General features: G+C 62.9%; 210 protein-coding genes, 6 tRNA genes and 9 pseudogenes (2 of these 225 cut by a window edge). 109 read left to right on the forward strand and 116 right to left on the reverse strand.

Annotation, left to right across the window (positions count from 1 at the left end; translation table 11 throughout):
• Positions 1 to 448 carry the 5' portion of a DUF6776 family protein gene (locus C3F36_RS06235; RefSeq protein ID WP_043155743.1) on the reverse strand. It extends 245 nt beyond the left edge of the window, so 448 of the gene's 693 nt are visible here — the first part of the coding sequence; it begins with the start codon at positions 446 to 448; its stop codon lies off the left edge, out of view.
• 87 nt (positions 449 to 535) lie between these two features.
• Entirely contained in the window at positions 536 to 1,930 is a 1,395-nt protein-coding gene (clcA, locus tag C3F36_RS06240) for a H(+)/Cl(-) exchange transporter ClcA (RefSeq protein WP_104454713.1), read from the reverse strand.
• 209 nt (positions 1,931 to 2,139) lie between these two features.
• Between clcA and hemL the strand changes: the two genes are divergently transcribed.
• Together hemL and C3F36_RS06250 are read left to right on the forward strand one after the other, a co-directional pair.
• On the forward strand, positions 2,140 to 3,426 hold the full coding sequence (gene hemL / locus C3F36_RS06245) for a glutamate-1-semialdehyde 2,1-aminomutase (RefSeq protein ID WP_104454714.1): 1,287 nt from the start codon (positions 2,140 to 2,142) through the stop codon (positions 3,424 to 3,426).
• A gap of 199 nt (positions 3,427 to 3,625) precedes the next feature.
• Positions 3,626 to 4,438: a hypothetical protein gene (locus C3F36_RS06250; protein WP_039040860.1), complete on the forward strand. Its 813-nt coding sequence runs from the start codon at positions 3,626 to 3,628 to the stop codon at positions 4,436 to 4,438.
• Positions 4,439 to 4,484: 46 nt separating this feature from the next.
• On the opposite strand, the gene C3F36_RS06255 is transcribed toward C3F36_RS06250, so the two are convergent.
• Positions 4,485 to 5,387: a sulfite exporter TauE/SafE family protein gene (locus C3F36_RS06255; RefSeq protein WP_104454715.1), complete on the reverse strand. Its 903-nt coding sequence runs from the start codon at positions 5,385 to 5,387 to the stop codon at positions 4,485 to 4,487.
• 259 nt (positions 5,388 to 5,646) lie between these two features.
• The gene (locus C3F36_RS06260; RefSeq protein ID WP_010675560.1) at positions 5,647 to 6,330 is read right to left on the reverse strand and encodes a phosphatase PAP2 family protein; all 684 of its coding nucleotides are present in this window, start codon (positions 6,328 to 6,330) and stop codon (positions 5,647 to 5,649) included.
• Positions 6,331 to 6,532: 202 nt separating this feature from the next.
• On the opposite strand from C3F36_RS06260, the gene C3F36_RS06265 reads away from it, so the two are divergent.
• Positions 6,533 to 7,048 carry a DUF2937 family protein gene (locus C3F36_RS06265; protein WP_104454716.1) on the forward strand — a complete coding sequence of 172 codons (516 nt, stop codon included), beginning with the start codon at positions 6,533 to 6,535 and terminating at the stop codon, positions 7,046 to 7,048.
• A gap of 42 nt (positions 7,049 to 7,090) precedes the next feature.
• Here C3F36_RS06265 and C3F36_RS06270 read toward each other — a convergent pair whose 3' ends face one another.
• Entirely contained in the window at positions 7,091 to 7,972 is an 882-nt protein-coding gene (locus C3F36_RS06270; protein WP_104454717.1) for a LysR family transcriptional regulator, read from the reverse strand.
• A 157-nt stretch (positions 7,973 to 8,129) separates the two neighbouring features.
• Here C3F36_RS06270 and C3F36_RS06275 point away from each other — a divergent pair, with 157 nt between their 5' ends.
• Positions 8,130 to 8,522: a DMT family transporter gene (locus tag C3F36_RS06275; RefSeq protein ID WP_045521922.1), complete on the forward strand. Its 393-nt coding sequence runs from the start codon at positions 8,130 to 8,132 to the stop codon at positions 8,520 to 8,522.
• Positions 8,510 to 8,824: an SMR family transporter gene (locus C3F36_RS06280; protein WP_104454718.1), complete on the forward strand. Its 315-nt coding sequence runs from the start codon at positions 8,510 to 8,512 to the stop codon at positions 8,822 to 8,824. Before C3F36_RS06275 ends, C3F36_RS06280 begins: the two co-directional genes overlap by 13 nt.
• A gap of 89 nt (positions 8,825 to 8,913) precedes the next feature.
• Here the strand turns inward: C3F36_RS06280 and gloA2 are convergent, their stop codons facing one another.
• From gloA2 to hrpB, 3 genes are all read right to left on the reverse strand, one after another.
• On the reverse strand, positions 8,914 to 9,315 hold the full coding sequence (gene gloA2, locus C3F36_RS06285) for an SMU1112c/YaeR family gloxylase I-like metalloprotein (protein WP_104454719.1): 402 nt from the start codon (positions 9,313 to 9,315) through the stop codon (positions 8,914 to 8,916).
• A gap of 42 nt (positions 9,316 to 9,357) precedes the next feature.
• Positions 9,358 to 11,679, reverse strand: coding sequence for a penicillin-binding protein 1B (gene mrcB / locus C3F36_RS06290; protein ID WP_104454720.1), 2,322 nt, complete (start codon positions 11,677 to 11,679; stop codon positions 9,358 to 9,360).
• Between the two features lie 122 nt (positions 11,680 to 11,801).
• On the reverse strand, positions 11,802 to 14,255 hold the full coding sequence (hrpB, locus tag C3F36_RS06295) for an ATP-dependent helicase HrpB (protein WP_104454721.1): 2,454 nt from the start codon (positions 14,253 to 14,255) through the stop codon (positions 11,802 to 11,804).
• A gap of 184 nt (positions 14,256 to 14,439) precedes the next feature.
• Here hrpB and thpR point away from each other — a divergent pair, with 184 nt between their 5' ends.
• From thpR to C3F36_RS06340, 9 genes are all read left to right on the forward strand, one after another.
• Entirely contained in the window at positions 14,440 to 14,985 is a 546-nt protein-coding gene (gene thpR / locus C3F36_RS06300; protein ID WP_039040852.1) for an RNA 2',3'-cyclic phosphodiesterase, read from the forward strand.
• Entirely contained in the window at positions 14,982 to 15,725 is a 744-nt protein-coding gene (gene sfsA / locus C3F36_RS06305) for a DNA/RNA nuclease SfsA (RefSeq protein WP_010675569.1), read from the forward strand. The genes thpR and sfsA overlap by 4 nt, the downstream gene beginning before the upstream one ends.
• Positions 15,726 to 15,844: 119 nt before the next feature.
• Positions 15,845 to 16,294, forward strand: coding sequence for an RNA polymerase-binding protein DksA (gene dksA, locus C3F36_RS06310; protein ID WP_029314801.1), 450 nt, complete (start codon positions 15,845 to 15,847; stop codon positions 16,292 to 16,294).
• Between the two features lie 109 nt (positions 16,295 to 16,403).
• Positions 16,404 to 17,306 carry a tRNA glutamyl-Q(34) synthetase GluQRS gene (gluQRS, locus tag C3F36_RS06315; protein ID WP_104454722.1) on the forward strand — a complete coding sequence of 301 codons (903 nt, stop codon included), beginning with the start codon at positions 16,404 to 16,406 and terminating at the stop codon, positions 17,304 to 17,306.
• 415 nt (positions 17,307 to 17,721) lie between these two features.
• Positions 17,722 to 19,212, forward strand: a complete 1,491-nt coding sequence (pcnB, locus tag C3F36_RS06320) for a polynucleotide adenylyltransferase PcnB (RefSeq protein ID WP_104454723.1) — start codon at positions 17,722 to 17,724, stop codon at positions 19,210 to 19,212.
• A gap of 10 nt (positions 19,213 to 19,222) precedes the next feature.
• The gene (gene folK, locus C3F36_RS06325; RefSeq protein ID WP_104454724.1) at positions 19,223 to 19,720 is read left to right on the forward strand and encodes a 2-amino-4-hydroxy-6-hydroxymethyldihydropteridine diphosphokinase; all 498 of its coding nucleotides are present in this window, start codon (positions 19,223 to 19,225) and stop codon (positions 19,718 to 19,720) included.
• Positions 19,721 to 19,740: 20 nt separating this feature from the next.
• Positions 19,741 to 20,535: a 3-methyl-2-oxobutanoate hydroxymethyltransferase gene (panB, locus tag C3F36_RS06330; RefSeq protein WP_104454725.1), complete on the forward strand. Its 795-nt coding sequence runs from the start codon at positions 19,741 to 19,743 to the stop codon at positions 20,533 to 20,535.
• A 96-nt stretch (positions 20,536 to 20,631) separates the two neighbouring features.
• Positions 20,632 to 21,486: a pantoate--beta-alanine ligase gene (gene panC, locus C3F36_RS06335; RefSeq protein ID WP_010675575.1), complete on the forward strand. Its 855-nt coding sequence runs from the start codon at positions 20,632 to 20,634 to the stop codon at positions 21,484 to 21,486.
• A gap of 20 nt (positions 21,487 to 21,506) precedes the next feature.
• On the forward strand, positions 21,507 to 21,854 hold the full coding sequence (locus C3F36_RS06340; RefSeq protein ID WP_104454726.1) for a putative quinol monooxygenase: 348 nt from the start codon (positions 21,507 to 21,509) through the stop codon (positions 21,852 to 21,854).
• Positions 21,855 to 21,914: 60 nt separating this feature from the next.
• On the opposite strand, the gene C3F36_RS06345 is transcribed toward C3F36_RS06340, so the two are convergent.
• The 3 genes from C3F36_RS06345 to hpt all read right to left on the reverse strand — a co-directional run bounded on the left by C3F36_RS06345 (position 21,915) and on the right by hpt (position 24,245).
• Complete coding sequence (locus C3F36_RS06345; RefSeq protein ID WP_010675577.1) at positions 21,915 to 22,688, reverse strand: ABC transporter permease; 774 nt, start codon at positions 22,686 to 22,688, stop codon at positions 21,915 to 21,917.
• A complete protein-coding gene (locus C3F36_RS06350; RefSeq protein ID WP_045521939.1) occupies positions 22,685 to 23,602 on the reverse strand; it encodes an ABC transporter ATP-binding protein in 918 nt (305 codons plus the stop codon). The genes C3F36_RS06345 and C3F36_RS06350 overlap by 4 nt, the downstream gene beginning before the upstream one ends.
• A 112-nt stretch (positions 23,603 to 23,714) precedes the next feature.
• Positions 23,715 to 24,245 (reverse strand): hypoxanthine phosphoribosyltransferase, encoded by a 531-nt coding sequence (gene hpt, locus C3F36_RS06355; RefSeq protein WP_010675579.1) that lies wholly within the window; start codon positions 24,243 to 24,245, stop codon positions 23,715 to 23,717.
• 201 nt (positions 24,246 to 24,446) lie between these two features.
• On the opposite strand from hpt, the gene C3F36_RS06360 reads away from it, so the two are divergent.
• Positions 24,447 to 25,061: a TetR/AcrR family transcriptional regulator gene (locus C3F36_RS06360; protein WP_029314803.1), complete on the forward strand. Its 615-nt coding sequence runs from the start codon at positions 24,447 to 24,449 to the stop codon at positions 25,059 to 25,061.
• Positions 25,062 to 25,133: 72 nt separating this feature from the next.
• Here the strand turns inward: C3F36_RS06360 and C3F36_RS06365 are convergent, their stop codons facing one another.
• Both C3F36_RS06365 and mpl read right to left on the reverse strand, forming a co-directional pair.
• On the reverse strand, positions 25,134 to 25,745 hold the full coding sequence (locus C3F36_RS06365) for a flavin prenyltransferase UbiX (RefSeq protein WP_104454727.1): 612 nt from the start codon (positions 25,743 to 25,745) through the stop codon (positions 25,134 to 25,136).
• Complete coding sequence (gene mpl / locus C3F36_RS06370; RefSeq protein ID WP_104454728.1) at positions 25,742 to 27,112, reverse strand: UDP-N-acetylmuramate:L-alanyl-gamma-D-glutamyl-meso-diaminopimelate ligase; 1,371 nt, start codon at positions 27,110 to 27,112, stop codon at positions 25,742 to 25,744. The genes C3F36_RS06365 and mpl overlap by 4 nt, the downstream gene beginning before the upstream one ends.
• Before the next feature lie 233 nt (positions 27,113 to 27,345).
• On the opposite strand from mpl, the gene ppa reads away from it, so the two are divergent.
• Complete coding sequence (gene ppa / locus C3F36_RS06375) at positions 27,346 to 27,876, forward strand: inorganic diphosphatase (RefSeq protein WP_005335667.1); 531 nt, start codon at positions 27,346 to 27,348, stop codon at positions 27,874 to 27,876.
• Between the two features lie 24 nt (positions 27,877 to 27,900).
• On the opposite strand, the gene C3F36_RS06380 is transcribed toward ppa, so the two are convergent.
• Positions 27,901 to 28,251, reverse strand: coding sequence for a hypothetical protein (locus C3F36_RS06380; protein ID WP_010675583.1), 351 nt, complete (start codon positions 28,249 to 28,251; stop codon positions 27,901 to 27,903).
• A 123-nt stretch (positions 28,252 to 28,374) separates the two neighbouring features.
• On the opposite strand from C3F36_RS06380, the gene C3F36_RS06385 reads away from it, so the two are divergent.
• From C3F36_RS06385 to C3F36_RS06455, 14 genes and pseudogenes are all read left to right on the forward strand, one after another.
• Complete coding sequence (locus C3F36_RS06385; RefSeq protein ID WP_042880471.1) at positions 28,375 to 29,253, forward strand: hypothetical protein; 879 nt, start codon at positions 28,375 to 28,377, stop codon at positions 29,251 to 29,253.
• Positions 29,254 to 29,458: 205 nt separating this feature from the next.
• Positions 29,459 to 30,001, forward strand: coding sequence for a YtfJ family protein (locus C3F36_RS06390; protein WP_104454729.1), 543 nt, complete (start codon positions 29,459 to 29,461; stop codon positions 29,999 to 30,001).
• Between the two features lie 371 nt (positions 30,002 to 30,372).
• Positions 30,373 to 30,969, forward strand: a complete 597-nt coding sequence (locus C3F36_RS06400; protein ID WP_104454731.1) for a DUF2796 domain-containing protein — start codon at positions 30,373 to 30,375, stop codon at positions 30,967 to 30,969.
• Between the two features lie 4 nt (positions 30,970 to 30,973).
• Positions 30,974 to 31,660, forward strand: coding sequence for an ABC transporter ATP-binding protein (locus C3F36_RS06405; protein WP_039040841.1), 687 nt, complete (start codon positions 30,974 to 30,976; stop codon positions 31,658 to 31,660).
• Between the two features lie 58 nt (positions 31,661 to 31,718).
• Positions 31,719 to 32,966 carry an ABC transporter permease gene (locus tag C3F36_RS06410; RefSeq protein ID WP_052815241.1) on the forward strand — a complete coding sequence of 416 codons (1,248 nt, stop codon included), beginning with the start codon at positions 31,719 to 31,721 and terminating at the stop codon, positions 32,964 to 32,966.
• Positions 32,967 to 32,997: 31 nt separating this feature from the next.
• Positions 32,998 to 33,474, forward strand: a complete 477-nt coding sequence (locus C3F36_RS06415; RefSeq protein WP_104454732.1) for a DUF3299 domain-containing protein — start codon at positions 32,998 to 33,000, stop codon at positions 33,472 to 33,474.
• 121 nt (positions 33,475 to 33,595) lie between these two features.
• On the forward strand, positions 33,596 to 34,444 hold the full coding sequence (locus C3F36_RS06420; RefSeq protein WP_041213881.1) for a TIGR03899 family protein: 849 nt from the start codon (positions 33,596 to 33,598) through the stop codon (positions 34,442 to 34,444).
• 237 nt (positions 34,445 to 34,681) lie between these two features.
• Positions 34,682 to 35,796 (forward strand): annotated as a pseudogene (locus tag C3F36_RS24085) (methyl-accepting chemotaxis protein); the annotation flags it as partial.
• Between the two features lie 78 nt (positions 35,797 to 35,874).
• Complete coding sequence (locus C3F36_RS06430) at positions 35,875 to 36,792, forward strand: IS5 family transposase (protein WP_104454370.1); 918 nt, start codon at positions 35,875 to 35,877, stop codon at positions 36,790 to 36,792.
• Positions 36,793 to 36,850: 58 nt separating this feature from the next.
• A pseudogene (locus C3F36_RS06435) lies at positions 36,851 to 37,264 on the forward strand (methyl-accepting chemotaxis protein); the annotation flags it as partial.
• A gap of 125 nt (positions 37,265 to 37,389) precedes the next feature.
• The gene (gene istA, locus C3F36_RS06440) at positions 37,390 to 38,955 is read left to right on the forward strand and encodes an IS21-like element ISAs27 family transposase (RefSeq protein WP_043851823.1); all 1,566 of its coding nucleotides are present in this window, start codon (positions 37,390 to 37,392) and stop codon (positions 38,953 to 38,955) included.
• Positions 38,956 to 38,977: 22 nt separating this feature from the next.
• Positions 38,978 to 39,733: an IS21-like element ISAs27 family helper ATPase IstB gene (istB, locus tag C3F36_RS06445; protein WP_043851824.1), complete on the forward strand. Its 756-nt coding sequence runs from the start codon at positions 38,978 to 38,980 to the stop codon at positions 39,731 to 39,733.
• A 1,217-nt stretch (positions 39,734 to 40,950) separates the two neighbouring features.
• Entirely contained in the window at positions 40,951 to 41,898 is a 948-nt protein-coding gene (locus C3F36_RS06450) for an IS30-like element ISAs2 family transposase (protein ID WP_104454191.1), read from the forward strand.
• A gap of 72 nt (positions 41,899 to 41,970) precedes the next feature.
• Positions 41,971 to 42,318, forward strand: a complete 348-nt coding sequence (locus C3F36_RS06455) for a hypothetical protein (RefSeq protein ID WP_104454733.1) — start codon at positions 41,971 to 41,973, stop codon at positions 42,316 to 42,318.
• A gap of 241 nt (positions 42,319 to 42,559) precedes the next feature.
• Here the strand turns inward: C3F36_RS06455 and C3F36_RS06460 are convergent, their stop codons facing one another.
• The 6 genes from C3F36_RS06460 to cysG all read right to left on the reverse strand — a co-directional run bounded on the left by C3F36_RS06460 (position 42,560) and on the right by cysG (position 49,925).
• Complete coding sequence (locus C3F36_RS06460; protein ID WP_104454734.1) at positions 42,560 to 42,799, reverse strand: hypothetical protein; 240 nt, start codon at positions 42,797 to 42,799, stop codon at positions 42,560 to 42,562.
• Positions 42,800 to 43,307: 508 nt separating this feature from the next.
• Positions 43,308 to 43,901, reverse strand: a complete 594-nt coding sequence (gene cysC / locus C3F36_RS06465; RefSeq protein WP_104454735.1) for an adenylyl-sulfate kinase — start codon at positions 43,899 to 43,901, stop codon at positions 43,308 to 43,310.
• Positions 43,902 to 44,247: 346 nt separating this feature from the next.
• Positions 44,248 to 45,972: an SLC13 family permease gene (locus C3F36_RS06470; protein ID WP_104454736.1), complete on the reverse strand. Its 1,725-nt coding sequence runs from the start codon at positions 45,970 to 45,972 to the stop codon at positions 44,248 to 44,250.
• Positions 45,973 to 45,976: 4 nt separating this feature from the next.
• On the reverse strand, positions 45,977 to 47,404 hold the full coding sequence (gene cysN / locus C3F36_RS06475) for a sulfate adenylyltransferase subunit CysN (protein ID WP_104454737.1): 1,428 nt from the start codon (positions 47,402 to 47,404) through the stop codon (positions 45,977 to 45,979).
• Between the two features lie 23 nt (positions 47,405 to 47,427).
• Positions 47,428 to 48,396 carry a sulfate adenylyltransferase subunit CysD gene (gene cysD, locus C3F36_RS06480; protein ID WP_104454738.1) on the reverse strand — a complete coding sequence of 323 codons (969 nt, stop codon included), beginning with the start codon at positions 48,394 to 48,396 and terminating at the stop codon, positions 47,428 to 47,430.
• A gap of 104 nt (positions 48,397 to 48,500) precedes the next feature.
• Positions 48,501 to 49,925, reverse strand: coding sequence for a siroheme synthase CysG (cysG, locus tag C3F36_RS06485; protein ID WP_104454739.1), 1,425 nt, complete (start codon positions 49,923 to 49,925; stop codon positions 48,501 to 48,503).
• Between the two features lie 197 nt (positions 49,926 to 50,122).
• Between cysG and C3F36_RS06490 the strand changes: the two genes are divergently transcribed.
• Complete coding sequence (locus tag C3F36_RS06490; protein WP_029314806.1) at positions 50,123 to 51,046, forward strand: SPFH domain-containing protein; 924 nt, start codon at positions 50,123 to 50,125, stop codon at positions 51,044 to 51,046.
• Positions 51,043 to 51,498: an NfeD family protein gene (locus tag C3F36_RS06495; RefSeq protein WP_010675601.1), complete on the forward strand. Its 456-nt coding sequence runs from the start codon at positions 51,043 to 51,045 to the stop codon at positions 51,496 to 51,498. Before C3F36_RS06490 ends, C3F36_RS06495 begins: the two co-directional genes overlap by 4 nt.
• Before the next feature lie 80 nt (positions 51,499 to 51,578).
• Here the strand turns inward: C3F36_RS06495 and C3F36_RS06500 are convergent, their stop codons facing one another.
• The 3 genes from C3F36_RS06500 to C3F36_RS06510 form a co-directional block, all read right to left on the reverse strand.
• Positions 51,579 to 51,824, reverse strand: coding sequence for a hypothetical protein (locus tag C3F36_RS06500; protein ID WP_010675602.1), 246 nt, complete (start codon positions 51,822 to 51,824; stop codon positions 51,579 to 51,581).
• 306 nt (positions 51,825 to 52,130) lie between these two features.
• Positions 52,131 to 53,180: an oxidoreductase gene (locus C3F36_RS06505; RefSeq protein ID WP_104454740.1), complete on the reverse strand. Its 1,050-nt coding sequence runs from the start codon at positions 53,178 to 53,180 to the stop codon at positions 52,131 to 52,133.
• Positions 53,181 to 53,283: 103 nt separating this feature from the next.
• The gene (locus C3F36_RS06510) at positions 53,284 to 54,447 is read right to left on the reverse strand and encodes a multidrug effflux MFS transporter (RefSeq protein WP_199769675.1); all 1,164 of its coding nucleotides are present in this window, start codon (positions 54,445 to 54,447) and stop codon (positions 53,284 to 53,286) included.
• A gap of 234 nt (positions 54,448 to 54,681) precedes the next feature.
• Between C3F36_RS06510 and rdgB the strand changes: the two genes are divergently transcribed.
• Positions 54,682 to 55,278 (forward strand): RdgB/HAM1 family non-canonical purine NTP pyrophosphatase, encoded by a 597-nt coding sequence (rdgB, locus tag C3F36_RS06515; RefSeq protein WP_010675605.1) that lies wholly within the window; start codon positions 54,682 to 54,684, stop codon positions 55,276 to 55,278.
• A gap of 132 nt (positions 55,279 to 55,410) precedes the next feature.
• A complete protein-coding gene (gene hemW / locus C3F36_RS06520; RefSeq protein ID WP_104454741.1) occupies positions 55,411 to 56,556 on the forward strand; it encodes a radical SAM family heme chaperone HemW in 1,146 nt (381 codons plus the stop codon).
• Between the two features lie 225 nt (positions 56,557 to 56,781).
• Here the strand turns inward: hemW and C3F36_RS06525 are convergent, their stop codons facing one another.
• The 3 genes from C3F36_RS06525 to zntR form a co-directional block, all read right to left on the reverse strand.
• Positions 56,782 to 57,000, reverse strand: coding sequence for an alternative ribosome-rescue factor A (locus C3F36_RS06525; protein ID WP_104454742.1), 219 nt, complete (start codon positions 56,998 to 57,000; stop codon positions 56,782 to 56,784).
• Between the two features lie 107 nt (positions 57,001 to 57,107).
• Positions 57,108 to 57,644 (reverse strand): dihydrofolate reductase family protein, encoded by a 537-nt coding sequence (locus tag C3F36_RS06530; RefSeq protein ID WP_010675608.1) that lies wholly within the window; start codon positions 57,642 to 57,644, stop codon positions 57,108 to 57,110.
• Complete coding sequence (gene zntR, locus C3F36_RS06535; protein WP_041211075.1) at positions 57,634 to 58,071, reverse strand: Zn(2+)-responsive transcriptional regulator; 438 nt, start codon at positions 58,069 to 58,071, stop codon at positions 57,634 to 57,636. The genes C3F36_RS06530 and zntR overlap by 11 nt, the downstream gene beginning before the upstream one ends.
• 432 nt (positions 58,072 to 58,503) lie before the next feature.
• Between zntR and purH the strand changes: the two genes are divergently transcribed.
• The 6 genes from purH to C3F36_RS06565 all read left to right on the forward strand — a co-directional run bounded on the left by purH (position 58,504) and on the right by C3F36_RS06565 (position 66,270).
• Entirely contained in the window at positions 58,504 to 60,096 is a 1,593-nt protein-coding gene (purH, locus tag C3F36_RS06540) for a bifunctional phosphoribosylaminoimidazolecarboxamide formyltransferase/IMP cyclohydrolase (RefSeq protein ID WP_010675610.1), read from the forward strand.
• A 106-nt stretch (positions 60,097 to 60,202) separates the two neighbouring features.
• Entirely contained in the window at positions 60,203 to 61,492 is a 1,290-nt protein-coding gene (purD, locus tag C3F36_RS06545; protein WP_041211074.1) for a phosphoribosylamine--glycine ligase, read from the forward strand.
• Positions 61,493 to 61,899: 407 nt separating this feature from the next.
• The gene (locus C3F36_RS06550) at positions 61,900 to 62,274 is read left to right on the forward strand and encodes a cytochrome b562 (RefSeq protein ID WP_104454743.1); all 375 of its coding nucleotides are present in this window, start codon (positions 61,900 to 61,902) and stop codon (positions 62,272 to 62,274) included.
• Positions 62,255 to 62,809, forward strand: a complete 555-nt coding sequence (locus tag C3F36_RS06555) for a cytochrome b/b6 domain-containing protein (protein ID WP_103243703.1) — start codon at positions 62,255 to 62,257, stop codon at positions 62,807 to 62,809. The genes C3F36_RS06550 and C3F36_RS06555 overlap by 20 nt, the downstream gene beginning before the upstream one ends.
• 266 nt (positions 62,810 to 63,075) lie before the next feature.
• Positions 63,076 to 65,652 carry an alpha amylase C-terminal domain-containing protein gene (locus tag C3F36_RS06560; RefSeq protein ID WP_104454744.1) on the forward strand — a complete coding sequence of 859 codons (2,577 nt, stop codon included), beginning with the start codon at positions 63,076 to 63,078 and terminating at the stop codon, positions 65,650 to 65,652.
• Positions 65,653 to 65,799: 147 nt separating this feature from the next.
• Positions 65,800 to 66,270: a tetratricopeptide repeat protein gene (locus tag C3F36_RS06565; protein ID WP_104454745.1), complete on the forward strand. Its 471-nt coding sequence runs from the start codon at positions 65,800 to 65,802 to the stop codon at positions 66,268 to 66,270.
• A gap of 47 nt (positions 66,271 to 66,317) precedes the next feature.
• Here the strand turns inward: C3F36_RS06565 and C3F36_RS06570 are convergent.
• The 5 genes from C3F36_RS06570 to rpsU form a co-directional block, all read right to left on the reverse strand.
• Positions 66,318 to 66,394, reverse strand: a tRNA-Ile gene (locus tag C3F36_RS06570).
• Positions 66,395 to 66,588: 194 nt separating this feature from the next.
• The gene (rpoD, locus tag C3F36_RS06575; RefSeq protein ID WP_263639565.1) at positions 66,589 to 68,484 is read right to left on the reverse strand and encodes an RNA polymerase sigma factor RpoD; all 1,896 of its coding nucleotides are present in this window, start codon (positions 68,482 to 68,484) and stop codon (positions 66,589 to 66,591) included.
• Between the two features lie 183 nt (positions 68,485 to 68,667).
• Positions 68,668 to 70,455, reverse strand: a complete 1,788-nt coding sequence (gene dnaG / locus C3F36_RS06580) for a DNA primase (RefSeq protein ID WP_104454746.1) — start codon at positions 70,453 to 70,455, stop codon at positions 68,668 to 68,670.
• Positions 70,456 to 70,544: 89 nt separating this feature from the next.
• Positions 70,545 to 70,988 (reverse strand): GatB/YqeY domain-containing protein, encoded by a 444-nt coding sequence (locus tag C3F36_RS06585; RefSeq protein WP_010675618.1) that lies wholly within the window; start codon positions 70,986 to 70,988, stop codon positions 70,545 to 70,547.
• Positions 70,989 to 71,003: 15 nt separating this feature from the next.
• A complete protein-coding gene (gene rpsU / locus C3F36_RS06590) occupies positions 71,004 to 71,219 on the reverse strand; it encodes a 30S ribosomal protein S21 (protein ID WP_005309452.1) in 216 nt (71 codons plus the stop codon).
• A 179-nt stretch (positions 71,220 to 71,398) separates the two neighbouring features.
• On the opposite strand from rpsU, the gene tsaD reads away from it, so the two are divergent.
• Positions 71,399 to 72,412, forward strand: coding sequence for a tRNA (adenosine(37)-N6)-threonylcarbamoyltransferase complex transferase subunit TsaD (tsaD, locus tag C3F36_RS06595; RefSeq protein WP_041213897.1), 1,014 nt, complete (start codon positions 71,399 to 71,401; stop codon positions 72,410 to 72,412).
• Between the two features lie 73 nt (positions 72,413 to 72,485).
• Here tsaD and rpoS read toward each other — a convergent pair whose 3' ends face one another.
• The 14 genes from rpoS to rlmD all read right to left on the reverse strand — a co-directional run bounded on the left by rpoS (position 72,486) and on the right by rlmD (position 87,370).
• On the reverse strand, positions 72,486 to 73,469 hold the full coding sequence (rpoS, locus tag C3F36_RS06600) for an RNA polymerase sigma factor RpoS (RefSeq protein WP_010675620.1): 984 nt from the start codon (positions 73,467 to 73,469) through the stop codon (positions 72,486 to 72,488).
• A gap of 46 nt (positions 73,470 to 73,515) precedes the next feature.
• Positions 73,516 to 74,586, reverse strand: a complete 1,071-nt coding sequence (locus C3F36_RS06605; protein ID WP_010675621.1) for a LysM peptidoglycan-binding domain-containing protein — start codon at positions 74,584 to 74,586, stop codon at positions 73,516 to 73,518.
• 9 nt (positions 74,587 to 74,595) lie between these two features.
• Positions 74,596 to 75,177 carry a YqaA family protein gene (locus C3F36_RS06610; RefSeq protein WP_010675622.1) on the reverse strand — a complete coding sequence of 194 codons (582 nt, stop codon included), beginning with the start codon at positions 75,175 to 75,177 and terminating at the stop codon, positions 74,596 to 74,598.
• On the reverse strand, positions 75,174 to 75,791 hold the full coding sequence (locus C3F36_RS06615; RefSeq protein WP_010675623.1) for a protein-L-isoaspartate(D-aspartate) O-methyltransferase: 618 nt from the start codon (positions 75,789 to 75,791) through the stop codon (positions 75,174 to 75,176). The genes C3F36_RS06610 and C3F36_RS06615 overlap by 4 nt, the downstream gene beginning before the upstream one ends.
• A 4-nt stretch (positions 75,792 to 75,795) precedes the next feature.
• Complete coding sequence (surE, locus tag C3F36_RS06620; protein WP_104454747.1) at positions 75,796 to 76,557, reverse strand: 5'/3'-nucleotidase SurE; 762 nt, start codon at positions 76,555 to 76,557, stop codon at positions 75,796 to 75,798.
• Complete coding sequence (truD, locus tag C3F36_RS06625) at positions 76,538 to 77,596, reverse strand: tRNA pseudouridine(13) synthase TruD (protein WP_104456007.1); 1,059 nt, start codon at positions 77,594 to 77,596, stop codon at positions 76,538 to 76,540. The genes surE and truD overlap by 20 nt, the downstream gene beginning before the upstream one ends.
• Complete coding sequence (gene ispF / locus C3F36_RS06630) at positions 77,596 to 78,072, reverse strand: 2-C-methyl-D-erythritol 2,4-cyclodiphosphate synthase (RefSeq protein WP_010675626.1); 477 nt, start codon at positions 78,070 to 78,072, stop codon at positions 77,596 to 77,598. Before ispF ends, truD begins: the two co-directional genes overlap by 1 nt.
• A gap of 58 nt (positions 78,073 to 78,130) precedes the next feature.
• The gene (gene ispD, locus C3F36_RS06635) at positions 78,131 to 78,862 is read right to left on the reverse strand and encodes a 2-C-methyl-D-erythritol 4-phosphate cytidylyltransferase (protein ID WP_010675627.1); all 732 of its coding nucleotides are present in this window, start codon (positions 78,860 to 78,862) and stop codon (positions 78,131 to 78,133) included.
• Positions 78,855 to 79,172, reverse strand: a complete 318-nt coding sequence (ftsB, locus tag C3F36_RS06640) for a cell division protein FtsB (RefSeq protein WP_010675628.1) — start codon at positions 79,170 to 79,172, stop codon at positions 78,855 to 78,857. Before ftsB ends, ispD begins: the two co-directional genes overlap by 8 nt.
• Positions 79,173 to 79,349: 177 nt before the next feature.
• The gene (gene eno, locus C3F36_RS06645) at positions 79,350 to 80,651 is read right to left on the reverse strand and encodes a phosphopyruvate hydratase (protein WP_043154803.1); all 1,302 of its coding nucleotides are present in this window, start codon (positions 80,649 to 80,651) and stop codon (positions 79,350 to 79,352) included.
• Positions 80,652 to 80,740: 89 nt separating this feature from the next.
• A complete protein-coding gene (gene pyrG / locus C3F36_RS06650) occupies positions 80,741 to 82,378 on the reverse strand; it encodes a glutamine hydrolyzing CTP synthase (protein WP_039041042.1) in 1,638 nt (545 codons plus the stop codon).
• A 141-nt stretch (positions 82,379 to 82,519) separates the two neighbouring features.
• A complete protein-coding gene (gene mazG / locus C3F36_RS06655) occupies positions 82,520 to 83,317 on the reverse strand; it encodes a nucleoside triphosphate pyrophosphohydrolase (RefSeq protein ID WP_104454748.1) in 798 nt (265 codons plus the stop codon).
• A gap of 170 nt (positions 83,318 to 83,487) precedes the next feature.
• A complete protein-coding gene (gene relA, locus C3F36_RS06660; protein ID WP_010675631.1) occupies positions 83,488 to 85,698 on the reverse strand; it encodes a GTP diphosphokinase in 2,211 nt (736 codons plus the stop codon).
• 349 nt (positions 85,699 to 86,047) lie between these two features.
• The gene (gene rlmD / locus C3F36_RS06665; RefSeq protein WP_104454749.1) at positions 86,048 to 87,370 is read right to left on the reverse strand and encodes a 23S rRNA (uracil(1939)-C(5))-methyltransferase RlmD; all 1,323 of its coding nucleotides are present in this window, start codon (positions 87,368 to 87,370) and stop codon (positions 86,048 to 86,050) included.
• A gap of 269 nt (positions 87,371 to 87,639) precedes the next feature.
• Between rlmD and barA the strand changes: the two genes are divergently transcribed.
• From barA to C3F36_RS06680, 3 genes are all read left to right on the forward strand, one after another.
• The gene (gene barA, locus C3F36_RS06670) at positions 87,640 to 90,360 is read left to right on the forward strand and encodes a two-component sensor histidine kinase BarA (RefSeq protein WP_104454750.1); all 2,721 of its coding nucleotides are present in this window, start codon (positions 87,640 to 87,642) and stop codon (positions 90,358 to 90,360) included.
• Positions 90,361 to 90,424: 64 nt separating this feature from the next.
• Positions 90,425 to 90,910 carry a DUF1456 family protein gene (locus C3F36_RS06675; RefSeq protein WP_104454751.1) on the forward strand — a complete coding sequence of 162 codons (486 nt, stop codon included), beginning with the start codon at positions 90,425 to 90,427 and terminating at the stop codon, positions 90,908 to 90,910.
• A gap of 32 nt (positions 90,911 to 90,942) precedes the next feature.
• Positions 90,943 to 91,824, forward strand: coding sequence for an N-acetylmuramoyl-L-alanine amidase (locus C3F36_RS06680; RefSeq protein WP_104454752.1), 882 nt, complete (start codon positions 90,943 to 90,945; stop codon positions 91,822 to 91,824).
• Between the two features lie 150 nt (positions 91,825 to 91,974).
• On the opposite strand, the gene pdxJ is transcribed toward C3F36_RS06680, so the two are convergent.
• The 10 genes from pdxJ to rpoE all read right to left on the reverse strand — a co-directional run bounded on the left by pdxJ (position 91,975) and on the right by rpoE (position 100,839).
• Positions 91,975 to 92,712 (reverse strand): pyridoxine 5'-phosphate synthase, encoded by a 738-nt coding sequence (gene pdxJ, locus C3F36_RS06685; RefSeq protein ID WP_010675636.1) that lies wholly within the window; start codon positions 92,710 to 92,712, stop codon positions 91,975 to 91,977.
• A gap of 157 nt (positions 92,713 to 92,869) precedes the next feature.
• Positions 92,870 to 93,580, reverse strand: a complete 711-nt coding sequence (gene recO / locus C3F36_RS06690; protein WP_104454753.1) for a DNA repair protein RecO — start codon at positions 93,578 to 93,580, stop codon at positions 92,870 to 92,872.
• Positions 93,581 to 94,480 (reverse strand): GTPase Era, encoded by a 900-nt coding sequence (gene era / locus C3F36_RS06695; RefSeq protein ID WP_041211854.1) that lies wholly within the window; start codon positions 94,478 to 94,480, stop codon positions 93,581 to 93,583.
• Between the two features lie 61 nt (positions 94,481 to 94,541).
• A complete protein-coding gene (rnc, locus tag C3F36_RS06700; protein WP_010675639.1) occupies positions 94,542 to 95,213 on the reverse strand; it encodes a ribonuclease III in 672 nt (223 codons plus the stop codon).
• The gene (gene lepB, locus C3F36_RS06705; RefSeq protein ID WP_010675640.1) at positions 95,214 to 96,137 is read right to left on the reverse strand and encodes a signal peptidase I; all 924 of its coding nucleotides are present in this window, start codon (positions 96,135 to 96,137) and stop codon (positions 95,214 to 95,216) included.
• A gap of 3 nt (positions 96,138 to 96,140) precedes the next feature.
• Positions 96,141 to 97,934: a translation elongation factor 4 gene (gene lepA / locus C3F36_RS06710; protein ID WP_042016225.1), complete on the reverse strand. Its 1,794-nt coding sequence runs from the start codon at positions 97,932 to 97,934 to the stop codon at positions 96,141 to 96,143.
• Positions 97,935 to 98,093: 159 nt separating this feature from the next.
• On the reverse strand, positions 98,094 to 98,555 hold the full coding sequence (locus C3F36_RS06715; RefSeq protein WP_104454754.1) for a SoxR reducing system RseC family protein: 462 nt from the start codon (positions 98,553 to 98,555) through the stop codon (positions 98,094 to 98,096).
• Between the two features lie 90 nt (positions 98,556 to 98,645).
• Positions 98,646 to 99,626 carry a MucB/RseB C-terminal domain-containing protein gene (locus C3F36_RS06720; RefSeq protein ID WP_104454755.1) on the reverse strand — a complete coding sequence of 327 codons (981 nt, stop codon included), beginning with the start codon at positions 99,624 to 99,626 and terminating at the stop codon, positions 98,646 to 98,648.
• A gap of 21 nt (positions 99,627 to 99,647) precedes the next feature.
• Complete coding sequence (locus C3F36_RS06725; RefSeq protein WP_104454756.1) at positions 99,648 to 100,235, reverse strand: sigma-E factor negative regulatory protein; 588 nt, start codon at positions 100,233 to 100,235, stop codon at positions 99,648 to 99,650.
• Between the two features lie 22 nt (positions 100,236 to 100,257).
• Complete coding sequence (gene rpoE / locus C3F36_RS06730) at positions 100,258 to 100,839, reverse strand: RNA polymerase sigma factor RpoE (protein ID WP_010675645.1); 582 nt, start codon at positions 100,837 to 100,839, stop codon at positions 100,258 to 100,260.
• Positions 100,840 to 101,021: 182 nt separating this feature from the next.
• Here rpoE and nadB point away from each other — a divergent pair, with 182 nt between their 5' ends.
• Entirely contained in the window at positions 101,022 to 102,629 is a 1,608-nt protein-coding gene (gene nadB / locus C3F36_RS06735) for an L-aspartate oxidase (RefSeq protein WP_048208412.1), read from the forward strand.
• A gap of 103 nt (positions 102,630 to 102,732) precedes the next feature.
• Here the strand turns inward: nadB and C3F36_RS06740 are convergent, their stop codons facing one another.
• Both C3F36_RS06740 and C3F36_RS06745 read right to left on the reverse strand, forming a co-directional pair.
• Positions 102,733 to 103,104 (reverse strand): protein YgfX, encoded by a 372-nt coding sequence (locus C3F36_RS06740; RefSeq protein ID WP_104454757.1) that lies wholly within the window; start codon positions 103,102 to 103,104, stop codon positions 102,733 to 102,735.
• Between the two features lie 58 nt (positions 103,105 to 103,162).
• Complete coding sequence (locus C3F36_RS06745; protein ID WP_010675648.1) at positions 103,163 to 103,432, reverse strand: FAD assembly factor SdhE; 270 nt, start codon at positions 103,430 to 103,432, stop codon at positions 103,163 to 103,165.
• A 113-nt stretch (positions 103,433 to 103,545) separates the two neighbouring features.
• Between C3F36_RS06745 and ygfZ the strand changes: the two genes are divergently transcribed.
• The gene (gene ygfZ / locus C3F36_RS06750; protein ID WP_042881539.1) at positions 103,546 to 104,457 is read left to right on the forward strand and encodes a tRNA-modifying protein YgfZ; all 912 of its coding nucleotides are present in this window, start codon (positions 103,546 to 103,548) and stop codon (positions 104,455 to 104,457) included.
• Positions 104,458 to 104,464: 7 nt separating this feature from the next.
• On the opposite strand, the gene C3F36_RS06755 is transcribed toward ygfZ, so the two are convergent.
• Positions 104,465 to 105,346, reverse strand: a complete 882-nt coding sequence (locus C3F36_RS06755; RefSeq protein ID WP_104454758.1) for a LysR family transcriptional regulator — start codon at positions 105,344 to 105,346, stop codon at positions 104,465 to 104,467.
• A 124-nt stretch (positions 105,347 to 105,470) separates the two neighbouring features.
• On the opposite strand from C3F36_RS06755, the gene C3F36_RS06760 reads away from it, so the two are divergent.
• Positions 105,471 to 105,908 carry a PACE efflux transporter gene (locus C3F36_RS06760; protein ID WP_039040541.1) on the forward strand — a complete coding sequence of 146 codons (438 nt, stop codon included), beginning with the start codon at positions 105,471 to 105,473 and terminating at the stop codon, positions 105,906 to 105,908.
• Positions 105,909 to 105,978: 70 nt separating this feature from the next.
• Here the strand turns inward: C3F36_RS06760 and C3F36_RS06765 are convergent, their stop codons facing one another.
• The gene (locus C3F36_RS06765) at positions 105,979 to 106,320 is read right to left on the reverse strand and encodes a hypothetical protein (RefSeq protein WP_010675652.1); all 342 of its coding nucleotides are present in this window, start codon (positions 106,318 to 106,320) and stop codon (positions 105,979 to 105,981) included.
• A 183-nt stretch (positions 106,321 to 106,503) separates the two neighbouring features.
• Between C3F36_RS06765 and cutA the strand changes: the two genes are divergently transcribed.
• The 3 genes from cutA (at position 106,504) to C3F36_RS06780 (ending at position 109,146) form a co-directional block, all read left to right on the forward strand.
• On the forward strand, positions 106,504 to 106,821 hold the full coding sequence (cutA, locus tag C3F36_RS06770) for a divalent-cation tolerance protein CutA (RefSeq protein ID WP_010675653.1): 318 nt from the start codon (positions 106,504 to 106,506) through the stop codon (positions 106,819 to 106,821).
• Positions 106,818 to 108,596: a protein-disulfide reductase DsbD gene (locus C3F36_RS06775; protein WP_104454759.1), complete on the forward strand. Its 1,779-nt coding sequence runs from the start codon at positions 106,818 to 106,820 to the stop codon at positions 108,594 to 108,596. The genes cutA and C3F36_RS06775 overlap by 4 nt, the downstream gene beginning before the upstream one ends.
• Positions 108,597 to 108,720: 124 nt before the next feature.
• A complete protein-coding gene (locus C3F36_RS06780) occupies positions 108,721 to 109,146 on the forward strand; it encodes a hypothetical protein (protein WP_039040544.1) in 426 nt (141 codons plus the stop codon).
• An 18-nt stretch (positions 109,147 to 109,164) separates the two neighbouring features.
• Here the strand turns inward: C3F36_RS06780 and C3F36_RS06785 are convergent, their stop codons facing one another.
• The 9 genes from C3F36_RS06785 to C3F36_RS06825 form a co-directional block, all read right to left on the reverse strand.
• Positions 109,165 to 110,466 carry an NAD(P)/FAD-dependent oxidoreductase gene (locus tag C3F36_RS06785; protein WP_104454760.1) on the reverse strand — a complete coding sequence of 434 codons (1,302 nt, stop codon included), beginning with the start codon at positions 110,464 to 110,466 and terminating at the stop codon, positions 109,165 to 109,167.
• 153 nt (positions 110,467 to 110,619) lie between these two features.
• Positions 110,620 to 111,699 (reverse strand): class II fructose-bisphosphate aldolase, encoded by a 1,080-nt coding sequence (fbaA, locus tag C3F36_RS06790; protein WP_010675658.1) that lies wholly within the window; start codon positions 111,697 to 111,699, stop codon positions 110,620 to 110,622.
• Between the two features lie 115 nt (positions 111,700 to 111,814).
• On the reverse strand, positions 111,815 to 112,978 hold the full coding sequence (locus tag C3F36_RS06795; protein ID WP_104454761.1) for a phosphoglycerate kinase: 1,164 nt from the start codon (positions 112,976 to 112,978) through the stop codon (positions 111,815 to 111,817).
• A gap of 66 nt (positions 112,979 to 113,044) precedes the next feature.
• The gene (gene epd, locus C3F36_RS06800) at positions 113,045 to 114,055 is read right to left on the reverse strand and encodes an erythrose-4-phosphate dehydrogenase (RefSeq protein WP_104454762.1); all 1,011 of its coding nucleotides are present in this window, start codon (positions 114,053 to 114,055) and stop codon (positions 113,045 to 113,047) included.
• A 50-nt stretch (positions 114,056 to 114,105) separates the two neighbouring features.
• Positions 114,106 to 115,035 (reverse strand): ROK family protein, encoded by a 930-nt coding sequence (locus tag C3F36_RS06805; RefSeq protein ID WP_104454763.1) that lies wholly within the window; start codon positions 115,033 to 115,035, stop codon positions 114,106 to 114,108.
• Positions 115,036 to 115,186: 151 nt separating this feature from the next.
• On the reverse strand, positions 115,187 to 116,254 hold the full coding sequence (hemE, locus tag C3F36_RS06810; protein ID WP_041211678.1) for a uroporphyrinogen decarboxylase: 1,068 nt from the start codon (positions 116,252 to 116,254) through the stop codon (positions 115,187 to 115,189).
• A 139-nt stretch (positions 116,255 to 116,393) separates the two neighbouring features.
• Positions 116,394 to 117,173, reverse strand: a complete 780-nt coding sequence (nudC, locus tag C3F36_RS06815; protein WP_104454764.1) for an NAD(+) diphosphatase — start codon at positions 117,171 to 117,173, stop codon at positions 116,394 to 116,396.
• Between the two features lie 165 nt (positions 117,174 to 117,338).
• Positions 117,339 to 117,944 (reverse strand): TIGR04211 family SH3 domain-containing protein, encoded by a 606-nt coding sequence (locus C3F36_RS06820; RefSeq protein WP_104454765.1) that lies wholly within the window; start codon positions 117,942 to 117,944, stop codon positions 117,339 to 117,341.
• Between the two features lie 152 nt (positions 117,945 to 118,096).
• On the reverse strand, positions 118,097 to 118,849 hold the full coding sequence (locus C3F36_RS06825; RefSeq protein ID WP_029314808.1) for a potassium channel family protein: 753 nt from the start codon (positions 118,847 to 118,849) through the stop codon (positions 118,097 to 118,099).
• A 100-nt stretch (positions 118,850 to 118,949) separates the two neighbouring features.
• Between C3F36_RS06825 and C3F36_RS06830 the strand changes: the two genes are divergently transcribed.
• The 3 genes from C3F36_RS06830 to glnE all read left to right on the forward strand — a co-directional run bounded on the left by C3F36_RS06830 (position 118,950) and on the right by glnE (position 123,757).
• Entirely contained in the window at positions 118,950 to 120,200 is a 1,251-nt protein-coding gene (locus C3F36_RS06830) for a methyl-accepting chemotaxis protein (RefSeq protein ID WP_104454766.1), read from the forward strand.
• Between the two features lie 107 nt (positions 120,201 to 120,307).
• Positions 120,308 to 120,748 (forward strand): GNAT family N-acetyltransferase, encoded by a 441-nt coding sequence (locus tag C3F36_RS06835; protein WP_104454767.1) that lies wholly within the window; start codon positions 120,308 to 120,310, stop codon positions 120,746 to 120,748.
• 135 nt (positions 120,749 to 120,883) lie between these two features.
• On the forward strand, positions 120,884 to 123,757 hold the full coding sequence (gene glnE, locus C3F36_RS06840) for a bifunctional [glutamate--ammonia ligase]-adenylyl-L-tyrosine phosphorylase/[glutamate--ammonia-ligase] adenylyltransferase (protein ID WP_233759722.1): 2,874 nt from the start codon (positions 120,884 to 120,886) through the stop codon (positions 123,755 to 123,757).
• Positions 123,758 to 123,813: 56 nt separating this feature from the next.
• On the opposite strand, the gene C3F36_RS06845 is transcribed toward glnE, so the two are convergent.
• The 3 genes and pseudogenes from C3F36_RS06845 to C3F36_RS06855 all read right to left on the reverse strand — a co-directional run bounded on the left by C3F36_RS06845 (position 123,814) and on the right by C3F36_RS06855 (position 129,182).
• The gene (locus C3F36_RS06845) at positions 123,814 to 124,548 is read right to left on the reverse strand and encodes an SDR family oxidoreductase (RefSeq protein WP_104454769.1); all 735 of its coding nucleotides are present in this window, start codon (positions 124,546 to 124,548) and stop codon (positions 123,814 to 123,816) included.
• A 139-nt stretch (positions 124,549 to 124,687) separates the two neighbouring features.
• A complete protein-coding gene (locus C3F36_RS06850; RefSeq protein WP_104454770.1) occupies positions 124,688 to 126,847 on the reverse strand; it encodes an AsmA family protein in 2,160 nt (719 codons plus the stop codon).
• A 189-nt stretch (positions 126,848 to 127,036) separates the two neighbouring features.
• Positions 127,037 to 129,182 (reverse strand): annotated as a pseudogene (locus C3F36_RS06855) (prolyl oligopeptidase family serine peptidase).
• A gap of 215 nt (positions 129,183 to 129,397) precedes the next feature.
• Here C3F36_RS06855 and C3F36_RS06860 point away from each other — a divergent pair.
• The 10 genes from C3F36_RS06860 to C3F36_RS06905 all read left to right on the forward strand — a co-directional run bounded on the left by C3F36_RS06860 (position 129,398) and on the right by C3F36_RS06905 (position 137,023).
• Entirely contained in the window at positions 129,398 to 130,564 is a 1,167-nt protein-coding gene (locus tag C3F36_RS06860) for a threonine synthase (RefSeq protein ID WP_104454771.1), read from the forward strand.
• A complete protein-coding gene (locus C3F36_RS06865) occupies positions 130,561 to 131,226 on the forward strand; it encodes an amino acid ABC transporter permease (protein WP_104454772.1) in 666 nt (221 codons plus the stop codon). The genes C3F36_RS06860 and C3F36_RS06865 overlap by 4 nt, the downstream gene beginning before the upstream one ends.
• Positions 131,227 to 131,300: 74 nt before the next feature.
• The gene (locus C3F36_RS06870; RefSeq protein ID WP_104454773.1) at positions 131,301 to 131,963 is read left to right on the forward strand and encodes an amino acid ABC transporter permease; all 663 of its coding nucleotides are present in this window, start codon (positions 131,301 to 131,303) and stop codon (positions 131,961 to 131,963) included.
• Complete coding sequence (locus C3F36_RS06875; RefSeq protein ID WP_104454774.1) at positions 131,960 to 132,721, forward strand: amino acid ABC transporter ATP-binding protein; 762 nt, start codon at positions 131,960 to 131,962, stop codon at positions 132,719 to 132,721. The genes C3F36_RS06870 and C3F36_RS06875 overlap by 4 nt, the downstream gene beginning before the upstream one ends.
• Positions 132,718 to 133,554 carry a transporter substrate-binding domain-containing protein gene (locus C3F36_RS06880; protein WP_104454775.1) on the forward strand — a complete coding sequence of 279 codons (837 nt, stop codon included), beginning with the start codon at positions 132,718 to 132,720 and terminating at the stop codon, positions 133,552 to 133,554. Before C3F36_RS06875 ends, C3F36_RS06880 begins: the two co-directional genes overlap by 4 nt.
• 220 nt (positions 133,555 to 133,774) lie before the next feature.
• Complete coding sequence (locus C3F36_RS06885) at positions 133,775 to 135,028, forward strand: MgtC/SapB family protein (RefSeq protein WP_104454776.1); 1,254 nt, start codon at positions 133,775 to 133,777, stop codon at positions 135,026 to 135,028.
• Positions 135,029 to 135,138: 110 nt separating this feature from the next.
• Positions 135,139 to 135,729 (forward strand): sugar O-acetyltransferase, encoded by a 591-nt coding sequence (locus C3F36_RS06890; RefSeq protein WP_104456009.1) that lies wholly within the window; start codon positions 135,139 to 135,141, stop codon positions 135,727 to 135,729.
• Positions 135,726 to 136,064, forward strand: a complete 339-nt coding sequence (locus tag C3F36_RS06895) for a DUF1294 domain-containing protein (RefSeq protein WP_104454777.1) — start codon at positions 135,726 to 135,728, stop codon at positions 136,062 to 136,064. The genes C3F36_RS06890 and C3F36_RS06895 overlap by 4 nt, the downstream gene beginning before the upstream one ends.
• Positions 136,065 to 136,158: 94 nt before the next feature.
• Entirely contained in the window at positions 136,159 to 136,371 is a 213-nt protein-coding gene (locus C3F36_RS06900) for a hypothetical protein (protein WP_104452260.1), read from the forward strand.
• A 190-nt stretch (positions 136,372 to 136,561) separates the two neighbouring features.
• Complete coding sequence (locus tag C3F36_RS06905; protein WP_104456010.1) at positions 136,562 to 137,023, forward strand: hypothetical protein; 462 nt, start codon at positions 136,562 to 136,564, stop codon at positions 137,021 to 137,023.
• Positions 137,024 to 137,095: 72 nt separating this feature from the next.
• On the opposite strand, the pseudogene C3F36_RS06910 reads toward C3F36_RS06905, so the two are convergent.
• The 4 genes and pseudogenes from C3F36_RS06910 to C3F36_RS06925 all read right to left on the reverse strand — a co-directional run bounded on the left by C3F36_RS06910 (position 137,096) and on the right by C3F36_RS06925 (position 139,197).
• Positions 137,096 to 137,731 (reverse strand): annotated as a pseudogene (locus tag C3F36_RS06910) (FMN-binding negative transcriptional regulator).
• 235 nt (positions 137,732 to 137,966) lie between these two features.
• Positions 137,967 to 138,491 carry a DUF4865 family protein gene (locus C3F36_RS06915; protein WP_104454778.1) on the reverse strand — a complete coding sequence of 175 codons (525 nt, stop codon included), beginning with the start codon at positions 138,489 to 138,491 and terminating at the stop codon, positions 137,967 to 137,969.
• Positions 138,488 to 138,880, reverse strand: a complete 393-nt coding sequence (locus C3F36_RS06920) for a tautomerase family protein (protein WP_010675683.1) — start codon at positions 138,878 to 138,880, stop codon at positions 138,488 to 138,490. The genes C3F36_RS06915 and C3F36_RS06920 overlap by 4 nt, the downstream gene beginning before the upstream one ends.
• A complete protein-coding gene (locus C3F36_RS06925) occupies positions 138,871 to 139,197 on the reverse strand; it encodes a carboxymuconolactone decarboxylase family protein (protein WP_010675684.1) in 327 nt (108 codons plus the stop codon). Before C3F36_RS06925 ends, C3F36_RS06920 begins: the two co-directional genes overlap by 10 nt.
• Before the next feature lie 96 nt (positions 139,198 to 139,293).
• Here C3F36_RS06925 and C3F36_RS06930 point away from each other — a divergent pair, with 96 nt between their 5' ends.
• A complete protein-coding gene (locus C3F36_RS06930) occupies positions 139,294 to 140,187 on the forward strand; it encodes a LysR substrate-binding domain-containing protein (RefSeq protein WP_104454779.1) in 894 nt (297 codons plus the stop codon).
• A 105-nt stretch (positions 140,188 to 140,292) separates the two neighbouring features.
• On the opposite strand, the gene argH is transcribed toward C3F36_RS06930, so the two are convergent.
• The 5 genes from argH to argC all read right to left on the reverse strand — a co-directional run bounded on the left by argH (position 140,293) and on the right by argC (position 145,926).
• Positions 140,293 to 141,678, reverse strand: coding sequence for an argininosuccinate lyase (gene argH, locus C3F36_RS06935; protein WP_104454780.1), 1,386 nt, complete (start codon positions 141,676 to 141,678; stop codon positions 140,293 to 140,295).
• Positions 141,679 to 141,880: 202 nt separating this feature from the next.
• Positions 141,881 to 143,116 carry an argininosuccinate synthase gene (locus C3F36_RS06940; RefSeq protein ID WP_010675687.1) on the reverse strand — a complete coding sequence of 412 codons (1,236 nt, stop codon included), beginning with the start codon at positions 143,114 to 143,116 and terminating at the stop codon, positions 141,881 to 141,883.
• Positions 143,117 to 143,172: 56 nt separating this feature from the next.
• The gene (locus C3F36_RS06945) at positions 143,173 to 144,090 is read right to left on the reverse strand and encodes an ornithine carbamoyltransferase (protein WP_010675688.1); all 918 of its coding nucleotides are present in this window, start codon (positions 144,088 to 144,090) and stop codon (positions 143,173 to 143,175) included.
• Positions 144,091 to 144,115: 25 nt separating this feature from the next.
• Positions 144,116 to 144,895: an acetylglutamate kinase gene (gene argB / locus C3F36_RS06950; protein ID WP_010675689.1), complete on the reverse strand. Its 780-nt coding sequence runs from the start codon at positions 144,893 to 144,895 to the stop codon at positions 144,116 to 144,118.
• A 23-nt stretch (positions 144,896 to 144,918) separates the two neighbouring features.
• On the reverse strand, positions 144,919 to 145,926 hold the full coding sequence (gene argC, locus C3F36_RS06955; RefSeq protein WP_104454781.1) for an N-acetyl-gamma-glutamyl-phosphate reductase: 1,008 nt from the start codon (positions 145,924 to 145,926) through the stop codon (positions 144,919 to 144,921).
• A gap of 261 nt (positions 145,927 to 146,187) precedes the next feature.
• On the opposite strand from argC, the gene argE reads away from it, so the two are divergent.
• Both argE and ppc read left to right on the forward strand, forming a co-directional pair.
• Positions 146,188 to 147,333, forward strand: a complete 1,146-nt coding sequence (argE, locus tag C3F36_RS06960) for an acetylornithine deacetylase (RefSeq protein WP_052815516.1) — start codon at positions 146,188 to 146,190, stop codon at positions 147,331 to 147,333.
• Positions 147,334 to 147,546: 213 nt separating this feature from the next.
• On the forward strand, positions 147,547 to 150,180 hold the full coding sequence (gene ppc / locus C3F36_RS06965) for a phosphoenolpyruvate carboxylase (protein WP_010675692.1): 2,634 nt from the start codon (positions 147,547 to 147,549) through the stop codon (positions 150,178 to 150,180).
• 166 nt (positions 150,181 to 150,346) lie between these two features.
• Here ppc and C3F36_RS06970 read toward each other — a convergent pair whose 3' ends face one another.
• Positions 150,347 to 151,828 carry a GGDEF domain-containing protein gene (locus tag C3F36_RS06970; protein WP_104454782.1) on the reverse strand — a complete coding sequence of 494 codons (1,482 nt, stop codon included), beginning with the start codon at positions 151,826 to 151,828 and terminating at the stop codon, positions 150,347 to 150,349.
• Between the two features lie 181 nt (positions 151,829 to 152,009).
• Between C3F36_RS06970 and ybaK the strand changes: the two genes are divergently transcribed.
• Positions 152,010 to 152,480, forward strand: a complete 471-nt coding sequence (gene ybaK / locus C3F36_RS06975) for a Cys-tRNA(Pro) deacylase (RefSeq protein WP_104454783.1) — start codon at positions 152,010 to 152,012, stop codon at positions 152,478 to 152,480.
• A gap of 128 nt (positions 152,481 to 152,608) precedes the next feature.
• On the opposite strand, the gene C3F36_RS06980 is transcribed toward ybaK, so the two are convergent.
• Genes C3F36_RS06980 through C3F36_RS06990 form a run of 3 tightly spaced genes read right to left on the reverse strand, consistent with a single transcriptional unit; the run spans position 152,609 to position 154,289 of the window.
• Positions 152,609 to 153,376 carry a GNAT family N-acetyltransferase gene (locus C3F36_RS06980; protein ID WP_233759723.1) on the reverse strand — a complete coding sequence of 256 codons (768 nt, stop codon included), beginning with the start codon at positions 153,374 to 153,376 and terminating at the stop codon, positions 152,609 to 152,611.
• Positions 153,366 to 153,803 carry a rhodanese-like domain-containing protein gene (locus tag C3F36_RS06985; RefSeq protein ID WP_069651919.1) on the reverse strand — a complete coding sequence of 146 codons (438 nt, stop codon included), beginning with the start codon at positions 153,801 to 153,803 and terminating at the stop codon, positions 153,366 to 153,368. The genes C3F36_RS06980 and C3F36_RS06985 overlap by 11 nt, the downstream gene beginning before the upstream one ends.
• A gap of 18 nt (positions 153,804 to 153,821) precedes the next feature.
• Complete coding sequence (locus C3F36_RS06990; protein WP_042014799.1) at positions 153,822 to 154,289, reverse strand: OsmC family protein; 468 nt, start codon at positions 154,287 to 154,289, stop codon at positions 153,822 to 153,824.
• Positions 154,290 to 154,541: 252 nt separating this feature from the next.
• Between C3F36_RS06990 and pdxR the strand changes: the two genes are divergently transcribed.
• From pdxR to C3F36_RS07005, 3 genes are all read left to right on the forward strand, one after another.
• Positions 154,542 to 155,969, forward strand: a complete 1,428-nt coding sequence (gene pdxR / locus C3F36_RS06995; protein WP_104454784.1) for a MocR-like pyridoxine biosynthesis transcription factor PdxR — start codon at positions 154,542 to 154,544, stop codon at positions 155,967 to 155,969.
• Positions 155,970 to 156,071: 102 nt separating this feature from the next.
• Positions 156,072 to 156,956 carry a hypothetical protein gene (locus C3F36_RS07000; RefSeq protein WP_233759724.1) on the forward strand — a complete coding sequence of 295 codons (885 nt, stop codon included), beginning with the start codon at positions 156,072 to 156,074 and terminating at the stop codon, positions 156,954 to 156,956.
• Entirely contained in the window at positions 156,940 to 157,770 is an 831-nt protein-coding gene (locus C3F36_RS07005) for a substrate-binding periplasmic protein (RefSeq protein ID WP_223933103.1), read from the forward strand. Before C3F36_RS07000 ends, C3F36_RS07005 begins: the two co-directional genes overlap by 17 nt.
• Before the next feature lie 15 nt (positions 157,771 to 157,785).
• Here the strand turns inward: C3F36_RS07005 and C3F36_RS07010 are convergent, their stop codons facing one another.
• Positions 157,786 to 158,661, reverse strand: a complete 876-nt coding sequence (locus C3F36_RS07010) for a LysR family transcriptional regulator (protein WP_104452251.1) — start codon at positions 158,659 to 158,661, stop codon at positions 157,786 to 157,788.
• A gap of 128 nt (positions 158,662 to 158,789) precedes the next feature.
• On the opposite strand from C3F36_RS07010, the gene C3F36_RS07015 reads away from it, so the two are divergent.
• Together C3F36_RS07015 and C3F36_RS07020 are read left to right on the forward strand one after the other, a co-directional pair.
• Positions 158,790 to 159,191, forward strand: coding sequence for a CidA/LrgA family protein (locus C3F36_RS07015; RefSeq protein ID WP_039040574.1), 402 nt, complete (start codon positions 158,790 to 158,792; stop codon positions 159,189 to 159,191).
• Positions 159,184 to 159,873, forward strand: coding sequence for an LrgB family protein (locus tag C3F36_RS07020; protein ID WP_010675703.1), 690 nt, complete (start codon positions 159,184 to 159,186; stop codon positions 159,871 to 159,873). The genes C3F36_RS07015 and C3F36_RS07020 overlap by 8 nt, the downstream gene beginning before the upstream one ends.
• 67 nt (positions 159,874 to 159,940) lie before the next feature.
• Here C3F36_RS07020 and C3F36_RS07025 read toward each other — a convergent pair whose 3' ends face one another.
• Both C3F36_RS07025 and metB read right to left on the reverse strand, forming a co-directional pair.
• Positions 159,941 to 162,394 carry a bifunctional aspartate kinase/homoserine dehydrogenase II gene (locus tag C3F36_RS07025; RefSeq protein ID WP_103858796.1) on the reverse strand — a complete coding sequence of 818 codons (2,454 nt, stop codon included), beginning with the start codon at positions 162,392 to 162,394 and terminating at the stop codon, positions 159,941 to 159,943.
• Positions 162,394 to 163,572 (reverse strand): cystathionine gamma-synthase, encoded by a 1,179-nt coding sequence (gene metB, locus C3F36_RS07030; protein ID WP_052815522.1) that lies wholly within the window; start codon positions 163,570 to 163,572, stop codon positions 162,394 to 162,396. Before metB ends, C3F36_RS07025 begins: the two co-directional genes overlap by 1 nt.
• Before the next feature lie 223 nt (positions 163,573 to 163,795).
• Between metB and metJ the strand changes: the two genes are divergently transcribed.
• From metJ to C3F36_RS07045, 3 genes are all read left to right on the forward strand, one after another.
• Positions 163,796 to 164,119 carry a met regulon transcriptional regulator MetJ gene (metJ, locus tag C3F36_RS07035; protein ID WP_005327165.1) on the forward strand — a complete coding sequence of 108 codons (324 nt, stop codon included), beginning with the start codon at positions 163,796 to 163,798 and terminating at the stop codon, positions 164,117 to 164,119.
• A 35-nt stretch (positions 164,120 to 164,154) separates the two neighbouring features.
• Positions 164,155 to 164,913 carry an AraC family transcriptional regulator gene (locus C3F36_RS07040; protein ID WP_104456013.1) on the forward strand — a complete coding sequence of 253 codons (759 nt, stop codon included), beginning with the start codon at positions 164,155 to 164,157 and terminating at the stop codon, positions 164,911 to 164,913.
• An 84-nt stretch (positions 164,914 to 164,997) separates the two neighbouring features.
• Complete coding sequence (locus C3F36_RS07045; protein ID WP_052815523.1) at positions 164,998 to 165,336, forward strand: tRNA-binding protein; 339 nt, start codon at positions 164,998 to 165,000, stop codon at positions 165,334 to 165,336.
• Positions 165,337 to 165,419: 83 nt separating this feature from the next.
• On the opposite strand, the gene C3F36_RS07050 is transcribed toward C3F36_RS07045, so the two are convergent.
• From C3F36_RS07050 to nudE, 3 genes are all read right to left on the reverse strand, one after another.
• Complete coding sequence (locus C3F36_RS07050) at positions 165,420 to 166,688, reverse strand: aromatic amino acid transport family protein (protein ID WP_029314815.1); 1,269 nt, start codon at positions 166,686 to 166,688, stop codon at positions 165,420 to 165,422.
• A gap of 411 nt (positions 166,689 to 167,099) precedes the next feature.
• Positions 167,100 to 167,912, reverse strand: a complete 813-nt coding sequence (cysQ, locus tag C3F36_RS07055) for a 3'(2'),5'-bisphosphate nucleotidase CysQ (protein WP_010675709.1) — start codon at positions 167,910 to 167,912, stop codon at positions 167,100 to 167,102.
• Positions 167,913 to 167,956: 44 nt separating this feature from the next.
• A complete protein-coding gene (nudE, locus tag C3F36_RS07060) occupies positions 167,957 to 168,565 on the reverse strand; it encodes an ADP compounds hydrolase NudE (RefSeq protein ID WP_039040577.1) in 609 nt (202 codons plus the stop codon).
• 147 nt (positions 168,566 to 168,712) lie between these two features.
• Here nudE and yrfG point away from each other — a divergent pair, with 147 nt between their 5' ends.
• Positions 168,713 to 169,381 (forward strand): GMP/IMP nucleotidase, encoded by a 669-nt coding sequence (gene yrfG, locus C3F36_RS07065; RefSeq protein ID WP_104454785.1) that lies wholly within the window; start codon positions 168,713 to 168,715, stop codon positions 169,379 to 169,381.
• Between the two features lie 79 nt (positions 169,382 to 169,460).
• Here the strand turns inward: yrfG and C3F36_RS07070 are convergent, their stop codons facing one another.
• Entirely contained in the window at positions 169,461 to 170,567 is a 1,107-nt protein-coding gene (locus C3F36_RS07070) for an NADH:flavin oxidoreductase (protein ID WP_104454786.1), read from the reverse strand.
• Between the two features lie 116 nt (positions 170,568 to 170,683).
• Here C3F36_RS07070 and C3F36_RS07075 point away from each other — a divergent pair, with 116 nt between their 5' ends.
• Positions 170,684 to 171,589 (forward strand): LysR family transcriptional regulator, encoded by a 906-nt coding sequence (locus C3F36_RS07075; protein ID WP_104454787.1) that lies wholly within the window; start codon positions 170,684 to 170,686, stop codon positions 171,587 to 171,589.
• On the opposite strand, the gene tyrS is transcribed toward C3F36_RS07075, so the two are convergent.
• Positions 171,584 to 172,849 (reverse strand): tyrosine--tRNA ligase, encoded by a 1,266-nt coding sequence (gene tyrS, locus C3F36_RS07080; protein ID WP_042880159.1) that lies wholly within the window; start codon positions 172,847 to 172,849, stop codon positions 171,584 to 171,586. The genes C3F36_RS07075 and tyrS overlap by 6 nt on opposite strands.
• A 145-nt stretch (positions 172,850 to 172,994) precedes the next feature.
• Between tyrS and C3F36_RS07085 the strand changes: the two genes are divergently transcribed.
• On the forward strand, positions 172,995 to 173,804 hold the full coding sequence (locus tag C3F36_RS07085; protein ID WP_104454788.1) for a helix-turn-helix transcriptional regulator: 810 nt from the start codon (positions 172,995 to 172,997) through the stop codon (positions 173,802 to 173,804).
• A 48-nt stretch (positions 173,805 to 173,852) separates the two neighbouring features.
• Here the strand turns inward: C3F36_RS07085 and exeN are convergent, their stop codons facing one another.
• The 14 genes and pseudogenes from exeN to exeC all read right to left on the reverse strand — a co-directional run bounded on the left by exeN (position 173,853) and on the right by exeC (position 185,518).
• On the reverse strand, positions 173,853 to 174,611 hold the full coding sequence (gene exeN, locus C3F36_RS07090) for a GspN family type II secretion system protein ExeN (RefSeq protein ID WP_104454789.1): 759 nt from the start codon (positions 174,609 to 174,611) through the stop codon (positions 173,853 to 173,855).
• Positions 174,608 to 175,099: a GspM family type II secretion system protein ExeM gene (exeM, locus tag C3F36_RS07095; protein ID WP_010675717.1), complete on the reverse strand. Its 492-nt coding sequence runs from the start codon at positions 175,097 to 175,099 to the stop codon at positions 174,608 to 174,610. The genes exeN and exeM overlap by 4 nt, the downstream gene beginning before the upstream one ends.
• Positions 175,096 to 176,280, reverse strand: coding sequence for a GspL family type II secretion system protein ExeL (gene exeL, locus C3F36_RS07100; RefSeq protein ID WP_104454790.1), 1,185 nt, complete (start codon positions 176,278 to 176,280; stop codon positions 175,096 to 175,098). Before exeL ends, exeM begins: the two co-directional genes overlap by 4 nt.
• A 113-nt stretch (positions 176,281 to 176,393) precedes the next feature.
• Positions 176,394 to 177,413, reverse strand: a complete 1,020-nt coding sequence (exeK, locus tag C3F36_RS07105; protein ID WP_104454791.1) for a GspK family T2SS minor pseudopilin variant ExeK — start codon at positions 177,411 to 177,413, stop codon at positions 176,394 to 176,396.
• Positions 177,403 to 177,477 (reverse strand): annotated as a pseudogene (locus C3F36_RS07110) (type II secretion system protein GspJ); the annotation flags it as partial. The gene exeK and the pseudogene C3F36_RS07110, both read right to left, overlap by 11 nt.
• A 25-nt stretch (positions 177,478 to 177,502) precedes the next feature.
• Positions 177,503 to 177,577 (reverse strand): annotated as a pseudogene (locus C3F36_RS23780) (type II secretion system protein GspJ); the annotation flags it as partial.
• A gap of 25 nt (positions 177,578 to 177,602) precedes the next feature.
• The gene (gene exeJ / locus C3F36_RS07115) at positions 177,603 to 178,244 is read right to left on the reverse strand and encodes a GspJ family T2SS minor pseudopilin variant ExeJ (RefSeq protein ID WP_103858238.1); all 642 of its coding nucleotides are present in this window, start codon (positions 178,242 to 178,244) and stop codon (positions 177,603 to 177,605) included.
• Positions 178,245 to 178,288: 44 nt separating this feature from the next.
• Positions 178,289 to 178,633, reverse strand: coding sequence for a GspI family T2SS minor pseudopilin variant ExeI (gene exeI, locus C3F36_RS07120; RefSeq protein ID WP_010675721.1), 345 nt, complete (start codon positions 178,631 to 178,633; stop codon positions 178,289 to 178,291).
• A 74-nt stretch (positions 178,634 to 178,707) separates the two neighbouring features.
• On the reverse strand, positions 178,708 to 179,271 hold the full coding sequence (gene exeH, locus C3F36_RS07125; protein ID WP_104454792.1) for a GspH family T2SS minor pseudopilin variant ExeH: 564 nt from the start codon (positions 179,269 to 179,271) through the stop codon (positions 178,708 to 178,710).
• Positions 179,272 to 179,318: 47 nt separating this feature from the next.
• Positions 179,319 to 179,750, reverse strand: a complete 432-nt coding sequence (gene exeG / locus C3F36_RS07130) for a GspG family T2SS major pseudopilin variant ExeG (protein ID WP_010675723.1) — start codon at positions 179,748 to 179,750, stop codon at positions 179,319 to 179,321.
• Positions 179,751 to 179,866: 116 nt separating this feature from the next.
• Entirely contained in the window at positions 179,867 to 181,087 is a 1,221-nt protein-coding gene (exeF, locus tag C3F36_RS07135; protein ID WP_039040588.1) for a GspF family T2SS innner membrane protein variant ExeF, read from the reverse strand.
• Position 181,088: 1 nt separating this feature from the next.
• Positions 181,089 to 182,594 carry a GspE family T2SS ATPase variant ExeE gene (gene exeE, locus C3F36_RS07140; protein WP_041211720.1) on the reverse strand — a complete coding sequence of 502 codons (1,506 nt, stop codon included), beginning with the start codon at positions 182,592 to 182,594 and terminating at the stop codon, positions 181,089 to 181,091.
• Positions 182,594 to 184,648 carry a GspD family T2SS secretin variant ExeD gene (gene exeD, locus C3F36_RS07145; RefSeq protein WP_010675726.1) on the reverse strand — a complete coding sequence of 685 codons (2,055 nt, stop codon included), beginning with the start codon at positions 184,646 to 184,648 and terminating at the stop codon, positions 182,594 to 182,596. Before exeD ends, exeE begins: the two co-directional genes overlap by 1 nt.
• 21 nt (positions 184,649 to 184,669) lie before the next feature.
• On the reverse strand, positions 184,670 to 185,518 hold the full coding sequence (exeC, locus tag C3F36_RS07150; protein ID WP_270821372.1) for a GspC family type II secretion system variant ExeC: 849 nt from the start codon (positions 185,516 to 185,518) through the stop codon (positions 184,670 to 184,672).
• Between the two features lie 216 nt (positions 185,519 to 185,734).
• On the opposite strand from exeC, the gene hslR reads away from it, so the two are divergent.
• From hslR to C3F36_RS07185, 7 genes are all read left to right on the forward strand, one after another.
• Positions 185,735 to 186,133: a ribosome-associated heat shock protein Hsp15 gene (hslR, locus tag C3F36_RS07155; RefSeq protein ID WP_010675728.1), complete on the forward strand. Its 399-nt coding sequence runs from the start codon at positions 185,735 to 185,737 to the stop codon at positions 186,131 to 186,133.
• A gap of 104 nt (positions 186,134 to 186,237) precedes the next feature.
• Positions 186,238 to 187,122, forward strand: a complete 885-nt coding sequence (gene hslO / locus C3F36_RS07160; protein WP_010675729.1) for an Hsp33 family molecular chaperone HslO — start codon at positions 186,238 to 186,240, stop codon at positions 187,120 to 187,122.
• A gap of 149 nt (positions 187,123 to 187,271) precedes the next feature.
• Complete coding sequence (gene pckA / locus C3F36_RS07165; protein ID WP_069784268.1) at positions 187,272 to 188,897, forward strand: phosphoenolpyruvate carboxykinase (ATP); 1,626 nt, start codon at positions 187,272 to 187,274, stop codon at positions 188,895 to 188,897.
• Positions 188,898 to 189,070: 173 nt separating this feature from the next.
• Complete coding sequence (locus C3F36_RS07170) at positions 189,071 to 189,736, forward strand: GntR family transcriptional regulator (RefSeq protein ID WP_029314822.1); 666 nt, start codon at positions 189,071 to 189,073, stop codon at positions 189,734 to 189,736.
• Between the two features lie 33 nt (positions 189,737 to 189,769).
• Positions 189,770 to 191,572 (forward strand): aminopeptidase P family protein, encoded by a 1,803-nt coding sequence (locus tag C3F36_RS07175; protein ID WP_104454793.1) that lies wholly within the window; start codon positions 189,770 to 189,772, stop codon positions 191,570 to 191,572.
• Between the two features lie 140 nt (positions 191,573 to 191,712).
• A complete protein-coding gene (locus C3F36_RS07180; protein ID WP_010675733.1) occupies positions 191,713 to 192,165 on the forward strand; it encodes a GNAT family N-acetyltransferase in 453 nt (150 codons plus the stop codon).
• Between the two features lie 131 nt (positions 192,166 to 192,296).
• The gene (locus C3F36_RS07185; protein ID WP_010675734.1) at positions 192,297 to 192,767 is read left to right on the forward strand and encodes a glycine zipper 2TM domain-containing protein; all 471 of its coding nucleotides are present in this window, start codon (positions 192,297 to 192,299) and stop codon (positions 192,765 to 192,767) included.
• A 46-nt stretch (positions 192,768 to 192,813) separates the two neighbouring features.
• Here the strand turns inward: C3F36_RS07185 and C3F36_RS07190 are convergent, their stop codons facing one another.
• Positions 192,814 to 193,797 (reverse strand): CYTH domain-containing protein, encoded by a 984-nt coding sequence (locus C3F36_RS07190; RefSeq protein WP_104454794.1) that lies wholly within the window; start codon positions 193,795 to 193,797, stop codon positions 192,814 to 192,816.
• Positions 193,798 to 193,966: 169 nt separating this feature from the next.
• On the opposite strand from C3F36_RS07190, the gene C3F36_RS07195 reads away from it, so the two are divergent.
• Positions 193,967 to 194,647, forward strand: a complete 681-nt coding sequence (locus C3F36_RS07195; protein ID WP_010675736.1) for a TIGR00153 family protein — start codon at positions 193,967 to 193,969, stop codon at positions 194,645 to 194,647.
• Between the two features lie 25 nt (positions 194,648 to 194,672).
• Positions 194,673 to 195,938 carry an inorganic phosphate transporter gene (locus tag C3F36_RS07200; RefSeq protein WP_043152823.1) on the forward strand — a complete coding sequence of 422 codons (1,266 nt, stop codon included), beginning with the start codon at positions 194,673 to 194,675 and terminating at the stop codon, positions 195,936 to 195,938.
• A 101-nt stretch (positions 195,939 to 196,039) separates the two neighbouring features.
• Here the strand turns inward: C3F36_RS07200 and C3F36_RS07205 are convergent, their stop codons facing one another.
• Complete coding sequence (locus C3F36_RS07205; protein ID WP_010675738.1) at positions 196,040 to 197,278, reverse strand: multifunctional CCA addition/repair protein; 1,239 nt, start codon at positions 197,276 to 197,278, stop codon at positions 196,040 to 196,042.
• A gap of 229 nt (positions 197,279 to 197,507) precedes the next feature.
• Between C3F36_RS07205 and C3F36_RS07210 the strand changes: the two genes are divergently transcribed.
• From C3F36_RS07210 to mltC, 5 genes are all read left to right on the forward strand, one after another.
• Positions 197,508 to 199,151, forward strand: a complete 1,644-nt coding sequence (locus C3F36_RS07210; RefSeq protein WP_010675739.1) for an ExeA family protein — start codon at positions 197,508 to 197,510, stop codon at positions 199,149 to 199,151.
• Positions 199,151 to 199,834, forward strand: coding sequence for a GspB family T2SS assembly factor variant ExeB (gene exeB, locus C3F36_RS07215; RefSeq protein WP_043152832.1), 684 nt, complete (start codon positions 199,151 to 199,153; stop codon positions 199,832 to 199,834). Before C3F36_RS07210 ends, exeB begins: the two co-directional genes overlap by 1 nt.
• Positions 199,835 to 200,001: 167 nt before the next feature.
• Positions 200,002 to 201,087, forward strand: coding sequence for an A/G-specific adenine glycosylase (gene mutY, locus C3F36_RS07220; protein ID WP_104454795.1), 1,086 nt, complete (start codon positions 200,002 to 200,004; stop codon positions 201,085 to 201,087).
• Positions 201,084 to 201,356, forward strand: coding sequence for an oxidative damage protection protein (locus C3F36_RS07225; RefSeq protein ID WP_104454796.1), 273 nt, complete (start codon positions 201,084 to 201,086; stop codon positions 201,354 to 201,356). The genes mutY and C3F36_RS07225 overlap by 4 nt, the downstream gene beginning before the upstream one ends.
• Before the next feature lie 119 nt (positions 201,357 to 201,475).
• The gene (gene mltC / locus C3F36_RS07230; protein WP_010675743.1) at positions 201,476 to 202,579 is read left to right on the forward strand and encodes a membrane-bound lytic murein transglycosylase MltC; all 1,104 of its coding nucleotides are present in this window, start codon (positions 201,476 to 201,478) and stop codon (positions 202,577 to 202,579) included.
• A gap of 57 nt (positions 202,580 to 202,636) precedes the next feature.
• On the opposite strand, the gene C3F36_RS07235 is transcribed toward mltC, so the two are convergent.
• A complete protein-coding gene (locus C3F36_RS07235; RefSeq protein WP_104454797.1) occupies positions 202,637 to 203,017 on the reverse strand; it encodes a YgiW/YdeI family stress tolerance OB fold protein in 381 nt (126 codons plus the stop codon).
• 234 nt (positions 203,018 to 203,251) lie between these two features.
• On the opposite strand from C3F36_RS07235, the gene C3F36_RS07240 reads away from it, so the two are divergent.
• Together C3F36_RS07240 and ompA are read left to right on the forward strand one after the other, a co-directional pair.
• Positions 203,252 to 204,259: an SGNH/GDSL hydrolase family protein gene (locus tag C3F36_RS07240; protein ID WP_104456015.1), complete on the forward strand. Its 1,008-nt coding sequence runs from the start codon at positions 203,252 to 203,254 to the stop codon at positions 204,257 to 204,259.
• A 279-nt stretch (positions 204,260 to 204,538) separates the two neighbouring features.
• Entirely contained in the window at positions 204,539 to 205,570 is a 1,032-nt protein-coding gene (gene ompA, locus C3F36_RS07245) for a porin OmpA (protein WP_010675746.1), read from the forward strand.
• A gap of 55 nt (positions 205,571 to 205,625) precedes the next feature.
• Here ompA and C3F36_RS07250 read toward each other — a convergent pair whose 3' ends face one another.
• From C3F36_RS07250 to C3F36_RS07260, 3 genes are read right to left on the reverse strand one after another with little or no spacing between them, the layout of a single operon-like run.
• Positions 205,626 to 206,195 (reverse strand): PqiC family protein, encoded by a 570-nt coding sequence (locus tag C3F36_RS07250; protein ID WP_043152838.1) that lies wholly within the window; start codon positions 206,193 to 206,195, stop codon positions 205,626 to 205,628.
• Complete coding sequence (gene pqiB, locus C3F36_RS07255) at positions 206,195 to 207,841, reverse strand: intermembrane transport protein PqiB (RefSeq protein ID WP_039040601.1); 1,647 nt, start codon at positions 207,839 to 207,841, stop codon at positions 206,195 to 206,197. Before pqiB ends, C3F36_RS07250 begins: the two co-directional genes overlap by 1 nt.
• Positions 207,834 to 209,105: a paraquat-inducible protein A gene (locus C3F36_RS07260; RefSeq protein ID WP_043152840.1), complete on the reverse strand. Its 1,272-nt coding sequence runs from the start codon at positions 209,103 to 209,105 to the stop codon at positions 207,834 to 207,836. The genes pqiB and C3F36_RS07260 overlap by 8 nt, the downstream gene beginning before the upstream one ends.
• Positions 209,106 to 209,281: 176 nt before the next feature.
• Here C3F36_RS07260 and hfq point away from each other — a divergent pair, with 176 nt between their 5' ends.
• Entirely contained in the window at positions 209,282 to 209,641 is a 360-nt protein-coding gene (gene hfq, locus C3F36_RS07265; RefSeq protein ID WP_039040603.1) for an RNA chaperone Hfq, read from the forward strand.
• A 136-nt stretch (positions 209,642 to 209,777) separates the two neighbouring features.
• On the opposite strand, the gene C3F36_RS07270 is transcribed toward hfq, so the two are convergent.
• The 3 genes from C3F36_RS07270 to dapA form a co-directional block, all read right to left on the reverse strand.
• On the reverse strand, positions 209,778 to 210,368 hold the full coding sequence (locus tag C3F36_RS07270) for an HAD family hydrolase (RefSeq protein ID WP_104454798.1): 591 nt from the start codon (positions 210,366 to 210,368) through the stop codon (positions 209,778 to 209,780).
• A gap of 148 nt (positions 210,369 to 210,516) precedes the next feature.
• Positions 210,517 to 212,163, reverse strand: coding sequence for a sensor domain-containing diguanylate cyclase (locus C3F36_RS07275; RefSeq protein WP_104454799.1), 1,647 nt, complete (start codon positions 212,161 to 212,163; stop codon positions 210,517 to 210,519).
• A gap of 95 nt (positions 212,164 to 212,258) precedes the next feature.
• Positions 212,259 to 213,131 (reverse strand): 4-hydroxy-tetrahydrodipicolinate synthase, encoded by an 873-nt coding sequence (dapA, locus tag C3F36_RS07280; RefSeq protein WP_104454800.1) that lies wholly within the window; start codon positions 213,129 to 213,131, stop codon positions 212,259 to 212,261.
• 278 nt (positions 213,132 to 213,409) lie between these two features.
• Between dapA and rsmC the strand changes: the two genes are divergently transcribed.
• From rsmC to C3F36_RS07325, 9 genes and pseudogenes are all read left to right on the forward strand, one after another.
• Positions 213,410 to 214,438: a 16S rRNA (guanine(1207)-N(2))-methyltransferase RsmC gene (rsmC, locus tag C3F36_RS07285; protein ID WP_104454801.1), complete on the forward strand. Its 1,029-nt coding sequence runs from the start codon at positions 213,410 to 213,412 to the stop codon at positions 214,436 to 214,438.
• A gap of 147 nt (positions 214,439 to 214,585) precedes the next feature.
• Positions 214,586 to 215,806, forward strand: a pseudogene (gene glgC / locus C3F36_RS07290) (glucose-1-phosphate adenylyltransferase); the annotation flags it as partial.
• Positions 215,796 to 217,256, forward strand: coding sequence for a glycogen synthase GlgA (glgA, locus tag C3F36_RS07295; protein ID WP_039040607.1), 1,461 nt, complete (start codon positions 215,796 to 215,798; stop codon positions 217,254 to 217,256). The pseudogene glgC and the gene glgA, both read left to right, overlap by 11 nt.
• Positions 217,257 to 217,372: 116 nt before the next feature.
• Positions 217,373 to 217,458 (forward strand) — tRNA-Leu (locus C3F36_RS07300).
• Positions 217,459 to 217,513: 55 nt separating this feature from the next.
• Positions 217,514 to 217,599: transfer RNA gene (locus tag C3F36_RS07305), tRNA-Leu, on the forward strand.
• Positions 217,600 to 217,644: 45 nt separating this feature from the next.
• Positions 217,645 to 217,730 (forward strand) — tRNA-Leu (locus C3F36_RS07310).
• Positions 217,731 to 217,775: 45 nt separating this feature from the next.
• Positions 217,776 to 217,861 (forward strand) — tRNA-Leu (locus C3F36_RS07315).
• A 71-nt stretch (positions 217,862 to 217,932) separates the two neighbouring features.
• Positions 217,933 to 218,018 (forward strand) — tRNA-Leu (locus C3F36_RS07320).
• 101 nt (positions 218,019 to 218,119) lie between these two features.
• Positions 218,120 to 218,392, forward strand: a complete 273-nt coding sequence (locus C3F36_RS07325; RefSeq protein WP_104456016.1) for a late competence development ComFB family protein — start codon at positions 218,120 to 218,122, stop codon at positions 218,390 to 218,392.
• Here the strand turns inward: C3F36_RS07325 and C3F36_RS07330 are convergent.
• Positions 218,389 to 218,598 (reverse strand): hypothetical protein, encoded by a 210-nt coding sequence (locus C3F36_RS07330; protein ID WP_010675758.1) that lies wholly within the window; start codon positions 218,596 to 218,598, stop codon positions 218,389 to 218,391. The genes C3F36_RS07325 and C3F36_RS07330 overlap by 4 nt on opposite strands.
• A 299-nt stretch (positions 218,599 to 218,897) precedes the next feature.
• Here C3F36_RS07330 and nhaC point away from each other — a divergent pair, with 299 nt between their 5' ends.
• The 5 genes and pseudogenes from nhaC to C3F36_RS07355 all read left to right on the forward strand — a co-directional run.
• Positions 218,898 to 220,307, forward strand: a complete 1,410-nt coding sequence (gene nhaC / locus C3F36_RS07335) for a Na+/H+ antiporter NhaC (RefSeq protein ID WP_104454803.1) — start codon at positions 218,898 to 218,900, stop codon at positions 220,305 to 220,307.
• A gap of 105 nt (positions 220,308 to 220,412) precedes the next feature.
• A complete protein-coding gene (locus tag C3F36_RS07340) occupies positions 220,413 to 221,336 on the forward strand; it encodes a LysR family transcriptional regulator (protein WP_069651945.1) in 924 nt (307 codons plus the stop codon).
• A 196-nt stretch (positions 221,337 to 221,532) separates the two neighbouring features.
• A pseudogene (locus tag C3F36_RS07345) lies at positions 221,533 to 222,679 on the forward strand (ABC transporter substrate-binding protein).
• 65 nt (positions 222,680 to 222,744) lie between these two features.
• A pseudogene (locus C3F36_RS07350) lies at positions 222,745 to 223,759 on the forward strand (ABC transporter ATP-binding protein).
• Positions 223,756 to 224,650, forward strand: the 5' portion of a protein-coding gene (locus C3F36_RS07355) for an ABC transporter permease (RefSeq protein ID WP_103259501.1). Its footprint extends 74 nt past the window's final position; only the first 895 of its 969 coding nucleotides appear in the window; its start codon is at positions 223,756 to 223,758; its stop codon lies off the right edge, out of view. The pseudogene C3F36_RS07350 and the gene C3F36_RS07355 overlap by 4 nt, the downstream one beginning before the upstream one ends.

Below are 224,650 nucleotides of genomic sequence, written 5' to 3' on the forward strand. Positions count from 1 at the left end.
CCAGACTGCCTTCGAGCCGGATCTGCACCTGCCCCCGAAACAGCTCCCGCTTCTTGGCGGGTTGTGTGAGCGCCAGACGATAGTGGTAGCGACCCGGCACACTCGTCTCCTGCAATGTTAGATTGTCGATGGATACCCCCACCTGTTCGCCGGTGGGACGCATGATGCGTTCGAAGAAGGCGAGCTGACGCTTCTGCTCCTGTACCTGGGCTTCCTGATCCTTGAGCGTCTGCTGAAGTTGCTCGAAAGCGGCCTTCTGGGTCGCCAGCAGGGTCTCCCTGACGCCGAGATCCGTCTTCAGTTGTGCAATGGCCTTGCTCTGACGCTCCAACGTCTCTTGCTGCACCGTCATCAGGCTGCTCTGAGCCAGCTCCTGTCTGTTCCCGACGACATAACCGATACATGCCCCCACAGCCAGCACCACCAATAACTTCACGATTTGGGACATAAGGCCTCTTCTATATGCCGACATCAACACAGCCGGTTTCTTTTCACTATACGCGACCATGCCGGATTGATACGGATAAACAAAGAGTTAACCGGTCGCGATGCTGCTTTCACCCCGGTTTTGACGCGCAGCAAGCCGTAAAGTTCGCTCCAGGATCTGAGAATAGATGGGACGCCCCCCCAACCATTGCGCCACCAGGGTTGCCCCTATGGTGGTGATCATCATGGGCAGGATCAGCTGATAGTTGTCTGTCATCTCTGTCACCAGCACGATGCCGGTAATGGGGGCACGCACGGTGGCGGCGAAGAGCGCCCCCATGCCGGCGATGGCAAAGGCACCCGGTTCGATGCCGAGATCGGGAAATGCAGAGTGGAACAGGTGACCAAAGATCACCCCGAACAGGGTGCCCAGCGCCAGGGTCGGCGCAAAGACACCACCAGGGGCCCCCGAGCAAAAGCAGATGAGGGTACCCACCAGTCGCACCGAGAAGATGATGAAGAGGGTCGCCACCGCATAGTCTCCCCCCGTCAGATGCGAGATGAGCTCGATTCCCCCTCCAGTGACCGAAGGGGCGAACAGCGACAGCATGCCAAAGGTTCCAGCCACCCCCATGCCGATGATGACGAAGCGGTGGCGCTTGTTCTGATGCAATGCCAGGTAACCATCCTGACAGGCGAGCACCAGCTTGTTGAAGACGAACCCCAGCACACCAAAGCAGCCCCCCATGAAGAGAAACAGCCAGAGCGCCTTCAAGGCCGGAGCGTCGTAGTGGGGCAGCATGATGACGGGGGATTGCCCTTTCATGTTCTGCAGCATCAGGGTCGCCATGACGGCCGAAATCCCGACCGCCTTGATGGCGAGGAAGGAGTAGCGAAATTGCGGTCGCATCTCTTCCATGACAAACAGTATCCCTGCCAGCGGGGCATTGAAGGCCGCAGCGAGACCACCCGCCGCACCGGCAGCCAGCAGGGCATGGCCATGCTCCTTGGGCAACCGGAAGATATCCACCACCATCTTGCCGAGGTTGCCCCCTATCTGCACCGAGGGCCCCTCCCGCCCCAGCACCATGCCGGAACTCAGGGTACAGACCCCGCCAAAAAACTTCACCGGCAACACCCGCCACCAGCGTACCGGGCGCAGGTCGTCCATGGCCCCTTCAATTTCCGGGATACCGGATCCCCCTGCCTCTGGGGCAAAGGCATGAGTGAGGAAATAGCCGACCAACCCCAGCAGGGCGCTGAAACCAAAGCCGAGCAGGCCGAGCTGCCACCAGGGGCGATCGGCCAGCAAGTCGACACGCTGCTGGGCCAGCCAGTGAACGCAAGACTCGAACAGTCCGCACACCAAGCCTGCCAGCAGGCCGACCAGGGCCGCCAGCAGGAGCACCAGCAGCGGCATCTTGTCCCGCCGTATCAGACGCTGCAAGACTGGAGGACGACGCAGCGAGGCCGCGTCGGCGGAAGGAATGGCTTGTTGCTCCATGGATAATCACGCTCATCTAACGAGGACCAGACACACCTCGGCCTCGGCTGCCCAGCTCTGGGCCTTTCTGCTATAGTCGGCCCGTTTCATGTATCACGGGCGAGAGTCCGGGGCGAGAGCGCAAAGCATACTCCTCCCGCCATCCCCTGCCGAGCCGCAATCGGCAGCCTGCGCCCGGGTAACGACCAAAATCCCATTAAGGATGATCCATGTCAAAATCAGATCAGCTGTTTGAACAGGCCCGCCAGACCATTCCCGGTGGCGTCAACTCACCGGTCCGCGCCTTCAACGGGGTCGGCGGCACACCCCGCTTCATCGATCACGCCGATGGCGCCTACCTCTATGACGTGGACGGCCAGGCCTATGTGGATTACATCGGCTCCTGGGGCCCCATGCTGCTCGGTCACAACCACCCGGCCATCAAGGCCGCTGTCATCAAGGCGGTGGAAAAAGGGCTGAGCTACGGTGCCCCGACCGAGATCGAAGTGCTGATGGCCGAGAAGGTGCGCCAGATCGTCCCCTCCATGGAGCAGGTACGGATGGTCAACTCCGGCACCGAGGCGACCATGAGCGCCATCCGGCTGGCCCGCGGCTATACCGGCCGCGACAAGATAGTCAAATTCGAAGGCTGCTACCACGGCCACGCCGACTCCCTGCTGGTCAAGGCTGGCTCCGGTGCCCTCACCCTGGGTCAGCCCAACAGCCCGGGCGTACCGGCCGATTTCGCCAAACACACGCTCACCTGTGTCTTTAACGATCTGGACTCGGTGCGCGAAGCCTTCACCCAGTACGGCAGCGAGATCGCCTGTATCATCGTCGAGCCGGTCGCTGGCAACATGAACTGCATCCCGCCGGTGCCCGGCTTCCTGCAAGGGCTGCGCGCCATTTGTGACGAGTTCGGCGCCCTGCTGATCCTGGATGAGGTGATGACCGGCTTTCGCGTCTCCCTGCGCGGTGCCCAGGGTCACTACAACATCGATCCGGATCTCACCACCCTCGGCAAGATCATCGGTGCCGGCATGCCGGTAGGCGCCTTCGGCGGCAAGAAGAAGGTGATGCAGCACATCGCCCCGACCGGCCCCGTCTATCAGGCTGGTACCCTCTCCGGCAACCCGGTGGCCATGGCCGCCGGCCTCACCATGCTGGACCTGCTGCTGGAGCCGGGCCTCTATGAGCAGCTGAGCACCAAGACCGCCCGTGTCGCCGAGGGGCTGAAAGCCGCCGCCGCCAGGCACGGCATCCCGCTTGCCATCAACTACGTGGGCGGCATGTTCGGCTTCTTCTTCACCGACGAGCCCGAGATCACCCGCTACGAGCAGGTGACCCGCTGCGACATGGAACGCTTCAAGCGCTTCTACCATCTGATGCTGGAAGAGGGTGTCTATCTGGCTCCGAGCGCCTACGAGGCGGGCTTCCTGTCGCTTGCCCACGGCGACAAGGAGATTGAACACACTCTGGCGGCCGCCGAGCGCAGCTTCGCCAAGCTGGCTGGCTGACAAGCAGCAAGATGTGCAGAGGGCCCCGATGGGGCCCTTTTTTGTTTGCTCGTCCCGACAAGGCACCGTAGTGGTGCATCTTTAAGTCCCTCACCGGAACCTTGCCACCTGCTGGTGCGCCGCGCCGTACACGGGCTGTCATAAATCGGGCCCACAATTTGCAGGCCCCTGCTCAGGAGCCCATTGGACCGAGGTGTATATGGCAGAGATGAGCCCCATCGATGTGCTGCGGCGCTATCAGGAGTACGAAACCGAGCTGGCCCCCCTGCTGCTGGGGCTGCTCACCCTCCCCGAGGCGTCTCTCAAGACCTATGCCTTCGTCGAGGAGGTGAAGAGCCTGGCCCCCCAGATCAGGCCAGCCATACTGGCGCCCGTTCCGGCGGCCCAGGGGCAGCTGCGCCTGCTGGTGCAGGGCCATGGCCGGGAGCTGGAGATCAACCTGCACCAGCTGATCGCCTGGCTGATGGGGGACAGGGAGCGGCGGCGCGCCATTCCCTGGTTCAGGGCCGTCTACGTCGTCCTGAGTCTGGCCCTGTTTCTCATCGTCGGCACCCTCATCTGGCACGGGCTGGAACAGCTCTATCTGCTCCTGTGCGGCACCCAGCAGAACCGGCTGGGGGCCTTCAGCGCCATCATCTTCCTCACGCTCGCCCTGGCGGTGTTCGATCTCGGCAAGACCATCCTCGAAGAGGAGGTGCTGCTGCATAAGGACATCTTCCGCCACAGCGCCATCCGGCGCACCATTACCCGCTTTATCGCCGCCATCCTGATCGCGGTCTCCATCGAGGGGTTGCTGCTGCTGTTCAAGGGATCCCTCGGCCAGAGCGAACTGCTCTGGCCTGCGGTGGGGGTGATGGGGTGCGCCGTGGGGTTGCTGCTGGCGCTGGGGCTCTATGTGTTTCTCGGTGCCAGGGCGGAAGCCGCACTGGTCGCCTCCAGCCAGCAGACCGCCCACCCGGAGGGGGCTGCCAGAGGCATCAGAAGACGCGCCAGGACCGGGCGAGCGGGATGACATACCAACGCGGGGCGCCCGTGCAGGCGGGCCTCGCCGACGCCAGCTAGCTCGTCGCCTCTGCCAGCGCGGGCGCTGGCTGTCGCCGCGCCGCCCGCCAGGAGGCGTACATGGTCCAGGAGGTATAGATGACGATGAAGGCCACCAGCCATTTGAGCATCTGCATCTCCATGGATTTGACCAGCATGGCCGCCAGCACCACGCCGATGGGGCCGAAGATGGCCACCGCCAGCACGGCCCGCGCATCGAAAGCCCCCTTGCGGATGAAAGTCCCCGCCGAGAAGACGCTGAGCACGGCGGTGGATCCCATCATGATGGGGAAGGCCACCAGCGGGTTCATGCCGAGCAGATAGACCAGGGTCATGCAGGGGGCGAACAGGCCGATACCGACGTTCATCAGGGCTCCGAACAGGAAGTTGCCGGCAAGGGCGATCCCCAGCTTGTAACCGCTCAGCCCCATGGCCTCGCCACCGAGGGGGAAGAGCCCGAGCAGGCCGGCAAAGATGAGACCGGCGACCACCAGCAGGGAGACCGCCATCACCAGCCGGATGGTCTGGCGATCAAAGGAGGCCACGTAACGGGCGCCCCAGGCCGCACCGGCCGCCGCAGCCGCCATCATGCTGATGAGGGTGACGGGATCCACGTTGACCACGCCGATGAAGATGAGAGCCTGGGTCACGGTCGGCAGCACGCACTGGCCGTTGAGGGTACCGGGCAGCACCCGATCATCGATCAGCCCGAACTGCTTGTAGCAGGCGGTCTTCACCGCAAAGCTCCCCACCCCCAGGGTATCGAGAAAATTGGCCACAAAACCGATGGCCGCCACCGGCCAGAAAGGGGTGGCTTCGAGCTGGCCATGACGCCGTTTGTGCCACCAGGCACGGACCAGCATAACGAGAAAGACCAGGGCACAACCGATAAACAAGAGACGCAGAAAAGTGACAAGCATGGGGAGACCTCCAACAACGGGCGGCGATTCTAAGGCAGCGGAGGGAAAAAATCCTGGCCAGGATCATGAGACGACGGGAGCAAACGTTTGGCCGCGACTATTTTGGCTGGCAGAACCCGAATGGGGCTATCCATACTGATTGGGAGGGCGACAGCCCGGGCTCATCGGGCGTAGTCCTGGTCATTTCGCGACGACCACAGCACCGGTGAGGCGTAAACGAAAGAAGGCGGGGTGACCCGCCTTCTTTTTTCATTCTTCGTCAGGCAATCCAGCGTGGCAGCCGGGGAGCCAGGCGGTCGATCAGGCGATCCGACACGGGAGTGAGCAACAGCAGCGGCAGGCAGATCAGGGAGAGGCAAAGAGCGCCCACATAGACGTCCGTCATCCAGTGCGCACCAGCCAGGATGCGGGGAGCCGAAAACAGGGGCACCATCACCACCGCAACCACCCCGGCCCAGCGCGGCAGATAGCGCAGGGCAAAACCGGCGAAGATCATCAGGAAGAGGGCGTGATCACCGGGGAAGCTGTCACCGGCGGAGTCCTTGGTGGGAATCGCACTGATCTCGGTCAGGCGCAATGCTCCGTCCACCATCAAGGTGGGGCTGGGACGGCTGACCGGCAACAGATGCCCGAGCTGATTGATCACCAGGGCCCCCAGCAGCATCACGACCCCCATGGCCACCAGACGACGGCGCTCCTGCCCGTCGGCACGGAAGAAGCAACTGGCGAGGATCCCGCCCATGCAGGCCAGCGCGGCCAGATCGAACAGGCGGTTGTTGGTGATGGCCACCAGATCGGCCCAACGGGGGGAGTGGCCAATCCAGCCATTGACCAACTGGAAGAGGGCGAGATCCCACCCATCCCAAGGGCCGTGCTCAGGCAGGGCGCCCCAACTGAAGGCGATGAGGCCCCCGGCCAGATAGAAAGGAATGAACTTGCTCATGCCGACGTGTCCTTCGAAAAACGCTCATTCTAGGCCAGCCGCAAGATGACTTGCATCACAAAAGTGTAAGAATTCGTGTAACAAAGGTATTCCATCGGCTCTTCTTTTGGCGCCGCCGACCGGGTGGGCAAGCGCGTCCCCTCCTTGGCTCTCCCACCGGTTGCGGCTAGTATGGGCGCTCCCTTCGTTCAGGATGATGATGATGCGCAGCTACCTTCGCATGATGTTGTTTGCCCTCGGTTTGCTGGCAGGTGTACAGATCCCCGGGCTGGTCGATCTCTACTTCCAGCGGCTGGATGCCCGGCTGCAGCAGGCCGGTCTGGCGCTGGCCCCCTTCCAGCACACGGCGGACCAGCACTTCAATGGCGATCTGCAGGCGCTGGTCGCCCATTACGGTGCCAGCCAGGATCCCGTCTTCACCCAGGATGCCACCAGCCTCCAGCAACTGGTGAACCAGCAGCAGCACCTTCAGGGGGAGATCGCCGTGCGGGAGAGTCCCTGGTACCAGCAGCTCTCCCACCTGTTGCTGCGCGCCGATCCCGCCCTCTGGCAGGATACCCTGCACAACTACGGCTATGTGGTCCCCCTCAAACAGGCCGCCATTTTCTGCGGCGTGGCGGCGGGTCTGCTGGCCTCCCTGGCGGGGGATCTGCTGCTCGGCCTCCTGCTGCTGCCATTTCGCTCCCGCCAGCGCGTCCCCCGTCACGGCCTGCACTGATCCCCTCTCACTGCCAACCGGGGTGCCCGCCCCGGTTGGCGGCTACTCGAAGGGTTCGAGATAGGCTTCTATGGCCTTCTTCAGCCAGGCCAGCACCTTGCCGTGATGGGCGTTCTTCGACAGATAGACTCCGTAATCGCGCCACTGCAGGCTGAACTTGTGCTTCAGGGTCAGCAGCTCCCCCTGGCGCAGCTGGCTCTGGATAAGGGGTGAAGGCAGCACCGCCCAGCCCAGACCATCCAGCACCGCATCCCGCATCAGTTCGAAACTCGACAACCCGATATGCTGCCCTCCGATGGGCAGCAGGCTCTTGACCGAAAACGCGTCCACATAGGAGAGAGTGACCTGAGTGTGATCGGTCAGATCCTGCTGCAACACCCGCTTCAGCCCAGCCAGCGGGTGGCTTGGCGCGACCACCATCAGGGTGCGGATCGGGTTGAGCACGTCGATGCAAAGACCGCTGCGCTCCTGTTCCTCGGTGATGAGGCCGAAGGCGGCATCCACGAACCCCTCTTCCACCAGGGCCGGTAGCTCCGGCGGTGAGGCCAGCACCAGGGAGATGCTGGTGCCCGGAAACTGGCGACGCAGCGCCCCCAGCATCTCGCGCCATACCACCTCGGGAATGGCGTCGTCCCGGGCTACCCGCAGCGCCACCTCGGCACCGGAGGCATGGTGCTCGCACTTGAGCTTCAGGCTGTTGGCGGCCTGCAACAGCCGCCGACAGTCGTCCAGCACTTGCTCGCCGATTTCGGTCAGTCGGCTCTGGTTCGCCCCTCGTTCGAAAAGTTCGACGCCAAGCTCCACTTCCAGGGTTGCAATCGCCGAGCTCACGGCGCTGCGACTCTTGCCAAGTCGTCTGGCGGCATTGGCTATCGAACCACTGTCTGCTGTTTCTACAAAGAGTTGTATCTGATTTAGCTTCATGACTTCAAACTGGCGGCAGATTATTCCATCACCACCTTATCCCCTGGTCCGCCCCCAAGGCAAACAAGCAGCGACAGCTTTCTCGACGCTCAGCGATAACCTTGCCCGTTTCGGGTGCCGTTATCCTCTCTTCGTCGCAGCAACAGAAGGAAACTGCATGTCATCCCGTCCCCTGCTTTTGGCCCGCCTCTTCCTGACGGGGGCCATCCTGACCGAGGTCGCCGGCACCTCCTCCATGGCCCTGATCCCAAAGAGCGAGAGCGGCTGGATCCACTATCTGCCGATGTGGCTCCTCATCACCCTCTCCTACCTGCTGCTCGCCAAGGCCGCCAGGACAATCTCCATTGGTATCGCGTTTGCGCTGTGGGAAGGGCTGGGGATCGCCCTCATCACCGCCGTCTCCGTCCTGTTCCTCGGCTACGAGCTGAGCATCCAGGAGTGGATCGGACTGGCGCTGGCCATAGTGGGGATTGTCATGGTGACCCTGGGCGAGACCCATGATGCACCAGCCCCCACCCGCCAGAGGAGGGAAGCCCCATGCACCCGTTGAACATCGTACTGGGCGCCGCCCTGCTGGATATCGGCGCCAACATGGCAATCAACCGCTCCATCGGTTTTCGTGACAAGGGGTGGGGCGTCCTCGGCATTCTGCTGGTGCTCTGTGCCTTCACTCTGCTCAGCGAGGCGGTCAGTACCGGCAAGATCGATCTGGCCGTGGCCTATGCCACCTGGGGCGCCATCGGCATTCTGGGCACCGCCATCGGGGGCCTGCTGCTGTTCGGCGAGCGCCTCAGACCCGTCGGCTGGCTCGGCATGGTGGTGATGGCGGTCGCCCTGCTGACCACAGCATGATCCCCTCTCCAGCCCCATGAAAAAAGCCGCCCTGTTCCCAGGGCGGCCTTTTCATGGTCAAACCGATCATCCAGATTGCTGCAGGCAGCCTAACTCGCTGCCTCGTACAGCTCCAGCGGCAGGCCGTCGGGGTCGGCGAAGAAGGTAAAGCGCTTGCCGGTCAGCTCGTCCACCCGCACCGGCTCCACTTCCACCCCGTGCTGCTCCAGGTGGGCGATGACCCGGTCGAGATCCGCCACCCGAAACGCCAGGTGGCGCAACCCGCACGCCTCCGGCCGGGAGGGGCGCGGTGGCGGCGCCGGGAAGCTGAACAGCTCCAGCTGGCTGCCGTCCGGCAGCGCCAGATCCAGCTTCCACGACTGACGCTCGGCCCGCAGGGTCTCGGCAATGATGGGCAACCCCAGCACCTGGTGATAGAAGTGGCGCGAGCGCGGATAGTCGCTGGCGATGATGGCCACGTGATGGATGGCCTCAAACAGGGGATGGGTCATGGCAATCCTTGCAAAACGGGCAGCCTGCGCTGCCCGTCTTCGTCAGTTGAAGAAACCGTTGAACCAGTTGTCCAGGGCATTCGCCGGGTCCGAGACCGGGCTGGCACAGCTCATGGGCTCGGCCAGATCGGCCAGCTTGGCCGGCACCTGGAGACTGCCGGGACAATCGCTGGCCACCCGGGCACCGCTCGAGCGGGAGAAGTTGGCCCAGCTCACTCCTTCGGGCATCTTCAGCCCCAGGCTGTTGACCCCTCGCTGGCTCATGTAGCCGCTGAACAGCTGCAAGGCGCCACTGGCACCGGTCAAGCCGGCCGGGGTGTTGTCGTCACGGCCGACCCAGACGCTCACCAACTCGTTGTTGTCCATCCCGGCAAACCAGGAGTCACGCAGCTCGTTGGTGGTACCGGTCTTGGCGGCCATGGTGGCCCCGGGGAACTTGGCACCGAGCGCACGGGCCGTCCCCTGGCTCACCGTCTTGGTCATGGCGAACAGAGTCAGCCAGCTTGCCTGGGGATCCGTCACTCGCTTGGCCGCTTCGTCATGCTGGTAGAGCTGGCGCCCCTCGCCATTCACCACGGCCCGGATGGCCGACAGGGGCTGGGTCAACCCCTGGTTGGCAATGGGCAGGTACATCTGGTTCACCTCCATGGGCGAGAGCGCCACCGCCCCCAGCACCAGGGACGGATAGGGCTGGATCTCCTGCTGCACCCCCAGCTTGTGCAGGGTGTCCACCACCTTGTCCAGGCCTATCTGCATCCCGAGGTTGACGGTCGGCACGTTGAGGGAGCTGGCGAGCGCCTCCATCAGGGGCACGCTCTGGCGGAACTTGCGGTCGTAGTTCTGCGGCGTCCAGATCTGGCCATCCTGGCCGCGAATCCGGATCGGCTGATCTTTAAGCGGCGTGCCAAGGGTCAGGCCGTTGGAGAGGCCGGTCAGGTAGACCGCCGGTTTGACCAGGGAGCCAATCTGACGGCGGGCATCCAGCGCCCGGTTGAAGCCGGCGTAGCGGGGATCCCGTCCCCCCACCATGGCGACCACCTCGCCCTTGTGCCAGTCGGAGACCACCATGGCCGCCTCCAGCTTCTTCTTGCCACGCTGCTTCTCGATGGTGGCCAGACCCGACTCCACCGCCTGCTCGGCGGCGTGCTGGGCGATGGGATCCAGACTGGTGAAGATCTTGAGGCCGGACTGCTTGAGCAGATCCGGGCCGAAGCGGTTCTGGATCTCCCGCTTGAGCAGCCCCATGAAGGCCGGAGTACGGCCATAGCTCATCTGGCCGCGGGCGATGATGCCAAGGGGCTGCTTGCTGGCCAGGTCATACTCGGCCTGGGTCAGGCTGCCGTGATCCGCCAGCAGTTTCAGCACCAGATCCCGGCGCGCCTTGGCCCGGTCCGGGAAGCGCCAGGGATCGTAATAGGAGGGGCCCTTCACCATGCCCACCAGCAGGGCCACCTGATCGATGTCCAGCTCGTTGACCGGAATGCCGAAGTAGAAGTAGGAGGCGAGCCCGAAGCCGTAGACCCCCTGGGAGAAGTTCTGCCCCAGATAGACCTCGTTGAGGTAGGCCTCCAGGATCTCGTCCTTGCTGTAGCGGTAGTCGATGAGCACCGCCATGTAGGCTTCCTGCAGTTTGCGCCACAGGCTGCGCTCACGGGTCAGGAAGAAGTTCTTGGCGAGCTGCTGGGTGAGCGTGCTGCCCCCCTGCACGGTGCGCCCCGCCAGCAGGTTGGCAGCCATGGCGCGCATGATGGCCACCGGCGAAACGCCGCCGTGCTGGTAGAAGTCCCTGTCTTCCGTGGTGAGCAGCGTCACCAGCAGGCTGTCCGGCACCTCGGAGAGGCGTACCAGCAGGCGGTCTTCCCGATCCTCGGTGTTAAGGCGATCGAGCAGCACCGGGTCCATCTGGGCATAGCCGAGCTGGCGCTGGTTCTCCAGGGACTGGATCCCCTCGAGGCGCGCCCCGTTGAAGGTGAGGCGCAGGCCACGGGCACCGTCGGCACCGTCGTGGAACTCGAACGGCCGGCGCACCAGCTCGATGCGATTGCCGCTCACCGCGTACTCACCCGGGGTATGGGGCTGACGCACCTGCTTGTAGCTCAGCATGTTGAGCTCGCGCAGCATCTGGGTCTGGGAGAGCCGCTGGCTGGGATAGAGCTCCAGCGGGCGGCTGTAGACCATCACCGGCAACTGCCACTTCTCCCCGTCGAAGCGCTCGCGCACCTTGGTGTCGAGATAGATGCCAAACACCACCATGAAGGCCGCCACCACCAGAGAGAGCTTGAAGCCCAGCCAGAACAGGGTGCGCCAGATAGTGCGTTTGGGCGCCGCCTTCTTGGGCGTGCGCTTGCGTCGTTGGGTTGCCATAAATCCTCTTGTCGTTCTCCTCGCCATCCCGCTGATGCGAGCGGCCTGCGATGCCTGTTGTGGAGGGGGCTGTGCCACCGCCATCTTGTTCTGGTCGTGCCGACCGATCACTGCCCCGTCGGCTACTCCTGCAATCCCATCTTCTTCTTGGTCACCCGGGTCGGCATCGCCTCCAGCGGGTTGTCCGGCCAGTAGTGACGGGGGTAGCGCCCCTTCATCTCTTTTTTCACCTGCTCATAGGATCCCGCCCAGAAGGCGGCGAGATCCGCGGTGATCTGCAAGGGGCGCTGGGCCGGGGAGAGCAGCTCCACCACCAGGGGCACCCGGCCATCGGCCACGCATGGGGTGGCACCCAGCCCGAACATCTCCTGGATGCGCACCGGGATCGCCGGCGCCTGACCCGGCTGGTAGCGGATCCGCACCCGGCTGCCGGTCGGTGCGGTGAAGTGGCTCGGCAGCGCCTCGTCCAGCCGCCTTGGCAGGGGCCAGGGCAGAGACTGGCGCAGGATGTCGCTCATGTCGAGCCGCTTCAACTGCTCCAGCCGGGTCATGCCGCTCACCGCCGGCAGCAGCCACTGCTCGAGGTCGGCCAGCAGGCTCTCCTCATCCATGGCGGGCCAGGCTTCGTCGGGCAGCCAGTCGCGGGCGCAGCGCAAGCGGGCCAGCAGCCCCTCGCTGCTCTCGTCCCAGGGCAGCACGTGCAGCCCCTTGCGCCGAATGCCTTGCAGCAGGCAGCGCCCCTTCTGTTCATCGGAGAGATCCGTCAGCGGCCGCTGGCCGAGCACCAGCTCGCCGAGCACCTGCTGGCGCTCCGCACGCACCCGTTCCTCCCGATCGTCCCAGTCGAACCACTGGCGCTCGCCGACCAGCTCGGGCAGCTGGCGCACCAACTCATCCAGCGCCACCGGCTCGGCGATGAAGATGCGGCTGCCGCGCTCGTTCTGACCCATTTCGACGGCCACGATGGCCCCCTGCCCCTGGCAGGGATGTCCTTCTACCAGATCGCAGCTCACCCCGCCACTGAGCTGATAGCGGCTGCCACTGCGCAGCTTGCCGATGCGATCGGGCCAGGCGAGGGCGCACAGCAACCCCAGCCATTGACCCTGCGGGCTGCTTGCCCGCACGCCGAGCCGCTCGAACCAGCGGGCCGCCCCCTGGCGCAGGGCGCCCTGACGGCGGTGGAACAGCACGGACAGGCGCTCCGATCCTCGCAGATCTTCTTCCAGCAGCGCCACCAGGAAAGCCGCATCGGCGACAATCCCTGTCAGACCCTCGGATTCCAGCTCCCGGGCCCGCAGCAACATGCGGGCGAGGCGGGGATGGGTGCCGAAGGCCGCCATGGCACGGCCTGCCGGGGTAAGTTGTTGCTCACCTTCCGGGGCCATGGCGCCCAGGGCCACCAGCAACCGCCGGCCGCTGGCCACGGCGGCAGGAGGCGGCATGTCCAGCAGGGGCAGCGCCTCCACCCGGGCCCCCCACTGGGCGGCGTCCATCAGCAGGCCGGTGAGCTCTTGCGTCAGGATGTCGGGGGGACTCTGCTCGGCGAGGCGCTCCTGCACCTCGCAGCTCCAGAGCCGGTAGCAGACGCCGGGGCCAAGCCGCCCTGCCCGCCCCGCCCGCTGGGTGGCGGAGGCTTTGGCGATGGGCCGGGTCTCCAGCCGGGTGACGCCGCTCTTGATATCGAAGGTGGCGCGCCGCTCCAGCCCGCTGTCGATGACCACGGAGATCCCCTCGATGGTGAGGGAGGTCTCCGCCACGTTGGTGGTGAGCACCAGCTTGCGACGACCCGCAGGCGCAGGCTCGATGGCCGCTTGCTGGGCCGCGAGGTCAAGACGGCCATAGAGGGGAGCCAGGGTCACATCCCCTGGCAACCGCCCTTCCAGCCACTGTGCCAGCCGCTCTATCTCCCCCTGTCCCGGCAGGAACACCAGGGCACTGCCAGCCTGACTGGCGAGCGCCTCCAGCACCACGGCGCCAACCTGGGGCTCCAGCCACTGCTGGCGATTGGCGGGGCGATAGTGGTACTCGATGGGAAAGCCGCGCCCCTCGGAGCGCACCACGGGGGCACCTGGCAGCAGGCGCTCCAGGGCCATGCCATCCAGGGTGGCGGACATCACCAGCAGCTTGAGATCATCGCGCAACCCCTGCTGGCTTTCGATGGCGAAGGCCAGCGCGGTATCGGCGTGCAGGCTGCGCTCGTGGAACTCGTCAAAGATGACGAGCGACACGCCGGTGAGCTCAGGATCCTGCTGCAGCATCCGGGTCAGCACCCCCTCGGTCACGATCTCGAGCCGGGTCTGGCTGCTGGTGCGGCTCTCCCCGCGCACACGCAGGCCGATGCGCTCGCCCACCTTCTCCCCCAGCTGACGCGCGAGGAAGCTCGCGATGTTGCGCGCCGCAAGGCGCCTGGGCTCCAGCATGATGATGCGCCCGGGCAGCCGGTGCTGGCGCACCAGCTCCAGGGGCAGCAGGGTCGATTTGCCCGCGCCGGGGGGTGCCTGCAGGATCACGCTGGTATGGTTGTCGAGGGCTGCAAAGAGTTCGGGCAACACCGGGACGATGGGGAGGGAAGACAAAGCGATGGGCACCTTCTGTGACACTCCTGAAAAGGGGTCCATTCTGCCACAGCCTCCCGGCCATCGTAAGCGCCCCTGCCGGGCAGGGGCAGGAAGCGTCAGGTGCAACACGGCAAGACATCCCGGGAGCGGCTGCCATAGAATGGCCCTTATCCGATGCCCATCACGAGGACCGACACGCCGCATGCCCAAACTCTTCTTTGCCCTGCCACTGCCAGAGCTTGCCCCCGAGCTTGCGACCTGGCGAGACCAGCGCCCCTGGCCCGGCCAGCCGGTGCCCGAGAGCAACCTGCACCTGACCCTGGCCTTTCTCGGGGAGGCCGACGAAACGACCCAGGCTCGCCTGATCGCGGCCGCCGAGCGACAGCACTGCCCCCCTTTCAGCGTCCATCTGGATCAGACCGGCTGGTTTCAGCGCGCCAAAGCCGCCTGGGTGGGACCCGGTGAGTGGCCGAACGAGCTGACCGTGCTCGCGAGGGCGCTGCGCCGCCACGGAGAAAAACTCGGGCTGGGCAACGGCGAGCAGGGCTATCGCCCCCACGTCACCCTGTCGCGCAAGGCGGGCGAGGCCCCCGGCGAGCTGCCTGCACCGGATTTTCTGCTCAGGGCCGATCGCTTCTGCCTCTATCAATCCGTCAGCACGCCGGACGGCGTCCACTACGAACCGCTCGCCTGCTGGCCCCTGCGGGCCCGCGTCAAAAACCCGCACCGCGAGGAGCTCACCCCATGATCTTCGATCCCCCCCTGCAGTCCGGGCAGCTGATCTCCCGCTACAAGCGCTTTCTGACGGATGTCGCGCTCGACAACGGCGAGGTGATCACCATCCACTGCGCCAATACCGGTGCCATGACCGGCTGCGCCCTGCCGGGCACCCGGGTCTGGTACTCCACATCCGACAACCCCAAGCGCAAGCTGCCAAACAGTTGGGAAATCGCCGAGAGCCCGGCGGGTCACTTCATCTGCGTCAACACCGCCCGTGCCAACCAGATCGCCCGAGAGCTCATCGAACAGGGCGCTCTCGCCCCCCTGGCAGGCTATGCCAGGCTGCGCACCGAAGTGAAATACGGGGAAGAGAACAGCCGCATCGACCTGCTGCTGGAAGATGACCACAGGCCGGATTGTTACATCGAGGTGAAATCCGTCACCCTGCTCGACGAGCGGGAGCAACCCGGCATGGGGTACTTCCCCGATGCGGTCACCACCCGCGGTGCCAAGCACTTGCGTGAATTGATGGCCATGAAGGCGGCAGGGCACCGGGCCGTGCTGCTGTTCATGGTATTGCACTCCGGCATCGCGAGAATGCGCCCTGCAGCCCATATCGATCCGCACTATAGTCAGCTTGTTGAACAGGCGATGGCGGCAGGGGTTGAAATTTTATGCTATCGCCCCCATGTTGGGGTGCAGGGCATGGTGGCTCAGGATTTTATCCCATTTGAATCTGACCATATGCTACCCGAGGGCAGAGAATAAATGCAGAAGTGGGTAACATTATTGATAAGGCTTGTTTGCCTCCCGTTGACCCTTCTGCTATAGATGTCGCCCTCAATTTATGGATGGCACGGGTAGCGTGCTGAATTAGGAGACAGGGCATGCCAACAGGCGAAAACAGGAAATCTCTGGGCCCCCTGGCCATTGCGGGTGTAGAGCCTTACCAGATGAAAGCCGGTGAGGAGTACATGAATGACCAACAGAAGGTACATTTTCGCAAGATCCTGGGAGCCTGGCGCAACCAACTGATGCAGGAAGTTGACCGCACCGTCGACCACATGAAGGATGAGGCTGCCAACTTCCCGGATCCCGTGGATCGCGCCGCGCAAGAAGAAGAGTTTGCTCTCGAACTGCGCACCCGCGACCGTGAACGCAAGCTGATCAAGAAGATCGAGAAAACCTTGCTGCTGCTCGAAGAAGATGACTTCGGTTATTGCGAGCATTGCGGCATCGAGATCGGCATCCGCCGTCTGGAAGCCCGTCCGACCGCAGACCTCTGCGTGGACTGCAAGACGCTGGCCGAGATCAAGGAAAAACAGATGGCTGGCTGATGCCGCCCATCCACAGGAACGAAAAGGGAGCCCAGGCTCCCTTTTTTATTGAGCTTTTGGTCGGGCCGTCCCAGAATGCAGCCTCAATGCATCGCCTACCCGAATTGCCATGGTCATGACATCCCCCCCCTCCCGACGCCCCTATGTGGGCCGCTTCGCCCCCTCACCGTCCGGTCCGCTCCACTTCGGCTCCCTGGTCGCCGCCCTTGGCAGCTTCTTGCAGGCCAGGGCGCAGCAGGGACGCTGGCTGGTGCGCATCGAAGACATCGACCCCCCGCGGGAGATGCCGGGAGCGGCTGACCTTATCCTCACCACCCTGGAGGCACACGGTCTTGGCTGGGATGGGGAGGTGATGTTCCAGAGCGCGCGCCATGGCCGCTATGACGAGATCATCGATCAGCTCTATCGGGCCGGGGATCTCTACTGGTGCCGCTGTACCCGGCGCGAAATCATGGCCGCAGGGGGGTTCTACAACGGCCATTGCCGCGCCCTGGGGCTGACCGCCGAGGGGTGTGCCGCCCGTTTGCGCCAGCACCACCCGGTCTATCGGTTCGAGGATGCGCTTCAGGGAGAGATCACCGTCCCCGCGGCGCTGGCGGAGGAGGACTTCATCGTGCGCCGCCGGGACGGGCTCTACGCCTACAACCTGGCGGTGGTCGTAGATGACATGGACAGCGGCATCACCGAGATCGTCCGCGGCGCCGATCTGCTGGAACCCACGGTGCGCCAGATTGCCCTCTACCAGACTCTGGGGGCAGAGGTGCCCGCCTGGGTGCACTTGCCGCTGGCGGTGCAAGCGGATGGCAACAAGCTCTCCAAGCAGAACCATGCGCCGGCGCTGTCGCAGGACGAGGTACGACCGGCCCTGTGGCAGGCGCTGCACTTTCTCGGTCAGTGCCCGCCGCCCGAGCTGATGGCGAGCCGGATCGACGAGATCATCGGCTGGGGCATCACCCACTGGCAGCTGGCCCGGGTGCCCGCCAGCGAGAAGATCCCCCTGGCAGGCGGCTAACACTGGCGACCAACCGACTGTCATCTCTCCCAAAAAGTGGCGAAGTCCGGAGCGGGCAACGGCCTCTGGAGGCAAAAAAGAGCGGCCCACGGACGCGGTGCAGAGGCTGAGGGTTCGGTATAAGGTCAAACAGGGTCATTTTCCGAAAAACCATAAAATAAATTTATAGTGGCCGGGCACGCGTCATCGCCGTCTCGTTGCGGGGCCGACAGACACAAAAAGGGCAATGAACCGCTATTTTTGGCGGCAACCCTGATTCACTCCTGCTCCATTGCCAGCACGGTTTTTCATTTGGTCAGGGGTGAGCGATGGCAATGGACCGCTATTTTTGGCGGCAATCCTGATTCAAACCGGATCAATTGCCAGCACGGTTTTTCATTTGGTTAGGCGTGAGCTATGATAGGCCGCTATTTTTTTGGCCTCCCGTCAATTTGAAGTCATAACGAGGTGTACCATTTTTTCCCAGATCGCAAACTTTTGCCGCAAAGTGCTCGGCAAGGAAGACGGCGAGCAGTCGGTGGAGTCCCCCATTCCGGCCCGTGTCGCCGGACAGCGCCGTACCTTGAGCCGTGACCAGCACCCGATTTCGCGCAAAGAGATCAGCGAGAATGCCCTCAAGGTGCTCTATCGCCTGAACAAGGGGGGCTATGAGGCCTACCTGGTCGGCGGCGGCGTCCGTGACCTGCTGCTCGGGAAGACCCCCAAGGATTTCGACATCGCCACCGACGCGACGCCGGAGCAGATCAAGGCGCTGTTCAGCAACTGCCGCCTCATCGGCCGCCGTTTCCGCCTGGCCCACATCGTCTTTGGTCGTGACGTGATCGAAGTGGCCACCTTCCGGGGTCACCACCATCAGGTCAATACCAGCAAGCATGTGTCGGCCCAGTCCGATGAAGGCATGCTGGTGCGGGACAACGTCTACGGCACCATCGAAGAGGATGCCGAGCGTCGCGACTTTACCGTCAACGCTCTCTACTACAGCGCCAAGGATTTCACCCTGCACGATTTCGAGGGTGGGCTGGAAGACCTGGCCGCGCGTAGACTGGAGCTCATCGGCGACCCCGAGACCCGCTACCGGGAAGATCCGGTGCGGATGCTGCGTGCCGTGCGCTTCGCCGCCAAGCTCGACATGACCATCAGCCCGCGCACCGCCGCGCCCATCCGGGAGCTGGCCCCGCTGCTGCAGGACATCCCGGCCGCCCGCCTGTTCGAGGAGACCCTCAAGTTGTTCCTGGCGGGAGACGGTCTGGCCACCTACAAGCTGCTGCGGGAATACGGGCTGTTCCAGCCGCTGTTCCCCCAGGTAGCCGCCCTGTTCACGCCCCACGGCAACTCGCCCTACGAGCAGTTCATCGAGCAGGCGCTGATGGACACCGATACCCGGGTCCGTGAAGAGAAGCGCGTCACTCCCGCCTTCCTCTACGCCACCCTGCTGTGGGGTGCCGTCGAGGCCCGCGGCCGCGTGCTGGAAAACGAGAGCGGCCTGCCCTGGTACGATGCCTTCATGCTGGCCATCAACGAGGTGCTGGACAACCAGGTGCGGATCATCGCCGTGCCACGCCGCTTCACCACGGACGTGCGCGACATCTGGGCCCTACAACAGCGCCTGACCCGCCGCCAGGGCAAGCACCCCGAGCGCGCCATGGAGCACCCGAAATTCCGTGCGGCCTTCGACTTCCTGTTGCTGCGCAACCGGGTCGAGCGCGGTCTCGGCGAGCTGGCGAGCTGGTGGGAGCGCTATGTGGCCTCCAACCCGGATGTGCGCCCGCAACTGCAACGGGAGGCGACCCGCCGCCCGGCGAGCGGCGAGCGCGCCGACTCCCGCAGCGGTGATGGCGAGAAGCGCAGCGGCAATGGCCGCAACCGCCGTCGCCCCCGTCGCCGCAAGCCGAAGTCTGCAGAGTAAGGATCCGCCGATGATCGAGGTCTTCGTCGCCATCGGCTCCAACCTCGCCGACCCCCTCGGCCAGGCTCGTCGCGCCATCGCCGCGCTGGCGACCCTGCCCGAGTCCGAGCTGCGGCAGACCTCCAGCCTTTACGGCAGCCGCCCCATGGGCCCTGCGGATCAGCCGGACTACGTCAATGCCGTGGCGCGCCTTGCCACCCGCCTCAGCCCTCTGGCGCTGCTGGACGAGCTGCAGCGCATCGAGCAGGCACAGGGGCGAGTGCGCAAGGATGAGCGCTGGGGCCCCCGGACCCTGGATCTCGATCTGCTGCTGTACGGCGACGAGGTCATCCGGCATGAGCGCCTGACGGTGCCTCACTATGGCATGAAGGAGCGGGAGTTCGTCCTGCTGCCCCTTGCCGAGATAGCCCCCTCCCTGGTGCTGCCCTGCGGCACCCCGCTCACCGAACTGGTTGCCCGCTGCCCGCGCAATGGACTCGCGATCCTGGCCGGTGCAGCAGGCGAGTAGAGAAGAGTAGGAACAACGTAATGAGCAAGATCACCATTACCCACCTGCAGAAGATGAAGCAGGACGGACAGAAAATCACCGCCATCACCGCCTATGACGCCACCTTCGCCAAGCTGTTCGACGACGAGGGCGCCCAGGTGCTGCTCATCGGCGACTCCCTCGGCATGGTATTGCAGGGCGGAGACGACACCCTGGCGGTCAGCATGGACGAGATGGTCTATCACACCCGCTGCGTGGTGCGCGGTACCACCAATGCCCTGGTGGTGACCGACATGCCGTTCATGAGCTACGCCACCCCGGAGCAGACCTACCAGAACGCGGCGCGCCTGATGGCGGCCGGTGCCCGCATGGTGAAGATGGAAGGGGGGGACTGGCTGTGCGACTCCATCCGCCACCTGACCCGTAACGGGGTGCCGGTGTGCGGCCATCTCGGCCTGACCCCGCAATCCGTCCACGTGTTTGGCGGCTTCAAGGTGCAGGGGCGCGACGAATTCCACGCCCAGGAGATCTACCGCCAGGCACTGGAGCTGCAAGCGGCCGGCATCCAGTTGCTGGTGCTCGAGTGCGTGCCCGTCTCTCTGGCAGAGCGCATCACCAAGGCGCTGCGCATTCCGGTGATCGGCATCGGTGCCGGCCCTGCCACCGATGGCCAGATCCTGGTGATGCACGATGCCTTCGGCATCACCTCGGGTTATGTGCCCAAGTTCACCAAGAACTTCCTGGCCGAGACCGGTGACATGCGTGCCGCCATTCGTCTCTACGTGCAGCAGGTGAGCGAGGGGGCCTTCCCCGGCCCCGAGCACTGCTTCAACTGACTTTCTGTCGTCATGAGCGCGGGGGCCTGTGCCCCCGTCTTGCCCTCCCCCCTGACGACCCCCTCTTTTATTGATTCATCTGAAGGTGAACTGACGATGTTGGTTGTGAACAATCCCGCCGCGCTGCGCGAGCAGATCGGTCAATGGCATCGCGAAGGCCGCGCCATCGCATTCGTGCCCACCATGGGCAATCTGCATCAGGGTCATCTCACCCTGGTCGAGGAGGCCCGCCGCCATGGCGACAAGGTGGTGGTCAGCATCTTTGTGAACCCCTTGCAGTTCGACAAGGCCGAGGATCTCGCCAACTACCCCCGCACCCTGGAGCAGGATTGCGCCGCCCTGGAGGCCGCCGGTGTGGACCTGGTCTTCACCCCGACGCCGGAGATCATGTATCCCCAGGGGCTCGCCAGCCAGACCTTCGTCGAGGTGCCCGGCATCTCCAGCCTGCTGGAAGGGGCGCTGCGTCCGGGGCATTTTCGCGGGGTCAGTACCGTGGTCACCAAGCTGTTCAATCTGGTACAACCGAACGTGGCCTGCTTTGGCGAGAAGGATTACCAGCAGCTCGCGCTCATTCGCAAGATGGTGGCCGACATGGCCATGCCCATCGAGATCGTGGGCGTGCCGACCGTGCGGGCCGAAGACGGGCTGGCCCTCTCTTCGCGCAACGGCTATCTGACCGCTGCCGAACGGGCCATCGCCCCCGAGCTCGCGCGCACCATGAACTGGATTGCCGAGCAGATTGAAGCGGGGAACAGTCACCTCCCCTCCCTGGTTGCCCAGGCCAGCCAACGCCTCGACAACGCGGGATTCAGGACGGATGCCATCGACATCGTCGATGCCGACACCCTGGAATCCGCCAGCGCCGAGAGCCAGCGCCTGGTGATCCTGATGGCCGCCTATCTGGGCAAGGCCCGCCTCATCGACAACCGGGTCGTCGCCCTGCGGGGTTGAGACACGGCAAGGAGACCACGATGTCCAAGAAGGTTTACTGCATCGCCCAGTTCCAGCCCAAGCCGGGCCAGGAGCAGGCCCTGTTCCGCGTCCTGCAAGGGCTCGAACCTGACACCCTGCGTGAAGATGGCTGCCTGCAGTACATCGTCACCCGCCATATCCAGAGCCCCTTTGCCAAGGGGGAGAGCTTCCCCATCGTCTTCAACGAGATCTGGCGCGACATGGCGAGCTTCGAGGCCCACTGCCAGCGCGCCGGTATCAAGGCCTTCTTCGAGCGCTACTGCCTCGCGGATGATGGCCTCGCGGCCAAGTGGAACGTCTGCGTCTACAGCGACGAGCCCGCGGACTACGATGCCCCGGCCCTCTGAGGCCGAAACGTGCAAATAAAAAGGCGCCCGAGGGCGCCTTTTTGCTGGCGGGTGTGCGCCTCAGTGGCGCAGACCGGTGCCGCGGGAGATGAGCCACCAGGCCATCCCGTAGAGCACCAGGATGAAGCCGATGATGATGAGATAGGCGGTGCCGAGGGGCACGTCGGAGATCCCGAGGAAGCCGTAGCGGAACGCGTTCACCATGTAGATGATGGGGTTCACCTGGGAAACCCCCTGCCAGAACGGCGGCAGCAGGGTGATGGAGTAGAAGACGCCCCCCAGATAGGTCAGGGGAGTCAGGATGAAGGTCGGGATGATGCTGATGTCATCGAACGACTTCGCGAACACCGCGTTGATGAGCCCCCCCAGGGAGAAGAGGATGGAGGTGAGCAGCACGGTCACGCAGACGCTGAACAGGTGATGGATCTGCAGCGGCACGAAGAACAGCGACACCAGGGTGACGATGAGGCCGACACAGAGGCCGCGCGCCACGCCACCGCCCACATACCCCGCGATGATGATGTAGTTGGGCACCGGCGCCACCAGCAGTTCCTCCACGTTGCGCTGGAACTTGGCGCTGTAGAAGGAGGAGGCGACGTTGGAGTAGGAGTTGGTGATGACCGACATCATGATGAGGCCGGGCACGATGAACTCCATGTAGCTGAAGCCCCCCATGTCACCGATGCGCGAGCCGATGAGGTTGCCGAAGATGACGAAGTAGAGGCTCATGGTGATGGCGGGCGGCACCAGGGTCTGGATCCAGATCCGGGTGAAGCGGCTCACTTCCTTGGCCAGAATGCTCTTGAAGGCGATGTAATAGGTCATGGGGTTCATGCTTTGCGACCCTCCTCTACCAGATTGACGAACAGCTCTTCCAGCCGGTTCGCCTTGTTGCGCATGCTGAGCACCTTCACCCCCTGGGCGGAGAGCTGCTCGAACAGGCTGTTGAGGGACTGGCTCTTCTCCAGCTCCACTTCCAGGGTGTTCTCATCCTGCATCCGGCCGTTGAACTCGGGCAGGGCCGGTACGCTGGAGCCCGGCACCAGATCCAGCAGGAAGGTCTCGCGACCCAGCTTGCCGAGCAGGCTCTTCATGCTGGTGTTCTCGATGAGGCGGCCCTTGTCGATGATGCCGATGTTGCGGCACAGCATCTCGGCCTCTTCTAAGTAGTGGGTGGTCAGGATGATGGTCACCCCCTGCTCGTTGAGATCCTTGAGGAAACTCCACATGGAACGGCGGATCTCGATGTCCACCCCGGCGGTCGGCTCATCCAGGATCAGCAGTTTGGGCTCATGCATCAGGGCGCGGGCGATCATCAACCGGCGCTTCATGCCACCGGAGAGAGTGCGGGCGGCCATGTCGCGCTTGTCCCACAGATCGAGCTGGCGCAGGTACTTCTCGGCGCGCACCTTGGCCTCGGCCCGCGGCACTCCATAGAAACCAGCCTGGTGAGTCACTATCTGGCTCACCTTCTCGAACTGGCTGAAGTTGAACTCCTGGGGCACCAGGCCGAGCTGGGACTTGGCTAGCTCCAGATCGGTATCGATGTCATGACCGAATACCTTCACCTTGCCGGCACTCTTGTTGACCAGTGAGCTGATCACGCCGATGGTGGTGGATTTGCCCGCCCCGTTGGGACCGAGCAGGGCGAAGAAATCCCCCTGTTTGACGGTGAGATCGATGCCCTTGAGGGCTTCGACGCCCCCCTGATAGGTCTTCTTCAGACCGCTGATTTCCAATGCGTTCATTGCAACCCCTGTGATGGATGAGCCCATCTCGAGACAGAAAAGGCGGCTGTGACGCCGCCTGAAGACAGTCGATGGCGGGCCGGCCAGCCTGCCTTGCTACTTCGGACCCGGCTTACTCTTGCGGTACCACCTTGCCGATGAAAGGCAGGTTACGGTACTTCTGGGCGTAGTCAATGCCACAGCCCACCACGAACTCGTCCGGGATGGAGAAACCAAGCCAGTCCACCGGTACCTGAACCTCGCGGCGGGACGGTTTGTCCAGCAGGGTGCAGATGGCCAGGGATTTCGGCTCGCGCAGGGAGAGGATCTCGCGCACCTTGTTGAGGGTGTAACCGGTGTCGATGATGTCCTCCACGATCACCACGTCCTTGCCTTTGATGTCGTCATCCAGATCCTTGAGGATGCGCACGTCACGGGTGCTGTGCATACCGGAGCCGTAGCTGGAGGCAGTCATAAAGTCCAGGGTGATGGGCAATTGGCACTGACGGCAGAGATCCGCCAGGAAGACGCAGGAGCCGCGCAGCAGGCCTATCATGACCACTTCCTCGGAGCCCTGGTAACGGGCGGTAATCTCTTCACCCAGCGTGGCGATCCGGGCTGCAACCTCGGCCTCGGGGATCATCACCTCGACAATGTGTTTCATCACATACTCCAATAATGACCAAAGGGTTATTGGCCGTTCATTAACGTCAAAACCGAGGATTCTACCACTCCAACCAGTGGGCGTCAGGCATACGTGATGCTTTTATCGGCTTATTTTAATTGATAGAGTTAGCAAGCCTTCGGGCATTATCGGTGACAATACTATAAACACCATAATCAATAACTATTAGATGAAAAAACTATGGAACCACGCGCAGAAATAAGACGTCGAACCCGGCTTTCGCCGGAGGCTCGCCGTGATCAATTGATGGAGTGTGCCGTCGAGGTATTTTCCCGTCGCGGCATCGGCCGTGCGGGGCATGCCGAGATAGCCGAACAGGCAAAGGTCTCGGTTGCGACCGTTTTTAACTATTTCAATACTCGTGAAGATCTGGTCGACGAAGTGCTGACAGAAATCGAAGCCTTCGTACAGCAGATCCTCGAACAGGCCTACAACGGTCAGGGCTCCGCCAGGGAGAGCATTCACCGCCACGTGAAGCTGTTCGTTGACGCCGCCTATGACAAGCCCGATCACGCCAGCATCTGGCTGGAGTGGAGCTCCTCGGTGCGGGAAGAAGTGTGGCCTCGCTACACCCGGCTGCTGGACAAGGCGCTGGAGCGCATTGCCCCCCACCTGCAACGGGCCATCGACAACGGCGAGATCCAGAGCGTGCTGTCGGCGCAGGATCTGGCCCGCTCCCTGACCGGTTTTGGCTATGTGATGATGCAGATGATCAATCAGCCGCAGCGTCCGAGCCGGGAAGAGGTGACGGATTTCCTGTTCAAGTACGTGACGGCCCCCATCCAGGCCAGCTGACTCGCGCAGATGTTGACAAAGCGGCGCCGGGCTTTACGCCCGGCGCCGCTTTTTTGTCCGCTCCCCACCGTATCAGTGGCTGGCATAACCCCAGCGACTGGTCAACTCATGCTCGACACCCAGGTGGTCGAGGATGCGGGCGACCATGAAGTCCACCAGATCCTCGATGCTTTTGGGTTCATGGTAGAACCCTGGCGCCGCCGGCATGATGGTCACGCCAAGACGGGCAAGCTTGAGCATGTTCTCCAGATGGATCGCCGAGAAGGGGCTCTCCCGGGGCACCAGAATCAGCTGGCCCCGCTCCTTGATCACCACGTCCGCCGCGCGCTCCAGCAGGTTGTCCGAGGTGCCGTTGGCAATGGCCGAGACGGTGCCCATGGAGCAGGGGCAGACCACCATCTGTTTGGGGGCCGCCGAGCCGGAAGCCACCGGCGAGAACCACTCCTCCTTGCCACAGGCGACGATCTGACCCTCTTTGGCACCATAATGGCGACAGAGGTACGCCGACAGCTCCTTGGGGGAGCCCGGCCAATCCTGCTGCTGCTCGGTCTTGAGCACAACCCTGGCCGCCGAGGAGGCGAGCAGGAAGACCCGATAGTCCGCCAGCACCAGGCATTTCAGCAGGCGCAGGGCATAGGGAGCGCCGGAGGCGCCGGTCAGCGCCAGGGTGATGGCCTTGTTCATGATGCGCTCTGCAGCTCCTTGAGGCGGGCGATCAGCTTGTCGTGAATGCCGCCGAACCCGCCGTTGCTCATGATCAGAATATGATCCCCTGGGCGGCTCTCGGCCACCAGGGCGCCAATCAGGGCATCAAGGACCTCGAATACCCGGGCAGGCCGGGTCATGTGGCCCGTCACCTCCCCCAGATCCCAGCCGATGTTGGGGGGCTGGAAGAAGAACACCTCGTCGGCACCGTCGAAGCAACCGGCCAGCTCCTCCTTGTGAACCCCGAGCTTCATGGTGTTGGAGCGGGGCTCCAGCACCGCCAGGATGCGGGCCTTACCCACCTTGGCGCGCAGGCCGCCCAGGGTGGTCTCGATGGCGGTGGGGTGGTGGGCGAAGTCGTCATAGACGCTGATGCCGGCCACTTCCCCTTTCAGCTCCATGCGCCGCTTGGGGGACTTGAACTGGCAGAGGGCGTTGATCCCGTGCTCCACCATGACACCGGCATGACGGGCGGCGGCGATGGCCATCAGACCATTGTTGACGTTGTGCTCTCCGATGCACTCCCAGTGCACCTCCCCCTGTTTTTCACCATCCAGCCACACCTCGAAGGCAGAGCCGTCATCGGCCAGCTTCACCGCCTTCCACTTGGCGTCGTCCTGGCCCACCAGCTCCACCTCGCTCCAACAGCCCATCTCGCGCACGGCGGTAAGGTTGTCATCGCCTTTGGGGAAGAGCACCCGGCCGTTGCTCGGAACGGTGCGCATCAGGTGGTGGAACTGGCGCTGGATGGCGGCGAGATCCGGGAAGATGTCAGCGTGGTCGAACTCCAGGTTGTTCATCACCAGGGTGCGCGGGTGATAGTGGACAAACTTGGATCGCTTGTCGAAGAAGGCGCAGTCATATTCGTCCGCTTCAATCACAAAGAAGGGAGCCGAGCCAAGACGGGCGGAAACCGGGAAGTTGCCCGGCACGCCGCCGATGAGGAAACCGGGTTCCAGCTTGGCATACTCCAGCACCCAGGCCAGCATGCTGGCGGTGGTGGTCTTGCCATGGGTGCCCGCCACGGCCAGCACCCAGCGATCCTTCAGCACGTGCTCCAGCAGCCACTGAGGGCCGGAGATATAGGGCAGATTGCGGTCCAGCACATATTCCACACAGGGGTTGCCACGGCTCATGGCATTGCCGATCACCACCAGATCCGGCGCCGGATCGAGCTGGGAGGGGTCGTAGCCTTCGGTCAGTTCGATGCCCTGTTGCTCGAGCTGGGTGCTCATGGGGGGATAGACGTTGGCGTCGGAGCCGGTCACCCGATAGCCAAGCTGTTTTGCCAACACCGCCAGACCACCCATGAAGGTGCCGCAGATCCCGAGAATGTGAATGTGCATACCGCTGCCTTTTCCAGTAAAGGGAGTGCGCATTCTAGGGTCTGTTGACCCGGTGGCACAAGCCGCGCCCATGGGGAGCGAAGGCATCGGCGCCCGCAGACGACAGAAATCTGGCAAGCGCGGGTAAAAGCCACCCTCCAGCACGCCACCCGGCCCTTGAAATATGGTCATTTGACGGGACATCGCTATAATGTCGGCCTGCAAACTTGACTCCAACACTCAAAGGAAACGTCATGAGCCTGAACCTGGTACCGGCCGGCAAGAGCCTGCCTGACGACATCTACGTCATCATCGAAATCCCGCAGAACGCCGACCCGATCAAATACGAAGTCGACAAGGACAGCGGCGCCATCTTCGTTGACCGTTTCATGTCCACCCCGATGTTCTACCCGTGCAACTACGGTTACGTGAACGCCACCCTGTCCTTGGATGGGGATCCGGTCGACGTGCTGGTTCCGACTCCCTACCCGCTGCTGGCCGGCTCCGTCATCCGCTGCCGCCCGGTCGGCGTGCTGAAGATGACCGACGAATCTGGCGAAGACGCCAAGATCGTGGCCGTACCCCACTCCAAGCTGACCAAGCAGTACGATCACATCCAGGATGTGAACGATCTGCCAGAGCTGCTGAAAGCCCAGATCCAGCACTTTTTCGAGCGCTACAAAGAGCTGGAAGCGGGCAAGTGGGTCAAGGTGGAAGGTTGGGGCGACAAGGCCGCTGCCGAAGCCGAGATCAAGACCTCTGCCGAGCGTTACGCTGCAAAATAAGCGTATTCCTCGCAAAAAGGCGCCTTATGGCGCCTTTTTTATTGGTCGTTGCGGGGACGCTCCGGGGGGATCCCCCTGGATATAGAGGTCGCGCCCGTTTTGCCGATAGGGGCGGTAATAGTCATCACCGCAGCGATATTCCTGACCGGCACCTCCCACCAGATCGCAGTTGACCGGCAGCACCTCCAGCCACTTGATGGCCTGCTGGAAGCGCAGCCACTCCTGCCATTCATGCTCCCGGGCCAGCTGATCCCGCAGGGCGAAGGTATCCGCGCTGGACAATCCCTGATTGACGATGACCTGCCCCGCCAGCGCCGGCGTGGCCACCAATATCAGCAGAAACCGTGAAACAAGCTTCATGATGATTTCCCCCATGACTTATTTCCTGAATTAAATTTAAAGTCAGATCAGATAATTACCAATATATCTGTCACCAGACCAATCCAAATGCCGGTCACTCACCTAGTTGTTTATTATCAACCCAGGCGGAGGCGCACCATGAAACTGGCACAAGGCTTTCTGTGCAGTCTGCTCTTCGGCACCATGGCGCAGGCCAACGAGATCAACCTGAGCTGGCAGTGGCAATCTGCGGATGGTCAGCAAAAGCACCTGCAATTGACGGCAGATGAGCGCACCTTTTCAGCCAGCCGTCACGAGATGACACAGCTCGACACCGCCCTCAACTTCCCGCTGGAAACACTCTACTCCTACATCAGTCCGCGCCTCTACAACAGCATCAACCAGATCAACCAGCACAGCCCGGAGACGGCTACCAAGTTCCGCAACCTGGAACAGGCCTTTACCCTTCACGACAGCAGCCTCGAATCCGCCCAGTTCTGGCAGGCCTACCGGCAATATCAAGAGGACGCCTTCTACGAGATGCGGGTCCAGCCCTGCGTTCACCCGGCCAACCAGAAGCTGCCCTGTGTGCGCCCCAACTACTCCCAGCTGTTCTATCAGTTCAAGGGAGACCTCAAACCCCTGGCACAGCAGTTTTCGGCCAAGGATCTCGCCACCAGCGTCATCCTGCTGCAGGAGTGGCTGAGCGGCATCCCCACCCCGCCCGAGCAGATGGACCACTTCGCTCCGCCCTTGCAGGCCCTGCAGGACAACAAGGCCGACAGCGACGAGAAGGCGCTGCTCATGGCCAGTCTGCTGGCGGAGCTGGCGCCCCAGTACAGCCTCAGCATCATCTATCCGAACATCAGCATCGGCAGCGTCTCGCCGGCCTGGCTCGCCATCACGGCCGACAGCGGCCTTGAGGGGGACACCCTGGTGATCGGCAATCAGCGCCACGTGCTGCTCACCGGTTCTCCCCTGCTGGCCCAGCAGATGACGATGGCCCAGATTCCCTTGATCAGCGAACCGCTCTACTAGCCTCTTCTGACCATCACTTGCTTTTGATGGATGACATGCCATCCTTGCCGCCGTCATTGGGGGGATGGCGCCCATGTTGACAAGATCACCGTCGCACCCTGCATTATTTAACACTTTTTAAACAGATCCGATCAGTTTAGGATGTTCAGGGTCCCATTCCCTCGACCCAAAAATCGTTATAACATCACAAAGGAGTGTCATCCGGATGAAACATCTCGTGCTTACTCTGGCGCTGCTGCCAACCCTGGTCATGGCCCACAACATCAAGGAATCAACCCAGGTGCCGCTGGTCAACATCAGCGACAAGGGGGAGCTGGTGCTCAAGGAGAAGGAGATCAGCTATCAGCCCTGGCAGAGCAAGGTCCTGACCAGCAAGGTCTTCCTGATCCAGCACATCGCGGGTCGCTCCAGCGCCAAGGAGCTCAATGCCCCCATGATCGAGGCGATCAAGGCGGCCAAGCTGCCCCACGACAAGTACCAGACCGTCACCATCATCAATAGCAATGACGCCATCTGGGGAACGTCCGGTTTCGTGAAGAGCAGTGCCGAGGACAGCAAGAAAGAGTTCCCCTGGTCCGCCATGGTGCTGGATGCCAAGGGGATGGCCCGCAACGCCTGGGCGCTCACGCCGGAAAGTTCGGCCATCATACTGCTGGATAAAGAGGGCAAGGTGCTGTTTGCCAAAGATGGCCAGCTCGATGCCGCCGAGATAACCAAGGTGATGGGGCTCATCCAGTCCCATCTCTGAATCAGAGAGAAGGGCGCTGATGGCGCCCTTTCCACAAGGGTCTATGGGTCGTTCCACACTGACAATCTGGGTGTTGCTGCTGGGCTGGTTGTGGATGCAACCGGCGCTGGCACAGCACCCCCTTGAAGCTGCCCTGCCCGATCACAGTCATGCCTGCACCCTCTGCGTCCTGCATCTGGATGGCAAGCTGGCACTGACGCCGACCCCCGTTCTCCCTCCCCTCTCCTCTGGCATCGACCGGTATATCGGCACTCCCCAACCGAGGGCGGCCACCGGCACCACGGGACATCGCCGTATCCGCGCCCCGCCGCCCCTTCATTGTTTCTTTTTTTTGAACCAATCTTTTCTCTATTTATTCAAAAGGATTAACGATGAAAGCAGTCACCCTGTTGCTGGCCGCTGCCGCCTTCGGCGCCCAGGCCCATCACGACGAACACGAAAGCCACAGCCACGGTGCCCATGAGCACGGTCACGGCCACCTCAACCTGGTACTCGACGGCAACCAGCTGATGATCGAGTTGCAGGCCCCTGCCGCCGATCTGGTGGGCTTCGAGCATGCCGCCAACACCGATGAGGAGAAAGCGCAGTATGCCAAGGCGGTGGCCCGCCTCCAGCAGCCCGACGCCCTCTTCCGTTTCGACCCGGCCGCCGGCTGCAAGCTGACCCTGCAAAAGCTGCAGGCCGCCAAGGAAGATCATGACCATGACCATGACCATGACCATGAGCACGAGCACGAGCACGACAAGGCTGATGGCGCTCACGATGAACACCATCACGTCGACGCGGGCCATGCGGACATGGGAGCCATGTACACCTACACCTGCGCTACCCCGGCCAAGCTCACCGGTCTCGAGGCCACCCTGTTCAGCCTCTACCCGAGCCTGGAGAAGCTGAGCGTGCAGGGCATACTGCCCACCGGCCAGACCGCCGCCGAACTGACTCCGTCCGCCAACAAACTGGGCTGGTAACACCATGAAACATGCCGTGGTTGAGATCCGTGATCTGGCCTTTGCCTGGCCGGGTCACGAAGCCGTCCTCGATCTGCCCGCCCTTCGCATCCACGAGGGTGAGCGCGTCTTCATCAAGGGCCCATCGGGTTGTGGCAAGTCCACCCTGCTCGGGTTGCTGGCCGGTATCCAGACCGCCAACCACGGCACCCTGGAGGTGCTGGGCCAGCCATTGGCCCGGCTCTCCGGCCGCGCCCGTGACCAGTTCCGGGCGGCCAATCTGGGGTACATCTTCCAGCAGTTCAATCTGCTGCCGTTTCTCTCGGTGCAGGACAACGTCACCGCTGCCCTCACCTTTTCACCCGCCAAGCGGGCCCGCCTGACAGGGAGCCCCGAGCAGGAGGCGCGCCGCCTGCTGGCAGAACTGCAACTGCCGGATGAGGCGCTCCATCGCCCCGTCCACGCCCTCAGCATCGGCCAGCAGCAGCGGGTTGCCGCCGCCCGCGCCCTGATAGGCTCCCCTCCTCTGGTGATCGCCGACGAGCCCACCTCGGCCCTGGACACCGACAACCGGGCCGCCTTCATCCGGCTGCTGTTCGAGGAGTGCGACAAGCAGGGATCTACCCTGGTCTTCGTCAGTCACGATCCCTATCTGGAGCCCCTCTTCCCCCGGGTGGAGAACCTGCAACAGCTCAACCGGAGGGCGGCATGACCACACGCCATCATCTCGCAGCCCGTCCGGCCATCTCCCCTTCACTGCGGAGGCTTTCATGCTGAAACTCGCCCTGCAAAGTCTCTGGGCCCGTCGCCTCACCGCCGGGCTCACCCTGCTGGCCGTCGCCATCAGCGTCACCCTGCTGCTCGGGGTGGAGCGGGTGCGCAGTCAGGCACGGGACAGCTTCGCCAACACCGTCTCGGGCACCGATCTCATCGTCGGCGCCCGCTCCGGCCAGGTGAACCTGCTGCTCTATTCGGTGTTTCGCATCGGCAACCCCACCAACAACGTGGGCTGGGACTCCTACCAGGCCATCAAGGCCAGGCCCGGCATCGCCTGGACCATCCCCCTCTCCCTTGGCGACTCCCACAAGGGGTTTCGCGTGCTCGGCACCAACGGTGACTACTTCACCCACCTGAAGTACGGCCAGCAGCAGGCGCTCGTCATGCGCGAAGGTCGCCCCTTCGAAACACCGTTTGAAGCGGTGCTGGGTGCCCAGGTGGCCGAAAAGCTCGGCTATCACCTGGATCAATCCATCGTCATCGCCCATGGCGCCGGCAACACCTCGTTCAGCCAGCATGACAACATGCCGTTCAAGGTGGTGGGGATCCTGGCCCCCACCGGCACCCCCATCGATCGCACCATTCATGTGCCGCTGGCGGGCATAGAGGCGATCCACCTGGGCTGGGACACCGGTCGTCACAGCAAGAACGTGACCCCGGAACAGGCGATGGCGCTGGATCTCACCCCCAAGACCATCACCGCCTTCATGGTGGGGCTGAGCAACCGGATCCTGGCGTTCCAGTTGCAGCGCAGCGTCAACACCTATCCCAGGGAGCCCCTGATGGCCATCCTGCCGGGAGCCGCCCTGCAGGAGCTCTGGGGGCTGATGAGCGTGGCGGAGACCGCCCTGTCGGTGATCGCGGGCTTCGTGGTGGTGGCGGGCCTCATCGGCATGCTGACCACCCTGCTCGCCGGCCTCAACGAGCGGCGCCGCGAACTCGCCATTCTGCGCTCGCTGGGGGCGGGCCCTGCCCACCTCTTCCTGCTGCTGGCGCTGGAGGCGATGGCGCTCACCACGGCGGGCATCGCCCTCGGGGTGGCCGCGCTCTATCTCGGTCAGGGGCTTGCTAGCCCCTGGCTGCTCAGCCACTATGGCCTGCAAATGAGCCTGGGTCTGCCGAGCGCCTATGAGTGGCAACTGCTGGGCCTGGTCTGGCTGGCGGGCATGGTGATCGGGCTGCTGCCTGCCGCCCGCGCTTACCGCTACAGCCTGAGCGACGGCATGAGCATTCGCGTCTGACCCGACGCATCCGACCAAGAGAGAAGAACAGATGATGAAGTGGAAAATAGTGGTGCTGCTGGCCAGCCTGCTGGTGCTGCCTGCCATGGCCGCAGATTACAAGACCATCGACTGGGATATCCTCATCCCGGAGGGGGAAAAACTGCTGCCACCGCCCCAGGTCAGCCATGACGGCGACTTCTCCTCGGTGCCCCAGCCGGTGGGGGGCGTCAACAAGAAGCTGGACAATCAGGAGGTGCGGATCCCCGGGTTCGTGGTGCCCCTGGAGGGGGATGCCAAGACCATCACCGCCTTCCTGCTGGTTCCCTACTTCGGCGCCTGCATTCACGTGCCGCCCCCGCCCACCAACCAGGTGATCTACGTGAGCTACCCCAAGGGGGCGCCGGTGGATGACCTCTGGGACGCCATCTGGGTCAAGGGCAAGATGCACACCGTCAGCTCCAGCCACGAGATGGCCACCGCCTCCTACTCCATGGACGCGGTCGAGGTCAGCGTCTACGAAGAGTGAGCCCCTGATGGCCTCCCCCGGGAGGCCATTTTTTTATCCCGTGACGACCCCGGCAAAGGGATTGTTCATGGATCTGGTTGGAGTAACATTCACTACCAGACCTTGCCATCACGGAGCCAGCATGGCTGACCTGCCCCCCAAGAAAGAGAGTTCCATCCTGAGCAGCCAGGAGCAGACCCTGCGCCTGGCCCGCAGCCGCGGCATCGATGGCATGCTCACCCGCAACAGCGACAGCACCTTCGAGCAGCGCGCCACCTTTCGCCAGCTGGCGGAGCAGGCCACCCGCCAGCGCAATCTGGAATCCATCATGGTGATGGCCGCGCGCCACTGCGAAGAGACTGCCGCCGGCGGCGAGATAGACAGCGACTGGCTCACGCGCTTCCTGCAACTGGCCGAAGACATCAGCATGACCCCCATGCAGCAGTTGTGGGGCCGCATCTTCGCCCTGGAAGTGGCGACCCCGGGCCGCTTCTCCATCCGGGCCCTCAACACCCTCAAGGAGATGACCCAGCGCGAAGCCCAGCTGTTCCAGCGCATCTGCGCCCTCTCCTGCCACTACGAGGGCAGCGACGAGCAGCGCCTGCTGCTGGGCATGCACAAGGGGGCCAGCCTGCTCAGTCGCGCCAAGGTCACCCGGATGGGGCTCGGCAAATACCGGGTGCCCTACAGCGCCCTGCTGCTGCTGTGCGATCTCGGGCTGCTGCACCGTGGCGAGCTCGAATCCGGTCCCCTGCCCGCCGACGGGGTCGAGCTGGCCTTTGGCAACCAGCGCTGGCGTCTGCGCCAACGCCAGAGCAACCTCACCCTGCTCTATTACCGGCTCACCCCCATCGGCAACGAGCTTGCCCTGCTGCTGGACGAGCCCCCCCTGGAGGAGTACCTGCAGGATCTGAAGACCCTGCTCTCCACCCATCTGCAGATAGAGACCCAGATACCGGCCCCGGTCAGCGAGCCGGATCTGCCCGCCTGAGGCTGGCGGAGGCCCCTGCCCCGCCTTGCCAAATTGCGAAACCCGCCCCGCCATTGCCAAAACGGCTCCCAAAAAGCGAATCCTGACGGCCGGGGCAGACGCGAGCCCGGGCCATGTTCCCCCCACTACGGGTTTTGAGCGCAAAAGAGACATATAGAGCGCAATTTAAGCGTTTTTGGGCACTCTGGTGTACGAATTGCAACCAGACTCTCTTTCCTCTGTCAGGCAGGAAGTACCATGAGAGTCAATCAACCCGTTACCCAGCGTGAGCGCCTCTACCCGTCGCACCAGAACCTGATTTCCACCACGGATCTGGAGAGCCGCATCACCTATGCCAACGACGAGTTCTGCCAGATAGCCGGCTTCACCCTGGAGGAGCTGCAAGGGGCACCCCACAACCTGGTCCGCCACCCCGACATGCCGCCCCAGGCGTTTGCCGACATGTGGCGCCATCTGCGGGAAGGCAAAAGCTGGATGGGCCCGGTCAAGAACCGCTGCAAGAACGGGGATCACTACTGGGTCAACGCCTTCGTCACCCCCATTCAGGACGCAAGCGGCAAGGTGGTGGAGTACCAGTCGGTGCGCACGGCGCCGGACGACGCGATCAAGCAGCGTGCGGAGCGGGTCTATGAAGAAATGCGCCGCGGCAAGACCCCCCGGCCCTGCGCCTGCCTCCCTGCTGCCACACCCTGGGGATCCACCTCTGCCTGATGGCGCTGCTGGCCAGCCTGGTCACCCTCGGCTATCAGCACGGCCCGGGCTGGCCTCTGCTCATCGGCGCCCTGCCACTGGTAGTTGCGCTCGTCATCTGCCAGACCCTCTCCCGGCGCCTCGCCCGGCTGGAGACCCTGGCCCGCCACCGTTTCGACAACCCCTTGATGCAACTGCTGTATACCGGCCGGGTCGATCGTCTGGCTGCCGTCGAGCTCGCCATGAAGATGAACCAGGCCGAGTTCAATGCGGTGCTGGCCCGCACCCAGCAGACTTGCCAGCAGATCGTGCAGGCGGCGCAGACGGATCTGAACAATGCCGAGTCCATCACCGGCAACCTGCAGCAACAGCAGGCCCAGACCAACCAGGTCGCGACCGCCATCACCGAGATGACGGCGTCCATTCGCGAAGTCTCCCACAGCTCGAGCGCCTCCTCGGACAGCCTGGACAACACCGCCGTGCTGTTTCGGGAGGGCAATCGCAGCGTGCTCGATACCGTGGCGGCGGTGGAAGGGGTTCACGGCGAGCTGCTCACCTCCCGCGCCGTGATAGAGGCGCTGGCCAGCCAGTGCCGCGCCATCGACGGCATCCTGGACGTCATCAACAACATCGCCAACCAGACCAACCTGCTGGCCCTCAATGGGCCTTGTTGCTCAAATCGGGGAACTATCTGTCATCTCGGTGATCTGATCCTGTAGCGCAGTCTCCGAGAGCATCAGATGGGCAAGTCCAAGCACAAGATCAGCAACTGGCAGCAGTACAACCAAGCCTTGGTGCAACGCGGTTCGTTGACCATCTGGATGGACGAACAAGCCATTAAGCAGTGGCATTGCCTGGTCCACCATGGCCGCCGAGGGAGAGGTTTCCACTACAGTGACACCGCCATTGAGACGGCCCTGATGCTAAAAGGCTTGTTCAAGTTGCCGCTGCGGGCGCTAGAAGGCTTCATTAACTCGTTGTTCCAACTGATGGCGGTGCCTTTGCAGTCGCCGGACTATAGCTGTATCAGCAAGCGCGCCAAGACCGTCGACATCAAGTACCGCGTCCCCAGCCAAGGCCCGGTGGCTCACTTGGTCATTGATGCCACCGGCCTCAAGGTCTATGGCGAAGGCGAATGGAAAATTCGCAAACACGGCAAGGAGAAGCGACGAGTGTGGCGCAAGCTCCACTTGGCGGTGGATGCCACAACCCATGCGGTCATCGCTGCCGAAGTCAGCCTGGAGACGGTGGCGGATAACGAGGTGTTACCGACGTTGCTCAACCCCTTACGACGCAAGATAAAACAGGTCAGCGCCGATGGTGCGTATGACACCAAGGCCTGTCATGCGCTACTGAAGAAGAAGGGGGCGAAAGCCACCATACCGCCGAGAAAAAATGCGGCACCGTGGGAGGAAGGCCATCCCCGCAACGAGGCGGTGACGGCGCTCAAGGCCGGTGAACTGAAGCAATGGAAGAAAGACTCCGGCTATCACCAGCGCTCGATAGCCGAGACCGCCATGTACCGGTTCAAGCAACTCATCGGGCCAACGCTGAGCCTGCGGAACTACAACGCCCAGGTGGGCGAAATCCTGGCTGGCGTGAAGGTGATGAACAAGCTGATAGGGCTTGGTATGCCTGTTCGCCAGCCAGTGAATTGAGTGGTATCAACGGGTTGGGGAACGGCCATCCAGCGACGGATTTGATCAACAACGCCCCCTCAATGCGGCCATCGAGGCGGCCCGGGCGGGCGAGTCCGGTCGCGGCTTCTCGGTGGTGGCGGACGAAATCCGCACCCTGGCCATCAAGACCCAATCCTCCACCGGCGATATCCTGCAACAGATAAGCGAACGCCTGTTGCAGGTGACCGCAGGCAGCAACCAGATAGCCCAGGCGGTGCAGGAGCAATCCCTGGTCACCCAGGACATCCACCACAGCGTGCTGGACATCAAGCGTCTGGCCGATGACTCCAGCCAGGGCAGCCGCCACGCCGTGCAGGGGCATCATTGCCCTCGTGAAGCAGCTCGGGGACCTGGAGCGGCTGGTGCGCCAGTTGCATATTCCCACGCATGGCGATCGCTCAATAACATTCATGCCGATCACGTAATAACATCCATGCCGATCACTCAATAACATCCCACGCCGATCACTTTTTACCCTCGATGGGAAACCATGATCGGCATCCATGTTATTGGTGACTTTTTCTCCCCGCTTCGTTAAACCCGCACTTTCCCATCTGCTCCAACAGAGGAACGTGCATGTCTGCGAGGCCTATCACTGTGAGAAAACTCAAAGAAATTCTTCGCCTTAAATATCAGGCTCAACTGGCTCATCGGCAGATCGCCCTCAGCCTGCATATCTCTCCTAGCACCGTATCCTATTACCTCAACCGGGCGGCTCAACTGGGTATCATGACCTGGCCCCTGTCTGAGTCCTGGGATGATGTCTCCCTGGAGCGCGCATTTCTCAAGACCTGCTCTGTCCATAAAACTCAGCACAAACCCACTCCCAACTGGGCCTTGTTGCATCAGGAACTCAAAAAACCAGGTCAAAAAGGCGTGACCCTCGAGCTGCTATGGCAGGAGTACGCCGAGCGCCATCCAGGCTCCCACTACAGCTACAACCACTTCTGTCGGCTCTATAAAGAGTGGGCGGCGCTGCTGCAACCCTCGATGCGGCAGACCCATATTGCGGGCGAAAAACTCTTTGTCGACTACTGCGGCCAGACCATGCCCATTGTCGATCCGCATACCGGCGAGATCCTTTACCGGGCCCAGATCTTTGTCGCCGTGCTGGGGGCCTCCAACTACACCTTTGCCGAGGCCACCCGCTCCCAGCAGCTCGATGACTGGGTGATGAGCCACAAGCGCGCTTTCGAGTTCTTTGGCGGTGTGCCGCAATTGGTGGTACCTGATTGCCTCAAGAGTGCCGTCAGCGTGGCGCGCAATACCGATCCGGATCTCAACCCTACCTACCAGATGCTGGCGGCCCATTTCGGTACGGCGATCATGCCCGCGCGGCCCCGCAAGCCGAAGGATAAGTCCAAGGCGGAGGTGGGCGTGCAGATCGTCACCCGCTGGATCCTGGCGGTGCTGCGTCATGAAACCTTCCATAGCCTGGCCCAGCTCAATCAGCGAATGGGTGAACTGCTGACCCGGCTCAACCAGAAATCCTTCCAGAAGCTGCCTGGCTGCCGTGCCTCACTGTTTGCCGAGCTCGATGCACCGGCGCTCAAGCCGTTGCCGGATTATCCCTATCACTACACCAAAGTAGTGCCGGTGCTGGTTGGTAAGGACTACCACGTCGATCTGGAAAAGCACTATTACTCAGTGCCCTATGCCTTGCAGGGCAAGCGGCTGGAGGCGCATCTGGCCGAGCATACCGTCACGCTGTACCACGCGGGCAAGATCGTGGCCGAACACCAGCGGAGTCATCACAAAGGCCAGCACAGCAGCCTGCGTGAACACATGCCCGCGCATCATCAGGCACTGCTGGAGTGGTCGCCAGAGCGACTGCTTGGCTGGGCGGCGTCCATCGGCCCCTACACCACGCATTGGGTGGATGGCTTTATCCGGCAGGCAGAGCATTCGACGCAAGCGGTGCGCCCTTGCCTGGCCTTGCTGGGGCAGAGCAAAACCTATGGCAAGGAGCGGCTGGAAGCGGCCTGCCTCCGGGGGCACCTGACCGGCGCCAACCGGCTGCACAACATCCGCAGCATGCTCAAGCATGGCCTGGAGGAGCAACAACTCATTGCCAACGAGCGACAGGATCCGCTGCAAGACATCCGTCATGACAATGTCCATGGCGAGCACTACTTCCACTAACCCCACGGATCAGGAGAAGCCGATGCAATTACACCTCGATGAACAACTAAGCCGCCTGCACTTGAGCGGCATGAAACAGGCTCTGAACCAGCAGCAGGCCCAGAGCATGCTGTACCTGGATATGGGTTTTGAAGAGCGGCTGCAACTATTACTGAGCCATGAGCTGGTGCAGCGGGAGCAGAGGAAAACCAACCGCCTGGAGAAGCAAGCCCGGTTCCGGCTAGCCGGACAGGTGGAGCAGCTCGACTATCGGGCGGGTCGAGGCGTGAGCAAAGCGCAGATCCGCCAACTGCTGGAAGGACACTGGCTGAGTCATCAACAAAACCTGCTGCTAACGGGCGCGGCAGGCTGTGGCAAGAGTTACCTGGCGTGTGCCCTGGGCCGTTACTTTATCCGGCAAGGAGTGGGCGTGCGGTATTACCGGCTGAAAACCCTACTTGAAGAGATGCGACTGGCCCAAGCGGATGGCAGCTATCCGAAACTGCTGGAGCGGGTAAGCAACATAGGGGTACTGATCCTGGATGACTGGGGCATGGAGATGCTGGACGCGAGCGAACGCAGCAACCTGCTGGAGATCATCGATACCCGCTACGGCAACGTCTCAACGATAGTGGCGAGCCAATTGCCGGTGGAGAAGTGGTACGGGATGATCGGAGAGGCAACCTTCGCCGAGGCGATCTTGGACCGACTGATCCACAGAGCGGTGCGCGTGACCTTAACGGGAGAATCGATGAGAAAACAGGGCGCCAACTTGACCGATGCCGATCAGGCGGAGTAAAAGGAAGACGCTATAAACGCGGGCAGAAAAAAAGTGATCGGCATGATGTTATTGGCTGATCGACATGATGTTATTAGCCACCAGTTTCAGCAGCATCCCGCCACCCGGCCAACCAGCACCGCCCTGACCAGCGGCCAGCCCCTGCTCGCCCGCTAAGCCTTCACGGAGGAAACCAGACCCAAAGACCGTGCGCTAACAATAAAAACGGGCCCCTGCCGTCACCGGCAGCGGGCCCCTCTTTTGGGTGGTGCATGGGCGTCTGAGCGGGTTTCAAATTCGAGTCCTCGACTGAACCCGCGGGTCTTTCGCCCCCTCCCAACCACCTGCTTGTCCGTGCCAGGCCGACCCTCTCGACTGCACCGCATGGCCCTCGGCAGGGCAATGACCTCGCTCACTCCCCCATCCATACACCGTGAATCGTGGGCCTTGAGCGTTGAACGTTGAACGTTGAGCGTTGAGCGTTGAGCGTTGAGCGTTGAGCGGGAAAACGTTGCGCCTTGAGATCCCTCTTATCCAACCTGCCGCAGGCCCCGCTGCCCCCCAATTTATTGATCTTGCCCGAGAAATCACCCGATCCCCCTTCCCTAACCAGCTCCGTTCGGTAACATGGCAATCGGGATCACCTCTTGTCGGAGTCAGCCATGAACCAGACCGGATCCACAGGAAAAGCGCAGCAGGCTGGAGGCTGAAATTCAGGGGCGGTAGCGTGTTTTTTGCCGGTTGGTGCAGAGCGCAGCGGCGCCCAACAAACGAGCATGGTCACGTGAACCAGAGTGGGATAAAGACGGATGGGGTCGAACGGTAACTAAAAATAGGTGATGCAACCAAAGTCAGACTGGACTTGCAGCCACGTTGTATTGTTCCTGATGAGGTTGATGTCCCTCTCGGTTTTGGCGTTGAAATTCTATTTTCTGCTGCACACATGATCGATATTGAACGACCACCTCAAGAGTATATTGATTGGCAATGAGACCAAAATCCAGAGGGAACCTGGTCGAGAAACGGATGCATAATCGATGTGCCAAGAGAAACTGTCATCGCTCGGTGTTTTCAGTCCCATTGACCTAAATGGTTATTTTTGTTGCCGCAGAGTTTAGCGGTTGTATGTTATCCGGGAATTCAGATAATAAGTGCGACACTCATGGATGAATGGCGAGAGGTGGCCAACTGCTGATTGGTGGTACCCTTATGCTCGCCAAAGTAAAAGCAGTATCACCATGAGCTATCAGCAGTTGACCGAGGGGCAACGATACCAGTTATCGGTGCTTCGCGCACAGGGGATGTCCATCCTTGCCACCGCACGCGCCATTGGCGTTCATCGCTCCACCCTCTACCGGGAGCTGCGTCGTAACGCCGGGCCGCAGGGCTACCAGCCAGACAATGCGCATCAGCACGCCACCCACCGACGGGCCAGTGCGGCCAAATCTCGGCTATCTGCCGATGTCATCCAGTTTGTCGAGCTGACACTCGCCTGGTGGTGGAGCCCGGAGCAGATAAGCGCGGTGGGCAAGCAGATAGGCCTCATGGTGAGTCACGAGTGGATATACCGCCATGTGGCCGCCGACAAAGCCCGGGGTGGCCAGTTGTACCGCCATCTGCGCCAGGGCCACAAGCGCTACCGCAAGGGGGCGAGCAGCCTGCGTTCTCCCATCAAGGAAGCCCGCTCTATTGATGAACGGCCGGCTATCGTCGATAGCCGGGAGCGGCTCGGTGATTGGGAGGCGGACACGGTGCTGGGCAAGCAAGGCACAGGTGCACTGGTCACCCTGGTGGAGCGCAAGAGCCGGCTCTATCTGGTCAAGCGGGTCGCGAGCAAACAGGCTGGGGTGGTGCGGGATGCGATAATCGAGATGTTAACGCCCTACATCGAGCAGGTGCATACCATCACCTTTGACAACGGCGGCGAGTTTGCCGAACACAAGGCGATAGAGGAAGCGCTGGGTGCCGAGACTTACTTTGCGCACCCTTACTCTTCGTGGGAGCGCGGTCTGAACGAGAACAGCAATGGGCTGTTGAGGCAGTTTATCCCAAAGGGAACAGACCTGAGAGAGGTCACGGACGAGGATGTCAGGAGAGCGGAGCAGTGGCTCAACCTACGACCTCGGAAATGTCTCGGATTCAGGCAGCCTGTCAAGGTATTCGAAGAGTACTGTCAGGCGGCATAGGCGAGTGTCGCACTTCGAAGTTGAATTCGCGATCAGCCCCTTGGTGGGCATTACTATTCACAAGGACGTGTCATGAAAAAATCCTCTATTGGTGCTGTGTTTTTACTTAGTTCAAGTGCGCTAGCCAACCCATATAAAAGTGAATTTGTTGATGTGGCATTTCAAATACAAGAAGGAAAAAATACATTTCAACTGGTCTGTCAACCCAAGCTCACCATGGGGGAGCTGCCCAAAAACTGGGTTGATACGTGCAATCAGATTGGCAAGAAGTTTTTGGAGTTGGCTGTCGAAAGCGGAATGAAGGTCGACCCCATTGACAACGCGTTTGGTTTGGCTGGTGAACTTGCTCAAAAAATGTCGAGTGACTTGCCAGAGAATGTTGTCCCCACACAAATTATTAGCCGTGAATTTGGTGGTTAATCGCTGATAACAAGGTGCGAGAACCAATAAAAGCCGGGCTGGGGCGGTTTTCACTACGCCTCCTCAGCCCTTCTATCCATTCAAGAGGAATGAAGGTTTCAGCACCGATTAACGAACTGCCTCTATCATGACTATCAGGAAACAAGATGCAAGTCCGCGCAATATCTTTACTCTTGCTCATGTTGACCTGCTCGGTAAGGGAAAGTGCGAACAAGTATCCCACGAACAAAAAATGAAAATTTTAGTCATTTAATATCAATGGGTTACCAGTAAATGCTCTCGTGCCATATGACTTATTCGCACCTTCCCTAGTTTCAGGCGTGTATGTTGTAAAAAATAAACTTAAGGCCTGAGTATATTCCTGAAAGGGTTTAACAATTTCATTAATATCGACACCACTAAACACCTCAGAAAAATCAACGTCATCGGAAATGTCATTCTTGCCTGCAGTCACCACCCCACCCCTCTGTTTTTGGCTCACTCGCAACAATCCCTAGCCTACCACTTTTGTGATGATCGATGCATATCATGGGTGAAATTGGAACACCCACCGTTCTGAGCGCCACATAGCGGCCAACCGATTGGCGAACTATCCCCATTGTCACAGACGGGCACTGTATTGGTCCCCTCTGATTCGCCGAGACGAGGCCACTGCACTAGGTCGCGAGACAAGGATGTCGAGCGAGTGACGGCGGGTCATGGAAGCCCGTCGGCGCGTGCCGTCGGTGCTGTGGTAGAGGTGAGGGTACTCGACGAAGGAGAGCGAATCGGCGAGGGTAACCTTTCTTTTGGTGACTTTTCTTTGGCCACGCAAAGAAAAGTCACTCGCCATAGCCCGTAGGGCGGGCGAAATCCCTTCGAGGACAAGGTCCTCGCATCCCATACGGCGCAGCCGCATCAACCCCCCCTCCCGCCTATCCACTCTGAGGGAAATAGAAAAAGGGGCCAAGGCCCCCTCTTCTATCAATGCTCGGTGAAGCACATCGACATCAGTCGATATGCCCCCTTTGGCGCAGCGCAGTCAGCAGCTCATCCACCAGCGCTTCCACCGGCTTGCCGGCGTTGAGCAGATGGATTTCCGGCTGTTCCGGCGCCTCGTAGGCGGAGTCGATACCGGTAAAATTGCGAATTTCCCCTGCCCGCGCCTTCTTGTAGAGCCCCTTGGGGTCGCGCTCTTCACACACGCTAAGGGGCGCATCGACAAACACCTCGACAAATTCCCCTTCACCCACGAGATTACGCACCAAGTCCCGCTCGGCACGAAACGGCGAGATAAAGGCGGTGAGGACGATCAGGCCCGCATCCACCATGAGTTTTGCCACCTCGCCGACCCGGCGGATATTCTCCTGGCGGGCGGCGTCATCGAAGCCCAGATCGCCGCACAGGCCGTGGCGCACATTGTCCCCATCCAGCAGATAGGTGTGCTTGCCCGAGGCGGCCAGCGCCTGCTCCAGTGCCCCCGCCAGGGTGGACTTGCCCGCCCCGGAGAGCCCGGTGAACCAGATCACCAGGGGCTTTTGTCCCTTCTGTTCGGCCCGGCTCTGTTTGTCGACGGCATGGGCATGCCACACGATATTGCTCATCCAACACTCCTTGATTGGCGCTCACGCCTCAAAACTTAAACTGTCCGGCACCACAGGGAGCCACCTCGGACTATCAGCCGACAACGTGCTGATGTCATGGCATTGCTCATCCAACACTCCTTGATCGGCGCTCACGCCGCAATACTGAAAACTGTCCGCTACCGCGGGGAGCCGCCTCGCACCATGAGGCGGCAAGGTGCTGATGCCCTGCTATTGCGCATGCAACCCCCCTGATTGGCGCTCACGCCTGGATGCCAGTGCCCTGGCACTCCCCTGCATCATAAGCAGCCTTGATAAAAGCCGCTTTAACATAAGCAGCCCTTAACACATTCCCCGGTATCAGACCTTAAAACGGAAACAGCAGGGGCACCATGACGATCACCCCGATGCTGTAGGCCAGGGAGACCGGCAGGGCCAGCTTGAGATAATCCGGCATCTTGTAGTTGCCCGCCGCATAGACCATCAGGTTGGTCTGGTAGCCGTAGGGCAGGATAAAGCTGGAACTCGCCCCGAACAGCACCGCCAGAATGAACGGCATGGTGGAGACGTCCATGCTGAGCGCCAGCTGGAATCCCATGGGGAAGGCCAGCGCCGCCGCCGCGTTGTTGCTCATCAACTCCGTCAGCACCAGGGTAAACAGATAGATCCCCACGAAGGCGATAAAGGGACTGGCCCCGTTGAACTCCCCCATCAGCCAGTCGGCGATGAGCTTGGCCAGGCCGCTCTTCTCCAGCTGATCGGCGATGGCGAGCGCCCCGCCCACCACCAGCCAGATATCCAGGGGAAAGCGGCGGCGGATCTCGTCCAGGCTCAGGATGCGTGAAAACAGCAGCACCACCAGCATCACCAGCAGCCCCTTGAAGAGCGGCACCAGATCGAGCACCGACAGGGTCAGCACCCCGAGGAACCCCGCCACCACGGCGGCGCTGCGCATGGCATCGAGCCGGGTGGAGGCCTCCAGCCCGCTCACCACCACGAACTCCCGGGAGAGGGACTTGTTGCCCGCAAACTTGGGGCCGGGTGCCAGCAGCAAGGTATCCCCTGCGTGCAGTTCAATCTGGCCGAGGCCGCCGGTGAGCTGGGTCTCGCCCCGGCGCACCGCCAGCACCACCGCATCGAAGTGGGTACGAAACTCCGCATCCTTGATGGTCTGCCCCACCAGGCGCGAGCTGTGGCTGACGATCACCTCCACCAGGTGCTGGCCGTTGAGGCGGTGCTGGCCGTAGAGATCCAGCCCTTTGAGCTCCTGCAACACGCCGACGCTCTCCACGTCGCCACAGAACAGCAGCATGTCCCCCTCGTGCAGCTCGTGTTCCGGCTGCACCGGGCAGATCACCTGGTTGCCCCGGATGATCTCGGCCAGATAGAGGCTTTTGAGGCTGCGCAGGCCGTTCTCCTTGACGCTGCGCCCGGCCATGGGCGAGCCGGGGCCCACCTTGGCCTCGAGAAAATAGCCGGATTCCCGGCTCATCTCGGTGTCCTGCTCCGGCAGGTGGCGGGCAAACAGCAGCACGGCGATGAGGCCGGTCAGCAGGGTCCCCGCCCCCACCATGAAGAAGTCGAACATGCCGAGCGGCTTGGCCCCCATCTTGATGAGGAAGCTGTTGACGATGAGGTTGGTGGAGGTGCCGATCAGGGTCAGCACGCCGCCAAAGGTCGCCGCGAAGCACATGGGCAACAGCAGCCGGGAGGGCGCATGGTTGGGGTTGCGCTTGACCGCCCCCAGCATGGACGCCACCACGGCGGTGTTGTTGACGAACGCCGACAGGAAGGCGGTGGAAAACCACACCTTCACCAGCACCTTGTTGAAGGAGCCGGTGCCCACCAGGTTGGCAAACCAGCTCATGACCCGGGTCTTCTCCACCGCGAGCGACACCAGCAGCAGCAACACCAGGGTCAGCAGGGCGCTGTTGGTGTAGCCCGCCACCACGGCGTTGATGTCCGCCAGGCCGCTTAGGTAGGTGATGAGCACGGCGCCCGAGAAGAGCAGCGCCGGCCGGAGTTTGCCCTGGATCAGCAGGGCGACGAGGGCAGCCAGCAGACCCAGCACCAGGGATTGTTGCCAGGTCATGGGCTTACTCCTTGCCGGAATCGTTGCTGATGGTCAGCGCCTGCCAGTGGGGGAAGTGCTTGCGCACCAGGGCGTTGAGCTCCACTTCGAACTCGCTGTATTGCCCTGCCATCACCTTGGCCGCCAGCCCTTCCACTATCATGCCGGCACCGACGGTGACGTTGGTCAGCCGGTCGATGAGGATGAAGCTGCCGGTGTCGCGGATCTCCTGGTAGGGGTCGAACGCCACCGGGTCGGTCAGGCTGAATTCGCACAGGCCGATCTCGTTGAGCTTGAGCTCGGAGGCGGGCAGCTCGTCCAGCTTGTTGATCTCGATGCGGTGGCGGATGGCCTCCACCTGGCCACGGCTCTTCTTGGTGGCCAGCTTGACGTCATAGACCCGGCCCGGTTGCAGAGACTCCTCTCCCATCCAGACGATGTGGGCCAGCACGTTCTGGGTCACCTGGGGCTTTTTCGCCGCATCTACCAGCAGGTCGCCCCGGCTGATGTCGATTTCGTCCGCGAAGGTGACCGTGATGGCCTGACCCGGCAGGGCGTACTCCAGATCCCCGTCGAAGGTGACGATGCGGGTCACCGTGCTCTCTTTGCCGGACGGCAGCACGGCAAGCTTGTCGCCCACCCGCAGGATGCCGGAGGCCAGGGTGCCCGCGAAGCCGCGAAAATCGAGGTTGGGGCGGTTCACGTACTGCACCGGCAGGCGCACCGGGTGACGCTCCAGCTCGCGCTCCACTTCGGCAGACTCCAGCAAGGAGAGCAGGGTCTCGCCCTGGTACCAGGCCAGCTTGTCGCTCGGGTTCACCACGTTGTCGCCGTCCAGGGCCGAGACCGGCACGATGTGGATGGTGTCGACGCTGAGCTTCTTGGCGAATTCGCGGTAATCGGCGCTGATGCGATCGAACACCTCCTGGCTGAACTCCACCAGGTCCATCTTGTTCACTGCCACCACGAACTGTTTTATCCCCAGCAAACTGGCGATAAAGCTGTGGCGGCGGGTCTGATCCAGCACCCCTTTGCGGGCGTCGATCAGGATGATGGCCAGATCGCAGGTGGAGGCGCCGGTGGCCATGTTGCGGGTGTACTGCTCATGGCCCGGGGTGTCCGAGATGATGAATTTGCGCTTGGCGGTGGAGAAATAGCGGTAGGCCACGTCGATGGTGATGCCCTGCTCGCGCTCCGCCTGCAGGCCGTCCACCAGCAGGGCCAGGTCCAGCTTCTCGCCGGTGGTGCCGAGCTTCTGGCTGTCGGACTCCAGTGCCTTCAGTTGATCTTCATAGATTTGCTGGGAGTCGTGCAGCAGGCGGCCGATGAGGGTGCTCTTGCCGTCGTCCACGCTGCCGCAGGTGAGAAAACGCAGCAGGCTCTTGTGCTGCTGGGCGTGCAGGTAGGCTTCAATGCCCTGTTCGCTGATGGCGGTCTGAATGTGGTTGTTCATGTTGCGATTCCTTAGAACATTTTTTAGAAATAGCCCTGACGCTTCTTCTGCTCCATGGAGCCGGCCTGATCGTGGTCGATGAGCCGCCCTTGCCGCTCGCTCGAGGTGGTGATCAGCATCTCTTCGATGATCTCCGGCAGGGTGGTGGCATTGGATTCGATGGCCCCGGTCAGCGGGTAGCAGCCGAGGGTACGGAAGCGCACCAGTTCCTGCTTCACTTCGTCTTCCGGGCCGATGGGCATGCGATCGTCATCCACCATGATCTTGATGCCGCCGCGATCCACCACGGGGCGCATGGCCGCGAAGTAGAGCGGGACTATGTCGATGTTCTCGAGATAGATGTATTGCCAGATGTCCAGCTCGGTCCAGTTGGAGAGCGGGAAGACACGGATGCTCTCCCCCTTGTTGACCTGGCTGTTGTAGACGCGCCACAGCTCCGGGCGCTGGTTCTTCGGATCCCAGCGGTGGGACTTGTCGCGGAAGGAGTAGACACGCTCCTTGGCACGGGATTTCTCCTCGTCGCGACGGGCACCACCGAAGGCGGCATCGAAGCCGTATTTGTTGAGCGCCTGCTTGAGCCCCTCGGTCTTCATGATGTCGGTGTGCTTGCTGCTGCCGTGCACGAAGGGGTTGATGTCCATGGCCAGACCGTCCGGGTTCTTGTGGACGATGAGATCCAGCCCGTACTTCTTGGCGGTCTCGTCCCGGAACTTGATCATCTCCTTGAACTTCCAGTTGGTGTCCACGTGGAGCAGGGGGAAGGGGATCTTGCCCGGGTAGAAGGCCTTGCGGGCCAGGTGCAGCATGACGGAGGAGTCCTTGCCGATGGAGTACATCATCACCGGGTTTTCAAATTCGGCGGCCACCTCGCGGATGATATGGATGCTCTCGGCTTCCAGTTGCTGCAGGTGAGTCAGTCGCTCGCGGGTGACACCTGCACGGATGCTCTGTGCATCGGATGGCTGCAGTTGGGTCAGTCTTTCACGGTCCATGTCTGGGTCCTCGGTTCATTGCTATCGCACCTGCTCGGGGCGCGGTGTTGGTTCAGTTCGGTGCCGCCTTGGCCGCACCGTCAAATCGATTCGGGTCTCGCCTCTCAGGTCAGGCTCACCAGCTTGAGCTCGTGGCCGCTTTCTGCCTCCTGCCCTTGCCCCTGTTCGCCAAACCAGGCGAGTTGCTGGCGCAGGGCCACCACTTCACCGATGACGATAAGCGACGGGCTCACCGCCTGCTGGGCCAGCTCGGCCAGATCCGCCAGGGTGCCGGTCAGCACCCGCTGACGGGCCGTGGTGCCCCGCTCGATGATGGCGATGGGGGTGGCGGCGCGTCGGCCATGGCTCACCAGTTGCTGCTGGATATGCTCGGAGCGCATCAGCCCCATGTAGATGACCAGGGTCTGGTTGGTGGCCGCAAGCTGCTGCCAGTCGGGCTCCTTGCCCTCCTTCTGGCAGTGGCCGGTGATGAAGACGGCGCTCTGGGCATGGTCGCGGTGGGTGAGCGGAATGCCCGCATAGGCGGTGGCACCGGCGGCGGCGGTGATGCCGGGCACCACGGAGAAGGGAATGCCCTCCTCGGCCAGCACTTCCAGCTCCTCGCCGCCACGGCCGAACATGAAGGGATCGCCCCCCTTGAGGCGCACCACCCGGTTGCCCGCTTTGGCGTATTCCACCAGCAGGCGGTTGGTCTCTTCCTGGGGCACGCTGTGGGCACCCGCCTTCTTGCCGACCGACACCAGGGTGGCATCGCGGCGCACCAGGTCCAGGATCTCGGGGGAGACCAGCTGGTCATAGAGCACCACTTCGGCCTGCTGGATCTGTTGCAGCGCCTTGAGGGTCAGCAGGCCAGGATCTCCCGGGCCCGCCCCCACCAGCACCACTTCCCCCACTTCGGTCTGGGCCTTGTCCAGCCCCTCATTGAGCCACTCCTCGGCCCCTTGCCAATCGGCTTTCTCAATCAGACCGGCCAGGGTGTTGGAGGCAAAGGCGCGCTCCCAGAAGCGGCGGCGATCGGAGAGGGAGGCCAGCACCTGCTTGGCCCGGCGGCGCACCCGGCCGGAGAGCTCCGCCAGACCGCCGAGGTGGCGGGGCAGCAGGCTCTCGAGCCGCTCGCGCAACAGACGCACCAGCACGGGGGCCTTGCCGCCGCTGGAGACGGCCACCACGATGGGGCTGCGATCGATGATGGAGGGGAAGATAAAGCTGGAGCGCTCGGGGTCATCCACCAGGTTGACGAACAGACCGCGCTCGGTGGCGCTCTGGTAGACCAGGGCATTGACCTCGAGATCGTCGGTCGCGGCCACCACCAGGATCTGCCCTGCCAGGTGGGCCGGGTCGAAACGCGCCGCCACATGGGTGAAGCGACCGGCAAATTCATGGAACTCGGGCTCGATCGCGGGAGAGACCAGGGTGATCCGGGCACCTGCCGCCAGCAGCAGGCGCGCCTTGCGCAGGGCAACCTCGCCCCCGCCCACCAGCAGTACCGGACGGCCTTCCAACCTGGCAAACATAGGTAAATAATCCATCAGGGCCCGCTCCTCGGCATCGCGACATCTGGGGCGACTATAGGCAGGAGCGCTTATCCCTCAAAATAATAAAAAATGCTCTTTAATGCGTTTTGGTAATTAGTAAAGCCGTGTGGCGGCAATAGAGAAGCGAATCTGCTTGTGGTGGATGGCACCAGACCCTAGGCTAGTGAAAGTGTTTCATAAGGAGCTTAATCATGAATGAGTCATTGATTGTATTGGGGATCTTCATATTCCTGGTACTCGCCACCCTGAGTGCCGGCATCAAGATAGTGCCCCAGGGTTACAACTGGACCGTGGAGCGCTTCGGCCGCTACACCCGCACCCTCTCCCCGGGTCTCAACCTGCTGATCCCCTACATCGACCGCATCGGCCACAAGATCATCATGATGGAGCAGGTGCTGGACATCCCGGCCCAAGAGGTGATCTCCCGGGACAACGCCAACGTCACCATCGACGCCATCAGCTTCGTGCAGGTGGTGGATGCCCGCAAGGCGGGCTACGAGGTCAACGATCTCACCAGCGCCATCCGCAATCTCACCATGACCAATATGCGGACCGTGCTCGGCGCCATGGAGCTGGACGAGATGCTCTCCCAGCGCGACACCATCAACGAGAAGCTGCTGCGCACCATGGATGCGGCCACCGCCCCCTGGGGCATCAAGGTGACCCGGATCGAGATCAAGGATGTGCGACCGCCCCTCGCCCTGGTGGAAGCCATGAACGCCCAGATGAAGGCCGAGCGCCAGAAGCGGGCCGAGGTGCTGGAGGCCGAAGGGGTGCGCCAGTCCAAGATCTTGAAGGCCGAGGGGGAGAAGCAGTCCCAGATCCTGAAAGCCGAGGGTGAGCGTCAGGCCGCCTTCCTCGCCGCCGAAGCCCGGGAGCGGGCCGCCGAGGCGGAAGCCAAGGCGACCCACATGGTCTCCCAGGCCATCGCCGAGGGCGACATGCAGGCCATCAACTACTTCGTGGCCCAGAAATACACCGAGGCCCTGGCCCGCATCGGTGAAGGCCCCAACAGCAAGATCATCATGATGCCCCTGGAAGCGGGCAGCCTGATAGGCTCGGTGGCGGGCATGGCCGAGCTGTTCAACAAAGACGGCAAGGCGGGCAAATCATGACAGCCCTGTTCGAGGGGCTGACCCACTGGCACTGGCTGGGACTCGGCTTCGTGCTGCTGGCCATCGAGGTGATGGGGTCGGTGGGTTTTCTGCTCTGGACCGGCATCGCCGCCCTGGAGGTGGGGCTCTTGCTGCTGGTCTGGCCCTTCGGCTGGCAGGCGCAGTTGCTGCTCTTCGCCCTGCAATCCCTGCTCACCACCTGGGCCTGGTGGCGCTGGCAGCATCGCCGGGATCGCTCCGGGCTGGATGCCGCCGCTCCCATCAACGAGCGGATGCAAAGCTACATGGGTCGCGAGCTGACCCTGCTGGACGAGGTCAGCCAAGGGATGAGCCGGGTACATCTGGACGACACCGTCTGGACGGTGCGCTGCAACGCGCCGTTGCCGGCCGGCAGCCGAGTCAAGGTGGTGGGGGCCGACTCCCACATCCTGCTGGTGGAACCCCTCGGCTGACCGTGCAACGCCCCGTCATGGCTATAAAAAAACGGGCCCGGCGCGAGTGCGCCGGGCCCGTTTTTCAATGAGGTGCTGGCTTAGTTGGCCTTGGCATCGCTCACGGCAGCTTCAGCCTTGGTGGCAACGTCAGCGGCAGCCTTCTCGACAGTAGCGGAAGCTTCGGAAGCAGCCTTCTCGACGGTAGCAGACGCTTCGCTAGCGGCTTTCTCGACAGTGGCAGCAACGTCTGCGGCCGGGGTCGCAGCCGGAGCTGCAGCTTCTTCTTTCTGACCACAGGCGGTCAACATCAAACCCAGGATACCGGCTACCAGTACTTTGTTCATGTGCATACCCTCAAAAAAAGATGGAGAGATGGTGCAGGGACCATCACTGTACGCCCCGGCTCCTGTCGGCACACCGGCCGCTGGAGCCCGAAGGCGCGCGAAATATATCCCCATATGCGGCCGATGAAAACGCGTATCACAATGATATTTTCTCGTTGGCATGATAAAAAACACTGCTGCAACGACAAATATTAATATAAAACACCCATTCATCACCAGATTCGCACAACAAATCGCCAATTACCTGACGATTGCCAGTCAGCCATTGTCTTTCTGTCAGGCTCTCCGCGCTGCCGGATTACGCCGTCAGTCAGACAGCTTCTGACAAGGCAGGCGCCGCCCCTGCTGGTCGCTCTCCCGGGCCAGGTCCAGCAAGGCCATCACCGCCAGGGCCTCGTCGGCCGGCACCGGGTTCTCCCCTTCTCCCCGGATGGCGGCGCAGACACCGCGATAGTAGGCGCCGTAGTCCCCCGCCTCGCCAGCCACGGTCTGCTGCAGGAGCTGACCGTCCCGGATCTGGCTGAGCTGGCCGGGGGCGGGATCCACGCCCCAGTCCGCCGCCGGGGGCCGCTTGCCCTCCTTGAGCTGCTCCTCCTGCACGTCCATGCCGAACTTGATGAAGGAGCCCTGACTGCCGTGCACCACGAAGCGGGGCATCACGGCCGACACCAGACAACTGCCGTGCAGAATGACCCGCATCTCGCCGTAACCCAGCACCACATGGAAGTAGTCGTCCGCCAGGGCCCCGGGGCGCTGCTTGCCCAGATCCGCCTGCAACCAGTCCGGCTGGCCGAACAGCTGGAGCGACTGATCCAGGATATGGGGGCCGAGATCGAACCAGAGACCGGAGCCCGGGCCGCCCGCCTCGCGCCAGCGCTGGCGAACCTCGGGGCGATAACGGTCGAAGTGGGATTCGAACTGGGCGACTTGCCCCAGCGCCCCCTCCGCCAGCAGACGGCGCACCGTGAGGAAGTCCCCGTCCCAGCGCCGGTTGTGGAAGATGCTGAGCAGCCGTTGCTGCTTCTCCGCCAACTCGACCAGCGCCTTCGCTTCGGCCAGATCCAGGGCGAACGGCTTGTCGATCACCACGTGCTTGCCCGCCAGCAGGGCCTCGCGAGCGATGGGGGCGTGGGTGTCGTTGGGGGTGGCGATCACCACCAGATCGAGGCTGCCATCGGCCAGCACCTGCTCCAGGGTGCCGACCCGGGTGCCGGGCAACGCGGCCTGTACCTTGGCGGCATCCCGGCTCACCACCCAGCGCAGGGTCAGGCCCGGGGTCGTGGCCAGGAAGGGGGCGTGAAAGGTCTGTCCTGCGAAGCCGTATCCCACCAGGGCGGCGTTGATTGTGTGGCTCATCCGGTTTTCTCCACGGGTCTGTGATCATGCGAGGCAGGCGAGGTCACCTGAAAAAGAGAAGGGGGCTCAAGGCCCCCTGAGTGTGCTCATCAGAGCACAGGATTTATTGCAAACACAAGCGGCGACCCTGGCGGGTCATCAGCATCACCAGCGGGGGCAGCAGCAGCCACATGTGCAGGGCCAGCTGGCTCAGGGGATCCGGCATCAGCCAACCGGTGATCCCCACCAGGGCGCCGGAGCCGCTCATCTGGAACAGGCCGAGCAGGGCGGCCGCAGTGCCGGCGCAGTGGCCGAAGGGGGCCAGCGCCATACCGGCGGCGGCGCCCAGGATCATCGCAAAGCCGATGCTGGAGAGGAACACCGGGCCCATCATGGCCAGCGGGTGCGAGATGTGCATGGCCAGGGTCAGGGTGATGGCGGAGAGCAGCAGCACCAGCAGGCCGATACGCAGGGTCCGTCTTGGCCCTACCCGGGCGATGAAGCGCGGGGCCAGGAAGCAGGCCAGGATGTTGAGGGCAGCATTGGCGGTGAACCAGTGGCTGAAGCCACTCATGTCCAGCCCCAGGGTCACCATCAGTTGTACCGGCGCCGCCGTCACGTAGGCGAGGATCACCGCCATCGCCAGCATGCACAGCGCCGCGTTGAACAGGAAGCTCGGGGAGCGCAGCACCGGACTGTAGCGGGACCAGCTGATGAGCGGGCCAGCACTGCTGGTCTCCTCAGGGCGGGTTTCCGGCATCCGCCACAGCAGCCAGCTGCCGACCACCACGGCGTAACCCGCCATAAACCAGAAGTTCGCCGACCAGCCCGCCTTGGCGGTGAGCCAGCCACCCAGCAGGGGCGCCAGTGCGGGGATGAAGCAGATGGCACCGTTCAGATAGGAGATCATCTGACCGCTCTTCTTGGGGCCATAGCTGTCACGGACCACCGAGAAGGCGGCCACAGAGGTGGCGCAGGCCCCGAAGCCTTGCAGCACCCGCGCCAGCATCAGCTCGCCCAGGCTGGCGGCAAAGCCGGCTGCCAGGGCGCTCAGGCCGTAGAGCAGCACGCCCCCCAGGGCGATGGGTTTGCGCCCGTAGCGATCGGCCAGCGGCCCCACCAGCAGTTGCCCCAGCCCCATGCTGAACAGGAACCAGGTGATGGTGCCCTGCATCAGGGTCACTTCGGCCCCCAGCTGCTCGGCCATCTGGGGGATGGCAGGCAGATAGATGTCGATGGCCAGCGGGCTGAACAACACCAGGAGTACAAGCAAAAGAATCAATGGCATCAGTCACCTCAAGCCCTAGGAATATCGATTGGGCCGCGAGTCTACTGACTCAGAGTAATGAATTGAAATGGTATTTAATCACTTCGGTTATTCCCCACTGGAAACATATATCTCCTCTACCTCTCAGGGGGTGGAACCCGGATCCCCCGTTGGCACCGGATCCCGGGCAATTGGCGCTTTTACTAAACCCCTCCCCCGCATAGAATGCGCAGATTATTTTTGCGGAGGTGTGTGATGAACAAGCTTGTCCTGGCAACAGGGAACCAGAAAAAGGTGAAGGAATTGGCCGCCATGCTGGCCGATATGAAGATCCAGGTGATCCCGCAGAGCGAGTTTGCAGTCTCCGATGCCGACGAGACCGGCACCACCTTCGTCGAGAATGCCATCATCAAGGCCCGCCACGCCGCCCGCGTCACCGGCCTGCCCGCCGTGGCCGACGACTCCGGTCTGGAAGTGGATCTGCTGCACGGCCGCCCCGGCGTCTACTCCGCCCGTTTTGCCGGTGCCGGTGCCAGCGACAAGGAGAACATCGACAAGCTGCTAGCCGAGCTCAAGGGCGCGCCGGATTACCTGAAAAGCGCCCGCTTCTGGTGCGTGCTGGTCTACATGCGCCACGCCGACGATCCCACCCCCATTATCTGCCAGGCCAGCTGGGAAGGGATGATCATCGACGAACCCCGCGGCCAGCACGGCTTTGGCTACGACCCCGTGTTCTTCGTCCCCGACCACGACTGCACCTCGGCCCAGATGCCGGCGGAACTCAAGAACCAGCTCAGCCACCGTGGCCAGGCCCTGGCCAAGCTCAAAGCGGCCCTGGCGGCGGTCAACTAAAGCGCTGTCTCCCGCCGCGTTGTCATCTACAATGGGGGCCGTCGGCCCCCGTTTCGTTCGCGGCGCCCCGCCCGTTGTCACCGGCAACCAGGGCCACCCGACCCCATTTGATTGTTGAATACTGGAAATCCCATGCTGCAACTGCCGCCCCTCTCCCTCTATATCCACGTGCCCTGGTGCGTCCAGAAGTGCCCCTACTGCGACTTCAATTCCCACGCCCAGAAGGGGGAGCTGCCCCACCTCGAGTACGTGGCAGCCCTGCTGGAGGATCTGGAGCAGGATCTGCACTGGGCCCAGGGGCGCCCCCTCTCCTCCATCTTTATCGGTGGCGGCACGCCGAGCCTGCTCTCCGTCGCCGCCATGCAGGCGCTGCTGGACGGGGTGCGCGCACGCGTCGCCCTCGCCCCGGACTGCGAGATCACCATGGAGGCCAACCCGGGCACGGTGGAGGCGGACAAGTTCGCCGGCTTCCAGCGGGCCGGCATCAACCGCATCTCCATCGGGGTACAGAGCTTCCAGCAGGAGAAATTGACCCGGCTCGGCCGCATCCACGGCCCCGAGGAGGCGCGCAAGGCCGCCGAACTGGCCCACGCCATCGCGCTTCCCACCTTCAACCTGGATCTGATGCACGGCCTGCCGGATCAGAGCCTGGACGATGCGCTCTACGACCTGCAGCAGGCCATCGACTGCGCGCCGCCGCACCTCTCCTGGTATCAGCTCACCATAGAGCCGAACACGGCATTCGCCTCCAAGCCCCCCACGTTGCCGGAAGATGACACCCTGTGGGACATCTACGAGCAGGGCCACGCCATGCTGATCGCCCAGGGCTATCAGCAGTACGAGATCTCGGCCTATGCCAAAGAGGGGTATCAGTGCCGCCATAACCTCAACTACTGGCGCTTTGGCGACTATCTGGGGATCGGCTGCGGCGCCCACGGCAAGGTGACGGATCTCGCGAGCCAGCAGATCCTGCGCACCGCCAAGGTGAAGCATCCGAAAGGTTATCTGGATCCGAGCCGCCCCTATCTGGACAGCCAATGGCAGGTGAGCGCGGACGATCTGCCGCTCGAGTACTTCATGAACCGGTTCAGACTGTTTGAACCCGCCCCCAAGGCGGAGTTCGAGGCCTTCACGGGGCTACCGCTGGAGCGGGTAGAGACCATGCTCGCCATCGCCCGGACCAAGGAGCTTATCGAGGATCTTGGCGACAGCTGGCAGCTCACGTCCCTGGGGCATCGCTACCTCAACGTGCTGCTCGAACTCTTTATGGACGAATGAGGTAACCGCCTTTAACCAGATGGAACACAAGCGGGGCGCCATGAGCGCCCCGCTTGTTTTGGTTCCAAGAACCTGTTCACGGTCTGTCGCGAGAGGCTGTCAGCAAGGTGAAGAGCAGCGCAGGAACCGGAGTGTGTAAGTACACATGAGGATTGCGAGCAGCACATGAGCCTTGATCACGGCCTCGCAGCAAGATCGTGGACTGGTTCCAAAGCAGGAACCCGCTCAGCAGCAGACGCGTACCATCTGCTGTTGGCCGGGCTCCCACCGCTTGCCGTGCTTGGCCTTGCGCTGATAGCTGCCCTTGCCCTTCTTGCTCGGCTCGACCCGGGCCTGGAACAGGGGGGAGGTCACCAGTGCCTTGAGGTGGTTGTCCTGAATGATGCCGCGCTGATGTTCGCAGGCGGGTTCGGCGGTGACACAGGTCACATTCTTCTTGGCCATATGGGCTCCTTGATGGGGTTGTCATGTTTGCCTGTCGTCCCTGTCTGGAAGGGCAGGTGGCGAAAAACGCGCCGATTGTGCACCTCTTGCCTCCCCCGTGCAAGCTGTCAGGCGGGGTGATAGATAACCCGCACCAGGCCGCTTGGCAGCACGGCGCTCGACACCGGTCTCAACCCTGCGGGGAGAGGCCCGGTAAAGAGCGGGATCCCGCCCCCCAGGGTGACCGGTACCCAGAACAGGGTCAGCTCGTCCACCAGGGCCCCCTGCAGACCCTGCCTCACCAGCTCCCCGCCATCCAGATAGAGGTGACGGCTTCCCCCCTGCCACAACTCGTCCAGCACCTGCGCCAGCGCCCCCTGCCGAAAGGAGACCCGAGGACGGGGGTCGGCGGGCCTGTGGGTCAGTACCACCAGCGGCTTGTCCCCGTAGGGCCACTCGGGAAAGGCGCTCACGATATCGTAGGTGTTGCGCCCCATCAGCAGGGTGTCCGCGCTCGCCATCAGGGCGCTGTAGCCGGTCTCCTCCGGCCCGTCGCCACCATAGGGGGCCAGCCATGCCAGATCGCCCCCCTCCCCGGCGATGAAACCGTCGAGGGAGAGGGCGAGAAAGGCGGAGACCCGGGGCCGACGCAGCTCAGTGCTCATGGTCGTGATGCTCGTGGCGGGAAGGGGCGCCGGACTCCAGGGTCTCGAGGATGGCGCAATGCTCCGCCGAGCGCGGGCCGCCGCAGCAGATGTCGGAGAGGGCCTTCAGGTTCTCGCGAAAACGGGTCAGCTCCAGGAGCTTCTGCTCCACCTGTTCGAGCTTGGTGTCGGCCACCGCCTTCACCTCCTGGCAGGTGACCTTGGCCTTGTTGGTGTCCAGGGCAAGCAGCTCGCCGATGTCCGCGAGGGAGAACCCCACCGACTTGGCGCGGATGATGAACTCCAGCCGCCGCCTGTCCTGCTCCCCGTAGAGGCGATAGCCGGATTCGTTGCGAATGCCCGGCGAGATGAGGCCGTTCTTCTCATAAAAGCGCAGGGTGTCGGCCTTCACCCCGCACGCCTTGGCCAGTTCACCGATCCGATACATGGTCCTCTCCCCCCGCATGACATTCCCGACATGGTACTCAATATAAACCGGCCTCCACTATCACCTCTTTGCCCGGCGATTGCCAGTCAAAGGCAGGAAAGCAGCAGCTAACCCCTCACTTGCCGGCCATTTATCCCCAAAACACTGAAAAGACAAACGTTTCACAAAAATTCACCAGAAAACGTTTAACGCCGCATCCCGCAAGGGTTTGTCTCTTTAAAAAATCCACCACAGGTCACATTTTTTGTGTAGAATACGCGCCCACAAGAGAGCGTCGCGTCAAGCGGGCATTTCCTAAAACGCTTTTGCCAACGGCCGCCCCGGGCGAGAGTGGTTTGCGAAATCCCCCACTTCCATTTATTTGGGGACTCTCTGTGTGTTGAGCCTCGCCTCCCATGGAACGGTCCCCGTTATGCTGAGGACGATAGTGTGATGGAACAAGCTCGACCCATTCGCCGTGCACTGCTGAGTGTGTCTGACAAGACTGGCATCCTGGAATTTGCCAAGGCACTCGACGCGCGTGGCGTGGCCCTGCTCTCCACCGGTGGTACCGCCAAGCTGCTGGCCGATGCGGGCCTGCCGGTGACCGAGGTGTCCGACTACACCGGATTCCCCGAGATGATGGACGGCCGGGTCAAGACCCTGCATCCCAAGGTACACGGCGGCATTCTCGGCCGTCGCGACCGGGATGACGCCATCATGGCCGAGCACGCTATCTCCCCCATCGACATGGTCGTCGTCAACCTCTATCCCTTCGCCGCCACCGTGGCCAAAGCCGGTTGCACCCTGGAAGACGCCGTCGAGAACATCGACATCGGCGGCCCGACCATGGTCCGCTCCGCAGCCAAGAACCACAAGGACGTCACCATCGTCGTCAAGGCCTCCGACTATGACCGCGTCATCGCCGAGATGGATGGCAACGGCAACAGCCTGACCCTCTCCACCCGCTTCGATCTGGCCATCGCCGCCTTCGAGCACACCGCCGCCTACGACGGCATGATCGCCAACTACTTCGGCACCCTGGTGCCCTCCTACGGCGAAAACAAGGAAGGCGACGAAGAGTCCCGCTTCCCCCGCACCTTCAACAGCCAGTTCATCAAGAAGCAGGACATGCGCTACGGCGAGAACAGCCACCAGGCTGCCGCCTTCTACGCCGAAGAGCAGGCCGCGCCGGGCTCGGTGGCAAGCGCCATCCAACTGCAGGGCAAGGCCCTCTCCTACAACAACATCGCCGACACCGACGCGGCGCTGGAGTGCGTGAAGGAGTTCAGCGAACCGGCCTGCGTCATCGTCAAGCATGCCAACCCCTGCGGCGTCGCCATCGGTGACGACCTGCTGGCAGCCTACGATCGCGCCTACCAGACCGACCCCACCTCGGCCTTTGGCGGCATCATCGCCTTCAACCGCGAACTGGACGGCGAGACCGCTGCGGCCATCGTCGCCCGCCAGTTCGTGGAAGTGATCATCGCCCCCAGCATCAGCCAGGCAGCCCGCGAGGCGGTCGCCGCCAAGCAGAACGTGCGCCTGCTGGAGTGCGGCCAGTGGACTGCCCCGGCGCAAGGCTTTGACTTCAAGCGCGTCAACGGCGGCCTGCTGGTGCAGGAGCGCGATCTGGGCATGGTGACGCTCGGGGATTTGACCGTGGTCAGCCAGCGTCAGCCCACCGAGGCCGAGCTGCAGGATCTGCTGTTCTGCTGGAAGGTCGCCAAGTTCGTCAAATCCAACGCCATCGTCTACGCCAAGAACGGCCAGACCATCGGCGTGGGCGCCGGCCAGATGAGCCGCGTCTACTCCGCCAAGATCGCCGGCATCAAGGCCGAGGATGAAGGGCTGACCGTGGCGGGCTCCGTCATGGCCTCCGACGCCTTCTTCCCGTTCCGCGACGGCATCGATGCCGCCGCTGCCGCGGGCATCTCCTGCGTCATCCAGCCAGGTGGCTCGATGCGCGACCAGGAGGTGATCGACGCCGCCAACGAACACGGCATGTGCATGGTGTTCACCAACATGCGTCATTTCCGTCACTGACAGCCCAGGGCCGCCGATGGCGGCCCTGCCTCTTTAGCACCGGATCCTTTCCACTGGCAGGTTGCCACCGCAGCGCCAGTGAACTCAGACAGAAGCGAGCGAGACGATGAAAGTACTGATCATTGGCAACGGCGGCCGTGAACACGCCCTGGCCTGGAAGGCCAAACACTCCCCCTTGGTGACCCAGGTCTTCGTGGCACCGGGCAATGCAGGCACCCAGCTTGAGCCTGGCATCGAGAACGTCGCCATCCAGGCCACCGACATCGAGGGCCTGCTGGCCTTCGCCAAGGCGAACCAGATCGGCCTCACCATCGTCGGACCGGAAGCCCCCCTGGTGAAAGGGGTGGTCGATGCCTTCCGCGCCGCCGATCAGACCATCTTCGGCCCGACCGCCGCCGCTGCCCAGCTGGAAGGCTCCAAGGCCTTCACCAAGGACTTCCTGGCCCGCCACGCCATCCCGACCGCCGATTACCAGAACTTCACCGAGGTGGAGCCGGCGCTGGCCTATCTGCGCGAGAAGGGCGCCCCCATCGTCATCAAGGCCGACGGTCTGGCCGCCGGCAAAGGGGTGATCGTCGCCATGACCCTCGACGAGGCGGAAGCGGCGGTACGTGACATGCTTTCCGGCAATGCCTTCGGCGATGCCGGCGCCCGGGTGGTGATCGAGGAGTTCCTGGACGGGGAAGAGGCGAGCTTCATCGTCATGGTGGACGGCGAGCACGTGCTGCCCATGGCCACCAGCCAGGATCACAAGCGCGCCTTCGACGGCGACACCGGCCCCAACACCGGCGGCATGGGGGCTTACTCCCCGGCCCCCGTGGTGACCGACGAAGTGCACCAGCGCGTGATGGAGCGGGTGATCATGCCGACCGTGCGCGGCATGGCGGCCGAGGGCAACGTCTACACCGGCTTCCTCTACGCCGGCCTGATGATCGATGCCGAGGGCAACCCCAAGGTGATCGAGTTCAACTGCCGCTTCGGCGACCCCGAAACCCAGCCCATCATGCTGCGGATGCAGTCCGATCTGGTGGATCTCTGCCTCGCCGCCTGCGCCGGCCAGCTGGATCAGAAGGAAGCCGTCTATGACCCCCGTGCCGCCATCGGCGTGGTGCTGGCGGCGGGTGGCTATCCCGGCGACTACACCAGCAACCACCCCATCAGCGGTCTGCCGGTGGACGAAGTGGCAGGGGAGAAGGTGTTCCATGCAGGCACCCGCCTGGAAGGACACACCAGCCTGACCCAGGGTGGCCGCGTGCTGTGCGCCACCGCCCTCGGCCACACGGTGCAGGAAGCCCAGCAGCGGGCCTATGCCCTGGCTGGTCGCATCCAGTGGGACGGCATCTTCTATCGCAAGGACATCGGCTGGCGTGCCATCGAGCGCGAGCAGGCCGAATAAGGGCCGGATCCCGATCACTCAAAGGGCCCGCGGGCCCTTTTTTTGTTGCACGGCGCCTGCGCTGACAGTGGAATCGTCCATAGATGATGTCTTTAAAAAACAAAAACACCTTAAAAACTCACCTGGCGTTAAAAAACCGATATGTGATAAAAAATGGCAGCATGATTCACTGCCTGCGCCCCCCTTTCCCGGACCAGATGCGCGGCCTTGTATCCCCTGCCGGAGGCGAGATCCGGTGGCCGTTCTCTTTCGGCTACATTCCCACAGCAATCCCCTGCACAATTCGTCACAATTGGTCGCACTTTCTTCATACAATGATCGTCCTTTCATGGCATCATGATGCGTGAAACCGCACTCAAATGAGTGCTATAACAACCTGCAATCTCGTCGTCTCATAAGGAAATCCCATGCTGAAAACTGTGCGTCCCCTGCTGCTGCCCCTGATGTTCGGCCTGATGGCCCTGCCTGCCATGGCCGGCGATCTGGAGCAGCCGATGAAGAAGATCGGCTTCAACTACAAGCAGGCCGTCAAGGCTGACGACGCGGCCACCATGGAGAAATACATCAAGGAGATGAAGGCCCAGCTGGACGTCGCCAAGGGCAAGAACATGCCCGCCGCCAAGAAGGAGAAGTTCCTGGAAGGCATGACCGAAGTGCAGAGCGAGCTGGATGCCAGCCTGGCAGCCCTCCAGGCCGGTGACGAAGCCAAGGCGCGCGAGCACCTGGCCAAGGTCAACGACCTGAAGAAGGAGTACCACAAATATGCCAAGCAGAAAGGCTGACCCCTTCCACTGGGATGCTCTGGTGCGCCTCACCCACTGGGGTGTGGCGGCCATCTGTATCGGCAACCTCTGGCTCAACGAGGCGGGCGAGGAGTGGCACGAGCGGATGGGATACGCCGTCATGGTGCTCATCGGCATACGCCTGCTGTGGGGGCTCACCTTCGCTCGCGGCCACGCCCGCCTGCGCGCCCTCATCCCGAGCCGGGAGGATTTTCGCCATCAGGCCGACGCCCTGCGCGAACGGACCCCGCCCACCCCTGGCCATCACGGCAGCGGCAAGCTGGCGGTCTGGGCACTCTGGCTGCTGGTACTCGCCACCGCAGGGACCGGCTGGTTCCAGAACACCGAGACCGGCTTCGATCTGGGGGCGGACGACTGGCACGAGTGGTGCACCTGGGCACTCCAGGGCATGATCGCCCTGCACCTGTGCGCCATCGCCTACACCTCCTGGCGCCAGCGCAGCAACCTGGTCACCCGCATGCTGCCAGGGCGTCGTGCCCGGGCCAGTGCCGGGCAGCAGGAACCCAACGTCTGAACGTTCACGGGGCCCTGCGGGGCCCCTGTTCATCCCCTTCGCTACCTGCTTGACGGGATCTCGCACCGATCTGCCCCCCTCTGCACCCTCCTGCTGCCACCGAATGGCATGAAAGCATTTTCATTCACATTTCTTAATTAATTCAGCTTGTTCGATTTTCAATCACGTCGATTTCATGAATGCTACGGAGCTGAACGAGGTTGTTTGTTGTCCGTTCGACTACACGACAGTGATACGTCAATAACAAGATCGAAGGGAAAATCGTCATGCACAACACACTGTTTCGAACCGCCCTGCTGGCGGCGGCACTCGGCTCTTTCAGCCACACTGCCAGCGCCGAAGGAGTCATGGTTCACCTGTTCCAATGGAAGTTCAACGACATCGCCAACGAGTGCGAGACCGTGCTCGGGCCCAAGGGGTTCGGTGGCGTCCAGATCACCCCACCCGCCGAGCACAAGCAGGGCAGCCAGGTCTGGTGGACCGTCTATCAACCGGTCAGCTTCAAGAATTTCAACAGCTTCGGCGGTAGCGAAGCAGAGCTCAGGAGCATGATCGCCCGCTGTAACGCGGCCGGGGTCAAGGTCTATGCCGACGCTGTCTTCAACCAGCTGGCATCGGGTTCGGGCACCGCCACCGGCGGCGGCAGCTACAACTCGGGGCAATACCAATATCCCCAATTCGGCTACAACGACTTCCATCACAGCGGCGACATCACCAACTACGCTGACAGCAACAACGTCTGGAACGGCGCCCTCTACGGCATGCCGGACCTCAATACCGGCTCATCCTACGTCCAGGATCAGATCGCCACCTACATGAAGACCCTGCTCGGCTGGGGCGTGGCGGGCTTTCGCATCGATGCGGCCAAGCACATGGCGCCGGCCGATGTGAAGGCCATCCTCGACAAGGCAGGCAGCCCCAGGGCCTACCTGGAGGTGATCGGCGCAGGCGGGGAGTCCCCCGACATCCAGCCAGGCCGCTACACCTACATCGACACCGTCACCGACTTCAAATACGGCACCGATCTCGCCGCCAACTTCAACGGCCAGATCAAGAACCTCAAGACCCTGGGCGAGAGCTGGGGCCTGCTCCCCTCCAACAAGGCCTTCGTCTTCGTGGTCAACCACGACCGCGAACGCGGCCACGGCGGTGGCGGCATGCTCACCTTCATGAGCGGTGCCCGCTACGATCTGGCCAACACCTTCATGATGGCCTGGCCCTATGGCTGGAAGCAGGTGATGTCGGGCTATCGCTTCGAAAACATGGGTACCTATGAAACCGACAAGGGGGCGCCGGGCAGCACGCCCTGCACGGACAGCCAGTGGAACTGCGAACAGCGCCGACCGACCATCATGAACATGGCCCTGTTCCACAACCGGACCGAAGGCCAGCCCGTCAGCAACTGGTGGGACAACGGCAACAATCAGATAGCCTTCAGCCGCGGTGACAAGGGCTTCGTCGCCATCAACAACGAGAGCGGCAACCTGGTGGCCTCGGTGCAGACCGGCCTGCCGGCCGGCGAGTACTGCAACCTCCTGGGGGGCAATGACTACTGCAGCGGCGGCTATGTCACCGTCGACGGCAGCGGCAAGGCCAGCCTGAACGTCCCCGGCATGAAGGCGGCCGCCATCATCGCCGGTTGCACCAAGGCCAGCCCCTGCGGCGGTTCCGTCCTGCCGGGCAACAAGTTCAGCAGCATGAACCTGCGCGGCACCCACAACGCCTGGGGCAACACCCCCATGACCGTCGATGCCAACCGTGTCTGGTCCGCCACCCTCACCCTGACCGGCAACGGTGACGCCACCGGTGCCCAGCGCTTCAAGTTCGACGTCTTCGGCAACTGGGCCGAGAACTACGGCGACAACGAAGGGGATGGCATCGCCGACAAGGGCAGCAGCAAGGATATCTTGGTCAGCGGGGCGGGCACCTACCGCATCACCCTGAGCGAGAGCGATCTGCGCTACACGGTCACCCCCCTCACCAGCAACCAGGCCCCGGTCGCCACCCTCTCCCCCAAAACCCTCAGCGTCAAGGCGGGGGAGAGCGTGGTGTTTGACGCCTCCGCTTCCAGCGATGACGGCGGTGTGGTGAGCTACAGCTGGTCCAGCGGGGGCACCGCCGCCACCGAGACGGTCCGGTTCGATACCCCGGGTACCCATACCGTGACGGTCACCGTGACCGATGCGGAAGGGTTGACCGCCAGTGCCAGCGCCACCGTGACCGTCACCGACGACAACGGCACCTACGCCAGCGTACTGCCCACCCTGAACTTCCGCGGCACCCCCAATGCCTGGGGCTCCCTTGCTATGACGCTGGTCGCCGACAATCAGTGGGAAGCCCTGGTCACCTTCGACGGTCAGACCAACCAGCGCTTCAAGTTCGACGTCAAGGGGGACTGGACTCAGAACTACGGCGACACCAACAAGGACGGCGTGGCCGAACTGACCGGCAGTGACATCCTCACCCCGGTCATCGGCCAGTACCGGGTACGTTTCAACGATCAGACCCTTCAATACAGCCTGACTCCGGTGAGCGTCACCTATGCCAAGAATGTCGCCAGCCTCAACATTCGCGGCACCACCAACAACTGGGGCACCACCCCCATGTCCCTGGTCGGGGATCACCTCTGGCAGGCCAGCGTCACCTTCACCGGCAGCGGTGATGGCAACGGCAGCCAGCGCTTCAAGTTCGACGTCAAGGGGGACTGGACCCAGAACTACGGCGACACCAACAAGGATGGCGTGGCCGAGCTGGCCGGGGCAGACATCACCACGGCAGTGGTCGGTGCCTATGTGGTGCGCTTCAACGACCAGACCCTGGCCTACAGCCTGAGCGCCCAGTAAGGCTGGACACACGCCAGGGCCATTGCGCCTCGGCGCCGAACCAGGCCTCCCGCCATCGGCGGGAGGCCTTTTTCATGGCCCCATGACCCGTTCCCCGCCAGCCTGTCGGCAGGCATACTGATCCTTCATCCCCATGCAGGAGCGCATATGAAACAGTTGAACACCCTCAAGGCCGAGGGACGGATCGAGGAAGCCCGTCAGCACGGTCTGCTGCAACTCATCGAGCACCCAACCCACGCCGAGCTGCATTACGAAGTGGCCGGACTGCACGACATGCTGGGGCGAGAGGCCGAGGCCATTCCGCTCTATCAGAAGGCCGTGTCGCTGGGGCTTGGCGAGGCGTCGCTGCGCGGGGCCCTGCTTGGACTAGGCAGCTCCTATCGCACCACGGGCCGTCATGCCGAGGCGCTGGCCACCTTTGACGAGGCCCTGTCTCGCTTCCCCGATGCCGTGGAGTTCAAGGTGTTTCGTGCCATGACCTGCTACAACCTGGGGCGCAGCAAGGAGGAGATGGAGACGCTGCTGGGGATCCTCGCGACCACCACCACGGATCCCGCCCTGCTCCCCTACCGGCGCGCCATGGCGCTCTATGCCGAGGATCTGGACAGGCGCTGGTGAGCGCCAGAAACGACAAAGCCGCTCAAAAGAGCGGCTTTGTCTGAAAATGGTGGCCCCTGGGGGACTTGAACCCACGACCAATCGATTATGAGTCGACTGCTCTGACCAACTGAGCTAAGGGGCCATTGATGCTGGTTAGCGGCGTGGATTATAGGGGATGGCGGATACCCCGTCCATAGTCAGATCAACCACGTGGCGAGATTTCATCCATATTCAAGCGGTTCCATGACCCCTCTTCACGCCCATGCCAGCACGGATAAAACAAAGCCCCGCACGGCGGGGCTTTTTGTTGCAATGTCAGGCTGACAGAACCCGTGACTACTCGTCCAGGAAGCTGCGCAGCACTTCCGAGCGGCTCGGATGGCGCAGTTTGCGCAGGGCCTTGGCTTCGATCTGACGGATACGCTCACGGGTGACGTCGAACTGCTTGCCCACTTCCTCGAGGGTGTGGTCGGTGTTCATGTCGATACCGAAGCGCATGCGCAGTACCTTGGCTTCCCGTGCGGTCAGCCCGGCCAGCACTTCGCGGGTCGCGTTGCGCAGGCTCTCGCTGGTGGCCGCATCCGCTGGCAGAGCCAGGGTGGTATCTTCGATGAAGTCGCCCAAGTGGGAGTCTTCGTCATCACCGATGGGCGTCTCCATGGAGATGGGCTCCTTGGCGATTTTCAGTACCTTGCGGATCTTGTCTTCCGGCATGCCCATGCGCATGGCCAGCTCTTCCGGGTTCGGTTCACGACCCATCTCCTGCAGCATCTGGCGGGAGATACGGTTGAGCTTGTTGATGGTCTCGATCATGTGCACCGGGATACGGATGGTACGGGCCTGATCCGCGATGGAGCGGGTAATGGCCTGACGGATCCACCAGGTGGCATAGGTCGAGAACTTGTAGCCGCGACGATATTCGAACTTGTCGACCGCCTTCATCAGACCGATGTTGCCCTCCTGGATCAGATCCAGGAACTGCAGACCGCGGTTGGTGTACTTCTTGGCGATGGAGATAACCAGACGCAGGTTGGCCTCGACCATCTCTTTCTTCGCACGGCGGGCTTTGGCCTCACCGATGCTCATGCGGCGGTTGATGTCCTTGATCTGGGCGATGGACAGACCGGTCTCTTCTTCGATCTGCTGCAGCTTGCCGATGGAACGCAGTACTTCTTCGTCCATCTCGAGCAGGCGGGGAGACCACGCCTTGCCGGCCTGCTTCTGGTATTCGAACCAGGCAGTTTCGCACTCGTTGTTGGTGAAGGCCGCGACGAAGGTCTTCTTCGGCATCTTGGCCTGCTCAACGCAGAGCTTCATGATGATGCGTTCCTGCACGCGGACACGCTCCATCATCTCCCGCATGTTGTTGACCAGGCGATCGAACTGCTTGGGCATCAGGCGGAATTGACGGAAGACATCGGCCAGCTGGGCGATGGCATTCTGGGTGTCGTCGTGGGCACGGCCATTCTGCTGAATGGAGAGACGAGTCACCTCGTACTGGGCACGCAGTTCGCCGAATTTCTCGCGAGCGACTTCCGGATCCGGGCCACCGTCGCCGTCATCGTCGGAGTTGTCACCGTCTTCGTCTTCGTCCTCATCTTCGTCTTCGTCTTCGTCGGCGAGGTCGTCCTCGCTGAGCTCGGAGCCGATATGAGTGGCGGTCGGCGCCACGTCATCCACTTCGTTCGGATCGATGAAGCCGGAGATGATGTCGGACAGGCGAAGCTGCTCGGCTTCGTACTTGTCGTACTGTTCGAGCAGATAGGTGATGGCTTCAGGGTACTCGGCGACGGAGCTTTGTACCTGGTTGATACCGTCTTCAATCCGCTTGGCGATGTCGATCTCGCCTTCGCGGGTCAGCAGTTCGACGGTACCCATTTCCCGCATGTACATGCGGACGGGATCGGTCGTGCGACCAATCTCAGATTCAACAGATGCCAGAGCCTGGGCCGCTGCTTCGGCAGCGTCCTCATCGGCGGTACCACCTTCAGCCATGATAAGGTCATCGGCATCCGGAGCGTTTTCAACCACTTGAATGCCCATATCGTTGATCATCTGGATGATGTCTTCGATCTGGTCTGAATCGACAATGTCTTGCGGGAGGTGATCGTTCACCTCGGCATAGGTCAGGTAGCCCTGTTCTTTACCTTTGGCAACGAGGAGTTTAAGCTGAGACTGCGGGGTTTGCTCCATAGAACTCATCCGGTTGGTGTTGCTAGGTTGCGCGTACAGTGCGCTGCTGCGCAAATAGCCAATTCTAATAGAAAACCGCCAGACATGCTATGTCTGGTTGCGGCGTCGGTCATGAGAAACCCCTGCCCGCAGTGTTGTCGGGGCCAGGTGGTTATAAAGTGTTTGCTTTCAATCCCGTCGATTCGGGCAACGCTATTCATATTGGGACTGCTCACTCAAATATCAAGCCCCACTCTCATTTCTTTTCTCAATCTGCACCTCTCTGATCAGCATCATCAGCTCCTGAGTTTCCTCAGAGCTTAGCCCTTCCTGCGCCACCTTGGCCTGCAATTCTTCGATCCGTTGCTTCAGGAAAAGGTTGATGAAACCGACAAAGGTATCCTGTAATTCTCCCAGAATATCGGGCTCCTGGTCGAGCTTTACCTCTTCAAACAGGTCATGCATCGCCAGCTGGGCAAGTATTTCTCCCTCTTTTGTGCCGCGCCAATGCTCCAGCAGGATACCCGTTGTCACTCCCGGCTGGATCAGGATCTGCTGGTGCAGTTGCAGCAGGAAAGGGATCCCCTGCAGGCGCAACCCGGCCAACTCGGGCATGGCCGGCAGCTCGGCGGTGATCGCCGGATACTGCACCATCAGGGCCAGAGCCCTGCGGATCGGCGTCAGTTTGGTCGCCTTGGGTTTGTTGACTTCCACCTTGGGCTGGCTGTTGCGGGCAAACAGCTCGGTAATCCGCTGCTTGTTTTCTCCCCAACGCATCATGCTGGAGAGGCGGGTGATCAGTCCCTCGCGGGTGAACCCTTCCGGCACGCGGCGGATAAGTTCTGCGGCCTTGTTGGCCACTTCAAACTTGCCTGCCTCACCGGAAAGAGCCGCATCGCGCCCGAGGCGTTCGAACATGAAATCCGCAAACGACTGGGCCTTGTCGAGCAGCGCTTCGAACCCCTCCTTGCCGATCTGGCGTACCAGCGAGTCGGGATCCTCGCCATCCGGCAAAAAGACGAACTTGAGTTCACGGCCGTCCTGCAGGTGGGAGAGCGCGTTATCCAGCGCCCGCCAGGCCGCTTCCCGACCGGCGTTGTCGCCGTCATAGCAACAGACCACCTCTGCCGTGGTACGGAACAGGGTGTGGATGTGATCGCTGGTGGTCGCAGTCCCCAGTGCCGCCACCGCATAGTCGATGTCGTACTGGCCGAGCGCCACCACATCCATGTAGCCTTCCACCACAAGGATCCGGCGCGGATCCTTGTGTGCCTGCTTGACCTCATAAAGGCCGAACAGCTCTCGCCCCTTGTGGAAGATGGGGGTTTCGGGGGAGTTCAGGTACTTGGGCGTGCCATCCCACAGCACTCGGCCACCGAAGCCGATGACCCGGCCGCGTTTGTCCCGGATCGGAAACATGATGCGATCGCGGAAACGATCGTAGCTGCCCGGGCCGCTGTCACGGGGGATCAGCATACCGCCCGAAATCAGCAGTTGTTCGTGATCCCTACTGGCGCCAAAGCGGCGACGCACCTGATCCCAGTCCCCAGGGGCATAACCGATGTTGAAGCGCTTGACCACCTCGCCAGTCAGGCCCCGGCCTTTCAGGTACTCCACCGCCTGAGGCGCGTTCTTGAGATTGCTCTCGTAGAAGCGCGCAATCTGGTTCATCAGCTCGAACAGATCCTTGCTGACGGCTGGTTGGCTATGGCTTGATCCACCCGCCGTTTGCTCACGGGGGACCTGCATACCGTGCAGGCTTGCCAGCTCTTCGATGGCATCGGGGAATTCCAGGCCGTCGTACTCCATGACAAAGCCGATGGCATTGCCGTGGGCACCACAACCGAAACAGTGATAGAACTGCTTCTCCTGGCTGACGGTAAAGGAGGGGCTTTTTTCGTTATGAAAAGGGCAGCAAGCCTGGTAGTTCTTACCGGCTTTCTTCAACCGCACACGGGAGTCGATCAACTCGACTATGTCCGTGCGTACGAGCAGATCATCGATAAAGGATTGCGGGATCCTGCCAGCCATAACCGTCCTGTTTCATTGCATAGGAAATAAAAAAGCCGCGCATTCCAATGGGAAGCACGGCTTCTTCGACCAAACAAGAGAGTTGCCTGTTACGCCAAGCGGGTTTTCACCTGAGCACTGACGGCGCCGACATCGGCACGCCCCTGAATTTTTGGCTTCAAGACAGCCATGACTTTACCCATGTCAGCCATGACGGCAGCACCACTTTCAGTGATGGCTTGCTCGATCAGGGCGGCAATTTCGTCTGCGGTCAGCTGTTGTGGCAGGAACTCCTGCAGCACAACGATCTCGGCGGACTCTTTGTCGGCGAGATCCTGGCGACCGGCAGCTTCAAACTGGCTGATGGAATCGCGACGCTGTTTGACCATTTTGGTCACGACGGCGAGGATCTCTTCATCATTGAGCTCGACACGGGTATCGACTTCACGCTGCTTGATTTCTGCCATCAACAAGCGGATAGCACCCAACCGAGGCTTGTCTTTGGCAAGCATGGCGAGCTTTTGCTGATCCTTGAGTTGATCCTTCAGAGACACGGCATGATCCCTTGATTAGTACAGGCGGATACGACGTGCGTTTTCGCGGGACAGCTTCTTGGCGTGACGCTTGACAGCGGACGCTTTGGCGCGCTTGCGAATGGTAGTCGGCTTCTCGTAGAACTCACGGCTACGAACTTCGGACAGGATACCGGCCTTTTCGCAAGAACGCTTGAAGCGACGCAGAGCAACGTCAAACGGCTCATTTTCACGGACTTTGATTACTGGCATGTGCCTTTCACCTCAGTGATAAATTGTTAGCTGACCTTCAATCGATCAGCATGTCTTAAAATGGTGCGAAATTATACTCTGGACAGGGAATGAAAGTAAACCCGCAGAGATCGCTCTGGTTTAAAAAACCCGCGAAGGTTACCATAGCCGTCTCATTTTAGCAGTGAAATTTTTTAGCAATGCGTGTATTGGGCATAGAGACATCCTGTGACGAAACCGGGATCGCGATCTTCGATGATCAAAAAGGGATCCTTTCCCACCAGTTGTACAGCCAGGTCAAGCTGCATGCGGACTACGGCGGCGTCGTTCCCGAGCTCGCCAGCCGGGACCATGTACGCAAGACGATCCCCTTGATCCAGGCCGCCTTGAAAGAGGCTGGACTTGGCAAGGATGACATCGATGGCATCGCCTATACCGCGGGGCCAGGTCTGGTTGGTGCCATCCTGGTCGGGGCGACCATAGGCCGCTCGCTGGCCATGGCATGGGACAAGCCGGCCATCGCCGTACACCACATGGAAGGCCACCTGCTGGCCCCCATGCTGGAAGAGAAGGCCCCCGAGTTCCCCTTCGTGGCGCTCTTGGTTTCCGGCGGCCACTCCATGCTGGTCCGGGTCGACGGTATCGGCAGCTATCAGCTGCTGGGCGAATCGATCGACGATGCCGCCGGTGAGGCGTTCGACAAGACCGCCAAGCTGATGGGTCTGGACTACCCCGGTGGTCCGCTGCTCTCCCGGCTGGCAGAAAAGGGCACCACTGGACGCTTTACCTTCCCGCGTCCCATGACCGACCGTCCCGGGCTCGACATGAGCTTCTCCGGCCTCAAGACCTTTGCCGCCAATACCATCGCCGCCAACGGCGATGATGAGCAGACCCGTGCCGACATCGCCCGGGCGTTTGAGGATGCGGTGGTCGACACCCTGGCCATCAAGTGCCGTCGTGCCCTGAAAGAGACCGGTCTCAATCGTCTGGTCGTGGCAGGCGGCGTCAGCGCCAACCGTCATCTGCGCGCCCAGCTGGCCGAGCTGATGGAGAGCCTCAAAGGTGAAGTCTTCTACCCGCGCACCGAATACTGCACCGACAACGGCGCCATGATCGCCTATGCCGGCATGCAACGCCTGAAGGCGGGAGTCTTCGAACCCCTCGTCGTCAAGGCCGTGCCGCGCTGGCCGCTGGACACTCTGGATCCGGTGTGATCCGGAAGATCCACGACAAAAAGAAAGGGGCCTGCGGCCCCTTTTTCATCTTGATGACGGTATTCATACCCGTTTAATTGGTGCGGAACAGCGCCTCAATGGAGAGCCCCTGCCCCAGCAGGATTTCCCGCAGACGGCGCAACCCTTCCACCTGGATCTGGCGCACCCGCTCGCGGGTCAAACCAATCTCGGCGCCCACGTCTTCCAGGGTGGCCGGTTCATAGCCGAGCAGACCGAAACGGCGGGCCAGCACTTCGCGCTGCTTGGGATTCAGCTCCTCCAGCCAGTGCACTATGCTGCTGCGCATGTCATCTTCCTGGGACTCCAGCTCGGGCCCCATGCCGCGCTCGTCGGAGAGCACGTCCAGCAGCGCCTTGTCGCGATCGCCACCAATGGGAGTATCCACCGAGGTGATCTTCTCGTTGAGCTTGAGCATGCGATTCACATCGTCCACAGAGCGATCCAGTGCAGAGGCGATATCCTCGGCGGTCGGCTCATGGTCGAGACGATGAGAAAGCTCGCGCGCAGTGCGCAGATAGACGTTCAGCTCCTTGACCACATGGATGGGCAGACGAATGGTACGGGTCTGGTTCATGATGGCCCGCTCTATGGTCTGGCGGATCCACCAGGTGGCATAGGTGGAGAAACGGAAGCCTCGCTCGGGGTCGAACTTCTCGACGGCGCGGATAAGGCCGAGGTTGCCCTCTTCGATGAGATCCAGCAGCACCAGGCCGCGGTTGTTGTAGCGCCGGGCAATCTTGACCACCAGGCGCAGGTTGGATTCGATCATGCGCTTGCGCGCCGCTTTGTCGCCACGCAGGGCACGGCGGGCGTAGTAGACTTCCTCTTCGGCCGTGAGCAAGGGGGAGAAGCCTATCTCCCCCAGATAGAGCTGGGTGGCGTCCATTACCTTGTTCAGCTCTGGCGCCATCAGTTCATCGGAAATGGTCTCTTCGGCTTCGGCCGCCACTTCCTGAACCTCTTCTTCCTCCTGAACCTCCAGCTCCTCGTCGAACTCTAACTCTGCATCCTGCATTACCAGTTGTTCTTGGCTCATGATATCTCTCCCTGACCTACACCAGAGTAAGACTCAGCTCTCTGAGTTAACGCTTTGGCAAATAGCCCATCGGGTTGATCGACTTGCCTTTGTACCGGATTTCAAAGTGCAAGCGCACATCCGGCGCATCCGTGCTACCCATATTGGCGATAACCGCTCCGCCCTTCACGGTGTCTCCCTCCTTGACCCTCAACTCATCGTTGTGAGCGTAGGCGGAGAGGTAGTCATCGTTGTGCTTGAGAATTATCAGCTTGCCATAACCTCGCAGTGCACTGCCCGCATAGACCACTTTGCCGCTGCTCGCAGCGTAAATGGGTTGGCCCTTCTGGCCGGAAATGTCGATGCCCTTGTTGCCTTGTTCCGCAACGGAGAAGCCTTCAACGATCCGCCCTTTGGTCGGCCAATGCCAGGAGAGTGTTGACGAGGAACTGACGGTTTTTTGTTCTTTCGCCTGAGCGTATGCTGTTGACGAGGCAGGAGCAATCGTTTTCTGAGCAATAAATGGTGTGGTCGTACCTGCCGGAGCCGTGGCCAGGGGTTTGGGCCCCGTGCTGGTCACCACCGGTGTGGTTGCTGCCACCATCTGACCACCCGAGGAACCCGCGCCCCCCACATTGAGCACCTGACCCACGTGCAATGCATAAGGAGCCTGGAGGTTGTTGCGCTGGGCCAAGGCCTGGTTGGAAAGACCGAACTGGCGACCGATGCTGCTCAATGTATCGCCACGGCGCACCTCGTAACTGCCAGACCCCGTCACGCTGCCACGACTGACAGGGCTGCCGACGGTTGCCACCGCCATGGGGGCGGAAGCGCCATCGAGCCTGAGCTGCTGGCCGGGATAAATGTTATAGGGGGGAGTGATGCCATTGATGCTGATAAGCGAAGCCACATCCATGCCAGAACGAAATGCAATGGAGTAGAGAGTGTCTCCTTTGACCACGGTGTACCCGTTGCCTGCAATGCCGGGCTTGGTCATACCTTGACGCACGGGGATGGTCGAAGCGACCTGATCATTGCCCAGGCTGTGCACCGGAGCCGCAGTCTTGCTGGAGGAACAGGCAAGCAGCAGCCATGACAACACGACGACACCGCTACCTTGCCAAACACGCGAACACATAGTGGATCCTTAACGACTAAACCAGAAATAGGCCGCAACGGCCAAACCAATACAGAGCCAGCCCAGCACATCCACATAGTGCATCAGCTTGCGCTCCATCTTCTCGCCGCCCCAGCGCATCAGACCTGCAACCAGGAAGAAGCGCATGCCACGACCGATCAGCGAGGTCAGGATGAAAGGCAACAGTGCCATGTGGAGCAAGCCAGCCGTGACGGTAAACACCTTGTAGGGGATCGGCGTGAAGCTGGCAATAAAAATAACCCAGATGCCCCACTGCGCGAACCACTGCTCGGCCAGGGCAATCTTGTCCTCATAGCCAACCGAGGTCACCAGCGGCTGCACCACTGGCTCCCACAGGGCATAGCCGAGCAGATAACCAAACAGGGCGCCCAGCACCGAAAAGAGGGTGGCCAGCGCGGCATAGTGCCAGGCGCGATGAGGTTTGCCGAGCGCCATGGGCGCCAGCATCACATCCACCGGAATGGGCCAGAAGATGGATTCAATAAAGGCGGTGATGGCCAGATACCAGGGGGCATACTTGTGGCGTGCCCACTGCATCACCAGAACATAAAGGCGGGAAAACAACTTCACTCGACATCTCCGTCAATCAGGGGAACGAAACGTACCGGCTCCAGGATCCGGCTGGTGAGCTGGGAGCCCGATCGCTCGATGAGCTGCAGGGTCTGCTGGCCATCACCCACCGGCAACACCAGACGACCACCGTCAGCCAGCTGATCGGTCAGGGCCTTGGGGACCTCACTGGCCGCCGCCGTCACCAGAATGGCGTCGAAAGGGCCCTTGTTGGGCCAACCTAGCCACCCATTGCCGTGCTTGGCCGACACATTGTGCAGATCGAGCTGGCGCAATCTGCGCCGGGCCTGAAACTGCAGCGACTTGATCCGCTCCATGGTGTAGACATGCTCCACCAGGTGGGCCAGTACCGCCGTCTGGTAGCCCGATCCCGTCCCGATCTCCAGCACATGGGCCGGATCGTTCTGGATCAGCAGCTCGGTCATGCGCGCCACGATGTAAGGCTGGGAGATGGTCTGCCCATGGCCGATGGGCAGGGCAGTATTGTCCCAGGCCTTGTGGGCCATGGCCTCATCCACGAACAGCTGGCGCGGCACCTTCGCAATCGCCGCCAATACGCGGAAATCGCGGACATCCTGGGCAATCAGTTGATTCAACAGGCGCTGTACTATCACAACGTCATCCCTGCAGATCCAGCCACGCGCCCAGGGTCGACAGACTGCCGTAGGCCGTCATGTCGATGGTCAGGGGAGTGATGGAGACATAACCCTGCTCGATGGCGGCAAAGTCCGTTCCCTCTCCCGCATCCTGCTGGTTGCCGGGGGGGCCAATCCAGTAGACGGGCTGACCACGGGGATCCTCGGTGCGGATCACCGACTCCGCCCGGTGGCGATTGCCAAGACGCGTCACCCTGATCCCCTTGATCTGCTCGAGCGGCAGGTCCGGCACATTCACGTTGAGGATCTGATCCGCAGGCAACGGATGCACCATCAGCCCCCGCACCAGCTTGGCGGCGTAGTGGGCCGCACTGGCGAAATGAGTCTTGCCCACCAGCGATACGGCGATGGAGGGGAAACCAAGATGACGCCCTTCCGTCGCGGCCGCCACCGTCCCCGAGTAGATGACGTCATCCCCCAGGTTGGCCCCGTGATTGATACCGGCCACCACCATGTCGGGCTCAGGGCGCAGCAGTTCGTTGACCGCCAGATGAACGCAGTCGGTCGGCGTCCCCTTGACCGCATAACTCTTGATGCCGTGAAAACTGGACGCATCGAGGCGGGTGACCCGCAGCGGCACTTCCAGCGTCAGGGAGTGGCTGGCACCGCTGCGGTTGCGATCCGGTGCCACCACCACGACCTCGCCACAGGCACGCAACGCCTCGCTGAGGGCGCGAATGCCCTCGGCGTGTACCCCATCGTCATTACTGACCAGAATTCGCATCGGTTGAGTTCCTGAAACCGTGATCGGCCTCTTCGGCCTGCATTAACTCTCGTACCACGCTGGTGGCAAAGGCGCCGGCAGGCAGGAAGAACGACAGGGTCAGCACCTCGTCCTCCCGTTGCCAGCTCATCTGCTCCGGCTTGAGCAGCAGCGGGCGCCTGTCCTGATCCAGCCCGGCCTTCTCCAGTCCTTCGCACCAGTCACCATAAGGAGCCAGCACTCCTTGCTCGAACTCGGCAGCCGCGCCCTGGCTCGCCAGACGGCCACGGCCCCACTGGGGAGCGGTCAGCTGCACGTCTCCGGAGGCAAGGCGCGCCTCGAGCTCGGGCGTCACGCTCTCTTCACTGAAGATGGAGTGGCTGCCCTTGAGCATCACGCAGTCGCCTGCCAGCAGCTGATGGGCCAGTCCCTGCTCGATGCGGGCGCTGACGATGGCATTGAACAGCATGCTGCGGGCGGCGGACAGATAGAGGGAGCGCTTGTTGCGATCCTTGATCCGTTTGCCGGCGAACATCGCCTTGGCGGCCTCCAGGTTGTTGCCACCGCGGCCGAAACGCTGCTCGCCGTAGTAGTTGGGCACCCCCTGGGTTGCAATCGCCTGCAGACGGGATTCCAGCCCGTCGGCCTGCTCCAGCCCGGTGAGGCGCAGGGTGAAGTGGTTGCCCTTGAGATAGCCGACCCGCAGCTTCTTGTTGTGGCGCTTCACCTCAAGGATCCGGATGTTGTCGTTCTCGATGACCGAGAGATCCGGTTCGCCCTTGCCCGGCAGATGGATGCCGAACCACTGTTCGGTCACCGCATGGCGATCTTTCAGACCAGCCCAGGTCACCGCATTGCGGGCAACCCCGGCCGCATCGGCCAGCAGGCCAGCCACCCAGGCGGTATTCTCGCCGGTTTTGCGTACCCGGACGAAGATGTGTTCCCCCTCGCCACAAGGTGCAAACCCGAGATCTTCATTGACCACGAAGTCGGCGGCCTCGGCCTTGAGGATGCCGCGAGCACTGGGCGTCCCGTGCAGATAGGCAAGTTGTTCAAGCATCATTGTTTCACCAGCAAGACGACGGCTTCGGTGGCGATCCCTTCCTTGCGCCCCGTGAATCCGAGTTGTTCGGTGGTGGTCGCCTTGACGTTCACCCGGTTCAAATCACATTGCAGATCTGCGGCCAGCACGGCGCACATGGCGTCGATATGGGGGGCCATCTTGGGGGCCTGGGCGATAATGGTCACATCCAGGTTGCCGATGGCATAACCTGCGAGCTGCACGCGGGCAAAGACATCCCGCAGCAGGATGCGGCTGTCGATGCCCTTGAATTCGGCGGCGGTATCGGGGAAGTGGCGGCCGATGTCGCCAGCGCCGATGGCCCCCAGCAGGGCATCGCTCACCGCATGCAGCACCACGTCACCATCGGAGTGGGCCAGCAGGCCCTGTTCATAGGGCACCGCCACCCCGCCCAGCATGCAGGGACCGACCCCGCCAAACTTGTGAACATCAAAACCATGTCCGATCCGCATCATGCCTGCGCCCTCCTCAATACACGGAAATCTGTCTCATCAAAACCATGTCCGGTGCGGATCATGCCTGCTCCTCTGGGGATGAATCGGGTCGTGCCGACCGGCACGCACGTTGTTGCTGTAAATAGAGCCCGGCCAGGGAGAGATCTTCCGGCCGGGTCACCTTGATGTTATCGGCCCGCCCTTCCACCATGCGCACGGGGAAACCGGCGCGTTCCATGGCGGAGGCTTCATCGGTGATGGCAGCGCCGAGCGCCAGCCCCTCCTCCAGCGCCCGCTTGAGGGGGCGGACTAAAAACATCTGGGGCGTCAGGGCATGCCAGAGCTGCTCGCGATCCACGGTGGCGAGGATATTGCCGGCCGCATCGGTGCGCTTCATGGTATCGCGCACCCGGCTGCCGAGGATGGCACCGCCAGAGGCCATGGCGGCAGCAATGAGCGCATCGAGATCCTCGTGGGTCAGACAGGGCCGGGCGGCGTCATGCACCAGTGCCCACTCCCCTTCTGCCATGTGCAACGCATTGAGCACGGAGAAGGCGCGCTCGCTTCCCCCTTCCACTCGCAGCACCCGCGGATCGGTTGCCACGGTCAGCGTCTCAAACCAGCGGTCGTGGGGCGCCAGCGCCACGATCACACGGGCGATGGCGGGATGGGAGAGCAGACGCTCCAGGGTGTGCTCCAGAATGCATTTCCCTGCCAGGGACAGGTACTGCTTGGGGCAACTGGCCCCCATGCGACTACCAATACCGGCAGCCGGGACGATGGCGGTCAGGCCGCTCAGGCTATCAGTCATCGTAGGGGGCACCATCAGGCTCCGTCACCTGATCCTTTTCTTTGGGAATGATTCGGTAGAAGGTCTCGCCCTGCTTGATGTAGCCAAGATCGTTGCGCGACAACTCCTCGATGGCCTCAAGGCCAGAGGTAAGATCGTCGATTTCGCGGTAAATCAGACTGTTGCGATCCTTGAGTACCAGGTTGTCCTGTTGCTGCCGCTCGATGGCGGTGGAGAGTTCCCGATAGTCGGAGAGGCCGTTTTTCCCCAGCCAGAGGTCATATTGCAGCCCTCCCAACAGGAGGAGCAGGATAAGAGTGAGTAGCCGCATGCACTGAGTCTCCTTCAAGCGGCCTAGTTTCCCATATTCGCAGGCAAGACAAAAGAAAGCCTGTGTGCCGGATGGGTTGGTCGGAATAAAAAATGCAGTTCGCACACGCCCATAAGCGCAGAACGAAAAAGCCCCGCCAGATGGCGGGGCTTTGTGAAGCATGAGCGCAGGCGAAAATTAAGCCTGGTTCTTCACTTCTTTCAGACCACGGAACGGAGCCTTGGCACCCAGGGCTTCTTCGATACGGATCAGCTGGTTGTACTTGGCAACACGGTCAGAACGGCTCATGGAACCGGTCTTGATCTGGCCAGCAGCGGTACCCACAGCCAGGTCGGCGATGGTCGCGTCTTCGGTCTCACCGGAGCGGTGGGAGATGACGGCAGTGTAGCCAGCGTCTTTGGCCATCTTGATGGCAGCCAGAGTTTCGGTCAGGGAACCGATCTGGTTGAACTTGATCAGGATGGAGTTGGCGATGCCGTTGTCGATACCGCGCTTCAGGATCTTGGTGTTGGTTACGAACAGGTCGTCACCCACGATCTGGATTTTCTTGCCCAGTTCGGCGGTCTGGTAGGCGAAGCCTTCCCAGTCGGACTCGTCCAGGCCATCTTCGATGGAGACGATCGGGAACTTGGTGGTCAGGTCAGCCAGGAAGTCGGAGAAACCGTTGGAGGTGAAGATACGACCTTCGCCCTTCAGGTTGTACTCTTTCTTCTCTGCGTCGTAGAACTCGGACGCAGCGCAGTCCATGGCCAGGGTGATGTCGGTGCCCAGTTTGTAACCGGCAGCGGCAACGGCTTCAGCGATCACTTCCAGCGCTTCGGCGTTGGATTTCAGGTTCGGAGCGAAACCACCTTCGTCACCGACGGCAGTGTTGTAGCCCTTGGACTTCAGCACTTTGGCCAGGTTGTGGAACACTTCTGCGCCCATGCGAACGGCTTCTTTCAGGGTCTTGGCGCCAACCGGCTGGATCATGAACTCCTGGATGTCGACGTTGTTGTCGGCGTGCTCACCACCGTTGATGATGTTCATCATGGGCAGCGGCATGGAGTAGACGCCCGGGGTGCCATTCAGCTCGGCGATGTGGGCGTACAGCGGCATGCCTTTGGCAGCAGCGGCAGCTTTGGCGTTGGCCAGGGAAACAGCCAGGATGGCGTTGGCGCCGAACTTGGATTTGTTCTCGGTACCGTCGAGGTCGATCATGATCTGGTCGACAGTGGCCTGGTCCTTGGCATCTTTACCCAGCAGAGCCTGAGCGATCGGGCCGTTGACGGCTTCGATGGCTTTCAGCACGCCTTTACCCAGGAAACGGCTCTTGTCGCCGTCACGCAGTTCCAGCGCTTCGCGGGAACCGGTGGACGCGCCAGACGGAGCGGCTGCCATACCAACAAAACCACCTTCCAGGTGAACTTCGGCCTCAACGGTCGGGTTACCACGGGAGTCGATGATTTCACGACCGATCACTTTAACGATCTTGGACATGTGTATTTCCTCAGGTTTCGTAAAAAAACAACAAAAATATGCCAAAAAAAGCGGCTGTGGCACAGAGCCCCAACCGCATTTATTTTCAATTACTTCAAATTACGCTTCTGATACTCGCCCGCCGCCTTCACAAAACCGGCGAACAGGGCGTGGCCATCACGGGGAGTCGAGGTGAACTCCGGGTGGAACTGCGCGGCCACGAACCAGGGGTGATCCGGGATCTCGATGATTTCCACCAGCTTCTTGTCGGCGGAGAGACCGGTCACCTTCAGACCTGCCGCTTCAATCTGCGGCAGCAGCTTGTTGTTCACTTCATAACGGTGACGGTGGCGCTCGTAAATGGTCGGGCTGCCGTACATCTGACGCACCTTGGAATCTTCCACCAGGTGGCAGAGCTGGGAGCCAAGACGCATGGTACCGCCCAGATCGGACTTCTCGGTCCGGGTCTCGACGTTGCCTTCGTCATCCACCCACTCGGTGATGAGACCGACCACGGGGTACGGGCTGTCTTTCTTGAACTCGGAGGAGTGGGCCCCTTCCATGCCCGCCACGTTGCGGGCGTATTCGATCAAAGCGACCTGCATGCCCAGGCAGATACCGAGGTACGGGATCTTGTTCTCGCGGGCATATTTGGCGGCCAGGATCTTGCCTTCCACGCCGCGTTCGCCGAAGCCGCCCGGTACCAGGATCGCATCCAGACCTTCCAGCAGCTCGGCACCACGGGTCTCGATGTCCTGGGAGTCGATGTACTTGATGTTGACGGAGAGACGGGTCTTCAGGCCACCGTGCTTGAGCGCTTCGTTGACGGACTTGTAGGCGTCCGGCAGGGAGACATACTTGCCCACCATGCCGATGGTGACTTCGGCAGTCGGGTTGGCCTCTTCATAGATAACCTGTTCCCACTCGGCCAGGTCGGCTTCTTTGCACTCGATGCCGAAGCGCTCGGTGATGTAGCCGTCCAGCCCCTGGGATTTCAGCAGCGCCGGGATCTTGTAGATGGAGTCGACATCCTTCATGGAGATGACGGCGCGCTCGGGCACGTTGCAAAACAGGGCGATCTTGGCACGCTCGTTGGCCGGAATGGCGCGGTCGGAGCGGCAGATCAGCACATCCGGCTGGATACCGATGGAGAGCAGCTCCTTCACGGAGTGCTGGGTCGGCTTGGTCTTCACCTCGCCGGCGGCGGCCAGGTAAGGAACCAGGGTCAGGTGCATGAACATGGCATTGTTGCGACCCACGATGGCCGCCAGCTGACGAATGGCTTCAAGGAACGGCAGGGACTCGATGTCGCCCACGGTACCGCCCACTTCGACGATGGCAACCTGATGGCCTTCGGCACCGGCAATCACCCGCTCCTTGATGGCGTTGGTGATGTGCGGGATTACCTGGATGGTGGCGCCCAGATAGTCACCACGACGCTCCTTGCGCAGCACGTCTGCATAGATGCGGCCGGTGGTGAAGTTGTTGCGGCGGGTCATCTTGGTGCGGATGAAACGCTCGTAGTGGCCCAAATCCAGATCGGTTTCGGCCCCGTCCTCGGTTACGAACACTTCACCATGCTGGGTCGGGCTCATGGTGCCCGGATCCACGTTGATGTACGGGTCCAGTTTCATGATGGTCACATCCAGACCACGGGCTTCCAGAATGGCTGCCAGAGAAGCTGCGGCAATGCCTTTGCCGAGGGATGAAACAACGCCACCAGTCACAAAAATATATTTGGTCGTCATGCTGAACCTGAAAGAAGTTTAGGGAATTTTAAGGGGTGCTTCGGGGATGAAGCAGGACGGGGAAACAGTATACCAAAACCCCCACTCCCAAACAATGAACAAAAATCTATCAGGCTCCCCGCCGCCCCGTCTTGCGCCAAATCAACTTTGCTCGGTTTCCTTGGCCTTGTTCCAGGCCTCGTCCAGCTTCTCCAGGGAGCAATCCGTCATTTTCAGACCTTCTGCGGCAATAAAGTGTTCAACTTGACGAAAACGACGCTCAAACTTGGTGTTGGCAGCCCTCAGCACCTGCTCGGGATCCTTGCCCAGATGACGCACCAAGTTGACGGTGGCAAACAAGAGATCGCCGAGCTCGTCGCTCACCCGAGCCTCGTCCACGTCAACCATCAGCACCTCTTCCATCACCTCCTCGATCTCCTCGTGGATCTTGTCCACCACGGGCCCCAGGGTCTTCCAGTCGAAACCGACGGTGGCGCAGCGCTTCTGGATCTTGGCTGCCCGGGTCAGGGCAGGCAGGGAGAGGGGGATATCGTCCAGCACGCTCTCCTTGTCGAGCGCGGCCCGCTCTTTGGCCTTTTCCGCCTCCCAGTTCGCTTTGACCGCCTGCTCGTCACCCAGGTCGGCATCGGAGAAGACATGGGGGTGGCGGCGAATGAGCTTCTCGCTCACGGTATCGACGATGTCGGCAAAGTCGAACAATCCCTGCTCCTTGCCGAGCTGGGCATAGAACACGACCTGGAACAGCAGATCACCGAGCTCCCCCTTCAGCCCTTGCCAATCTTCGCTCTCGATGGCATCCGCCACCTCGTAGGCCTCCTCCAGGGTGTGCGGCACTATGGTCTGGAAGCTCTGCTTGAGATCCCAGGGACAGCCCCCGTTCGGGTCACGCAATCTAGCCATGATGTCGAGCAGTTGGGGAAGGTCGTAGCGTTGGGACATGGGCAACTCACTTTCGATTCAGTAAATGGGTTCATGAATATCCGCTCACGCCACTGCTCCACATGATGTGGCGCCATGGCGGCCGGAGATGGGGCGCGTGATATCCGTCTTCAATGCTCTACAAGGAGGGAGAAAATGCAGACCGGCCACTGGGGCCGGTCGGTTGAGCATTACAGCCGCTTGGCGCTGATCACGTCGTTGAGCTGACTGAGCTTGGCCAATGCCCGGTTGAAGGCGTTGATGTTGTAAATCTCCAGCTCCATGTCGATTTCGGCGGTCTGCTCGCGCACGTTGGAGCGCGAACGCACCCCCATCACGTTGATCTTCTCGTTGGCGAGCACGGTGGTGATGTCGCGCAGCAGACCGGATCTGTCGTTGGAGAGAATGCGGATGGTGAGACCGTAACCGCCGGAGTAGTTCTCCCCCCAAACCGCATCGATCAAGCGCTCCGGGTTGCGACGCGACAGTTCCTTGAGCTGCTCGCAATCCTCCCGGTGGATGGAAACCCCCCGTCCCATGGTGATGAAGCCCTGGATGGCGTCCCCTGGGATGGGCTGGCAGCAGCGGGCGATGTGAGTCATCAGGTTGCCCACCCCTTCCACCACGATGTGATCCTTGGGTTTGGGGCGGAAGGGCACATTGGCCTTCTGCTCCAGCTTCTCCAGCAGACGGCGATCTTCTTCTTCCGCCGTCGGCTTGTTGTAGCGGGTGTCCAGATAATTGAGCAGCTGGTTGATGCGGATGTCGCCGCTGCCGATACCGGCCAGCAAATCTTCCAGCTCCTCCGCATGGAAGCGCTCCAGCACCACCTTGTCCACCTTGGATAGGGTGAGGTTGTGCCTGTCCAGCTCTTTCTCCAGCAGCTCCTTGCCGGCGGCGATGTTCTTGTCCCGGTCCAGCTTTCTGAACCAGGTGGCCACCTTGGCCCGCGCCCGGCTGGAGCGCAGGAAGCCGGCGTTCGGGTTCATCCAGTCGCGGCTCGGGTTCGGCTCCTTCTGGGTGATCACCTCCACCTGATCACCGGTTTGCAGCGTATAGGTGAAAGGCACGATGCGGCCGTCGATCTTGGTGCCGATGCAGCGGTGACCGATCATGCTGTGCACGTGATAGGCGAAGTCGAGCGGCGTCGCCCCTGCCGGCAGGTCGATGACATCGCCCTTGGGAGTGAAGACATAAACCCTGTCCTCGAACACCTGACTGCGCAGATCGTCCAGCAAGGAGCCGCTCTCCGAGAGGTCCTCCTGCCAGGCGAGGAGTTTACGCAGCCATTCGATCTTGTCTTCGAAGGTGCTGGTCTTGGCAGCGGCCTGGGCCCCTTCCTTGTAGCGCCAGTGCGCAGCCACACCGAGCTCCGCATCCTGATGCATCTGCTCGGTACGGATCTGGATCTCCACCGTCTTGCCCTCCTCCCCCACCACCACGGTGTGGATGGACTGGTAGCCATTGGGCTTGGGGTTGGCGACATAGTCGTCAAATTCGCGGGGAATATGGTGGAAATGGGTGTGAACGATACCGAGCGCCGCGTAGCAATCCTGCAGCCGCTTGGTGATCACCCGCACCGCGCGCACATCGAACAGCTCGTTGAATTCGAGGTGCTTCTTCTGCATCTTGCGCCAGATGCTGTAGATGTGTTTCGGTCGGCCATAGACCTCGGCCTCGACGCCGGCCTCGGCCAGGGCATCGCGCAGGGACTGCACGAATTCGCGGATGTAGCGCTCGCGGTCGAGCCGTTTCTCGTCCAGTTGCTTGGCGATCTGCTTGTAGGTGTCCGGGTGCAGGTAGCGGAAGGCGAGATCCTCGAGCTCCCACTTGAGCTGACCGATACCGAGGCGGTTCGCAAGGGGAGCATAGATGTTGGTGATCTCCTGGGCCATCAGCACCCGGGTCTCCTCATCCGCTTTCTTCGCCTCACGCAGGCAGGCGATGCGCTCCGCCAGCTTGATGACCACGGCGCGCACGTCCTCGACCATGGCGAGCAGCATGCGGCGCACGTTGTCCACCTGCTCCGGCGAGGTTTCGCTGCGGTGAAGGGTTTGCAGGGAGCGAATGGCCTCCATCTCCAGCACCCCTTCCACCAGCTTGGCGATCTTGGGGCCGAAGTCCTCGTTCACCTTTTCCTGGCTGATGAGACCGGCTTCGACGAAGGGATAGAGAATGGCGGCCTTGAGGGTGGCGAGATCCATGCTGAGCATCAGCAGGATGCCCACCATCTCGACCCCGCGCACCAGCAGGCGGTTGGTGAGCGCTTCGTCACCCAGGGTCAGGCAATACTGGTAGACGGTTCGCAACTGATTCTTGTCACTTTCACTCAGGGTAAGGGAACTGACCCACTCATCCAGAGTGAAATTGTCTTTCAAATGAATATCGCGCACCGCAACCATGGTATCAATCCTTAAAAGTGTGGGGTCGAAAGCCGATGCTCTCCTCATCCCCTCATCAACTGATGACTGCCTCAAATGGGGATGCATGAAAGAGTTTTCAAGGCATGTCACCGCGCAAGGTGACAGGGCTCTTCCCCGCATCCGATCCACTATCGACGACCTAGATTACCCTAATCACTCCCGCTCAAACAGCGCTGCCGCCGCTGGAAAACCAAGATAACCGCATTCTGCCCTGCCCGTTGAAGGCAGCGAAAAACACCTGTTTTACCTCACTCTGGCAGCATCATGCACATCGAAAAATCATCACGACCGCATCTTGATTCATCCAGAATAATGCGGTCGCCTCGACTCAGCCCCGTTCGAACAGCGCCATGGACTCCAGATGACCGGTGTGGGGGAACATGTCCAGCATCCCCAGACGGGTCAGCTTGTAGCCCCCCTGCACCAGCACCTGACTGTCACGGGCCAGGGTGACCGGGTTACAGGAAACATAGACCACCCGTTTGGGGGAAAGTGCCGCCACGTGGCTCATCACCTCCAGCGCCCCGGGTCTGGCCGGATCCAGCAGTACCAGATCGAACCCTTCCCGGGCCCAGGACATGCCCACGATGTCGCCGCTCAAGTCCGCCTTGTAGAAGCGGGCGTTGTCGATTCCGTTGCGGCGGGCATTCTCCTGTGCACGCGTCACCATGGCGAGCTCCCCTTCCACCCCCACCACTTCGCGGGCCTGGCGGGCCAGCGGCAGGGTGAAGTTGCCGATGCCGCAGAAGAGGTCCAGCACCTTGTCATCCTTGCCTGCGTCGAGCCAGCTCAATGCCTGCTCCACCATGCGCTGGTTGACGGGCCCGTTGACCTGGATGAAGTCGCCGGGAGCGAATGCAAGAGACAGGCCATCCAGCGTGTAACTTGGCTGAGACTGTTGACGCAGAGGTTCGATCTGCTCGTCCGCCGCCTGCAGATAGAGGTCTATCCCCTGGGCGGTGGCAAACTCGGTCAAGTGCGCCCGATCCGCCTCGGTGGGGCGACCGGTATGGCGCAGCAGCATCAGAATGCCCTGCTCCCCCTGAATGAGTTCCGCATGGCCCAGTTCGCGCTGGCTCTTCAGCCGGTTGAGGCATTCGCGCAGAGGGGCGATAAGGGCAGAGAGGGGCTCGGCCAGCACAGGACAGCCGGCAATCTCTACCAGATCGTTCGACTGGCGACGACGAAAGCCCACCCGGGTACAGCGACCGTTCTTGTCAAACTTGATGGCCAGACGGCAGACCCGGCGGTAGGCGTGGGACTCCCCCGTCAGCGCAGGTGCCAGCGTAGGCGCCTGGATGTTGCCAAGGCGCTCGAACAGGCTGACCAGTCCAGCCTCCTTGGCCGCCAGCTGATCTCTCTCTCCCAGGTGCTGGGCACTGCAACCGCCACACTCGCGATAGTGGTCGCAGAAGGGGGCGACCCGGTTGGCCGCCGGGGTCACCACCTGTTGCAGGGCGGCGTGGGCATAGTGCTTCTTGTCGTCGATGATGCGGGCCTTGATGGCCTCGCCGGGCAGCGCCCCTTCGACGAAGATGGCCTTGCCCTGATGACGGCCGATGCCGACACAGTGGTGATCCAGACTGTCTACCGTAAATTCAATACGTTGGGGCTGGGTGGATTTCTTTTGGGGCTTAAAAAACTGGGCCATAAAACTTGGTGCCTATAGGTGGCTATGTCATGATTGTGGAATCTGCGGCAGACCATTGTCCCACAAGAATAATCGTATGACCAAATACGGCCTGAGGGCCCCAGCCGCGGCATCCGCCCCATCGTCCATTCTGACCAAAAGTGGCCCATTGATATGACCGGATACGGCCTGAGACCCCGTACAGCGACAGTGACTGTATTGCCTGCCCGACCCCGGTGCCTGCATGCGCCCCGGGTCATGGCTTCTCTTGCGAAAGACAGGTCGGCGGCATGACCAAGTACGGTCTCAGGGCCCGGGTGCTGGCCTTCACCATCTTGCCGACCCTCATCATCGGCGGCCTCATCGCCGGCTATTTCACCTTCCACCGCTATCAGCAGCTGGAAAACAACCTCATCGATCAGGGCATCAACATCATCGAGCCCCTGGCCATCGCCAGCGAATACGGCATGACACAGCACAGCCGCGAATCCCTCAAGCGGCTGATCGGGCTCACCCATCGCAAGAACTCGCCCTTCATCAAGTCCATCGCCGTCTTCACCCAGGAGAACCAGCTGTTCGTGACGTCCAACTACCACAGGGACTTCAGCCAGCTTCGTCTGCCGGACGGCAGCGTCATCCCGGCCCTGACCAGCGTCTCCGTCAACGGCGATGACATCATACTGCGCACCCCCATCCAGGCAGAGACCAGCCTGGACGGCTTCCCGCTGCCAAGCGATCTGGAGCCGCCGGTCATCGGCTACATCTCCATGCAACTCGCCACGGACAGGGCCATCGTCCTGCAGTACCGCGACGCCTTCTTCGCGGTCATCATCGTGCTCATCGGGCTGGCCATCAGCGCCCTGTTCGGCTTCCGTCTGGTCAAGAGCGTGACCCAGCCCATCACCGACATGGTGCAGGCGGTGCACCGGATCAGGGAGGGGCGGCTCGATACCCGGGTCAGCGGCCAGCTCACCGGCGAGCTGGACATGCTCAAGAACGGCATCAACGCCATGGCCAAGGCGCTCTCCGAATATCACGAGGAGATGCAGCAGAACATCGATCAGGCGACGTCGGATCTGCGGGAGACCCTCGAGCAGATCGAGATCCAGAACGTCGAGCTCGACATGGCGAAGAAGCGCGCCCAGGAGGCGGCCAGGGTCAAGTCCGAGTTCCTCGCCAACATGTCCCACGAGCTGCGCACCCCTCTCAACGGGGTCATCGGCTTCACCCGCCAGTTGCTCAAGACCAGTCTGACCCCGAGCCAGACCGACTACATGCAGACCATCGAGAAGTCGGCGCGCAACCTCCTTGGGATCATCAACGACATCCTCGACTTCTCCAAGCTGGAGGCGGGCAAGCTGCAGCTCGAGCACATCCCCTTCAGCCTGCGGGACACCCTCAACGAGACCATGCACCTGCTGGGGCCGAGCGCCCACGACAAGCAGCTCGAACTCTCCCTCCAGGTGGATGCCGCCGTGCCGGACTACCTCACCGGCGACCCCATGCGTCTGCAGCAGGTGCTCACCAACCTCACCGGCAACGCCATCAAGTTCACCGAGCGCGGCAACGTGGACGTGCGTGTCGAGCAGACCGGGGAATCCAGCGGCAACAAGGTGCGCCTGCGGGTGCTGATTCGCGATACCGGCATCGGCATCTCCGAAGAGCAGCAGCGCCAGTTGTTCCAGGCCTTCAACCAGGCAGACTCCTCCATCTCCCGCCGCTATGGGGGCACCGGGCTCGGGCTCGTCATCACCCAGAAGCTGGTGCAGCAGATGGGGGGCCAGATCCGCTTCGAATCCGAACTCGGCAAGGGGTCGGTCTTCTCGTTCCACCTGGATCTGGATGTCTCGCCCCTGCCCCAGAGCGAGCGGCTTCCGCTGGATCGCATCCAGGGCAAGCGGGTCTGGCTGCTGGAGCCAGATCCCTTCACTCACGCCTCCCTGCTCGCCCTGCTGGGAGAGTGGCACCTGGATGTGCACTCCCTGACGGTGGACGAGGAGTGGCCCCCGATGAGCAGCCAGGACATGGTGCTCATCGGCAGCAGCACCCTGCAAAGCCCGCAGCAGGTGATTGCCCGTCTCGACGGACTGGACGGCCAGCAGAACACCATAGTGCTGCTCAGCAGCCACGAGCCGGCCCTCTACGACGCCATGCTGGCCCACGGCGCCGTCCACTGCCTCTCCAAGCCCATCAACCATCGCAAGTTGCTGCACGCCCTGCTCTCCCCCGAGGCGGTACGCCGTGCCCCCCTGCCCGCGCCGACGCCGCGCAGCGTGCAGGCGGTCAAGGTGCTGGCGGTGGATGACAACGCCGCCAACCTCAAGCTCATCGCCGCCATGCTCAAGGAGATGGTGACCGAGGTGGTGGTGTGCAAGAACGGCAAGGAAGCGGTCAACCTGGCCCAGAGCCAGCCGTTCGACATCATCTTCATGGATATCCAGATGCCCGTCATGGACGGCATCAGCGCCACCCAGGCGATCCGCCACCACTCCCTCAACACCGAGACCCCCATCGTCGCGGTCACCGCCCATGCCATTCCCGGTGAGCGGGAGCGCCTCATTCGCCAGGGCATGGACGACTACCTGGCCAAACCCATCGACGAGGGGATGCTGGCGCAGCTCATCACCGACTTCGCCCACAGGCGGCACCAGAATCACGGGGATCAGCAGATAGACTGGCCCCTCGCCGTGCGTCAGGCCGCCGGCAAGCAGGCCCTCGCCCGGGAGATGCTGACCATGCTGCTGGCCAGCTTCGACGAGGTGGAGCCCATCCTGGCGGCGGCGCTGGAAGGGAGTGTCGACGATGCAGACGTGCTGGCCCAGCTCCACCGCCTCAACGGTGGCTGCGCCTACTCCGGGGTGCCGGGTCTGCAACGCCTGCTCTCCCAGCTCGAGCAGCAGCTGCGCGACGGGGTCGCCGTGAGCGATCTGGAGCCCGAATTGCTGGAGCTGCAGGATGCCCTGGAGCAGGTGAGGCAGGAGGCCCCCCGCTACCTGGCCCTGACCGACTGAGGCGCTTTTTCTGACTGGACAGGCGGCAGGTGGTAACATCTGCGCCGTTTCCACAGGAGTCAACATGACCAACAACGATATTCTGCGCCGCCTGCGCTATGCCCTCAGCATCAGCAACGACCAGATGGTCGAGATCTTTGCCAAGGGCAATCTGGCCATCACCCATGCCCAGTTGCACGGCTGGCTGATGAAGGAGGCGGAAGAGGGCGAGGCACAGGAAGCGGGCTTTGCCGCCTGCCCGGACTCGGCACTGAGCCAGTTCCTCGACGGCTTCATCGCCCTGCGCCGCGGTGTGCGGGAAGATGCCCCGCCCCAGGTGATCCCGAACCGGATCAACAACAACCTGATCCTGCGCAAGCTGCGCATCGGCCTCAACTACAAGGAAGAGGAGATGCTGGGCACCCTCAAGCTCGCGAACTTCAACCTCTCCAAGTCCGAGCTGAGCGCCCTGTTCCGCGCCAGGGATCACAAGCACTATCAGGATTGCGGGGATCAGATCCTGCGCAACTTCCTGATTGGCCTCACCGCCAAATACAGGCCCGAGCCCTGATGACCGCCTCCGGCCAGGTGCGAGGCTAGACCATGGGCTGGCGCCGCCTGCTGGCTCCACGCCCGTCGGCGAGCGGCGGCGCGTGCCGGTTCGCGGCGCGCTGGTTCTGGTCACTGCCCCTCATCCTGCTGCTCGGCGCCTGCCAGCCTGCGCCCTATCGGCTCAATCAGGATCATCAGAGCGCCAGCCAGAACGAGCGCATCGCCTTCCTCATCCTGCACTACACGGATGAAGAGGATGCCCGCTCCCTGCGCCTGCTGACCGAGCCGGAGCACAAGGTGAGCGCCCACTACCTGATCCCCCGAGACACCGACGAGCAACCGTTCCCGGTCTACCAGCTGGTGCCCGACAGCCAGCGGGCCTGGCACGCCGGACGCAGTCGCTGGCATCACTACGCCGGGCTCAACGCCAGTTCGCTCGGTATCGAGATAGTGAATCTCGGGTATGACGAGAAAGACGCGGCCCTGCCCGCCCATCTGAGACACTGGCAACCCTATCCCCCTGCCCAGATCGCCGCCCTCGGCGCCCTCGCCCGGGATCTGGTCGAACGCTACCAGATCCCCCCCACCCAGGTGCTGGCCCACAGCGATGTCGCCCCCGAGCGCAAGCAGGATCCCGGCCCCCGGTTCCCCTGGCGCGAGCTCGCCCTGCGCTACGGTGTCGGCGCCTGGCCCGACGAGGCCCGGGTGGCCGAGCTGCGCCAGACGCAGCTCATCCCTTGGGATGCGCTGCAATGGCAGCAGCAGCTTGCCCGTTACGGCTACGGCCTACCCCAGCACGGCGCCTGGGATGAGCAGAGCCGCGCCGCCCTGCGCGCCTTCCAGCTTCACTTTCGCCCTGCCCTGATCACCGGCGAGCCGGATGCCGAGTGCCAGGCCATCCTCACCGCCCTGCTGGAGCGCTACTTCCCGTAACCAGGCTGAGGCGCCCCTTTCCTTTCGCCCTCTGCACACGGATGCCCGGCCCCATGCCAGATGAGCACGGGGTTCACCCCGCCTTCCACTCCTGAAAACCACAAGGGACGCCGAAGCGTCCCTTGTGGTTGCGATACCTGCGAAGCGGCATCAGATCCCCTGACGGGCTTCCTGCATCAGCGCACGCATGTCGCTGACCGCCTTGGCCAGACCGTCGAAGGCGGCGCGGCCGATGATGGCGTGACCGATGTTGAGCTCATAGAGCTCGGGGATGGCGGCGATAGCCTTGACGTTGTGGTAGTGCAGACCGTGGCCCGCATTGACCTTCAAGCCCTTGCCTGCGGCGTAGGAAGCACCGGCTGCGATGCGCTTGAACTCGGCGTTGCGCTCGGCATCCGTGGTGGCATCGGCGTAGCGGCCGGTGTGGATCTCGATGAAGGGAGCACCGCTCGCGGCGGCCGCATCGATCTGCAACGGATCCGCATCGATGAAGAGGGATACCTGAGCACCGACGGCCGCAAGACGGGTCACCGCATCGGTCACCTTGTCCAGCTGGCCCGCCACGTCCAGACCACCCTCGGTGGTCACCTCGGTGCGCTTCTCCGGCACCAGGCAGACGAAGTGGGGCTTGATGCGGCAGGCGATGCCGATCATCTCCTCGGTCACCGCCATCTCCAGGTTCATCCTGGTCTGGATGGTCTGGCGCAGGATCTCCACGTCCCGGTCGGTGATGTGGCGGCGATCTTCCCGCAGGTGGACCGTGATGCCATCGGCACCGGCCTGCTCGGCCACGAAGGCGGCCTGTACCGGATCCGGATACTGGGTGCCGCGGGCGTTGCGCAGGGTGGCGATATGGTCGATGTTCACACCCAGGTAGATCTCGCTCATTGCTTACTCCTTGATACAGGTCATCTGTGAATGCCGGAGCGGGTGGAGCCCGCTCCTCTGTCCATGTGCCGCCGCAGGCCGGTTCTGGTCGCGGCGACAGCATTATTGTTCATGAAAGGCGATGTCATAAACACAAAACATCACCATATAATAAAAATCAGCTTGAAACACTGCCTTTTCGCTTCAAAAAGAGCTCCCTGCTCTTCAGTTGACGCTTGCCGAGATAGGGCTGCAGCGCCAGTCGGCTGAAACGCTTGGCCGCCTGCAGCAAGGGAGGCGTGTCGAAACGCCCCTCGGCGAAGGCCAGCAGGTGGGCGCCGAGGAACAGGGTACGGGGATCCGGCGCCCGCTCGCAAGCGACAAAGCCGAGCTCCCGCTCGAAGCCGTAAAGCAGGGTGGGGTCGATGGGGGAGTCGTCGTCCGCGGCATATTCGAAGTCCACCGCGTAGCCCAGGGCCTGCAGCAGCAGGAACTCGAAGCGGCGCAGGGGCAGCTCCGGGGTCTCTCCGTCCGCCAGTGCCATGATGGCACGGGCATAGGCGTCGAACACCTCGGGGAAGGGGGTGTGCGCTTCCAGCAGGTAGTAGACCAGCTCGTTGAGATAGAGGCCGTAGAAGAGACGATCCCCGCCGAGGCGCAACGAGTGATCCGGGCACTCCACCTGGGTGAGGTTCTTGAGATCCCCCTTGCCGCACCAGGCAATGGTGAGCAGGGTGAAGGGCTGAAGCAGCCCCTTCAGAGAGGAGCGTGGCCCGCGGGAACCGCGAGCCACCAGGGTGAATCGACCGCTATCCTGGGTGAAGACCTCGACCAGCTGGCTGGTCTCCCGATAGGGCCGACTGTGGATGACGAAAGCCGGGGTCAGCAATCAGTCGTCGCCATACCCGAGGCTGCGCAGGGCCCGCTCGTCGTCGGCCCAGCCGGACTTGACCTTGACCCACAGCTCGAGATGCACCTTGTTCTGGAACAGCCGTTCCATGTCGATGCGCGCCTCTGTGCCGATGGTCTTGATCTTCTCGCCCTTGTTGCCGATGACCATCTTTTTCTGGCCTTCGCGCTCCACCAGGATGAGCCCGTGGATGTGGTAGAGACCGGTCTCCTCCACCTTGAAGCGCTCGATCTCCACCGTCACCGAATAGGGCAGCTCCTCGCCGGTGAAGCGCATCAGCTTCTCGCGGATGATCTCGGAGGCCATGAAGCGGGAAGAGCGGTCGGTCACGTAATCTTCCGGGAAGAAGTGGACGTTCTCCGGCAGCAGATCCTTGGCCCACTCGCGGATCTTCTCCACGTTGGTGCCCTTCTCGGCGCTGATGGGCAGGATGTGGGCAAAGTTCATCTGCTGACCCAGCCACTCGAGGTGCGGCAGCAGATCCTCTTTTTCCTTGACGTTGTCGATCTTGTTGACCGCCAGCACCACGGGGCACTTGAGGTGGCGCAGCTTGCCCAGCACCATCTCGTCATCCTTGGTCCAGTGGGTGCCGTCCACCACGAACACCACCATGGCCACGTCCCCCAGGGAACTGGTGGCGGCGCGGTTCATCAGGCGGTTGATGGCCCGCTTCTCCTCGATGTGCAGACCCGGGGTATCCACATAGATGGTCTGATGGTTCTCCTCGGTGTCGATCCCCAGGATCCGGTGACGGGTAGTCTGGGGCTTCTTCGAGGTGATGCTGACCTTCTGGCCGAGCAACTTGTTGAGCAGGGTGGACTTGCCCACGTTGGGGCGGCCCACGATGGCGACAAAGCCGCAATAGGTGGTATCTGTCATGACCGCGTTCCCAATGCTGATGGAGTGAAAAGAGCGCACAGTGCCGGATCCGTCATGGTGCTCATGACAGCCGTTCCAGTGCTTGCTGCGCCGCGGCCTGTTCGGCCTTGCGGCGGCTGGAGCCGATCCCGACCAGGGGGCCATCCAGCCCATCCACTTCGCACTGGACGGTGAACTCCTGGTTGTGGGCCTCGCCCTTGACGTTGGTCACCGTGTAGGTCGGCAGGGATTTGCGGCTGCCCTGCAGGATCTCTTGCAGACGGGTCTTGGGATCCTTCTGTTCGATCCCGGGCTTGATCTCGCCAAGGCGGCTGGCATACCAGCCGAGCAGGAGGCTGCGCACCCGCTCCAGATCCGTGTCCAGATAGATGGCGCCGATCACCGCCTCGACGGTGTCGGCCAGGATGGACTCGCGGCGAAAACCGCCGCTTTTCAGCTCCCCCGGCCCCAGGATCAGGTGATCCCCGAGGTCGAATTCCCGGCCCAGCTCGGCCAGCGTCTTCTCGCGCACCAGGGTGGCGCGCATCCGGCTGAGATCCCCTTCCGCCGCCTGCGGGAAGCGGTGGAAGAGGTCATCGGCAATCACCAGACTCAGGATGGAGTCCCCCAGAAATTCCAGGCGCTCGTTGTGACGGGACCCTGCGCTGCGATGGGTCAGTGCCCGGGTCAGCAGCTCAGGATCCTGAAAGACATGCCCGAGACGGGACTGCAGTCTGTTCATCTTGATATTCATTTACTTGATTCCGCCAATGCGGTTGAAGCGCACACCGGTCGGCACCCAGCTCGGCAAGCTGGACCCTTCCTCGCGCTCGAATTCGAAACTGATCCAGATGGCGACCGCCTTGCCTACCAGGTTCTGCTCGGGCACGAAACCCCAGAAACGGCTGTCGGTGCTGTTGTCGCGGTTGTCACCCATCACGAAATAGTGGCCTTCCGGCACTACCCACTCGTCGGGGTAGGTCCCGGGCTGGCGATAGTAGCGGTCCACCAGGTCCGGCATCAGCGGGTTGCGCAAGGTCTCGTGGGAGACATCGCCCAGCTGTTCGGTGTAGCGATCCAGCGGGATCCCCATCTGGCTGAACTCGCCGCGCTGCTCGAACTTGACGTCCAGCTTCTGGAAGCCGGGGCACGTTTTCCCTTCCTGCTCATCGCACTTGGGCCGGATCATCAGCTCCTTGTTGCGATAGATGACCCGATCGCCGGGCATGCCGACCACCCGCTTGATGTAGTCCACCCGGGTATCCAGCGGATACTTGAAGACCACCACATCACCGCGCTTCGGCTCACCGGTCTCGAGGAACTTGGTGTTGGTCACCGGGTCCTTGAGGCCGTAGGCAAACTTCTCCACCAGGATGAAGTCGCCCACCAGCAGGGTCGGCATCATGGAGCCGGACGGGATCTGGAACGGCTCGAAGATGAAGGAGCGCAGGATCAGCACCAGCGCGATCACCGGGAAAACCCCGCCGGTCTGTTCGATCCAGACCGGCATGGGGGCCACCTTGGCCAGTGTCTTCTCGTCCACATCCGGACCGGCATTGGCACGGGCGGCGGCAATCTTGGCCGCCCGCTGCTTGGCCCAGACCAGCTTGTCGAGCGTCCAGATGATGCCGGTCAGCAGGGTGACGACGACGAGGATCAGGGAAAAGGTGCTTGCCATCGATTAATCCTTTCCGACGTGGAGAATGGCGAGGAAGGCCTCTTGCGGCACATCCACACGGCCCAGAGACTTCATCCGCTTTTTGCCTTCTTTCTGCTTGTTCAACAGCTTCTTCTTCCGGCTCACGTCACCACCGTAGCACTTGGCGGTGACGTCTTTACGCAATGCCTTGACGGTGCTGCGGGCGATGATCTGGTTGCCGATGGCGGCCTGGATGGCGATGTCGAACATCTGGCGCGGGATCAGCTCGCGCATCTTCTCCACCACCTGGCGACCGCGATACTGGGCGTTCTCCTTGTGGGTGATGATGGCCAGGGCGTCGACCCGCTCGCCGTTGATCATGATGTCCAGACGGACCATGTCGGAGGTTTCGAAACGCTTGAAGCCGTAGTCAAGGGAGGCGTAGCCGCGACTGGTGGACTTCAGACGGTCGAAGAAGTCGAGCACCACTTCCGCCATCGGGATCTCGTAGGTCAGCGCCACCTGCTTGCCGTGGTAGACCATGTTGGTCTGTACGCCGCGCTTCTCGATGCACAGGGTGATGACGTTGCCCATGTACTCCTGCGGCAGCAGGATGTGGCATTCGGCGATGGGCTCGCGCATCTCCTTGATGTTGTTGATGGCGGGCATCTGGGCCGGGCTGTCGATGTGGATGGTGGAGCCATCGTTCAGCTCGATCTCGTAGACCACGGTCGGCGCAGTGGTGATGAGATCCAGATCGTATTCACGCTCCAGACGCTCCTGGATGATCTCCATGTGCAGCATCCCGAGGAAGCCGCAGCGGAAGCCGAAGCCCAGCGCCGTGGAGCTCTCCGGTTCGTAGAACAGGGAGGCATCGTTGAGGGAGAGCTTCTCCAGCGCATCGCGGAACGACTCGTAGTCATCGCTGGAGATGGGGAACAGGCCCGCATAGACCTGGGGCTTCACCTTCTTGAAGCCGGCCAGCGCCTTCTCGGCACCGTGCTTGGCCAGGGTCAGGGTATCCCCCACCGGCGCACCGTGGATATCCTTGATGCCGCAGACGACCCAACCTACCTCGCCACAACCCAGGCCGTCGGTGTCCACCTGCTTCGGCGTGAAGATACCGATGCGATCCACACCCCACACCTGACCGGTGCTCATCACCTTGATCTTGTCGTTCTTCTTCAGGGAACCATTCTTGATCCGCACGAGCGACACGACCCCGAGATAGGAGTCGAACCAGGAGTCGATGATCAGCGCCTGCAGCGGCGCCTCCGGATCCCCTTCCGGGGACGGGATCTTGGCGACGATCTCTTCCAGCACCAGATCGACACCGAGGCCGGTCTTGGCGGAGCAGCGCACCGCGTCCACCGCGTCGATGCCGACGATGTCCTCGATCTCCTCGGCAACCCGCTCGGGCTCTGCGGCCGGCAGGTCAATCTTGTTCAGCACCGGCACCACTTCCAGCTCCATTTCCATGGCGGTGTAGCAGTTGGCCAGAGTCTGTGCCTCAACCCCCTGACCGGCATCCACCACCAGCAGTGCCCCTTCACAGGCAGCCAGGGAGCGAGAAACCTCGTAGGAGAAATCCACGTGGCCCGGGGTGTCGATAAAGTTCAGCTGATAGGTGTTACCGTCTTGTGCCTGGTAGTTCAGGGTCACACTCTGTGCCTTGATGGTAATGCCGCGCTCGCGCTCCAGATCCATGGAGTCCAGCACCTGGGCCTGCATCTCGCGATCGGACAGGCCGCCGCAAGTCTGGATCAGACGGTCCGACAGGGTCGACTTACCGTGGTCGATGTGCGCAATAATCGAAAAGTTACGAATGTGTTTCATCGAGCAAGAATCACTCAAAATTAAGTTAGGGTCGGATATGAGGGCAGGATTTTACTGGATAACCCGGTCGACGGCCAATCTTTAGTCGGCGGGCCCCACAAATAGCGCCTTGTCTGGCGGGCGTTGGGCACCTGGATGCCCTCCGCCAGACCCGGCTCCTCAAGAGAGATGACGGGTATTGAGCACCACCCCGAGCATGCGGGGACCGTATTCCCCCTGCTCGAGCCGGTCATAAAAGTAACGAACCAGTAAAAATCCGATGGCGCCGCCCAGCAGGCAGCAGAGGATGGTCACCCCCTCTCCCGCCGACAAGAGCGGCACCAGCCAGAGCTGGCCGAGCAGGGCGCCCAGCATCAGACAGAAGAGCGGCAACACGTACACCAGGGCCGCACCGCGCAGGATGCTGGCCTGAGGGATGCCCAGGCGGATCTGCTGGCCCACCGCCACATCGCCGGTGAGGGCGACCCGCAGCCGCTGCGCCTTCATGGGAAAGGCCTTGGCGACGGTGCCGGTCCCGCAGCTGGATTGTTGGTGGCAACCGCTGCAGGCGGATCGCCGCTCGCACTCCACCCAGGCGTGATTGCCGTCGATGGCCACTACTGTGGCCAGCTCTTCACTCATGTTACTCACCTGATGACTCCTCACAGGGGGCGGTGGATGCACCGGATCTCAACACGGCGGCACCCTCAGGGCAAGTCTCACGGCAAAGACTCACTGCACCGCCTCGTTGCGGGCCAGGGGCTGCACTGCCTCGGCGATGCGCTTGGCGGTTTCGGCGGGCACCTCGCCCACCACGGTGATCTCCACCCCGACCTCGTTGACGAAGCTCACCAGCGAGGTAGCCCCCTGGCGAATCAACTGCTGGCGCACCGCCTGCTTGGGATCGACCCGTGAGACGTAGACGGAGAGATCCACCAGCCCGTCGGAGAGCATCATGTAATCCACCGGCAGACTGGTGCTGACCAGCTGATGCCGATCCTGAGAGAGCACCTTGAAGCCATCGGGCAACCAGGTCAGGTGCCAGTTGAGGGTCTGCTGGGGAGCGGGATAGGCATCTTCCAGCGCCAGCGCATCCGGCAGCTTGCTGCGTGCCAGGGTGACCAGCCAGGGGACCGGCGCAGATTGCCTGTCCAGATCCACCCCCAGCACCTGCTCCACCAGATTGCCTTCTCGATCCACCATGTCCACCCGCAGCAGCAGATGGCTCTGTTCGTCAATCCAGAGCACGAAGCCGTACTTGTCCGCCTCCTTGGGCACCAGCCGTACCACTTGTGCCACCAGGCCGGCCACCCGGCTGCGGCCCGCCAGCACGGGGTCATAACTCTCCATCACCCGGGGCAGCGGCATCCTCACCAGGCTCGACCAGACCCCGGGGAAACGCGCCCCCTTGAGGGTGTAGGGTTCATGGGTGTTTTCGAAGAAGGTGTATTCGTTCTGGCGTTGCAGGAACTCCACGGCCTTGCCGTCGAGATAGCTCAAGTGAGCCACCTCCTTGCCATCGATGATCCCGTGGCTGAAACGGATAGGCTCGAGGCGCCCCTGGCGGGCCTTGACCATGGACAATTCGAAGTTTTGTTGCGAAACGGCACTCTGCATCTGCTGCAACAAGGCCTCGGCCGACAGATCGTCAGCCGAGGCCTTGGCACAAATCAACAGGAGAGAGGCCAGCAGGATACGGCTGGACTGGCGCACGATCTGATCCCTAAAAATGCGTTATTCCTGAATCTGCTTGTCTTGCAGCAGACGCTGTTGCAGTTGATGGTCGCGCAGGAAGGCATTGATGCGCTCGCGCTGCTCCTGCATCTGCTGCTCGCTCAGACCTTGCTGACGCACACCGGTCCGGCTGCCATCCTGGGGATAGTGCACGCTCACCGGCGCAGCACTGCCACCGACGGGTATGGTATTGAGCACCGGGCTGGTCGGCACACCATCCTTGCCCTGGTACTGCTGCACGCCGAAGATGACGGCGGCAGCCACGGAGGCGGCAATGGCATACTGCCCCACTTGCTGGCCAAAGCGGCGAACGAAGGGGATCACCTTGCCGGCGGGCTGCACCTGGGGCGCAGCAGGCTGTGCCGGCTTGGGCGCCAGTATGGCGGGTTCATCCTCCAGCGCCAGCATGATGCTGTCGCTGAGATCCAGTTGCAGATTGACCGGCAGGTCACCCCGCATGGCATCACCGATCAGATGGTAACGCGACCAGGTATCCTGCAGAGTGGGATCCGTTCCCAGCTCGTTCAGTACCTCGATTTCGCTGAGGTCGCCATCCATCAGGGCTGAAAGTTGCTCTTTATTTGCCATAAGTTTGCCTGTCTTTCCCCAGTTAATGCTCGATCAGAGGTTGCAGCTTTTTATCGATTGCTTCCCTCGCCCGGAAGATGCGGGATCTCACCGTACCCACCGGGCAATCCATGATCTCCGCAATCTCCTCGTAGCTCAGCCCTTCCATTTCACGAAGGGTGATCGCCGTTCTCAAATCTTCTGGCAAGGCTTCTATGGCGGTAAACACAGTACGCTTGATCTCGTCGGTCAGCGCCAGGTTTTCCGGGGTGGCCACCTCTTGCAGGGCTTCACCACCACCATAATATTCAGCCTCGTCCGCTTCGACATCACTGCTGGGCGGTCTGCGCCCCTGTGACGTCAGGTAGTTTTTGGCCGTGTTGACGGCGATCCGGTACAACCAAGTGTAAAACGCGCTCTCGCCACGGAATGTCGGCAACGCACGGTAGGCCTTGATAAAGGCCTCCTGCGCCACATCCGGTACATCGCCCGGATTGTTGACATATCTGGCCACCAGGTTGACCACCTTGTGCTGGTACTTGCGTACCAACAGGTTGAATGCATTCTTATCGCCACGCTGGACCCGTTCAACCAGCTGTTCGTCCAGTAGATTCTGGTCGCTCATCAGAGCCGTAAAACCCCCATCAGGTTATCGTTCTTCTTTTCCGGCCCCTTCTAAGCGCACAAGTTCAGACAGGAGGAATCAGAGAAAGTTCGCTTGCACTGAAAAAAATGTGATGCGGGCTGCACCACAGCCCCCCCTTGGGCTACCATGGGGCCAGTTCTTAATCCAGGCCAATGATACTTATGAAAGCAAGTGTTGAATACCTTTGCGACGTACTCATCATTGGCAGCGGTGCCGCCGGTCTGTCCCTCGCGTTGCGATTGGCAGACCAGGCCAAAGTCCTGGTTCTGAGCAAGGGGCCCATCAGTGAGGGGGCCACTCTCTATGCGCAAGGAGGCATCGCTGCCGTGTTCGACGAGACCGACAGCATCGAATCCCACGTGAGCGACACGCTCAACGCCGGCGCCGGGTTGTGCGACCCGGCGGTGGTGGAGTTCACCGCCCGCAACGCCCGCGACTCCATCCAGTGGCTCATTCAGCAAGGGGTCCCCTTCGATCAGGAAGAGGATGCCGAGGGGGAATCCCACTATCACCTGACCCGGGAAGGGGGCCACAGCCATCGCCGCATCTTCCACGCGGCCGACGCCACCGGCAAGGCGGTGCAGCTCACCCTGATCGACCAGGTGCGCGCCCACCCCAACATCCAGCTGATGGAGCGCTTCAACGCGGTCGATCTCATCACCACCCGCAAGCTGGGTCTGCCGGGCAACAAGGTACTGGGAGCCTATGTCTGGAATCGCAACGCCGAGCAGGTCGAGGTGATCCGCGCCCGCTTCGTGGCACTGGCCACAGGCGGGGCCTCCAAGGTGTACCAGTACACCTCCAACCCGGACGTCAGCTCTGGCGATGGCATCGCCATGGCATGGCGGGCCGGCTGCCGGGTGGCGAACCTGGAATTCAACCAGTTCCACCCCACCAGCCTGTTCCACCCGGACGACCCCAACTTCCTGCTGACCGAAGCGCTGCGTGGCGAAGGGGCCTACCTGCGCCGTCCCGACGGCAGCCGCTTCATGCCGGAGTTTGACGAGCGGGCCGAGCTGGCCCCGCGGGACATCGTCGCCCGCGCCATCGACCACGAGATGAAGCGCCTCGGGGCGGATTGCATGTATCTGGACATCAGCCACAAGCCGGCGGATTTCATCATCAAGCACTTCCCGACCATTTATGAGCGCTGCCTCGCGGTCGGTATCGACATCACCAAGGAGGCGATGCCCATCGTCCCGGCGGCCCACTACACCTGTGGCGGCGTGATGATCGACAACAACGGCCAGACCGACATCCCCGGCCTCTATGCCATCGGCGAGGTGACCTATACCGGGTTGCACGGCGCCAATCGCATGGCCTCCAACTCCCTGCTCGAATGCGTGGTCTATGCCCATCAGGCGGGAGCCGACATCCTGGCCAAGCTGCCCACCAGCGTGGCGCCCCCCAGCCTGCCGGCCTGGGACGAGAGCCAGGTGGATGACTCGGACGAGCAGGTGGTGATCCAGCACAACTGGCACGAGCTGCGGCTGATGATGTGGGACTACGTGGGCATAGTGCGCACCAACAAGCGCCTGGCCCGGGCCAAGCGTCGCATCGATCTGCTCAAGCAGGAGGTGCAGGAGTACTACGCCAACTTCCGGGTCTCCAACAACCTGCTGGAGCTGCGCAACCTGTTGCAGGTGGCCGAGCTCATCGTCAACTGCGCCCTGGAGCGCAAGGAGTCTCGCGGTTTGCACTACAACCTGGATTATCCGGACATGCAGCCGGACTCCAAGCCGACCGTGCTGACCCCGGATCGGGAATAAGGCCGTTGCGTTCGATTCGGGCGTATGCCCTCCCCCAGATGACCCCGCCCAGGCGGGGTCATCTGCTATGAGCGGCAGATGTAGCAGGTAGAGAGAGACGCCCCTAGCGGACAGCGAGGTGGATGGCGCGGGCCAGGGCGCGGTAGTGTGCAGGGGCCAGGGCATCGGAGAAGAGCCAGAGCTGCCCCTCGGAGCCCTCCACCGTCTTCAGCCGCAACCAGAGCACCCCGGGCAGGATGCGACTGCGGGGATCCAGCCGATGGCGCGCCCCTTGCCACTCGAGCCACTCCCCGTCCCAGACGAGCACGCCGCTCGCCGCCGGATGGCGACGCAACGCGCGCCACAGGCCCAGCCCCCAGACAGGGAGGAACAGCCCCCATTGCCAGCCCTGGATCAGGCTGGCGACGGGCAAGAGCAGCAACAGAAACAGGATGCACAGCAGCAGACGCTGCTGGCGGGAGGCGATCACGGGCATCACTACCCGCTGGGGAGATGCGAGGCTGGCCATGAGGGGTAGCGGTCGCGAGTCGGGCTCAGCGCAGGCTGTCGTGACGGGCCTGGTTGCGCTCGAGGATCAGGGGGATCATGGCGGCAAAAGCGGGATCCTCGGGCACGCCGTGACCCATGCACCAGCGGAACAGCTCGGGATCCTCGCACTCCAGCAGGCGGATGAAGGTGCGCTGTTCGGCCTCGCCGAGGCCATCGAACTCGTGCTCAAAGAAGGGCATAAAGATCACATCCAGCTCGAGCATGCCGCGACGGCAGGCCCACTTCAGGCGGGACTTCTCACTTGGGTTCAACATGGAACTCTCCTTACAAAGACCGGGGAATGGTAGCAGCAGGATTTTCCGGCTGACAAACATTCCTTACGTCTTTACCATGCAGGTCACATACTTTCTGTCTCTGGAATCCCATCGTGAGCCTGCCGACCCCTCTTCTTCCTGCCGAGCCGACCCTGTTTTCCCTGACCAATCTGGCCATCACCCGCCTCGGCGGCCCGGATCGCGCCAAGTATCTGCAAGGTCAGGTCACCTGCGACGTCAACGCCCTGCAACCGGGCCAGAGCACCCTCGGCGGCCACTGCGATCCCAAGGGCAAGCTGTGGAGCGATTTTCGCCTGCTCTGCCTGGAAGACAGCCTGCTGATGCTGACCAAGCCCTCGGTGCTGGCCCGCCAACTGCCGGAGCTCAAGAAGTTTGCGATCTTTGCCAAGGTCGAGATCGGCGAGTTTCAGGGCAGCCTGACCGGACTGGCCGGTCAGGGGACGGACGACTGGATGGCACAGCACTTCGCGCTGACCGGCACCGGTCTGGTGGAGGGCGGCATGGCAGTCAGGGTGGAGGCGGACCGCTGGCTGCTGGCGAGCACATCCCCGCAGGCCCTGAACCTGCCGGTGGGCGACGAAGGACTCTGGTGGGGGCTGGAAATCAAAGCCGGTCTCCCCCATCTGGAAGCGGTCCATCAGGGGGAATACATCCCCCAGATGCTGAACCTGCAAGCCCTTGATGGCATCAGCTTCAACAAGGGCTGCTACATGGGGCAGGAGACGGTGGCGCGCGCCAAGTATCGCGGCGCCAACAACCGCGCCCTCTTCGTGCTGAGCGGCACTGCCGCAACGCAGGTAGCCAGCGGTGACACCCTGGAGATCCAGCTCGGTGACAACTGGCGCCGCAGCGGTCTGGTGCTCAACGCCTGGCAGCAGCAGGGTCAGGTGTGGCTCACCGCCGTGCTGCCCAAGGATACCGAGGCCGACGCCCGCTTCCGCCTCAAGCTGGAAGAGGGCTCCAGCCTCGGTCTGCAACCCCTGCCCTATGCGTTGATCGACTGAATCCCCCCTAGCGAGGCACCCGCGCCAGCAGTGCCTCCTGCAACCAGCGCCCCGCCTGCCCGAGCGGGCGGGCGCGATACCACTGCAACTCCAGCGCCAGTTCTGCCTCAGCGATGAAGTCCGGCTTGAGCACCACCAGCTCCCCCCGCGCCAGGGGCCGGTGCAGCAGAAACTCGGGCACCGCCGCCCATCCCAGCCCCAGTTTCACCAGCTCCAGGATCCCGAGATCCCCCTCCACCCACCACACTTGCGCCGAGAGGCGGAAGCGATGGCGCTCCGTCCCCTCCCGCCGTCCAGTCACCATCAACTGGCGAGCCCCTTGCAGGTCGCTCTCCTTCAACGGCGTCTTGTGGGCCAGGGGGTGATCCGGAGAGACCACCAGGGGCATGGTGACCGTCCCCAGGGAGCGGGAGACCAGCTCCCGCTCGGGGTGCGCCTTCTGGTAGCTGATGCCGAGCTGGGCACGGCCGCTCTTGAGCAGCTCGGTCACGTCTTCCATCAGCGGAAACAGCAGCTCCAGCTCCACCGCCGGGTAACGGCTGGCGAACTCCTCCAGCAGGGAACCAAGCCAGGGCAGGTGGGAGTCATCGTCGATGGCCAGGGTGAGGCGCGACTCGACGCCGTTGGCCAGCTCGCCGGCGATGGCCTGCAGTCGCTCGCTCTGGGCCAGCAGCACCCCCTCCTCCTGACAGATGCGGGCCCCCGCCTCGGTCAGCACGGGATAGCGGCCGCTGCGATCGAACAGCGCAAGGCCGAGATCGATCTCCAGGTTGGCGATGGCGGCACTCACCACCGACTGGGCCTTGCCCAGCCTGCGCGCCGCCGCCGAGAACGACCCGGTCTCGGCCGTCGCCAGCAATGCCTTGAAGTGTTCCAGTGAAGGGGTCATGAGCCTGCTCCGCCGTGCGGTTGTGTCGTCACATCTATCTATTTTAGCGATAGATACCAACGTGAATCTATCCGGTTTTGGCGATACATTGCCGCCATTCCCTGATCAGAGAGAGAGACAGACCATGCGTACGACCCGTGACCGCCTGCGCCACGCCATCGGCTTCGAATTGATTGGCCTGCTGATCGCCGCTCCGCTGGCCAGCTGGGTGACCGGCGTCGGGCTCAACCACATGGGCCCCCTGGCCCTGTTCTTCTCGGTGGTCGCCACCGTCTGGAACTATGTCTACAACATCGGGGTGGACAAGCTGCTGCTGCGCTATCAGGGCCACACCCACAAGGCGCTGTGGCAGCGGGTGCTGCACACCCTGGGGTTCGAGGGGGGCCTGCTGATCGTGGCCCTGCCGGTGATGTCCTGGTGGCTCGACATCGGCCTGCTGGAGGCGCTGGTGCTGGATATGGGCTTCGTGCTCTTCTACCTGGTCTATGCCTTCGTCTACAACTGGAGCTACGACAAGGTGTTCCCCATTCCCATGGGACAGGTGCAGAAGGCACTGGGATAAGCGATTCGAGGGGTAAGGGCGAGGCACCATCATGCGATGGCATGATGGTGCTGAAGAGGGCCTCGCGGGGTCAGGCCTGGGCCTTGACCTCTTCCGGCGGGGTGTCGTCCTGCCTGGTTTCCTGGCGCATCATGGCTTCGAGGTCGCTCTGGTACTGGTTCAGCATGCGCTGGGCCGCCACCATGTCCCCCTTGTGCAGGCGCTCGAACAGATGATGCTGCACCACGCCGTTGAGGTACTCCACCGTGATGGGTTGCTCCAACGCCGACAACAGCTCCTCTTTTTCCAGCTCCGCATTGATCTCGTCGACACTGGTACGCAGCAGACCGGCCAGTTGCACCAGCATGCGGCGCTCCCCTTCACGCAACAGGCTCAACATGCGGTTTCTCTGCTGCTCATTCTGTTGGGTCATACATTTCCTTACGTAGAATTGGAACAAGCCCGCTCATTCTGCCCTGTCCTTTTCACAGCGTCCATCTCGGGCGCATGACTTATTCCGGGTGCGGGGGGCCGGGTGCTATTTGCCCCCCGGCCCGGTATAGTAACGGCTGATCCAGGGGGCCCGTGCGCCCCGTTGCCGAGACCGTCCATCCCTATGACCGACGCCATTCTGGTGCTCTGCACCTGCCCCGACGAGACCAGTGCAGACCGCCTCTGCGAGCAGCTGCTCGACCAGCGCCTCGCCGCCTGCATCAACCAGCTGCCCGGGGTCACCTCCGTCTATCGCTGGCAGGGCAAGACGGAGCGAACCCGGGAGATCCAGCTCGTCATCAAGAGTCGGGCCGCTCTGTTCGAACCCCTGCGCCAGTGCATTCTCGCCCACCATCCCTACGAGGTACCGGAGATCCTGGCGCTCCCGGCAAGCCAGGGCCACCCTGCCTATCTCGACTGGTTGACACAGGAGACCTCATGACCGCCTCTCGCCCCCTCTCCTTCCTGCTGATACTGCTGGGCCTGCTCTGCGTCCTGACGACGGCCCCCGCCCGGGCCAGCAGCCAGGATCTGCTCGGCAGCCTCGGCATCGAGACCCAGCCAAGATTCCTCAAGGTGGATCAGGCCTTCGCCCTCGAGAGCGAACAACAGGGTGATCGGCTGCTGCTCCGGATACGCATCGCCGACGGCTACTACCTCTATCGCCACAGCATCCGTGTGAAGGGAGAGAACCTCGCCTTTGACGAGCCCGTCCTGCCCCCCGGCACCGAGCACGAGGATGACTTCTTCGGCAAGAGCCGGGTCTATTACCAGGAGGTGCAGATCCCCGTGGCACTGACCCGGGTCGGGGACGCGGCCAGCCTCACCCTGAGTTACCAGGGCTGCACCGAGGGACTCTGCTACCCACCGACCGACAAGCGGATCGCCGTCGAGCCCCTCACCGCCCCCGCCCAGGCGGAAGCGGTGGCCCCCCTTCAGGGCACCGACGTGCCGGGCAGCCAGCAGGACAGGCTGGCGGCCGCCCTCGGCAGCCAGGGGTTCTGGATCAGCGTCGCCGCCTTCTTCGCCCTGGGTCTCGGCCTCGCCTTCACCCCCTGCGTCTTCCCCATGTATCCCATCCTGACCGGGATCATCGCCGGGGCCGGGCATCGCCTCTCCACCCGTCGCGCCTTCCTGCTCTCCTTTGTCTATGTGCAGGGGATGGCGGTCACCTATACCCTGCTCGGGCTCGTCGTTGCCTCGGCGGGCCTGCAATTCCAGGCGGCCCTGCAGCACCCCTATGTGCTCATCGGCCTCTCGGTGATGTTCGTGCTGCTCGCCCTCTCCATGTTCGGGCTCTACACCCTGCAACTGCCGAGCAGCCTGCAAACCCGTCTCTCGGGCTTCTCCAACCGCCAGCAGGGCGGATCCGTGGCCGGCGTCGCCATCATGGGCATGATCTCGGGACTGGTCTGCTCCCCCTGCACCACGGCGCCGCTCTCCGGGGCCCTTATCTACGTGGCCCAGAGTGGCGACCTCTGGCTCGGCGGTGCGGCCCTCTATGCCCTCTCCCTGGGCATGGGGCTGCCGCTGCTCTTGCTCGGCACCTCTGGCGGCAAGCTGCTGCCCAGGGCCGGCGCCTGGATGGATGTGATCAAGCAACTCTTCGGGTTTGCGCTGCTGGCGGTACCCATCCTGCTGCTCTCAAGGCTCCTGAGCGATCAGGTGGCCACCCTGCTCTGGCTCGGCTGGGGGCTGGTGCTGTGCGGTTATCTCTATCACCACAACCAGCATCGCGCCCATTCGGTGGGCAAGAGCCTTGGCGGCTTCGTCCTGTTGCTGGCGATGATGGGCCTCGTGGTGGTGGGCAAGGATCTGCTGCTGCCACCCGAGGGGGCCAATGCCGCCGCCCAGACCCAGGCCCCCCGATTCATCCGCATCAAGACCCTTGACGATCTCAAGGTGCAGCTTGCCGCCGCCCGCGGCAAGCCGGTGCTGCTGGATCTCTACGCCGACTGGTGCGTGGCCTGCAAGGAGTTCGAGCACAAGACCTTCAGCGACCCCGATGTGCAGGCGCGCTTCAGCGAGATGGTGCTGCTGCAGGCGGACGTCACCGCCAACGACGACGCCGACGTGGATCTGCTCAACGGCCTCAACGTGCTGGGATTGCCGACCCTCATCTTCTTCGATCGCGATGGCAACGAGGTGAACGGCCAGCGGGTGACCGGCTTCATGGGGCCTGTCGAATTTCTCGGCCAGCTGGACAAGCTGCGCTGATACCGGGTGGCCCATGCAACCGTGTGGGCCCCCGGTTTGACCGCCATTTTTCCGGCAATCCCTTGTATATGACCGACGCCGTGGCAGAATTTGCCCTTTCCCGTCTCGTTCGTCCGGAGTTTTGATGAAAAAGTGGTTCATCCCCCTGCTGGCCCTCTGGCTTTATGGCTGCAACGCAGGTCCCGGTGAAGAGACCATCCAGAGCCAGGTCACCGCCAGGTTGCAGGCGGGCACGGATGCTGACCTGTTCGACATCCGCGACTTCGCCGTGCTCGGCAAGGAGGAGCGGATGGAGGGGGTCTATCTGGTCAAGGTGAGCTACCAGCTCCACTTCAAGCAGGGACTGGATCAGTTGCAGGTGCTGCACGACGAGGATCTCGTCTATGACAGGGTCGGCCCCTTCCAGCAGGAGATGGGGCTGATGGAGCTCGAGCGCAAATATGGCGACTTCGAGGCAGGCCAGGCCCTGGCGCAGGAGACCCAGGTCTGGATGATGAAGACGGAGCAGGGCTGGCGCCTGGCCGAGCCAGACGCGACGCAGCAGGGATAATCCCGAGCCCCCCTCCCCCTAGAGCAGATCCTTCAGCCGATACCAGAGCATCCCGAGCGCCAGCAGCGGAGAGCGCAGCGCCGGGCCACCCGGGAAGGTCATGTGGGGGACGCGGCTGAAGAGATCGAAGCCCCGGCTCTCCCCCTTGATCGCCTCCGCCACCAACTTGCCCGCCATGTGGGTGGCATTGAGGCCATGGCCCGAATAGGCCTGGGCATAGAAGACGTTGGGATGCTGCTCGAGGCGGCCTATCTGGGGCAGCCGGTTGGCGCCTATGCCTATCATGCCCCCCCACTGGAACTCGATGGCGGTACCCGCGAGCTCGGGGAAGACCCGCAGCAGCTTGGGCAGCATGAAGGCCTTGATGTCGCGGGGGTCACGGCCCGAGTAGTTGCAGGCACCGCCAAACAGCAGGCGACCGTCCGCCGACAACCGATAGTAGTCGAGCGCCACGTTCTGATCGCACACCGCCATGTTCTGTGGCAGCAAGCGCTGGCGCAGGCGCTTCTCCAGCACCTGGGTGGCGAGAATGTAGGAGCCCGCCGGCAGCACCTTGCCCCCGAGATCGGGCTGGAGGTCGCCCAGGTAAGCGTTGCAGCCGATCACCAGGTAGTCCGCGCTGACCCGGCCGTGGGCCGTGGTCACCTCGACCCGCTCGCCGTAATCGATGTGGGTCACCCTTGAGTGTTCGAACAGGGAGACCCCGAGACTGGCTGCCGCACGCGCTTCGCCGAGGGCCAGGTTGAGAGGATGCAGGTGGCCGGAGCCCATGTCGATCATCCCGCCGATATAGCGATCCGACCCGACCACGGTGTGCATCTCCTCCCGCGCCACCATCTTCAGTGCGTGCCGATAACCCAGGCTCGCCAGGTGCTCGGCATCCTCCTCGAACCCCTTCAGGTGACGCGCCTTGGTGGCGAGATCGCAATAGCCCCAGGTGAGATCGCACTCGATATTGAAACGCTCGACCCGCTCGCGCACCAGCTGCACCGCTTCGATCCCCATGAGATCCAGCTCCCGCACGCCCGCCTCGCCAATCCAGCCGGCGAACTGGCTGGTATCGTGGCCGATGCCGCGGATCAGCTGGCCGCCGTTGCGCCCCGACGCTCCCCAGCCGATGCGGTTGGCCTCCAGCAACACCACCTTGTAACCGGCATCGGCCAGGTTGATGGCGGTGTTGAGGCCGGTGAAACCGCCACCGATAACGCAGACGTCCGCATCCAGCTCACCACTGAGCTCGGGCCACTGCCGATGGTCGTTGCGAGTGGCCGCGTAATAGGAGGCCGTGTGTTCCTGATGTCCCTGTCTTCCTGTCTGCATGCTCAGCATCCTGCCTGGTTGCATTCGTTTACTAAATTAAACGGGTGTCATCGATAATACCCAGCCCCCCATCCCCAATCCAGCCCGTCAGGATCACAGAAATGCAAAAGGCGCCCCGAAGGGCGCCTTTTCATGCAATCAAGGTGCTGCGAATTACAGTACGTCGATGGCGTTCAGGTCGGAGAAGGCCTTCTCCAGACGCGCGATCATGGAAGTCTGACCGGCACGCAGCCATACGCGCGGATCGTAGAACTTCTTGTTCGGCTTGTCGGCACCTTCCGGGTTGCCCAGCTGGCCTTGCAGGTAGGCTTCGTTGGATTTGTAGAAGTTCAGCACGCCTTCCCAGGTCGCCCACTGGGTGTCGGTGTCGATGTTCATCTTCACCACGCCGTAGGAGATGGATTCGCGGATCTCTTCCAGGGTAGAGCCGGAGCCACCGTGGAACACGAAGTCCAGGGACTTGGCAGGCAGACCGAACTTCTCGGAGACGTACTTCTGGGAGTTGTCCAGGATCTTCGGAGTCAGCTTGACGTTACCCGGCTTGTATACACCGTGCACGTTGCCGAAGGAGGCAGCGATGGTGAAGCGCGGGCTGATCTTGGACAGACGCTCGTAGGCGTAGGCCACGTCTTCCGGCTGGGTGTACAGGGAGGATTGGTCCAGGTGGCTGTTGTCCACGCCGTCTTCTTCACCGCCGGTGCAGCCCAGTTCCAGCTCCAGAGTCATGTTCATCTTGGCCATGCGGGTCAGGTACTCGCAGCAGATGTCGATGTTCTCTTCCAGAGACTCTTCGGACAGATCCAGCATGTGGGAGGAGAACAGCGGCTTGCCGGTTTCGGCAAAGTGCTTCTCACCGGCGTCCAGCAGGCCGTCGATCCACGGCAGCAGCTTCTTGGCAGCGTGGTCGGTGTGCAGGATCACGGGAACACCGTAGGCTTCGGCAACGGCGTGCACGTGCTTGGCACCGGAGATGGCACCCAGGATGGCAGCTTGCTGGCCTTCCAGCTTCAGACCCTTGCCGGCGGTGAACACGGCACCACCGTTGGAGAACTGTACGATAACCGGGGCTTTGACCTTGGCAGCAGCTTCCAGCACGGCGTTCACGGAGTCGGTACCGACGCAGTTGACGGCCGGCAGAGCGAAGCCGTTTTCCTTGGCGATGGCGAACACTTTCTGAACGTCATCACCAGTGATCACGCCGGGTTTTACGAAGTCGAAAATTTTCTTAGACATGTTTAATCGTCCTGTCTCGTATGCCGTTAATAAAAAGTGGGGGGTTCATCATGAACCGGCACAGCGGCCACATGATAAACGAAACGGGAGGCTTTTGCCCCCCGTCCCGGGTCAATTAGGCTTTGGCGCGCTCTTCGAGAATCGCGACAGCCGGCAGTACCTTGCCTTCTACGAACTCCAGGAAGGCGCCGCCGCCGGTGGAGATGTAGGAGACCTTGTCGGCGATGCCGAACTTGTCGATGGCAGCCAGGGTGTCACCACCGCCAGCGATGGAGAAGGCCGGGGAAGCGGCGATGGCTTCGGCGATCACCTTGGTGCCTTCAGCGAACTGGTCGAACTCGAACACGCCGACCGGGCCGTTCCACAGGATGGTCTTGGCGTTCATGATGATGTCGGCCAGGGCCTTGGCGGAATCCGGACCGATGTCGAAGATCATGTCGCCGTCAGTCACGTCGGACACGGACTTGATGGTGGCCGGGGTGGATTCGGAGAATTCGCTACCCACAACCACGTCGGTGGTCACCGGAATGTTGGTTTCGGCAGCCAGTTTCTTGGCGGTGTCGATCAGATCGTGCTCGCACAGGGACTTGCCGACGTTGTGACCGGCAGCAGCGATGAAGGTGTTGGCGATGCCACCACCGACCACCAGCTGGTCAGCGATCTTGGAGAGGGATTCGAGTACGGTCAGCTTGGTGGAGACCTTGGAGCCGCCCACGATGGCAACCATGGGGCGCTCGGGCTTCAGCATGGCTTTGCCCAGGGCTTCCAGTTCACCGGCCAGCAGGGGGCCTGCACAGGCAACCGGCGCGAACTGGGCCACACCGTAGGTAGAACCTTCGGCGCGGTGAGCAGTACCGAACGCATCCATTACAAAGACGTCACACAGGGAGGCGTATTTTTTGGCCAGATCGATGGTGTTCTTCTTCTCGCCTTTGTTGAAGCGGCAGTTTTCCAGCACAACCAGCTCACCGGCGGCGACGTCTACGCCATCCAGGTAGTCTTTGGCCAGACGAACCGGGCAGGACAGTGCGTCTTTCAGATAGTTGACAACCGGAGCCAGGGAGAATTCTTCGTTGTATTCACCCTCGGTCGGACGACCCAGGTGGGAGGTGATCATCAGCTTGGCGCCCTTTTCCAGAGCCAGCTTGATGGTCGGCAGAGTCGCAACGATACGTGCATCGGAAGTGACCTTGCCGTCTTTTACCGGCACGTTCAGGTCAGCACGGATCAGAACGCGTTTGCCCGCCAGATCCAGGTCGGTCATCTTGATAACAGACATATTCAGTCCTCTATATATTTTCAGGTAATGTTAAAAAAACAGTAACCTTGCGCCCGGTGCAGACTTTCAGCCTGCGGCCATCATGGCCCGGGTGGTATCCAGCATGCGGTTGGCGAAGCCCCATTCGTTATCGCACCACATCAACATCTTGACGAGGTTGGCATCGCTGACCCGGGTCTGGGTACCATCAATGATGCAGGAGTGTGCATCATGATTAAAGTCTACGGAGACCAGTGGCTCTTCCGTGTAGTCCAGAATACCGTGTAATGTACCTCTGGATGCCCGTTGCAGGGCTTGATTTACGTCACTAACTGTCACTTTTTTACGAACAGTAATGCTCAGATCCATGGCGGTTACATTGATGGTCGGTACCCGTACCGCGATCGCCTCGAACTTGCCGGCGAAGTGGGGAAGGATACGTTCCAACCCCTTTGCCAGCTTGGTGTCCACCGGGATGATGGACTGGCTGGCTGCCCGGGTTCTGCGCAAGTCGCCGTGATAGGCATCGATGACTTGCTGATCGTGCATGGCCGAATGAATTGTCGTAATAGTACCACAATTTATCTCGAATTCTCGATGCAATGTTTCGATGACGGGGACCACGCAGTTGGTGGTGCAGGAGGCGTTGGAGACGATCCGCTCCCGCCCGGTCAGCACCTGGTGGTTGACCCCGTAGACGATGGTGGCGTCCACATCCGCGTCCGCCGGGTGGGAGAAGAGCACCTTGCCCGCTCCCGCCCCCAGATGCAGCTCGGCATCGGCCCGGGAGCCGAACACCCCGGTGCAGTCCAGCACCACGTCCACCCCCAGCGCCCGCCACGGCAAGTTCGACGGATCCCGCTCGGCAAACAGGGCGATGAGATCCTCCCACACCTGCATGCTGTTGCCCGCCAGTTGCACCGGATAGCGGAACCGGCCGTGGCTGGTGTCGAAGCGGGTCAGGTGCACCATGGCCTCGGGGGCCGCCAGCTCGTTGATGGCCACTATCTTGATGGTCTTGTCGCGGCCGCTCTCGTAGAGGGCCCGCAGCACGTTGCGGCCGATGCGGCCATAGCCGTTGATAGCAATCTTGATCATGGAAACGTTGTGTCCTTAGCTGCGACAAAGGGATGGGAGGAAGGGGCGACTCACGAGAGCAGTGCCTCGCGAAAGACGCCGCGGGCCAGCAGTGCGGCACCGAATACCCCGGCGCTGTCCCCCAGGGCCGGCGCTATCATGGGGGTGGCGAAACGGGGGTTGAACAGGAAGGGCAATACCGTTTCGCGCCCGGCGCGATAGAGGCTCTGCACATTGCCCACGCCGCCACCGATGACGATGACGTCCGGATCGAGAATATTGATCACGTTGGCGAGGGCCTGGCCGAACAGCAGGTGCAACCTGTCCATGGTGAGCCTGGCGACATGATCATGGGCACTGGCCGCAGCAATCTGGGCGAGCGAGAGACGGCGTTTGGTCCTGGCCTCGTACCAGGCCTCCAGCGCCGGGCCGCTGATGAGGGTTTCGACGCAGCCGCGCTTGCCGCAGTAGCACTCTGGCCCCTCCGGCAGCAGGACGTTGTGCCCCCACTCCCCGGCGATGCCGTGGTGACCGTTGAGGATCTGGCCGTTGATGACGATACCGGCCCCGACCCCAGTGCCCATGATGATGCCGAACACCACTTTTGCATCGGGATGATGCTGGCGCACCGCCCCCAGATGGGTTTCCGCCAGGGCGAAACAGTTGGCGTCGTTGGCGATGAGCACGGGGACGCCCAGCCTGCGCTCCAGATCTTCCTTGAGCGGCTTGCCGTTGAACTCGGTGGTGTTGCTGTTTTTCAGCAGCCCGGTCTGGGGGTCCCGGGCCCCCGGCGTCCCCATGCCGATGAGTGCAGGACGCTGACCGAGTTTGGCGGCACACTCGTCCACCAGTTTGGAGATCTGGCCCAGCATGTGCTGGTAGCCGCCGTGCCGTTCAGTGGGAATGCGGTGGCGCAGCAACACCTCGTCGCCATCGAGCACCACGCACTCGCACTTGGTCCCGCCAAGGTCGATGCCCCAATCCCACGCCCGCTTCTCCATCCAGCCTCCTGCCCTTCAACGACCCCATCCCGGCCACGACGGCCAACATGGGGGTGCAGTGTAACCCGAGCCGCGACCAGGATGCAGCCCCCTGTGTCACGGACAGCAAAACGGGGCCCGCAGGCCCCGTTCATCACGCGGTATGCCGCCCTCAGCGACCGTGGTACCGGGCGGAGAGCTCATGCACCGCGTTGACGAACACGCCAGCATGTTCCGGGTCCACATCCTGATGGATGCCGTGCCCCAGGTTGAAGACATGACCGTTGCCATGACCGAAACCGGCCAGAATGGTGGCGACCTCTTCGCGGATCCGCTCCGGGGTGGCGTAGAGCATGGAGGGGTCCATGTTGCCCTGCAGCGCCACCTTGTCGCCGACCCGGCGCTTGGCGTCCGCGATGTCGGTGGTCCAGTCCAGTCCCAGGGCATCACAGCCGGTGGCGGCGATCTGCTCCAGCCACTGGCCGCCGTTCTTGGTGAACAGGGTGACCGGCACACGGCGGCCCTCATGTTCACGGGTCAGGCCATCGACGATCTTGTGCATGTACTGCAGGGAGAAGTCACGGTAATCCCGCGGGGTGAGCACGCCGCCCCAGGTGTCGAACACCATGACCGCCTGGGCACCCGCCTTGATCTGGGCGTTGAGGTAAGCAATCACGCTGTCCGCCAGCTTGTCGAGCAGCAGGTGCAGGGTCTGCGGCTCTGCATACATCATCTGCTTGATCTTGGTGAACGCCTTGGAGCTACCCCCCTCCACCATGTAGGTGGCCAGGGTCCAGGGGCTGCCGGAGAAGCCGATGAGCGGCACGTCGCCCTTGAGCTCGCGGCGGATGGTGCGCACCGCATTCATCACGTAGCCGAGCTCGTCTTCCGGATCCGGGATGGGCAGGGCCTGCACGTCGGCCATGGAGGTGATCGGGCGCTCGAAGCGCGGGCCTTCCCCGTGTTCGAAGTAGAGGCCCAGCCCCATGGCATCGGGCACGGTCAGGATGTCGGAGAAGAGGATGGCGGCATCGAGTGGATAGCGGCGCAGGGGCTGCAGGGTGACTTCACAGGCCAGCTCGGCGTTGCGACACAGGGACATGAAATCCCCCGCAACGGCGCGGGTCGCCTTGTATTCCGGCAGATAACGGCCAGCCTGACGCATCATCCATACCGGGGTCATGTCCACTTCCTGGCGCAGCAGGGCACGCAGGTATCGATCGTTTTTCAGCTCTTTCATCCCAGTTCCTGAGTCATGTCACGCATAAAATGGCGGACATGATACCACTTTGTGCAAGGCTGAGGGCGACCCTGACGCCGCACATCGCCGCAGGAGTGCAAAGATGTGAGGGGGCGCATACAAGCGCCCCCGTTTTCCCTCAACGCGCCTCGGCGAGGCACTGTTCGATGAGCCGGCGCGCTATGGTGCCATGAGGGGGCAAGCGCGGCAGCCGGTCAGCCTCAAAGAAGCCTGCCGCCACCAGTTCGTCATCCTGCACCCGGATCTCGCCGCTCTCGTAGTCGGCGGTGAAGCCCATCATCAGGCTGTGGGGGAAGGGCCAGGGTTGGCTCGCCACGTAACGCACATTGGTCACCCGGATGCTGCTCTCCTCGAACACCTCCCGCGCCACGCACTGCTCCAGATTCTCCCCAGCCTCCACGAAGCCGGCCAGCACGGTATACATGGGATCATCCGCCTGATAGTGACGGCGGTGGGCTGCCAGCAAGATGGCCGGCCCCTTGCGCACCGCGACGATGATGCAGGGGGAGATGCGCGGATAGACGACATGGCCGTGATGACACCCCTGGGCCCACTCCCCTTCCCTCGGGGTCATGGGGGCGCCGCACTCACCGCAGAAACGATGGGTACGGCGAAAAGTGGCGAGCTGCCAGGCCCGTCCTGCGAGGCGAAAGCCCTCTTCGTCCCCCGCCACCATGAGCTGGCGCAGCGGGGCCATGGCCCCGGTCTCCGCCTCCGCGCCCAGATCCAGCAGATGGCAAGGCAGGCCATCCCACTCGTCGAAGCGCTCGAAGGGGGCGGTGTGCAGATGGGGGGGCAAAACGGCGCGGGCCCCTTTTGGAATGCGCCCCTGTTCATCCAGCAGGACGAGGTGATCGCCCCCCAGCACGAACCAGCAGGCCTGTTCAGTTGATGACATATGATGAAGGCTCTTGTTGAGAATGCGCGCGGCACAGGATCGTTCGCCTCATCTTACGAGCGGGAAGGGCCGATGGCGACCCCCGACATGGCCCTCTTCTCGCCAGACACACCATGAAAAAAGGCCGCCTCTGGCGACCTTTCATCCTGTTGACCGCCCGGGCGATCAGTTCATCCAGCGCTCGCTGCTCTTGCGACGGCGCGGGAGCATGGGCAGGAGGATCCCGAGCAGGATGCCGCCCCCCACCATGGCACCACCGCGGATGAACCAGTCCATCTGCACGTCGTGCTCACGGTTGTCATAGCTCTGGGTCAGGGCGTCGTTCTGTTCCTTGAGGCTGCTCATCTCGGCGCTCTGGCTGTCCAGACGGGCTTTGAGGCTGGCGATCTCCTTGCTCTGCTCGGCTATCTTGCCATCCTTCTCGGCGAAGCGTTTCTCGTTGTCGCCATTGAGGTTCAGCAGACGGGCCTTGGCTTCGTCCAGCTCTTTCTGAACCTGGGGAAGGCGTTCACGCAGGCTGATCTCCCCCTGCAGCTCGCTGTTCTTGATCCAGCCCTCGCGGCCACGACCGTCCACCACCTGGGTGAATCCGGCCTCCTGGTTCACCGCCTTGACCTCCAGCGGCTCACCGGCCTTGACGCTGCCGAGGATCCGGTACTGGGTACCCGGACCGTTGTGGATATAGGTAAAGATGTTGTCTGAAACATAGCGGGTATCGGCCAGTGCCTGTTGGGCACACAAGCAGATCAGGATCCCGAGAAGGGCGCGCATGGTCGATCGATTCTCTTCGTTGGATTAGGTTGCAGGCCGAATGTTAAGCCGCCTGCGGGTCAAAGGACAAGCAAAGAAAAGCGCCATCTCCCCGAGTGAGAGCTGTCTCGCAGCACCGCCGGTTTACGACGCGACCATTCCAGACGTCGCACCTACTTCTGTTTCAGCGCCTGCACCTCGGCGCGCAAGGCCTTGAGCTCTTTGAGCAGTTGCGCCTGCTGCTCGCTCTGCTGGCGTCGCCACACCGCGGTGTCGTCGTTGGTCTTGCCGGGATGGACGAACAGGCTGGCCATGAAGCCGCTGAGGGCGCCAAACAACCCCACTCCAAAGAGGATCAGCAGGCTGGCGACGAAGCGCCCCTCCTCCGTCTTGGGCACCAGATCCCCGTATCCCACGGTAGAGAGGGTCACCAGCGTCCACCAGAAGGCATCGTAAGGAGTCTGGATCTGGCTGCCGGGTTGTCCCGTTTCCAGCCAGTACATGACGCCGGAGCCGACCCCCAGCAACAGGAAGAAGAGGAAGAGAATGCCGGAGAGGGTGGTTTCGTTGCGTTCACGACGGAACATGGCCAGCAGATCCGGTCTGTCCCGGAGCAACTGGTAGACCCGCCACAGCTGGATGAGCCGCGCCCAGCGCAGTTGTTCCACCATGGGCAGGCTGCCGGGCAGATAGAACCAGTTGCTCTTGAAGAAGGCCATCCTGTCGGAGGCGCGCGCCCAGCCATAGGCGAAGTGAGCGAGGAAGAAGTAGCAGATCAGACTGTCGACATCATAAAAGAGCTGTAAAGTCTGGGGGCTCAGTTCACCGTGCCCCAGCCAGCGAGCAGCCACCAGGCAAACCGAAATCACGGAGAGAAACCCCATCAGCAGATCCATGGTACGCAAATGAGTTAAATGATGTCGCATACAATTTCCAACTTTAAGCACGGTGCAAATTAATAAAAAGGAAGATAATGCCGATAGCTATGACGGCAAAGGAATAATGGACGTTGAAAGGAGAAAAATTATGCAGTTGAACCCGCTGGAGAGGCGCATGAGCAACATCCGACTGGTGCCCAAGGTGGTGCTGCTCATGGTGTTCAGCACCCTGCTGCTGCTGGCCAAACTCTGGTTCGATGCCAGCAACCTGGAAGCGACCCTGCTCAGCGAGGGCATTGATGCCGCCATGGCCAACACCATCGCCGATCGCCTGCTCTGGACCGGGCTGGTGGAGACGGCGCTCATGGGGGTCGTCTTCGTGGTGCTGCTGCTCACCGGCTCCCGCCTCATGGTCAAGCAGGTCCACTACCTGGTGGGGCTGCTGGAGCGTTTCGCCAACAAGGATCTCAGCCACAGCGTGCTGCTCAAGTCCCGGGACGAGTTCGGCGACATCGCCAAGGCGGTGGCCCACTCCCAGGAGAACCTCAAGGAGGTGTTCGGGACCCAGCGTGCCGCCTGCAAGGAGCTCAACGAGATCGCCTCCCAGGTGACTCTCTGTATGGATGAGGCGAACGAGGCCATCAACGAGGAGTTCACCCAGATTGAGCAGCTTGCCAGCGCCATGAGCCAGATGGTCGGTGCCATTCGAGAAGTGGCCAACCACGCGGAGCAGGCGTCCCACGCCACCGCCGAAACCAACCAGCTGGCCGAGGAGGGCAGCCGCTGCGTGGCGGCTACCGTCAACACCATCGACACTCTCTCCGGCAACATCCAGCGCTCCTCCACCGTGGTCAACGAAGTGGAGCACGGAGTCGATCGCATCGGATCCGTGGTGGACACCATCCGCAGCATCTCCGAGCAGACCAACCTGCTGGCCCTGAACGCCGCCATCGAGGCCGCCCGCGCCGGTGAGGCAGGTCGCGGTTTTGCCGTGGTCGCCTCCGAGGTGCGCGAACTCGCGAACCGTGCCCAGGCGGCCACCGTCGAGATCCAGAAGATGATCGAGCAGCTTCAGGGCAACGCCCGCCAGGCCGTCGGCCTGATGGCCGAGAGCGTGCAGCAGGCGGACAAGGGGGTGGAGCAGGTGACCCAGGCAGGTACCCAGCTCGACACCATAGTGCAGCGGGTGCAGGGAGTGGCCGACATGAACCGCCAGATCGCCGCCGCCTCCGAGCAGCAGAGCTCGGTGGCCGAGGAGATGAATGCCAACCTGGAGCAGGTCAAACAGGTGGTGGAAGGCTCCGTCGTGGTGCTGCGAGAGCTGAAAGATGCCTCCGAACTGGTGGAACACCACAGCCAGACGCTGGACAGCCATATCCAGGCCTTCAAGCTGGCCTGATGCTGGCACCCATTGTCAAACCTTCAGGCTGGCCTGAGGTCGTGATTTGAGTACACTGGAAGGCCCCCTTAGGGGCCTTTCTTTTTTCATCACGGCAAGGAGCCAGGATGCAGACCACAGAACGTGCGCTTGAGATAAGCGACGACAAGGGGCGCCTCGACGTCCCGCTCATTCACCGTTTCCTCAGTGAAGAGGCCTACTGGTGCCTCGGCATTCCCCTCGCCACCCTGCAGCGGGCCATCAACCACTCCCTGTGCTTCGGAGCCTATCTCGACGGCCAGCAGGTCGCCTTCGCCCGGGTCATCACAGACAAGGCCACCTTCGGTTATCTCGCCGACGTCTTCGTGCTGCCCGAACATCGCGGGCGCGGTCACAGCAAGGCCCTGGTGGCAGCCATCCTCGCCCACCCGGAGCTGCAAGGGCTGCGCCGTCTCTCCCTCGCCACCTCCGATGCCCACGGCCTCTACGCCGGTTTCGGTTTTGTGCCGCCGAGAAACCCCGGCAGCCTGATGGAAATCTACGACCCCGAGATCTACCGGCGTCCCTGAGCCCGGCCGATCGCCAGATCCGTCGCCGGATCACCTTCCGGGCAGCGGCGCTGTGACGCCAGCGCCCGGGAGTGCTAGATTGGCAGCCGGCTTTTCACTCTCCCTGCAGACTCGTCAACCACAAGGATGGCAACCGTGGCCCAGCACTCTCCCTCTTTCTCCGCCTTCTCTCCCTTGTTGCAGGAGCAGGCCCTGCGCCACTGGCAGCGGCTGCTCGCTCTGGCGCCCCAGTATGACGCACTGCCCGAGCCCACCCGCCAGACCCTGCTGACCCTGCTCGGCCTCTCCGACTTTGTCGCCGACTCCCTTATCAAGCAGCCGGGGCTGCTGGCCGAGACCCTGGCATCGGACGCACTGACCCGGGCCGAGCGCTGGCCCGCCTATGAACCTGAGCTCGCAGCCCTGCTCGCCGAGGTCGCGGACGAGGAGGCGCTCAAGCGTATCCTGCGCCAGTTCCGCCGCAGCCGCATGCTGGTGATCGCCTGGCGCGAGCTGCTCGGGGAGTCCGAGGTCGAAGAGAGCTTCATCCATCTCACCAAGCTGGCGGATGCCCTCATCTGTGGTGCCCGCGACTGGCTCTACGCCAAACAGTGCAGCGAGCTGGGCACCCCGATGGATGGCGATGGCAACCCCCAGCCGCTGCTCATCCTCGGGATGGGCAAGCTCGGCGGCGGCGAGCTCAACTTCTCCTCGGACATCGACCTTATCTTCACCTTCCCCGAGAACGGCTACACCGTTGGCGGGCGGCGGGAGCTCGCCAACCAGCAGTTCTTCATCAAGCTGGGGCAGCGTCTCATCAACGCCCTCCACCAGCCCACCCAGGATGGTCAGGTGTTCCGGGTCGACATGCGACTGCGCCCCTTTGGCGATGCGGGGCCGCTCGCCATCTCCTTCGCCGCCATGGAGGACTACTACCAGCATCACGGCCGCAACTGGGAGCGCTACGCCATGGTCAAGGCGCGGGTGCTGGGCACCCAGTGCGAACACGCCATGGCCCTGACCGAACTGCTGCGCCCCTTCGTGTTCCGCCGCTATATCGACTTCGGCGTCATCGACGGCCTGCGCCAGATGAAGGCGATGATCGCCGCCGAGGTGCGCCGCAAGGGACTGGAGGGCAACATCAAGCTGGGGGCCGGGGGCATTCGCGAGGTGGAGTTCATCGCCCAGGCGCTGCAACTCATCCGTGGCGGGCGCGAGCCCGCCCTGCGGGTACGCCACCTGCCCGAGGCGCTGGCCGCCATCGCCCAGGGGGGTGCCCTGGAGGGGAGCCAGTGCGAACGCCTGCTCACCGCCTATCGCTTCCTGCGCCGGGTGGAAAACATCTTGCAGGAGATCGGCGATCAGCAGACCCAGACTCTGCCCACCGAGGAGCGGGATCGCCAGCGGCTCATCGCCACCCTCGGCTTTACCGACTGGGACGCCTTCATGGCCCACCTCGATGAGGAGATGGCCGCCGTCCATCAGGAGTTCGTCGCCGTGGTGGGGGAAGAGAAGGAGGCCCCCGCCCACCTGGAACAGCTCTGGCTCGATCTCTGGCGCACCGAGCTTGATGCCGCCGAGCTGGAAAAACTGCTGACCACGCAGGGAGTGGTGGAGCCCGCCCCCCTCTGCGCCGCCCTGCTGCGTTTCAAGGAGGAGTACAAGCGCCGTCAGGTGGGGCCCCAGGGGCGTATCGCCCTGGACTGGCTGATGCCGGAGCTGCTGCGGCTGGTGGTGGCGAGCCGCGAGCCCGCCCGCCTGTTCGAGCGGGTCTGCACCCTGCTGACCCGCATCTTCACCCGCAGCGCCTATCTGCAACTGCTGGCGGAAAACCCCGCCGCCCTGCGCCAGCTGGTACGCCTGTGTGACGAGAGCAACCTGGTGAGCGAGCAGCTGGCCCGCTACCCCATCCTGCTGGACGAGCTGCTGGATCCCCAGCACCTCTACCACCCCACCCCGCTGGATCAGTACAAGCCCCAGTTGCGCCAGTTCCTCCTGCGCATCCCCGAGGAGGATGTGGAGCAGCAGATGGAGGCGCTGCGCCAGTTCAAGCAGGTGCAGCTCCTGCGCATCGTCGCCGCCGACATCGCCGGTGCCCTGCCGCTGATGAAGGTGAGCGACCACCTCACCTGGCTGGCGGAGGCGATCACCGAGGAGGTGGTCAATCAGGCCTGGGCCCAGATGAGCGAACGCTACGGGGTGCCGCCCGAGGTGGCGGTGAGCGGCCAGCGCGGCTTTGCGGTGGTGGCCTACGGCAAGCTGGGGGGCATCGAACTCGGCTACGGCTCGGATCTCGATCTGGTGTTCCTGCACGGCGGCGACCCCAACAGTTACACCGATGGCCGCAAGCCCATCGACAGCCGCCAGTTCTACCTGCGCCTGGCCCAGCGGATCCTGCATCTGTTCAGCACCCGCACTCCGTCCGGCATCCTCTACGAGATCGACATGCGGCTGCGCCCCTCCGGCGACGCCGGCCTGCTGGTCTCATCGCTGTCGGCCTATGAGCAGTACCAGCAGCAGGAAGCCTGGACCTGGGAGCATCAGGCCCTGGTGCGAGCCCGTCCCATCTATGGCGATGATGCCGTGGTCGCCGAATTTGCCCGCATCCGCCGCGACGTGCTGGCCAAGGAGCGGGATCTGCCCACCCTGGCCCGCGAAGTGCGGGAGATGCGCCAGAAGATGCGGGATCACCTGCTCAAGGCGGGAGAGGGAGAGTTCGATCTCAAGCAGTCCCCCGGTGGCATGGTGGACATCGAGTTCATCGCCCAGTACCTGGTGCTGGCCCATGCCTGCGGTGAGCCGGACGCCCTCACCCGCTGGTCAGACAATGTGCGCATCTTCGATGAGTGCGTGATGGCGGGGGTACTCACACTGGAGCAGGCGGAGGGGCTCAAGCAGGCCTATCTGGAGATCCGCAACCTCGGCCATCGCCTCAATCTCTCGGAGATCTCCCGCAAGGTGGGGGACGATCAGTTGCCGCGAGAGCGGGGCCATGTGCTGGCGGTCTGGCAACAGCTGCTGGGAGAATAAGCAGAAGGGGCGCCATGGCGCCCCTTCTCGTTGACGAGAGGCTTGTTGAAGATGACCTAACGCCCGCCCGCCACATCGATAAAGGTGCCGGTGGCATAGGAGGCCTCGTCCGACAGCAGCCAGGCGATGGCGGTCGCCACCTCACGGGGTTCGCCGCCCCGTTGCAGCGGGATCTGCCCCTTCACCCGGTCGACCCGACCTGGCTCGCCGCCGTCGGCATGCATGTCGGTGTAGATGAAACCCGGACGCACCCCGTTGACCCGGATCCCCTGAGCCGCCAGCTCCAGCGACAAGCCTCTGGTCAGCACGTCGACGGCCCCCTTGGCGGCGGCATAATCCACGTACTCCCCGGGGGAGCCCAGCCGGGCGGCGGCCGAAGAGACATTGACGATGGCGCCCCCCGCCGTCATGCGGCGCACCGCCTCGCGGCAGCAGAGAAAGTAGCTGGTGACATTGGTGGTCAGGGTCTGGTTGATGCGCTCGGCGCTCATCTCCAGTACCCGCATCTGGGGCTGCAACCTGCCGGCGTTGTTCACCAGATGAGTGACGGGGCCGAGCCGCGCGTCCATCTCCTCGAACAGGCGCACCACCTCGGCCTCCACGCTGACATCGGCCTGCACCGCGATGCACTCGACCGGATGGGTGGCCAGGATCTCGGCCACCACCCCCTCGGCGGACGCCCTGTCCTGACGATAGTTGAGACAGAGATGGTAACCCTGAGCCGCCAGATAGCGGGCTGTCGCGGCCCCGATACCTCTGCCGCCGCCGGTGATCAGCACCCGTTTGTTCATGAACCCTCCTGGTTCCCGGTTTCGATGACTGCTTCGCATAGTACCTCATGTTGCCGACCACACCTCGTCCCGTGACGCCCGGCACAACAACAAAGAGCCCGCACGGGGCGGGCTCTTGATGGCAACAAGGGGAAGTTGGCTATTTGAACAGGCCCTTGAGCAGCTGGTCCGCCACCCCTTTCACCCCTTCGTTGTCGGCCTTGTCACCCAGCAGCTTCTTGAGACCGCGCTCGGCCTCCTTGCGGGCCTTCTCCTCCAGCACCTTGTTGTTGCTGAGCAAGGCCTTCTCGTCAAGCTTGTAGCTCGGCGCCTGCCAGTGGCCGCCGATGCGCACCGGTATGGTGATGTCCTTGAGCTCGTCCACCGTCTTGCCCCCCTGCCCCTTGCTGCTCTCCACCACGGAGGTGAGGAACAGGAAGTCGAGGGTCTCCGGCACCAGGGCGGTCTGGCCCTGCCCCTTCACCCGCAGGGCGGGGGCAAAGAGCTGGATGTCATCGCTCCTGGCAATCCCGTTGGCAATCTGGAAGCTGGCGGTGAGGGCGCTGAAGTCGGTCTTGCGCACCTCCTTCACCTGATCCGCCCCCTTGCCGGTCAGGGTGGCCCGCGCCTCGCGGATCATCTCCGCCAAGTTGATGCCGTGCAGGGCGCCATCGCTCAACTTGAGGTTCACCTTGCCCTGCATCCGGCTGCGCAGTGCCTGCTCGGAGAGGCCTGAGCCCTGCGCCTCGACCTCCAGATCCCCCTTGCCTTCCAGCAGGTCGGTCTGGGCCAGGGTCTGCAGCAGGGGCCGCACATCGACCCCCTGCACCCGCTTATGCACCTGATAGCGGGCCGGCTGCTGACGGGCATCGAGCAGACCGCTCGCGGTCACCTGGCCACCGGCCACCCCGGCACTGAACTGCTTGAGGGTGAGCTGACCACCGGCCAGGGCCAGTTGCAGATCGACGGCGCTGAGATCCAGCCCCTTGACGCGCAGACTGCCCAGTTGCAGGCGGCCAGCCAGGTCCACCGACTTGAGGGCGGTCAGATCAGGCTCTACCGTGGAGAGCGCCCTGTTGGCGGGCGCCGCAGCCTGCTCCTTTGCTCCGGCCGATGCAGCCGCCCCCGAGGTGGCCGCAGCGGGCGCGGCCTTGGCCGATTGACCGAGCCAGCCGTCGAGATCGAGCTTGTCCCCCTTGAGGTCAAAGTCCACTTTGGGTACGGCCCCCAGACGAACGGCGCCGCTGCCGCTCAGCAGGGTATCGTCCGCTCCCAGCACCAGGTTGCTGAGGGTGACGGCCTGCTTGTCCAGCTCGGCGCGGGCAAAGCCAGCGAGTTTGAGCTGCATCTGCGGGCGCGGCAGGGCATCGCCGCTCAGCTTGGCGGCCAGCACGGCATCCGACAGCTCCAGCAGTTGCCGGTTTTCATCGAGGCGCGCCTTGAGGGTCCCCTCCAGCGTACCGGCCAGGGTCGGCTTGTCCGATGCCCCCTGTGCCCCTTGCAGACTGAGGGTGAGGCTGCTCCACTGCCCCAGCGCCAGCCGATCGGCCTTGAGGGAGAAGGCATCCAGCCGCTGGGTCGGTTCGCTCAGACTCCCCGCCAGCACGACGTCTTTCAGCTCGCTGCGGCTGGCATCGGGCGCCAGCTTGAGCTGGGTCGACCCCTTGAGATCAAACGCCAGCTCACCCTGGGCCCCCTTGGCGGCCAGAGTCACCGGTACCCATTGATCGACCGCCAGCTGGCCCAGGTTCAGGTCCAGCTGTTCGAGACGAGAGACGGTGCCATTACGATCGTCCTGCAGCAGGGCGCTGGCCTGTTGCAGCTCCACTCCTTGCAGGCTGATCTGCCAGGGCTGTTTGTCACTGGCGGGCGGGGGCGTCGTTGCGACAGGCTCGGTGGTCGCTGCCTCCCCCTTGGGCTCGGCGGAGGCCTTGAGCAGATCGCTCAGGTTGGAGCTGCCGTCAGCCTTGGTCTGGATAAACAGATGGGCGCCACTCAGGGTCACCTTGCCGATCTCAAGCCGGTGAGAGAGCAGCGGCAGCAGGCCCACCGAGGCCTCCCCGCGCGTGAAGCGCACCAGGTCGGGCTCGGCAAAGCCGGCAGGGTTACGCAGTGCCACCTGCTCGAGGGAGAGGCCGAGGCTTGGCCAGAAACGCCAGCCGATATCCCCTTGTATCACCAGCTCGCGGCCGGTGCTCTTGCGCACCTGTTCCACCAGCTGGGGCTTGAACTGGTTGAGATCGATGAGGGACACCAGGGCGGCGATGGCCACCACGGCCGCCAGCGCCAACCCCAGCAGGATGTAGATGATCTTCTTCACGATGGACTCCTTGAATGCGGATCTTGTGGCTGACTATACCACCGGGGGGATGACAGATGGGGCCCGTCTGCCAAAACGGGCCAGCGGCGAGACAGGGATGGTCGCAGGCCCACGTTCAAACGCGCGGCAATAAAAAGGGCCCCGCAGGGCCCTGATGGTAGTGGATGGCTGGCGCCCATCTCGCCCGGATCAAGGCTGACGCGGCAACTGCTGATAGCCCATCTCGTACAGGGTGAAGGCATAGATGTCCGCACTCTGCTCGATAAGCTTGGCCACCGGCGTGCCCGCCCCGTGCCCGGCATTGGTCTCGATGCGGATGAGCTGGGGATGAGGGCCGGCATTGTCGGCCTGCAGGGTGGCGGCAAACTTGAAGGAGTGGGCCGGCACCACCCGATCGTCGTGATCCGCCGTGGTCACCAGGGTCGAGGGGTAGCTGACCCCGGGTCGGACGTTGTGCAGCGGCGAGTAGCCCTTCAGGTAGTCGAACATCGCCTCGCTGTCGGCGCTGGTGCCATAGTCATAGGCCCAGCCCGCCCCGGCGGTGAAGGTGTGGTAGCGCAGCATGTCGAGCACCCCCACCGCCGGCAGGGCGACCCGCATCAGATCCGGCCGCTGGGTCATCACGGCCCCCACCAGCAGACCGCCGTTCGAGCCACCTCGGATCGCCAGCCGATCGGTGCGGGTGTAGCCTTCGGCCTTGAGGTACTCGGCCGCCGCGATGAAATCGTCGAACACGTTCTGCTTGTTCTGCTGGGTGCCCGCCAGGTGCCAGGCCTGGCCGTACTCGCCGCCCCCGCGCAGGTTGGCCACCGCATAGACGCCCCCCAGATCCAGCCAGTTGGCTACCGACACGCTGAAGCTCGGGGTCAGGCTCACGTCGAAACCGCCGTAGCCGTAGAGGATGGTCGGATTACTGCCATCAAGCTTGAGGCCCTTGCGGTAGCTGATGATGAGCGGCACCCGGGTGCCGTCCTTGCTCTGGTAGAAGCGCTGCTCGGAAACGTAATGCAGGGTTGAACGGCGCCGCCGAGGCGCGATAGAGGCTGATGGCGCCGCTCTTGGGCTCGAATCGGTAGAGGGTCGGCGGCTGGGCATAGTTCTCGAAGCCGAAGTAGAGGGCGGGATCATCGTGCTTGCCGTTGAAGCCGCTGACGCTGCCAAGGCCGGGCAGCGCCACCTCGCGCACTCGCTTGCCTTCGTAGTCGAACTGCTCGACCCGGGCGGTGGCATCCACCATGTACTCGGCGAACAGATAGCCGCTGCAGCTGTGCACCGTCAGCACCTGCTGACGCTCGGGGATGAGATCCCGCCAGTGGGCCGGGCCCGGGTTGGCGGCATCCACCGTCACCAGCCGGCCGTTGGGGGCGTCCCGGTTGGTCAGCAGGTAAAGGCTGCTGCCCTGGTTGTCCACCAGGCTCACGTCCGCCTCCAGATCCCCCTGCACCGTTAGCAGCGGCGCGTTCTCCTGGCTCAGATCCTTCACATAGAGGCGGTTGCCGGAGGTGGAGTTCGCCGCCGAGATGAGCAGGAAGCGGTCATCTTCGGTGACGGTCGCCCCCACGTAGCGGTGGTGCTGGGCCGGGATGGCGCCGAACACCAGCCGGTCATCCTCCTGCGCCGTGCCGAGCCGGTGGAAATAGACCTTGTGCTGATCGGTCTTGGCCGACAGCTCGCTGCCATCCGGCTTGTCGTAGCTCGAGTAGAAGAAGCCCTCGTTGCCGAGCCAGCTGATGCCGCTGAACTTCACGTCCTTGAGGGGCGCCTCCAGCGGCTGCTTGCTCTCCACGTCCATCAGGTGGATCTCGCGCCAGTCACTGCCCGCCAGCGACAAGGAGTAGGCCAGGATGCGGCCATCACGGGAGAAGCTCAGCTGATCCAGCGCCGTGGTGCCGTCGGGGCTGAGGGTATTGGGATCGAGGAACACCTCGGCCGGCTTGCCCTCCAGCTGGCGCCACAGCACGTTCTGGTTCTGCAGGCCGTCGTTCTTGAAGAAGTAGTGGTAGCGCCCCTCGCGAAACGGCGCCCCCTCCTTGGCGTAGTTCCAGGAGGCGGCCAGCTTCTCCTTGATGGCGGCGCGATACGGGATCTGCGCCAGGTAACCCTGAGTCACCCGGTTCTGGGCCTTGACCCAGGCCTCCGTCTCGGGGCTGCGATCATCCTCCAGCCAGCGATAGGGGTCGGCCACGGCCTGGCCGAAATAGTGATCCACCTGCTCACCCTGGCGGGTGACGGGGTAGTGAAGGCGCGTATTCCCTGACATGGCATCCTCTCTGGTTGGCTGGCCGCTGCACGCACAGAGCAGTGACAGGGCCAGCAGGCTGACAATGGCTCGCATCGAGGCGGCTCCCTGCGGTTTGAGTGAGCGGGCAGGTTAACAAAGCGCGCCGGATGGCCCAACCCCCCGACCGGTGGCAGAGGATGGCCCGCCGACACGGGGGAGCCATATGAATTTTTTCGCTTAAGTTTGCCGCTTTATTTTGTTTGTTATCCGGCCCTTGGGTCACAGGATGGAATAAGACACCAGCCAACGTGAGCCATTCAGGATAAAGCATGCCGTACAGCTACCTATCACATCTGCGTTGCAGCAAGACCGGCGAGATAGTGAATGCCGATCAGCCCCAGCAGTTGAGCCCGGTCGGTGCCCCCTTGCTGGCCAGCTACGACCTCGAGGCCCTGAAACAGGCCTGGCACCCGGCCGCGCTGCTGGGGCGCCCCGCCCAGGTGATCACCCTGGGGGAAGGCTTCACCCCTCTGCTGCCCCTGCCCGCTTTCGGCAAGCAGATTGGCATTCCGGATCTCTGGATGAAGGATGAGAGCATCATCCCCACCGGTTCTTTCAAGGCCCGCGGCGCCGCGGTCGGCGTCTCCCGCGCCCGGGAACTCGGCGTCACCCACTTCGCCATGCCCACCAACGGCAATGCCGGGGCGGCCTGGGCGCTTTACGGCGCCCGCGCCGGGCTGCGCAGCACCATAGTCATGCCCCAGGCGGCCCCCGCCATCACAAGACTGGAGACCTCGCTGGCCGGTGCCCGCCTCTATCTGGTGGATGGCCTCATCAGCGACGCCGGTCGCCAGGTGGCCGAGGCGGTGGCCGAGCAGGGGCTGTTCGATGCCTCCCCCCTCAAGGAGCCCTATCGCATCGAGGGCAAGAAGACCATGGGGCTGGAGATCGCCGAGCAGCTCGGCTGGACCCTGCCGGACGTCATCCTCTACCCCACCGGCGGCGGAGTCGGTCTCATCGGCATCTACAAGGCGCTGCGGGAGTTGCAGGAGCTGGGCTGGGTCAAGGAGCCGCTGCCGCGACTGGTGGCGGTGCAGGCGAGCGGCTGCGCCCCCATCGTCCAGGCCTGGCAGCAGGGGGAGCGCGAGTCGCGCTTCTGGCCCGACTCCCAGACCTTGGCCTTTGGCATCAACGTACCCAAGGCACTGGGGGATTTTCTGGTGCTGGACGCCCTCTATCGCACCGAGGGATGCGCCGTCGCGGTGGACGATGGCGCCATCCAGCGCGAGATCCGACAGCTCGCCGCGCGCGAAGGCAGCTTCGTCTGCCCGGAAGGGGCGGCCGCCTTCGCCGCCGCCCGCCAGCTGCGGGAAGCGGGCTGGATACGGGGGGGCGAGCGGGTGGTGGTGCTCAACACCGGCGCCGGCATCAAGTACCCTGACGCCATCACGGTCGTGCCCCAGCGGCTGCGCCGCGACGGGAGGATCCCGGCATGAGCTTCGACTGGTCCTTTGTTCTCACCACCCTGCCGGCGTTTGGCCAATCGGTCTGGGTCACCTTGCAGCTCGGCGCCATCGTGATCCTCACCTCGCTCGTCGTGGCGCTGCTCAATGTGACGCTGCTGAGCTTGCACAAGCCCTGGCTGAACGGGGTGATCCGAGGCTATGTGGAGCTGGCCCGCAACACGCCGCTCTTGATCCAGCTGTTCTTTCTCTACTTCGGGCTGCCGGCGCTCGGCATCTCGCTCTCCGGCTTTGCCACGGCGGTGATCGCCATGACCTTCCTCGGCGGCGGTTACCTCACCGAGGCGCTGCGTGCAGGCGTTCAGGCAATCCCCCCCAGCCAGCTGGAAGCAGGCCGGGCCATCGGCCTCTCCCGCTGGCAACTGCTGCGCCACGTCCAGCTGCCCCAGGCCTGGCTCGCCAGCTTGCCGGCGCTGTTTGCCAACTTCATCTTTCTGCTCAAAGAGACCACGGTGGCCTCGGCGGTGGCGGTGCCCGAGCTGCTCTACACCACCAGGAACTACATCGCCCTCTACTACAAGACCTACGAGATGCTGGCGGTGCTGACCTTGATGTGCGTGCTGATCTTTCTGCCGCTCTCCCTTGCCCTGCGCGTCGTTGAAAGGAGGCTGCAACATGGTCAGTTCGGTCATTGAACAACTGATGCAGACACCTATTGTCCAGCTGCTGCCGTCACTCGCCACCCATGCACAAGAAAGGAGGGATCACGATGGCCAGTCAGGTCACTGAGCAGTTGGCGCAGGCGCTGCCGCTGCTGGCGGTGGGCGCGGGCCAGACCCTCGCCATCTCGCTGCTCGCCATCCTGTTCGCCACCCTGGGCGGAGTCGGTTACGGCGTGCTGGCCCAGCAAGGGGGAAGGCTGACGCGGGTAGTGTTGCGAGTCTATCTGGAGCTGTTTCGGGTGGTGCCCGTGCTGGTGTGGCTCTACCTCTTCTTCTTCGGGCTGCCGATCTTCTTCGGCCTGGACATCCCGGCCTTCTGGTGCGCCATGCTGGTGCTGGCCCTGTGGGGCGCCAGCGAGGTGGGCGAAGTGGCGCGCGGCGGCCTCAACTCCCTCGCCCGCGGCCAGCAGGAGGCCGGCCTGGCGCTCGGGCTCTCCCGCTGGCAGCTCTATCGCCACGTGCTGCTGCCCCAGGCGCTGCAACGGCTGACGCCGCCGACCATCAACATCTACACCCGCATCATCAAGACCAGCTCGCTGGCGGTGCTGATCGGGGTGGTGGAGGTGATCAAGGTGGGCCAGCAGATCATCGAGCGCACCTATGGTTCGCTGCTCATCTACGGTCTGCTGTTCCTGTTCTTTTTTCTGGTCTGCTATCCGCTCTCGCTCGCCTCGCGCCGGCTGGAGCAACAATGGGGTAATGCGGTATGACACCTCTGCTTGAGCTCAATGCTGTCAGCAAACAATTCGGCCAACACCGGGTACTGGACGAGGTCAGCCTCACGGTGAACGCCGGGGAAGTGATCGTCATCCTGGGGCCGAGCGGCTGCGGCAAGAGCACCTTGCTGCGCACCCTCAACGGGCTCGAACCCATTCAGGGGGGCGACATTCGCTTCGACGGAGAGTTTCTGGATGCCAGCACCGACTGGCAGCGGCTGCGCCAGCGCATCGGCATGGTGTTCCAGAGCTATCACCTCTTTCCCAACCTGACGGTGCTGGAGAACGTGCTGCTCGGCCCTGTGCAGGTGCAGAAGCGGGAGCGGCAGGAGGCCCTGCTGCAGGCGGAACAGCTGCTGACTCGCATCGGCCTGTGGGAGCGGCGCCACGACTATCCGCGTCAGCTCTCCGGCGGCCAGCAGCAGCGCATCGCCATCGTGCGGGCCCTGTGCATGAACCCGCAGGTGATGCTGTTTGACGAGGTGACCGCTGCACTGGATCCCGAGATGGTGCAGGAGGTGCTGGAGGTGATCCGCGATCTCGCCGGCAGCGGCATGACCCTGCTTATCGTCACCCACGAGCTGGCGTTCGCCCAGGCGGTAGCGGATCGCATCGTCTTCATGGACGGTGGCCAAATCCTGGAGCAGGCCGCGCCCCGGCCATTTTTCGAGCACCCGCGCAGCCAGCGTGCCCGCCAGTTCCTCGCCAAGTTTTCTTATACAACTGTCAGCAAACGAAAGGAGTCAGCATGAAGATAATTACCTCGGTCCTGTTTAGCGCCCTCATCGGCCTGGGCCTCACCAGTGGCGCCGCCCAGGCAGAAGACGGTTCCCTCGCCAAGATCAAGGCGCGGGACAAGCTCATCGTCGGCGTTTTCACCGACAAGCCCCCCTTTGGCTACGTGGACGAGAAGGGCAACTACGTCGGCTTTGACACCGACCTCGGTCGCCGCTTCGCCAAGGATCTGCTGGGGGATGAGAACAAGGTCGAGTTCGTGGCGGTGGAGCCCGCCAGTCGCATCCCCTTCCTGCAGAGCGACAAGGTGGATCTCATCCTCGCCAACATGACGGTGACCCCGGAGCGGCGGCAGGTGGTGGACTTCACCAACCCGAACCTCAAGGTCGCGGTGCAGGTGCTGGTGCCGGAAGGCAGCGACGCCAAGAAGCTCGACGATCTGGCCGGCAAGCGGCTTATCGTCACTACCGGCACCACGGCCGACATCTGGCTGACCCGCAACCACCCGGACTGGAAGGTGCTCAAGTTCGAGAAGAACACCGAATCCCTGCAGGCGCTGGCCCAGGGCCGTGGCGATGCCTATGCCCAGGACAACCTGGTGCTGTTCAGCTGGGCCAAGGAAAACCCTGGCTATCGGGTGCTGCCAGAGAAGCTGGGCTCGGAAGACCCCATCGCGCCGGCGGTGAAGAAGGGCAACATCGAGCTGCGTGACTGGGTCAACGACCGTCTCGCCAAGCTGGGGGAAGAGAAGTACCTGCTGAAACTCTACGACCAGTATGTGCGCGACAAGCTGAGCGCCGATACCGATCCCAACGACGTGATAGTGGAAGGAGGCAAGTGGCAGGGTTGAGCCCTGCCCCCACAGCAGTGCTGAATGTGAAGTGTGTGATCTTTGGTGCCGTTGGTCTGCAAACCGCAAGGTTTGACCTTTCCAGGCGCCCCCTCCAGGTGGCGCCTTTTTTTTGTTTGCAAGACCCCGGCAGGCGGGACACCCGCTCTGTGAGCCAGCTCCCCCTGCCCCGGGATGCCCTGTGCCATCCTCACTGAAACGGCAGCGGGAGGAGAAACCCATGTGGATAGAGGCCGAGCCCGTCTACGGCGCCCTGGTGTCCCTGGCCATCGGGCTCATCATCGGGCTGGAGCGGGGCTGGCAGGTGCGCCAGCTCGGAGACAACCAGCGCATCGCCGGGATGCGCACCTATGGCCTCATCGGTCTGCTCGGCGGGGTCTGCGCCCTGCTGCTGCCCACCCTGGGCGCCTGGCTGGCCCTGCTCGGTCTGCTGACCGTGGTGACGGGGTGCGGCCTCTCGGTCTGGCTGGCCCTGCGCTGGCAGGGGGAGTTCGGTCTCACCAGCTCGGTGGCCATGGTGCTCACCTATCTGCTGGGGCTGATGTCGGTGCTGCAGAGCCCGAGCGAGGCGGTGGCCTGCGCCGTGCTGGCGGCCCTCCTGATGGGGCTCAAGGGCAAGATCCAGCAGGGGATGCTGTTCTTGAGCGAAATGGAGTTTCACGCCACCTTGCGTTTTCTGCTTATCTCCCTGGTGCTGCTGCCGGTGCTCCCCGATACCGAGATGGGTCCCCTCAATGCCTTCAATCCCTTCAAGATCTGGCTCATGGTGGTGGTGATCGCCGGCATCTCGTTCTGTGGTCACTTCGCGGTGCGCCTGCTCGGCACCCGCTCCGGGCTGGTGCTCACCAGCATGCTGGCGGGGCTCGCCTCCTCCACCGCCCTCACCCTGCAATTTGCCCGCCTCAACAAGGAGCAGGGAGGGCTGGAACGGCTGCTGGCCACTGGCATCCTGCTGGCGGGGGCCACCATGTGGCTCAGGCTGCTGGCACTGGTGCTGATCATCCACGGGGAGCTGGCGCCGCGTCTGGCCGCCCCCCTGCTGCTGCTGGCAGCCATCGTCTACGGCTTTGCGTTCTGGTTCTGGCGCCAGCGGGAAGAGATGCCGGACGGCCCGGTACAGCCCGAAACCCGCAACCCGCTGGATCTCGCCACCGCCATCAAGTTCGGTCTGCTGCTCGCCCTCATCGGCTTCATGGCCACCCTGCTGCAAAGCAAGGTGGGCAATTCCGGGGTCTATCTGCTGTCGCTGGTCTCCGGCATCACGGACGTGGACGCCATCACCCTCTCCCTCTCCCAGCTCGCCCAGAAGGAGCTGGCCCTGGAGGTGGCGGCCAGGGGCATACTGCTCGCCGGGCTGGTCAACTCCCTGGTGAAAGGAGTGCTGGCACTGGTGATTGGCGGACGCAGCCTGGGGCGGCGGGTCTTGCTCCCCTACCTCGTCTCCATCCTGCTCATCCTGCCCCTTGTCCTGTGACGTGATGGCGTGATGACAGGATGACGGGGATCACCTGACGGGCCCGGCACTCTGACACCCCCTCCCCTTGTCGCGTATACTGCCCCCTCTTGCAGCAGGAGGAGATGACCATGGCAAGCGACTGGGACAAGGTACTGGCGGGGGGCGTCCTGGACAGCCAGAGCGAGGAGATAGCGAACGACCGCATTCGCGGCCAGGCGCTGCTGAGCCGACTCAACGCCTCACCGGCGGGGGATCACGTCCTGCGCCAGCAGATCTGCCGCGACCTCTTCGCCCACTGTCCCGACTCCTGCTGGATCAGCACCCCCTTCACCTGCGAATTCGGCCGCAACATCCACATCGGCGAGAAGACCTTCTTCAACTTCAACGTCACCATACTCGACGTGGGCGAGGTGCACATCGGCAACCATGTGTTGCTGGCCCCCAACGTGCAGATCTACACCGCCACCCACACCATGGACTATCTGGAACGACGCAACTGGACCGCCTACAACAAGCCGGTGCGGATCGGCGATGACTGCTGGATTGGCGGCGGGGCCATCATCTGCCCAGGCGTCACCATAGGGCCGCGCTCCATCATAGGGGCTGGCGCCGTGGTCACCCGGGACATCCCGGCGGACTCCCTGGCGGTGGGCAATCCGGCCCGGGTGATCCGCACGTTAAGCCCGGACGAGACCCGGGATCCGGCGTGCCTGTCATGATGGTGCTGGCCCTGCTGCCCCTGGGCTGGGCAGGCTGGCTCGGGGTGCGGGACGCCAACTGGTGGCCGCTGGCCCTGATCCTGCTGATGAGCCTGCTGACCCTGGTCGCCTACGCCTGGGACAAACGCCAGGCCATTCGTAGCGGCTGGCGCGTGCCCGAGGCCCGCCTGCATCTGCTTGAGCTGTGCGGCGGCTGGCCTGGCGCCCTGGTCGCCCGCCAGTGGCTGCGCCACAAGACCCAGAAGGGGAGCTACCGCCTGCGGTTCTGGGCCATCGTCTGGGGGCAGTTGCTGCTGCTCGGGATCTGGCTCGGCTGGCCGCTCTGGCCGCTCTGAACAACCAGGCGGGCATTGCCGCCCAAGGTCGGGTATGAGACAACGACAGCGCGGGAGACAGATCCTCTCGTTCAAATCTTGAAAGGAGTCATTTATGACCATGTGGACAGGTATCGTCCTGATCGTCTTTATCAGCGTGTCGTTCAGCTATCTCACCAAACGCGCCCGCTACCAGATGGGGGATGCCCGCATCACGGATCGCCTCGGCAAACAGGATCTCATCATCAGGGAGTTGCAGGAGCGCATCGCCAATCTGGAGGCCATCGTCATCGAGGAGGAGAAGCGCCGCCCGTTCAAGGAGCTCTGATCCGGCAAGCCGGGCGGCAAACCGGCCAGCCCCCGGGCTGCAAGGGTTTGCCGCCGCCCCCGCCCGTCCTCCGCCTGGCAAAAACGAAATTCACAGCAGGATCAATCCCCTGCCATTTTTCGGTTGAATGTTCGCCAAGCTGGCCCGATCCCTGCTCCGTCATGACATCAGTCGTACGGAGAGTGACATCATGATCGCCATCGGCACCCTGCTTCCCCTCGCCTCCCTTGCCCTCAAGCTGGGCAGCAAGCTGCTGGGCGACAGCACGCCGCCCGCCCAGACCGAGCCTGTCGTGCAGGAACCGCACCTTGCCCCCACGGTGCAGAGCCTGTTCCAGCGCCTCGGCATCCAGGAGGCTGACAGCGAGCAGAACCGCCCCGCCATCAACCACTTCATGGGGGCGCTGATGCAGACCCTGGGTCAGGAATCCTCGGGCCAGCCCCTGCCCCAGGCCATCGATGCCGCCCGCACCCAGTTGGCAGACGGCACCCAGAGCACCCGCCTCGATGCGCTGCAGAGCGAGCTCGACACCCTCAAGGGCTCCCTCGGCAACAGCGACCTCAACCTCGATCAGCTGCTCTACGCCTTCAAGCAGACCCTGCCCCAGGGCCCGGGGGAAGGCGTCGGCAAGCTGCTTAATGCCAGCGCGTGAGCGGGAGTGGAACCATGAAAAACGGCAACCAGACGGTTGCCGTTTTGTCGGGCCGGATCTCAAGGTGTCACGCTAGGGTAGTGAGGAAGGTGGACTCAGCATCGCCTCTGCCAGCGTGCTCTGCCCGCGATCCTGCAAGGTATTGGCCGCACCCAGGCGATCCGCTGTCTCCTTGTTCTGACCCAGCTTGAACTTGCCGACCAGCCGCTCAATCTCGATCTCTATGCCCACCACAGCCTGCACCATGGTCTCGAGATAGTCTCTCGGTGCATCCGCCATCTTCCAGGGGCTGGGCTCTGCAGCCTCCTGGGTGCGGGTCAGGGTGGCGAGCAGGCGGCGCACAAAGCGCGCATCGTCCCGCACCCGGATGCGACCGTGGGCGTGCACCACCGCATAGTTCTAGGTCGGCACCTGCTTGTGGTGTTCCTGCTTGCTCGGATACCAGTTGGGGGAGATGTAGCCGTCGGCAGCCCTGAAGATCACCAGAACCTCCTGGCCTTCTGTCACCTCCTGCCAGAGCGGGTTGTTGCGGGCCACATGGGCACGCAGGACGCCATGCTCCCCCTCCCCGACATCGAACTCGAACGGCAGATGGTTGGCATCCAACCCCCCTTCACCACAGGTGATCAGGGCCCCCAGAGGGTGCGCCTGCATCAGCTGGTGCAGCGCCTCGGGGTCGGTAACGGCGAAATGGGGTGGCAGGTACATGGGAACTCCTTGATCCGGTTGACGCGTCCATACGCATTGCAGCGGGATCATGCCCTGCCCGGCACGGGCCGTCACCCTGAATGTGCACCACTGAGCCAGTTCATTGCAGCAAATGGCCGCAATGCCACATCATCATCCACAAACTAGATATAACACCATATGTTAACAATGCGAATATCACTTTCACAGCCAAAATGAATTGAAAAACAACATCAATGGCAAAGATAATTCCGTTTTACACCCCACCCCCCTTCGCCAGATAGCCGATACGGTAGATCTCGCCCCCGGCAGGCAAGGGCGATGAGAGGGACGGGAGAAAATCCGCCTCCAGCCATTCCCATCGGGTGAGATCCCAGCCGCTCACCATGGCCTCGCCGTGCAGGTCAGCCAGCTCGCCGTGGGAAGTGACCTTGGTGCGCCGCAGCCTGGCCATGCAAGCCCCGTCGAGGGAGGCCGGATCCGGCGCCCACAGCAGATGCCAGGTCTCGATGCGGGGCCAGCCGAAATGCCGGGTGAGCGCCGCGAATCCCTCGCTTGCCAGGAATCGGTGCATCGCCTCGGCGCTGTGCCACACATAGAAGGGGGCATAGCGGTTCTCCTGCCCCGGCAGGGCCCCATCGTCCTGACGGCTGTAGAGATAGGCCTTGAACAACAGACCGGGAAAGCCGTCCAGTCTGGCGCCATTGCTGGCGATCCGCTGCTCGATCAGCGCCATGTCGTAGTCTGCGGGCAGGGTGAATCGGTAGTGCATGGCGATCATGAGGCCACCTCCTGTCTGAACATCCGGCCCTGGCCGAAACTCCACGCCTCGGCATCGGTCTGCTGGATCACCACCATGAGGTTGTCAGGGTGGATCCCAAGCTCGGCCTCAAGGCGCTCGGCGAGACGTGCATAAAGCCGCTCCCTGGTCGCGGTGCTGCGCACCTTGCCCGCCAGGATCTGGAAGAGGATGAAACCCTGGTCCCGGCGGCCGGTCTGGTAGTGGGGGTCATAGATGAGCGCACTGGCAGGCAAGATCTCGAGGATCTGGAATTTATCCTTCGGCGGCACCTCGAACACCTCCACCAGGGTCTGGTGGTAGAGGGCGCTGAGTTGTTGCAGGTGTGCGTCGCTCATCCCCTCGCACAGGGTGATACGGGTCAGCGGCATGGGGTCACCTCCTCGCGGGGGGGCAGATAGCCCACAGCCGTCACTGCGGCGGGCAAACCGGCGTAGAAGGCAAGATGGGTGAACAGCTCTTCCAGCTCATCCCGGGACAGGCCGTTTTGCCGGGCGAATGCAATATGCCAGGGCAGTTGTTGCACCCGGCCCAGTGACGCCAGGATGGCCAGGGTGATCAGGCTGCGCTCGCGGGCCGAGAGGGTGGGGCGCTGCCAGATATCGCCAAACAGCGTCTCTTCCGCCAGTCGGGCGAGTCGGGGGGCAAGCTGCGCCAGGGTGGCGCGATCGGGAACATCGGGTGTCATGGCAATCTCCTTGGTGGATGAAGCCACTCTCCCTCACTGCTACAATTTAAAAAATCGAAATATTCAAGACAAATCATCCCGATTATAAGGATAGTTATGTCACCCCTTCCCCCCAGCCTGGATCTCGATGCCCTGCGCAGCTACGTGCTGGGGCTGGAGTGCGGCAGCTTTGCGCTGGCGGCGCAGCGGCTGTGCCGCTCCACCTCGGCGGTCAGCGCCCAGTTGAAAAAACTCGAACAGCAGTGCGGCACCGATCTGGTCATGAAGCAGGGACGTCACCTGGTGCCGACGGCCAGCGGTGAGCGCCTGCTGGGCTATGCCAAGCGGCTGCTGGCGCTCAATGACGAAGCCGTGCTCGCCCTCAAAGGGAAACTGCTGCAAGGGGAGATCCGGCTCGGAGTGCAGGAGGACTTCGGTGAATCTTTGCTCCCCGCCGTGCTGGGGCCCCTCTGTCGCCAGCACCCGGCCCTGCGCATGACGACCCGCATCGATCGCAACGGGGCTCTGGTGCAGGGGATCAGGGAAGGCACCCTCGACATGGCTCTCGCCTGGCAGCCACAGGGAGAGCGGGAGGATCTTCCCCTCATCGAGGTGGTGCAACTGGCCTGGATTGCCCACCCCGAGTGGGACCTCGCCCCTTTGCTCGCGCGCGGGGAGCCCCTGCCCCTGGTGCTCTTCGATGCCCCCTGCCTGATGCGGGCGCGGGCCATCCGCGCCCTCGACGATGCCGGGATCCCCTGGCGGATCGCCTTCACCAGCCAGAGCCTGGGCGGGATCTGGGCCGCAGTGCAGGCCGGGCTCGGGATCACTGTGCGTTCCGCCATCGGCATGCCGGCCAGTCTCGCCCCCCTCGGCGGCGTGCTGCCCTCACCGGGCACCCTGGGGGTGGTGCTGCTCACTGCCAGCCATGAAACCGACGAGGCCAGATGCCAGTTGCAACGACTGCTCACGGACGCCGTGCATCAGGCCAGCGCCGGACACAGGGGCTGAACAGCGCCTGGTCAACGCGCCCCACGGCACCGAGGCGTACCCATAAAAAACGGCAACCCTGGGGTTGCCGTTCTGCCTTCTAATTCCCATGGCGAGCCGGTTGGCTTAACCCGCCCGCTTGCTCAGCCAAGCTTCGGCGGCGGTGAGGGCTGCCTCTATCTGCTCGCGAGCGACGCCTCCCTTGGCAACCCGCTTGGCCAGGGTCGCTTCCAGCTCCAGGTTCGGGTAGACATCCTCCCCCACCACGGGGCTGAAGCGCTGGAACTCGGGGAGGGAGAGATCTTCCAGGGGCTTTTTCACCTGGATCGCATAGACCACGGTCTCGCCGACGATATGGTGCGCCTCACGGAACGGGATGCCCTTGGCCACCAGATAGTCCGCCAGCTCGGTGGCATTGGCGTAACCGCCCTGGGCCGCCGCCTTGGTGCGCTCGCCATTGACCTTCAGATCGATCAGCACCAGCGCCGCCATGTCGAGGCAGTCGTGCCAGGTGTCGAGGGCATCGAACAGCCCCTCTTTGTCTTCCTGCATGTCCTTGTTGTAGGCCAGCGGCAACGCCTTGAGGCTCATCAACATACCCATCTGGGCGCCGACCACCCGGCCGGTCTTGCCACGAATGAGCTCCAGCGCGTCCGGGTTCTTCTTCTGGGGCATCAGGGACGAGCCGGAGGTGACGGCGTCAGACAGCTCGACAAAGCCCGCCTCGCCGGTGTTGTAGAAGATGAGGTCTTCGGCAAACCGCGACAGGTGGGTCATGGACAGCGACGCGACATGCATCAGCTCCACCACGTGATCCCGGTCGGACACCGAATCCAGGCTGTTGCGGGTCGCGCCGCTAAAGCCCATGTCGAGCGCCAGCGCCTCCCGGTCGATGGCATAGGCGGTGCCTGCCAGGGCGCCGCAGCCGAGGGGGCTGGTGTCGAGGCGCTTGAGGGCATCCTGCAGACGGGAATGGTCCCGCTCCAGCATCTCCACATAGGCCAGGGCCCAGTGGGCGTAAGTGACCGGTTGGGCACGCTGCAGGTGGGTGTAACCGGGCAGCACCGCGGCCTGGTTGGCACGGGCGGAGGCCACCAACCCCTGCTGCAGGGCGGTGATGGAGGCGAGCAGCAGTTCACCCTGTGCCTTGCACCAGAGCTTGAGGTCGGTGGCGACCTGATCGTTGCGCGAGCGACCGGTGTGCAGCTTCTTGCCAAGGGCGCCGACGGCGTCGATGAGCTGGCTCTCGACCCAGGAGTGGATGTCTTCGGCGTCCGAGCTGAGGATCTGCTGGGGATCCTGCTGCACGGAGGCGAGCAGTACCTCCATCGCCTGCTGCAACTGAGCCTGCTCACCCTCGGTCAACACCCCCACCTTGACCAGCGCTTTGGCCCAGGCCATGGAGCCTTGAATATCCTGCTCCGCCAGACGGTAGTCGAACCGCAGCGAATCGTTGAACTGCTTGAACCGGCTATCGGCTCCCTGACTGAAGCGTCCACCCCAAAGTGCCATACTGCTCTCCTTGAATGCGTTGTCGACGGCGCCTTGCGCCGTCGAACTTGAAATCTTGCCCTGTTTTTCTGCGAGCCTGTTATCTCACAGAAGCGACCAGGGCGCAGCCGCTCTTGTCACACCCGATGAGGATGGCAAAGGGCCTCTCTGCCTGTAAAAGAGGGGGCCATGCCCCCTCGTATCAACGGGTGATAGCGCTTGCTTAGCCGTGGGTATGGTCGCCACCGATGGCTTGATGCTGCTCTTTCATGGCGCGGATCCGGCTCGCCAGGGTGTAGAGACGGATGAAGCCTTCGGCATGGCTCTGGTCGTACACTTCGTCGGCACCGAAGGTGGCGAAGTCTTCGGAGTAGAGGCTGTTCGGCGACTTCTTCTGCACCGCGGTGACCTGACCCTTGTACATCTTCAGCACCACTTCACCGTCGAGCTCCTCGGCGATGGCGTTGGCGGAGGCGACAATGGCCTTGCACAGTGGGGTGAACCAGCGACCGTCATACACCAGGTGGGAGAACTCGGCACCCAGCTTTTCCCGCCAGGCGCGGGTCGGTCTGTCCAGTACCAGCTCTTCCACGGCGCGCAGTGCGGCAACCATCACGGTACCACCCGGGGTCTCGTAGCAGCCACGGGACTTCATGCCCACCATCCGGTTCTCGGTGATGTCGATCCGGCCCACGCCGTGCTTGCCGGCACGCTCGTTCAGGGTGGTCAGGATCTGGTGCGGGCTGAGCGGCTGATCGTCAACGGCGACCACTTCGCCCTTGGCCACGGTCAGCTTGACGTATTCCGGCTCGTTCGGGGCATCCTCTGCAGAGACGGTCCACTGCCAGACGGCTTCGGACGGCTCGTTCCAGGTGCTCTCCAGCTCGCCACCCTCGGTGGAGATGTGCCAGGCGTTGGCGTCGCGGCTGTAGATCTTCTTCAGGGTCGCCTTGCAGGGGATGTTGCGGGCTTCCAGATAGGCCAGCAGATCTTCCCGGGAACGCATGTCCCACAACCGCCAGGGGGCGATCACTTTCAGCTGGGGCGCCAGAGCAGCCACCGCCCCTTCGAACCGAACCTGGTCGTTGCCCTTGCCGGTGCAACCGTGGGAGATGGCATCAGCCCCTTCTGCCAGGGCAGCCTCGACCATCGCCTTGGCGATCACCGGACGGGCCATGGAGGTGCCCAGCAGGTAGGTGCCTTCATAGACGGCGCCGGTCTTCAGGGTCGGGTAGACATACTCTTTGACGAACTCTTCCCGCAGATCCTTGACGATGCACTTGACCGCGCCGGAGGCGATGGCCTTCTGCTCGATCCCTTCCAGATCGTCACGCTCCTGGCCCACGTCGGCGACGAAGGCGATGATTTCAGCGTCATAGTGCTCCTTCAGCCAGGGAATGATGGCCGAGGTATCCAGTCCGCCCGAGTAAGCCAGTACGATCTTGTTGATTCCGCTCATTTACTTCTCTCCGTGATGATTCGATAAAAAGGGGTGATTCCGGGTCGGTTGCCGGATTACTTCTGGCCCTGTCCGAACAGGGTCAGCAGCACGGCGTTCTGGATATGCATCCGGTTTTCTGCCTCATCCATGATGAGGGAGGCTGGGCCGTCCATGACCTCCGAGGTGATCTCCAGCTCCCGGTGGGCCGGCTGGCAGTGCAGCACGTGCTGGATGCCGGTCCGATCGAGCAGGGCCTGGTTGATCTGATAAGGCATGAAGATATCTTTTACCTGCTCCATTGGTGTGTTGTCACCCATGGAAACCCAGGTATCGGTATAAACCACGTCAAAGCCTTCGATATCCGCGACATCATCGCTGATATGTATGGTCGCGCCAGATTGAGCTGCCAGCGCCTGGGCCTGCAGGAAGATCTGGGTATCCGGGCCATGGCCTTTCGGGCAGACCAGGGTCACATCGGTGCCGAGGGTCGCCCCCAGCAGCAGCAGGGAGTGGCTCACGTTGTTGCCATCGCCGAGATAGGCCAGCTTCACCTTGGACAGATCGCTGTAGTGCTCGCTGATGGTCATGAAATCCGCCAGCCCCTGGCAGGGGTGGTAGAGGTTGCACAGGCTGTTGACCACAGGCACCGAGCCGAACTCGGCCAGCTCGACCAGGGTCTGGTGATCGAACACCCGGGCGACGATGGCGTCACACCAGCGGGACAGGTTGCTGGCGAAATCCTTCACCGACTCCCGCTTGCCGAGCGCCCCGTTCTGCTGATCCAGATAGACACTGTGACCACCCAGTTTGGCGATGCCGATGTCGAAGGTGACCCGGGTACGCAGGGAGGGCTTCTCGAACAGGGTGACCACGCTCTTGCCCGCCAGGGCCTGGCTGTATTTCTTCGGATCGGCCTTGACCGCTTTGCCAAGCGCCAGCAGCGCCTCGATCTGGGCCTTGCTTAAATCACTGTCTTTCAGAAGATGTTGCATCGGATTGTCCTTTTCCCGGTGGAGATCAGAGGGTGACCTGGGTGCCGACCGCGCCGCCAGCCAGCAGCTTGAGCAGCTGATCCGGGTAGCGCCAGCTGGCGACACAGACCGGCTTGCCCAGGGTTTCGGCGGCGTGCAGGGCGGCTTTCACCTTGACGGCCATGCCATCCGTGATAACTCCCTTCTCCATCAGGTCCAGCGCGCTCTGCTTGTCCAGTTGCGGCACCAGCTTGCCCTTGCCATCCAGAATGCCGCTCACATCCGACAGCATCACCAGATCGGCGCCCAGCGCTTCGGCGATGGCGGTGGCCGCCTGATCCGCATTGACGTTCATCATCTGTCCGTCGGCGGTAATGCCGATGGAGCTCACCACCGGCAGGAAGCCCTGCCCCAGGATGCCGGCCACCAGCGCCGGGTTGCCGGGTTTGCAGTCACCGACCGCACCGAGATCCGGATCGAGCTGGGTCACCTGGCACAGACCGCCGTCGGCGAGGCACAGACCCACAGCAGGAATGCCGGTGGAGATGGCCTTGGCCATCATCATCTTGTTGGCGGTCCCGGCCAGGGCACCGGCAATCACGGGGATCTGCTCGAACGGGGTCACCCGCAGGCCATTCTTCTTGGTGGAGGTCATGCCCAGCCCCTTGAGCAGGTCGTCCACCAGGCAGCCACCACCGTGCACCAGCACCAGAGGACGGTGCTGATCATCCAGGAAGGTCTTCAGGGTAGCGAACAGGGCAGTCAGGGCCTCGTCGTTCTCGATCAGGGCACCACCCAACTTGATTACCAGCGTCTGCTTGTCCATCTTCTCGATCCTTTCTTAAAGCGTTAAATCAGGCCGGTGGCCGGTTCAAAACCAAACTTGATATTTATGCACTGCATGGCTTGCGAGGCGGCCCCCTTGAGCAGGTTGTCGATGGCAGAAACCACCACCAGCATGTTGCCCTGCTGCTGCCAGGCGATGTCGCAGTAGGGCGTGCTCGCCACGCCGCGGATGGAGGGCATCTGGCCGGTGAGGCGTACCAGGGGCTTGCCTTCGTAGGCCTTGAGGTAGGCCTGATCCACCTGGGTGTGCGTCACCCCTTCCGCCAGTTGCACATAGATGGTGGCCAGGATGCCCCGCACATAGTTGCCAAGGTGAGGCTGGAACAGCACCTCCTTGCCAAGGTGGTGGCTGATCTCCGGCTGGTGCCTGTGATTGAAGGTGCCGTAGGGATTGAGGCTCACTTCGCAGAAACTGGTGTTGATGGCGGCCTTGCGACCGGCCCCGGAGACGCCGGAAACCGCATTGATGATGGGCTGCCACCCCTGGGCAATCAGCCCGGCCTGTTGCAGCGGCTTGAGGGCGCACAGGGAGGCGGTCGGGTAGCATCCCGGCACGGCAATCAGCTGGGCGACCTTGACGGCATCGGCATTCCACTCGGCCAGACCGTAGGCGGCCTGCTCCAGCCACTGCTCATTCTCGTGGGTGAAGCCGTAGAAGGAAAAGTAGAACTGCTGATCGTTGACCCGGAAGGCACCGGAGAGGTCGAACACCGGCAACCCCTTGGCCAGGAACTTGGGCGCGAGTTCCGCACTCACCTCGTGAGCAGTGGCCAGCACAACCAGATCGGCCTGGGTCAGGATCCGGGTCATGCCGTCTTCGTCCAGGGGCAGCAGCGGCTGATCCAGCTTGCCCACCCACTGGGGATGCAGGGAAGAGAAGCGCTTGTGGGCATCCTGGCTGCCGGCGGAAACATAGAGGCCGAACAGCTCGAGTTGTGGATGGTTCTGGACCAGAGCGGCCAGTTCGGCCCCCGCGTAGCCACTGGCACCGACGATAACGGTCTTAAGCATGTTTGAGTATTCCAAGTCTGGGTTCGAAATTCACAGCATGGTGCTGCGGTGCAAGGGGTCGGCTATCGCCCCTTTGATGCAACGAGTGCGGAGGGGCAATTCAGGCGGATATGCGTCGTCGGTTACAGATCAGGTGACAGAACATTAACTTTCCCTTACAACTAGAGGCCTTGTCGATGAGCACTCGAACAGAATATTCATGCACTCACTTTGCATTTGTATTTTCTAACAGAAACACTCCGGGGACGCAAGGAGGAGCTGATGGCCAAACTGGATTTTTTTTCACTTTATAAGAATATTATTGCGATTCCCTCTATCAGCAGTACGGATACTCGCTGGGATCAGAGCAACGAGGCGGTGATCCGGCTGCTGGCCGACTGGTTCGGCCAGCTTGGGTTCCAGTGCGAGGTCACGGCCCTGCCGGATCTGCCGGGCAAGTTCAACCTGGTGGCGACCTATGGTCAGGGAGAAGGGGGGCTGCTGCTCGCGGGTCACACGGATACGGTTCCCTTCGATGAAGGAGCCTGGACCAAAGACCCCTTCAAGGTGACCGAAGAGGGCAACCGCCTGTACGGGCTCGGCACCATCGACATGAAGGGCTTCTTCGCCTTTATCGTGGAAGCGCTCAAGGAAGTCGACCTCAAGACCCTGAGCAAGCCGCTGCGCATCCTGGCCACCGCCGATGAAGAGACCACCATGGCCGGGGCCCGCGCCATCGCCGCCGCAGCCGAACTCAAACCCGATTACGCGGTGATCGGCGAACCCACCGGGCTGGTGCCCGTGGTGGCCCACAAGGGCCACATGTCGGAAGCCATTCGCATCACAGGCCGAAGCGGCCACAGTTCGGATCCCGCCAACGGCGTCAACGCCATGGAGATCATGCACAAGGCCATGGGCCAGGTGCTCAAGCTGCAGCGGGATCTGAAGGAGAAGTACGCCGACCATCGCTTCGCCGTGCCCCAGCCCACCCTGAACCTCGGCTACATCCAGGGGGGCGACAGCCCGAACCGCATCTGCGGCTGCTGCGAGCTGCACATCGACATGCGTCCCACCCCGCAGGTGGGTCCCGACGAGCTGATGGGCATGCTGAAAGAGGCGCTCTCCCCCATCGAGATCCACCAGCCCGGCTGCCTGCACCTGCAGCACCTGCACGAACCCATTCCGGCCTATGCCTGCCAGGATGATTCCGAGCTGGTGCGGGAGGCGGAAAAGGCGAGCGGCCGGGCCGCCGAGTCCGTGAACTATTGCACCGAAGCCCCCTTTATCCAGCAACTGGGTTGCGAGACCATAGTGATGGGCCCAGGCCATATCACCCAGGCCCACCAGCCCGATGAATACCTGGATCTGTCGTTCGTCAAACCGACCACGGCGGTGCTGCAGCACCTGATCCGGCGCTTCTGCGTCTAGCCAAATAGGGATGTAAGTAAGTTACATGACAGGCGCCTTGGGACAGGTGAGGGAAATACATGTTCTGAATCGGCTTGTTATTTGACCTTGCGCAGACAATCTGGGTAGATTGTCCCCCTAAGATGACGGAGCATATGTTGTAATCGCACAACAATAAGTGAGGTCGCCTCCCGCCTGGAAGGTCAGGAGGCACCAACAAAATAAGGATGTGGAATGAACGAAAAGTACGCCGCACTACGGGCCAACGTAGGCATGTTGGGCCAACTGCTGGGTAAATCCATCAAGGATCATCAGGGGCAGGCCTTCCTCGACAAGATTGAGACCATTCGCCAACTGGCCAAGTCTTCCCGCAAGGGGAACGAGGCAGACAGAGAGCGCCTGCTCGACACCCTGCGTACCCTCTCCGATGACGAACTGCTGCCCGTGGCCCGTGCCTTCAGCCAGTTCCTCAACCTGGCGAACGTGGCGGAGCAGTTCCACACCATCTCCCGTCGCTGCGAAGAGCAGGTCTGCACCCCGGACCCGCTGGAGCAGATGTTCGACAAGCTGAAAGCCTCCAACCTGTCCCAGGAGGCCATCATCCAGGCCGTGCGCGAGCTGGACATCGATCTGGTGCTGACCGCTCACCCCACCGAGGTGACCCGTCGTACCCTGATCCACAAGCACGTGCAGCTCAACGACTGCCTCGAGGCGCTGGAACTCTCCGATCTGCTGCCCCGCGAGCGGGACAAGATCCAGAGTCGCATCGAGCAACTGGTCAACCAGGCCTGGCACACCAACGAGATCCGCGAACAGCGCCCGACCCCGGTGGACGAAGCCAAGTGGGGCTTCGCCGTGGTGGAAAACAGCCTGTGGCCGGCCATCCCCGAATTCATGCGCAATCTGGACGAGCGCCTGCAACACCATCTGGGTGTGCGGCTGCCGCTGGACGCCGCGCCGGTCAAGTTCACCTCCTGGATGGGCGGTGACCGCGACGGCAACCCCTTCGTCACCGCCAAGGTGACCGCCGAAGTGCTGGAGCTGGGCCGCTGGATGGCGGTGAGCCTGTTCTACAAGGACATCAAGGAGCTTACCTCCGAGCTCTCCATGGCCGATTGCACCGACGCCGTGCGTGCCCGGGTCGGCGACAATCCCGAGCCCTATCGCGCCCTGGTGCGTGAGCTGCGCGAGCAACTGCGCGAGACCCAGGAGTACCTGACCGCCAAGGTACAGGGCCAGGCGAGCGAGAGCCGGGATCTGGTCAAGAGCACCGCCCAGCTGCGTGAGCCCCTGGAGCTCTGCTACCACTCCCTGCACGCCTGCGGCATGGGCAACATCGCCGACGGCATGCTGCTGGACGTGCTGCGCAAGCTGGCCTGCTTCGGCATCCACCTGGTCAAGCTGGACATCCGTCAGGATGGCGAGCGTCACGGCCAGGTCTTCTCCGAGCTGACCCGCTACCTGGGTGTGGGCGACTACGCCGAGTGGAGCGAAGAGGACAAGCAGGCCTTCCTGCTGCGCGAGCTGAACTCCCGCCGCCCCCTCATCCCGAGCGACTGGGATCCCAGTGCCGAGACCCGCGAGACCATCGACACCTGTCGCGTCATCGCCCAGCACGACCCCGATGCGTTCGGCATCTACATCATCTCCATGGCCGGTGCCCCATCCGATGTCTTGGCGGTCCAGCTGTTGCTGAAGGAAGCTGGCTGCAAGTTCCGCATGCCGGTTGCCCCGCTGTTCGAGACCCAGGAAGACCTGATGGCGGGCACCGCCGTGATGGAACGCCTGCTGTCGGTGGACTGGTATCGCGGTTACATCCAGGGCCGTCAGTACGTGATGATCGGCTACTCCGACTCCGCCAAGGATGCGGGCATGATGGCCGCTGGCTGGGCCCAGTACGCCGCCATGGAATCCCTGGTGGCGCTGGCTGAAGCCAACAACATCCGCCTCACCCTGTTCCATGGCCGCGGCGGTACCGTCGGCCGTGGCGGCGCCCCCGCCCATCAGGCGATCCTGTCGCAACCCCCGGGATCCCTGCGCGGCGGCCTGCGGGTCACCGAACAGGGGGAGATGATCCGCTTCAAGTTCGGCCTGCCGAAGGTGGCCATCCAGAGCCTGAACCTCTACACCAGCGCCGTGCTGGAGGGGAACCTGCTGCCGCCGCCCAAGCCGAAAGAGAGCTGGCGCGCCGTGATGGAGCAGCTGGCGTCTGTCTCCTGCGATCACTACCGCAGTATCGTGCGCGGTCACCCGGACTTCGTGCCCTACTTCCGTGCCGCCACCCCGGAGATGGAGCTCGGCAAGCTGCCGCTTGGTTCCCGCCCCGCCAAGCGCAAGCCCAACGGTGGTGTCGAGAGCCTGCGCGCCATCCCCTGGATCTTCGCCTGGACCCAGAACCGGCTGATGCTGCCGGCCTGGCTCGGCGCCCACAAGGGATTGCAACAGGCCATCGACGACGGCCAGAAGAGCGTGCTGGACGAGATGAGCCGCCAGTGGCCCTTCTTCCGCACCCGTCTCGAAATGCTGGAGATGGTGTTCCTCAAGGCCGACCTCTGGCTGGCGGAATACTATGACACCCGCCTGGTGCCGGAGAACCTGTGGGCACTCGGCAAGCAGCTGCGTCAGGAGCTTGCCGACTCCATCGAGGTGGTGCTGAAACTGCGCCCGCAGGGCGACCTGCTGGACGATCAGCCCTGGATCAAGGAGTCCATCAAGCTGCGCAACCCCTACACAGACCCGCTCAACGTGCTGCAGGCTGAGCTGCTCAATCGCTCCCGCAACCACCCGGAGACCCTGCACCCCGAGCTGGATCAGGCGCTGATGGTCACCATCGCCGGCATCGCCGCCGGCATGCGCAACACCGGCTGATCCCGGACCGTTGCAAACAAGGGCGCCCCGGCGCCCTTTTTCGTCCCTGCCGGGCACGGGGATCCCGATATTGCCGCCAGCACAGCCCCCTCTAAGGGAAAAAAACATCCACAACAATCAGGGCGCCATGATGGCGCCCTGTTTTATTTCGCGATATGGCCTCTCATCAGGATACCTGGTTGCGACCACGACGTTTTGCCTCGTAAAGTCGCTGGTCCACGCATTGAAGCCAGTCATCCATGCGCCTGTAACTCATCTGATAGGGTGTGAGCCCCACGCTGATGGTGACGGTGATCGCCTGGTGCTGGTACAGGAAGGTGTGCTGCTCCACCTGGTGTCGGATGCGCTCCATGATGGTGTGGGCCTCCTCCAGGGTCGTGCCCCGCAGCAGCAGGATGAACTCCTCCCCGCCAAAGCGTGCCACCAGATCCTTGCTGCGTACCGTCTGCATCAGGAGCCCCGCCAGCGACGCCAGCACGGCATCTCCGGCAAGGTGTCCATATACATCATTGATTTGCTTGAAGAAGTCGATATCTATCAAGGCCAGGCAGCAGGCCTCCCCTTCGGCGGGATGGTGCTGGACGTGATCCAGCAACACGTTTGCCTGCTGGAAAAAGCTGCTGCGGTTGGGCAGCTTGGTCAAGAAATCGTGCTCGGCGTTGAAGCGCAGCACCCGCTCCATGCGGCTGCGTTCATCCTCCAGGTTGCGGGCGTGGATAAGGGTGCCAAGGGCCGTGGTGAGGGGCTCGAGCAGGCTGACATGGGTCTCGTCAAAGCCACCCGGGCGGTTGGCCAGGGCGATCATGCCGATCGCCTCTCCCTTGTGGCGGATGGGAATGCCGAGGAAGCTCTCCAGGTGCGGATGACCACGGGGGGAGACACCGCGACTGGCTGGATGGCTCGGCAGATCGTTGCAGCACACCAGGGTATTGTGGGTCACCACGTGCCCAAACAGGTTGTCGAGCTTGCTGAAGATGAGCCCGCCCCGACTCTGGCGCTGCTGCTCATACCAGGCGTGGGTCGCCTCGTCCCAGGAGACATTGGAGATGGAGGGGACATAGAGACTGGGACGACCATCCTCGTACTGGATGATGCCGATGAAACCATAGGAGCTCTCGCTCACGCTCAGCAGCCGCTCGAAGACGGTGTCGCAGGCGGAGCCGAGATTGCGATCGAGCAGAAAACTCTGGTGCGCGGCCACCACGATGTCAAACAGCTGGCTCTGCTGCTCGACCCGCTGCTTGGCCATCACAGCCGAGGTAATGTCGTGCGCCAGCTTGACCACCCCCAGCAGGGTGCCGGCCTCGTCGCTCACGGGCATGTAGGTGGCATGGAGCCAGAGGGGGCTGCCACCTTGCCTGACCCGGCGAAACTCCCCCGACTGGATCTCGCCACCCAATACCTTCTGCCAGAAGAGATCATGCTCCGCCTGCAGATCCGGCGGCAACAGCATGAGATGGGACTGGCCCACCAGCGCTTCGGGGGGATAGCCCAGCATGTCGCAAAACAGGGGGTTGACCGACACCATGCGACCATCGAGATCGAACTCGACCATGCCATAGGCCCGATCAAGGGCGGTCAGCCTGGCAAGGGTCTCATATCGATCCATCGCGTCGATATCGCGAGCGCAAAGTGCTGTGGTATTCATGGCTACGATTCCTTTCGATCGCCGGCGCATTGCATTGGAATGCGGGGACAAGTGCCCAAATCATAGGATCCGGCACCCGGTTACGCTAACACAGGCCCCGATTGGGTGTGAAGACTGGTTCTTGCCACATCCGGCTCCCGGGCGCAGACTGTCTGGCCTTGCCACGGTTCGAGGAGACCCCATGACACCTGCCATCAACTTGCTGAAAAAGCTCAAGATCCCCTACAGGCTCTACCCCTACGAGTGTGAAGCCCACGACGACTTCGGCAAGCATGCCGCTACCCAGTTGGGTCTGCCCGAGGCGCAGGTGTTCAAGACCCTGCTCGCCCATCACGACAAGCAGGCGGTGGTGGCCATCGTGCCCTCCTCGGGCATGTGCAGCCTCAAGCAGCTCGCCAAGGCCACCGGGCTCAAGAAGGTGGAGATGATGAAGCCGGCGGAAGCCGAAAAGCTGACCGGCTACAAGGTGGGCGGCATCAGTCCCCTGGCCCAGAAGAAGCTGCTGCCCACCGTGCTGGACGACTCCGCCATGGCCTTCGACGAGATCCTGGTGAGCGGTGGCAAGCGGGGGCTCTCGGTCGGCGTGGCCCCCGGGGACATGGTTCGGCTGATGAACTGGATTGCGGCCCCCATAGGCGATCACCACGACTGAACAAACAAAAGAGGCGCCATGACTGGCGCCTCTTGCGTCTGGATGTCGGATCTGGCGCCTTGTGTGCGAAGGATACCCAAAGCCCCGGCACCGGAAACCGCCCCGTACCCGCGGGTGATCTGCCACCCTCAACACGCCGCAGAGCGGCAGGCGGCGGTCAGTTCGGAGAGTCGGCGACGCTGACGCCCGGCATGGTCGAAGTTGCCGTCCTCCAGCCAGCGCTCGAAGCACCCTTTCAGGACGGGCCACTCGCTGTCGATGACGGAGAACCAGGCCGTATCCCGGTTGTGTCCCTTGTCCACCCGCGCCTGACGGAAGGTCCCCTCATAGTGAAAGCCCAGGCGCAGGGCCGCCTGGCGCGAAGGCAGGTTCAGGGCATTGCACTTCCACTCGTAGCGCCGGTATCCCAGAGCAAAGGCATTGGCCATCATCAACACCATGGCCGCCGTCGCCAGCCGTGACTGCTGCATGGCGGGGGAGAAGTGCAGCCAGCCCACCTCGATGCTGCCCGCCAGGGGATCGATGCGCAGGTAGCTCGCCAGTCCCAGCGCCCGTCCGCTCCCCTCGTCGATGATGCCGTAGAACTGGGGATCCCGCTTGGTGGCCACCTCCCGCAGCCAGACCCCCATGGCGGCCTCGTCCGCGAAAGGGCCGCTGGTCAGGTAGGTCCACATGGCCCCGCTGTCGGCACCGAACGCCTGCCACATATCCCCCAGGTGGCGCTCGGGATCAAGGGGCTCGAGACGACAGCCCCAGCCATGCAGGGCGCGGTGGGGAGGGAACTCGGCGCCGCGCCATTCTGGCAGCGCACGCCCCAGAGGCTGCCTAAAGTCGTTGAAAAGGGCGGCACCGGGCAGGGAGGCGTCGCCCCCCTCATTGCAACGTTCAACAGGCACAGGCAATTCCCCCTTCCAGCAGCACTCCGGGCTCGCTGCCCGTGGCGACGGCGAAACCGTCCTGACGCCACCAGTGCAGACCCCCTATCAACTCCTTGACCTCAAACCCGAGGGACGCCAGCTTGTAGGCCCCCTGGGTCGAACCGTTGCAGCCGATGCCGTCGCAATAGCAGACATACACCAGGTTCCGGTCCAGTACCGCCGTGGTCGACGCCGTCATGGTCCTGTGGGGGAAGGAGATGGCGCCGGGAATGTGGCCCTCGGCATAGTGTGCGGGGGAGCGGGTATCGATGACCACGATGCCCGCCACCCCGGCCAGCAGATCGGCGGCCAGATCCGCCGGATCGGTACGAAACTTCAGTTGGGCCTCGAAAAAGGCGCTGGCTTCGGCGGCCCCTGCCACCCCTGTGCTCAATACATGACTCATCCTGAACGCTCCTGATGACTAGATGACGATCTCTGTGGTGACGACGGTGTTGACCGAGTTGGCGATGAAGCACTCCTCATGGGCCTGGTGGTGCAACTGCTCCAGATCGGCCAGAGCGGGCTCCCGCTCTCCCCCGAAGATCACCCTGGGACGCAGGGTGACCCGGGTCATGGCGAGGCGACCTTGCCCATTTTTCGCCATGATGCCGACCGCGTCGTCCCGGTAGCTCTCTACCCGATAGCCCGCCTTCGCCGCCAGCCAGAGGAAGGTGAGCATGTGGCAACTGGAGAGGGCCGCCACAAACGCCTCTTCCGGGTCCACATGTTCCGCCACCGAGTAAGGCAGCGGCACCACATGGGGAGAGGAGGAGGCCGGCACCCTGACCCCGCCATCAAACGCCCACTCATGGGCCCGGCTGTAACGCTGATCGACGAAGGGCTCATGCTCCCCCCGCTGCCAACTGATGGTGGCACTGTATTCCGACATGCAGACTCCTTGTGTTGCCAATCCGTGCCGCCTGCTGGCGCCACCCTGTGACCACCAATGTAGCGACAAAATGGCCTTGCCACGCCGACCAATTTTGCCAATATGGGCAGACCAATTTCATCGGGCCGCCACCATGACCATCCACCCCACCCGCTCTGCCCGTCGGTCGCCAGCCCCACAGCCGCGCCATGCCCTGCGGGCAGGATCCCTGCCTCGAAAGAGGCGCAACCCCCGCGCCAACGGGAGCACACCATGACCGTTCTGCCAACGCTCTTCGCCAGCCAGCAGCAAGGGGATCTGCCCCTGCACGAACAACTGGTGCGTACCCTGCGCGAGGCCATCCTGGCGGGCCACCTGCCCCTGCACAGCCGCCTGCCCGCCAGCCGTCTCCTGGCCCGGGATCTCGGTATCTCCCGCAGCACGGTGGAACTTGCCTATGGCCGGCTCGAGGCGGAGGGGTATCTGGTGCGCAAGGTGGGCGCCGGCAGCTTTGTCGCCCTGGCGGCGGTGCGCCCCGCGCCGCGCCCGCCCCAGTCAGCGGCGGGCCTCTCCCGTCGCGGTCAGGAGATGGCCCTGGGTGGCGCCTGTCACGACGTGCCCGAGGTGGGCACCACCTTTGCTTCCAGCCAGCCGGATCCCCGTCTCTTCCCCCAGGCACTCTGGGGTCGGCTGATGCAGCAACAGTGGCGCCAGCGCGCCAGCGACTGGATGAACTACGGGGATCCCCAGGGGCTTGGGGAACTTCGCGCCGCCATCAGCAGCTATCTGGTGCAGTCACGCGGCGTGGTGTGCGAGCCGGATCAGATCCTGATCCTCACCAGCTCCCAGCAGGGGATCCTGCTGGCGACCCAGTTGCTCATCGATGCCGGTGACACCGTCTGGGTGGAAGACCCCGGTTATCCCGGGGCTCGCACCGCCATGGAGAGCGCCGGTGCCCGGGTGCATCCGGTGCCGGTGGATGAAGAGGGACTCAACCCTCATGGGGATCATCCTGCGCCGCGCCTCATCTATTGCACCCCGGCACACCAGTACCCCCTTGGCGTCCCCATGAGCCTGCCCCGCCGCATGGCGCTGCTGGCCGAGGCAGAGCGTCACGGCGCCTGGATCCTGGAGGACGATTACGACGGGGAGTACCAGTATGATCAGCGTCCCCTGCCCGCCCTGCAGGGGCTCGACGGCCAGGGGCGGGTGATCTATGTGGGCACCTTCAGCAAGGTGCTGTTCGGCTCGCTGCGCCTCGCCTACCTGGTGCTGCCCAGGCCGCTGATGGACTCCTTCTGCCGCGCCCGGGCCGCCGTCGACGGCCACAGCAACCAGTTGCAGCAAGCGGTCACGGCAGACTTCATCCGGGGCGGGCACTTCGCCACCCACCTGCGCCAGAGCCGCCTCCTCTACCAGAGCAGACGGGATCTGCTGCTGGCGGAACTGGCCGAGCACTGCCCGGGGCTCACCCCCATCCACAGCGGTGCCGGCCTGCAGTGCGCCGTGCTGCTGCCCCCCGGTGGCGAGGTGCGCTGGACCGATGCCGCCAACGCCTGCGGGCTGGGGCTGCGCCATCTGGGCCAGTTCTACCTGGGCCCGCAGACGCTGGAAGGGTGGCTGCTCGGCTTTGGCTGCCTCGACAACCAGACGCTGCGCCAGCTATGTCGTCGCCTGGGTCTCTTGATGAAATCCGCATGACCCCCTTCTCAAGAGGTCAGATCTGCCAGAGCCTGATAGCGCTGTGTCGACGGGAATGGCCCGTCTATACTGGGCACAATCCCGTTGCCGAACCCGGTCAAGATGCATCGAATCCTGCTCCTTTTGCTCGCCCTCTCCCTCCCGTCCCTCACGATGGCGGCCACCCGCTTCACCCTGATCACCGGGGAAACCCAACAGGATGTCCGCATGAATTATTACCGGGCGGCGATGCAGCTGGCGCTGGAGAAAACACGGCCCGATTACGGCGACTATGAACTGCTCGACGCCATCAGGATGAACAAGGCGAGGATGCGGCTCGAAGTGCAAACGCCGGGCAAGAATGCCCTCTTCATCGTCGACAGCTGGCCCCAGGAGATCCCTCAACCCGGTGTCAGCCTGGTCCCCTTCCCCATCGATCTGGGCGTGCTCGGCTACCGGGTCTGTTTTGTCGGCAGCGCCCGTGCCCAGGCCCTGGCCGGGGTTCACACCCTGTCCCAGTTGCAGCAGTTCACGCAAGGGGTGGGCACAGGCTGGCGGGATGCCGACATCCTTCGCTACAACGGCTTCAGGGTGCAGGAGGTGGATAACTATGAGTCACTGTTTCGCCTGGTGGCCCGTGGCCGGATCGATCCCTTCTGCCGTGGTGCCAACGAGATATTGAGCGAGTGGAAAAACCACAGACCCGGCCTGCCGGGGCTGACCGTGGATAGCCATGTCGCCCTCTTCTATCCGCTCATCCACTCCCTCTATAGCCACGCCACCTACAGCAAGGAGCGCGAGCGCCTTTTGCGCGGCCTGCAACTGGCCTGGAAAGATGGCTCCCTGCAGCGCCTCTGGCGCCATCATTTCCAGCCTTCCCTGGTCTTTGCCCGGCTCGATTCACGCCAGATCTTCCGGCTGACCAACCCGCAGTTGCCCGACGAGAGCACCGACTACCGCGCCTATCTCTATGACCCGATGAGGGATGACTTTGGCATCGCTCCCTGACTGGCTCGCCGGTTCTCCCCTGTCAGGCAGGCTCCCCTTGCGCACTCTCTGCCTGGCGCTGCTGCTCTGGTTGCTGCCGACCTGCGTCATGGCCGCCCCCGGCAGCATTCGTGCCTGCATGGAGAACAGCGATTCGCCTCCCTGGTTGCTGATGTCCGGCGAGGGGATAGTGCAGTTCCACCTCAAGGAGGTGGCAAACCGGATCGGGCATCCCATCATTCTCACCCCCCTGCCCTGGAAACGCTGCCTCTCCCTCGTCAGCCAGGGCCAGCTCGATGCCGCCGTCAAGCTGAGCTACAGCGAAGAGCGTGCTCGCACCATAGGGGTCTACCCCATGCGACACGGGGCACCTGATCCCGCCAAGCGCCTGCTCACCGAGAGCTACAGCCTCTACCAGCCAAAAGGCGGACAGGTTCGCTGGGATGGCCGGCAGCTCGTCGCCCATGGCGTCATTGCGGCGCAGTCCGGTTTCTCCATCGTCGCCCAGTTGCAGGAGAGCGGTGTCAGGGTGGATGACTCCAGCAGGGAGCCACTGATCCTGCTCAAGAAGGTCGCGATGCAGCGCGCCGTTGCCGCCGCCCTGCAAACCGGGGTCGCAGAACGGACCCTGGCCGCCCACCCGCAGTTGCAGGCCACACTCGAGCGGATCACCCCTCCCCTGGTCGAAAAGCCCTACTACCTCATCTTCTCCCACCCCTTCCATCAGGCCCACCCCGATCTCAGCCAACAGGTGTGGGACGAGATTGAGGAGGTGCGACACTCCGCAGCCTATGCCCGCTTCGTCACAGGCATGGCGTCACCGGGGACCCCCTAACCCCAGACCCGCTCTTCAGCCCTGTTCGCGGCACAGGGCAAGCCAGGCCTCGGCGGTGCGGGAGAGGTAGCGATCCCCTGGCCAGATCACCCCGAGCCGCCAGCTCAGCTCCGGGGCCAGAGGGCGCAACACCAGGCCGTCCGGCGTCAGCCGCCGGCAGATGGGCTCCGGCAGGAAAGCGACCCCCATGCCGCTTCGCACCATGGCGGTGAGGAAGTCCCACTGGCTGCTGCGGGCCGCCACCTGAGGCACGAACCCGGCTTGCTCGCAGGCCTGCTCCAGCCGCTCGCTCAAGGTGAAGGCCTGGGTATAGAGCAGGAAGGGTTCGTCTCGCAGAGCCTCCAGCCGGATCTCGCCCCCCTCGCGCCAGCGGGGCAGGTCCGGTAGCACCACCCGGATGGGGTAACTGTCCAGATCCAGGGCGCAGAGGGCCCCCTCTTCCCTGGTCGGCAGCATGGTGATGGCGAGATCCAGCTCCCCCGCCAGCACCGCCTGCTCGATGCGCCGCCCGCCATATTCGACGATGGAGAGCTCCACACCGGGGTAGCGGCTGCGATAGGTACGGATGAGATCCGCATAGACATGACCCACCATGGGCGGGATGCCGAGGGCAAGACGCCCGGATTGCAGGCTCTGCAGATCCGCCAGCTCCGCCTCCAGCTGCTGCATCTCCGCCAGGATGGTCTGGGCCCGATTGAACAGCACCTGGCCGCTGTCGGTCAGGGTGAAGCGGCGGCCGACCCGGCTCAGCAGAGGCTGGCCTAGCTCCTCTTCCATGTTGCGGATCATTTTGCTGATGGTGGGCTGGGTGACGAACAGCTTTTCGGAGGCGCGGGTGAAGCTCTGCTCCCGCACCAGCTCGACGAAGTAACGCAGGGCTCGAATATCCATGGTGCTCTCTTGACGGGGATGGCTGGCTAAATCATGCCTCTTTGGCATGATTTTGATAATTTAAATTCATTTTTTGCAGGTTTGGTCCCTCTCTATACTGTGAGCAGGTTCACAGAAAGACGCTTGCCATGAAAACCCTCTGCCTTCGCTGGTTGCAAACCCCCTTCCAAATCGCCCTGCTGGCGGCCATCTGGTTGCTGGCCGACATCGCAGTGCGCACCTTGCACCTGCCCCTGCCCGCCAACCTCACCGGCATGTTGCTGCTGCTGGTCTGCATCCTGCTCGGGGTGGTCAAGGCCCAGTGGTTCAGTGCCGGGGCCCGCTGGCTGCTGGCGGAGATGCTGCTCTTCTTCGTCCCTGCCGTAGTGGCCGTGGTCAACTATCAGGAGCTGCTGCTGCAGGAGGGGTGGCGCATCATGGTGGTCCTGATCGTCAGCACCGTGCTGGTGCTCGGCACCACGGCGCTGGTGGTGGACAGGGTCTATCGCCTCGAGCTGAAGCTGGCCCGCCGGAGTCGCCGCCATGTCTGACACCCTGCTCGGCCTGCTCTGCTTCGCCCTGACCCTGCTCTTCTACTACGCCAGCAAGTGGCTCTATGGCAAAAAGCGCATCCTGCCCCTGATGCCGCTGCTGCTGGCCCCCACCCTGCTGGTGGCCGTGGTGATGTTGTTCCACATTCCCTACCGGGACTACATGGCCGAATCCCACTGGCTGCTCTGGCTGCTGGGCCCTGCCACCGTCGCCTTCGCGGTGCCCGTCTACGAGAATCGCCAGCTGATGCGCCGCCACTGGCTCTCCCTCTCGGTCGGGGTCGTGGCGTCCGTGGTGATGGCGGTGGGCAGCACAGTGCTGCTGGCCCGCTGGCTCAACCTCTCCGAGCTGTTGCAACGCAGCATGGCCATGAGATCCATCACCACCCCCTTCGCGGTGGAGGCGACCCGTTCCGTGGGTGGCAACGCCGATCTCACCGCCCTGTTCGTGGTGCTGACCGGCGTCATCGGCATGGCGGTGGGAGAAAGCGTGCTCACCGTGCTCGCCATCCGCAGCCGCCTTGGCAAGGGCGCGGGCTTTGGTGCCTCGGCCCACGGGGCCGGGACAGCCAGGGCCTATCAGATGGGCAACGAGGAGGGGGTGGTCTCCAGCATGGTGATGATGATCGCCGGCATGGCCACCGTGCTGCTCGCCCCCCTCCTGGGCCGGCTGTTCTGGTAACTCCGCTACCCGATAACAGAAGAGGCGCCCTGGGGCGCCTCTTCTCATTGCATCGTGTCACGCAGCCTCAGAGGCTGGCGCAGATCTGCCAGAGATCGTACTGGATGGCGGCGGCCGTCACTTCCCGGCCCGCTCCCGGCCCCTGGATCACCAGGGGGTTGGTGCGATAGCTGTCGCTCTCGATGGCGAACACGTTGTCGCAGGGCAAGAGGTTGGCAAACGGGTGATGGGGCTCCAGCGCCTCCAGCCCGACGCGGGCCTTGCCGTCGTGCTCGAAGCGGGCGACATAACGCAGCACCTTGCCGACCCGGCGCGCCCCCTCGAAGGCGGTCTGGATAGGGTCATCCAGCTCCTTGAGCCTGTCCATGAACTGATCCGCACTCACCTTGCGCAGGACCACCGGCACCAGGTTCTCCAGCTCGATGTCGGCGGAGTCGAGTTCGAAGCCCGCCTCCCGCGCCAGGATGAGCAGCTTGCGGCGCACATCCTGACCGGAGAGATCCTCCCGGGGATCCGGCTCGGTCAGGCCGTGTTGCCACGCCTCGTCCACCAGTTCGGAGAAGGGGCGAGTGCCGTCATACTGCTGGAACAGCCAGGAGAGGGTGCCGGAGAAGATGCCGGAAACCCCCTGGATGCGGTCACCGCTCTGACGCAGCATCTGGATGCTGGACTGGATGGGCAGCCCGGCCCCCACGGTGGCGTTGTAGCGCCACTGCACCTGATGGTCGCGGCAGGTCTGCTTGATGCGCTGGTAAAACTCGCTGTCGGCGGCACCGGCAAACTTGTTGGCGGCGATGATGTGGATGCCGAGCTGGGCAAAGTCCGGGTAGTAGCGGCTCACCGTCTCGCTGGCGGTCATGTCGAGCGCGATCAGGGAGTCAAAACTGTGCTGCTCCAGCTGGGAGAGCAGCTCCGGCCAGATGAGCGGCTTGGGATTGAAGTTGTCCTGTACCTTGAGGGGATCCAGCCCCTCTTCGTCCAGCAGCCCGCCCTTGGAGTCGAAGACCCCGTAGAGGGTGAGCGCCAGATTGAGCTCATGCTCGAGGCGCGCCTTCTCGCGGGCGTAGAGCCCCAGCCAGTGACCGCCGATATTGCCTTTGCCGAACACCACCAGCCCGACACGGGTCGGGCGGCTGAACAGGGCACTGTGCAGAGCGATGAGCAGCGGCTCCAGCACGATCTGGCGCAGCACGGCCACCAGGCTCAGGCCGTCTTTGGCCACCTGCACGAACTCGAGAGGCTGATCCGCCAGCAGCTGGTAGAAGCGATGGCACTGCTCGGCGTTGTCGGTGACGCCGGCCCCCACCAGGGCGACCAGGCTGAACCCCTCCTTCTGGATGAGGCCGGTAAAGTTGCCCTGCAACTGGAAGTCACGGAGCACCTCGAAGGCCCCTTGTGCCACCTCCAGGGTGTAGGCCAGACGCAGCACCCGCCGATCCGGCTGGCGCTGCAGGGTGAGCGGATGGAGGCGATGGCGGGCCAGATGGGCCTCGATGGCCGCCACTGTCTGCTCAAAGTCAGTCTGCGGCAGCACCTTGAGCTCGATGAGGGCTATCTGATCCACCGAGGAGACGATGCGGGCACCGCCGGAGCGGGGTGCACGGCGCAGGATGTGGGTGCAGCCTTCGTCCGGATTGTAGCTGCAGCGCAGAGTGAGGCGCTGACGGCTGTCGGCCACCGGCTGCAGGGTACGCGAATGCAGCACCGAGGAGCCCAGGCGCGCCAGCTCGTTGGCCTCGGCCAGGCTCAGGCGCTCCAGCAGACGCGCCTCTTTCACCCGGCGCGGGTCGGCACTGTAGACCCCGGCCACGTCGCTCCAGATGGTGGTGGACTCCCCGTCCGCCAGCGCCGCCAGGAGGCTGGCACTGTAGTCGGAGCCGTTGCGCCCCAGCAGCAGAGAACGCCCCTCCATGTCGGCGGCGATGAAGCCGGTCACCACGATGCGACCGGCGTGCTCGGCCAGGCGGGCCTTGAGCAGCTCGCTGGAGAGGGCGGTATCCACCTTGATGAGGGCGCCGTCTTCTGCGCGCAGGAAGCTGCGAGCATCGAGCCAGGCGGCCGCCTCACCCCGGCTGGTGAGCAGGGCAGCCAGCAGACGGGCGGACCACACCTCGCCAAAGGCGAGCAGGCCGTTGCGCTCGAAGCGGTCAAACTGCCCCTCCAGGGTCTTGGCGATCAGCTGCATGTCGTCCGTCAGTTGCTGGCTCAGATCGAGGTGAAGATCCCCTTCCAGCAGGCCGTCGATCAGGCTCTGCTGATAGGCGTGCAGGGCGGTGATGGCTTCGCCTGCGGCCTCATCCCCCGCTTCCGCCAGCTCCACCAGCTGGATCAGCCGGTTGGTGGTCTTGCCCGCGGCGGAGACCACCACCAGCTCGTTGCCCCCCACCTGTTGCTCGACGATGCTGGCGACCCGGCGATAACAGACCGGATCCGCCAGGCTGCTGCCGCCGAACTTGTGTACATGGCGCCGCTTGAAGACTGCCTCTGTTGCCACCACACACTCTCCTTGTTGTTGTTCCATTACTTCACCTGCTCTGCCTGTTGTGCCAACTGCGCCTGTTCAAACCCCTGGGCCAGATCGGCCACCAGATCCTCACCGTGTTCAATCCCCACCGACAGGCGCAGCAACTGGGCACTGATACCCGCCGCCTGCTGGGCCGCAGGGGTCATGGCCCTGTGGGTCATGCTGGCCGGGTGGGCCACCAGACTCTCCACCCCGCCGAGGGACTCCGCCACCGAGAAGAGGCGCAGTCCCGCGAGGAAGGCGCGCAGCCCCGTCTCGTTGCAATCGAGCTCAAAACTTAGCATGGCGCCAAAGCCGGACTGTTGACGGCGCGCAATGTCGTGGCCCGGATGGCTCGGCAGGCTGGGATGATAGATCCGCTTGACCAGCGGCTGCTGCTGCAAGAAGGCGAGGATGCGATCCGTGTTCTCCTGATGGGTGCGCAGGCGCGGGGCCAGGGTGCGCAGGCCCCGCAGGGTGAGGTAGGAGTCAAAGGCACCGGAAGTGAGCCCCAGGCAGTTGGCCCACCACACCAGGGAGTCGGCAAGAGCCTGATCCTTGGCGATCGCCACCCCCCCTACCACGTCGGAGTGGCCGTTGATGTACTTGGTGGTGGAGTGGACCACCACGTCGGCACCAAGGGCCAGGGGCTGTTGCAGCAAGGGGGAGAGGAAGGTGTTGTCCACCACCACCTGGGCCCCCACCTCGTGGGAGGCCTCGGCGATGGCGGCGATGTCCACCACCCGCAGCAGCGGATTGGAGGGGGTCTCCACCCACACCAGTGCGGGTTTCTGGGCCAGCGCGGCGGCCAGCGCCCCCTCGTCTCCCTGATCCACGAACTGCACCTGGTAGTGGCCCTTGGCCGCCAGATACTCGAACAGGCGCCAGGTACCGCCGTAGCAGTCGTGGGGGGCGATCAGCAGATCCCCCGCCTTGAGCAGAGCCGTGGTCACCAGGTGAACGGCCCCCATGCCGGTGCCGGTCACCACGGCGCCGGCCCCCCCTTCCAGGGCCGCCAGGGCATCCGCCAGATTGGTGCGGGTCGGGTTGCCGGAGCGGGCATAGTCGTATTGACGGGGCTCGCCAAAGTCGGCAAAGGTGTAGTTGCTGGAGAGGTAGATGGGGGGCACCACGGCACCGTGCTGCGTATCTGTCTCAATCCCGGTGCGTACCGCCAGGGTGGCCTTGTGGGTCATGTCACTCTCCTTGATGGGTTGCCGGAGCCGGTCCGCCTCGTGGGTCGTCCAGCCCCGCTCTCATTTTCGCTGGCCGGACTGCCGGCCCATGGTGCACCACACTACGCCACCTTAAAAAAGCCGTCAACACTTCTAGACGTCTAAATGGCTTTGCTGTTGGATTGCCATTGAATTCCTTAAGGGTTAAAATCCGCGCTCACGGCCAAACGACTACAGGTGGAACATGGGTACAGAGTGGAACGGCGACTACGTCAGCCCCTATGCAGAGCACGGCAAGAAGAGCGAACAGGTCAAGAAGATAACCGTCTCGATCCCGCTCAAGGTGCTGAAGGTGTTGACCGATGAGCGCACCCGTCGCCAGGTGAACAACCTGCGTCATGCGACCAACAGCGAGCTGCTCTGCGAAGCCTTCCTGCACGCCTTCACCGGCCAGCCGCTGCCCTGTGACGACGACCTGCGCAAGGATCACCCGGACAGCGTCCCCGCCGAGGCCCGCGCCATCATGGAAGCCCTTGGCAAAGAGATCGAAGACTTCGACGCCGAGTAATGCGGCTGCCCATGGCAAACGATGCATCCCTTTCAATGACGCGGCCCGGTGCCGCGTCATGCTTATCTGCCGCCTCCCCCTTCAGCCTGCGTCACTACCAGAGCGACATGCAGAGCCACAGTCATGACCACGCCCAGCTGGTGATCCCCCTCGTCGGCCCCCTCGAGATCGAGGTGCAGGGCCTGGGGCGGCGGCTTGCGCCCGGCTTTGCCTGCATCATCGCCCCTGGCCTTCGCCACGACTACGCCGCCGACCCGGCGCACGTGTTTCTGGTGCAGGAGAGTCACTGGCTGCCGGCCGCCCTGGGGGACCACCCCTTCGTCGAGCTGGATGAGGCCCAGCGCCACTACCTCGCCTTCCTGCACCGCATGGTGGCCGAGGGGCGCCACGTGGCCGGCATGGATCAGGTGTGGCTCGGGCTGCTGACCGAGGGACGCGGCATGGGCCCCGCCGTCGCTCCCCGCATAGCCCCTCGTATCGCCAAGGTGCAGCGTCATATGGAAGCCCACCTCGCAGACCCCCTCACCAACGAGGAACTCGCCGCCATCGCCTGCCTCGGCCTGAGCCAGTTCAAACACGCCTTTCGCCAGCAGGTGGGCACGAGCGTCTCCCACTACCTCAGGATGCGGCGTATGGCGCTGGCCCGCACCCTGCTCGCTCGCACCCGGCTGCCCGTCGGCGAAGTGGCCAGCCGCTGCGGCTATCAGAACCAGGGAGCCTTTGCCGAGCGCTTCCTGGCCGAAACCGGACTGACCCCTTCCCTCTGGCGCCGGCAAAACGGCTGCCTGCCGTAATCGGTCGGCTCTTTGCCGAAGACAATCCCCGGGCATTCGAGGCATGCTGAGGCTCATGCAAGGTATGGGCAACGAGGAGCCAAGATGCAGACCATAAGCTGGCAGGATTTCGAGATGGTGGAGCTCAGGGTGGGCACCCTGGTGCGGGTCGAGCCCTTCCCCGAGGCGCGCCGCCCCGCCTACAAGGTGTGGGCGGATTTCGGCCCCGAGCTCGGGGTGCGCAAGAGCAGCGCCCAGATCACCGACCTCTATCGACCGGAGGATCTGGTGGGCCGCCAGATCGTCGCCGTGGTGAACTTTCCCCCCAAGCAGATAGGCCCCATCCAGTCGGAGTTTCTGCTGACCGGCTTCTATCGCCCGGATGGCGCCGTGGTGATCGTCATCCCCGAGCAGGCGGTGGAGAACGGCGCCAAGCTGGGGTGAGACGACGGCAAGGCAACCAGAAAGCAGAAGCAAGAGAGGCGACCCCCGGGGTCGCCTCTCTTGTTTGATGCTGACGGCCTGGCTTATTTCAGCAGGCTGAACAGCAGGGCCGAGACCGCCAGGGCACCGGTCAGCAGGATGAAACCGTTGACCCAACGGTGACGGAAGCGGGCCAGCGCCTCCACCTTGTAGATGGCCACCACCGGCATGATGAAGAGGATCATGGCGATGACGGGGCCGGAGAGGGTCTCCATCAACCCCAGAATGCCCGGGTTGATGATGGCGGCGCCCCAGATGGCGAAGAACATCAGGGCGATGCCGAGCTTGTCCGCCTTCGCCAGCGGCAGGCCGGTGGGCTTGGCGATCAGGCTTTTCAGGCTCTCGCGGGCACCGAGGAAGTGGCCGAGGAAGGAGGAGCTGATGGCGATGAAGGCGATGAGCGGCCCCAGGGTCACGATCACCGGGTTGTCGGTGATGTTGGCGAGATAGGAGAGCACGGAGACGTTCTGGGCCTTGGCCTCGGCCAACTGAGCCGGGGAGAGGCTCAGCACGCAGGAGAAGACGAAGAAGAGCACGAAGCCCACCAGCATGACGGTGGTGTTGCGCAGGATCAGGCCGCTCTTGGTTTCGGCCTGCTCCCCGTACTCCCGGCGCTGCACGTTGGCAAAGCCCGAGATGGCGGCGGCGTGGCTGAAGGCGAACACGGTGACCGGCAGCGCCAGCCAGACGGTGTTGAGGAAGCTGGTGCCTTCAAAGGCGGTCACTTCCGGCCACTGCCACTGGGGAATGAGGTAGCAGGAGAGGGCCAGCAGGATCGCCGCCAGCGGGTAGACCATGACGGCGAAGGCCCGCAGCATCGCCTTCTCGCCGGCCAGCATCACGGCGATCATGGCGAACACCAGCACGCCGGAGAGCATCACCCGATCCGGGGAGGCCAGACCGAGCTGATTGACCATGAAGCTCTCCACCGTGTTGGTCAGCCCGACACCGTAGATGAGCAGGATCGGGAAGATGGAGAGGAAATAGAGCGCCGAGATGAGGCGCCCGGCCATCTTGCCGAAGTGCTCCTCGGCCACCTCGGTGAAGTCGGCCTGGGGGCGCGACGACGAGAGCACGAAACGCGCCAGCCCGCGGTGGGCCAGGAAGGTCATGGGACCGGCCAGCACGGCGACGATGATGAGGGGCCAGATCCCCCCCAGACCCAGGTTGATGGGCAGGAACAGAATGCCGGCGCCGACGGCGGTGCCGAACAGGCTGATGACCCAGTGGGTGTCGTGGCGACGCCAGCCGGTGCTGGCCATGGTGGAGGGGGAACCGGACAGCTCCCGCGAGACGTCTGCAGATAAACTAATCGATAAATCACTTTTACGTAGTATTAAAATCTAAAAACATTGTGCTCCTTTAGCATTTAATTCTCAAAAGTGGAGGCTGGCAGATCTCACTGGCAAAGCCCTGTTCCACCAGTGAGATTGGGAGGAAATCTCACCCCGAATTATTCAATTAATCCTGATACAAACCAAAAGTTAGGAATATAAAACCAAAATTAAAACCCAAGCCGATTTTTTGTTTCGATGAAATGCATGTTTTCAGAATTAACTGAAAATTATGCCAGTGCAGACAGATTGAATGTGATGATCCACTGCCGTTATCGCCATCACTAGCGAATCTCCCTGAAATCTCCGTAACCAGCCAGTGGATCACACCAATGCAATCAGGCGACCCTGTGGTCGCCTGATTGCATTCTCTGCGAGCTGGTCGACCCGTCAGTGGGCCAGAATGCGACCCCAGGCGAGATCCGGGTCCCCCATCACGATGAAGTCCGGGTTCTCCAGCGACTCGGTCTCGTTGTAGCTCAGCGGTTGCAGCGCCAGGCTGAGGATGCGGCCCCCTGCCGCCTCCACGATGCATTGGGCGGCAGCGGTATCCCACTCCCCGGTGGGGCCCAGGCGCACGTAGCAATCCGCCACGCCTTCCGCCACCAGGCAGGACTTGAGGGAGCTGGAGCCGAGCGGGATCAGCTCGTAGTGGATGGCCGGGTTGAGACGACGGGTCAGGTTCTCCAGTTTCTGGCGACGGCTGATGGCCACCACCAGGGAGTCAGGCTGATCGTGTTCATGATGGATGGCGCTGATGGGGCGGCTCTCGCCGTTCGCCTCCTTGAAGGCGCCGTGACCACGCACCGCCCAGTAGAGCAGATCGGATTCGGGGGCGTAGATGACCCCGAGCACCGGGACATTGTCCCGCACCAGGGCGATCAGGGTGGCGAAGTCGCCGCTACCGGCGATGAACTCGCCGGTGCCATCGAGGGGATCCACCAGCCAGTACTGGCGCCAGTTGGCACGCTGGCTGAAGGGGATGTCGGCCGCCTCTTCGGTCAGCACGGGAACGTGGGGAGTGAGCGCCGCCAGCGCCTGTTTGAGGTAGGCATCGGCAGCAAGATCGGCACTGGTGACCGGGGTCGCATCCTCCTTCAACTGGCGTTCGAACTGACCGCCGCGATAGATCTCGTGAAGGATCCTGCCCGCCTCACGGGCGATCTCCTTGACCTCGGGTATCCAGGCCAACAACTCCTGCATGGTGCTTACCTCTGCCTCTGATTGCCAAACAGACCCTCTGCGGGCTAATTTCCCTGCTCCGCCAGCCATTTGCTGGCCAGCAGCAGGGCACTGATGCTGCGCGACTCGGTGAAGTCCGGTCGTGCCAGCAACTCGTCGATCCGGTTGAGGGGCCAGGGGATCACCTCGAGAGGCTCGGGCTCGTCACCGACCCGCTGCTCGGGGTAGAGATCCCGCGCCAGCAAGATGTCCATCCGGCTGGAGAAATACCCCGGCGCCAGCGACACCTGCTTGAGCAGGGTCAGGCTGCTCGCCCCGAAGCCCGCCTCCTCCATCAGCTCCCGGTTGCCCGCCTCGAAGGCATTTTCACCAGGGTCTATCAATCCCTTGGGGAAACCCAGCTCGTAGGAGTGGGTGCCCGCCGCGTACTCGCGCACCAGCAGCAGGGTGTGGGCATCGAACAGGGGCACCACCATGACGGCACCCCGATTGCCGCCGCGCATCCGCTCGTAGACCCGCTCCTCGCCGTTGGAGAATTTCAGGTGAAGGGACTCCACCTTGAACAGCCGGCTCTCGGCCACGATCTCGGCCTTGAGGATCTCCGGCTTGCTCTTGTCATGGGCCATGGTCTCGACACTGAGGTGGACGGGATTGCGCTTGTGGGGATCGCTCATCGGGGGCTGACTGCTCGTTAAAAAATCGTGTTTCAAGAGTAAACGACTCCCCTGCCGAACACCACGGGGCAAAGAGGGGAAAGATGTCTGAAAAATCCGTTATAATGCGCCCCGTTTTTCCCATCACCACAGACATCGCGAGGCCCCATGCCGACTCCCCTGCCCTGGCACCAGATTGATACCGTGTTGCTCGACATGGATGGCACCCTGATCGATCTCCATTTTGACAGCCATCTGTGGCAAACCCTGGTGCCGGCGCGCTACGCCGAGCGACTCGGCCTGCCGCTGGCCGAGGCGAAGGCGCAGATAGACACCCACTATCATGCGGTCAACGGCACGCTCGACTGGTACTGCGTGGATTACTGGACCCGGACGCTCGGGCTCGACATCCGCGCCCTCAAACAGGAGATCCTGGAGAAGATCCAGTGGCGCCCCAACGTCATTCCCTTCCTGGCCGCACTCAAGGCCGCCGGCAAGCAGGTGGTGCTCTTCACCAATGCCCATCCCGCCAGCCTGTCGGTGAAGGATGCACGCCTCGGCCTCGCCCAGCACCTCGATCTGATGGTGAGCACCCATGAGCTCGGGTGGTCGAAGGAGAGCCAGCACTGCTGGCAGGCGCTGGCCGAGCGGCTGGCCTTCGACCCGGCCCGCACCCTCTTCGTGGATGACAGCGAGCGGATCCTGGCTGCCTCGGCCGAGTTCGGCATCGCCCACCAGCTCGGCATCCGTCACCCCGACAGCCAGATGCCGCCGCTCACCTTCCAGCACTTCCCGGCGCTCGACGACTACGCCGACCTGCTCCCTCTCGGCGCCTGACACGCACAAGGCCCTCTTCACGAGGGCCTTGTCACATCAGCTCAGCAGCCTGCCGAGCGCATCCCGTTCATGAAAGCCCTCAGGCCGCATCGCGCGGGGCCAGCACCCCCATGCCGGCCAGGTAGTCGAGGGCGCTTGGGGTGAAGCCAACCTCCGTGAGGTGCGCCGCCGTGAAAGGGGCTGCATGCAGAGGCAGGCCGCGGCTCACCCGTTCCATCCAGTCCGGATTGCCAAGGGCCGCCGTGCCCACCGCCACCAGATCGGCGCCGCCGGCCAGAGCCCGCTCCGCCGAATCTGCGTCGCTAATCTTGCCCGCCACCATGAGCGGCACCCGCCCGGCCAACCCGATCCTTACCGCCTCCAGCAGGGCGCCGCCGTCGGGATCCCCCGCCACCGCCTTGAAGCTGTCCCCCATGGAGAAGTGCAGGTAGTCGATCCCCTCGTTCGCCAGCAGGCGCGCCACCGCCAGCTGATGGGCCAGTTCGATGCCCTGGATATGGGCATAGCTCTCGGGGGAGAGACGCACCCCGACCAGGAAGCCCCGGGGTAGACGGGCGCGAATGCCGCGCACTATCTCCACCAGGATCCGCGCCCGGTTGGCGAGGCTGCCCCCCCAGCGGTCGGTGCGCCGGTTGTGCAGGGGGTTGAGGAAGTTGCAGAGCAGGAAGTGGTGGGCTGCGTGCAGCTCGACCCCGTGCAGGCCGGCGCCATGGGCCCGCTCCGCAGCGCTCACAAAGGCATCAATGAGCGTCAGAATCTCCTCCTCGCTCAGCCCCTTGACCCCGAGGGGGTAACGCCCGCCCGGCGCCAGCGCGCACGGGCCGACCGGCACCCCGTCGTTCAGCTCGGGCAGAGCCCGCATCCCGCCGTGATGCAGTTGCACCACCGCCAGCGCCCCGGCCTGCCGCGCACTGTCGGCCAGGGCCGTGAAGGCCTGCTGCTGGGCGTCCGTCATCAGGGCAGGCTGCCCCGCCCAGCAGCGTCCGCCGGGCCGCACCTGGGTGGCGGCGGCGATGAGCAGGCCGAAGCCGCCACGGGCGCAGCGCGCCAGCCAGTTGAGCTCGGCCTGGCCGGGATCACCGCCTGCGCCGCTCATGTTGTGGGTCAAAGGGGCCAGCACGGCCCGGTTCTTGAGCCGCAATCCGGCTCGCTCGAAGTGGAAGCTGTCGCCCAGTGTCTTGTTCATCGTCCTCTCCCGGGATCGCAATGGCATGGCAGCCACTATAAACCCGGGCCAGAAGGATATAATCAGACGTACAAGCAAGACATTTATTCCCAGCAAGACATAATAGGCCACCCCTCATGAGTCACCACAAGCTCGACACCCTCTACCTGATGCGCCTGCTGGTCGCCATCGTCCGCTGTGGATCCTTCGCCGCGGCGGCGGCCCAGCTCGGCATCACCCCGAGCAAGGCGTCAAAAGATCTGCGCCACCTGGAGCAAAGCCTCGGCAGCGTGCTCCTGAGCCGCACCACCCGCCGGGTGCAACTGACCGACGCAGGAGAGCTCGCCTACCGCCAGGCCGACCAGATGATCGCCCTGCACGAGCAGTTGCTGGACGGGCTGCAGCGCCGCCGCTCGGCACTGTGCGGGGAGCTGCGCATCACGGCGCCGGATCTCTGGGGAGAAGTGGTGCTGACTCCGGTGCTGCTGCGCTTTCGCGCCGACCACCCGGAGGTGCGGATCATCGCCGACTTCAGCAATACCCCGGCCGACCTGCTGCGCGACAACCTGCACGTGGCGTTTCGCAGCACTGAGCTCGGCACCCAGCCCTACCTGGCGCGCCCCATCGCGGTGGACGATCTGGTGCTCTGCGCCAGCGCCGACTACCTCGACCTCCACCCGCCCCTCACCACACCGCAGGATCTGCACCAGCACAGCCTCATCACCCGCAGCCAGGAGTACGGCCGCCACGAGCGCTGGCCCCTGCTTGCCCAGGGGCGCGAGATCCCTCTCGAGGTAGCGGGCGAGCTGGCCTTCAGCAGCAAGAAGGCGATTCACCAGGGGATGCGCCAGGGACTGGGGATAGCCCGCCTGCCGCGCTACCTGGTGGCGGCCGAGCTGGCCGAGGGGGTGGTGCGCGAAGTGCTGCCGGACTATCGCCCCAAGGGGGCCCATTTCTACGCCCTCTATACCCAGCGCCGGGCCGAGTCGGCCCTGGTCGGCCACTTCCTCGACTACGTCATCGAGGCGCTCACCCCTTCATGAGCGGATCACCAGGTGGTACTGCTTCTTGCCCCGGCGCAGCAGCAGGTAGTGGCCGAACAACCGATCGTCGGCGGTGAGCGGCTCATCCCGGCGGATCGCACCGTTGACGCTGACGGCCCCCGCCGCCAGCAGCTCGCGGGCGATCCGCTTCGAGTTGGCCAGGCCGCACTCCACCAGCAGGGTCACCAGATCCGTTTCCCCCTTGATGGGGCTGCTTGGCATGCCATCTTGCGCCAGCTGGGCCAGATCGCTCTCCCCAAGGCGGGCTACCTCGCCACTGAATAACAATTCGCTGATGCGCTGCGCCGCCGCCAACGCCCCCTTGCCGTGTACCAGTTCGGTCAGCTCGTCCGCCAGCACCTGCTGGGCCAGCTTGCGCCCCTGCCGCTTCGCATCCTCCGCCTCCAGCGCCTCAATCTCGGCCAGCGGCATAAAGCTGTAGTAGCGCAGGAAGCGGTAGACATCCTCGTCTGCGGTGCCGAGCCAGAACTGGTAGAAGGCGTAAGGGGAGGTGAGCGCCGGGTCAAGCCAGATAGCGCCCCCCTCGGTCTTGCCGAACTTGGTGCCATCGGCCTTGGTGATGAGCGGCAGCGTCATGCCGTGGACCTGAGTCTGATGCAGCCGCCGTGTGAGATCCATGCCGCTGGTGATGTTGCCCCACTGGTCGTTGCCGCCGATCTGCAGGGTGCAGCCGAGGCGTTGGTTGAGCACGGCGAAGTCCTGGGATTGCAGTAGGGTGTAGGAGAACTCGGTGAACGAGATGCCCTGATCCGGACGGGCCAGGCGCTGGCGCACCGATTCGCGGGCCAGCATGGCGTTGACCGAGAAGTGCTTGCCAATGTCCCGCAGAAAATCGAGAGCGGACATCTGCCCCATCCAGTCGGCGTTGTTGACCAGCAGCGGCGCCGCCAGCCCGTCGCTCGCTGGCAGCAGGGCGCTTATCTGGGCCGACAGGCTGGCGACCCAGCCCTGCACCGTCTCGGCGCTGTTGAGGGTGCGCTCGCTTGCCTTGAAGCTGGGATCGCCGATAAGGCCGGTGGCCCCGCCCACCAGAGCCACCGGGGTGTGGCCCGCCAGCTGGAAGCGGCGCAGCATCAGCAGTGGCACCAGGTGGCCGATGTGCAGGCTGCCAGCGGTGGGATCGAAGCCGCAGTAGACGGTGCGCGGGGTGGCAAGATGGTCGGCCAGCGCCACCGGGTCGGAATTCTGGGCCACCAGGCCGCGCTGGGTCAGCTCATCGAGCAAGTGAGGATTTGTCATGGAGGGCTCCAACAGAAAGAGAAAGAGGGCCATCCTCGCCGTTTGCAGTGCTGGCAGATATGTCCCCCAGGGGACAGTTTTGCCACTCCCGTGCTAGCATCCTGCCATCGTGGGGAAGCCATTCCCTGACCCGGAGCCCATCGCCATGCCCCCGTCTCCTGCCACGGATACCCTGAGCCTGACCGCCGCCGTCGATGCCCTGCACGGCAGCGGCTTCCCGGCTGCCCTGGTGCGCCTCATCCAGCAACAGGTGGCATTCGACTGTGCCCTGCTGCTCGGGGTGGGGCTGCGCCCCGTCTACCTCTACGACAACCTGCATCATCAGCGGGCCCTATTGTTCGACCGCTACCTCACCCGCCACTTCAGTCAGGATCCCTTCATGCAGGCGCTGGAGCAGGGGCTGGGTGCCGGGGTCTGGACCCTGGCGCAGGTGTCGCGGGGGCGGCTCGACCCCGAGTATCGCCACCACTTCTATCAGGCCACCGGCTGGCAGGAGGAGGTGGGGCTGATCCTGCCGGTGCGCGGCGGCCTCACCCTGATGCTGTTTCTGGGCCGCCTCGACAAGCGCAGCTCCCTCAGCCGTGACGAGCTGGCCAGGCTGGAGGCACTGTTCCCGCTGGTGCACTCCCTGTGTCGCCAGCACTGGCGGGAAGAGACACCCCGCCTGGCTCGCAGCCCGGCCAGGTCAGATGGCACTGACCTCAAGGGGGCGGTGGAGCAGGCTATCGCCAGTGTGGGGGGAGATCAGCTAACCCGGCGGGAGCGCCAGGTGGCGGGTTTGCTGTTGCAGGGGCTGGATACCGAGGCCATTGCCGGTGCGCTCGGCATCGGCTGCGGCACGGTGAAGAATCACCGCAAGCATCTCTACGCCAAGTTGAACCTGCACTCCCGGGCCGAGCTGTTCAGCTTCTTCCTCAATCACCTCATCACGGCGCCAGCCGGCGCGCCCCCATAACGACACCACCCCGCCGGGGCGGGGTGGTTCAAACCATGGGCAACGCCGTCAGATGCGGCCCTGATAACGCAGCGGGAAGCGCCCCTGCCCATCGGGCTGGCCGAGGAAGGGGAGCCCCTGTTTCATCTGGTCCGGCAGCTCGGGACCCGGTTTCAGGGTGCCCTGGAACAGGTACTGGCGATTGGCCTGCAACTCCAGCTTGCCCAGCACCTGCACCGCCTCCGAGCCCTGCTTGATCTCGGCCACCAGCCGGGAGTCGAGACAGGTGAGCGTGATCTCGGGATCCCCCAGGGCCAGCTTGCCCGCCGGGGTGTCCGCCTGTGCGTCATACCAGTGAAGATCCCCGTAAAGGTTGTCGCACCAGGGATTGCCCTGGGCAAACTGGTCGATCTTGAGCTGCAACTGACCCACCGCCGTCAGCGGGAAGGGGGGTCTCATCGGCACCCGCTCCAGCACCCAGGGGGCCGGTGCATTCAGGGTGATGTCGCGCCCGAAAGCGGCACCGTTCCAACCCAGGATCCCCTGCCCGTTGAGTCCGCTGCGCTCGCCAAAGCGCACCGACACCTCGGGTGCCAGCCGCAGCAGGGACCAGCCATCGAGATCCCAGCGCAACTGGGTGAGGGACTCGCTGGCATATTGCACCCGGGCGGCCTGACCGCTCCAGAGGGTGCCGCTCACCCCCTCCAACCGCACCAGATTGGGGGGCAGCGGCAGATGGCGCACCACCAGGGATGCTGGCAACTGGGCCAGCAGGAAACCGAGATAGGCCAGCAGGAAGAGACTGGCGATCACTATTTTTCGCTTCATTGGGAACGACTCAACTGCAAACGTCTGACCTTGACCAGCCCGGGGGCCAGCCCCTCGCGGGCCAGCTCGATGATCTGCACCTGGACGCCGTATTGATCCGAGAGGGTCGCAAGCCAGATCAGCAGATCATCGAACGGCACTGTGTCTATCCATACCTGCAGCTCCTGACCCTGGGGCTGCAAGCGGGCAATCTTGATCTTCTGGTTGAAGGCGGTGCGGTTCACCACGCCGTCCAGGGTACCGCCGGTATCGATCTGGCGCCCCTGTCCCCCCTGCATCGCCAGCACCTCCTGTCCCTTCTCCTTGAGCCAGGCCAGGGTCTGCTGCTGGTTCACCACCTGCCGCTCGCGCTCGGCAATGCGATTTGCCACCGGCTGCCAGATCGCCCAGTAGAAGAGCCCGATGAGCAGTACGCTGCCCCCCACCGCCACCAGCCGCTGCTCGCGGGCACTGATGCCGCGCCACCAGCTCTGCAGTTTGTCCATCATGACGACCTCCCCTTGAGCACCAGCGCCCCTTCGACCTTGCCTTCGGTGCTTCGCACCTCACCCTGCTGCACCTCGAAGCGCTTGCCCGCCAGCTCGCGGAAACGTTCGATCTCGGTGAAGCCGGGGGCCGTCACCTGCAACCTCAGCTCGCCCCGGGCTGCATCGAAGCGCAGCACCTCGGGCTTGAGGCCGGGCACCTCGGCAAACACCGGGGCCAGCTCGCTCAGGAGCAACAGGACGCCATCCTGCGGAGCCTGTCCCAACTGCTGGAGGTGCTGGGTCATCTGGCTGCGCACGTTGACGATGCGCGTCTCCCCCGGGAAGATCCGGGTGTAGACCTGCCGGATCTCCGCCTTGAGGGCCTTGTCCTGTTCCGTCAGCTGGTGCAGATGCACACCGCGCTGCACCAGGGCCACCAGCAACAATACGCCTGCCAGCACCGCCACCTTGCGCCACTGCAACCAGTAGCGGGCGTATTCGGTCTGGGGACGATAGGGCCCCTGCAGCAGGTTGGCCTGGCAGGTCAGCGCCCCTTTCGCCAGCAACAGCATGGGCAGTTCCGGGTCAGCCCCCTGCCAGTTCCCCGCCGCCATGGCGGGGATGGGAGTATGGCAGTGAAGGGTGACGGGTTCGGTCTGCGCTGCCAGCAGCATGGCCAGCAGGGATTCCTCCGCCACTATGCCCTGACGGGGGCCCTGGCGGACCAGCCACTCCTCCCCCAGTTGCAGGGCTGACCAGCCATCGGCGGCAAGCGGCAGCGCCAGCACGTCGGGCAGCAGGTGCAGGGTCTTGAGCCCTGCCTGCTCCAGCCAGCCGAGCCAGGAGTGCATCTTCCCCTTGTCCACCGCCATCAGATCCACCTCTCGGCCCTGATGGCCGAGCACCACCAGGTGCAGATCGTCCACGTCTGAGGCGATCTGCTCCTCCAGCAGATAGGGCAGGGCCGCCGCACTCTGGCGGCTGTATTTGCCCGGCAGATTGACCCGCCGGAAGATAAGATCGCTGCCGGGCACCAGGGTCACCACGGGGCGACCACCGGCACGCTCCTGCAGCTCGCCGAGGGCGTGCGCCGAGGCCAGGATGCCGGAGGCGATGATCTCCTGCTCCTGCGCCGACCAGACCAGCCAGTGCACTGGCTGCTGCGCATTGGTCCCCAGACGGATGACCAGACTCTCGCTCACTAATGTCTCTCCTGCCATGCCCGATCCTCCCTCAGGGGGGCGGGCGCACAGCCATGGGTTGCAGTCCAATCGGGGGATGCGCAGGGCAGCTGAAACCGCCCCACGCCCCCTTGTTATTCGGCGCCGCCGCTCAGGCGACGCAGCATCACCAGCTTGTTGTCCTTGCCACGCTGGAAGACGGTCTCAAGCCTGGCGTGGGTCTCCCCCACCTCCGCCAGCAGGCGGGCCTCGAAGAAGCTGCTCTTGATGTCCAGGGCGCCATCCAGCCCGGTGATGGCACCCGGCTGAACCTGCAACTGCTCCGTCATCTCCTGCTTGTTCTTCCACCCCTTCTTGGGGCGGCTGGTCAGCACCCGCTTGGCATCGTCCAGCCCGATCTTCCCCTGGTAGAGCCCCACCAGCAGGGCCGCCTGTTCCGGCCGGATGGTGTTGATGTTCACCACCAGCTTGTCATTGGGCAGGGAGCACACATAGGGGGCCAACCTGGCGTACAGGCTGGCGCTCACCCCGCGCACTGCCCGCAATTCGTCGGTGCCCAGCATCCGCTGGTTAGCCACCAGGTAGGGAGGATTGAGTCCCTCGTAGTAGGCATCCTCGGCCCCGTTGCTCGAGACCAACTGGGTATCCTTGTCGGTCCAGTCGCGGATGGCGTCCGTCAGCTGCACCGCTTCGTAATCATCCACCTCGAGCTGGGCGAGCAGGGCCCGGAACACCTTGAACTGGTAAGGCTGGGCATCGAGATCGTCGCCGTTCTCCCCCTCCTTGAGGGGCACGCTCAGGCTGTTGAGGTTGAAGCAGGATTGCAGATCCCGCACCCGGCCCGAGAGAGTGCCATCCTCCACCGGGAAGACCCCGTCCTCCCGCGCCCAGTTCTGTCCCAGACTCACCCGATCCGGGTCGTCCTTGAAGTCCTGGTTCAGCACCTTGATCACCAGGGCCTCCGCCGACATGGCATACCACCAGGCCTGCTTGCCCAGGGTGAGGTTGGCGGTGCGGCGCAGCTCCAGTTGCAGGCGGCCACTCATGTTGCTGGCGACGATCACCATCACCGCGAGGATGAGCAACACCACCAGCAAGGCCATGCCCCGCTGTCTGCCGGGGGCCAAAGGAGGGCTGGGGCGCTTAATTGCCATTGTCCGCCCTCTGACCACCAGCGCCGATCAGGAACTGGCGACGTCGAATAGTGCCGTCATCCTCCGTGACGGACAGGGGAAAACGACGATCAGTTACCATTCTCAGCCCTCTGGCCACCAGCACCGCTCAGGAACTGGCGACGTCGAATAGTGCCGTCATCCTCCGTGACGGACAGGGGAAAACGACGATCAGTTACCATTCTCTGCCCTCTGGCCACCGGCTCCGATCAGGAACTGGCGACGGATGGTGCCGTAGTCTTCAAGCTCCAGCTCCACCGCCAGCCCATAGGGCAGCAGGTCGCGCTGGGTCCACTCCTCCTTCCACTGTCCCTTGTCGTAGAAATAGAGGCGCAGCGCCGTCACGCCGGTCAGCACGGGCTGAATGCGCGGCTCGGTGCCAATGGCCGGATCCGGATAGAGGTAGCTCAACCGCTCCAGGGTCTGCCCCTTGAGACGCCAACCCACCCGTTGCAGGCCGGAGCGCGGCAGTATGCCGTCCGGATTGAGCCAGCCGCCGCGAATGAAGGCCATGCCCCAGTCGTCGCTCTGCTGGCCGAAGCGGGACGCCGCCAGCAGCACCTTGTTGTTTTCGCCGTCGATGCGACCGCTGCGCGGCACCATCTGGGTGACGTCCCGCTCCAGCAGGCTGAAGGCGAGCTGCAGTTCCGAGAGACGGGCCTCCTTGCGCTTGGCCACCTCGTCGCTGGTCAGCACCCCTTGCAGCACCTGATAGGCACCCAGGCTCAGGGTGGCGAAGATGGCGATGGCCACCAACATCTCAAGCAGGGTGAAGCCGCGGTGGCGCGATGGGCGGGGGTTGCTCTGGATCATCGGCTGACACCGGCTCCGGATCATGGACGCACGTTGATGAATGTTCATCGGCTGAGATAGGTCCGGATCATGGCCACCGGACTGTCGGCCTTGGGCGCGGTGCGCACTTCCATGTCCAGCGCCCTGAAGTTGCTGTCCGCCGTGGCGACGCCGCGATAGCGCCAGTACCAGGTCTGCCCGGCCATCTCCTCGTCCCCTTCCACCCAGCTGTCTCCCGGCCACTTGCCTTCGAGCTTCTGCTGCACCAGCTGATTCTCCACCACCCAGGTCGCCAGGGTCTTCTGCTCCAGATAATTGAGGCCGGCCAGGTGTTCGCTCGCTGTCTTCATCACCGCCAGCCCGGCGATGGCAAACACCGCCAAGGCCACCATGACCTCCAGCAGCGTCATGCCGCGCACCTGGGCGGGGCCGCCCGACAGAGCGGTGCGACGCGCTAGAACGCCCCCTGCGGGCCTGACGCTCCTCACTCTTCTTCCTCTTCATCCTGCAACAGGGAGAGACGACCGAACTCGTCCCCCCTGACGGTGCGCAGGTAGTGCAGATCCTCGTCCTGCTGGCTCAGGGTCAGCACGAAGGGAGAGTGCTCTCCCCCCGGAAAGACCAGGATCTGGGGTGTCCGCTCGCGCTCGTCCCGACCCTGCTCCTGGCGTTCGTCCGATGCAGTACGCCAGTTGAAACCTTCCAGCTCCACCGCCAGGGTCATCCCCTCCGGCAACGTCACCGGCCCCAGCAGCTTGTCACCGGTCAGTGCGCGCCACTTGCGATCCTTGGGATCCCGGGACATAAACTGCCAGCCGTTCTCCTCGACCCGCAGCCCCAGCAGCCTGCCATCCATGACCGAATACTCCTGGGCCTGCTGCAGGGTCGCCATGAAGCGCCGCGCCTGCTTGTCGAGCTCCCGATCCCCCCTGGCGCCCCCCATGCTGAGGGTGACGGCGGTCGCCACCAGTCCCATCAACATGGCGACCAGCAACACTTCCAGCAGGGTAAAACCGGCCTGGTGACGGGCAGAAGAGGCTACCTTCATGCAGGCAGCCCCGGGGTGGCGCAGTGAGCACGACGCGGCGGAATCACTTATTGGAAGTCCTTCAGGTTCCAGTTGCCGATGTCGTCATCGGTCCCGGCTTCGCCGTCCATCCCCATGGAGAAGATGTCGATCTTGCCGAACTGGCCCGGGCTCAGCAGCTGGTACTGGTTGCCCCAGGGATCCTGCGGCAGGCGCTTGATGTAGCCCCCTTCACGGTAGCTGCGCGGCTCAGGGGATGCGGTCGGCTTGTTGACCAGGGCGTCCAGCCCCTGCTCGGTGGTGGGGTAGCGGTTGTTGTCCAGCTTGTACATGTCGAGGGCGTTTTCCAGCGCCACTATGTCGGAGACCGCTTTTTGCTGATCCGCCTTCTCCTTGTTGCCCATCAGGTTGGGCACCACCAGGCTGGCCAGGATCCCCAGGATCACGATGACCACCATCACTTCCAGCAGGGTAAAACCCGATTGACGACGCTTTTGCATGACTGACTCCCTAACGAAATGAGATGGCATGAGCCATCAACGATTAACTGTTAAACCACGATCGTTCGATTGAATGTGCAGGTTCGAATGGCGAAGCCTATTCGGGCACCCGACCCTCACAGATTCACCATGTTGTTGAGCTCCAGGATCGGCTGCAGGATCGACATCACGATAAACAGCACCACCCCGGCCATGGAGACCACCAGCATGGGCTCGAACACCCCGAGGGCGATGTTCACCTGGGTTTCGAACTCCCGATCCTGGTTGTCCGCCGCCCGCTCCAGCATGCTGTCGAGCTCGCCGCTCTGCTCGCCCGAGGCGATCATGTGCAGCATCATGGGCGGAAAAATTCTGGTTTCATCCAGCGACTTGCGCAGGCTGGTCCCCTCCCGCACCCGTTCGGTGGCCTCACCGATGCGCATGCGGGCATAGTCGTTGGAGAGCACTTCGCCGGCGATCTTCATTCCCTCCAGCAGGGGGACGGCGCTGGCGTTGAGGATGCTCAGGGTGCGGGCAAAGCGGGCGGTGTTGAGACCGCGGCTGACCCGACCGATCACCGGCAGGCGCAGTATCACCTGGTGCCAGCGACGACGACGCTTGTCGTCGGTCAGCCACCAGCGCCAGATCAGGCCGCCAATGCCAAGGAGCAGCAGGAACCAGAGGCCGTAGTGCTGCAACAGCTCGCTGGTGCCGATGAGGAAGCGGGTGGTGCCCGGCAGTTGCTGGCCCATGTGTTCGAACTGGGCCACCACCTTGGGCACCACGGCGGTGAGCAGTATGGAGATGACCCCCACCGCCACCAGGGTGAGGACGATGGGATAGATCATCGCCTGCAGCAGCTTGGTGCGCATGTGCTGGCGCTGCTCGGTGTAATCGGCGAGACGGTTGAGCACCTTCTCCAGGTGACCGGACTTCTCGCCGGCCGCCACCATGGAGCGGAACAGCTGGTCGAACACATGGGGGAAGGCCCCCAGCGAATCGGCCAGGGAATACCCCTCCACCACCTTGCTGCGCACCGTCGCCACCAGGCTGCGCAGGTGGGCCTTCTCGCACTGCTCGGCGACCGCCTTGAGGGCCTCTTCGATGGTGAGACCGGCCCCCACCAGAGTCGCCAGCTGGCGGGTGATGAGGGCCAGTTCTGCGGTGGAGGCACCACGGCGAAACAGCACGAAGCGGTTCGCCTCCCGTTTGGCCTTCTCGGTGGTCTCGTTCACCTCGAGGGGGGTCAGCCCCTGCTCGCGCAGCAGCTGGCGCACCTGGCGGGCGGAATCCCCTTCCAGCACGCCGCTCTTGTTGCGCCCCTTGCCGTCGAGGGCCTTGTATTCAAATGCCGCCATCTCAGTCTTCCCGGGTCACGCGCAGCACCTCTTCGAGGCTGGTCTGCCCCTTGAGCACCTTGTCGATGCCGTCGCGGCGGATGCTGGGGGTGTGACCCCGGATCAGCCGCTCGATGGCGAGCTCGCCGCTGGCGCTGTGGATCGCCTCGCGCACCGCCTCGTCCACCACCACCAGCTCGTGGATGCCGGTCCGGCCGCGATAGCCGGTGTGGTTGCACTGCTCGCAGCCCACCGGACGCCAGATCTGCTGATCCGGCGCAAGCTCGATGCCCATGGCCAGACGCTCCTGCTCGGTGACAGGGTGCGGTGCGCGGCAATCCGGGCAGAGGGTGCGCACCAGCCGCTGGGCCAGTACCGCCAGGAGCGACGAGGAGAGCAGGAAGGGCTCGATCCCCATGTCCCGCATCCGGGTGATGGCGCCGATGGCGGTGTTGGTGTGCAGGGTCGACATCACCAGGTGACCGGTGAGGGATGCCTGCACCGCGATCTGGGCGGTCTCGAGGTCACGGATTTCCCCCACCATCACCACGTCCGGGTCTTGGCGCAAAATGGCGCGCAGGCCCCGGGCGAAGGTCATGTCCACCTTGCTGTTGACCTGGGTCTGGCCCACCCCTTCGAGGTCATATTCGATGGGGTCTTCGACGGTCAGGATGTTGCGATCCCGGGAGTTGATCTCCGAGAGGGCCGCATAAAGGGTGGTGGACTTGCCCGAACCGGTCGGGCCCGTCACCAGGATGATGCCGTGGGGCTTGCGAATGAGTTCGCTGATGATGTTGCGGTTGGCCAGTGTCATGCCGAGCTGCTTGAGCTCGAGGCGCACGTTGTTCTTGTCGAGCAATCGCAATACCACCCGCTCGCCGTAGCTGGACGGCATGGTTGAGACCCGCACGTCCACCGCCCGGCCGCCGATGCGCAGTGAGATGCGGCCATCCTGGGGCACCCGCTTCTCGGCGATGTCCATGCGCGACATGACTTTGATGCGCGACACCAGCAAGGAGGCGAGTTTGCGATGGGGGCGCAGGATCTCCCGCAGCACCCCATCGATGCGAAAACGGATCACCAGGGCCCGCTCGAAGGTCTCGATGTGGATGTCGGACGCCTCTTCTTTTATCGCCTCGCTCAACATGGCATTGATGAGGCGAATGATGGGGGCGTCGTCGTCGGCATCCAGCAGATCCTCGCTCTGGGGCAGCTCTTCGGCCAGGGCAAAGAAGTCCATCTCGTTGCCGAGATCCTCCATCAGCTGACGCGCCTCGGAGGAGTCACGCTGATAGTGGGCCATCAGGAGCGTCTCGAACTCGTCGTTGCCAAGCTGCTCCACCGCGAAGGCACAGCCCGCCACCCGGCGCACCTCCAGCAGGGTCTGGGGGGAGATCCCCTGACGACAGAGCAGCACCGGGGCACCCTGGCGCTCGGTCAGGATGGCCCCGAAGTTGCGGGCAAACGCGAACGGCAGTTCCGGCAGGGGAGCCGGCAGCTCGCTGCCATCGAGCTGGTAGGCGGCCATCAGGGCTTGCTCTGCACGAAGGGCTGCTCCTGCACCTGGGCGCGCACGCCGGTGGCGGTCGCCTGCTGCTGGGCCTGCATTCTCTGGATCTGCTGTTGCACCTCGGGGGACATCATCACGTCCTGGCCATAGGCGGGCAGCACCTGGCGAGCCGGCGAGGTGGCATAGCCCTCTTCCGCAGCCCGGCTCAGCTGTTCGGCCCTGAACAGGGTGTACTTGTTGCTGGAGACCCCGGAGTAGACATTGGCGTCACGCAATATGGTCGGGCGGATGAAGACCATCAGGTTGCGCTTGGCGGTGGAGGTCTTGGAGGAACGGAACAGGTAACCCAGCACCGGAATGTCCCCGAGCAGGGGCACCTTGGAGATCTGCTCCTGGGTCTGTTCGTCCATCAGGCCGCCCAGCACCACTGTCTCGCCGCTCTTGACCAGCACGGCGTTCTTCACGGTGCGGGTATCGAAGGTGGGGCCCAGGTTGGCGGTCCCGGTCGCCTGCTTCTGTGCCACGCTGGAGACCTCCTGCTCGATGTTGAGCAGCACGGAATCTCCTTCGTTGATCTGGGGCGTCACCACCAGCTTGGTCCCCACCGTCTTGCGCTCTATGGTGTTGAACACCTGATCGCTGGTGGTGGAGCTCTGGGAGCCGCTCTGCACCGGCACTTCCTGACCGACGTTGAAGGAGGCCTCCTTGTTGTCCATGGTGACGATGCTCGGGGTGGAGAGGATGTCGTTCTTGCTGTTGGTGGAGAGCGCCGTCACCAGCGCCGCCCAGTCCCCGTGATAGAAGCCTGCCGCCATGCCGCTGAAGCTGCCCGCCAGGGATGACAGGCCGTCGGTGTTGCCGTTGTCTTTGTAATCCTTGGCGGCGATGGCCAGGGAGCCGATGGGCAGACCGGTGTCGGTGAACTGGGTGCCGCCGCCATTGGTGTTGGCCCACTGCACCCCGAGGTTCATGCCGTCACCATCCGATATCTCGACGATGATGGCCTCCACCAGCACCTGGGCACGACGAATGTCGAGCTTGGCGATGACCTGCTCCAGCTCGGCCATCACGTCCGGCTGGGCGGTGATCACCAGGGCATTGGTGGTCTCGTCGGCGGAGATGGCGAGCTGGCCGCCGCCGATGCTGGCGCCGCCCGTGGCCGTGGCAGCCGCCCCGCCCTTCTTGTCGGCGGCGATGCTGGAGCTGACCCCCTTGAGGACGTCCACCAGATCCTTGGCCTTGCCATATTTCAGGTAGAAGACCCGGGTGTTGCCCTGGCTCTGCAGATCCCGGTCGAGCTGGCGCACCATCTGGATGATGCGGGCACGGGCCTTGGGCTCGCCGCTGATGACCACGGAGTTGGTGCGCTCGTCGGCCACCACCTTGGGGGAAAGCAGCAGCGAGGCGTTGGCCCCCTGATTGCTGCCATCCTTGTTGAGGTTGGTCACCAGCCGCACCATCTCGCCGGCGGAGGCGAACTTGAGCTTGATGACGTCCATGTCCTGATCCCCCGCCTTGTCCACCCGGCGAACCACCTCCACCAGGCGGTTGACGACAGCGGCGCGGCCAGTGATGAGCAGCACGTTGGAGGGCTCGTAGTGGACCACGTTGCCGCCGCCGGCGTTGTCGTTGAGCTGACGCAGCAGGGGGGCCAGTTCACGGACCGAGACATTGCGCACCGGTACCACCCGGGTCACCATCTCGTCACCCACGCCGGGGTTGGTGTCATCCACCACGGGGATGGCCGAGGTCTTGGCATCCTTGGAGCGCACTACCTTGAGCACGCCGTTGTTCATGGGCACCACGGCAAAGCCGTAAACGTCGAGCACGCTCAGGAAGAACTGGTAGTACTGATCCTCGTTGAGCAGGTCATAGCTGCGCACGTTGATCTTGCCGCGTACCGATGGCTCTATGATGATGGTTTTGTTCAGGTTCTTGCCGACCGTGTTGATGAACTCCTCGATGTCGGCGTTCTTGAAACTGGCGGAATACTCGGTGGCCCAGGCAGAACCGGCCATCATCAAGGCTGCCGCCATGGTGGCCAGACGCCAGCCCTTCCCTTTATTTGTCATTCTTGGTGCTACTCCAATTCATTATTCTGACAAGCCGACATAGACGTCGTAGAGCTGTCCTTGCCGCTCGACGGTGACGGTCATTTCCGTGGCGCCCGCCACCTGCTGCATCGCCTGCATGGCCTGGGCGCTGTCACGCAGATCCAGGCCGTTGATGCTGACCGCCAGATCGTTGGCGACCAGTCCGAGTTGATTGAACAGTTCCGGATTGCGACCCGGATTGAGGCGATAGCCGGTCATGCGACCGTCCACCCGGACCGGAGAAATATTGAGGTAATCGGTGATCTTGCCCGGGTTGCCCAGCAGTTCGCTGCGCACGGAGGAGAGCCCCTCCTGGCGGGCCGGTTTGGGCAGAGGCTTGCCATACTCCTCCCCGTCCAGCATCAGGGTCTCGTCACGGCCGTCCCGGGCGATGATGACCCGATCGGCAAACACCTGGCGGATCCTGGCCTGGGTACCGTCGATGTAGTCCCCGATGCCGTAAGAGTTCTGTGTCCCGTTGTGGGCGATGATGGCGATGGACTTGGCGGGATCCGAGCTTGCCAGCACCCCGTTGAGCTGGGCGTTGAGCTGGGTTTTCGGGGCATCCGCCGCCACCGTCTCTGCCGCCTTGTCCGCCTGGGGTTGCAGCGCCTTGCCAAAGAGAGAGAGGCGGCTGAGGTTGCCAAGATCGAGGCGATCGCCACCACTCCCCTGCACCGAGGTGACCGAGGGTTGCCAGGGGGTCAGGGGTGCGGGCTGGGCCAGTTCGTACAGGCGCCAGGTGAGCACGGCACACTGCTGGGCCAGCAACAGCAGCAGAAGCCAGAACAGGGGCTGGCTGAAACGGGAAAGTGGCATGGCCTTGCAGCGAGCCAGAAGGGAAGTCAACAAATCATCCCTGAACGGTAGCGTCATCTTTCTCAAAATTGTCTGGCATCCAAGTCGGTTGGCTATTGTGTACGGCAATGGACCCAGAGACAACCGACCGGATGGGACCAAGGGGTGAAAATTCAGTTTCCGTCACACCCGGATGCCCCCTGTTTCTATCCCGGGGCCCGCCTCTGGTATAATCAGGCACCTTTTCAGCCATCCCGGAGCCGATCCATGTCGAATCCAGCACAAAGCAGCACTCAGGTCCGTCTCGACAAGTGGCTGTGGGCCGCCCGCTTTTACAAGACCCGCAGTCTGGCGCGGGATCAGATCGACGGCGGCAAGGTGCACTACAACGGCCAGCGCACCAAGCCGGGCAAGGCGGTCGAGGTCGGCGCCCTGGTGCGATTCTGGCAAGGCCAGGACGAGCGGGAGGTGCGGGTGCTCGAGGTGAGCGAGCAGCGCAAATCCGCCCCGCTGGCCCAGCAACTCTATGAAGAGACAGAGGCCAGCCTGAAGAAACGGGCCGAAAACAGCGAAGCCCGCCGCTTCAACAGCCAGTTTGCCCCAAGCCCGGAGCGCCGACCTGACAAGCAGGAGCGACGCCAGCTTATCCGGGTCAAGCAATCCTAATCCGCGTCTGTGGCCCCTTTATGACGACAGGTGGAGGAATTAGTTCCTAACCACCTGTTTAACAATGTGTTTATTTTTCCCCAAGAACATCCTAGGAAACCATGATGAGTAACCAAGACCTCCTGTATCGCTATCTGTTCGAAGAGTACGAAGTGCGTGGGGAGCTGGTCCAGCTGGATCGTACCTACCGCCACATCATCGACGCCCAGAACTACCCGGTACAGGTGCAGCACCTGCTGGGCGAGCTGCTGGTTGCCACCAGCCTGCTGACCGCCACCCTCAAGTTCGAAGGCTCCATCACGGTGCAGCTGCAGGGGGACGGTCCGGTACGTCTGGCCGTCATCAACGGCGACAACAACCAGCAATTGCGCGGCGTGGCACGCTATGAAGGGGAACTGCCGACGGACGGCAAGCTGCAAAGCCTGATCGGCAACGGCCATCTGGTCATCACCATCACCCCGGATCAGGGAGAGCGCTATCAGGGCATCATCGCCCTGGAGGCCGACACCCTGGCGGCCTGCCTGGAGCACTACTTCGCCCAGTCCGAACAACTGGCCACCCGCCTCTGGATCCGCACCGGCCACCACGAGGGCGAGCCCCGTGCGGCGGGCATCCTGCTGCAGGAGCTGCCGGCCCAGAGCGAGGATCACAGCGAAGATTTCGACCACCTGGTCCAGCTCACCACCACCATCAAGGACGAAGAGCTGTTCGGTCTGGACGCGGAAGAGATCCTCTACCGCCTCTACCACCAGGACAAGGTACGGGTGTTCGATCCCCAGGCCATCGAGTTCCGCTGCACCTGCTCCCGCGCCCGTTGCGAAGGGGCCTTGCTGCAGATAGACAAGGAGGAAGCGGTATCCATGGTGCAGGAGCTCGGCAAGATCGACATGCACTGCGATTACTGCGGCGCCCACTACGAATTCGACGGGATAGACATCGAAACCCTGTTCAGCAGGGCTCCCGGTAATGATGCAAACCAGTTACACTAATCAAAGGCGGGCAAAACCCGCCTTTAACTTAAATAACAAAAAAATACCCTATTTTATAAAGTTTGATGGCGATCGCTAAAAACTACCACCTAGGTGGTAGCATGAACGTCAGATAGAACCCTACACACCTCTGAACCCAGGAGAATACAATGACAATCGTGGTAGAACCCACCCTGGCCCAACAACTGAAGCTGGACCAATACGGTATCAAAAACAGCCAGGAAATCGTTCGCAACCCCTCCTATGAGCAGCTTTTCGCTGAAGAGACCCGCTCAGACCTTGAGGGCTTCGAGCGTGGCGTCGTCACCGAGCTTGGCGCCGTCAACGTCAACACCGGCATCTTCACCGGCCGCTCCCCTAAAGATAAATATATCGTCAAAGATGCCACTACCCAGGATACTGTGTGGTGGTCTGACCAGGGTAAAAACGATAACAAGGCGATTACCCCGGAAGTGTGGTCACATCTGAAAGGGCTGGTCACCAAACAGCTCTCCGGCAAGCGTCTGTTCGTGGTGGACGGCTTCTGCGGCGCCAACCCGGACACCCGCCTGGCGGTGCGCATCATCACCGAGGTGGCCTGGCAGGCGCACTTCGTGAAGAACATGTTCATCCGCCCGAGCGAAGAGGAGCTGAAGGCCTTCAAACCGGACTTCGTGGTGATGAACGGTGCCAAGTGCACCAACCCGAACTGGAAGGAGCAGGGTCTCAACTCCGAGAACTTCGTCGCCTTCAACATGACCGAGAAGATGCAACTCATCGGCGGCACCTGGTACGGTGGCGAGATGAAGAAGGGCATGTTCTCCATGATGAACTACTTCCTGCCCCTGCGCGGCATCGCCTCCATGCACTGCTCCGCCAACGTGGGCAAGGATGGGGACGTGGCCATCTTCTTCGGCCTCTCCGGCACCGGCAAGACCACCCTCTCCACCGATCCCAAGCGTCAGCTGATCGGCGATGACGAGCACGGCTGGGATGATCACGGCGTGTTCAACTTCGAAGGGGGCTGCTACGCCAAGACCATCAAGCTCTCCGAAGAGGCGGAGCCGGACATCTACCACGCCATCCGCCGCGATGCGCTGCTGGAGAACGTGACCGTGGCCGCCGATGGCACCATCGACTTCGACGACGGTTCCCGCACCGAGAATACCCGGGTCTCCTACCCCATCTATCACATCGACAACATCGTCAAGCCGGTCTCCAAGGCAGGTCACGCCACCAAGGTGATCTTCCTGACCGCAGACGCCTTCGGTGTGCTGCCCCCGGTCGCCAAGCTGACCAAGGAGCAGACCAAGTACCACTTCCTGTCCGGCTTTACCGCCAAGCTGGCCGGTACCGAGCGCGGCATCACAGAGCCGACCCCGACCTTCTCCTCCTGCTTCGGCGCGGCTTTCCTCAGCCTGCACCCGACCAAGTACGGCCAGGAGCTGGTGAAACGGATGGAAGCGGCAGGGGCTGAAGCCTATCTGGTCAACACCGGCTGGAACGGCACCGGCAAGCGGATCTCCATCAAGGATACCCGTGGCATCATCGACGCCATCCTGGATGGTTCCATCGAAAAGGCGCCGACCAAGGTACTGCCTGTGTTCAATCTGGAAGTGCCGACCGAGCTGCCGGGCGTCAACCCCGCCATCCTGGACCCGCGAGACACTTATGCCGACCAGGCCGAGTGGGATGCCAAGGCGGCCGATCTGGCCGGGCGTTTCATCAAGAACTTCGAGCGCTTCACCGACAACGACGAAGGCAAACGCCTGGTCGCGGCGGGCCCGCAGTTGTAAGAAACGCGCCTCGCGTCTCACAATCCCGTACCGGTCAGCCCTGCTGGCCGGTATTTTTTTGGCCGATGCGCGGCATATGGCTCCCGCCAAGCCTTGCCTTGACGGCCCTTGCGCGTTAGATTCAGCCAAACTTTATACAATATACAATTTTGCAACCTGCCCGTGACCCCAGCATGACCCCACCTTACAAGACCCGAACCCAGATGGTGATGGAGAACCTCCGCGGCCGGATATTGCGTGGCGAGTTTGCAGCGGGCGCCCCCCTGCGCCAGGACGCCATCGCCAAGGAGCTGGCGGTGAGCCGTATCCCGGTACGGGAAGCCCTGATGCAACTGGAAGCCCAGGGGCTGGTGAAGTTCGAGGCCCATCGCGGCGCCGTGGTGACCATGCTGGATGCCTCAGCCATCGAGGAGCTCTTTTATTTGCGGGCACTGCTCGAAGCCGATACCCTGTTCCACGCCGTCGACCTGATGACGGAGGAGACCTTCGCCCAGGCGCAAGCCATCCTCGCCCAGTTTGATCTGGCGCTGGAGTCTGGCACCCAGATCGAACACTGGGCCGAGTTGAATCACCGCTTTCACGCCACCCTCTACCAGGCAGCCAATCGCCCCCAGGCACTGGAACTGATCGCCCAGATCAATCTGAGCTGCGACCGCTATGTGCGTTTCGAACTGCTGTTCGCCCAGGGCGGCGTGGACAAGGCCGAGCGGGAGCACGCCCGACTCCTTGAACTGTGCCGCGCCCGGCGCAAGCACGAAGCAGTGGTACTGCTCAAGCAACACATCGAGGCGGCAGGCCAGTCGATCAGACAGATCCTGGCAAGCGGCCACCATCAATGAACACTCACATCACCACAAGCTGGCAATAACGACATGAACCATTTCGAGATTATTGAAACCCGCGTCGCCCAGGTCAGGGCCACACTGGCCACGCTGGAGCTGGACGCTTTTATCGTTCCCCACGACGACGAGCATCTGGGGGAGTACATTCCCGCCTATGCCGAGCGGCTGGACTGGATCACGGGTTTCAACGGCTCCGCCGGGCTCGCCATCATCATGGCGCATCGGGCGGCCCTGTTCATCGACGGTCGTTATACAGTGCAGGCGCGCATGCAGGCGCCGGCCGAGCTGTTCGAGTTTCTCCACCTCAATGAAGACCCCCACGTGCAGTGGCTGGCGGAGCAGTTGCCCTCAGGCTCCCGGGTCGGTTTCGATGCCCGCCTGCACAGCCTGGCCTGGTATCAGAACGCCAACGCCGTGCTGGCCGATCACGGCATCGAGCTGGTGCGCATCGACGAGAACCCCATCGATCTGCACTGGAGCGATCGTCCCGCTCCGACCAAGAGCCCTGTCATCCTCTACAGCGAGGAGCTGGCGGGCCAGTCCAGCCAGGCCAAGCGCGAAATGCTGGCCAGCGACCTGCGCAAGCGCGGGCTGGATGCGGTGCTGCTGACCCAGGCCGAGCCCATCAACTGGCTGCTCAACCTGCGTGGTCGAGACGTGGAACGCCTGCCGGTGGTGCTGGGCTTTGCGGTGCTCTACGCCAACACCACCATGGATTTCTTCGTCGATACCGACAAGATCGACTGCTTCGCCTTCAGCCAGCACGTGGGGCAGGATGTCTCCGTCTACCCCATCGACAAGCTGGGTGACGTGTTGCAGCGCATCGGCGAGGATCAGCAGAAGGTGCTGGCCGACCCCAACACCGCCAACGCCTGGACCCAGCTCGTGATGGAAGAGGCGGGCGCCATTCTGGTGGCCGGCCAGGATCCCACCATGCTGCCCAAGGCGTGCAAGAACCCCGTGGAGCTGGCCGGCATGCGTGCCGCCCACCTGCGCGACGGCGTTGCCGTCACCCGCTTCCTGGCCTGGCTGGATCGCCTGATCGCCAGCGGCGAGTTCGACGGCGTGGACGAAGGCACCCTGGCCGACCAGCTGGAAGCCTTCCGCCACGAGCAGGAGCACTACGTGGAGCCGAGCTTCGACACCATCTCGGCACTCGGCCCCAACGCCGCCATGTGCCACTACCGCCACACCAACGGTACCCCGCGCGCCTTCGGCCAGGACAGCATCTATCTGGTGGACTCCGGCGCCCAGTACCTGGACGGCACCACCGACATCACCCGCACCGTCAAGGTGGGTGAGGTAACCGACGAGCACAGAGCCATGTTTACCCTGGTACTGCAGGGTCATATTGCCCTGGATCAGGCCCGCTTCCCCCGTGGCACTGCCGGCATCCAGCTCGACGTGCTGGCCCGCATGCCCCTGTGGCAGGCCGGTTACAACTACGACCATGGCACCGGCCACGGCGTCGGCCACTTCCTCAGCGTGCACGAAGGCCCGCAGCGCATCGCCCCCAAGGGCAGCCTGGTGGCCCTGCAGCCGGGCATGGTGCTCTCCAACGAGCCGGGCTACTACCGGGAAGATGCCTTCGGCATCCGCTGTGAAAACCTGGTGGTGGTGACCGAACAGGAGGCCCGTGGCGAGCTGCCGATGCTGGGCTTCGAGCGACTGACCTATGTGCCGTTCGACATCCGCCTCATCGATCGCAGCCTGCTGAGTCCGGCGGAGTTCCGCTGGATCAACGAATACCATGCGGAGGTCTACCGCCGTCTGAGCCCGCTGCTGGAGGGCGAGGATCTCGCCTGGCTGGAGCAGGCGACCAGCCTCCTCTGATGACACAGGGCCTGCGGGCCCTGTTTCTTTATCCGCGGCATGCCACAAACGCCCCCCCACTTGCATCGACTCCCCGCCCCTTCTACCCTGTGCCTCCTTTTTGGCTGCCCCGCAGCAGAGACCCGATGAGAGGAGCCCCGATGCACTCGTCCCCCGTATTGCGCCTTGCCACCCATACCGACATGCACGCCATCTGGCAGATAGATGCCGATGTCTTCGGCGAGGATGTCTACCCCGGTTTCTTCTTTCGCCAGGCCATGGATCTGTGGCCCGAACTGCTGGTCGTCGCGGAACGGGAAGGCCGGCTGCTGGGCTATGCCCTCGGGGGGCTTGGTCAGGATCGGTCGCAGGGCTGGCTGCTCTCCCTCGCGGTACGCCCCGAAGCGCGCGGCTTCGGCCTGGCCGAGCAAATGATGTTGCAGGTGGAGCAGGGACTGCTGAAACTGGAAGTTGAGCGGGTCAGACTGACCGTTGATCCCGCCAATCCGGCCCAGCGCCTCTACTTCAGGCTGGGTTATCAGCAGTTGGCAGAAGAGAGAGGCTACTTCGGGCCGGGCGAGGATCGCCTGCTGCTGGAAAAAGCCCTGACCTGACCATCCACCACCGGCACGGGAGCCTTCCGGCCACATAATTGGTTACACTTTGCGGGTTTAATGCGCAATCTGGTTGGCGTAAAGTGCAATTCATCACCAGATTAATCCGATGCCCGCCCAGGAGGCCCATCATGTTCAAACGTATTGCTCTCGTCACCCTGCTGGCGGCCACCACCGCCATCACCGGCTGTGCCAACAGCGACGTCTACTCCGGCGATGTCTACACCAAGGATCGCGCCAAGCAGGTACAGACCGTCAGCTATGGCACCATCCTCTCCACCCGCCCCGTCAAGATCCAGGCCGATGAGAACTCCCTGATCGGCACCATTGGCGGTGCCGTGGTCGGCGGCCTGCTCGGCAGCACCATAGGCGGCGGTCGTGGCAGTGACATCGCGGCGGCCGGTGGCGCCATTGCGGGTGCGGCGGCCGGCAAGGCGGCAGGGGACAAACTCAACCAGGTTGACGGGGTCGAGCTCGAGATCAAGAAAGAGAACGGCGAATCCATCGTGGTGGTACAAAAGGCCAGCCCCACCTTTGTGCCAGGTGCCCGGGTCCGCATGACCCAGGGCAACGGCACCATCAACGTGGCCGTGGTGAACTAATAGCGCCGCTCAAGGTGCAACTGCCATAAAAAAGGTGAGCCCGGGCTCACCTTTTTGCGCTCTGCACCACTGAGGATTCACCCCCCAGATGCAGCCAGGCCGCGATAGACAGCTGCAGGCCCACCAGGTCGGCATGGTGGAACAGGGCATGCAGTGATGCACGATCCCCGGCCACCTGCATCATCAGACGCTGTTGCGCCTGCAGGTCGGCCAGCCAGGAGGGGGGCACCGTCAGCGTGCCTGCCGCCTCGGCAACCAGGGATACCCCCTCGAGCAGGGCATGCAGCGCCCGTTGTTGTTCGCCAGCATCGTCACTCTCGAGCCAGAGCTGCTCATGATACTGCCAGTGCTGCATACCCAGGGTAATGCTGGCCTTCTGATCTTTGCCCTCAATCCTTTGCAGGGGCTGCACGGCCAGTGGCTTGCCAAGCCCAGCCAGCCTGTATCCGCGCTGCGCCTTGGACTGGGCACCCAGCCGCAATCCTCCCAGCGCCGCCAGCTTGCTCGCCAGGGTGAACAGGGCGCGGGCATCGCCGGATTTCAGCTCCAGCTCCAGCTCGTCGATCCCGGTACGCCCCAGGGCACCGGCGATCTCCCCCTGATCCCAGGCCAGCTCGATCTCGGCATCTCCGAATGCGATCAGCCAGTGGCGGCGCAGGAAATCGGTGCTGAACTGGGCCACCAGACGGCTCTGGAGTTCATCGCGCACCGCCAGACTCGGCCAGATATCGGCAGGAAAGGCAGACAGGGTCGGAATGGTGCCCTCCACCGGGGCGTTGTACTCGGGTCTGGCGTGCAATCCACCCACGACCTGCCCCCGGCACTTGATGGTCTGCTCGGAAAAATCATCGCTGCGACGAATGCGCAACCCCATCTCGAGCCCACGCAAACCCAGATCGGGCGTGTCGAAATAGACGTTGCCAAGAGCGGCTTGATTGGAAGAAATAATCTCTAGTGAATTCAGAAGGTTGGAGAGGGATTCTTGAATATTGCTGGTGACGAAAAACTTTATCTCGATCTCAGTTTGCATAGTCATTCCGGGCTGGCGGGCAACTTTGGGGGGCATGTTCAGGGTCGCGAGGATATAATGCCAGCGACAGTTCACGATTAATTCACGGTTTTATTGATGGCACAGTTCGGTTACCATGCGCCCCTCATAAAATCGTATCGAGTGTTTTTTCACCGACACAGGTTTGGCCATGCCAGTAAATACTATTTTGGGTCTTTTTGCCAAGTCCCCCATCAAGCCGCTGCAGAAGCATATCGTCAAGGTTCACGTGTGCTGCGAACAGCTCATTCCCTTCTTTGATGCCGTTGCCGAAGACCGCTGGGAAGATGCCGAGAAGATCCGGCAACAGATCGCCCAGCTGGAAAAAGAAGCGGACATCCTCAAGCGCGAAATCCGCTTGAAACTCCCTCGCGGCCTGTTCCTGCCGGTCGCCCGTACCGATCTGCTGGAGCTCTTGACCCAGCAGGACAAGATTGCCAACCGTGCCAAGGATATTTCCGGTCGCATGCTTGGCCGCAAGATGGAATTCCCCACCGAGATGCGCGCCGATTTCATGGCCTATCTCAAACGCTGTATCGATGCGACCGCCCAAGCCGAAAAAGCCATCGGAGAACTCGATGAGCTGCTCGAAACCGGCTTTAAAGGACGTGAAGTTGAAATGGTTGCCGAGATGATCCACCAGCTGGATCTCATCGAGGACGATACTGACACCATGCAGATCGGACTGCGCCAACAGCTGCAAGCCGTTGAGCACAAATACAATCCGATCGACGTTATGTTCCTCTACAAGATCCTCGAATGGGTAGGTGACCTGGCTGATCAGGCAGAGCGCGTTGGCGCCCGTCTGGAATTGATGCTGGCTCGTTCGTAATCGACTGACTGGGTAAACACTACTAATGGACATTATCGCAAATTACGGCACCACCCTGGTGCTCGTGGCGGCCTTGTTCGGCTTTTTGATGGCCTGGGGCATTGGTGCGAACGACGTCGCCAACGCCATGGGCACATCGGTCGGCACCAAGTCCCTGACCATCCGTCAGGCGATCATCATCGCCATGATCTTTGAATTTGCCGGTGCCTATCTGGCCGGTGGCGAAGTGACGGCCACCATCCGCAGCGGCATCATCGACAGCAACGCCTTTGCCGACACGCCGGATCTGCTGGTGCTCGGCATGATCGCCTCCCTGCTGGCTGCGGGGCTGTGGCTGATCCTGGCCTCCTATTTCGGCTGGCCCGTCTCCACCACCCACTCCATCATCGGCGCCATCGTGGGCTTCGCCGTGGTGAGCATCGGTCCGGAAGCGGTACAGTGGAACAAGTTTGGCGGCATCGTCGGCTCCTGGGTAGTCACGCCGGCCATCTCGGGCATCATCGCCTACTTCATGTTCATCAGCGTCCAGAAGCTCATCTTCAACACGGACAACCCCCTGGACAACGCCAAGCGCTATGTCCCCTTCTACATGTTCCTGACGTCCCTGGTCATCTGCCTGGTCACCATCAAGAAGGGGCTGACCCACGTCGGTCTGCACCTGAGCAATGGCGAAGGCGCGCTGCTCTCCGTCGCCATCTCCATCGCGGTAGCGTTTACCGGCTGGATCTATATCCGCGGCCAGCAGTACAACCCGAAAGATGACAGCAAGATGCACTTCGCCAACGTGGAGAAGGTGTTCGGCATCCTGATGATCATCACCGCCTGCGCCATGGCCTTCGCCCATGGCTCCAACGATGTGGCCAACGCCATCGGTCCGCTCTCTGCAGTCGCCTCCATCGTGGCGGCCGGCGGCGAGATCGGCGGCAGCTCCCACATCGCCTGGTGGATCCTCCCCCTTGGCGGCATCGGCATCGTCATCGGTCTGGCCACCATGGGCGAGAAGGTGATGGCGACCGTCGGCACCGGCATCACCCACCTGACCCCGAGCCGTGGCTTCGCCGCCCAGCTGGCCACTGCCGCCACCGTGGTGATCGCCTCCGGCACCGGTCTGCCCATCTCCACCACCCAGACCCTGGTGGGTGCCGTCATGGGCGTCGGTCTGGCACGGGGCATCGCGGCCCTGAACCTGGGCGTGCTGCGCAACATCGTGGTCTCCTGGGTCATCACCCTGCCCGCGGGCGCCATCCTGGCCATCGCCATCTTCTACGTGCTGCAGGCCTGCTTCTCCTGAGCAGCCCACGCCGCACGACAAAAAGCCCGGGTCATTGACCCGGGCTTTTTTATGCTTCGCCCATATTACGCCGTCGATTGAGCGTCGATCGGCTGCGGCGTTTACTCCTCGATGAAGGTCCACTCGTCGCGCACCCGGCTGATGGCATCAAGCCGCCGCTTGGCAAGCTGCTCGCGGATTGCCTCCCCTTTGAAGCCGGCCGCCACTATCTCCTTGACCGGCACAGCCTGCGCCGCCTCCAGGGCCTCGGCGACATAGTCCGGCTGACTGTAGACCTTCTCTTCGAAGCCGGTACGACCGTGGAAGTCGGCGCGACAGGCATCGAGCAGCTGGGCAAAGCGCTCCGGTCTGCGCCAGGCATCGGCCTTGTCGAATACCTTGAGCAGGGTCGCGGGCTTGAGCTCGAAGGCAATGTGGATATGGGTGTGCAGGTCGCTCACCAGCAGGGCCAAATCGCGACACTCGTTCGGCACCCGGAAGCGCTCGCAAAAATCCCGAATGAGCGGCAACCCCTTCTGACCATGGCCGTGATGGCTCGGCCAGAAGGCGGGCGGAGTCAGCCCCTTGCCAAAGTCGTGGCAGAGGGACGCGAAGCGCACGGTCAATTCGGGGGAGAGACGACATGCCTGCGCCAGCACCATCATGGTATGGATGCCGGTGTCGATCTCCGGGTGCCATCTGGCAGGTGCCGGCACACCGAACAGGGCATCGAGCTCGGGGAAGAGCGCCTTGAGTGCGCCGCATTCACGCAGCACCTCGAAGAAGATCTGGGGTGTCGACCCCAGCAGCACTTTTTCCAGCTCCTTCCAGACCCGCTCCGGGGTCAGATGGGCCAGCTCTCCAGCCTCCGTCATCTCGCGCATCAGCCCCAGCGTCTCGGGGGCCACCACGAACCCCTGGGCATGGAAACGGGCGGCGAAGCGCGCCACCCGCAGGATGCGCAGAGGATCCTCGGCAAAGGCCGGCGAGACATGGCGCAGCAACCGCGCCTCCAGATCCTGCACGCCGCCGTAGGGATCGTGCAGTTGCCCATCCTCATCTTCGGCGATGGCGTTGATGGTGAGATCCCGGCGCAGCAGATCCTGCTCCAGCGTCACCTCGGGGGCGGCATGGCAGACGAAGCCGGTGTAACCCTGCCCCTGCTTGCGCTCGGTGCGCGCCAGGGCGTACTCCTGCTGGGTTTTGGGGTGAAGAAAGACCGGAAAGTCTCGGCCCACCTGGGTGAATCCGAGACCCAGCATCTGCTCCACCGTGGCGCCGACCACCAGGTGATCCCTGTCCCCCTGGGGCAATCCCAACAGGCGATCCCGCACCGCCCCTCCGACCAGATAAATCTGCACGCGCACTCTCCCTCGATAAACTTGCCCCGATGATACCGCTTTTGGCTAAGAGAGACGATGTGCACCCGTCGCACCGGGCTCTCCATCACTCGGCCGGGCGGCTGCTTCCCGCCATCGTCCCGGGCGACTCAGCCCGTGGTTCGAGCCAGCTCCCCTTATGGTATCCGGGTCTTTGACATCCCTTTTGGGAGGCTTTAACCTGCCGCCCATAACAATGGAATGGATCCTTATGTACACACAGTTCTTCGGTCTGTCGGAGCCCCCGTTCTCCATCTCGCCCAACCCCAAATACCTCTATATGAGCGAGCGTCACGGGGAGGCCCTCGCCCACCTCAACTACGGGTTGCAGGACGGTGGCGGCTTCGTGCTGCTGACCGGGGAAGTGGGTACGGGAAAGACCACCGTCTCCCGCTGCCTGCTGCAGCAATTGCCCGCCGACACCGAGATCGCCTACATCCTCAATCCCTCTCTGACCGAGCGGGATCTGCTGGCCGCCATCTGCGACGAATTCCAGTTGCCCTACGGCGAAGAGGCCAGCCTCAAGCAATTGTTCGACCTTATCCGGGATCATCTGCTGGCGAATCTGGCGGCAGGCAAGCGCAGCGTGGTGCTGGTGGATGAAGCCCAGCACCTGCTGCCCGGCGTGCTGGAGCAGTTGCGACTGCTCACCAATCTGGAGACAGACGAGAAGAAACTGCTGCAGGTGGTGCTCATCGGCCAGCCCGAGCTGCAACAGATGCTGCGCCAGCCCCTGTTGCGCCAGCTGGCGCAGCGGATCACCGCCCGCTATCACCTGCTGCCGCTGTCGCGCCAGGATGTGGATGCCTATGTCCGCTTCCGGTTGCAGGTGGCAGGCTGCGTCCAGCCCATCTTCACCCCCAGGGCCATCCAGACCCTGCATCGCCTCTCCGGGGGCATTCCCCGTCTCATCAACCTCATCTGCGACCGCGCCCTCATCGCCGCCTTCGCCCGTGGCAGCCACAAGATAGTGCACGGGGACATCAGCCAGTCCGCGTATGAGGTGAGCGGCATTCGCGACGAGGGAAGCTGGCAATCCGGCCTCACGGTCGCCCTGGTGGGCGCCCTGCTGGTCGCCACCGGCTGGTGGGGCTGGCAATTCTTCGGATTCTTCCCAGCCCGCCCCCTGGTCAAGGTCGAGGTACCGGTCAAGGTGGATGACACGCCGGAGCAGCAAGCCCAGCTGACCCGCGCCATCAATCAGGCGCTGGAGCCGGACGTCGCCATGCAGAATCTCTACAAGGTATGGGGCTACCAGGCCGAGCTGGAGGAGGCAACCTGCGACAATGCCCCCCGTGCGGGCCTGCGCTGCCAGGAGGGAGAAGCCTCCCTGGCACAATTGCAGGCGCTGCAATACCCGGCCCTCATCAGTCTCACCGACGAGACCGGCGGCCTCTATTACGCCACCCTGGTCAGCCTGGGGGCGGACAAGGCTTCCCTGCTCATCGGCAACCAGAGCTGGCAGGTGGACAGGCAGTGGCTCTCCGACGCCTGGGGCGGCAGCTACACCCTGCTCTGGCGCATGCCCAGGGGCAACGTGCCCCTGATAGCGAGCAATGCCGGGGCTGCCCAGGTGCAGTGGCTGGACAACGCCCTTAGCCGCGCCATGCAGCAACCCGATCGCAAGGTGAGCCGCTTCGATGCCACCCTCAAGAACAAGCTGCAACAGTTCCAGCGCGAGCAGGGACTGACCCCGGACGGCATCGCCGGCAGCAACACCCTGCTGCGGCTGAATGTGGCCTCCGGCGAACCCATGCCCAGGCTGGAGGATGAATCCCTGCGAGCCAGCACGCCGGTCGATCTCGACAGCGTGGCAGATGATGAGACGGACCCCATGGTCGAGGAGGCCTCCTGATGTCCACCCTGCTCAAGGCCCTGCGCCGGGCCGACCAGCCCCAGTTCACCCCCCATATGCCGCTCATGGGTCTGCCCGTGAGCCAGGAAGAGGAGCCCAACCGCCACTGGATCTGGTGGGCCCTGGTGCCCCTGGCCCTGGTGATGGGCGCCGCAGCCAACTATGGCTGGCACCTCTATCACCTCAAACCCGTGGAACAGCAGGTCGAAGTGAAGGAAGTGGTGACTCCCCCCTTCGTGCGGGTCGAACCCAGGCCCATGATCACCCGGCCGCTGCCGCCCCCCCTGCCGGAGCCCGTGGTCGCTCCAAGACCTGCCGCAACCCCGGCTGCGACTACCGCAAACCAGGGGGGACAGAGTCTGGCAGAACGGCTGATGGCCGCCCTCAACAACACGCCGCTGGTGGAAGAGAGTGCGCCCCAGGCTCAGGTCCAGACCAGTGCCATCCCCCTCGGCGCCCTGGCCCCGGCCCTGAAACAGCAGGTACCGTCCCTGACCTATGGTGCCCACAACTACTCCTCCGACTCTGCCAAGCGGGCCGTCGTGCTCAATGGACGGGAGTGGCGCGAGGGCAATGAGATCGCCCCCGGTGTCATCCTGGCAGCCATCGCCCAGGACTACATCGTCCTGCAGGTCGGCGGCCAGTATGCCAGCCTCAAGGCGCTGCAAGACTGGCGCGGCTGATCTGCCGGCATCCAGTGGCCCTCCCCCGGGAGGGTCACCGCCCATTCTGAGGGAGCCCGAGAGCTCCCCTTTTTAATCAATAACCTACACTCGACCTTTGCCATGCACCGGGTCGGGGATCGCCCTCCTGATGGCGGGCGGACTTATCATCAGAACATGAGCACACTGTGAGCCACTCAGACAACACCACTTTCGCCACCCGCATTCTGGACTGGTACCAGATCCACGGCCGCAAGACCCTGCCCTGGCAGCAGGACAAGACCCCCTACCGGGTCTGGGTCTCCGAGATCATGCTGCAACAGACCCAGGTTGCCACTGTCATCCCCTATTACGAGCGGTTCATGGCCCGCTTCCCCGACGTGCTGGCCCTGGCCAACGCCCCCATCGACGAGGTGCTGCATCACTGGACCGGGCTTGGCTACTACGCGCGCGCGCGCAACCTGCACAAGGCTGCCCAGCAGATCCGCGATCTGTACGGCGGCCTCTTTCCGGAACAACTGGAAGAGGTGATGGCCCTGCCCGGCATCGGTCGCTCCACCGCCGGGGCCGTGCTCTCCCTCTCTCTGGGCCAGCCCCACGCCATCCTGGATGGCAACGTGAAGCGGGTACTCACCCGCTGGCTGGCGCTGGCGGGCTGGCCGGGCCAGAAGCAGGTCGAGCACGATCTCTGGGAGCTGGCGACCCGCCTCACCCCGCGCGTCGGGGTGGCCCAGTACAACCAGGCCATGATGGACATGGGGGCCACCGTCTGCACCCGCAGCAAGCCCGCCTGCGAGCGCTGCCCGGTGCAGGCCGATTGCCAGGGGCTGTCGCAGGGCAACCCCACCTCCTACCCTCACAGCAAGCCGAAGAAGAGCATTCCGGCACGCAACGGCATTATGCTGATCATCCGCCTCGGCGATCAGCTGCTGCTGGAGAAGCGTCCGCCGCAAGGGATCTGGGGCGGGCTTTACTGCTTCCCGCAGGTGGAATCCCTCACCGAGGTGACCGGACGACTGCGGGAGTTGGGGCTGGAGGATGCCGCCTATCAGGAGCTCGCTGGATTTCGTCACACTTTCAGCCACTTCCACCTCGATATCCGCCCTTTGCTGATCGAAATGGCTGTTCCGCCCGCCCCCCTGCTCATGGAAGCGGATACCCGACTCTGGTATAACTTACGCCATCCTGCCGAGGTGGGATTGGCGGCGGCCACGGCCCGTCTGCTCGCCTACCCGGACTTACAACCAGACTTGCAACCACAGAGGTCAACATGAGCCGTACCGTATTTTGCCTGCGCCTGAAGAAAGAAGCGCCGGGTCTCGATTTCCAACTCTACCCCGGTGAACTCGGCAAGCTGATCTTCGACAACATCAGCAAGGAAGCCTGGACCGAGTGGCAGAAGAAGCAGGTCATGCTGATCAACGAGAAGAAGCTGAACATGATGAATCTCGAGCACCGCCAGTTGCTGGAAAAAGAGATGGTCAGCTATCTGTTCGACGCGGGTGAAGTCCAGATCGACGGCTACACCCCTCCCAGCCAGTGAGCGGGAATCGAGTCAAAGGGCCAGCGTCCCCCTGAGTCGTCAATATGCCGCAGGGTGACACCAATCCTGGCTCAGGCCAGTCAGTGACGGGCGGCCCTACCGCCCGGTTTGAGGATCTTATGGGTCGTTTTTTTGGGCTGCTGTGCGCCCTGCTGTTTCTCTCTGCCTGTTCATCCACACCCCAGACCAGCGGGAGTGGCGATGATGATCTGGTCAACGGCAAGGACGTGCGCGGTTTTGAACACATGATCAGTGCGCTCTCCCATAACGTGAACGAGATATGGGGGCGCGAGGCGCTGTTCGCGGGCAAGTTTGACTACGTCAAATACACGGATCAGTACAAGAGCCGCGCCCACATCGATTTCTCCAGCGGTCACATCATGGTGGAGACCGTCTCGGGTCTGGATCCCCGTGCCCACCTGCGTCGCGCCATCATCGAAACCCTGCTGACCCCGGATGATCCGGCAGAGGTCGACCTCTATTCCGACCGTGAGATCATGCCAGGTGGCGAGCCCTTCCTCTATGGCCAGGTGCTGGACAACCAGGGACAAGCGATCCGCTCCAGCTGGCGTGCAGAGCGTTATGCCGACTATCTGATCGCCAACGCGATGAAGAAGCGCACCCTCGGGATCCGCAACATCTTCTTCATCGACATTCCCATGGTGGCCAACCACGAAGACAGGCGCGGCTACAAATACGCCAGCATCATCCGCGATGCCTCCCGCAAGTACGGGGTCGCCGAGAGTCTCATCTACGCGGTGATCAAGACCGAGAGCAGCTTCAACCCCTATGCGGTCAGCCACGCCAACGCCTATGGCCTGATGCAGGTGATCCCGGCTACCGCTGGGCGAGATGTCTATGTGAGGGTCAAGGGCAAGGATGGCCAGCCGACCAGGGAAGATCTGTTCAATCCGGCCTACAACATCGATGTGGGGACCGCCTACCTGCACCTGCTGCAGACCGTCTATCTGGCGGATATCCAGGATCCTCAGTCCCGCCGCTATGCGGTGATCTCCGCCTACAACGGTGGTGCGGGAGGGGTGCTCAACACCTTCTCCAACGATCGCAAGGCGGCCCCCGGCATGATCAACCGCCTCTCCCCCGAGGCCGTCTATCAGGTACTGACCGAACAACATCCCAAGGCAGAGGCTCGCCGCTATCTCTACAAGGTCAATCAGGCCGAGAAGGGGTTCAAGCGAACCGTCGCAAGCCGGGCTGGCTGATGGCATGCAAGAAGGGCGCTCCCGGAGCGCCCTTCCCATTTACTGTGGCCAGAAAGCTTACTTGGCGATGAAGCCACCCTTGCTCAGGGGCGCAGCCCCCACCTTCTCCAGATGTTCCACCTCGACTTCGGTCTTGTTCCAGCTGTGGTCCACCTCGCCGCGCACGCGGATCAGATCGTCAGGGCCTACCTCGGTACCGCGCCACACGTCACCGTCCACCTCCACTTCCACCTCGCCGCTGTCGTCACGGATCAGGTAGTTTTCGCCACCCAGGTGTTTGACCAGTTTGCCTTCCAGGGTCACCCACTGATCATCGGCCACGTCTTTCAACTGGGCGACCGATACCTTGTTCTGCTCCTTGGGGCCGGTGTAGGCCGCCATGGCGAAGGAAGAGACGGACATCAGGGCCACCAGGGCGATTGCTTTTGCGTTGTTCATTTCATGCTCCTGTCTTTGCGGTATGAGGGCATCTTGCCCGGGGGCGCGTGAAACAAACGTGAAGCCTCCCCATTCAGGGAGGAGTGATGTGATCGCAAGCGATTAAATGGCCACGGCATGCTGCAAAAATGTATTCGAGTGGATACCTTTTCACCTGGCCATGCGGGTTCCCAGCCCGCCGCCATCGAGGAACAGCCTGCAGGCCCGTCCTGCCCCATCCATGAGAACAGCTACATGAAAAAATGGCTTTTGTGTTTATTGGGACTCTTCGCCCTCACGGCCCATGCCGCCGAGACGCGTCCCCCCTTCTCCCGCATCGTGATGTTCGGCGACAGCCTCTCCGATACCGGCAAGATGTACGACAAGATGCGCGGTTACCTCCCCTCCAGCCCGCCTTACCATCAGGGCCGCTTCTCCAACGGCCCGGTCTGGCTGGAGCAGCTCACCCAGCACTTCCCGGGCCTCGCCATCGCCAACGAGGCGGAAGGGGGCGCCACTGCCGTGGCCTACAACAAGATCTCCTGGAATCCCAAGTATCAGGTCATCAACAACCTGGATTACGAGGTGACCCAGTTCCTGCAAAAGGACAGCTTCAAGCCCGACGATCTGGTGATCCTCTGGGTCGGTGCCAACGACTACCTGGCCTATGGTTGGAACACCGAGCAGGATGCCAAGCGGGTGCGCGATGCCATCAGCGATGCGGCCAACCACATGGTATTGAACGGCGCCAAGCAGATTCTGCTGTTCAACCTGCCGGATCTGGGCCAGAACCCCTCGGCCCGCAGCCAGAAAGTGGTCGAGGCGGCCAGCCATGTCTCCGCCTACCACAACCAGCTGCTGCTGAACCTGGCACGCCAGCTGGCCCCCACCGGCATGGTGAAATTGTTCGAGATCGACAAGCAGTTCGCCGAGATGCTGCGCGAGCCGCAGAACTTCGGCCTGAGCGACACCGAACACGCCTGCTATGGCGGCGGCTATGTGTGGAAGCCGTTCGCCTCCCGCAGCGCCGCCACCGACAGTCGGCTGGCCCCCTTCAATCCCGAGGAGCGCCTTGCCATCGCCGGCAACCCCCTGCTGTCTCAGGCCGTCGCAACGCCCATGGCGCGCCGCAGTGCGGGCGAGCTGAACTGTGAAGGCAAGATGTTCTGGGACCAGGTCCACCCCACCACAGTGGTACACGCTGCCCTGAGCGAGCGGGCTGCCGCCTTCATCGAACAGGAGTACGAATTCCTCCCTCGATAACGGAGGCCATCCTGCCAGGGCCGGCGCTTCGCCGGCCCTCTTGCCCACAAGGGCAAGCAACCCCATATGACACCCATCACAGATTCGAGTCACGGTTCCCCGGCGGTCTTCTGTCTCCACTATGATGCAGATGGATATCACAATATGTTTTATATCAGTTGCTTGTAGATCGAGAAAAGCGAGCTACGTTTAAACGTGTTGTGGTCGAACACAGGCCCAACCCACGAGGCGAGGCGACATGAATTCGCGCTCCCCACACACAAGATTGCAGAGGCATCTATGAACAAAACACTGATTACCTTGCTGGTTTCAGGCTTGCTTGCGGCCAACGCCCAGGCAGCCGGACAAGACAACACCTGGTATGGCGGTGCCAAACTGGGTTGGTCCAACTTCTACGGTGTCGATGAAAGCAACGCCATCGCCATCACCGACAAAGACGACGATGAAGTCGGCGCCGGTGCGTTCGCCGGTTACCAGATCAACCAGAATCTGGGTGTAGAACTCGGTTATGACTACCTTGGCAAGCTCAAGTACAGCGGCACCCGCAATGGCGCGGCCTTCAATGACTCCGTGCAAGCCCAGCTGGCCCAGCTCACGCTGAAACTGGGCTTCCCGGTTGCGGACAATCTGGACCTTTACGGCCGTGTCGGGGGCGGCTATGGCTGGACCGACAGCGATCAGCTGGAAAACGACAGCCGCTTCACCTTCGTCGGCGCGCTCGGTGCGGAGTATGCCCTGAGCCTGGATTGGGCAGCCCGCCTCGAATACCAGTACAGCACCCCGTATGGCAGCCGTGACGATACCGGCCTGCGCATGGACAACGGCCTGCTCTCCCTGGCCGCCGTCTACCGCTTCGGTCAGGTTGCACCGGCTCTGCCGGTCGCAGCTCCCGCCCCCGCGCCCGAGCCCGTGATGGTCGACAAGCAGTTCACCTTGAGCTCGGACGTGCTGTTTGACTTCAACAAGGCCACCCTCAAGCCCCAGGCCGGGCAGGCGCTGGATACCCTCTACAGCCAGATTGAAGAGGCCAGGCCCAAAGACGGGTCGGCCACCGTCATCGGCTATACCGACCGCATCGGTTCCGAGGCCTACAACCAGAAATTGTCCGAGCAGCGTGCCCGGACCGTGGCCGATTACCTGATTGGCAAGGGCCTGCCTGCCGGCAAGGTCAATGTGGAAGGGCGTGGCAAGCAGTCTCCCGTCACCGGCGACAGCTGCACCAGCAAATCCAAGCGCGAGCTGATCGTCTGCCTGGCCCCGGATCGCCGGGTAGAGGTCAAGGTACAGGGCGTCTCGGAAGTACAGCAATAACGACGACCCCAAACAAAACGGGAGGCCATGGCCTCCCGTCTTTTTTTATGCTTCCTCAGCTGCGCGTGCGCACATCCGCCGCAATCTGATCGAGCAACAGTTGCCAGCCCTGCCCCAGCTCGTTCACCAGGGCGCCATACCCATCGGCAGGCAGCACCCGCTCCTGCTGGAAGGGAACATCTCTCAACACGACCCCCTCCTCCGTCAGCAGGCGCCAGCGACCGCTAAGCAGGGCGCGGCCGTCGTGCCGCCCCTGGAAACGCTCGACCGAGATGCTCAGGACAGGCCCCTTGCGGGCCCCGTCCTGACGCACCACCCAGCCAGGCAAGCGACTGGAGAGGCCATTGAGGGTCAACTGGTTCAACTGGGCATCGAGGGAACCTGCCCAGCGATGGTACTCGGCAAAGTGCAGCTCCTTGCCCTCCAGCTGATAGACCAGGCTCATCCGGTCAAGCTGACCGGACAGGGCGACGGGGCGCAGCACCAACTGGTGCTGCGGCTGCGCCGTGGTGACACTCGACGGCGCCGTGTCGGCATCCAGCGAATAGTAATGCAGCGTCGTCGGCGCACTGCCACATCCCGCCAGCAGGCCCAGCAAGGCCAGCGTCATCATCCGTTTTTTCATCATTTTCCTCGCTTGGGCTCGGGATCCCGCGGACGAGCGCGGTCAAAGATCAGTGAACTCGGCTGCTCGTTCAGTGAATGGACCAGAGGTTGCAACTCGCTCATCAGCTGGTTGAGGGATTGCACCGACTGGCGCAGTTCCTGATTGGTCTGGGAACCGGCATCATAGGTCTGCAACGTCTCCTGCAACTGCTTGAGGCTCTGGTTGAGGGAGGCCGGCAACTGCTGGGTCGACTGCTGACCAGTAAACTGCTCCAGATTCGCACTCACGGCACTGACATGCTTGAGCGTCTTGTCCAGCGTCATCAGGGTGCTGTTGACCTGAGTGAGGGTGGTGGCCATGTCCATGTCGACGAACTTGTCGAGAATGAGGTTCACCTTGCGTTCGATTTGATCCAGCCCGGCCTGGGCGGTCGGGAAGACCTGATAGCCCGCCATCTTGAGCGGCTGATAAACAGGCGCATCCGGATAGAAGTTCAGATCGATCACCTTGCCCCCCGTCAGCAGGCTGGCGGTCTTGAGGCTGGCCCTCAGCCCTTCCTTGAACTGCTTGTTGAACAGGGCCCGCCACTGCTCCTTCTCCGCATTGGCATAACGGTGGGAGAGACGCTGCACCTCGATGCGCGCCAGCACCGGGATCTGTCGGCTCTTGAACAGCTGGACGCCCTTGTCGTCGATGAGATAGGGAGCCGAGATGACGGTACCGACCCGGATGCCGCGATACTGTACCGCCGCGCCGGGATGCAGCCCGCCCACGTCATTGTCGAACAGGAAGACATAGTCGATGAACTGATCCAGGCTACCGGCCAGCACGCTCTCCTCGTCCTTGAACAGCACGAACTCGTCGTTCTGTTTCACCGGTTCCCCCGGCAACCAGCCGGGAGGCAGCCCCATGGTGATGCCGCCGTTGATCAGGCTCTCCAGCGAGTCCATCTTCACCTTCATCCCCTCGCTGCTCATGGAGACCTCGAAGCCGGGCGTCAACCAGAACCGAGAGTTGCTGCTCACCAGGACGTCATAAGGCGCGTTGATGAAGAGCTGGTACTGCATCTCGCTCTTCTCGGGCAGGAACTTGGCCTCTTCGACCTGGCCGATGGTGAATCCCTGATAGCTGATGGGGGAACCCGCGCCCAGCGCGTTGGCATCCCGGCTGGACAGGGAGAGCCGCAATCCCCTGGCATCCAGGGATGCCAGGGGTGGCCTGTCCAGCATGGCGTATTCGCTTCGCGCCCTGCCCTTCTTGCCGGGAGAAAGTTCGATATAGGCACCGGAGAGCAAGGTGCCAAGACCGGAAACGCCTTCACGCCCGACCCTGGGCTTGACCACCCAGAACTGGCTGTCTTTCTTGAGCATGCCGGCGGCGGCATTGGTCAGGCGAGCCTTGAGCACGGCATGGCTGTAATCCTCGCTGAGCTCCACCGTCTCGATACGGCCCACCTCCACTTCACGCGAACGGATCACCGTCTTGCCCGCCACTATGCCCTCGGCGGTCGCCACCGTCAGGGTGAAGCTCGGCCCTTGTGAATACCAGTGCTGGAACAGCATCCAGGCGCCGATGAAGAGCGCCAGCAAAGGCACCATCCAGATAGCGGCAGCCGAACTCATGAAATCAGAGCCCGGTTTCCACCTTGTCTTACGCTCACTCACGTTCGCGTTCTCCTTGTTGTAAATCCCAGATCAGGCGGGAATCGAAACTCATGGCAGCCACCATGGTGACCAGTACGACCCCGGCAAAGGCGACGGCCGCAGGGCCAGGGTAGATGGTCATCAGATTGTCGAGCCGGATGAGACCGGCCAGGATGGCCACCACGAAGACGTCGATCATCGACCAGCGCCCCACAAATTCGGTCATGCGATAGAGTTTGAGCTTGCCGAGGGGAGATGTCCCCTGGCCGCGCTGCACCACGTAGCAGAGCCACAGCAGCGCCAGGATCTTCACCAGCGGCACCACCACGCTCGCGAAGAAGATGACGGCGGCAATGGGGTAGGAGCCCATGGCCCACAGCAGCACCACCCCGCCCATGATGGTCGAGGGGCTGTCATCCCCCAGGAACACGGTGTCCATGATGGGATACAGGTTGGCTGGGACATAGAGGATCACCGAGGTGATCAGCAGGGCCCAGGTGCGGTTCAGACCACCCGGCTTGCGGCTGTGCAGGTGATCCCCGCAGCGAACGCAACTATGGGCATCCTGCTCGTTCAGGGCGCCGCAGATGTGACAGCCCACCAGACCGCACGACAGGGCGCTCTCCTCGGGATCCAGCTCCCTCGCCGCCGTCGGGCCGAACAGCCGCTGCCACAGCCACATCCGATCCAGGGAGGAGATCATCTTGATGAGCAGCAGGGTGTAGCCAACGAACGCCCAGAACGACAGCCCCATCTTGATGTCGGCCATCCCCATCAGCTTCACCAGAGAGATGAGCACCCCGATGAGGAAGACGTCCACCATCAGCCAGGGCTTGATCCGGCACAACAGGCGGCCAAGGGAGCGCAGGGCCTTGCTGTGCAGATCCTTGTCCAGGCGCCACAGCACCAGCATGATGGAGCCGATATAGACCAGCGGCAACCCGATCAGGGTAATGCTCAGCACGGCCCCGAGGAACAGGTAGCCTTGATCCACCAGGGTGGTGATGCACTGCAGGAAGGTCATCTCCTGCCCCACCCCCTTGGCCGAGAACGACATGAAGGTAAAGGCGTTGGAGAGCACGAACATGATGATGGCCGCAAAGCCATAGGCGATGGGCCTGCGCTCCTGCTCCGGCAGATGACGAGTCAGGGTATGGCCGCAGCGCGGACAACTGCTCGTCTCCCCCACGGCCAGCTCGGTGGCCGGCACCAGCAGGTCACACTCTTCGCAGGCGGTCGCGTCATGGGTATAGGTGGGTGGATGTTGGTGTGAAACCGGATGCAAGATAAGACCCCAGCATGAGGCCCGCCACGGGGCCAGAGCCGCCAATTATTGCAGCAGCGGCCCCTGCCGACCAGCCCTGTCGTTATCCATCCTGCCCGGGAGTGAGAATGACTTTGACAAGGCAGTGACCATTTAGCACAATCAAACGCCACTTTTTTTCCGCGGGACAATAATTGATGACAACTGAATCCCCAAGCTACTCCACTATCGAGCAGGCCTTCTCCCTCGGGAACGGGCAAGATTCTGCCCTCAACTGGTTGCGCAAAAACCGTAGCCAGGTCGCCATCTTCCTGGTGAGCGGCATCAAGCTGGAGGGGACCATCAGCGGTTTTGACCAGTACAGCGTGCTGTTGACCGATGCCCATGGCAATCAGCAACTGGTCTACAAGGCCAAGATTTCCACCATTGCCATGCACTCCGGCCGTCCTGCCGTCAGCATCCAGCGGGCCCGCAAGCCACGGGTTTCCATGGCGCCGCGCCCCCATGGCGCACCCAGCCGTTATGACGACAACCAGGGTGGTGGCAGCGAGCAGTAAATCTCGCCCCCGCCCATCCTGACGGTGTCGCTGCGTCAGCCAGTGACATCTGCTCCCCACTCTCATGTTTCGCCTGTCCCGTATGAGAGTGGGGCTTCTCTCCCGAGCCGGTTGTTGACCCGCTCGTCTTCGTCACTCAGCAGGTCAACCCGACCGGTTTTCCCTCTCTGACCATGCAGACCTGCATGCCGGCCGCTTCACCGGCCTGTGCGCCTATGCCCGTGTCCTCGAACACCAGACATTGACCGGGCTCGACCCCCAGGCGTCGCGCCACCAGCAGGAAGGTGTCTGGATGGGGTTTGTGCAGCTCCACGTCGTCGGCGGTAACCACCACGGGGAAATACCGATCCAGCCCTGTGTTGCGCAGCACCGCTTCGGCATTTATGCGGGGGGAGCCTGTCCCTATGCCCATGGGGATCCGGCCGTGATAGCGTTCCACCAGATCCAGCATGGCCGGGAAGGGGGTGGCCTTGTGCAGGTTGGCGACATAGTGTTCGGTCTTGCAGCGTGTCACCACCAGGGGATCCAGCGCGAGCTGCTGCACTTCGGCCACCAGCAGGGCTATCTTGCGGCTGGGCATGCCTCCCAGCTCATAAAACCAGTCGGCGTCGAACCGAAAGCCAAACTCGCGGGCGGTGTGTTCCCAGGCGGCCAGGTGCAAGGGCATGGAGTCCACCAGAGTGCCGTCGAGGTCGAAAACCAGGCCTTGAAATCCGGATAGGGTCATGGTGCAGGATCTGTCTGTGAAAAATGGGCCCCCATTCTAGCCAGAGCGCGGGCGCATCGCCATGCGCCAGATGGCGAGAAACGCTTGCCACCTCATTTATACAGGGCGGCGTGGATCTGATGCCGGGCAGGCAGCCCCCACGCAGGTGTCAGCGATAAGCCAGGGTACAGGCCCGCCCTTGGGATTTGGCGTGATAGAGCGCCTGATCCGCCTGCTCGGTCAGGGTTTGCCACTCCTTGTCCGATGACGGGACCAGATAGCTGAACCCGATGCTGACGGTGAGTGTCGCCGCCACCCGGGAGGCCGGATGGGGAATCTGCAAGGCGTCAAGGCCGTGGTGGATCTGCTCCGCCAGCCGCTCCGCCTCTCCCGGCTGCGGTGAACACAGCAGGATGACAAACTCCTCCCCCCCATAGCGGGCCACCAGGTTGGTGCGCCGCCGCTCGGTGTCCTGCAGCAGTGCCGCCACCCGCTGCAGGCACTGATCCCCCTTGCCGTGGCCGAAGTGATCGTTGTAGGACTTGAACTCGTCCACATCGATCATCAGCACCGCCAGCACGCCCTGATGGCGGCGAGCCCGCTCCCACTCCCGTTCCATGGTGATGTCCCATTGGCGGCGGTTGGCGATGCCAGTCAGGGGATCTTCCAGAGACAGCAGAGAGAGGCGCCGGTTGGCCTCCTCCAGCGCCCGGTTGGTATCGGCCAGTTGCCGGGTCCGCTCCTGCACCCTCAGCTCCAGCTCCCGATTGAAGCGCTCAAGCTTCTCCTGGGTGCGCTGGCGGATCAGCAACTGGGAGAGCACGGCGGCATACTGCTTGAAGATCTCGCTCTGATACGCCTTGAGGGGGCGCCGCCAGAGCAGGTTGTCGGCGGCGATCCAGCCGATGGGGGTACTCCCGTCCCAGAGCGACACCATGGCGTTCCAGCCGCGACCCACCTCCTGCTTCTCGTAATAGAGAGGCGTGTCCTCCAGCACCAGGACATAGTCCTTGCGACGCAGCGCCTCCTGCACCGTGGGATGATCCGGAATGAGGCTGATGAAATGGCGCTCGTCGATGAGCTCACCCGCCTCGTTGGTACCCCAGGTACCGTGCATGGTCTTGAATTCACTGTCAGTCAGGAAGATGGCGATGCGATCGAACTGCAACTCCTGGCGGGCCAGTGCCACCGCGTCGTGCAGCAAACGATCCTCGCTCTCGCAGCGGGAGAGCTTGACCCCCACCTGATGCAGCGCCTGCAGCATGCTGAGGAAAGAGTCCTGCAGGGCCTGGCTGCGCACGAGGTCTGCCTGGGTGTGGAGCCGCTGATCCCGCTCCAGATCCACCTGTCCCGCGAGTCGCCGACTCTCGAGCTCGGCGGCGAGATAATGCATGAGCAGCTGGATGCTCTGTTGCTGGCGTCTTGGCAGGCGATCGAGACGACGGCGGGTTTCCAGATAGACCACGGCCTCCAGCCCCTTGTGACGCTTGAGGGGGAAGCTGGCGCGCAGGCGCGGAATCTCGGGTTCGACGCTCTCCCGCTCCCAGATGGCACGGGTCGGCGCGATGGGCTCCACAAGCAACTGGCCGAGCGCAAGGGAACGTTCGATGAAGAGGATGGGCAACTCGAGGGAAGAGAGGATGTCAGCGCTCAGGCAGAGCAGACCCTGTTCCGGGCGATAGTGATAGAGCTGGGGCGTCGGAGCACGCAGCCACAGATAGATCTGTTCAGCCTCTGTTTTTTCCCTGACCGCAGACAAGGTCACTTCACAGAGATGTTCAAAACTGGTGAAGTGCTCCGGATCCCATTCTTCCATGCCAAATCATCCTTGGTTGTATCCAAGCGAGTATATTGGCAAAGCCCGGCCATTAATTGACCGGGCAATCAAAAGCGAGATCCAGAGCCCAGTTTTTACAACAGATTCAATGCCTGCATGGCACTGCGGATGCGCTCGCGGGTGGCCTCGGAGAGCGGCATCACCGGCAGACGGCACTCTTCGCTGCACAGACCCAGCAGGGAGACCGCATACTTGGCCCCTGCGGGGCTCGGCTCGGCGAACATGGCCTGGTGCAGCGGAATGAGCTTGTCCTGCAATTCGCGGGCAGCTTGCCACTCACCGGCCAGCGCCAGGTTCTGCACCTCGGCCACCAGCTTGGGGGCCACGTTGGCCGTCACCGAGATGCAACCCTGGCCACCACCGATGTTGTAGGCCACGGCGGTGGCATCTTCACCGGAGAGCCAGGCAAACGGCTTCTTGATGAGCTGACGCTCCACCCAGGGGCGGGCCAGATCGCCGGTGGCGTCCTTAACGCCGGCGATGCGCGGCAGCTCGGCCAAACGGGCCAGGGTTGCCGGTTGCACGTCGACGATGGCACGGGGCGGAATGTTGTAGACGATGATGGGCTTGGTGGTGGCGTCATGCACCGCCTTGAAGTGGTGATAGAGCCCCTCCTGGTTGGGGCGGTTGTAGTACCCCGCCACATGCAGGGTCGCATCCGCGCCGGCCTGTTCGGCGTAACGGGTATATTCAATGGCTTCAACCGGGTTGTTGGACCCGGCACCCGCGATGACGGGAATGCGCCCCGCCACCTGCTTGACCACCAGCTCGACCACGCGGCAATGCTCGTCGTGGGTCAGGGTCGGGCTCTCCCCGGTCGTGCCGACCGGCACTATGCCATGGGTCCCCTGCTCTATGTGCCACTCCACCAGGCGAGTCAGTGCGGCCTCGTCCAGCTGGCCCTGTCGAAATGGGGTGATCAGGGCGACTATCGAACCTTGAAACATGGGATTTCCTTCTCCTAAACAAATGAATTGGCCAATAAAAAGCCCCGGTACGGGGGTCGCTACCGGGGCTTGAATCGTCTCAGGGATGAGAGGTTACGCGCGCACGCCAGCAGGCCCGAATGTCAGGCTGTGTTTATGCTTTCGTTTCGATACGCATGACCGCATTGCATCATCTCTGGGTAAATAAGGTGTCTTGGCATATTTCGGGAACACGGCATAAATGTCAAGGCGAAAGCGGCCATGTATAATAGCCGCCCCAAAATGCGTGGAGAGTCCCAATGAGCCGTCCTGTCAGTGCCGTCAGCCAGATGCTGGAACGTAACCAAGCCCTCTTTGTCGGCAAGCGGCTGTTGGTGTGCGGTGCCCTGGAGGATGATTATCCTCGTCAACTGGCCGAGCTGGCACAAAGCCTGACCGTCTTCACCACGGATTACTGCTATTACCGCACCCAGCAGGCCGTTCTGGGAGACGCCATCCTGTTCGATCACCAGCTGGGTGGCGCCCCCCGATTCGATGCCCTGCTGCTGCTGATGCCCAAGGCCAAGGCCGAGGCGCAATACCTGCTGGCCATGATGACGCCGCTGCTCGAAAGCGGGGCCGACCTGTTCCTCGCCGGCGAGAACCGGGGCGGCATCAACGGAGCAGACAAGCTGCTGGCACCTTATGGCGAGAAACCGATCAAGCGCGACTCTGCGCGCCGCTGCTCTCTCTACCACGGCACGCTCGACAAACCGGTCGTCCCCTTCGAGCTGGACGCCTGGTTCAGTCGCTATGAGTGCCAGGCGGGCGACACCACCCTGACCGTCATGGCCCTGCCCGGGGTCTTCAGTGCAGACGGCCTGGATCTCGGCACCCAGATGCTGCTGGCGAGCCTCCCCCCCGTGACGGGCAAGCTGCTCGACTTTGGCTGCGGCGCCGGCGTCATCGGTTCCGTGCTGGCCAAGCGCAACCCGGCCCTGGCCGTCACCATGGTGGATATCAATGCCCTGGCACTGGAGTCCAGCCGCCGAACCCTGGCGGTCAACGGTCTGAGCGGACGTGTTCATGCCTCCGATGTCTATTCCGACATTGCCGAAACATTCCAACAGATTGTCTCGAATCCCCCCTTCCATGCCGGGCTCAAGACCTTCTACGCCGCCACCGAAACCTTCCTGGCAAAGGCACCTGAGCACCTGACCGCAAATGGCGCCCTGACCATAGTCGCCAATGCCTTCCTGCGATACCAGCCTATACTCGATGCGCACTTCAAACAGACCGAGGTGATCGCGGGCGATGCCAAATTCAAGGTGTATCTGAGCAAAGCTTAAAGAAGTGCAACGGTTGTAATAAAACAAGTAGAGAGTGCCAGACGGGATCTGTTAAGGTACCAAGAAAACGTTTACCACCCCTTTAGGGGTGTTTTTTTCGCAGCGACATGAAAACCTTTTCAACATCATGATCTCAGGGAGAGAACGACGATGGCAGGCATACTCACCATGATACTGGCAGGCGGTGAAGGTACCCGACTGCAACCGCTGACCACCACCCGCAGCAAACCCTCCGTACCCTTTGGCGGCAGTTACCGGTTGATCGACTTCGTGCTCAACAACTTCGTCAACGCCGACTTCCTGCGCATCTATGTACTCACCCAGTTCAAGTCCCAGTCCCTTTACCTGCACATGAAGAAGGGCTGGAACATCGTCGGCATCACGGATCGCTTCATCGACCCCATTCCGGCCCAGATGCGAATGGGCAAACGCTGGTATGACGGCACCGCAGACGCCATTTATCAGAACCTGCGCTTCATCGAGATCTCCGACCCCGATCACGTCTGCATCTTCGGCTCCGATCACATCTACAAGATGGACGTGAGCCAGATGGTGAGCTTCCACAAGCAGAAAGCGGCCGCCCTGACCGTCGCGGCACTGCGCATGCCCATCGAGGAAGCAAGCGCCTTCGGGGTGATCGAGGTGGATCAGGAAGGGCGCATGATTGGCTTTGAAGAAAAGCCCCGTCACCCGAAACACATCCCCGGCGACCCCACCCAGGCCCTGGTCTCCATGGGCAACTACATCTTCGAGACCGAGGCCCTCTATCGGGAGCTCAAGCGGGATGCCGCCGAGGAGAACTCCAGTCACGATTTCGGCAAGGACATCATTCCCAGCCTGTTCCCCCGTGCCCCCGTCTATGTCTACGACTACAGCACCAACGTGATCCCGGGCGAGAAGCCCAATGTCTACTGGCGCGATGTGGGGACGCTCGACTCTTACTGGCAGGCGCACATGGACCTGGTGGCCGACGATGCCCCCTTCTCTCTCTACAATCGCAAGTGGCCGCTGCACACCCATTACCCGCCCCTGCCCCCCGCCACCTTCATCGATACCGACGACTGCAAGGTCAAGATCGCCAACTCCCTGATCTCCGGTGGCTGCTTCATTCAGGGCAGCCAGATCCAGCGATCCATACTGGGATTTCGCTGCAACATAGGCCCCTGCAGCCACATCAGTGAATCCGTGCTGCTGGGGGATGTGAAAATCGGCGAAGGTTGCTCCATTCGCCGCGCCATCATCGACAAGAACGTTGAAATTGCACCCGGCACCGTGATCGGTGAGAATCTGGACCATGACAGAGAGCGGTTTACCGTATCCGAAGGCGGTATCGTCGTGGTACCTAAGGGAGCAAGAGTTGGCTATTAACCCACTGAAAATCCTGTTTGTAGCCTCGGAGGTTGAGGGGCTGGTGAAGACCGGGGGCCTGGCAGATGTGGCCAAGGCCCTGCCGCAGCATCTCGCCCGTCAGGGGCACGATGTGCGCATCATTATGCCCTTCTACAAGACCATCAAGCGCCGGGACGAGGCCACCCTCCTCGCCTCGCGCTGGCTCCCCACCCCCCAGGATCGCAGTGATATCAGCTATCGCATCCATCAGCTGGAACTGGACGGGATCTGCGTCTATCTGCTCGATTGCCCGCACTATTTCGACCGCCCCCAGCTCTATGCCGAGAACAACCAGGCCTATCCCGACAACGGTGAACGCTTTGCCTTTCTGGCCGCGGCGGCCCTGCATGCGTGTGAACAGCTGGGTTTCGCTCCCGACATCGCCCACTGCAACGACTGGCACACCGGTCTGCTGCCGCTGCTGCTGAAAACCCGTCATGCCCACAACCCCTTCTTCCAGCGTACCCGGTCGGTCATCAGCATTCACAACGCGGCCTTTCAGGGGGTATTCGATCGCCAGCAGTTCTGGGCCGTGCCGGAAATCCACGACTACGAGCAGCGCATCAACTACGACTATGGTCACATCAATCTGCTCAAGTGCGGTGTGCTCTACGCAGACAAGATCAATGCGGTCAGCCCCAACTACGCCAGCGAGCTGCTGACGCACCTGGGCGCTCACGGCATGGCCAGCGTATTCCAGCAGCGGGCTGCTGACCTGCGTGGCATCCTCAACGGCTGTGACTATCAGGACTGGGATCCCGCCTTCGATCCTCTGTTGCCCGCCACCTATGATGCCGACAACCTGGATGGCAAACACACCTGCAAGCGCATCCTGCAGCAGGAGACGGGGCTCCCCGTCGGCAACCTCCCCATCTATGGCATGGTGTGTCGACTGACCGAGCAGAAAGGAGTACACCTGCTCATCCCGGCGCTGGACAAGTTCTTGCAACATCAGGTCCAGGTAGTGATCGTGGGCTCCGGTGATCCCTCTCTCGCCGCCCAGTTGCAAAGCATTGCCCAGCAGCATCCCGACAAGTTTGCCTTCATCAATGCCTATGACGACCGTCTGGCCCACCTGGTGGAGGCCGGCGCCGACTTCTTCCTGATGCCTTCTCTGTTCGAGCCATGCGGGCTCAACCAGATGTACAGTCTGGCCTATGGCACCCTGCCCCTGGTTCGGGCTGTCGGCGGATTGAAAGATACCGTCGTGGACTGGGATGCCGACCCGACGCACGCGACCGGTTTCTGCTTCAACGATCCCACTGCCAGCACCTTGCTCGATGCCATGCGCCGCAGCCTGCTCCATTATCTGCAGGAGCCGGCACGTTTTGCCCGTGTGCAGCACCACGCCATGAACACCCGCTTCGACTGGGCAGACTCCGTCATCCTGTACGAACAGATGTATCAGGATGCGCTGGCCACCGTCTGACGCCGATTGCTGAAGTTTTGTGCCCTTGGCACGCCTTTATCCGTCAACAGCGAAAAAAGTCCCCTTTGGCTGTTGACGCCCCCCCAAAACTCTATAGAATCCCCCACCGCAGTGATGCGAAGGTGGCGGAATTGGTAGACGCGCTAGCTTCAGGTGTTAGTGTCCCACGGATGTGAGGGTTCGAGTCCCTCTCTTCGCACCATACTGCAACATGCTCTTATCAGGCGGCATGTAAATTCATACTGATAACCCGATGTGCGAAGGTGGCGGAATTGGTAGACGCGCTAGCTTCAGGTGTTAGTGCCCCCCGGGTGTGAGGGTTCGAGTCCCTCTCTTCGCACCATGCTTTTGTCAGACAGCATGTAAATCCAGACTGATAACCCGATGTGCGAAGGTGGCGGAATTGGTAGACGCGCTAGCTTCAGGTGTTAGTGCCCCCCGGGTGTGAGGGTTCGAGTCCCTCTCTTCGCACCATGCTTTTATCAGACAGCATGTAAATCCAGACTGATAACCCGATGTGCGAAGGTGGCGGAATTGGTAGACGCGCTAGCTTCAGGTGTTAGTGCCCCCCGGGTGTGAGGGTTCGAGTCCCTCTCTTCGCACCATGCTTCTGGCATGTAAAACACAGAAAATGCGCTCCAACCGCATTTAAAAACCAGCTGGAGAAAATCAGTGTGCGAAGGTGGCGGAATTGGTAGACGCGCTAGCTTCAGGTGTTAGTGTCCCACGGATGTGAGGGTTCGAGTCCCTCTCTTCGCACCATTCATTCCGCAAAGGCCCGTTACGAGAGTAACGGGCCTTTTGTGTTTTCATGCCCCATGGCTATGCTGTTGAAGATGCTACGCCACCACGGGGGTTTTCCCATGATCCTGGATACCGATATTCACAACTTCTATGAGCATCTGGTGCTCAAGGAGATAGAAAAACAGGGGTTGGCTCGAACATTGACCCCCTATCAGCTGGCAGACCTCTGCTGCCTGACACTCAACCAGCTTCCTTCCCACTATATCCGCCACGATGTCGACATGATCTACTTCACGACAGACGCCGAACGCAGCGAGATGGAGAAGAAGGTCATCGCCTCCCTGCGCCAGGCCTACGACAAGCTCCAGGCCGTCCCCACTCGCCAGGCTTAATGCCAGCCCTGCTGCCAGAGCAGAGTGACGACCCCTGTCATTCCCGCAACCGGCAGCAGGATCAACACCGGTCTCAGCCTGGGTTCCAGCATGACCCAGGCAGCCAGCAAGAACCCCAGGCTCCAGAACCCGTATTCCTTCTCCTGACCCCAGACCAGCACCGCCAGAAGGGCGGCCAAGAGCAGAGCGCGTGCTATCCAGTTCATTGGCATTGGTCCGATAAAGATTAATGATAACCATTATCATCTTTGGTGTCGCCATCTGCAATCGAACTTGCCTATGGATTTCCGGCTATCAAACGGTGTCGATTGAACAGTGAAAAATGCCGATTAGATCAACTATTTTGTGGGATTTTAAAATTTTAAAGCTGTTTTGCCGAATGAGCAGGGATTTTACACCTCCGCTTTATGGTAGATTGCGCCCTCTTTTGGTAAGCCTCTCGGGATCGACGCATCCGCAGGACGAGAGGGGCTGACCTTGGCGAGCAAGAGTTTAGGGAGCGTCTATGCAAAACCAACAACACCACATCCGATTGCCGGGCATGTCGCAAGTATTTGCCTGCCTGGCCATTTTCCTGGCCCTGGCCTTCTCCTTCACCAGCGTGCTGGATCTGCCAATCCAGCTGGCACTGTTCATCGCCTGGTTCGTCATCATGGGACTCGGCATCAAGCTCGGCCACGATTACAAATCCCTGGAACAGGCGGCAGTCGACGGCGTCGCCAAGGGGATGGGGGCCATCCTGATACTGATCTCCGTCGGTGCCCTGGTGGGCACCTGGATTGCCGGCGGCATCGTCCCCAGCATCATCTACTTCGGCCTCAAGGTGATACACCCCTCCATCTTCCTGCTGGCGACCCTGATCATCTGCTCTCTCACCTCGCTGGCCACCGGCACCTCCTGGGGCTCGGCGGCCACCGCCGGCATCGCCATGATGGGCATAGGCCACAGCCTGGGGGTACCCGCGCCGCTGGTAGCCGGTGCCGTGCTCTCCGGCGTCTACTTCGGTGACAAGCTCTCCCCGCTCTCCGACTCCGTGGTGCTGGCCTCAACCATGTCCAACGTCGACGTGATGGAACACATCAAGGGGATGCTGCCCATCAGCCTGTTCTCCTACGTCATCACCGCCGCCCTGTTCACCGTGGTCGGCATGCAGTACTCCGGCAACGTCAGCCTGGAGCAGGTCAATCTGGTGATGGACGCCCTCGACAAGCAGTTCAACATCACCCCCATGGCCATAGTGCCCGTGGTGCTGGTGCTGGGCCTGTTGGCCAACCGCAAGCCCGCCTTCCCGGTGATCAGCTTCGGCGCCTTGCTGGGTCTTGTCTGGGCCATCGTCTTCCAGGACATGGATCCGGTGAAGGCGATGCACTCCGCCTACAGCCCCTTTGCCATCACTTCAGGCGTCGATTTCATCGACAACATCCTGGACCGCGGCGGCATGGAGTCCATGCTGGGCTCGGTAGCCGTCATCATCTTCGGCTTGGGCTTCGGTGGTCTGCTGGAGAAGGTCGGCATCCTGGAAGTGATCGCCAGCGCCTTCGAGAAGCGCATCAACAGCGCCGGCAGCCTGACCAGCCACACCATAGGCACCGCCTTCCTGGCCAACGTGTTCGGTTCCGCCATGTATGTGTCCCTGATCCTGACCCCCAAGATCATGGCCAAGAACTACGACCGGCTGGGGCTTGCGCGCAAGAACCTCTCTCGCAACGCCGAGTTTGGCGGCACCCTCACCTGCGGCATGGTGCCCTGGAGCGACAACGGCATCTTCATGGCCGGGGTCCTCGGGGTAGCGACCCTCGACTACCTGCCCTACATGTGGCTCAGCTTCACCTGCATCATTGTGACCATCACCCTCGCCTATCTGGGCAAGGGAGTGAACCGTGTACCGGTCACAGAGGCGGTGACAGCCCGCTAATTTCCGTAAAAACAACGACAAAGGCGCCATCACGGCGCCTTTTGTCTGGGTATGATTCGAGGTTAAGCTGGCACTCACCTTGATCGCACGTGGCAGGACGCCCAGATGAACTTCACCTTTCGCCAGATCCGCTATTTCGTGGCGGTGGCCGACAGCTTCTCGGTGAGCCGCGCAGCCGCCGAGCTGCACATCTCCCAGTCGGCGGTCACCAGCGCCATCCGCGAGCTGGAGACCGAGCTCGGCGCCGCCCTGTTCGAGCGCAATCCGCGCGGGGTCAGCCTCACCACCCAGGGCCACCAGTTTCTGCTGCACGCCCGTCGCATCCTAAGCGCCATGACCGAAGCCGGCCAGTCCCTCAAGGCGGTGGCCCAGCAGGATCAGGGGCGGCTTACTATAGGCGTAACCACGCTGGTGGCAGGCTACTACCTCTCGGAGGCCCTCGGCCGCTTTCGCCGCGCCTTCCCGGCGGTGCAGATCGAGGTGAAGGAGGATGAGCAGCCCTACCTCGAGCACCAGATCGTCAACGGCGAGGTGGATGTGGGGATCCTGATGACCAACCGCACCATCCGCCAGGAGGCGTTCGATACCGAGCTACTGACCCGCTCGCCGCTGCGGGTCTGGCTTGCCGCCAACCACCCGCTCTGCGCCGAGTCGACCCTCTCTCTCAAGGCACTCGGCGAGGAGCCCATGATCTCGCTGACCGCCGACCAGCTGGACCAGATCATCGGCGGCGGGCTGCGCCGCTACGGCATCGCGCCACGCATCGTGCTGCGGACCGCCTCGGTGGAAGCGGTGCGCAGCCTGGTGGCGAGCCAGCTCGGGCTCGCCCTGCTGCCGGACTTTGCCTACCGCCCCTGGTCGCTGGAGCAGGAGCGGGTCGAGGCCCGCGCCATCAAGGAGCCCATCCCCGCCATCGACATCGGTCTGGTGTGGCGGCGCGGCTCGCGCCTTGACTGGGCCGCACGCGAGTTCATCGACATCGCCAGAGATCAGAGCCGGCTGCGGGCCCGCCAGCACCTCCCCCGCTAGGACTGAGCCTGAACAGCCGTGACTCCGGCAAAAAAATCAGATTCATCTGCACTCGATATCGATTTTACAGATACCAAAGCCGCTAAAAATTGAAATTCTCATTGCTCACGGCTTCTCCTACGCTCATGACTGGTTAACAGGATGTTAATTGTCAGCGTGGCATCACAACCGTGCCCGCCCCAGCAAGGAGAGCAAGATGAAACTGACCCCCCCTCACCCTGGCCCTGATCCCCGCCCTGCTGGCAGGCCAGGTCCAGGCTGCCCCCACCACCCTCGGCAAGGGTGAAGGCCAGCTCAACATCGTGGCCTGGGCCGGCTACGTGGAGCGCGGCGAGACCGACAAGAACTACGACTGGGTGACCGGCTTCGAGAAAGAGACCGGCTGCAAGGTCAACGTCAAGACGGCCGCCACCTCGGACGAGATGGTGGCGCTGATGAACGAGGGGGGCTTCGATCTGGTGACCGCCTCCGGTGACGCCAGCCTGCGCCTCATCGCCGGCGGCAAGGTGCAGGCGCTCAACCTGGCGCTCATCCCGAGCTACAGCAAAATTGATCCCCGCCTGCAGAATGCCCCCTGGCACACGGTGGACGGCAAGCACTACGGCGTGCCCTACCAGTGGGGCGGCAACATCTTGATGTACAACACCAAAGTGTTCCCCAAGGCGCCCGACTCCTGGAGCGTGGTGTTCGAGGAGCAGACCCTGCCGGACGGCAAGTCCAACAAGGGGCGGGTACAGGCGTTCGACGGCCCCATCCACATCGCCGATGCCGCCCTCTATCTGATGAGCCACCAGCCGGCGCTCGGCATCAAGGATCCTTACGAGCTCAACGAAGATCAGTACAAGGCCGCCCTCGACCTCCTGCGCCAGCAGCGCAAGCTGGTGGGACGCTACTGGCACGATGCCTTCGTCCAGATCGATGACTTCAAGAACGAGGGGGTGGTGGCCTCCGGCTCCTGGCCGTTCCAGGCCAATACCCTGATCGCCGACAAGCAGCCCATCGCCACTACCGTGCCCAAGGAGGGCGTCACCGGCTGGGCCGATACCAGCATGGTGCACAGCGAAGCGAAGAACCTCACCTGTGCCTATCAGTGGCTGGAGCACTCCCTCAACAACAAGCTGCAGGGGGATCTCGCCTCCTGGTTCGGCTCAGTGCCCGTGGTACCGGCCGCCTGCGAGGGCAATGCCCTGCTCGGGAAAGAGGGGTGCAAGACCAACGGCATCGACAACTTCGATCGGGTTCACTTCTGGCGTACTCCTGTCTCCCAGTGCAAGAGCCAGGGAACCTGCGTGCCCTACTACCGCTGGGTTTCGGACTATATCGCCATCCTGGGTGGCCGCTAAGACCGGATAACCAGATGGGGCCGGACAGGAGTCCGGCCCGCTTCTCACACAGACAAGGACGTCCCATGAACGCCGTACAATTTGACCGGGTCAGCCGCCACTATGGCGAGGTGAAGGCGGTCGACGACATCTCCTTCCAGATCCCGGCTGGCGAGTTTTTCACCCTGCTGGGGCCAAGCGGTTCCGGCAAGACCACCTGCCTGCGGATGATCGCGGGCTTCGAGTACCCGAGCGAGGGGGAGATCCGGCTGTTCGGCGAGCCCTGCTCCACCGTGCCCCCCCTACGACCGCAACCTCAATACCGTGTTTCAGGACTACGCCCTGTTTCCCAACATGGATGTGCGCGACAACATCGGCTACGGCCTGATGCTCAAGGGCGTCGCCAAGGCGGAGCGTTACCGCAAGGTGGACGAGATGCTGGAGCTGGTGCGCTTGCCCGGCGTCGGCAACCGCAAGCCGGGCCAGCTCTCCGGCGGCCAGCGCCAGCGCATCGCCATCGCCCGGGCACTGATCAACCAGCCGCGCATCCTGCTGCTGGACGAGCCGCTGGGGGCCCTCGACCTCAAGCTGCGCGAGCAGATGCAGCTCGAACTCAAAGCCTTGCAGCGCCAGCTCGGCATCACCTTCATCTTCGTCACCCACGATCAGCAGGAGGCGCTCTCCATGAGCGACCGCATCTGCATCTTCAATCAGGGCAAGATCGAGCAGATCGCCGCGCCGGATACTGTCTATGGCGCCCCCGCCACCCCCTTCGTCGCCCGCTTTGTCGGCACCGTCAACCTGTTCGATGGGGAGCAGGCCCGCCGGCTGTGCGGCGATGCTCACCAGATGATGGTCCGCCCGGAGCGGATCCGCCTCGCCGAGGCCGGCACGCCCGGCTGGTCAGGGGAAGTGCGCGAAGTGGAGTACCTCGGCCCCTTCGTGCGCTATCGGGTCGATCTCGGCGAGCAGCTCGAGCTTATCGTCAACCACCCCAACGAGGGCCAGGCCCGCCTGCCCCGTGGCGCCCGGGTCAGCCTCAGCTGGCCGGAGCAGGCGATCCATCGCCTGCACACCGCCCCTCAGGGAGCTCAACCATGAGCGCCCCCCACAGTGCGAGCCTTGCCATGAGCCAACCCACTGCCCCCCTCTCCTATCGGCCGCTGCGGCGCCTCTCCACCCTGCTCTATGGCCGCTCCGGCCTGCTGCTGGCTATTCTGCTCGGGCCGCCCCTGCTGTGGCTCGGCATCATCTATGTCGGCTCCCTGCTGATGCTGCTCTCCAACGCCTTCTTCGGGCTGGACGAGTTCAGCGGCCAGATCCGCCACGAGCTGGGGCTGCAGAACTTCGTCGCCCTGCTGCGGGCTGAGAACCTGGACGTGATCCTGCGCACCGTAGGCATGTCGCTGCTGGTGACCCTGGCCTGCGCCCTGCTCGGCTTTCCGGTGGCCTACTACATGGCGCGCTACACCAGCGGCAAGACCCGGGCCCTGTTCTACGTCGGCATCATGCTGCCGCTCTGGTCCAGCTATCTGGTGCGGGTCTACGCCTGGAAGCTGATCCTGGCCAAGGAGGGGGTCATCAGCTGGCTGGCAGATACTCTAGGACTGGACTGGCTACTGGACGCCATCCTCTCGCTGCCGGTGATCGGGGGACCGTCGCTGTCGTTCTCGCGCATCGGCACCTTCATCGTGTTCGTCTACGTCTGGCTGCCCTTCATGATCCTGCCCATCCAGGCGGCGGTGGAGCGGATCCCGCGCTCCCTGCTGGAGGCGAGCGGCGATCTCGGCGCCACCCCGGCCCAGACCTTTCGTACCCTGATCCTGCCGCTGGCCCTGCCCGGCGTGGTGGCGGGCTCCATCTTCACCTTCTCCCTGACGCTGGGGGACTACATCATCCCCGGCATCATAGGCAATTCCACCATGTACATAGGTCAGGTGGTCTACATGCAGCAGGGCACGGCGGGCAACCTGCCCTTCGCTGCCGCCTTCT

It is taken from the genome of Aeromonas sp. ASNIH2 (assembly GCF_002934795.1).
GTDB classification, from domain to species: domain Bacteria; phylum Pseudomonadota; class Gammaproteobacteria; order Enterobacterales; family Aeromonadaceae; genus Aeromonas; species Aeromonas caviae.

Bases quoted from the DNA above. Each gene is read 5' to 3' on its own strand.
- clcA (WP_104454713.1), bottom strand. From the start codon at position 1,930: ATGGAGCAACAAGCCATTCCTTCCGCCGACGCGGCCTCGCTGCGTCGT.
- hemL (WP_104454714.1), top strand. From the start codon at position 2,140: ATGTCAAAATCAGATCAGCTGTTTGAACAGGCCCGCCAGACCATTCCC.
- C3F36_RS06250 (WP_039040860.1), top strand. From the start codon at position 3,626: ATGGCAGAGATGAGCCCCATCGATGTGCTGCGGCGCTATCAGGAGTAC.
- C3F36_RS06255 (WP_104454715.1), bottom strand. From the start codon at position 5,387: ATGCTTGTCACTTTTCTGCGTCTCTTGTTTATCGGTTGTGCCCTGGTC.
- C3F36_RS06260 (WP_010675560.1), bottom strand. From the start codon at position 6,330: ATGAGCAAGTTCATTCCTTTCTATCTGGCCGGGGGCCTCATCGCCTTC.
- C3F36_RS06265 (WP_104454716.1), top strand. From the start codon at position 6,533: ATGCGCAGCTACCTTCGCATGATGTTGTTTGCCCTCGGTTTGCTGGCA.
- C3F36_RS06270 (WP_104454717.1), bottom strand. From the start codon at position 7,972: ATGAAGCTAAATCAGATACAACTCTTTGTAGAAACAGCAGACAGTGGT.
- C3F36_RS06275 (WP_045521922.1), top strand. From the start codon at position 8,130: ATGTCATCCCGTCCCCTGCTTTTGGCCCGCCTCTTCCTGACGGGGGCC.
- C3F36_RS06280 (WP_104454718.1), top strand. From the start codon at position 8,510: ATGCACCCGTTGAACATCGTACTGGGCGCCGCCCTGCTGGATATCGGC.
- gloA2 (WP_104454719.1), bottom strand. From the start codon at position 9,315: ATGACCCATCCCCTGTTTGAGGCCATCCATCACGTGGCCATCATCGCC.
- mrcB (WP_104454720.1), bottom strand. From the start codon at position 11,679: ATGGCAACCCAACGACGCAAGCGCACGCCCAAGAAGGCGGCGCCCAAA.
- thpR (WP_039040852.1), top strand. From the start codon at position 14,440: ATGCCCAAACTCTTCTTTGCCCTGCCACTGCCAGAGCTTGCCCCCGAG.
- sfsA (WP_010675569.1), top strand. From the start codon at position 14,982: ATGATCTTCGATCCCCCCCTGCAGTCCGGGCAGCTGATCTCCCGCTAC.
- dksA (WP_029314801.1), top strand. From the start codon at position 15,845: ATGCCAACAGGCGAAAACAGGAAATCTCTGGGCCCCCTGGCCATTGCG.
- gluQRS (WP_104454722.1), top strand. From the start codon at position 16,404: ATGGTCATGACATCCCCCCCCTCCCGACGCCCCTATGTGGGCCGCTTC.
- folK (WP_104454724.1), top strand. From the start codon at position 19,223: ATGATCGAGGTCTTCGTCGCCATCGGCTCCAACCTCGCCGACCCCCTC.
- panB (WP_104454725.1), top strand. From the start codon at position 19,741: ATGAGCAAGATCACCATTACCCACCTGCAGAAGATGAAGCAGGACGGA.
- panC (WP_010675575.1), top strand. From the start codon at position 20,632: ATGTTGGTTGTGAACAATCCCGCCGCGCTGCGCGAGCAGATCGGTCAA.
- C3F36_RS06340 (WP_104454726.1), top strand. From the start codon at position 21,507: ATGTCCAAGAAGGTTTACTGCATCGCCCAGTTCCAGCCCAAGCCGGGC.
- C3F36_RS06345 (WP_010675577.1), bottom strand. From the start codon at position 22,688: ATGAACCCCATGACCTATTACATCGCCTTCAAGAGCATTCTGGCCAAG.
- C3F36_RS06350 (WP_045521939.1), bottom strand. From the start codon at position 23,602: ATGAACGCATTGGAAATCAGCGGTCTGAAGAAGACCTATCAGGGGGGC.
- hpt (WP_010675579.1), bottom strand. From the start codon at position 24,245: ATGAAACACATTGTCGAGGTGATGATCCCCGAGGCCGAGGTTGCAGCC.
- C3F36_RS06360 (WP_029314803.1), top strand. From the start codon at position 24,447: ATGGAACCACGCGCAGAAATAAGACGTCGAACCCGGCTTTCGCCGGAG.
- C3F36_RS06365 (WP_104454727.1), bottom strand. From the start codon at position 25,745: ATGAACAAGGCCATCACCCTGGCGCTGACCGGCGCCTCCGGCGCTCCC.
- mpl (WP_104454728.1), bottom strand. From the start codon at position 27,112: ATGCACATTCACATTCTCGGGATCTGCGGCACCTTCATGGGTGGTCTG.
- ppa (WP_005335667.1), top strand. From the start codon at position 27,346: ATGAGCCTGAACCTGGTACCGGCCGGCAAGAGCCTGCCTGACGACATC.
- C3F36_RS06380 (WP_010675583.1), bottom strand. From the start codon at position 28,251: ATGGGGGAAATCATCATGAAGCTTGTTTCACGGTTTCTGCTGATATTG.
- C3F36_RS06385 (WP_042880471.1), top strand. From the start codon at position 28,375: ATGAAACTGGCACAAGGCTTTCTGTGCAGTCTGCTCTTCGGCACCATG.
- C3F36_RS06390 (WP_104454729.1), top strand. From the start codon at position 29,459: ATGAAACATCTCGTGCTTACTCTGGCGCTGCTGCCAACCCTGGTCATG.
- C3F36_RS06400 (WP_104454731.1), top strand. From the start codon at position 30,373: ATGAAAGCAGTCACCCTGTTGCTGGCCGCTGCCGCCTTCGGCGCCCAG.
- C3F36_RS06405 (WP_039040841.1), top strand. From the start codon at position 30,974: ATGAAACATGCCGTGGTTGAGATCCGTGATCTGGCCTTTGCCTGGCCG.
- C3F36_RS06410 (WP_052815241.1), top strand. From the start codon at position 31,719: ATGCTGAAACTCGCCCTGCAAAGTCTCTGGGCCCGTCGCCTCACCGCC.
- C3F36_RS06415 (WP_104454732.1), top strand. From the start codon at position 32,998: ATGATGAAGTGGAAAATAGTGGTGCTGCTGGCCAGCCTGCTGGTGCTG.
- C3F36_RS06420 (WP_041213881.1), top strand. From the start codon at position 33,596: ATGGCTGACCTGCCCCCCAAGAAAGAGAGTTCCATCCTGAGCAGCCAG.
- C3F36_RS06430 (WP_104454370.1), top strand. From the start codon at position 35,875: ATGGGCAAGTCCAAGCACAAGATCAGCAACTGGCAGCAGTACAACCAA.
- istA (WP_043851823.1), top strand. From the start codon at position 37,390: ATGTCTGCGAGGCCTATCACTGTGAGAAAACTCAAAGAAATTCTTCGC.
- istB (WP_043851824.1), top strand. From the start codon at position 38,978: ATGCAATTACACCTCGATGAACAACTAAGCCGCCTGCACTTGAGCGGC.
- C3F36_RS06450 (WP_104454191.1), top strand. From the start codon at position 40,951: ATGAGCTATCAGCAGTTGACCGAGGGGCAACGATACCAGTTATCGGTG.
- C3F36_RS06455 (WP_104454733.1), top strand. From the start codon at position 41,971: ATGAAAAAATCCTCTATTGGTGCTGTGTTTTTACTTAGTTCAAGTGCG.
- cysC (WP_104454735.1), bottom strand. From the start codon at position 43,901: ATGAGCAATATCGTGTGGCATGCCCATGCCGTCGACAAACAGAGCCGG.
- C3F36_RS06470 (WP_104454736.1), bottom strand. From the start codon at position 45,972: ATGACCTGGCAACAATCCCTGGTGCTGGGTCTGCTGGCTGCCCTCGTC.
- cysN (WP_104454737.1), bottom strand. From the start codon at position 47,404: ATGAACAACCACATTCAGACCGCCATCAGCGAACAGGGCATTGAAGCC.
- cysD (WP_104454738.1), bottom strand. From the start codon at position 48,396: ATGGACCGTGAAAGACTGACCCAACTGCAGCCATCCGATGCACAGAGC.
- cysG (WP_104454739.1), bottom strand. From the start codon at position 49,925: ATGGATTATTTACCTATGTTTGCCAGGTTGGAAGGCCGTCCGGTACTG.
- C3F36_RS06490 (WP_029314806.1), top strand. From the start codon at position 50,123: ATGAATGAGTCATTGATTGTATTGGGGATCTTCATATTCCTGGTACTC.
- C3F36_RS06495 (WP_010675601.1), top strand. From the start codon at position 51,043: ATGACAGCCCTGTTCGAGGGGCTGACCCACTGGCACTGGCTGGGACTC.
- C3F36_RS06500 (WP_010675602.1), bottom strand. From the start codon at position 51,824: ATGAACAAAGTACTGGTAGCCGGTATCCTGGGTTTGATGTTGACCGCC.
- C3F36_RS06505 (WP_104454740.1), bottom strand. From the start codon at position 53,180: ATGAGCCACACAATCAACGCCGCCCTGGTGGGATACGGCTTCGCAGGA.
- C3F36_RS06510 (WP_199769675.1), bottom strand. From the start codon at position 54,447: ATGCCATTGATTCTTTTGCTTGTACTCCTGGTGTTGTTCAGCCCGCTG.
- rdgB (WP_010675605.1), top strand. From the start codon at position 54,682: ATGAACAAGCTTGTCCTGGCAACAGGGAACCAGAAAAAGGTGAAGGAA.
- hemW (WP_104454741.1), top strand. From the start codon at position 55,411: ATGCTGCAACTGCCGCCCCTCTCCCTCTATATCCACGTGCCCTGGTGC.
- C3F36_RS06525 (WP_104454742.1), bottom strand. From the start codon at position 57,000: ATGGCCAAGAAGAATGTGACCTGTGTCACCGCCGAACCCGCCTGCGAA.
- C3F36_RS06530 (WP_010675608.1), bottom strand. From the start codon at position 57,644: ATGAGCACTGAGCTGCGTCGGCCCCGGGTCTCCGCCTTTCTCGCCCTC.
- zntR (WP_041211075.1), bottom strand. From the start codon at position 58,071: ATGTATCGGATCGGTGAACTGGCCAAGGCGTGCGGGGTGAAGGCCGAC.
- purH (WP_010675610.1), top strand. From the start codon at position 58,504: ATGGAACAAGCTCGACCCATTCGCCGTGCACTGCTGAGTGTGTCTGAC.
- purD (WP_041211074.1), top strand. From the start codon at position 60,203: ATGAAAGTACTGATCATTGGCAACGGCGGCCGTGAACACGCCCTGGCC.
- C3F36_RS06550 (WP_104454743.1), top strand. From the start codon at position 61,900: ATGCTGAAAACTGTGCGTCCCCTGCTGCTGCCCCTGATGTTCGGCCTG.
- C3F36_RS06555 (WP_103243703.1), top strand. From the start codon at position 62,255: ATGCCAAGCAGAAAGGCTGACCCCTTCCACTGGGATGCTCTGGTGCGC.
- C3F36_RS06560 (WP_104454744.1), top strand. From the start codon at position 63,076: ATGCACAACACACTGTTTCGAACCGCCCTGCTGGCGGCGGCACTCGGC.
- C3F36_RS06565 (WP_104454745.1), top strand. From the start codon at position 65,800: ATGAAACAGTTGAACACCCTCAAGGCCGAGGGACGGATCGAGGAAGCC.
- dnaG (WP_104454746.1), bottom strand. From the start codon at position 70,455: ATGGCTGGCAGGATCCCGCAATCCTTTATCGATGATCTGCTCGTACGC.
- rpsU (WP_005309452.1), bottom strand. From the start codon at position 71,219: ATGCCAGTAATCAAAGTCCGTGAAAATGAGCCGTTTGACGTTGCTCTG.
- tsaD (WP_041213897.1), top strand. From the start codon at position 71,399: ATGCGTGTATTGGGCATAGAGACATCCTGTGACGAAACCGGGATCGCG.
- rpoS (WP_010675620.1), bottom strand. From the start codon at position 73,469: ATGAGCCAAGAACAACTGGTAATGCAGGATGCAGAGTTAGAGTTCGAC.
- C3F36_RS06605 (WP_010675621.1), bottom strand. From the start codon at position 74,586: ATGTGTTCGCGTGTTTGGCAAGGTAGCGGTGTCGTCGTGTTGTCATGG.
- surE (WP_104454747.1), bottom strand. From the start codon at position 76,557: ATGCGAATTCTGGTCAGTAATGACGATGGGGTACACGCCGAGGGCATT.
- truD (WP_104456007.1), bottom strand. From the start codon at position 77,596: ATGCTTGAACAACTTGCCTATCTGCACGGGACGCCCAGTGCTCGCGGC.
- ispF (WP_010675626.1), bottom strand. From the start codon at position 78,072: ATGATGCGGATCGGACATGGTTTTGATGTTCACAAGTTTGGCGGGGTC.
- ispD (WP_010675627.1), bottom strand. From the start codon at position 78,862: ATGACTGATAGCCTGAGCGGCCTGACCGCCATCGTCCCGGCTGCCGGT.
- ftsB (WP_010675628.1), bottom strand. From the start codon at position 79,172: ATGCGGCTACTCACTCTTATCCTGCTCCTCCTGTTGGGAGGGCTGCAA.
- eno (WP_043154803.1), bottom strand. From the start codon at position 80,651: ATGTCCAAGATCGTTAAAGTGATCGGTCGTGAAATCATCGACTCCCGT.
- pyrG (WP_039041042.1), bottom strand. From the start codon at position 82,378: ATGACGACCAAATATATTTTTGTGACTGGTGGCGTTGTTTCATCCCTC.
- mazG (WP_104454748.1), bottom strand. From the start codon at position 83,317: ATGTCCCAACGCTACGACCTTCCCCAACTGCTCGACATCATGGCTAGA.
- relA (WP_010675631.1), bottom strand. From the start codon at position 85,698: ATGGTTGCGGTGCGCGATATTCATTTGAAAGACAATTTCACTCTGGAT.
- rlmD (WP_104454749.1), bottom strand. From the start codon at position 87,370: ATGGCCCAGTTTTTTAAGCCCCAAAAGAAATCCACCCAGCCCCAACGT.
- barA (WP_104454750.1), top strand. From the start codon at position 87,640: ATGACCAAGTACGGTCTCAGGGCCCGGGTGCTGGCCTTCACCATCTTG.
- C3F36_RS06675 (WP_104454751.1), top strand. From the start codon at position 90,425: ATGACCAACAACGATATTCTGCGCCGCCTGCGCTATGCCCTCAGCATC.
- C3F36_RS06680 (WP_104454752.1), top strand. From the start codon at position 90,943: ATGGGCTGGCGCCGCCTGCTGGCTCCACGCCCGTCGGCGAGCGGCGGC.
- pdxJ (WP_010675636.1), bottom strand. From the start codon at position 92,712: ATGAGCGAGATCTACCTGGGTGTGAACATCGACCATATCGCCACCCTG.
- era (WP_041211854.1), bottom strand. From the start codon at position 94,480: ATGACAGATACCACCTATTGCGGCTTTGTCGCCATCGTGGGCCGCCCC.
- rnc (WP_010675639.1), bottom strand. From the start codon at position 95,213: ATGAATATCAAGATGAACAGACTGCAGTCCCGTCTCGGGCATGTCTTT.
- lepB (WP_010675640.1), bottom strand. From the start codon at position 96,137: ATGGCAAGCACCTTTTCCCTGATCCTCGTCGTCGTCACCCTGCTGACC.
- lepA (WP_042016225.1), bottom strand. From the start codon at position 97,934: ATGAAACACATTCGTAACTTTTCGATTATTGCGCACATCGACCACGGT.
- C3F36_RS06715 (WP_104454754.1), bottom strand. From the start codon at position 98,555: ATGAGTGAAGAGCTGGCCACAGTAGTGGCCATCGACGGCAATCACGCC.
- C3F36_RS06725 (WP_104454756.1), bottom strand. From the start codon at position 100,235: ATGGCAAATAAAGAGCAACTTTCAGCCCTGATGGATGGCGACCTCAGC.
- rpoE (WP_010675645.1), bottom strand. From the start codon at position 100,839: ATGAGCGACCAGAATCTACTGGACGAACAGCTGGTTGAACGGGTCCAG.
- nadB (WP_048208412.1), top strand. From the start codon at position 101,022: ATGAAAGCAAGTGTTGAATACCTTTGCGACGTACTCATCATTGGCAGC.
- C3F36_RS06740 (WP_104454757.1), bottom strand. From the start codon at position 103,104: ATGCCCGTGATCGCCTCCCGCCAGCAGCGTCTGCTGCTGTGCATCCTG.
- C3F36_RS06745 (WP_010675648.1), bottom strand. From the start codon at position 103,432: ATGTTGAACCCAAGTGAGAAGTCCCGCCTGAAGTGGGCCTGCCGTCGC.
- C3F36_RS06755 (WP_104454758.1), bottom strand. From the start codon at position 105,346: ATGACCCCTTCACTGGAACACTTCAAGGCATTGCTGGCGACGGCCGAG.
- C3F36_RS06760 (WP_039040541.1), top strand. From the start codon at position 105,471: ATGCGTACGACCCGTGACCGCCTGCGCCACGCCATCGGCTTCGAATTG.
- C3F36_RS06765 (WP_010675652.1), bottom strand. From the start codon at position 106,320: ATGACCCAACAGAATGAGCAGCAGAGAAACCGCATGTTGAGCCTGTTG.
- cutA (WP_010675653.1), top strand. From the start codon at position 106,504: ATGACCGACGCCATTCTGGTGCTCTGCACCTGCCCCGACGAGACCAGT.
- C3F36_RS06775 (WP_104454759.1), top strand. From the start codon at position 106,818: ATGACCGCCTCTCGCCCCCTCTCCTTCCTGCTGATACTGCTGGGCCTG.
- C3F36_RS06780 (WP_039040544.1), top strand. From the start codon at position 108,721: ATGAAAAAGTGGTTCATCCCCCTGCTGGCCCTCTGGCTTTATGGCTGC.
- C3F36_RS06785 (WP_104454760.1), bottom strand. From the start codon at position 110,466: ATGCAGACAGGAAGACAGGGACATCAGGAACACACGGCCTCCTATTAC.
- fbaA (WP_010675658.1), bottom strand. From the start codon at position 111,699: ATGTCTAAGAAAATTTTCGACTTCGTAAAACCCGGCGTGATCACTGGT.
- C3F36_RS06795 (WP_104454761.1), bottom strand. From the start codon at position 112,978: ATGTCTGTTATCAAGATGACCGACCTGGATCTGGCGGGCAAACGCGTT.
- epd (WP_104454762.1), bottom strand. From the start codon at position 114,055: ATGATCAAGATTGCTATCAACGGCTATGGCCGCATCGGCCGCAACGTG.
- C3F36_RS06805 (WP_104454763.1), bottom strand. From the start codon at position 115,035: ATGGAGAAGCGGGCGTGGGATTGGGGCATCGACCTTGGCGGGACCAAG.
- hemE (WP_041211678.1), bottom strand. From the start codon at position 116,254: ATGAAAGAGCTGAAAAACGATCGATACCTGCGTGCCCTGCTGCGCCAG.
- nudC (WP_104454764.1), bottom strand. From the start codon at position 117,173: ATGTCATCAACTGAACAGGCCTGCTGGTTCGTGCTGGGGGGCGATCAC.
- C3F36_RS06820 (WP_104454765.1), bottom strand. From the start codon at position 117,944: ATGCGCGCCCTTCTCGGGATCCTGATCTGCTTGTGTGCCCAACAGGCA.
- C3F36_RS06825 (WP_029314808.1), bottom strand. From the start codon at position 118,849: ATGCGACATCATTTAACTCATTTGCGTACCATGGATCTGCTGATGGGG.
- C3F36_RS06830 (WP_104454766.1), top strand. From the start codon at position 118,950: ATGCAGTTGAACCCGCTGGAGAGGCGCATGAGCAACATCCGACTGGTG.
- C3F36_RS06835 (WP_104454767.1), top strand. From the start codon at position 120,308: ATGCAGACCACAGAACGTGCGCTTGAGATAAGCGACGACAAGGGGCGC.
- C3F36_RS06845 (WP_104454769.1), bottom strand. From the start codon at position 124,548: ATGAACAAACGGGTGCTGATCACCGGCGGCGGCAGAGGTATCGGGGCC.
- C3F36_RS06860 (WP_104454771.1), top strand. From the start codon at position 129,398: ATGCCGTACAGCTACCTATCACATCTGCGTTGCAGCAAGACCGGCGAG.
- C3F36_RS06865 (WP_104454772.1), top strand. From the start codon at position 130,561: ATGAGCTTCGACTGGTCCTTTGTTCTCACCACCCTGCCGGCGTTTGGC.
- C3F36_RS06870 (WP_104454773.1), top strand. From the start codon at position 131,301: ATGGCCAGTCAGGTCACTGAGCAGTTGGCGCAGGCGCTGCCGCTGCTG.
- C3F36_RS06875 (WP_104454774.1), top strand. From the start codon at position 131,960: ATGACACCTCTGCTTGAGCTCAATGCTGTCAGCAAACAATTCGGCCAA.
- C3F36_RS06880 (WP_104454775.1), top strand. From the start codon at position 132,718: ATGAAGATAATTACCTCGGTCCTGTTTAGCGCCCTCATCGGCCTGGGC.
- C3F36_RS06885 (WP_104454776.1), top strand. From the start codon at position 133,775: ATGTGGATAGAGGCCGAGCCCGTCTACGGCGCCCTGGTGTCCCTGGCC.
- C3F36_RS06890 (WP_104456009.1), top strand. From the start codon at position 135,139: ATGGCAAGCGACTGGGACAAGGTACTGGCGGGGGGCGTCCTGGACAGC.
- C3F36_RS06895 (WP_104454777.1), top strand. From the start codon at position 135,726: ATGATGGTGCTGGCCCTGCTGCCCCTGGGCTGGGCAGGCTGGCTCGGG.
- C3F36_RS06900 (WP_104452260.1), top strand. From the start codon at position 136,159: ATGACCATGTGGACAGGTATCGTCCTGATCGTCTTTATCAGCGTGTCG.
- C3F36_RS06905 (WP_104456010.1), top strand. From the start codon at position 136,562: ATGATCGCCATCGGCACCCTGCTTCCCCTCGCCTCCCTTGCCCTCAAG.
- C3F36_RS06915 (WP_104454778.1), bottom strand. From the start codon at position 138,491: ATGATCGCCATGCACTACCGATTCACCCTGCCCGCAGACTACGACATG.
- C3F36_RS06920 (WP_010675683.1), bottom strand. From the start codon at position 138,880: ATGCCGCTGACCCGTATCACCCTGTGCGAGGGGATGAGCGACGCACAC.
- C3F36_RS06925 (WP_010675684.1), bottom strand. From the start codon at position 139,197: ATGACACCCGATGTTCCCGATCGCGCCACCCTGGCGCAGCTTGCCCCC.
- C3F36_RS06930 (WP_104454779.1), top strand. From the start codon at position 139,294: ATGTCACCCCTTCCCCCCAGCCTGGATCTCGATGCCCTGCGCAGCTAC.
- argH (WP_104454780.1), bottom strand. From the start codon at position 141,678: ATGGCACTTTGGGGTGGACGCTTCAGTCAGGGAGCCGATAGCCGGTTC.
- C3F36_RS06940 (WP_010675687.1), bottom strand. From the start codon at position 143,116: ATGAGCGGAATCAACAAGATCGTACTGGCTTACTCGGGCGGACTGGAT.
- C3F36_RS06945 (WP_010675688.1), bottom strand. From the start codon at position 144,090: ATGCAACATCTTCTGAAAGACAGTGATTTAAGCAAGGCCCAGATCGAG.
- argB (WP_010675689.1), bottom strand. From the start codon at position 144,895: ATGGACAAGCAGACGCTGGTAATCAAGTTGGGTGGTGCCCTGATCGAG.
- argC (WP_104454781.1), bottom strand. From the start codon at position 145,926: ATGCTTAAGACCGTTATCGTCGGTGCCAGTGGCTACGCGGGGGCCGAA.
- argE (WP_052815516.1), top strand. From the start codon at position 146,188: ATGGCCAAACTGGATTTTTTTTCACTTTATAAGAATATTATTGCGATT.
- ppc (WP_010675692.1), top strand. From the start codon at position 147,547: ATGAACGAAAAGTACGCCGCACTACGGGCCAACGTAGGCATGTTGGGC.
- C3F36_RS06970 (WP_104454782.1), bottom strand. From the start codon at position 151,828: ATGAATACCACAGCACTTTGCGCTCGCGATATCGACGCGATGGATCGA.
- ybaK (WP_104454783.1), top strand. From the start codon at position 152,010: ATGACACCTGCCATCAACTTGCTGAAAAAGCTCAAGATCCCCTACAGG.
- C3F36_RS06985 (WP_069651919.1), bottom strand. From the start codon at position 153,803: ATGAGTCATGTATTGAGCACAGGGGTGGCAGGGGCCGCCGAAGCCAGC.
- C3F36_RS06990 (WP_042014799.1), bottom strand. From the start codon at position 154,289: ATGTCGGAATACAGTGCCACCATCAGTTGGCAGCGGGGGGAGCATGAG.
- pdxR (WP_104454784.1), top strand. From the start codon at position 154,542: ATGACCGTTCTGCCAACGCTCTTCGCCAGCCAGCAGCAAGGGGATCTG.
- C3F36_RS07000 (WP_233759724.1), top strand. From the start codon at position 156,072: ATGCATCGAATCCTGCTCCTTTTGCTCGCCCTCTCCCTCCCGTCCCTC.
- C3F36_RS07010 (WP_104452251.1), bottom strand. From the start codon at position 158,661: ATGGATATTCGAGCCCTGCGTTACTTCGTCGAGCTGGTGCGGGAGCAG.
- C3F36_RS07015 (WP_039040574.1), top strand. From the start codon at position 158,790: ATGAAAACCCTCTGCCTTCGCTGGTTGCAAACCCCCTTCCAAATCGCC.
- C3F36_RS07020 (WP_010675703.1), top strand. From the start codon at position 159,184: ATGTCTGACACCCTGCTCGGCCTGCTCTGCTTCGCCCTGACCCTGCTC.
- C3F36_RS07025 (WP_103858796.1), bottom strand. From the start codon at position 162,394: ATGGAACAACAACAAGGAGAGTGTGTGGTGGCAACAGAGGCAGTCTTC.
- metB (WP_052815522.1), bottom strand. From the start codon at position 163,572: ATGACCCACAAGGCCACCCTGGCGGTACGCACCGGGATTGAGACAGAT.
- metJ (WP_005327165.1), top strand. From the start codon at position 163,796: ATGGGTACAGAGTGGAACGGCGACTACGTCAGCCCCTATGCAGAGCAC.
- C3F36_RS07040 (WP_104456013.1), top strand. From the start codon at position 164,155: ATGACGCGGCCCGGTGCCGCGTCATGCTTATCTGCCGCCTCCCCCTTC.
- C3F36_RS07045 (WP_052815523.1), top strand. From the start codon at position 164,998: ATGCAGACCATAAGCTGGCAGGATTTCGAGATGGTGGAGCTCAGGGTG.
- cysQ (WP_010675709.1), bottom strand. From the start codon at position 167,912: ATGCAGGAGTTGTTGGCCTGGATACCCGAGGTCAAGGAGATCGCCCGT.
- nudE (WP_039040577.1), bottom strand. From the start codon at position 168,565: ATGAGCGATCCCCACAAGCGCAATCCCGTCCACCTCAGTGTCGAGACC.
- yrfG (WP_104454785.1), top strand. From the start codon at position 168,713: ATGCCGACTCCCCTGCCCTGGCACCAGATTGATACCGTGTTGCTCGAC.
- C3F36_RS07070 (WP_104454786.1), bottom strand. From the start codon at position 170,567: ATGAACAAGACACTGGGCGACAGCTTCCACTTCGAGCGAGCCGGATTG.
- C3F36_RS07075 (WP_104454787.1), top strand. From the start codon at position 170,684: ATGAGTCACCACAAGCTCGACACCCTCTACCTGATGCGCCTGCTGGTC.
- tyrS (WP_042880159.1), bottom strand. From the start codon at position 172,849: ATGACAAATCCTCACTTGCTCGATGAGCTGACCCAGCGCGGCCTGGTG.
- C3F36_RS07085 (WP_104454788.1), top strand. From the start codon at position 172,995: ATGCCCCCGTCTCCTGCCACGGATACCCTGAGCCTGACCGCCGCCGTC.
- exeN (WP_104454789.1), bottom strand. From the start codon at position 174,611: ATGAAGCGAAAAATAGTGATCGCCAGTCTCTTCCTGCTGGCCTATCTC.
- exeM (WP_010675717.1), bottom strand. From the start codon at position 175,099: ATGATGGACAAACTGCAGAGCTGGTGGCGCGGCATCAGTGCCCGCGAG.
- exeK (WP_104454791.1), bottom strand. From the start codon at position 177,413: ATGGCAATTAAGCGCCCCAGCCCTCCTTTGGCCCCCGGCAGACAGCGG.
- exeJ (WP_103858238.1), bottom strand. From the start codon at position 178,244: ATGATCCAGAGCAACCCCCGCCCATCGCGCCACCGCGGCTTCACCCTG.
- exeI (WP_010675721.1), bottom strand. From the start codon at position 178,633: ATGACGCTGCTGGAGGTCATGGTGGCCTTGGCGGTGTTTGCCATCGCC.
- exeH (WP_104454792.1), bottom strand. From the start codon at position 179,271: ATGAAGGTAGCCTCTTCTGCCCGTCACCAGGCCGGTTTTACCCTGCTG.
- exeG (WP_010675723.1), bottom strand. From the start codon at position 179,750: ATGCAAAAGCGTCGTCAATCGGGTTTTACCCTGCTGGAAGTGATGGTG.
- exeF (WP_039040588.1), bottom strand. From the start codon at position 181,087: ATGGCGGCATTTGAATACAAGGCCCTCGACGGCAAGGGGCGCAACAAG.
- exeE (WP_041211720.1), bottom strand. From the start codon at position 182,594: ATGGCCGCCTACCAGCTCGATGGCAGCGAGCTGCCGGCTCCCCTGCCG.
- exeD (WP_010675726.1), bottom strand. From the start codon at position 184,648: ATGACAAATAAAGGGAAGGGCTGGCGTCTGGCCACCATGGCGGCAGCC.
- hslR (WP_010675728.1), top strand. From the start codon at position 185,735: ATGTCGAATCCAGCACAAAGCAGCACTCAGGTCCGTCTCGACAAGTGG.
- hslO (WP_010675729.1), top strand. From the start codon at position 186,238: ATGAGTAACCAAGACCTCCTGTATCGCTATCTGTTCGAAGAGTACGAA.
- pckA (WP_069784268.1), top strand. From the start codon at position 187,272: ATGACAATCGTGGTAGAACCCACCCTGGCCCAACAACTGAAGCTGGAC.
- C3F36_RS07170 (WP_029314822.1), top strand. From the start codon at position 189,071: ATGACCCCACCTTACAAGACCCGAACCCAGATGGTGATGGAGAACCTC.
- C3F36_RS07175 (WP_104454793.1), top strand. From the start codon at position 189,770: ATGAACCATTTCGAGATTATTGAAACCCGCGTCGCCCAGGTCAGGGCC.
- C3F36_RS07180 (WP_010675733.1), top strand. From the start codon at position 191,713: ATGCACTCGTCCCCCGTATTGCGCCTTGCCACCCATACCGACATGCAC.
- C3F36_RS07185 (WP_010675734.1), top strand. From the start codon at position 192,297: ATGTTCAAACGTATTGCTCTCGTCACCCTGCTGGCGGCCACCACCGCC.
- C3F36_RS07190 (WP_104454794.1), bottom strand. From the start codon at position 193,797: ATGCAAACTGAGATCGAGATAAAGTTTTTCGTCACCAGCAATATTCAA.
- C3F36_RS07195 (WP_010675736.1), top strand. From the start codon at position 193,967: ATGCCAGTAAATACTATTTTGGGTCTTTTTGCCAAGTCCCCCATCAAG.
- C3F36_RS07200 (WP_043152823.1), top strand. From the start codon at position 194,673: ATGGACATTATCGCAAATTACGGCACCACCCTGGTGCTCGTGGCGGCC.
- C3F36_RS07210 (WP_010675739.1), top strand. From the start codon at position 197,508: ATGTACACACAGTTCTTCGGTCTGTCGGAGCCCCCGTTCTCCATCTCG.
- exeB (WP_043152832.1), top strand. From the start codon at position 199,151: ATGTCCACCCTGCTCAAGGCCCTGCGCCGGGCCGACCAGCCCCAGTTC.
- C3F36_RS07225 (WP_104454796.1), top strand. From the start codon at position 201,084: ATGAGCCGTACCGTATTTTGCCTGCGCCTGAAGAAAGAAGCGCCGGGT.
- mltC (WP_010675743.1), top strand. From the start codon at position 201,476: ATGGGTCGTTTTTTTGGGCTGCTGTGCGCCCTGCTGTTTCTCTCTGCC.
- C3F36_RS07235 (WP_104454797.1), bottom strand. From the start codon at position 203,017: ATGAACAACGCAAAAGCAATCGCCCTGGTGGCCCTGATGTCCGTCTCT.
- C3F36_RS07240 (WP_104456015.1), top strand. From the start codon at position 203,252: ATGAAAAAATGGCTTTTGTGTTTATTGGGACTCTTCGCCCTCACGGCC.
- ompA (WP_010675746.1), top strand. From the start codon at position 204,539: ATGAACAAAACACTGATTACCTTGCTGGTTTCAGGCTTGCTTGCGGCC.
- C3F36_RS07250 (WP_043152838.1), bottom strand. From the start codon at position 206,195: ATGAAAAAACGGATGATGACGCTGGCCTTGCTGGGCCTGCTGGCGGGA.
- hfq (WP_039040603.1), top strand. From the start codon at position 209,282: ATGACAACTGAATCCCCAAGCTACTCCACTATCGAGCAGGCCTTCTCC.
- C3F36_RS07270 (WP_104454798.1), bottom strand. From the start codon at position 210,368: ATGACCCTATCCGGATTTCAAGGCCTGGTTTTCGACCTCGACGGCACT.
- C3F36_RS07275 (WP_104454799.1), bottom strand. From the start codon at position 212,163: ATGGAAGAATGGGATCCGGAGCACTTCACCAGTTTTGAACATCTCTGT.
- dapA (WP_104454800.1), bottom strand. From the start codon at position 213,131: ATGTTTCAAGGTTCGATAGTCGCCCTGATCACCCCATTTCGACAGGGC.
- rsmC (WP_104454801.1), top strand. From the start codon at position 213,410: ATGAGCCGTCCTGTCAGTGCCGTCAGCCAGATGCTGGAACGTAACCAA.
- C3F36_RS07325 (WP_104456016.1), top strand. From the start codon at position 218,120: ATGATCCTGGATACCGATATTCACAACTTCTATGAGCATCTGGTGCTC.
- C3F36_RS07330 (WP_010675758.1), bottom strand. From the start codon at position 218,598: ATGAACTGGATAGCACGCGCTCTGCTCTTGGCCGCCCTTCTGGCGGTG.
- nhaC (WP_104454803.1), top strand. From the start codon at position 218,898: ATGCAAAACCAACAACACCACATCCGATTGCCGGGCATGTCGCAAGTA.
- C3F36_RS07340 (WP_069651945.1), top strand. From the start codon at position 220,413: ATGAACTTCACCTTTCGCCAGATCCGCTATTTCGTGGCGGTGGCCGAC.